This is a genomic window from Vibrio sp. QJM3NY_35 (assembly GCF_057785915.1).
The window spans coordinates 1,151,189-1,381,874 of record NZ_CM173508.1 but is presented as its reverse complement, the minus strand read 5'-3'; the positions used below and the strand labels follow the sequence as shown (position 1 = coordinate 1,381,874).

Here is a 230,686-nt window from a genome sequence, read left to right as displayed (position 1 = left end):
TATTGTAATGTCTTTATTGTCGGCTTTAAGCTGAGCTAATTGAGCAAAGTGGCCTTTATAGCCAACATCAACATCCACGTCTCCAAAATCGACTTCTAACGCAGCTTCTTTATCCACAATAATCGCGGTATATGGTTGTTTGTTTGCACATTGCTGCTTAATTTGTTTTTGGACTGGCTCACCAGCACCGCTATGAGGCCCACACATACCCAAGAAGGCGTAAATAATATGTGAGAGCTTGTCTGCAGGTATGTCGTCAACGGTATAAGGGTTGTCTTTATTCAGATATTGCCAATCCGCAAAATACCCTGCGACGACTTTATCATCGGCATGTGCTGTAGGTGTGAGTATACAAGCCGCGGCTATTGAGCTAAGCCCAAAGATAGAAATAGATTTAAAGATAGAACTTGATTGGTCACTGTTGCTAGAAATAGCGTGTGTGATAAATGACAGTTTCATAATTATCTCCTTTAGTGTGGCTTAACATTAAAGAGTGATAATTCTTTCAACCGCTGAACAAATTCACTATTCGAGTCATATCTAATAGTTACCCCACTTATTACACTGGTTTCATTAGGGAGGAATTGCCATGATTACTCAAATAGTGAATTCAACGAAATATGAATGTCTTACTATTCACTGCCGTTTGGTTTATTCACGTTAAGTTGTTCATCTAAGTTAAGTACGGTCAAAGCATTACTTACGCTGGTTGCTATCACGTCTACCACGCCGGTTCTTAGTGCACCTAGTAAAGCTAATGGTTTACTGTTCTCGGCAGCGATGGCAATGACTTCTGCAATTGGGCGGAATTCTTCCAAGGCCAAACCAATCACACGGTCACTCATTACTGTGTTTGCTGTTTTACCGTGAACATCGAAAAAATCATAACCCGCAAAGTCACCGACGACACCTTGTAATAAACGAGATTGAACGACCTCACCTGCGGTAAACCAGCCTAAGTCGACCATATAGCTGTTTTCGCTCATATCACCGATACCGACCAAAGCGACATCGGCTTTTCGAGCGAGATCGAGTGTCTGCTTAACGGTGCTGTTTTCCATGAATGCGGTTTTTTGCGCTTTATTCTCGGCATAAGCCGGCGCGTATAAGGTTTCAGAAGATCCACCGTACTTTTTGGCTAGCTGCCTGCATATATGGTCGGCGTTAAACATACCGCCTCTTGGGTGAATACCGCCGATACCACACACGAATTTACAGTCTCGTGGCGTAATGACGCCAGTGTGGTGAGCAACAGACGATACGTTTCGCCCTTGCCCTACTGTCACTACCATACCGTTTTTCAGTGTACTGGTAAGATAGTTAGACACTAAACCCGCAACCTGTAATCGCTGCTTCTCTTCATTTGGTTGGTCTAGTGCCACAAGCGCTCGCTTTACACCAAATCGTTCGATCAAACGTTGCTCGATCTTCGCACTAAAGACGGGGTGGTATTTCACGGTGATCTCAACAATGCCCTCATCTCTGGCTTGCTTGAGCATTCGACCAACCTTTGCACGGGAGATAGAGTACTTTTTAGATATCTCTTCTTGCGTGGCACCATCTTGATAATAAGCAACCGCTACTTCAGTGAGGAGATCAGTGTTTTCTTCGGAAACATCTTGGATATTCTTACTCATATACCACTCAACCAATATTTAACAATTATTTTACCTGCTTAAAGAACAAATGTTCGATGCTTAAGCAAGTGATACACAAGTTTACACCCCGAACATATGTAACATCAAGGTACATTTGCTCATCGTCATAACCATGGTTTTGTTGTTGATTAATTCACCTCACTTTGCTCGTTAAACGTTTGCTTGCATACCCCATGATTACTAGAGCGAAATATATTTGACTGAAGTCACCATACAGCACTATTTACCGTTGACTTTGGGGCTAGATCGGATAAATATGGCTACATCATTTACTCATCGAGCGATCAAATGTTCTGTGCAAATGTTCGTTCGGAGAAAAATTTAAATTAATGTAAGTTTGGCTCACTGGTACAACCATTGAGAACTTCATTAGTTAGCTTGCAAATGCCCACACCTCTCCCATTAAAGGGGTGTTCTGCGATACATAGGATGATCAAAATGAGCAATAAATTAGAGCAACTTCGTAAACTAACAACTGTTGTAGCTGACACTGGCGATATCGAAGCTATCAGCAAGTACACTCCTGAAGATGCAACAACTAACCCATCTCTAATTCTTAAAGCTGCTCAAATTGCTGAGTACGCTCCTCTAATCGATGCTTCTATCGAATACGCAAAAGCGCAAAGTGGCGATAAAGCACAGCAAGTTCAAGATACTTGCGACATGCTTAACGTGAACATCGGTAAAGAAATCCTGAAAGTTGTACCTGGCCGTATCTCTACTGAAGTAGATGCTCGTCTTTCTTACGACATGGAAGGCAGCGTTGCTAAAGCTCGTCAACTTATCAAAATGTACAACGACGCTGGCATCACTAACGACCGCATCCTTATCAAACTAGCTTCTACTTGGGAAGGCATCCGTGCTGCTGAAATCCTAGAGAAAGAAGGCATCAACTGTAACCTAACGCTTCTATTCTCTTTCGCTCAAGCTCGTGCTTGTGCTGAAGCTGGCGTATTCCTAATCTCTCCTTTCGTAGGTCGCATCATGGACTGGTACAAAGCGAAAGAAGGTCGTGATTTCGAAGCTTCAGAAGATCCAGGCGTAATCTCAGTTTCAGATATCTACAACTACTACAAAGACCACGGCTACAAGACTGTTGTTATGGGCGCAAGCTTCCGTAACATCGGCGAGATCCTTGAACTTGCGGGTTGTGACCGTCTAACTATCGCTCCTCAACTTCTAGCAGACCTAGAAGCAGCAGAAGGCGAAGTAGTAGAGAAGCTTATCGACTCTAACGGTACAAAAGAGCGCCCAGCAGCGATGACTCACGCTGAGTTCCTATGGGACCACAACCAAGATGCAATGGCTGTTGAGAAACTGGCTGAAGGCATCCGCAACTTCGCCGTTGACCAAGGCAAACTAGAAGACATGATCGCAGCTAAGCTGTAATCACTCTTACCAAATTCAAATAGGGGAACGTTCAGTTCCCCTACTTTTATCAATTTTGTTTTTCTTAATTTTTATTCGGAAGTTCTTATGAATCGCAAACATCTAGCTAACGCTATTCGTGCTCTAAGCATGGACGGCGTACAACAAGCAAACTCTGGTCACCCAGGCGCACCTATGGGTATGGCTGATATCGCTGAAGTACTTTGGCGTTCTCACCTAAACCACAACCCAGCAAACCCAGAGTGGGCTGACCGCGACCGTTTTATCCTGTCTAACGGCCACGGCTCAATGCTGATTTACTCTCTGCTTCACCTAGCAGGTTACGAGCTTTCAATTGAAGATCTTAAGAACTTCCGTCAACTGCACTCTAAGACTCCAGGTCACCCAGAGTACGGCTACGCACCAGGCATCGAAACAACGACTGGTCCTCTAGGCCAAGGCATTACTAACGCTGTTGGTATGGCTATGGCTGAGAAAGCGCTAGCTGCACAGTTCAACAAAGAAGGCCACGACATCGTAGACCACTACACTTATGCATTCATGGGTGATGGCTGTCTGATGGAAGGTATTTCTCACGAAGCATGTTCTCTAGCAGGTACGCTTGGTCTTGGTAAGCTGGTTGCTTTCTGGGATGACAACGGTATCTCTATCGATGGCGAAGTTGAAGGTTGGTTCTCTGACGATACACCTAAGCGTTTCGAAGCTTACGGCTGGCACGTAATCCCAGCGGTAGATGGCCACGACTCTGACGCTATCAACGCAGCGATTGAAGCGGCTAAAGCAGACCCTCGCCCTACTCTAATCTGTACTAAAACAGTAATTGGCTTTGGTTCTCCAAACAAAGCAGGTACGCACGACTGTCACGGTGCACCACTAGGCGCTGAAGAAATTGCAGCAACACGTAAAGAATTAGGTTGGGAGCACGGTCCTTTTGAAATTCCGTCGGAAGTTTACTCAGAGTGGGATGCGAAAGAAGCAGGCGCAACTAAGGAAGCAGCGTGGAACGAGAAACTTGCAGCTTATGAAGCAGCATACCCTGAGCTGGCAGCTGAATTCAAACGCCGCGTAAACGGTGACCTACCAGCTGAGTGGGAAGAGAAAGCATCGGCAATCATCGCTGATCTTCAAGCTAACCCAGCAAACATCGCATCACGTAAAGCATCTCAAAATGCTCTAGAAGCGTTCGGTGCTATGCTACCTGAATTCATGGGCGGCTCTGCTGATCTTGCGCCTTCTAACCTGACTATGTGGTCTGGTTCTAAGTCTCTTGAAGCAAACGACTTCTCTGGTAACTACATCCACTACGGTGTACGTGAATTCGGTATGACGGCTATCATGAACGGTATCGCTCTGCACGGTGGTTTCGTACCATACGGCGCAACGTTCCTAATGTTCATGGAATACGCGCGTAACGCTATGCGTATGGCTGCTCTGATGAAAACTCAGAACATCCAAGTTTACACGCATGACTCTATCGGTCTTGGCGAAGATGGTCCAACTCACCAACCAGTTGAGCAGATCGCTTCTCTACGTCTAACGCCAAACATGAGCACATGGCGCCCATGTGACCAAGTTGAGTCTGCTGTTGCTTGGAAACTGGCAATCGAGCGTAAAGATGGTCCTTCTGCACTTATCTTCTCTCGTCAAAACCTTGCACAACAAGATCGTGACGCTGAGCAAGTAGCAAACATCGCTAAGGGTGGTTACATCCTGAAAGATTGTGCTGGCAAGCCAGAGCTAATCATCATTGCAACGGGTTCTGAAGTTGAGCTAGCGGTTAGCGCTGCTGCTGAACTAACAGCTGAAGGTAAAGCGGTACGCGTAGTATCTATGCCTGCAACTGACGCATTCGATAAGCAAGACGTTGAATACCGCGAGTCTGTACTTCCATCTGACGTTACAGCACGTATCGCTGTAGAAGCTGGCATCGCTGACTTCTGGTACAAATACGTTGGTTTCGGTGGCAAGATCATCGGCATGACAACGTTCGGCGAATCTGCACCAGCAGGCGAGCTATTCAAGATGTTCGGTTTCACTACTGAAAACGTAGTAAACACAGCAAAAGAGATTCTTGCTTAGTCTTGATTAAATTGCCTCACCCTTAAATGGGTTGATGCATACTGAAAGCCCCGTATAAAAATGCGGGGCTTTTTTGTATCTGTTGGCTGTTAATCTATTAATTGTTGACTGTTCTTTTAGCTCACAAAAAAGCCCTGCAAATTTCGCAAGGCTTTCTCTTATCTCTCATTCAGCTTGTCTTTAACGGTTATTTCTCTTCGAAGCGCTTCGCCAAGTGATAGAACTCATTCACTTGCTCTTTTAGCTTAGTGGAGTGATCTTTCACGGAATGCGTTGCCACTAAGTTTTGCTCGGCGGTCGACGCGATAGACTGCATATGCAGGTTTACATCACTCGATAACTGACGCTGTTTATGCGCGGAGCTTTCAACCGACTGCATCAAATCGTTCATCGATTGCATTAAGGTTTCGACTTCAGACAAGCGCTCTGCACTCACCTTCGCCACATCCCCACACGCGTCCGTTTGCTCTCGGTTCGCCAGAATATCCTTTTGCCAGCCTTCAATCGTCGCTAGCATGGTGTCGATACTCTCTTTGATCTGAACCGTCGCCTTTGACGTGCGACCCGATAGTGCACGTACTTCGTCGGCAACCACCGCAAAGCCTCGTCCTTGCTCGCCCGCTCTAGCCGCTTCAATTGCTGCGTTTAGTGCCAACAAGTTGGTCTGTTCGGCAATTCCACCAATCTCTTCCATTATCTTGCTGACACTCTGCGCTTGGTCGCTCAATTGGTAAGTCGTTTGAGTCGCCTTTTCAGCCTGTGAAGCTAAGCTTTCTAAATTTCGATGGGTTTGATTAATACTCTCTTTAGCGCCAGCACAGGTTTGCAAAGTCACATCAACAATCTGGTGCGCTTCTTCTGTACGAGAAGAGACCTCATTCGCGGTTACTTCAACCTCTTCAGTCGCCTCTCGTACTTGAAGGATGTCTTTTGTTTGTTGGTCTAAGGCTTCTGATACTTCAAATGACGTGGCATTCAGGTTGTCCGCCAAATCCTGCAGTGGCTTGGCTGAGTCTGTCATGCGACCTAGTACCGTGCGGATTCTTGCAGACAATAATTTTAAGTGAAAATCGGCAACAGAGAACTGACTATTGCCTGAATAGACAAGGCGACTGACACTATCGAATTTAGATTGCAGCTTTTTTAACTGCAATGGAGTATCAATGAGCTCTTGTCGGAAAAGCAATGCTAATGCTGAAACAGGAAGTAAGCTCAACAACCATTGCGATACTTGCCCTACTTCGATCAGGTTTGAAATCAAAGGCGCGGCTAAAGAACCTAGTAATACTGCGTAACGAACACTGTCACTGATCTGTAACGACCATTGACGACCCGATCTCTCAGCCTTCAATAAGCTTTGGTAAGCCTTATCCGCGACTTGTACCCATTCGTTTTTAGGCTTAACACGAACCGATTGATAGCCACTCACCTTCCCGCCATCATAAATAGGGGTAACGTAAGCATCAACCCAGTAGTAACCACCAGATTGGGTTTTATTTTTTACGATACCGCGCCACGCTTTACCCTGCTTTAGGTTAACCCACATATCGGCAAAAGCCGCTTTGGGCATATCATTATGCCTCACGATATTGTGATGTTGCCCTAGCAATTCTTGTTGGCTGTATTCTGCGATGCGACAGAAAGCATCATTACTGTAAGTAATCACACCTTTAAGATCGGTAGTCGAGACAAGTTGTTCGTTTTCGCTTAGAAGCGTTTCACGAGATTGAGAAGATGAACTGACAGTCATTTATATTAACTTTTGTTAATTATTGTTTTAGGCGAGGAATATATACAATTATTAAAGTTATGACAAAATGTGAACGTCACATTTTATGTAAATGCCTGCTATTTATACAAAAATACGCCTGACACCTCACAAAGCTCAAAGCTTCACGTCTTTTCTCTTCTCTTCTCTTCTCTTCTCAAATTAGCGGTCATGACTCATCTAAGTTAACTGCAGTGGTAAATTTCACTGTTCGCATCGAAATTGAAGTGTGGAACTTGCGAATGTTTAAGTCTTTACGAAGCACTCGCTCAACAAAGTTTTCATACGCTTGGATATCTTTAACCGTAACAATCAGCATGAAGTCATAACTGCCTGAGATTTGATAGCACTGAGTCACCTCTGGAGCTTTAACAAGAGATCCACGGAATATCTGATAAATGTCCGCCCGATCACGCTCCATCTCCACAGATACCACTAGAGTCATCTTGTTACCGGTCAGTTCAGGGTTAATGATGGAGACATCACCGACAATCACTCCCTCTTCCCTCAATCGTTTCACTCGCTTTAAGCAAGCCGGAGGCGATAACCCAACCATCTCAGCCAATGTGAGGTTTGGGATTCGGTTGTTCTTCTGCAGTTCAACGAGAATATTCCTATCTATACGATCAATTTCCATAATTTCTCAAAGCTCTAACTTCGTGACCAATAATTTCGAATACTACGACAAATAAAAAATTGGAGTCGAATATTGATATAGATTTTGAAATAACCATCACAATAATCAAGGTAAGATCTTCTCATTCCAAACAATCGAACCATGGTCGTAACTATGAAATCAATCTATCAATTTTTTAAAGAACTCCTCAGAGAGATTTTCGATGTCACCTCGACTCTTTTCCGAATCATGATTCCAATCATCATCGTGATAAAGGTCGTTGAAGAACTTGGCGGCGTCGTGATTCTTAGCGAATGGCTAAGCCCAATAATGCAAAGCGTCGGATTACCGAAAGAAATGGGCTTGGTATGGGCAACAACCATACTCACTAACATCTATGCGGGACTGATTATTCTTATTAATTCCGATGCTCCCTTAACGGTTGCTCAAGCCTCGGTTTTAGGCAGCATGATGCTACTAGCGCATTCATTACCGATTGAGGGTGCAATAGCTAAAAAGGCGGGTGTGAGTTGGCTGGCGACCCTATCAGTGAGAGTCGGTGGTAGCTTGGTGCTGGCATGGTTACTCAATCTCAGTTATCAATACGGGGATTTGCTCAACTACCCAGCAACCGTGCTTTGGCAGCCTGAAGTATCTGGAGACACGAGCTATCTTGGATGGGCTATTGAGCAGGTAAAGAGCTTTGCCGTTATCTTCATCGTGATATCAGCACTATTACTGCTACTCAAGATCTTAAAGATTCTAGGCGTTGAAAAGCTCATGGCAATATTGTTAAGACCATTCTTGAGACTACTCGGAATCAGCAAGGACGCGACTAACCTAACCATTATTGGAATCACGCTTGGTCTTTCGTTTGGCGGCGGCTTATTGATCAATGAAGCTAAAAAGGGACATATCTCGGCGAGAGATGTATTCACCGCAATCATGCTGCTCAATCTACTCCACAGTTTGATTGAAGATACGCTTTTGATCATGTTAATTGGGGCTGATTTTTACACCATATTTTGGGGAAGGTTAGTATTCTCAGTGCTGGTTATCGCCTTAATATCAAACGTCATTAAGCGCATGAATCCACGTACTTGTGAACGTTATTTTTATCGTGATGTCTCTCAGTCATAAGTAATTCGCCAACGAGAATAAAAGGAAAAGAGCTCAAATACGGGCTCTTTTTTACGACTTGGTGCTCCTATCACCTCCACTATTGTTAAATTTCACGCCCTTGAAACACTGAAAATCATTCTCAACACCCCAATTATTGATATTTAGAGTGAAAATAATTTCAGTATGGGTAGTTACTAAACACTCAATTATTAAATGCAATTTTTAAACACCGATAATAAAAAACGTATCTTATTATTTATCACCACACACCTTGTATAAAGCGGTCTCAAGATAATAAACACTTACCAACCAATGTTATTAAAAATCCAAACTATCAGCTATTCATTCAAAAAAACCCATTAAATAGCTGACAATAAAATAAATAACCATCCTTATTTGATATTAACTCTTAATGTTGAAACCGGAACGAATAATGATTTGTAATGATTATTCATTTGATTGGTTAATTTTATAAATATATTTTGTTACATAATCAAAACTGATGGCTTGATATAAGAATGTCACACAAAACAATGGCTTTAATGGTTCTCATTTTTTCCTCACTGTCACAGGCTTCCACTATTGAGAACGACGAACTATTGCTGAAGTCATTGATTGAACGAGGCGTTATCTGTCCTAGCTTAACCTATGAGGGCAATCAAGAAGCTTTGCGTATCTATCTAAACGCCAAGAAAGTAAAGAGCACTCCGTTTGATTCAAAAAATAGAAAAGAGACAACCAAGACAAAAGAAATAGAAAGTATAAAAGAGATAGAAAGTACGAAACATACAGCAAACACACGTCAGTTAAATAAGACACCACAAGAGTGTATTAGGCCAGACTCGGACAACTGATTCGAATAAGGCAGTTGATACTGATATCGACATGGAAATATAAAAAGGAAATACAATGAAAATGATGAGAAAAACATTGTTGGCTTCAGCAATGCTTACTCTATTTAGCGTCAGTAGTTATGCAAAAACACCTATTGATTTAGGCGTTGTTAATGAAGACAAACTCATTGAAATGCTAGTTAGACAAGGCTTAGTCGACCAAGATGCAACCGATGTGGCAAAACACGACGCACTTGACCGTTACTTAAAAAATAAGATCAATTCCGGTTTTAAAGGCGACGCTCAATTCGGTAAAAAAGCACTTGAGCAACGAGCGAAAATACTCAAAGCCATTGAGAAAGGAGCTGGCGTTAAAAAGGCCAGCGTCTTTGCTTTGGAAGTCGGCACCAAGCGTACCGATAAAGTACTGGCTCTATTGGTGGATTTCCCTGATTTGAACTGGGATGACAACAAGCTGACCGAAGAGCACACCCAAATGCTCTACGAGAGCTACAACCCAGAACATTATCAAGAGTTGCTGTTTTCAAACTCTGGCTACACAGGGCCAAACGGCGAAAACCTAATCTCGATGCGTCAGTATTACCAAAGCGAATCGGGTGACAGTTACAGCGTTGCAGGTCAAGCTGCTGGTTGGTATCGCGCCTCTAAGCCTGCGTCTTTCTATGGTGGTAACTCCCCGACGACCGACAACGATCTCAACGCACAAGAACTGGTTCGCGAAGCGTTGAATCAACTGGCTCAAGATCCTAGCATCAACCTAGCCGATTACGATATTGAAGATCGTTACGATTACGATGGTGACGGAAACTTCCGTGAACCCGATGGTGTAATTGATCACTTAATGGTATTCCACGCATCTGTTGGCGAAGAAGCCGGTGGTGGCGAATTAGGCCCTGATGCTATCTGGTCTCACCGATTCAACCTTGGTCGCACACATGTGCTTGAAGGTACCTCTAGCTCTCTTCCCGACCGCTTTGGTGGCCAATACGCGGCCTTTGATTACACCATTCAACCGATTGATGCCGCAGCCGGTGTCTGTGCTCACGAATATGGCCATGATTTAGGCTTACCAGACGAGTACGACACGCAATACACAGGCAAAGGTGAACCGGTTTCTTACTGGTCAATCATGTCTTCAGGCAGCTGGGCTGGCAAAATTGGTGGCACACAACCAACGGCATTCAGCTCTTGGGCAAAGCACTTCCTACAAAAATCGATTGGTGGTCGCTGGGTTAACGATGATCAAATCTCGATTGATGACCTAGAAGACAACCCACAAGTTTATACACTGTTCCAAACAACGGATAACAGCCGTCCGAACATGATTAAGGTCGATCTTCCTGAAAAGCAAATTGAAAGTCTGAAACCCTTTGAGGGAGAGTATTCATTCCACTCTCAAAAAGGCGATGACCTGAAAAACAGCATGACACGCAAGTTGGTGATTCCAGCCGGTGATTCTGCATTGCTTTCGTTCAAAACGTGGTATGAAATTGAGAAAGACTACGACTTCGCTCGCGTGCTTGTGAATGGACAAGCAATAGCTGGCAACATCACCTCAATGGATGACCCATACAATACTGGCCTCGTTCCTGCTATTGGCGGCGAATCTGGCGGGTGGATTGACGCTGAGTTTGACGTTTCACAATGGGTAGGCCAAGAAATAGAACTGTCATTTGAGTACATCACCGATGGTGGCTTGGCGATGGAAGGCTTCTATCTGGATAACCTCAGTGTGGTCGTTGATGGTGAAGTCACCTCAATAGACGATGGTGAAAGCAACTCCACCTTCGCCCTAAATGGCTACAAGCTGAGCAATGGATTCCACCAAGCGCAACACTACTACCTGCTGCAATGGCGTAGCCACATGGATGTTGATGAAGGCCTAGCCAACATCAAACGTATGGGGCAACTTATCTCATTCGATCCGGGTTTGATCATTTGGTACGTAGACGAGTCACTGACTGATAACTGGGTAGGCAAACACCCAGGTGAAGGTTGGTTAGGTGTGGTCGATGCAGACCAGAATGCCATGACTTGGGAAAAATCTGGTGAAGTCGCTCAAACTCGTTACCAAGTTCGTGATGCTGCGTTCTCACTCAAAGATCATACCCCAATGCGTCTTGTGAACAGCGACAATGATGTACTTGAAGATACTAGTTTGCTTGGTAACGCTAGCTTCTCTGACGACCAAGACTACACGTCTCCTCAAGCGCCTGATTCAGGACGTATCCTGACGGAGTTTGGTTTAGCCGTTGATATTGTGAATCAGAGTAACGACAACGAATACGGCGTGGTGCGCTTATCTAAAGTAAGCCAACACAACATCGCTCCTACTGCGAACTTCGAGCTTAATGTTAACGGTCTGAATGTTTCTACAAACAACTTCAGCTCTGATCAAGACGGTGAGATCGCCAGTTATCTATGGGACTTTGGCAACGGCACAACAAGTAACGAAGTGGCACCAACTTGGTCTTACGAGCAAGCCGGTGAATACACGGTGAACTTGACTGTTGTCGACGACAAAGGCGCTACCGATTCATTTAGCTCCGTAGTGAGTGTTGAATCTCCAAACGCCCTTCCAGAAGCGAGTGCAAAGTACATTCACTTGGGTCGTTGGGTAACCATGTGGTCTACAAGTTCAGACAGCGATGGTCGTATTGTTGATACCGAGTGGACACTTCCAAACGGAAAGGTGAAACGAGGTCGCACATTCACTTCTATCTTCCCTTCATACGGAAAGCACGAGGTGACTCTGAAGATAATCGATGACCAAGGTGGGATTACGACTAAGACAATTTTGGTCGACCTGTAGCTCATCTTGGGTCTTAGGTCTTAGGTCTTAGGTCTTAGGTCTTAAACGATAGACCATCAAAATAAGTACGCGGCTCTATCACACGTACTTACAAGCAAGCTTAAGCACTGTTGTCTTCGAGCATGAGCCAAGACAGCAGTTTTAAGGAAACGTTATTATTTAAGCCGTAAGCAAAAGCCCTACCGATTTGGTAGGGCTTTTTATTGGTCGCAGTTCGAGATACTAGGGTTCTAATCACAGTAACGAATTTACTGAACCACTATTCGATGAGTCATTACACAGGCTGCTTTTGAATACGCGATTTACGAGCACTAAATGCGAACAGCAAGATAACAGCTAACACGAATGGTAATACGTAGATATTAAGGTTCTGCCACCCTGCTGTCGATTCTAGCCAGCCAGAGAGCATCGCTGTAATAGTCACACAGCCAAAGACAATAAATTCATTAAACGCTTGTGCCTTAGCTTTATTCTGCGATTGGTAGGACTGACTAAACAAACCTGTTGCCGCGATAAACATGAAGTTCCAACCCACACCAAGTACCACCAAGGCCGCTCTGAAGTGCCAAATAGATTCTCCATGAATGTTAATCGCGATACAGACGACAAACAGAATCCCGCCCGCCAAGATCATCATTCTTGAGCCAAACCTCTCGATAAGTGATCCGGTAAAAAATGCAGGTACAAACATCCCCAACACGTGCCACTCAATCACGCCAGCAGCTTTAGTAAAGTCAAAACCACAGCCAATCATTGCCAATGGCGTTGCAGTCATCAAAATGTTCATTACAGCGTAAGCAACCATGGCTGCAAAGACCGCACCAATAAAGTTCGGTGCTTTAACGATCACACCTAAAGGATCGGCTTTGGGAGCCTGACTATTAAAAGAGACTTTAGGAAATTGAATGGTTTGTAAGATGAGTAACGCAAGAATATTCAACCCAATCAAAGAAGCAAAAGCACCAATGTACAAGCCATCTGCTAACCATTGTTGAGACATGATCGCTAAGTTAGGCCCGAGTACTGCAGCAAGAACGCCACCAGCCATCGATATAGAAATTGCGCGATGTCGTGCATTTTCATCACACACTTCGATAGCAGCGAAACGATAAAGCGTACCAAAACCAATACCTATCCCAAGTAAGAACGTGGCGAAACAAAACAGATAGAAATTTTGCTGAGATAAAGCGTAAGTTGCAAGGCTCGCCCCTGTAATGCCAACCACATTACCGATACTGAACCCTCGTTTTCGTCCTAATTTTCCTGAAATTAAAGATGCAGGAATAGTGGCTGCCATTAAACCCAAAAACTGCAGTGCTACCGGCAAGGTAATCATGCTCACACTGGGCGCAATCTGCTTACCGATCAAACCAATCACCGAGATCAACAATATGTTACCCGTCATAAATAAGGCCTGACACAGTGAGAGCAGCCAAACATTTCTATTCATCTTCGTTCCTAAATATGAGCACAGTGGGTCAATAGACCAAATAATCAACAAAGTCGCAACACTTTGTTACTCAAAAGAACTCCAGCAAACAACCGCAGGCTCTGCCTCGAACAATATTCAATCCAGCATACTTTGATCTTCGCTGCTTTACGCCCTAGGGTTGAAATTATCATTACTTAAGATAATAATAATTTTCTATTATTTATAAGCTTTAGCATTTGAAGGTGAGTATGATTAATCCACTTTGGCTCAATACATTTAAGACTCTGGTTGAAGTTGGACATTTCACCCAAACCGCAGAAAAGTTGTACATGACACAACCAGGGGTCAGCCAGCACATCAAGAAGCTTGAACAAGCTTGCAATTGTGACCTGTTATCGAGAGAAAATAAAAGCTTCGAGCTGACCGAACAGGGTCGGATTATGTATCGCTATGCGCTCAAGCTAGAAAAAGACCAAGAAGATCTCTTTGAGTCTCTGAGTTTTGATAACCCTTATGCAGGACAATGTCACCTGTCTTGCTCTGGTTCACTATCTTTACGTCTGTACCCCAAGCTTCTTGAACTTCAGCAGCAACACCAAGATCTGAGCATTAACTTAGAAGCGGCTCCAAACAAAAAGATATTGAATGACCTGATCCAAGGCACCACCGATATCGGCATTGTTAGGCACTCCCCAAACGACAGTTACTATCAAAGCCAAGTCATTGGCAAAGAAGCACTCTGCCTCATCGTTCACAGCAGTCTGGCTCACTTAGAGATAACACCACAAGTACTGCACGACATTGGCCTGATTGCGCATCCAGATTCTGCTCACTACCTGTCTTTGTATTTCGACCTGTGTGGAGACAAGGATCTCGCGAACATCAACGTTAATGAAATACCAAGATCTGGCTACATCAATCAGCTTCACCAGATCTTGCTGCCAGTATCGAAAGGGTTAGGCTTTACCGTCTTACCGGCTGGCGCAGTTGAGCACTTCCCGGAAAGAGACAAGTTGCACGTTGTGCCACCCAAAATAGAGGTTGAGGAAATACTGTATCTGGTTCAAAAACGAAACCGAAAACTGCCGCACCGATACGATACGGTTATCGATCTGATCAAACAGAACGTGAGTGGTTAGAAGCGTTGATTAGTTGATTAGTTGATTAGTTGATTAAATTTAAAGCCTTTAACCCAGAAGATTAAAGGCTTTAGTACTGAAGCACTTGTTATTCAGACAGTAATAGCGATAAGACAGCAACTGTTATATGCCGACTAAGCAAAGCGGCTTATTCCAAGGTACTGAGAACCTGACAGGCTCGCTCGAAGTCATAATTATCTAACGCACTTTGCACATCGTTAAGCGCAACAGAATTTGGATACTCTTTAAGTAACTCGGCCACGTATTGCGTTGCATCGTTATCATAAGCTTCCAGCAGCGAGAGTAGCTTAACCCTTTGATCTTCTTTGACCACAGTTCCCATCGCACTTGCTTCACTCATGTATTCTACTTGTGGCTTCACAATATGGCTTTCCGTTGCTGCAATAAGCTCAACTAACCTCGCCTCACCTTCTCTGAGGGCTTGATCATCACACAAACGATTGTGAGCTTTATCTTCTAACTCTCCCATCAAATCAGCAAACCGGAGGCCGCCAATCGACGCTGCCATACTTTTCAAAGTATGCAGGTTTCTTTCAAGCGTAATCCAATCGTCTTGTGCCAAATTATCAAACGCATCAACCATCATGTTTGGGGCACTGCTATGGAACTTCCCAATCAGTTTGTTTTGAAGTTCCGCATCATGATGAGTGAGCTGTTCAAATCGTTGCTGAGAAAACACACTGATCACATCAATGCTGTTAGGTTGATTTGTTAGGCCTTCGAGTTGCTCTGCCTGCCCATCTAACGGCGCTGCCTTCTCTTCTACCATCACCTCTGGCACGATGTATTTGATAAGCAAAGAGGTCGCTTTATCAATGATTATCGGCTTATCTAAGAAATCCGTTACCCCTGCGTCTCTTGCTCTCTGTTTGGCATCAGCGAACACATTGGCCGACATCGCAATGATAGGAACTTGCATGTCAAACTCTCTAATTTTCCGTGTCGCTTCAAAGCCATCCATAACTGGCATTTGAAGATCCATTAAAATGACTTCGTAATCATTATTTTTGGCTAGTGAAACGGCCTCTTGACCATTTTCGGCCAAATCTGCGTTTAGCTTGAAACGATCCAAGAACGCCAATGCCAAGTCTTGATTCAGTTCATTATCTTCAACCAAAAGTACCCTTTGCCCTTTAAATTCAACATGGTAATCAAGTTTTAATTCTTGGGACTTAAATTGGTCAAGTTCTTGTGCATTCGACTTAAGTAACGTGATAGGGAAAGAGAATTCACTGCCGTTACCCAACACGCTATCGACTGAAATTTTACTGCCCATAGCATGCACGAGTTTCTGACTAATATTCAAACCTAAACCAGTACCACCAAATTTCCGGGTCGTGGTGCTGTCAGCTTGACTAAATGCTTGAAAGAGCTTGTGTCGATTCTCTTCTGATATCCCGATTCCCGAATCGGATACACTGATCTTCATACTCACGCTGTAATCGTTAGACTCCAGTAGAACAGCGGTTAATGTCACATGTCCAAACTCTGTGAATTTAATGGCATTACCAATAAGGTTAAGAATGACTTGAAAGAGCCTTAACGGGTCGCCGAGCATTGGACTGTTTAACTCTGGGTCAACAGACATCGATAGGTTAAGTTGCTTTTCTGACGCCTTAGACTCCATCAGTTCTATGACATCTTTAAAGGTCACCATAGGGTTAAATGGGATGCTATCAATGAATAGCTGCCCCGCTTCTATTTTAGAAAAATCGAGGATATCGTTAATGATACTTAACAGTGAATGTCCTGAACGATGCACTTTCTCGATATAATTTCGAGCAACAGGATTAGATATTTCGCCAATAGCCAAATAAGACAAACCGATAATCGCATTCATCGGTGTTCTGATCTCATGGCTCATGTTAGCTAAGAAATCAGATTTAGCTTGGCTAGCCAGATCGGCTCTCTCTTTCTCTTCTTCAAGTTGCTCATTTAGGCGCTTCATTTCAGAGATATCAAAAGCCCAAAATAGAGTCGCGACTTCCCCATCAAGTTCAAATAGGTAATAGCTCACAAGCGCGACAAAGCGGCCTCCATCAAACTTTCTCAGCACTAACTCCCGGTTGACTACTTTACCGTTAAGATCTAGCTCTTTGTAAAACGCATCACGATCAGACAAAGAGTCATAAACAACTTCAACATCGATAGAAGAGAGTTCTTTTCGTCCCACCCCAAATAGGCGTTTGGCCGTATCATTTGCATAACGCACTTGGTCATCAACAATGACACTCGCCGCGATAGGCGAAGTATTCAGGATGTTGTATAGTTGATTTTGTGCTTTGCGAAGTGCTTCGGTCGCGTTATTGGCAATAGTGATTTGTTTGGATAGCTTTCTATTCCAAAATACAATCAGCAACACTATCACGATCGAGAATACCGATATGGTATAAACCAGTTGGTAATCAATTTTTTCAATCGCTTTAGGTGCCGCCCATTTAGCTGATATTTTTTGATGATCTTCAGCCGATATATTTTCAATCGCTTTGTTCATAATTGACAACAATAACGGCTCAGACTTTATGACATGAAATGTTGGTGACAAGAAAAAATCTAATCGCCCAATGATCCCAACACCTCGGTAACCAAACGAATCGATCAAGTAATTAAGCACGTCGACAGTGTCAATAATTCCATCGAGCTCACCAGACTCAACTCGCTCCAACCCTTTTCTCGTAAAATCGACAAGCTCCCATTCAATATTTGGGTAACTTTCCACAATAGCTTCAGTATTGGCACCATTTGCTAATATTCCAAGCTTCCATCCATAAGCTTCTTCCAGCACAAGACTATTAATATCTCGGTGTGAAGCTATAGCAAGACGGCTAGAAAATAGCGCTTTTGCTGGTTTTACATTTTCACCTAACGAGCGGTTCTCGACAGCAGCAGACACTAGATGAACCTGACGGTGATCAACAAGTCTGCGAGTTTCTTGCCAGTTTTCAACATCAGCATGACTCAATCGTAACCCAGTTTTTTGTTCAATTAACGTCAGGTAATCATCAATCATTCCAATATATTCATCCTTACTAGACAAGGCTTCATAAGGTAATGAATTGGGGTCGATACCTACTTTTAGTTCGGGATGATCCTTGATCCATTGACGCTCTTTCTGACTTAGGTTAAGAAGTTCACCAGTCAGGCTGTTCGATTGGTAAACATCTGAGATATAACGCTGAGCTCCTTCACCAAACGACTCAAATTGGTCAATTGAAGGGAAATACACATAATTACTCTCAACCGAATTGACATCAAAATAAAATGTCATGAAGCCCGCATTAATACTTCCTGTTTGCGTTTTATAACCAGCACCTTTGGTAACAGATGATAATTCAGACGTATTCTTTTTACTAAGTGAAGAATCTAATACTTCGCCTAAATACCAAGATTCAATCGGTCTTTTATTATTATCCGCTTGAGCAGAAATAACCTTGAATGTGTGCTCAGCATCGAATATGTCAAAGATCTTAGGGAGTTCTTCGAAGCGGTCATTCACAATAAAGTAAGCGGAGATTTGAGCGATAATATCGGCTTTTCTAAGTACAGGAGTAAGATCATTCTTAACTTGGGTTTCAAGTATCTGTTCAAACTCATCATCAGTTTGCTTTAAATATTTAATCGCTTCGTTAAAACTGTCTCTTAACTTGGGCGTTCTAAAATCCACATAAATTGGATAGTCGACTTTAAAATCTTCGTGTAGTTCGATTTCACGCATCTCAATGAAACGGGTATTCATGACAAACCACCTCAGCACCCGTTTCTCAACCATTAATAGATCGACGTTTTGTGCACGTAGCTGAGAAAATGCAGATTCTAGGCTGTCAATATCCTCAAGGCTACCGATACTGACTTTGTTTCTCAGTATCTCAACGGAGTTTTTTATTGGCGAGGTATCATCAAATAGCAAAGCACCCAGCGATAAATTTTCGGTAGAGTTGAGGTTCAAGTTGCGCCTTTTTAGCGAAATAGGTACAAACTCAACATCCATGATTTTATCACTCAAAAAATGTACTGAAGCCCCATCAGCCTGTATTCCTGAAACAAACGATATCGAACTATTATTATCAATAGCCTGGTTGGCTGCGCTACGAGGAAGAGTGACAACGTCACCAAGTCGATATCCCATATTGTTGAGCGCGCGCTGCATAATGTCATGCTCAATCCCTACAGATGTACTTTCTGGGTACATGTAAGGAGGGTTACCAAATCCAAACACACCTTTTACTGGAGTGCGATAGGGCGAATCTTTTAACCAGTGCGATAAAATCCGGTTTTTCTTCCCAATATCAAATGTTGCGATTTGTTGGTTTAACAAAGCAAGCAGTTTGGCGTCCCTAGTTCGGACAACCATTGAAGCTTCTATGTATTTCCAGCGTTCGAGAACGTAATTAACCGCTAAACTGTATACGCCGCTCTTGTGAGCGAGATCTAGCGTAGTGACTGGCTCAGCAAGCATGCCATCGACTGAGCCGTCTTCCAGAGCACGAATAGCATCAATAGCAGTATCAAATTGAACTCTTTCGATCGAGCTGAGTTGTACTCCTGACTTTTCTAGATCGATACTATTTCGCACCATGGCGATACGATGCTTATCAGATTGCTCGATGTTATTATTAGTAGGATCGTCGGTAGGGAGAATCACCGCGATTTGGTAGGGAATATAAGGGCTAGTAGCGAGAAATCGACCACCTTCGCTTGGGTCGAATTGCTGGAAAGGAAAAACATCGCCACGCCCATCAAGTAGGACCTGCTTTGCTTCGGAATGAGAGTTCACACTTATAAAGTTCGTTTCAATTCCATAATTGAGTTCAAACTCTTTCGCCCAATCTCGAATAATACCGGATACCTCACCTTCATCATCGATAAATGAATAAGGATAATGACTGGAAAGCGCGATAAAGGTCACTGTTGGTTTGCTTTCTAACCACTGGGTTAAATCATCTTCACTGACGCTTTCAGCATAAGCATGTGGTAAACCAACGATCAGAAGCGATAAGCTAGAAATGAGAATAAAACACTGATTAATCCATATAATAAAGCGCTTATTCATCTTTGAACTTCTCTTTAATCGCTAGTATCTCGGGCAAGTTGACGAGAAACAAATCGACTATTGTCGGGTCAAAGTGTTTGCCTTTCTGCTCCGTAATTAGAGCAAGCGCCTCTTCAACACTCCAAGCTTTTTTATAAGGGCGCTCTGCCGTCAGAGCATCAAACACATCAGCCACAGCAGCGATTCTACCAACCAACGGGATGTCTTCCCCTGCCACTTGACTCGGATACCCGGAACCGTCCCATTTCTCATGGTGATACTGCGCCACTTGAATCGCCATGCGCATCAGTTTGGAATCGCTCTGCCTACCAAGGATCTCAACACCGTACTCGACGTGTTTTTGCATGGTAGTCCACTCATCGGCATCCAACTTACCCGGCTTCAGTAACACGCTATCAGGAATGCCAATCTTACCAATATCGTGCATTGGCGCCGCGTCTCGGAGCGTTTCGGCATCTTCGTCAGTCATACCTAGCGCCTTGCCCAACACCTCACAGTAGTGGCTCATGCGCTTAACGTGCATACCCGTTTCGTTGTCTTTAAATTCCGCTGCTCGACCTAAGATATTGAGGGTCTCAAGTTTGCCTAGATTGATCTCGACGGTTTTGTCTTTCACTTGATGGAACAGTGCTCGTTGTTGGTCATACAACGCGATGTGGGTTTTGACACGCTGGAGCGCGATTTCAGGCGTGATAGGTTTCGTTAGGTAGTCGACAGCGCCTAAAGACAAGCCTTTCACTTCAGCTTCTGGACCAATTTTGGCGGTCACGAAAATGATAGGAATGTGAGCCGTATTCGGCTGAGCTTTAAGTTGGCGGCATACCTCGTAACCATCAATGTCAAGCATCATGATATCGAGGAGAATTAAATCCGGCTGTGGCACCATCTTCGCTATCTTAATGCCAATGGTACCGTTAATGGCTACCTTTACTTGGTAGGTATCTTTGAGTATTGCAGTTAACACATCCAAGTTACTTGGCGTGTCATCTACTACTAACACTATTGGTTTACGACTCATTGATGCCTCGTATAAAAATCAAACAGTTATAATCATAGTGTAGATGGCTTTTCGCACCACCCAACATGAAAATAACAAATGATTGTTAAAAATGAAGAGTAGATCTTCGAGCGACATCAAACTAACGCTGAGCTCATATGCATGTCAGAAACTCGGCGTACAATGTTTAAACAATTCACGGATAAAGTCAGTTGATCACCCTTTATACAACTGACTTTATTTTGATTAATCGAGCTTTCGACCATTAAACGCGTTAACAAAAGATCCGATAACGAGAAACAAAAAGAGCTCCTCATACGGGAGCTCTTTCTTTTCTGTAGCTAAATACTAATAAGTCTAACGACCCGAATAGTACATACAGATTCGAACGCCATCGAACTCACGAATCTCAAACGGGATCTCGTAGATCGATTCCATCACTGATTTTTCAACCACTTCCGAAACCTTACCCGATTTAACCACTTGGCCTTTTTTCATCGCGACAATGTTATCTGAGTAACAAGAAGCAAAGTTGATGTCGTGAATAACGATCACTACTGCTTTATTAAACTCATGCGCTAAACGACGCAGCGTCTGCATGATCTCTACAGAGTGTTTAATATCTAGATTGTTCAGAGGCTCATCTAAGAACACATAGTCTGTATCTTGCGCCACAACCATTGCGATGAACGCCATTTGACGCTGACCGCCACTCAACTCATCAAGGTATTTGCTTTGAATATCAGTAATACCAAGGTGCTCGAGCGCAGTGTCGACGATCTTATGATCTTCGTCTTTCAAGCGACCTTGTGAATGTGGAAAACGACCAAAACACACCAATTCGCGAATCGTAAATCGCATATTGATGTTGTTTGATTGTCTTAACACGGCAAGGTGCTTAGCCAGCTCTTTGGTATCCCATTCAGCCAGTAGCTTGTCGCCAATAATGACTTCACCGGCATCACTGTCTGTTAAGCGACTCGCCATTGAAAGCAGTGTACTTTTACCCGCACCATTTGGGCCAATAATAGAAGTCACTTCCCCTTTCGGGAACATAGCGCTGGCATCATCCACCACGAGTGATTTGCCATACTTCTTACTTAAACCTGTTAATTTAATCACTACTTACTACCTTTACTGAATTCTGGTGCGTAACAACAAGAACATAAAATACAAACCGCCGACCAAGTTAATAATCACACTCACTGTGGTTTCAAACGACATCACTTTTTCGATGAACCATTGGCCAGAAACGAGCAACACCACTGCTAATAAACTGCTAGCGATGATAAGAGTACGGTGCTGATAAGAGCTGAATATCTGACGAGCCAAACTCACGGTGATCAAGCCAAAGAAAAGCACTGGGCCAACCAAAGCCGTAGATACTGCCACCATTACCGACACAATCACCAAGGTAATCTGAGTCAGTCGCTTGGTATTCACGCCCAAGCTTGTCGCGTTATCAACACCAAGCCAAAGTACGTCAAGCTTAGGCGCCAACAGCCACAGGCCAAGTAAGCTCAAACTCAATGGAATAAGGCTGAGGTAAACCAGTTCGCCTTTCACGTTATTGAAGCTTGCGAACATCACATTCTGCAGCACCGCGAACTCGTTCGGATCAATCAACATCGCAAGGAAATTCGCTAAGCTCGAGAATACGCTGCCACATACGATGCCAATCAAAAGCAGTGTGAATACGTTATTTCGCTTTCTCTTAAAGTAGAAATGGAACAGAGCAAACGAGAACAAGATCATGACAGTCACAGACATCGAAAAGTTTGCGATTGAGTCAATCACCCAGAAGCTAGCACTGCCAAACACAAACAGAAGCACCGTTTGAACCAGCATATACAAGCTGTCAAAGCCCAAGATGGATGGGGTTAGAATTCGATTATTAGTGATGGTTTGGAAAACCAATGACGACGCCGAGATCGCCACCGCCGCTAACACAATCGACAACAGTTTGGGTAGTCGCAGAGACAAGAAGAACTCGTAGTTATCCCACGTCAGCCCCTGCCCGATGAATAACGCTGCCATACCCAAAGACGCGATAGCCAGAATCGCAATTTTTACTGAATCACGCATTCGACTTGTCTCTCATGATTAGGTAGATAAAAATCAAGCCACCAAAGATGCTGATTACCATCGAGATTGGAATCTCATAAGGGAAAATGACGATTCGAGCTAGCAGGTCACAAGCCAACACCAAGATCACCCCCCAGTAGGCAGTCCAAGGCAGAATCTTCTTCATGTTATCGCCCATCATCAGTGACACGATATTCGGCACGATAAGGCCAAGGAATGGGATAACACCAACGATCATCACCACAGAAGAGGCACAGATAGCGACCAATGCAACACCAATGAAGACGATCTTCTGATAATTCAAGCCGATGTTTTTCGCAAAGCTCTCGCCAATACTCGCCGCACTGAACTGACTCGCGAAGTAGTAAGCCAACACACAAGCAGGCACTGCGAGGTAAAGAATTTCATAGCTGCCTTGCAACACACTCGCAAAGTTCGCCATTGTCCATGCCGACATGGTTTGTACTAAGTCGTACTTGTAAGCAATAAAGGTTGTTAGAGACGAAACAACGTTGCCATACATGATGCCAATCAAAGGCACCAACACCGCATTCTTGAACTTGAGGTGCTGTAGGAAGCGGACCAATAGCATGGTTCCGAAAACCGCAAACGCGAAAATGAAACCTAAGTAGCTCCATTGCGCTGCATTGCCCAGAACCAGAATACCGACTATGTAGCCAAGCATGGCGCAGTCAATGGTACCCATAGTCGAAGGCGCGGCAAACTTGTTCTGCACGATCTGTTGCATGATCAAGCCAGCGACACTCAAGCCCGCACCGGCAAGTACAATCGCGAACAGTCGAGGGATTCGACTAACAACATAAATAGAGTTGGCATGTTGGTTGCCATTGAAGAAGTCGCTAAAACTGATTTCAGCGACTCCAATCATCAATGACATAATGCATAACACAACAAGAAATACAGCAGCGGCAATGGGTTTCAACATAGAAATAATACTAAAGGTAGGGCTCTTTGAGTCCGTATGAAAAGTGAAAAAGGGCTTATAAGAACGCTCTTATAAGCCCAAAAATCTGATGATTGATGACTATTGAATCGTTCGTTCAATATCACCCAACATTCTGTGAATCGCTGTCACGCCACCACCAGCCAAATACCAAGCACTTGAATCAAGGTAAATGATGCTGCCTTGCTGCGCTGCAGGTGTCGCCGCAACTAATGGGTTATCAAACAGCTGTTGTGCGCGCCCTTCTGATTTACCGATCGCTTTTTCGCGGTCAAGAACGTAAAGCACTTCAGGTTTTGCGTCAGCAATGTATTCGAACGAGATTAGGTTGCCGTGAGTCCCTTTAATTGGAGCCACTGTCGCACTCTTTGACTCCTCGAAACCAAAATCATCAAAAATGATCGAGAAGCGACTGCCCTTATTGAACATCGCAATGTTGTTGCCGTTGTTCATCAGCATCATTGCAGACGTTTCGTCAGACGCAACTTTGTCGTTTACCGCCGTGATAGACGCTTGAGTCTCTTTGATTATCGCTTCTACTTCAGCTTGCTTACCAAAGATGTCACCTAGCGCGCGCCAGTTTTGCTGAGCATCAGCCCAGTATTTATCACCTTCAATAGAGAACATGACCGTTGGAGCGATTTGTGCCAGCTTGTCGTAAACCTTAAGCATACGGTTTTCCGCGATAATGATGTCAGGCTTCAACATGTAGATAGCTTCAAAATCCGGTTCACTCAATGATCCTGTATTTGCTGTCGTTTCTTTGTACGAAGCTAGGTAATCGGGCAGCAAGCTATGAGGCGCACCAACTGGCTGTACACCAATTTGATCAAGCACATCCAAGCTACCAAAGCCAAGTACCACAACGCGCTGTGGTACTTCAGTAAACTGCGCCGTGCCCTTTACGTGTTCAATGGTCACGGTTTTCGCTTGAGCGGTCATCAGTAATGATGATGCAAGAATGATGGCAAACCCGCTTAACAACTGGCGAACTGAATTGATTGTTTTCTTCATGTTTCTTCCTTTGCCATTGATACTAACCACCACTCATGACAATGAAAGTCACACTACTCATAGGCGAGCATGGGGCGAACACAACGGCTAAATAACGATAATTTAAAGTCTGTCATTGCTTTGATAACAAACCAGTAACGCAAGTGAGAACTATTATCAATTATATTTGCGTTAAACTGGCGACACAACAACTTTATTATTCAGAAATGTAAAAGTGAGTATTCATATTTTGCGTAGTCAGGAGAGATACTCGGGATCAGAAATAGCAAAAAGACGCGAAGAGGAAAATGATCATCAATCTGAAGAATAAACTGATGGGGAAAAGTGCCCGAAAATCCTGTAATTACAACGCTAAATCACCGAATTACGACGCCAAACTCCAGAATTACAACGCTCAACCTCAGAGTCACGACTTGTAATTTACAATGTAAAGACCATATATAACAGATACTTAATCATCAATAAATTAGCTGAACAATTAAAACCACTAATGACAAAGAATACGAAGCGGTGCAAAGCCAAACATCTGTCAGGTATCATGGTAAATCACCTGCCCATCGCTCATTTAACTCTCAACAAGCGACGGCAAATCATTCAAAAAATTTTTTGAATTTAATTTAAAATAGGGTTGTAATTTCAAAAACTAGGCGTATAGTTCGCCACTTGGCTCTAATCTATAGAGCTGTTAATGCTAAAGTAAGTCCAAGTTCCTCAAAGACAGTTCTCGATTACCTCGTTACACCATCTCTGCGTCAGCTTTCACCTAGATAGTCATTCAATAGCTTTTAAATTCGATCCTCACTACCGATCTATCGTCATTCGCTCTCTTGTTAGCGAAGTCAAAATAGATCGACCACTTAAATATAAATGTAATAAACACAAGGCACAGTTATGTCACGCAGAACAACACGACAAACCCATTGGTACCAACTATCACGCGACAAATCAGTCAATAAACTAAAAGGTAATAAATGCTCAAGATTAAAATAGACTTACACAAAGAAGAAATTTCATGGGTCACAGAGATTCGACAGCTCAATAGCGATATACTCCACCGCCACATATTGCCCAAGCTACAACATCACAGCTATCTCATCGACTTTGAATTTAATGAACGAGAAAGCATCGGAACTATTGTTTCAGGCAACGGAAACACCCTAGGACATTTCACACTCCTATAGCATTTCCCATAGGCTACAAAAAGAAACATCGTTTAGTCCCAAAGATGTAAAAGATGTCACCCTCAATTCGCTCTAGCAGAACAAAATAGAGTAGAAGTAAAACAGATCAGAAACCTAGCCCTTTTTGCATTTCACGCGCGGCTAACGCTAGCTAGGTTATCGTACTTCTATTGAAACCAACTTATATCAAACTCTGAATCACCAATGAGTCATTATCAGTGCATTCATGGACTAATAAGTTAACGGCATCGACCTTAACTTCTGATCAAGAGTATATAAGTGTTCTGCAGCTTGCATGTGTTGAGGGTAATCACTAAATTTCTCACGATTCTCCTCATTCATCTTACATGTCTCATCCACCAGCATTAATTTCCAATACAGCTTTGTTGTATGCAGCATCGCCAATAAAGGTTTGAATACCTCTTTTTCATAAGCTTGAATCAACTCTTCAATCAATTCGTCACGCTCGTCTTCACTTGCGATTGAACCATTGGTTGCCGACAATACTTTTTGATATTTCAGATTGAGTTGCAGCTTATCCATCACCGTTTGGTTATCTTCCGCCAGTTCGACAAGTTTTGACTTAATGATGTTCACCCAATTCTCTTGGCTAAGAACCCTATCATCGATACTCGCAAAATCTTCGCGTATTTGACGTTCGACGTCTTTTTGAGCTTTCTTTAAAACGGCGCGCACCTTTTGAAATGGCAGCTGATATTCCTTACTTAGATCGATAATCAGTTTATGAAAACCACCATTTGGAAGGTGTAAGTTTTCCTTAAACGTCGCCATTGCAGCTTCTTGCTGATCGGTAAGGTGAGTCATTCTGTTTCCTATTCTTTATCACTTATGGTGCTGAGCCCGCGATCATACCACTATTACCCTCGTTTTTTCGGTAACTTGATCAGTTACACCTCGCTGTGCCGTTAAATTCTCCCAGCCTTTTTTCTTTTGGCTAGTTATTAATCCATATGGCATGAAATGGTAAATCTCTAGAGGCGAAAGTTCGTACATTACGCGCTCAGGGTATATCGCCAGACAGGAGTCGTTACTTACATATGAAAGACAACCGCGAGAAATGAGAAAACAGATGACCTATTCAGAATACAAAGAATCCGATTTGCATAAGTGCGTAAGCATTGGTGCAGAAGCAATGGTATCAATTGCCAAATTTGCCTTTAAAGCCACTACCCTTTTATTTCGATTTTTCCGCTGGCTTGTCACATCGGCTTATACCTACGTGATGAAGTAATTCTATATTGGAGTCGTTGTTTTCATTACGACTTATTTAAATCCCCCAAAAGCGCGCCCTATTAGGTCGCGCTTTTTTTGTGCCCAGTTTATACCTAGCTTTATGCCAAAAGTCCGAGGACATTTTATATCGTCAGTGGCGCTAAATGGTAAAACTCTGAATCGAATAAAAACCATACTACACCTGTTCCAACAAAACAGACTTCTAACTTATACAGGTACTAAAATGAAAAAGATTGCACTTAAAATTGTAGGACTAACGGTTTTGGCTTCTGCGCTAACTGGTTGTATCGGTAGTAATGCCGTAACAGGGAAAGTGATGAAATTTAACGTTGAAGTTGTCGATAACCGCTATGCTCGTGCAGGTGTAAACTTCTTATTAGCGCCTGTATACGGTATTACAACCGCAGCCGACTATGTCGTATTCAACTCACTTGAATTCTGGACAGGTAAAAACCCGATCAGCGGTTCTCCACACGTATTTGATACAAAAACAGATACTCACTTCAAAGTGAACGATGAGCTAGACCCAAGCCTTAAAGAAGCTCCTGTAGGCCCAATTTCAAACAATCGCACGATTGAAACGGGTGAGATGATTAAGATCGACGAGAATACGGTTCAAATGGACATCGTCTATACCTCTGGTGAAACGGCGACTCTAACGGGTATTAAAGACGGTCAAAACGTTAGCTATTACATGGATGGTCAACTTGTATCGCAAACGACTATCGCTGAGTTAGAGAAGATTCAAGGCACAGAAGCGTAAGATTCATCGCCCACACAGAGTTCCAACTTAAAGAAACTTTGAAGCTCATCAAATAGAAAAAGCTCGGCAATTGCCGGGCTTCTTTATATGCGCTCTATTGGGATTGAGACTGTGCGAGCCGAATACTCACTAAGCTCGCTACCATTATGGCTAAGTAAAAGCTACCAATAATGGATTCCATAAACACAAAGAATTGAGCAATAGGTAAAGCTGGTGAGATGTCTCCATAGCCAACAGTGGTCAGAGTGATAAAGCTAAAGTACATCGCATTGAACAAATTCGTTAACCAGACTTTCTCTTCTAAACCGTTAAATGCACTAGGAAAAATTTCCAAAATCAACAAGTAGATAGTCGACCAAGCAAAGCCTAACAGCAAGTAGATACAGATTGACCCGATAATATGATTGGGCGTCACCGTTTTTGCTTTCATCACCTGCTTTAACGCTGAGTAGATGTGGGAGAACAAAAACGCAGCCAACGCCGATAACGTCACTATCGACAGGTTATAACCTTCCAAAAACGAAAATACACCTGATACGGACGCTGTTATCAACAACAGACCATACCAAGATCGATACAAGGCTCGCTCTCTATTGATACCAACAATTGAGCTCGCTAAGGTAATTATGATGAGAAATAGGATTGTTTTCTGACCTTGCGGGTAAAACTGCTGCATCACCGCGCAACCAAAAAACAACACCAACAGTGCATAGAATAAGAAGTAGAAGTTGTCGTCTTTAGAGACTGGCTTCATCTATTTTTCCTCTGCCTCTACTGGTTTTTTCTCAGTTTCTTGTTGGTTCTTCTCTTCAAGCCCAAGCCACGCCATCATCAGCTCGTAGGTCAAACTCAGAATCACGGCACCAACAAACAAACCGACAATGCCTGACATCGCCATTCCACCCAATGCACCCAATAAAATAACCAGCATTGGAATGTGAGAGCCACGGCTCAGTAGTACTGGCTTCAAGATAGCGTCACTGCCGCTCACTAAAATACACCACACTAAGAACAAGCTCGCCGCCAGTGTCGATTCAACGCTGAACATGTAAATGATCGCAGGTAATAGCGCAAGAATCGGTGGAAGTTGGATTATCGCAATGAGCAGTACAGCTAGCGCCCAAAACGCAGCCGCTGGAACGCCTGCAATCACCAAACCGATTGCCGACATCATGGATTGAATCACAGCAACACCAATCACACCTTGCACAACACTGCGCACGGTCGATTTAGAGAGCTGTACCAGCTCTTCTCCTTTGCCGTCTGTTAAGCGCGCCACTAAGTGAGTCACACCCGTTTGGCATTTATCGGCATTACTCATGAACGCACCAGCAATGATGGTCGAGATGATAAATTGAATGAAGCCACCACCTAGCGAGCCAAGAACAGAAGCCGCTTTCGTCGCGAACTGTTTAACTTCGTCTGCATACTTTATGAAAGTGCCTTCAATATTGTTCGAGGCGGCAACCAAGGTTGAATAAACCTTTTCCCCTATTAATGGAATATCTTGTAAGGACTCTTTCGGTTTAGGCAATGACAATGTGCCATCTTGAAGCCCTGTCATCAGGTCAGTCGCGCTGGTGTAGATACCAGAAGAAAGCGCCGCCAAAGGAATAAATAATAGAATCACACCAATAAAGCTCAGCAATGCACTGGCTTTACCTTTCGACATCCCGGTTTTATTTGAAATTGCGACCGCCACTGGATACAAGGCTGTCGCAATGATCGCACCCCATATCACCAAAAGAATGAATGGGCGCAAAATCGAAAAACACCAATACACGAGCATGGCAATCGCTGCGATCTTGATGGCAGCGTCTATCGCCTGTTTTGAAAAATCATCGGTTAACTTCATGAGACGTCCTTGTTAGACAAAATTAAGGCTGATTTTGTAGGAACTTCCAATTCCGTGTTTCTAGGAATAGAGAAGCCAAAATCATATATATTCCAATTAACACTAATTGGAATATGCGTATAAGGGTGTTGCTATCGATATCACCGGAGCTCATCAATGTGCTACCAACCAGTACGAGCAACGTACTAAATGCAGTGGCGAAAATAGGTGCTTTTTCGGGAACCGTGTAGATCTTGGTAGCCATAAGAATGGCAATAAGTCCTATAAACAAAGAATAGAAGACAATATTGGGTACTATAGAAAGAATTGAAAAAGCAGCAATCGCCAGTAATCCCCCTATACCGTTACTTATCACCAGAAAAGCGCTCAACTTTATCGACTTCTCTGACGTAATCATCAACGATAACAACGCAATGAACATCATTGTCAGCAAAGCTTCAGATATTTGAAAAATAAAGAAAAAACAAACCACTGGATAGGAGATAATCATCGCCCTAAAGGCCGCATACCAACGCTGTTTCTTTTCGAGTGGCGCAGCAGCGAAGCCTGAGAACTCCGATTTAGGCTCAGGGAAAAACACATGCACTAACGCAAAAAGCATGACTGAAACCACACCAGAGGTCGCTAGGCCAGAGGCCAGCATTACTGATACGCCAGGGTTATCAATCGCCATAAATGGCAACATCAACACGGCAATCAACAGTATGGTGGCGAACAGGTTCCATTTTGGGTCGACAAACAAGTAGTAGCCCCAAAGCATCATTAGCCCCACTAAAATCAGCAATGGGATTGGATAATGGGTAATTCCTCGCGACAGCAATAAACCTAACCCCATTGTCACCACAACGGCCAAGAGCAATTCGTAGACCGTTTCCTTATGGAGATTTGGTTTATCAATTAAGAACTTAGCAGTGAACACTGGCGCCACAAACGCAAGTGGCCAGTTTATCCACGCCGCCAAGAAAACAGCCAACGTGACCCCGACCGTAAATCGCAGGATCCGTTGCTGTGTTTGTTGGTCAGGAATCGGCTTATCGGACATAAGACAATACGCTAATCAAACGAATCCATACCTTGCCTATCGCGTTGAACACAAAGTTATCGCCGCTATAAACAATCACATCCGCTTGTCCACCTACTCGGAGCATGCCTGTCACTTCTTCATTATCAAATTCAATGGTGATAGGAAGCATCTGTGTTTGACGCAACCAACCCGTTTGCTGGTTGGCTTGCGCAAGCTTACCTGCTTGATCATTCTGTCCCCAATCAACACCCCAATCGATGCTACTGACTCGGCCTTTTACCACTTTGCCCGGTGCAAAATCTAACGCTACTTCGACTTCATCACCGACCGTGACGTTACCTAGGCTGTTCTCGCGATAATAAGCTTCAATCCAGATATCTTCCGTTGAAACAAAGGTCATGATTGCTTGCCCTGCTGATGCATAAAAACCTTCAGACAGGCTAAAGTTAGAAACACCACCTTGCGTCGGCGCTGTGATCACAGTGCGCTCTAGGTTCAATTGAGCTTGTTCAAGAGCTAGCAACGCCGCTTTTACTTGGCTGTTTTCTTCACCTTCTTTACCCATTTGCTTCTTAGCACGGTCAAGGTCTGCTTCCGCGTTTACAACCGCCGCTCGAGACGTCGCTAGTGAAGCTCGCGCTTTGTCCGCATCGGATTTAGAAACCACACCTTTGTCAGCCATCTCTAAAACACGCTTGGCTTGTAACTTGGTATTTTGTCTCTCTACCATCGCTGACGTGAGCTTCGCTTGAGCTGAAGCAATGCTCGCGGTTTGAGCTCCGACATTTTGGCCAGCAATTTCTAAGTTTTGCTCAGCTTGTTGTACGGCAATTTTATAATCAGAATCGTCTAAAATAGCGAGCTTGTCGCCTTGATTAACCAATTGGTTAGGTTGAACTAGAATATCGAATGCGTGTAACCATAACGCTCTGCCAGGTTTGAATAATGTTTTAAGTCGTTATCAAAGCGGCGTCGATTCCAGCACCCTGTCAGTGAATCGGTTTCCACCAGCATTCTTAATCGACGCTCCAATATCTTACGTCGGCTAATATCCGTAAAGGTCACCACGTACTTATTATTGTGCGGCAGGATTTCGGTTAGCTTTTCCACTACAACGTTAACGGTAAACTGCTCACCAAGTCGACTTACGCCACTCAACTCACTTTTCCATCTCTGGTTTTCCTTCAGTGAGCGAGTAATGGTCGCGATTAGGCTGCTGTTATTCATAAAACAGAGATCAGAAATCGGACGAGATTCAACTTGGTCAAAGGCATAACCTGAAACCCGAGAGAACTATTGATTCACTTGTATGACTCTCAATTGACTATCGAGGACAATAAAACCTGCGACACCATCAATGATCGCTTCCGACAAGTTATTCTTGCTTTGAGCCATTTCATGTCGATAAAGGCGTGCGGTAATAAGAGTGCTAAGTAAAAACAACGCACACACCGAAAAAACCATGGCTGGCGTAGAAGCAATACTCAGCAACCACAAGCTAAATGCCATATTGAGGACAAGTGCAGACACCACGTATAGCGGCATTTTTCGGTCATAACTTAACTTGTTCATAGTTTGCTCTGGTGATGGGCGAATGACTATGATGGCTAAGTTTTGATTAAGATATTTACCATTTTACGACACATACAAATTCAAATTATATGGGTACTTTGAAGATCAACAACTTATGCTAATTATTGAGTAAGAAGAGCAAACTACCACCGCTGAGTGAGCTGCCATAATTGAAGTTAATCCCGACACCGAAGTTATCAAAGAAGTAAGAGTCGTAAGGGACATCGAACACCAACCCAGCGCCGAATTCATAGTAATAGTGTGTATCTAAAGGATCCGTTAAATCCCCTGCTATATCGATTCTTCTAAAGTTATAGTGGACCTGAGGGTTGTTTAACGACCAAGCATCGAGCGCAACATTTTGCCTAAACTCTAGTTCATTAATAAATCGCATCCCTTCAGGGTTGCCGATATCGCCATCGTTCGCTTCACCCCATCCAGTCCCATAGAAATAACGCACTCGAGAAGAGACATTCCAGCTTCCCCACTCTTGCTTCTTTAAATACTTGAGTTTGACCGACGGCTCACCAATCAATGCCCACGCTGAGGTATTTAACGCGTAGCCGTCTAGCTGAGATTGAAATGCTTGAGAGTAACTGTTGTTGTATTCGTATTTATTGCGGTAATAGAGCAAGTGAGTGCCTAACCCATAGGCGATAGACCAATACTGGTTTAAATGGTTTTGCCCTCCGAAAAAGCCATACAGGCCCAATACTGAGTCTTTGTTTGGGTTAACACGACGGTCAGAGGTCACTTCCGGTGAGATTTCAATATCCTGTTCAGAAAGCGCATAAGACCCTCGCACAGACCAAATAAGGTCAAGATCAGGATCATCGGTGTTAATCACCGAAGAATAAGGAATGGAGCCCACACTCACTTGGCTTCGAGTATCGATGGTTTTATCGGAGCCGAAACCATTGTCGTTCAAATTGATAAATGAATTAGGGTCAAAATCAACAAAGCCTATAGATACGGCATCGCTGTCAGTCAACGCAATAGAAGCCGCGAAGATCTTCTCTAAACGATTTTGAATCGCTTCATTTGAGACACAGGCCGAGGATGAAAAAAGGCCAGTTAAGATCAGAGCAATAGAAGAGGAATACAGCGATTGGGGTGAAAGCATTAAGTTGACTCCATTCAAACTTATGCTTCAAGTGTAATTGGTAACTTAACTATTTCAATCGTATCCGCCCCATGAACCCACGGGGCGATATTACTAATGTTTGAAGTTCCAAGGTAGGAGTGCGTCGATATCAGGCTCTGCTTTCGCCAACTCTTTCATGCACTTGACCAGATAGTCGTAGAGGATAAGTCCGTTGGCTTTCGCGGTCTCGACGATGCTGTAAAGCATCGCGCTCGCACCAGCACCGTTTGGTGTGTCAGAGAACAACCAATTTTTTCTGCCAATGACCAGCGGTTTAATTGCGCGTTCAGCGCGATTATTATCGATAGATAAGTGACCATCGTCGATATAACGAATGAGCTTTGGCCATTGTCCGAGCGTATATTTTATCGCTTTACCTAGTGCACTAGAGCCTATCACTTTCTGGGTCGTCATCCATTCGTAAAGTTCATCCAGTATCGGTTTGGCATACGCTTGACGCTCTGCTTTTCGCTCTTGGGCAGGCGCACCTTTTAAGCGTGATTCTATCCCGTAGAGTTTTTGGATTTTAGCCAGCGCCTTATCAGCCTTGCCTGATTTACCTTTCCCTTGAAGCTTCTTCGCATCCATGAACTTGCGACGAGCATGCGCTAAGCACCCTACATTGGTGACGTGATGCAGACCATCATAAGCCGCGTAGCCATCGGTTTGTAGATAACCGTTGTAGTCACCTAAAAAGTCCACGGGACACGCCCTCGCGCGACTGTTTTGGTAGTCGTACAAGGCGATATTTTTCATATTCGGTAGTGCGGCTTCGGGTGAGTCGGCGCCCGAGCAGTAGAGCCACATGTAACACTGTTTCTCTTCTTTGAGCACATTAAGCGGCGTTTCATCCGCTTGAACCACTACTTGTTGAAGAAGATGGTCTTTCAGCGCTTCATATAAAGGTTCGAACTTCTCACTGACTTGGATAATCCACCTTGCCATGGTGGTGCGTGATAGCTCGATACCCGACTGATTAAACAGCGACTCTTGCCGATAAAGTGGCATCGCGTATTGGTATTTACCCAGAATGATATTGGCAAGCAAGCTTTCTGTCGCGAAGCTCTTAGGGATAAGACTCTGCGGGGCTGGCTTTTGAACGATGCGGCTATTGTCTTTTGTTTTCTCGCACTCGCGGCACGCATATTTAGGGCGGACATATTCCTGCACTTTAAGCACTGCTGGTGTGAACTCTAATTTCTCACTGCGGTCTTCGCCGATTTTATGTAGGTTATGATTGCAGCATGAACACTGCTTTTCATGGTCGTCTAAATCGAGTTCGATAACCTCTCGAGGCAAGGTCGTTGGAAGTGGTTTACGTTTACCACGCTTCTTCGTTATGGTCGTGGTCGTGGTCGTGACCTCAACCTCTTCTTCCTTAGCGGCTTCACATTCCACTTCGTTGAAGAGATCTCCTTGAGATTCATCGTAAGGCTTTAACGCCTCCGAGCGTTTCGCGAATTGACGGTCGAAGGCAAGCTTGAGTTGTTCAAGCAGCGATTGACGCTCTTGTTGCCATTGTGATTCCTTCTGCTCATTCGAGAGCATCAGTGCTTTCACCATCGCTTGTAGCTCGGCAATATCTTGACTTTCTGGGTCGATATTTAGTGTCTTTTTCATGACATTGATTATACTAAAATCGTGCCGTTAACGCTTGGTGGATAAGGCTTTATTATCGTTTAAGTCATTGTAAAATCGTTTATTGTGACAGGTTTATGGCCGATAATTGTGAAGCCAGAAAGCAGCCTATCAAGCTCAAATTGAGTCAAGGTAAATACCTGATTTTTCTCTTTTGATGGCCACTTGTACTTGGCTTTTTCGAGGCGCTTATACCACAGGGCGAAGCCTGTTTTATCCCAGTACAACACTTTGATTTTGTCGCGCTGTTTGTTGGTGAACAGGAACAGTGCGCCACTCCCCAAGGGTAAATCGGTGTCACTTTCGATAATTGCAGCGAGGCCATTGATGGACTTTCTAAAATCGACGCTCTCACGATACAGATAAATGTCTGGTGCGCTCAGCATGCGTTTCATGACAGCGCCCCGATGAGCTCTGCTAGGTAGGTTGCAGGCGTGCCTTGAGGAATACTCAGCTCAACATCATTGACGAGAAGGGTCATGTTAGCGGTTGCTATTTGAGCTTGGTATTTCGTTGTCTTTTCGACGACCTCTGCTCGGACAAAGCCTTGAGATACATCCGCTTTTTTGAGTTGTTGGCGCTTAGCATAAAACGTTGAGGGATTGAGTTCATTGAGCTTACAGAATGCGATCGTTGACAATGAACTCGATTCAGATTGTTCGATAAGCGTTTGCCATTCTTGTTTAGTGTGTCGTTTTCCCATTTCAAATCTCCTCATGGTTGGAGACTTGATCTTATTATTCGTGTTAGGCGATTAGAATGCGGGGTTTATGGAGCGCTTACTTTCAATCAGAGAGTTAACGGTGTGGTTGATACTGCTCTCAGTTCCAGCTGCAAGAGCGTTGCCAAATCGATGGATCCCCAAAGCTCTTCTACGTCTTGGATTCTAAAATGAATAATCATATGCGCCCTGTCTAAATTGGAGTCTTATCTTGGATCATTCTTAAAACCCTTACTTACCATAATACGCCAAGCCGACTTTAAGACCTGTTTCGCATATAAAACAATAAGCGTTTGAAAATTATAAGATTAACTCCTAAGTTTTTTATAATCCTTTACTCAGGAAGAAGTAGATGAGCAATATAGAAAAAGTATATGGATTTAATACACCCCAACGACTCTTTGTCGGATACACGCTTGCGGTACTCGTCGATTTAACGGTTCTTAATTTTTTTGATGAATACTGGGACTTCGTCAATATCGAATCATTCACCATCTCATTTGCAGCTGCGATTTTGCTTCAACTCCTACTCAAATTGTCTATCGGCTTAGAACATAAGCTGGCGGATTACTTCAAATCTAAACCGGGGACTGCGCCTAAGATTTATCGCGGTTTATCCAGTTACGTGATTTTGGTGGGCTCTAAGTTTGTGATGTTGGAAGCCATCAATATCTTATTTGGAGACAAGGTAGACTTCACAGGCCCTTGGAATGGTGTGGTGGCGTTCTTCGCTGTGGTATTCACGATTTTGGTCGCAGAGATTGTTGTTTCAAAGATCTACTTCGCACTTGATGACACGCCCAAAGCCGAAAAAGCATAGTCGCTTTTGACACACACCTAAGACGAAAAAGTGAGCCTATCAAGGCTCACTTTTTACATATATTCTTTACGTTTCAGCGATTAACCAGCAGAGAAGTTAGATAAAGACTCTCGCTCTAATACCGAATACCCAAGCGCTGCTTTCATTGGAGAATGCAGGATCCTTTATGTACTGGATGTCAGGTGTTACTTGGAAATGGTCACCAAACTGCATGTTGTAGTAGATCTCCGCAGTCCACTGCTCGTCTGAATTTGCGACTGGTTGCAGAATTTCTTCATTCAATTCAGACCAATTGACAGCTACACCAAGATTGTTTGTTGGCTTACCTAATCCGAAATAACCGAAACCAACACTCAGCGACTTATCATATAGCGCGACTTGCCCTTCAGAGATACCACCACGTACAAACGGCATCACTTGATCAGTCATGAACTGACTCCATGAGAAGTTCACACCTTTACCACCGTCAGTATTATTTTGGTCTGGGTAAGCGAGGTTATGGCGCGTATCGTCACCAAAATCCCAAAAAGTCACATGGAAGTTATCGGTGTAGATCTGCTCTTGCGAAGCCGTCCAACCTAATTCCAGTGTGGTGAAGTAAGACGCATCACTACCAAAGGCAGTATCAAAGCCATCAAAAATGTCATCTGATTTCCCCTTTGCGTCCGCGATACCACCTACGACATAAAAATTTTCGCCCAACATATGACCAGCAGAAAGGGCCAATACACCATCATCAGGTAAGCCCATCGCACCAGAGCCTGTCGAGAATGCCAAGTTAGTAAAACCAGACCATGGGCTTGCTAGGGCGTAAACATCGGCATAGTTCGTCACATCCTGCCAACCGACAACAATAGTGCCTTTGCCATCGTTGATTTTTTGCTTCCAATTTAAGTCCGTAACACGAAACCCTTGGTCACTGAAAGCCGGTGCTATCAAACCTACATATCCAATTTGGTCTGAACCTATAAAACCAAACTCTTTTGGCGCAGTATCACCATAAGCATGCCTATGTTCCACCTTCCAAACCAGGCTACCTGAGTTCTGTGTGTCCTTTCCGAATAGATGCCATGAACCGTATAATCGTGCCACACCCGACGATGCATCAACGCTATCGCCGCCAACTCCATCCCCTGAGGTCAGCCCCAAAGCAAAGTAATCTGCACCAAATGTAAAACCATCTTCAGCTAATGACTCCCTCCAAGATTTCTTTTGTGCTTTCTGCTCTGCAATTGTATTTTCAACAGAATCCGGGCCTTCAAAGTTAGCGCCGTAAACAACGCCGCTCATTGGGCTTGCCGCCATCACAATAGCCATACTTATTTTAGAGAATCTTGAGTTCATCATGTCACCAGTGCTTTTTAAGTTAGTTTTATTTTAGTTATTACTCACATTGAAAATTGTCATTTGATGACAACCATTAATTTTCTTTTTCATAATAGTCTTCGATCATCGAAGCTTTCATTTCATAACCCATAGTGAGGTTACTTTTACCATCGACTAGGAAGACCTCTTCAGTCACTTTGTTCGAGCTAAAGTCACCTTCTACCCACACTGGCTGGGTACTGAACATTTTGTACCTTAAAGCCTTCAGGGAAAGACACGCGCACAATCTGGTTTGCAGGTGGTGGTGGCATGTGAATACACGCACCCGCCACGGGCACTAACAGAAACTCGGTTGCGGTCATGCCCTCGGAGAACTCCAGTGGAACGATGAAACCGGGAACTCGTACTTTCTTGCTATCAAACTCTGTCGTGATGGCTTCGGCGTTTGCTTTCATGGTTTGCATGTATTCATCACGCAGTGCGATCATTTCGTCTGCGTCTACACCCTGCTCTTTTAGCGTTTGTTTGAATAATAAAACCTGTTGTTGAACTTGCTCTTCCTCTGATGCACTCATTGCTATCACACCTTGTAATAGACGCATTTGTTGATCGGTTAGATCCGGCATTTCTACTTTCATTTCGTGAGACTCTGAGTTCAGATCTTGCCACTCAAGATTCATCGCTGTTTCAGCAAAAGTAGGTAAAGCAACGGTCGTCAGTGATACCATTGACAGGATAAGAGAAAGCATTTTTTGCATATAGAACACCTTGAAGAGGGGTGACCTACCCAAATAGGTCACCCATTAAAGCTTAATTTTTTTAACTGAGTTGTCGAACTGAGTTACAGCGTGTTTTTGTAGACTTTGCCATCTTTCATGATGACTTTAATGGTGTCGATTTCAGGGCTGCGCGGCTCTGCATCAAACCATTTTTCGTTTGCCCCAATCACTGACAAGTCTTCAAGTGGGTTGCCTTCAACAATAATGATATCAGCGTATGCACCCGCTTTGATTTCGGTAATACCGTCGGCATTAAAGCTAACGCTATTTCGAGCCATACTGGTTGATGAACCAAAGAAGTGTTGGTTAGCCGTGGTTAGGTTACTAAAATCGGCATGCGAACCCGTCGGGCCAATAAATGCGCATGATGTGTAAAGTCGTGGGCCCGCAACATGCCAGAATCGATTGTTTTACGTAAGCCAGTATTCAAGCCACCAGCATCACGCCACGTGGTGAAACCCGATTGAAACGCGGCGTTCGCGTTCACTGTCGCTCGCGCGGCTAACTCTTCGATCGTTCGGTTGTTTTCGTGGTCACTTAGATTACCGCCGTTCAGCAGTAAGTGTCCGTGGCCTTCGATTAAACCCGGCATTAGCGTTTTGCCTTCGCCGTCGATCACTACAGCGTCACCAGCCTCGATCGGGCTCACAGAGATTTGTTTGATGAGATTGTCTTCGACTAATACATGATGGTCTTCGTACAATTTGTTTTCAGTACCATTGAACACATCGACGTTAGTAAATAGCGTTGATGCTGCATTTGCAGAAAGAGCAAATGAACACGAAAGAGCCACAACAGAGAGCTTTAAGCCAGTATTTTTCATTTTTACACCTTGTTATCCATAAATGAGTGGAATCCACTTCCCATAACGATTCCGTAATTACTAATGAGTGTTATGAGGTTTCAAAGGTGTTTTTCATTACCCGCGACACTCGCAAACAACAAGATAAAACAACTCATCAACATTCAATAACTTAGTAGTGATACTGACAGTATTCAATGTTGAAAAATGGCCATTTGGTGACAATGATTAATTATGCGGATCAAGTCCTGCTTACGTAATGATTTCGATACAGTCGTTATTTCGGCTACAACTTCTATTAGCGTTGTTGTAGCCGCTCTTTTCGATACTGTCTTGGTGTCATGTTCATCTGTCGTTTGAAGGCACGTGTAAAATGAGAGGAGTCAGCGTAGCCCATCTTTGTGCCTATTTGAGTAATCGACAAATCCGACTGCGTGAGCAGTTCCAAAACCTGCTCGAGCACCATCTCTTCTATCAAGGTTTTATAGACGACACCTTCGTTTTCTAGTCTGCGTTGGATGGTTCTGACATGAATATTCAGAATTTCAGATGCCAAGCTAATTGGGAGCTTCCCCATCGTGAGATAAGGTTTAATCACAAGTTTGAATGCGCTCAGAAATGAGTTGGGTAGAGGCGTGGTTAGTTCAGGTGTATGGCCGCTCTTTGACAACACGATAGGCGCAAGCATGATTTCTTCAGGGATCTCAAAAGCTGTGACCGGTCTATGCGTATAAAACTGAGCACTGCCCATTTGTGGTAGAGATTGAAAACATTCGAGGTCGCCATTCTGAATTCCGACCTCAGACGGCTTCCAACGACCTTTCGTTAATACTGAAAGTAGCTCGTTAATGAAAATAACAGAGAACAGTTCAGCGAACTTAAACCAAGGTGCGTTAGTAAATGGCTTCTCGCGAACCAACCACCACTTGCCTCCGGATGGCTTGGTATAGACATTCGCACCATTGGATACGAGCTTCAACTGCTCACCAAATTGGTCTAGCGTGCTCTTTAGCGAATCCTGATGACTTAGTTTAGCGACGAACCTTGGCACATAGGTTTGTTTGCAAAAGCTCCACATAAACAGTGAAAACTCTTCTCGTGACGCCGACTCACCCATAATTTTGACCACGTTTTTAATGGTGCTCTCAGGGAGGTACTCGTAATGGTCGCTACTGGTGAGAATGTCATTGGGGATTTTGGCACTGCGTAACAAGGTGTAGATTTCACCATCGATATGTTTGAACAATTCCGCAAACAGCTCGACTTCCTTCTTATCTACCACTGTCATTATCTAAGAGGTATTTGGCATCCTTTCCTCTTAATCTGTTCTTTCTAGAACTCTAATTATCACCTTATTTAAGATAGCAGAACAAACGATGGGTTACCTAGGCCTACTAACCGAATGTCTCCGTCAAAATAACGAATAAACAAACGGTTAGTGGCCAAAATAGTGTTTACTGACTTGGTAGATTACTGAGCGGCTAGCTCCCCTCTGCGTACCCAGAATGCTCGAACATGGTCATAAATCAGATTAAACACAAACGCGTAAATGGTAATAAAAATGGTCACGCCGATATCCATTAAAAATGCCTGCCAAATCCCCACATCAAGTAAGTAAGCCATCACTGGGATCGTCGCCACCAGCAAGCCTGCCTCAAATAGCACGACATGAAAAACACGTAACTTGAGCGAACGCTTTGATTTTTCACCCGTGAAGTAGCGATCAAAAATGCGGTTGAAACAGTAGTTCCAAATCATGGCGATGGTCGCAACAACTATCATGGTTCCTGATAAGGCATTCACATCATGATCAGTAAATATCGCTAAGCCTATAATTGATAGTGTTACGGCCAGTACTTCAAATAACACAGAGTGGAACACTCTTTCTAACGTACTCATACATTCCTCTAAATAATCTATTACGTGTTGGATTGGTCGAGATTATGCCACCAGAAATAATAAGAGAAAGTTAACAGCCATCACGAATAGTGATAGCCTAGGAGTTATTACCCCCTTTAGTATTGAGCGAGAGATAAAATGTACAGTTTTGAGCAATTAAAAGTCTTCGTCACTGTGTGTGAAAGTGGCTCTTTCTCTGCCGCCGCTCGCAAACTGAAACGCGCTCAGTCTGGAGTCAGCCAATCGATCGCCAACCTAGAAATTGCCATCGACCAAGAGCTGTTTAACCGAGAGAAAAACATCCCCGTTTTAACCAGCAAAGGTAAAGCGTTATTGCCTGTGGCCAAGTCGATCCTTGACCAGCAAAAGTACTTCGACCAAAAAGTAGAATCGCTGACCCAAGAAGATGAGCACGAACTGATCATTGCGGTTGATGAAAGCATCATAGATAAGAATTTCATTAAGATAATCAGCTCACTGGCCGATCAGTTCCCAATCACACACTTCGATATCATTACCACCTCAACCTTCGATGTTGAAGACCTGGTGAGACGTGGCGAAGCGCAGATTGGCATCATCTATGCGGATGGTGAACTTAAAGTGGATATGGACTTCTTCTTACTGGGCCAAGCCCGCTTTCTTACGGTTAGCTCCGCCACTCACGAACTCAGCCAAATGTCGGTAGTACAAGACTCAGATCTAAAGCGTTATCGCCAATGTGTGCATCGCAGTTCAAAGCAGCGCGAACTGTGGTTCACCTACGGTATTAGCTCGATGCTTTGGTATGCCAACAACCACAAAACGATCATCGATCTCGTTGAACAGAACGTTGGCTGGGCAAATGTGCCTGAAATGATGGTGATGGAAGGCATTCAAAAAGGCGATCTTGTGGCGTTACCTGTCTCACACGAGCATGGTGGTTGGATTACTCCAGTGGGTTGTTTGGTGTCTCGCAGCCACATCAATGGCCCAGTTCTCACCAGCCTTATCGAGCAGTTTAAGAGGCACTCACTGCAATACAATCAATGGCAGGCAAACTAAGCTCCCTAATCTTCAAACATCGTCAGTTCAGAGATTCAATATCGGCGTGGAACTCACCACTGCTACCTCATTTCTGCTTATCTTGCCGATAAATATCTTTGTCGTCTGGATAGAACACCCTAGTTGATGTCCAAAAGTGACCTAACTACACTGCGATCCCAACGGGTTTGTCTTTTCAAATGAATTTAGACAGACCCAAATCGCTCTTTAACACCACTGACCCAACTTCAAATCTCCCAGATAAACGCCCTGCCTTGCAGTCGCTTATATCGGTTTCAAATAGATCACTTTTTGAATATTGATTCGCACCCAGTTTATGAGCGCTCTTTGAGTGCTTTTTTATATCTAAATGAACCTTTTGGAAAATTTGTCGTGAACGTTTTAAGAAATATTTGCCCTGAGAAAATGGGTAAAGAGCGTAACAAACGAGAGTATGATTTACGCGTACTTAATTGTGTCAGTGAAAGCGAATATGAATCGCGTATGGCGGTTTGGAATAGCCTAGCGTTAACTGCTACTCCGTCTGCTTCGGAAACAAAGGGCTTCATCGATGAGTCTTTCAACAAGCTTCAACAAGACCTGAAAGAGGCTAGCCGTGAGTTGTCGATTAACTACACGGACTTCATCGCAATGGCGCATGAAGAGATCAACTACATTAAGGTGTTTGTTGCTGATAAAACTGCACAATACGGTTGGTACGCTGCGATCGTTATTATGGTCATCGGCACGGTTGCTCTGTGCATTCAATAGACCAAACGATGTGTTAGATAGAGCACCTTAAATGCTCCATCGATAAACACATGTAGCACAACTCTGTGCTTGTGCTTCCACTAGAAAACAGATGACCAACCTCATTTGTTTTCTAGTTCTACTCCCCCCTTCACTCTCCCATCAGAGATAGCAAATCCTGCGTCGCTTGTTTTGGGCTTTCAGCGTGACATATCGCTGATACCAAGGCTAATCCATGAATACCAGTCTTAACCAACTGCGGAATGTTCGACTCGTTGATTCCACCGATACCCACAATCGGTAGCTTCGTTGTCTCCAACGCCATTTTAATTCCATCATAGCCCCAATGTTTCTGAAGATTTGTCTTAGTCGGTGTGGCAAAAAGCGCACTGAGGCCAATGTAATCGATCGGCAAACTATCGGCTTCTTGAAGCTGTTGCTCAGTTTCAATCGATAACCCAAGAATCTTATCCGGACCAATCAACTGACGGGCTAACTCTGCAGGCATATCCGATTGCCCTAAGTGCAAACCATCGGCGTCGACAGCCAATGCAACGTCCACTCGGTCATTGATGATCAGCGGAACACCTGAGCCAACCAAAATAGACTTTACGGCTTGTGCTCGTTCAATGAAGGCTCTTACATCCCCATGTTTCTCTCTTACTTGAACCATAGTGACGCCACCCGCAACCGCTTGTTCAACCACAAACTTAAGCGTTTCTAAATCTTGCTGGTCATCCGTTACTAAATAGAGCTTATAAGGGTTCATATCGTACCTTTGGAGTCGATGTCTAAAATTGGCGTTGCACTATTTTACCGACAAATCGCATCATGTGCATGGAAGTTAATACTAAATTAGCTCAATTACACACGCACCATCGAATACGCAACTCGTTGAAAGCATGCCGAAAAACCTGAACTTTTTAACTAAATCGTTACTTATTACACAAAGAATTCACTTCAAGCATGCCCAGAACGCTGTTTTATGAAATACTCCACAGTGAAGGAATCAGGTAAATATAGGGATAGTTATGCGCCACCTTTCTATAGCGTTTAAGATCAAGCTTGGTTATGCCATCTGCTTACTCTTTTTCGTCATTTCAGGCCTTGTGAGTTACAAAGGTATCCAAACCTTGTCGAACGGCTTTAGTCAATACAGTGAGCTCAGCCAGAAAGCGACACTGTCAGGCAACATTCAAGTGCACTTTCTTCAGATGCGTTTAGCCTCTGAACGTTACTTAGAGTCATTGGATGAGCAATACGAAACGAATTATCAATCAAGCAAACTCGCGATTGATGAACTACTCAACAACTTAATCCAAACCACCACCAAAACCGATAGCCTCGCTAGTCTGCAATTAGTGCAAGACAGCGTGGCGGCATTTGACACGGCTTATGGCTCAATGAAACAGAGCCAGCTGCTCATCGACCAATTGGTGAATGTCGAGATGGTCAAACGAGAAACCAACGCCCTCAAAGCCGCTCAGAGCTTGTTGTATGAGTCTTACAACAACAACGATCCAAACGCGAGCTTATACGCGGGTATGTTGATGGAGAACTTCCTCGCAGCCAAGATCACTGTACTGAGTTACTCAAACAACAACGACCTAAAAACCTATGAAGCGGGTAAAGATATCTTTGAATACGCGCTGCCAGGTATTGAAGGCGACATTGAGTCTCTCAAATCATCCCCTTACCAAAGCGAGCTTATTGAAGACTTCTCTAACCAGCGCGAAGCGTATGCAAAAGGCTTTGAGCAAGTTCATCAACAGATGATTGAGAACACGCAAAGAACCGCGACTCTTGCCTCGATTGGTGACAGCTTGGCTATTGCAGTCGCGGATGCTCAAAGCATTCTAGAGCAACAGAAACAAGCATTGACGCCTGAACTGCAAGCCAGTGAAAAACGTTCGATTCAAATCATCTTCTTGCTAACGGGTGTGGCTTTAATCATTGGTATGACAAGCGCTGTTTTGGTTACTCGTTCAATTACTAAAGGGCTTGCACAGGTTAAGCAGATCACCAACGAACTTTCTCAAGGCAATCTGAATGTCGAAGTAAACATAGAGAGCAAAAATGAGATCGGCGAACTGCTGACCAACATGGAGATTACCATTGAATCTCTACGCGATATCGTTGGCGAAGTGAACCGATCTAGTGTGCGTATTGGTGAGATGTCGGAGTCGCTGAATCAAGTGACCAATAACAGCTCGACCAACGCAACACAGTTGAACAATGAGATGATCAATATCTCTTCTGCCGTTGATCAATTGGCTTCAAGCACATCAGAAATTGCTGCAAGTGCTAACCACGCGTCTCAAGTTGCAAACCAAGCAACTGAGAATGTGGCGATGGGACTAAAAGAAGTAGACAAAACACTGCATGAAATTGGCAGTGCCGATGAAAGCATGCAGGTCAGCAGCCAGAAAGTGACGGACCTACACAAAGAGTCGATGAACATTGGTGCCATTCTTGAAGTCATCAAAGGCGTTTCTGAGCAAACTAACCTGTTGGCATTGAACGCTGCTATCGAAGCCGCTCGTGCAGGTGAGCAAGGTCGTGGATTTGCTGTCGTAGCCGATGAAGTAAGAACTCTCGCGAAGCGTACCCAAGATTCTGCTAGCCAAATTGATGAGCTCATCACCTCGTTACAACGTGGCGCTAAAGATGCGTTAGAGTCGATCAAAGAGAGCCACAGCACGGTTTCAGATGCTTCAACTCAGGCACAACAAGCTTCTCAGAATTTGCATGTGATTAACCAACACATCCAAGATCTGAATCAGGCTAACAGCCAGATTGCAGTATCTGTAGATGAGCAAGATTGCTTGACCAAGTCACTGGGTGAAAACGCGCAAGGTGCCAATACCATCGCGCAGAGCAACCAAGAGTCTGTAAGCAGCATTTCAGGTGCAGCGAGCGACTTAACCGAAGTTGCTCATCACTTAGAAAGCCAAGTGAATCGATTTAGAACCTAACCAAACCAATTGCTGATATAACGAGATAGCTAATACGACGACGAGTTAATACGGTTTTGAAGCAATAATAGAAAAGCCCTCAACACATATGTGCTGAGGGCTTTTTAATAAGCTACGAATGCAGATCTAGATTGAATCTACTGAACCTTCAAACGTTGGATCAACGTCTCTTCATCTAGTTGATACAGCTCATCAAGCAAGTTCATCTGTAAGCTACCCGGGCCACGTGAGTTCTCAGCAGCAATTTCACCGACCACACCCAATACCGCTGCTGCCGCTAAACCACTTTCATCTCCAACAGCAGCGAAAGCTCCCGTTAATGCAGTCAGAGTACAACCCATACCCGTCACATACGGCATCATTGGATGTCCGTTGTTTAACGTAACAACGCTGTCTTTAGTGACAACGTAATCCGTCTCACCAGAAATCACCACATTCGCACCGTATTCAGCGACTAAGCATTGCGCTGCGCCTAATGCTGCATCACTGCTATCTAGCGCATCAACGCCTTTGCTCTGCGCTTGCTCGCCCGCTAACGCGATAATCTCAGACGCGTTACCACGAATGATCAACTTGTCGGCTAAGCGTGCAATTTCACGAGAAGTCTCGGTACGCAGCGTACTTGCGCCACAACCCACAGGGTCAAGAACCACAACCTTGTTGTTCGTATTTGCTTGCTCAACAGCAAAACACATTCTTGGCGTCCAAACACTGTCGAGCGTGCCGATGTTGATCACCAAAGCGCCAGAGAAAGACATCATCTCTGCCAGCTCTTGCTGTGAGTGCGCCATGATAGGCGAAGCGCCAATCGCCAATAACGCGTTGGCCGTATTGTTCATCACTACATAGTTGGTGATGTTCACAACCAGTGGTTTTTGCTCTCGTACTGCGCGCAGCGATTGGATGATTTGTTCAGTTAACATGGATTAATCCTTATTCGTGAAAGTCGCTTTTAAGCTGCGGTTGAGTCATTAAGTGCATTCAAGCCTTGCTGCCAAAAAGCCACTTCCATACGTGTTGCGGTTTTGAAGATATGAACGATGTTCTGACCGCGCTCGCTGTTGATATCAATTTCAGCCAGTAACTGATTGAAATACTCTGCGCCCGTTGCTACGCCAGACTGGAACTCTTCCCCACCGTACAGTTGCAGCCAGCTTGCGTATGGGTTGCCTTCTAATACAGTATCACTGCTTTCTAACAGCGCTTTACCAATCACTGCATAACCAATTGAACACGGAGCCAATGCCGCATATAAGTCGACAAGATCACCTGTCATACCCGCATCTAGAACGTAGCGCGTGTAGGCAACTGTGCCGAAATCTTCAGGTTCGTTTTCTAAATCCGATTCGGTTAAACCCCACTGACCACAGTAAGTCACGTGGTGAGAGATTTCAGAATCTAGCAGAGCATGAACACTAGGCAGTGCACGACGCATGTCAGCCAGTGTCTTTGCCTTGTAAATTGCCAATGCATAAGCACGGGCATACTGCTTTAAAAACAAAAAATCTTGCTTCAAGTAATGCAGAAAACACGGCTGAGCAAGAGTGCCGTTTGCCAGCGTTTTAACAAAATCATGCTCGGTGTAGTCTTGCCAATCTTGCTGACAGGCTTGGATTAAGTCTTGGTATTTCATGATATTCCTTAGTCAAAAGTCGGTACGTAATCAGCGGCTTTTGGTAGTGATTTGATGATGCCTTTGTCGAACATGAACTGCGCGTAATCGTCGTAACGTTTTAGGTCAACTGCTGAAGGGCGAAGTGCAAAACGAGTCAGTGTGTCGTTCCATGCACGTTGGTTAAGTTCGTTGTTTAACGTATCTGGTGAATACGCCACAAACTCACTCCATGACTCTTGTGGGTGGTTCACGATGTAAGTCGTAGCTTGCTCAAGTGCTTTGTTGAACGCTTTGATCGCTTCATCATCGTGCTGCTTTGCGTTCGCAACAAAGATCAGCTCATCGTAAGCGGGCACACCGTGCTCTTCTGGGAAGAATGCCTTCGCTTTAAAGCCTTCAAGTGCTAACTGGTTAGATTCGAAGTTACGTAACCCCCCCCAAATCGCGTCTACCTTGCCCGATGCTAATGAAGACGAAAGCGCCCAACCGACATTGATGGTTTGCACGTCGGTAAACGCAACATTTTCTTGCGCTAGCATAGTGCCGATAGTCGCTTCTTCGTTGCCAGCAATCGCAATACCGATCTTCTTGCCTTTCAGATCCGCTAGCGAATCGTTCTTACCGTTATCCAGCACCATTAGTGTGTTCAGTGGTGTCGCGATAAGGGTTGATGCACGAACTAGAGGCAAACCTGCTGCTACATCCATAGTTAGGCTTGGTTGGTAGGTTACGGCTAAATCGACCTTACCTGCTGCGACAAGTTTCGCTGGTGTGCTTGGGTCAGCTGGCTCTTGGATTTCAACATCTAGGCCTTGCTCAGCAAAGTAGCCACGCTCTTGAGCGATAACAATCGGGCCATGGTTCGGGTTCACAAACCAATCCAACATCAATGTCAGTTTCTTTTGTTCAGAATCCGCTAGAGCATGACCTGAAACTAGCGAAGCAAGCAGTGCCACTGCACCTATCAATTTGGTATTTTTCATAGTTAACCTTTCCTTTTGAATATTATTATTGTGTTTATAGAGCTAATTTTTAATGAGGTTTGTTTAGATAAATAGCGTTGAGCGAAGCCTTATTAAACAAAGTGTTATTGAGCAAGCCATCACTGGTTCTCCCAAGGGATGGCTTTTTTGAGTAACTTGTCTGTGATGAAATAGAGCGAGATAGACAGCACCGCCAAGATAAACAAGGCCGCAAACATCTCATCAATGATCATGCGCGCATTGGCTTGTAGCATTAAGTAACCTAAACCTTCACTGGAGCCTACCCACTCACCGACGACTGCGCCTATTGGGGCTATCACCACCGCAACACGAATACCAGACGCCAATGTTGGCAATGCTGCAGGAAGTTGGATATAGCGGAGCAATTGCCATTTCGATGCACCCATGGTCTTGGCAAGATCAAGGTAACCTGTCGGTGTATTTCGCAGACCGTCGTAACAACAAGTGGTCACGGGGAAGAAGATAATGATCGCCGCCATGACGACCTTTGACGCGATGCCATAACCCAGCCACAACATCAATACTGGCGCAATCGCAAACACAGGGATCGCTTGGCTAGCAATTAAGATAGGCAACAACCAGCGTTTCAGCGGTTCGAACATCAACATCTGTAGGGCGAAAAACAGCCCCATGGATAAACCGAGCAATAGACCAAGTAAGATCTCCTGCGCAGTCACCCAAGTGTGCTTGAGTAACACATCGTAGCGTTCAATCAGCTTAAGAAAGACTTCTGCGGGAGCTGGCAGAATGAAGCTTGGCATCTCGAAGATAACCACCACCATTTGCCACAAACCAAGAATCACAGCACTACTGATGACCAAACGCATAACGGGATTCATCTGACGAGGATGTGCTGTGCTAACCTGCGCGTTGGTTGAACGAGCCACAGCTTCACTTCGCGTTAGATCATTCATAGTCACGCTCCAACTGATCTAAGATCGCTTGTTGTAACTCAGCGCATTCACCATCTAACACTCGTGGTGTCGCCGTGTTAGGCACAGACAAAGACTGAGCATTCGCAGGTGTGCCTTGCAACACATACAAGTTGTCCGCCAAACGCACCGCTTCTTGTGGATCATGGGTGATCAACACAACGGTTTTATCTCTTAACAGTTCACACGCTAAGCTCTGTAACTTGTGTCTTGTTACCGCATCCAGCGCAGAGAAAGGTTCGTCCATCAACACCACTGGTTTGTCTTGCATTAAGGTGCGAGCCAAAGCAACACGCTGACGCATACCGCCAGACAATTGATCTGGCATAGTAGACGCGTGACTAGCCAAACCAACCGCAGCGAGCAACTCGAGTGCTTGATTGGTTTGCTGTGCTTTATCAGAAGCTGGATTTTGAAAGCGATGACTTAGGCAAACATTGTCGATAACCGACAACCATGGCAGTAACAAGTCTTGCTGTGCCATGTATGCGATGCGATCCGTTAAAGGCAATTCATCAGACGTTGCCAATGTGCCCTGCCACTCCACCTTGTCGTCCAACAAGCCTGCCAGATAACGCAATACCGTGGTTTTCCCGCAGCCACTTCGACCCAACAATACCGTCCACTTACCTGCGTTTAAGCTAAGCGACAACCTAGACAAGGTCGCGTGCTCACTGTCGTTATAACGCAAGGAGGCATTGCTGAGTTGAACACCAACCGTATTAACGGACATTACCGTGTCCAACGAAGAAGTGATTTACAGGCCCATGACCTTGGCCGACTTGTAACTCATCAGCGTGAGCAATCGCGCGAGAAATGTATTGTTTTCCTAGGTCAACAGCGTCTGAGAGCGTGTTGCCTTGCGCTAAGAAAGAAGCAATCGCAGAAGAGAGCGTACAACCCGTGCCATGAGTGTTTTTGGTAGGAAAACGTTTAGCGCTAATCAGAGCAGATGCGGTTGGTAGAATCAGTAAGTCGTTACTGTTCTCATCCTTCTCTAAGTGGCCGCCTTTGAGAAGAACGGCTTTCGCGCCCAGTGCGCGTAAGTCTTCAATCATGCCCTGCATTTCGGCTTCGCTTTCAGGGACAGCTTTGCCTGTTAACGCCGCGCCTTCTGGCAAGTTAGGGGTAATGATGTCTGCCAGCGGAATCAGTTCCTGCTTTAGCGTCGTAATAGCAGAGTTTTCTAAGAGAAGGTCACCACTTGTCGCGACCATCACAGGGTCAATCACTAAGTGTTTAGGTTGGTACTGCTTAATTTTGTCTGCAACGACTTTGATGATTTGCGAATCAGCCAACATGCCGACTTTTACTGCCACGATATTGAGATCAGTAAACACTGCATCTAACTGACTAGCGACATGGTCGAGTGGAATAGGAAAAATGGCGGAAACGCCTTGCGTGTTCTGGGAAGTGATAGCGGTAATTACCGAACAAGCGAAACTACCGGTCGCAGACATAGCTTTAATATCAGCTTGGATACCTGCACCGCCGCCACTGTCTGAGCCTGCGATCGTCAATACAATCGGAGTGTTCGTTCGAATCGAACCATCAGCAGAGTGCTGTGAAACTGAGGCTTTGGGCGTTAAATCTTTTGAAATAGAACTGTGTGTCATTGTCGCTCCTACTATCTTACAAGACGTAGGAGAACGAACACCGATCGAAGGAGAAGTCGCATTAGACTCATGAAAGTTTTCATGGGTGCAGACGTAGATCGAGTGCTTATAGTTCCCTACGCCAGTGTTAACTGAATCAGGTTCAACGGGTCTCGATTAACGATCTCAGCAAACACCAAATAAGGTATATGCCCCCCGACTATTGATAGCGATAGTAACAGCACTCTCACAACTGAGATACTGATTTTATTCAATTATAAGATTTACCCTAGAATTATCACTAGCAGATTCAAAAACGGCCCCAAAATTGGAGGCCGTATTTATTAGCATGGTAAATCAAATCAGCAATCTAAAATGACACTTGGCTGTCTTGACCAACGGTTACTTGCACGCCATTTTGAGCTTCATATATTTCAAAACCATCAGCAACCGGATCAGCATTGTCTTCATCACTGTCGTGTTGCGCAGTACAGGTATAACCTAATGAGTAAGTACCTGGGTCGATGAAACCAAGGGAAAACTCATAGTTGGTCTGTGCTTGATTCATTGTCACTGAAGCTGAAGTAATCGGTTTTTTCTCCGCTGTACCACCAATTGGTGCCATGTCAGCTTTGTCGACATTACCTTCATACAAGTACACCGACTGAACATAAGTATTATCATTTGTAGGGTTACAAGCTTCAAAAGTGGTACTCGAAACAGTACCTTCAATGTTTCCTGTCTCAACCGTATTAATAAGGCTTACAGACGTTCTTTGAATGGTGTAATCAGGGAAAGTCGAACTGTTCTTTAGGCCGCGTCGTAGATCGAACTCGACAACAAAATCATTACTTTGTTGGTTCACATTAAATGAGTTATTAAAGTAAAGTACGCCAGCGTTGTCTTCTTTACCCACACCTTGCGGGCACGCGCCTTCGCCTTTCACCGTTAACTTTTGTTCCACATTATTATCATCTACGACATAAGATGGATGTTTCGGGTGATCGCCATCATGAGCAAACACACACAACTTATAACTACCTACTGGAACTACCTCATTTTCAATCAAAGGGAGCGCATCGCTGCCTTGGTAATCCAACAAATTCACACTTAATGGAATCGGATCCTCACCATCTGGCAATGGATCGCCATTTTCATCAACGTAGTCGCCGTTTTCGTCCGTTTTATACACATCATATATCAGTGGCGAACCTCCCCCTTGAGGAAGTAAAGCGACCTTACTGAATGTCACGGTGACGTCTTTAACATCATCAATGGGCGCATCACTCACGCTTAAGGTAATGGGTGTCGTACTGCTTGATGATCCTGAGTCTCCGCCACAACCAACAAGCCCTGCCAACACAAGGCTCGCTAAAGCCGTTTCCTTTAAATATTTCATAACTCATTTCCTATAAAATCACTGCTCAATAAAGGGCTTATTCGAGTGCCCTCTTATTCTTTTTCTTGTTGTGACCCATAAATAAACAGCGCTATTGTTTGATGTTTATATCCCTACTATTCAGGGCGTTCCTCATCCAAAAAAACTGTTCATCAAGGTGCACATATCAAGTCGCACATAGGTTAATTAAGTCTAGTAAGTAAATTGTCAGTAGCAACACATATTTGGCAAAGGTGCTGTCAATTGTGTTGAAATAGTCGTTGAGTAAAAAATGGGAGGCAGGGATTGAAAGCAACTTGATCAAAGTGAATAATCGCCACCAAGATCAAAAAAGGCCGTTAAGACAGCCTGTTGCTGAACTTAAACGACCTTTTCATTGAATTTTGATTAAGCTAAGACGATATCAGCTCATTCAAACTCACTTATTTTTGAAGTTGCTCTTTAGCGGCTTCAACCTTAGAAAAATCTAGGCCAAGCTCTTCAACTGCTTCTTTGATTAGCGCAGGGTTTTGCATTACCTGACCCATCAGCATTTGAAGCTTATCTTGTGGTAAACCAAGTTGGCTGATTGTCGCCATTGCTGCAAGAGGGTTCTCGGTCAACGTCTTGAATATCTCGCTGATCTGCTCGTCGCTAATATTGTTCTCTTTCAACATTGCTAAAATCGGGTTCATTTTTTTGCCTTTGAAACACTAAATTAAGTAGGAGCACAGCATACCATCTAGCTGTGCTCGATTGTACTAGCAAGTGAAGCTTTGGTTTAACACGAACTGTGCTTTTCCCAAACGCAAATAATGCTTGGGCTTAGCGAGACTCTAATGGGTAAGAGCGGTAGCTCCACATACCATACGTTCTCAGTGCGTCACGGTAGATGCCTAGAAGCTCACCATCACTCGCTTTCTTAAGATCCTCTAGCGGCTTGTCTGGGTAAGAAACCGTATCGAAAGTAATGCCCTGAGGGCCAGTTTGCCAGCTAGCAATTTCAAACAGAGTTTGACCACGACGAACATGGCTTGCCGAGCTAATAATGGTTGCGTGCTTAATATCATGACGAGCGAGCGCATAGCTACTGAACAAGGCATTGCCTACCGTGCTGGTCGCGTAGTTCTCTTCAATGATGCGGTCTTTGCTTACCCCTTTTGAGATAAGCCAATCCGCCATTAACTTACCTTCTGTCTTATGGTTCTTAGGCACGCCGCCGGTTAACACGATCATCGCGTCTGGGTTAGCTTTCGACATTGCTAATGTCGTTTCAAGACGTTCAATCAATATTTCATGCATAGAGCCATCTGGATTAAGCGCGTAACCCAAAGTAACGATGGCACCGTGGTCGCTCAACAGCCCCTTATCTGCAGACTCTTTAAGCGGTGTTTCTAACACACGGTCAACCGTAGCAAAAATACGCTTGATGTCTTCTGCTTTGCCTTTATTCAAGCTTTCCAGTTTTTCCATGTGCTTATTGGATTCACTTTCATTGCCTTCAAATCGCTGCCAAACCGCTAGATACGCGTGCAAGTCGACATCGTCTGGCGCAACCGTCAGTGCTTGTTCAAACAACTCAATAGCGCGCTCTGCGTTCTTGTTGTAGATCTGAGCGTTCGCTGCCGAGATCAACAAGTCAGTACGGTAAGGTTCTAGCTGGTAAGCTTCTAACAATCGGTTAGTCACAATTTCCATGTTACTTGGCATTTTAGCCGTGAAGCCCGCGTGAGAAATTCTTGCCGGAGACTTAAACGCCTGCAACGCATCAAGAAGTAATTGGTCGACAACTTGTCGCTTAGTCACCAACTGCGCGTAATCCGCTGAAGCTTGCACTGCGCCATCGTTAGCAGCAAAAGAATAAGGTGTTGCGCCAAAGGCTAGCATGCCACCAAGAGCGAGAGCGATAATGTTCTTTTTCATGGAAAGATCCTGTGTCGTTAAGTGTTCACATCAGATTTGCTCCCCAATGTAAGCCCCTAAGATTAAAAAACCGTGAACCACACCAGAATCTCCGAGGTTAATATTCATTTGTTGCATAAGGTGTGGCAACAGATCACGATTTTGAACTTACCAGTAAGCCTGCGCATCGAGATAATTTTGGTTTCGAGGGGAATTTACGGGTAATTTTGGAATATCTAACTGCGGATTTCATACGCCCTATTCCACCGAAAACCACCCATCACAAATCCAAACTCCGCAGGAAACAACACGCCCAAACAGCAACTTTAAGCTCATTTTTTCAACAACTTGAAATTCAACACACTGAATCGCTCAATTCCATTCTCGCTCTAATAACGAAGTTTTAAGCGCATAGATTTAAAACACGCATCAACCGATTTTCAAATAAATTAAAATCAATTATTGAACGATCGTTCAAGTGATACTTTAATGAATGACCAATACAAGGAGTTACCCCATGCTTAAGTTCTATTTTCACCAAACACCCAACCCAATGAAGATCGCTCTGTTTCTAGAAGAGACAGGCCTAGATTTTGAACTCGTTCCAGTCGATACCTTAAAAGGCGAGCAACACACGCCGGAATATCGTTTAATTAACCCGAACGGTAAAACGCCAGCGATTGAAGACGAAGGACAGCGCGTGTTCGATTCGAACGCTATCCTTCTGTACCTATCAGAGAAGACTGGCAAGCTTGGGGGACAACCAGAAGACAGAGCCGAACTGCTCTCTTGGATGATGTTTATCGCGAGCGGCCTTGGTCCATACTCTGGCCAATCGGTACACTTCCGTCATGCTGCCCCTGCAGGCCTAGACTACGCCGTGAACCGTTATCTACGTGAAGCACAACGTCACTACGAAGTGTTAGAAAAGCATATGGAAGGTCGTGAGTTTTTCGTCGGAAATGAGTACACCATTGTCGATGTCGCGGCATGGGGTTGGATTGATAAAGCACCTTTCGTGCTTGGTGAAGAAGGCCTAGAACCTTACCCGAACTTAAAGCGCTGGTTTGATGCAATCAACAGTCGCCCTGCCGCACTGCGCGCTCGCGAGATTGGTAAAGGCATTGAGTTTAAAACCGAACGTGATGAAGAAGCGAAACGAGCACTGTTTCCTTCGAATTATGCGAAGTAGAAAAATTGATAGTTAACACTCTTCTGAGTGATAGCTAAAACTCAAACATAAAGAGCCGCTAAAAAGCGGCTCTTTATGTTTGAATCATGTTGAAAAAGCACAAGTTAATATTTTTGTGAATTGATACGAACGTTCAATATTTGTAATTATCCACTTATCTAAAACACATTTCTGGAAATAAATCACTCAGAGAAAAAGCTTGAGTCGGAAAAATTAAAATTAGTTACATATTAAATGTTCTCGAAATTTGAGAGAAGAATAGAACTCTTTGGTTAATCTCGACTTGGGCATCGTGAACCTGTATTGGAAAGCCATGTATCACCTAATTTGCAAAGCCCTCTTTTTCACTGTTATCAACCTTCCTATGAACTACACTCTATTTGCAATGTGTTAACAAATATAGGGAGATAATAAGCATGGCCAAACAAATAAAAACTTGTGTAGCCGGTATACTACTCATGGTTAGTTCATCGGTTTACGCTAAAGGGTCATTTGAGGACTACGGTTATATTGGGTTAGGTTACTCATATGTAGACGCTGATATTGGAGGTATAACATCTGTCGATAATAGCCTGCTAGGTCTAGTCGGTGGTTATCGATTTCATGAAAACTTTGCTGTTGAAGCCCGAGGCTATGGCAACATATCTAATGACAGTATTTTGGGGGTTGATATCCAAATAGATCATAGCTTTAGCTTATTTGGTAAAGCGGTATTGCCAGTGTGGAAGTACCTAGATATCTACGGCCTTTTAGGTTTTGGACAAATAAAGGCGTCAGTTACTGGACAAGGGTATAATACAAGTGATTCTGATTCGGACTTCCAATACGGTATAGGGGCGGCATTTAACAAAGGTAACCCCTTAGAGCTTCAGTTGGAATGGGTTAAATGGTATGACAACGATGGTTTGGACGTAAATGGCGTTAACTTGAATTTAGTATGGCATTTGTAGAATGCTCACTGCTAGACCATTTTTAAGAATCTTATTTCTAACAGCACAGTGACATAATTATTATCCTGTGCTGCCTTTATCTTTTCTATTCTTGCGACTTTAACAACAACTATATCTGTTAATACTACTTGCAACAAAGGTTACTCAAGCGGTAAGAAATTAACGTGGAGTAGTATTTTGAGGTTAAATCGTATTTGATACTCATAGATCCGCAGATCCAACTAGCTTTGGGGCAATAATATGTTAGGTGAACGTCTAACATTGAAACGACTCATACGCCTTATTTTTCCCATCTTGGTCAAGTGCTTTGACCGGATGGTATGGGCTGCCCACCAAATAATAAATATACAAATTTCGACCATGATACGCCCCCATTAAATGGCGGTACTTTTGTCTCACGTACTCAGCTTCGATTTATTACAAATAATGTTTTTATAAATCCCAGACAAAAAAGAGCCGCAAAAGCGGCTCTTGATTTTCAAACTATTTGTAGAAACAACCATAAAGTGATATTTACGATTTCTTTTAGTTCAATAGCTTACTTAAAAAGCAACCATATGTTGATATCGCCTAAAACAACCATAAGTTGATATTTTCGTGAAAATCATTAAACATGAAACATCCCAAGGTAAGAAAATTACTTACCAAAAACAAAGTTCGAATTTTTGCTACATCTTTAGTGTCACCTATAACTTCTCTGGCCTTTCGGTTTCAGTATTCTAAGACAACTCTTTTATCTCTTGTCAATTCAATCCCAACTTAAATTCTCAACTAGCTAAAGATTTGATTTCTGATTGAATCAGTTCACACAATCGTTGCATGATAGAAATCAAACGCCTTGCCTGTACAAACAAGCCTAGAAAAATATACTCTCGAGCACGGTTAAGTAAACTATCAAACACCTCAAATTTCTTAATAATCTCTCTGTTTTCGGACTGCAATATCAAATAGCTATCAGTGCCAAACATTACTAACTGTTGTTCTATCTGTTCACAGCATTTCAATAACAGGGCTGCAGAGTTATCCATTCAACATTGCCTCTAGATACTGCAAATCTTTTTGATTTAACTGAGTTAACTCTTCTTTGAACTCAATCAGTTCCTGTAACGTTTGTGCAGTGGCTGCCTGAGTAACCTTTTGACTTTGGATCATAATTTGGATTTCAGCCATCAGTTCTTCCAAAGTACGAGTTTGTCCTTTCTGAGCAGTTTTAACTACCTGTCGAACATCACCTAACAAGCGACTATTGTTGTCAGCCATGTCATTCACTCTATCTTCAAACTCTTCATTAAGTTCAGAAAACTGCTCAGAAACCTCTTTTGTAAACTGTCTGCTATGCTCTAAAAGTATCGACTGAAGTTGCTTGTTACCTTGTTCAATTATATTTCCTTGTTCACGCATGAACTCACCATTTTCTTTGGTTTGCGCTTCAATTTGGCTAGTCAACTCAAAGATTGGCGAAAGTTTTTTGGTGATCTGCTCGAGATGGTGATCAAGTGACTGTCGTCCTAGTTTATTTTCCTGTATCAATTGTTTACTAAGCTGCTCTGCAGTTTGTGTGAATTTTTTTGCTAGCTGGTTTTGCAGTTCAATGGAATCCGCCGATTGTTGGCTATTTAATATATTGATTTTTAATATTAGATCAGAAAGTTTGTCGTCAATTATTTCTGATACAAGCATAGTATGGTTCTCTAGCTGCTTAACTACACTAATCAGTTGCTGATGAATTCTTTTATCTTGCTCAGTTTTGTCTTTTACAGCCATACAAATTTCTGTTCGCATATTTTTCGTCGTTGATTGGAATTCACTTTTATAAGCAAAAAATGCTTGTTGTTGCTCTAACTGACGCTGATGCGCTAGTTTCTGATCAAGTAAGCTGAATATGAATACCGATACTGCAGCTAATCCAACAAATCCGTACCCATATACAACGTATTGATTGTGGATAAACATAATGAATAAGAAAGCTAAAATAGAAGCTACCGTAATCGCTTTAAAGACTGATGACATATTATTTTTTACCTATAGATTTTAAATAGATAATCTGATTAGTTAAGAAATCGAGAGTAATAGATTCACACTGATGCTGATAGAAATCTATCAGTAAGTCAGTAAACTCCTTTTTATCCCTCTGAATTGTTTCAATAAACTCAAGGTGTGTTAGCTTATTAATATTACCAAATGATACATCGCTCCCAATACTGCGTATACTTCCAATACACTTCAACTTTGTACTTTTTACCAGCTTACAGTAAGCATCCAGTGGCAAACTGTAACCTACCTTTTTAAAGTTATTTAAGAAGGGCATTGTCGAACCATCAAAAAATTCTTCGCTTATGTGAGTGCAGTAATTATCTAACACGTTCATTGCAGCTTGTGATAAGTACTCATGATACTTCTTTTGATTTGAGATACTTTGTAAACCGTGCTGTGAAAATATCTTGTCAAGACTGCTGGGTGAGATATAGTCTTCAACAAAGTCTTCAATACAAAAGTCATAGGTCGTACGAAAAATCACATCGTCTGATACGAAATCCTCCATTTGTTCAACTTGGTGCTGTATATATTCTCTCTGTCTTTGGAGATAGCTTTTTCGATGGTTAAATCTGGCTTTGAAATACTGCTTTAAATTTGAACTATCACCGACTTCTACAACGTCACCAGCTAAAATATCTTTAGAGTACGCACCAGATAAATCCTGTTCCGACATATCAAGGTCCGAGGAAGCGGTATCTGGTCCTTCTAAAAGCATTAGCTGAACATTCGGAATATGTCGCCGTGCGATCAGCCAATTTGTTAATCCGTTAATAATACTCTTATTAGTCAGCTCCCCATAAGGAAAGGCATCACACCAGAGTATTCCATATAAATGCTTTAGCCAGCGCATATCATCCCTTAGAAATGGATTAGAATGATGTTCGACTAAGAAGCTTTTTGTCTTAAACTGAGGTGGGATAACAAACACAAAACCCAATGGCAGGTTGCGGTTACCTACTGAAAGATAGATCACCTCCCCTTTTTCAACAGAGTTGCTACCCTCTCTCAAGTTCAAAAGTCCTTCATTCGTTTCAACGTACGCGATATCTTCATCATGGTTAAACAAAATGTAGGTTTTTTTACTGCCATTATCTAAGTAGCTAACCGGCATAAAATCCTGCACCGCATCTCTCAGCAATGAGCGAAAGATGCGGTAAGTCTCATGAGTTGGTAAGCCCAAGACAAATACACTTTGATAGTTCAGCAGTGTTTGCTTGAGGTTAAGCATTTAACGAATCCAGCTTTTCAGCTAATTGAGTAACCTGAAATAGCTTCTGCTCTTTTTCTTGCTGAGATAGTTGCAAATTACTCTTAAGTTCTGCTATTTGATCTGCTAATTCTCTGACCATGGATTCGCTGTCCATCATGACGCTTAGTGATAGCTTAACCATAAACTGTTCAATAAGTTCATCTGAAGCGGTTTTAACCGATTCAATATAAGAACTCATTGAGTTATTCATCTGTCGACAATAGAATTCACAAGACAAATTTCTTTGCTGCTCTTTTTGCTGTTGCTTTTGATTTTCAGCCAAAGCCTGAAGCTCTGCCTCCAGTTCAGATCTACGCTGTAACAACAGCTCTTTCTTTTTCTGTCCGTAAGCTATTTTCTCGTTGAGCAATCCCATATCGCTCATTTTTTTCAACTGCCTTTGGACTTTACTTTGTACCTCATGCTCAGCTTTGGCACGCAGCTCTTCAAACTGACGCCTGTGATTCTCGTCAATACGAGAGCTTGGTGGCTCATCGAAATTCTCTCCGAGCTTTCGCATCCAGAACTCGGCTTCCAGTAACTGAAGCGAATTCAAAGCAACCTGCCCTAAGTTCTGCTCCTTTTCATCACTTGAATTGGCTAGCTTAGCCGCACTTTGTTGGGATTTTTCCTTTAGCTTTCTATAGTTACTGACATGCTTTTGAGCAATTGGCTTGTATTTATCAACTGCCGATTTAGCAGTTTTAATGACCGTTGTCGCTTTCTTTACTGCTTTCGTGGCTTTAATTGCTGTTTGAGTTGCATCAATCGTTTTTTTTGTGGTTTTCGCTGCATCAATAGCTTTTTTACCATTCGTCACCGCCTTTACTGGCCCAGCAGGGGTTGGAATAAACATCACCGCAAGATCAACCGCCTGCCCCAGCATACTAAACGTTTTTGAAAACGAAGAGTCGCCTGGATTAGTGATATATTGAGGGGCATATGACAATTGATTAACTGTTTCCTTCGAGACTTCCGCTTCAAGTGAAATAGCGTCAAGCTCACTGCTAGCCGAGCGCATATCTTCGGTCAACTGAGATACTGAATTGTTAAGCTCAATTTCTTCAGCATCCATACTGTTAAGCTGGCGAGATATTGCGAGTAAAACCTCATCAGAGTTACTAACCACTTCATCAAGTGTTGGTGTGTTCATCTCAACGGAAAATCCTTCAGCCGATAAGCGCCCGCCTACCAAACCGAGTGCTGACAGCTGCTCATTCTGCTGGCGATAAATAGATTCCACAGATATCGTCAATCGCTCAGACACTCTGGTATTAATATTTAAAGCCAGTTCTTTAACACTCTGATCAGAATATTCTCTAACTTTTGTCGGAGAATCTATCCAAATGGCTGTTGAGAGTGTTTTTCGGTAGTCATCAACTGCCTGAACTTTTAATCGCTCAAGCTCTCGCCCAATATCCCTTTTAACTAAAGAGAACTCATGCTCTAGGCTTTCTTTTAACAACATGCCATCTTTTTTCTGCAAAGCTAGCTCTGTTTCCAGTTGCTTGACATCGGACTCAAACTGCTCAGGATCACCTTGATACTCAAACTCTATCAACTGGATTGTCTTATCCAACTGGGTTTGAAAATCAGCCGTTAGTTTACGCATGTTATTTGAGACAGCTCTTTCTAAGGACAATCGAACATCATCAGCGAAATAGCCTTTCAACCATTGCTGCAAGCTTTTGAAGTTTTCCTGCCAACGCGGTTGCTCCAATTTGTTAGATATAGCAAAGTAGTGCTGACTAGTATCAACCACTTGCTCGAGAATTTGGCAATCTTCAGCTACAACGCTCTCAACGGATTCTTCACACTCGTTAATCTCATCCATTCTGGTACGAACAAATAAAACATCCAGACCAAACTTACTAATACGTTCTAGGAAGTTAAGGTCAGATATTGAAGGTTGATTACCACTTACATATAAGAATGCTTGAGCAGCAGGCAGAAACTCGTACGTCATCGCCTCATGAGCACTATGAAGTGTGTTTATTCCCGGAGTATCTACGAGCACCAGTCCATCCTCTAGCAACGGACTATTAAGTTCGATATCCAGTGAGCTAATATCGTCAATATTTAACTCAGGAAGCTGAATACTTAATTCACCACGACTGATACTGTGTTGGCTAAGGCACTTAGCCATTGAAATATCCAGCACTAATTCTTGATTGTTATTAAGCTTAATCAGTAACTTATCTTGCTCACCAAAACGAATAGTTGTTAAGAACGAAGTTGTTTCTGTCGTTAGGGTTGGGAGTATGTCTCTTCCCAACAAATTGTTGATAAAATGTGATTTACCAGCAGAAAACTGCCCAACTACTGGCAGATAAAACTGTTTGTTCTCTATGCTGGATTGTAAGTTCTCAAGCTGCATTCGTGTCTGAGGAGCAGCGTCAATATCAATGGCAACCGACTCCAAAGTCTGCATCGATTCAATTAGCGCATGATTCATACTAGGCTCCCACAAACACTTCTGAAATGTTTCTTTGTTCTATGACATCTACAGCCTGCTCTTCCAGATCACACTGAACACCAATTGCAGCAATTAGAATCTCTGAAATCTGCTCATTCTTCTGTTCGCATTTTTCTATGAGTTGCTCTTTTTCACTGATACTACCTTCAAGATCCATTTTCTTAAGCTCTAGTTCTTGCTTCTTTCTTAATAATTTGTCGGAAAGGCTGCTCTCCAAACTATGTGATAGCAATGGAATCAATGACTTTTCCTGAGAGCGTAAACGGCTAGAAATTTCACTTAACGCCTCACTGCGTATGGAGTCAATTCTCTCTTCTATATCTTCCTGTATTTTCTTTAATTGTGTTTTAAAGTGACGCTTCTGTGTAGCATTAAACTCCTCAGTTAAGGAACGTTTTTGATCTTCCAATCTCTTAAGCTTGTTATTTGTTTCCTTAGAGGCTAAATGTGATGCCTCTATGTCCTGATATTGAATACCACTCAACTCAGCAGTTACCTCTGCAATATCTGAATCATATCGCTTCTCAACAGATTGTTTATGTTGTTGAAAGTTTTTTATTCGAGCATCATCTTTAGTAATCTTAGTTTTTCTAACAATTTTTTTGCCGAACAGCCAGCTCCACCCTTTGCCTATAACACCGTCACGAGACTCTCGGTCTATGTCTTCACTTTCGACTCTATCAACAGTTGGCGCTGGCCCCATTCCAGCTAGCTCTGAATGCTTCTGATCCATCAGCGTACGTTTACGCTCTTCCAGTGACTCTTTTTTATGCGTAAGCCTGATTGCAGACTTTTCTTCTAACTCTGACGAGTTTAAACGTTGTTCTAATTTTTCAATTTCGTCTTCTAAGTCAGTCCGTCGTTTATCTACTTCTGCATAGTCTAATGACAAGGTGTATTGACCTATTTCATCACTTTTGCCAAGTTCGACAGGCTGTGCCAATTTGGATAGTTCCTCATTTATTCCCTCCAGCTCAATATCCGCAATAGATTGGATATTCCCTTCAAGCTCTGCTTGAAATGATAAAGCAAACAACGCCAGGCTGCTGTTCACATCGTCTTCTAGGCGAGAGATAAAGCGTTTCAAACTTGTTTCTGCATCATCATCCATTAACAACCTGTCATGATCTATGATGAAGTCACTATCAAATTTATCCATGTAGCGTTCACGAATTGATTCTAATGTACCTGTCATCGTATTTTCTGCCGCAATACGCGACTGACGAACTTGACGTTTAATTGTTCTTTTGTTGTTTTCAACCGTTTCACCAATTTTTTCTAGCTGTTGTTCTAACGCACTTATTTGGGCTAATACCTCGCCTTTACTGTGACTTTCTTGTAGTTCACTGATCAATTGGCTGTTTGCCTTGCGCGTGTTTTCAAGTAGTTTGATCACACGATTAACTGGCTCTAAAAGTTCAGAACGTGCTTTTTCTCCTTGGGTGAGAAAACGCCATAAGCGCTCTTCAAATTCCAATAGGCGTGACTTTTCAAAAAGAGCCTGCTTTTGCTCTGCGTTATAGTCTCGCTCAACTATCTTTTTATCGCTGCGGGCGACAAGGGCATCCTGCGCTGAAATAGGCCAGATCTCAGGTACCGATTGGGCATGTGGAAATTTACTCTGATAACTTTCAGTCAATATCTTAAGCACTGATTCAATTGACTCCTCATTTAAGTTAATAGTGTCAATTTTATTTAGCACCAACAGAATTGTACCCACTTCTCCTTTCAAGCGATCTAAAAACTCGAAATCGCTGTTCTTACCAGGTTGTTCTGCGTTAAATAAAAAGATACACGCATGAGATTTTTTAATCTGCTCTTCGGTTATTTTACGGTGACCTTCCCTTACCCCATTTAACCCTGGACTATCGACTAAAATCACGTCGTTTTGCAAGAAATCCGAATCTAAAAACAAATCAACTTGTTGAATGGAACTCGCTACCTCTTCACCTTTGGTCGTTGCAAATTTTTCTACATTATCAAATGAAGCCTCTGCGAAACTCTGGGTAGTACCATCGTTATAAATAACACGTAGCCCTTCATCGGGTTCAGCTTTACCACTATGTTTTAGGAAGTTCACTGTTGCCGTTGTTTCGCCACTAAACGAAGGTAAATACTTATCCCCCATCATTGAATTAAGAAAGGTTGATTTTCCTGCACTAAACTCACCAACAACAACGATAGAAAATTCGCCGTTTTCTACCTGGCGATATAACTCTTCGAACGCATGTTCATTTTCAACATCATCGGTGTTCTGATAGAACTGACATGTTCTTTCAAGCAGCGTCAATACCCCTGCTTTTTTCTCATCATATTGTTTTTTATAATCCATTATTAAAACACCTTAATTTTTACAATACTCTTCTTTTATTGCGCTTATTTCTGTTGCTGCATTTTTTAGAAGCGGTAGTTCAAGATTCTTAGATTGCCCATCAAGCAATTCCAGCTTTTGTCTATAAAGTGCAAATTTTTGCTTATGGTACTGATAGAGCTTATCTGACACCGACGAAAGCTCATTTTTAATCGTGGATTTTATAATCTTATTTAGTGAACCAATAGCCTCAACCTTCAAGTTTGTTTCTACCTTCTGACAAAGCTCATTTCTTTTCTCTCTAGTGACTTGCTGACGGTGGTTTCTTAGCTTTGATTCGATATGTTGATTCATCTCTAAAATACGCTTTTCGTGTCTTTCGATCTTTTTCTCTAAGCGCTCTTGACCCAATTTTGATATATCCATCGAGGAATTAGCTTCATTCAACTGACTTTGAAGGCGATTTTTCTTCATGTTGAGCGTACTAATTTGAGCTGTGTACAGATTGCGAATCTCATCCAGATCACGATCATACCGCTGTTGCTCACTTCTATCCGCTGCTCGATAGGTTTCTCTTTTTTCAGAAAAGAAGTCCAGAACTCCACCTAAAAGGCCACCGCGCTCAACTGTTCTACTTCTGGTGATATACTCAACGCCTGGCCGTTTACCTAGACGCTGAATCTTTGTATCTCTTTTGTTTTTAGTGCTGCGCGTATTGGCATTGTTATTGACTAATTCTGTTTGAATTTTTTCCTGTAACTTAGCAAGTGTTTGTTGATTATCCGTGTTTGCTTTTAGACCGAATTCTAAATTGGTTAGATTTCCCTTTTCGTTATTCAGCTTTGCACGATCTTGACTGACAATGTTGATATCAAGCTCAAAGGTTAATCCACTTACCTTATGTGATTTTTGATAGTCAATGGCTACCTCAGAGGTAAAACGATCTGTTTCTAGAATTCCGATCTCATAAACATCTTCGATATTACTTTGTAGTAACCTCTGTATAACGGTGCGCATCTTCATAATGCCTTGGTCAATTTTTTTTCCATAGGTATTATGAATTACACTTGCTTGCAATTGATCCAAATCTTCACTTTGAATATAGTTTCGCAATTCTTCATTTAGCCTGATTAACTCATCTTTTAGATAATGAAGCGTATGATTTTCTAAATCTGTAGAGCGCGAATTCAGGTAGGCCTTTATCTTGTTCCAGCTTTTATTCTTCCGGTCTTCCAAATTCTCAAGATACTGGGATATCCGTCCATCACTTCCCATCCTATGTTGCTGTTCAATACAGGCTATCTCTTGGCGTAAATTATCCTCTATATCATTGATAGCGGAGGTCAGTCCCTTGAGTGCAACATCCTTAATATCATACTCACTGTGATGTTCGACGTAATCCTGTAACCTTTGCTCAAATACATCAAACCGTGAACCACTCCGTAAGCTGTTACGTTCAGCGTCTGTTAGCTCAGTTAGATCTGAGCTATACAGTTTTTTGAAGGAAGTATCCTTATGTACTAATGCCTTTAGTGCTGAGATAGCAAAAGTTTCGCATTCTTGTCCTTCAAAGAAATGGCTCGAAAAGTGCGTTGATATTTGGTCATGAAAATCTGCAAGGACCTTATCAACACTTTCCCCCTCTAGCTCGTTTACCGAATCTATATGATTCAATAGATAGAAAATTCGACTTTGATGCTTTGAAAGCAATTTTAAGAACTCTAGGTCGGTTTCGGTCAACGCTCTCAAATGGAACAAAAAGATGCTTGCGTGAGCTCCCTCAACTTCAGCAAGAGTGATAGAGCGATGTCCATCAGCAGTCCCATTTAATCCTGGGGTATCAACGAGCACTACTGGCGTTTCGATATTCAAAAAATGAGTATATACATGAACACTTTGAATCTCGTCGACAACACTGAATTGACTCGAAAAGCTGGTTACATACTCTTTCAGGGCTTTTTGATCATCCGAAATATCAAGTGTTAATGGATCCCGAGCATCAACAAACTCAATCGTCACCTTCCCACACTTCGGATTACTTTTCGGTACGTTATGGATATATGTAATGGTTGCTGTGGTTTCCGAACGCGCATGCGGAAGCAAGTCATATCCTATTAATGCGTTAATAAATGTTGATTTACCAGTACTAAACTCACCAACGACAGCTATTCTGAACTCTTCAGCCTCTAATAGTTGTTTTATTCCATCTAGTTGAGCCTGAAAAGGTGATACACCGTAAGTTTTCTTACATAATGTTTCTAGTGAACATAAGGCTGTTCGTATTCTATTTATTTCACTTTGATTGGGCTTTTTACTCACTATTACTCCCTAATGAGCAGCATTAACTACTTCTTAATTTCGCTGTACACTGCAATATTAATGAAACTAATGCTTTTCGCACATCATTCTTCGAGATACATGTAATAACAGGCACCTCGCAGTCACAGCTTGCTCTTCTGAAAAACACGGCTCTACAGCTCTGATAGTTTGCTATCCGTAACCGAAACTAACTCTCTAAAGAACCTGATGCACTTGTCCAGCTCTTCGCGCTTGACGATATGAGCTTCGGTTCTATTGGTTTGAGCGCGATGAACAGCCTCACCTCGTTTTTTTAACCATTTATTGAGTTGTGATCTAGCTTCATCAGCGGTTTGAAAATTGTTCCAAACCCACGCTTCGGTGACATCAATACCGAAGAACTCAGCAAAAAGTGCTTTGGTCTTTTTTGAACCAGGGTTGTTAAAGTACTTAAGATGCTCATCAAGTCGGTTCTCAACAATTCTTCCAAGCTGTGAACCTATAACAACACCATATTTCGCATCAACAAGCTCTTTTGCTATGTCTTCGACATAGGTTTCCCATGCAGTGAGAGTCATTATCAATGTAGCTCTCTTAAGCACCTCTGGAGGTTGGGAGTTGGAGTTGCATCCGTTTAACTGGTCGTAACACTCTAACAATTGCTCTGCGTCTGAGATCGCATATTCAAAATTGGCTTTCGCTTCTGACATCCTTGGCCCTAATTATCATGGTTATATGCATATAATGGAATTTACCATATTTAGGCTTAAATCATGATAACTAGCTTCGATAAAATTGAGTTACTTCAATAGGCTAGTGAGCCTTGGTTTGCTAATAACGCTGACAGCCATCGCTAACAAGGAGCTAATGTTTTAAATCACCCCATTCCGAAACGTAATGCATCGGACCGCAAATTTTGTTCATTGGTGTGCAGTGAGAGTTACTTATTTGAATACCGTGTGCTTGTAACCCATTATTTCCCCTTCGGTTGCTAATTTTTCTACTTAATTCCGAAGGTACTGGAAAATCACCATCGCTCACCAGCAAGATATCAGTTTTGTACCACTCCTCTTCAAAACCCCACATATTTAGAAGCTTTGTAGAGCACCCGTTACACGGGGAAATTTCAACCTACGCTAAATCAGGCTTTGTTTGAAGTTAACTAGCTCCTGAATACTGCTAGTATGTGGATTATATATCCACTCCAAATCAAACTGCGTCTTAGACCGTTGGTACATAAAGCAATCACCGATGACTAGTGAATTAAATTTATTCCCTTGTCCTCTCTGCTCTTCAATACTCTTCATAACGTTTTTTGGTAGTTCACTCATGATGAAATCAGAGATAACCAAAACATCAGCGTTTTCATAAAACTCACTCTTCATTAACTCAGTAGCATGACGGAGTGCTGGAGCAACATCTGTTCCGCCATGAAAAGAGGAACTCAAAAACTTAATCAAAGATTCCAGCCCTTTTTTACCCGTCAAATCAAAAGTCACAATAGATGTTGAGAAGTTAATTAGATAGCAATTTCGGTCCTGCTTTCTAGCTACAGAAGACAAGTACAAGGCCATAGCTTTGGCTATGTGTTCAGGTGCACCGTACATTGAACCACTCGTATCTATGCATAAAATCATAGGTCCTAAATTCGAATCCTCTTCAACAGATTCATCTACGAGGACACTCTCCTCCTGATCTATTTCTGTAATGCCCTGCATTTCAAAACTCAATAGGCGTGATTCCAGATATTTAAGGTCAAAAAGAACTGATGTTTCAGGGTATCCGCCCCATGAACCCACGGGGCGATATTACTAATGTTTGAAGTTCCAAGGTAGGAGTGCGTCGATATCAGGCTCTGCTTTCGCCAACTCTTTCATGCACTTGACCAGATAGTCGTAGAGGATAAGTCCGTTGGCTTTCGCGGTCTCGACGATGCTGTAAAGCATCGCGCTCGCACCAGCACCGTTTGGTGTGTCAGAGAACAACCAATTTTTTCTGCCAATGACCAGCGGTTTAATTGCGCGTTCAGCGCGATTATTATCGATAGATAAGTGACCATCGTCGATATAACGAATGAGCTTTGGCCATTGTCCGAGCGTATATTTTATCGCTTTACCTAGTGCACTAGAGCCTATCACTTTCTGGGTCGTCATCCATTCGTAAAGTTCATCCAGTATCGGTTTGGCATACGCTTGACGCTCTGCTTTTCGCTCTTGGGCAGGCGCACCTTTTAAGCGTGATTCTATCCCGTAGAGTTTTTGGATTTTAGCCAGCGCCTTATCAGCCTTGCCTGATTTACCTTTCCCTTGAAGCTTCTTCGCATCCATGAACTTGCGACGAGCATGCGCTAAGCACCCTACATTGGTGACGTGATGCAGACCATCATAAGCCGCGTAGCCATCGGTTTGTAGATAACCGTTGTAGTCACCTAAAAAGTCCACGGGACACGCCCTCGCGCGACTGTTTTGGTAGTCGTACAAGGCGATATTTTTCATATTCGGTAGTGCGGCTTCGGGTGAGTCGGCGCCCGAGCAGTAGAGCCACATGTAACACTGTTTCTCTTCTTTGAGCACATTAAGCGGCGTTTCATCCGCTTGAACCACTACTTGTTGAAGAAGATGGTCTTTCAGCGCTTCATATAAAGGTTCGAACTTCTCACTGACTTGGATAATCCACCTTGCCATGGTGGTGCGTGATAGCTCGATACCCGACTGATTAAACAGCGACTCTTGCCGATAAAGTGGCATCGCGTATTGGTATTTACCCAGAATGATATTGGCAAGCAAGCTTTCTGTCGCGAAGCTCTTAGGGATAAGACTCTGCGGGGCTGGCTTTTGAACGATGCGGCTATTGTCTTTTGTTTTCTCGCACTCGCGGCACGCATATTTAGGGCGGACATATTCCTGCACTTTAAGCACTGCTGGTGTGAACTCTAATTTCTCACTGCGGTCTTCGCCGATTTTATGTAGGTTATGATTGCAGCATGAACACTGCTTTTCATGGTCGTCTAAATCGAGTTCGATAACCTCTCGAGGCAAGGTCGTTGGAAGTGGTTTACGTTTACCACGCTTCTTCGTTATGGTCGTGGTCGTGGTCGTGACCTCAACCTCTTCTTCCTTAGCGGCTTCACATTCCACTTCGTTGAAGAGATCTCCTTGAGATTCATCGTAAGGCTTTAACGCCTCCGAGCGTTTCGCGAATTGACGGTCGAAGGCAAGCTTGAGTTGTTCAAGCAGCGATTGACGCTCTTGTTGCCATTGTGATTCCTTCTGCTCATTCGAGAGCATCAGTGCTTTCACCATCGCTTGTAGCTCGGCAATATCTTGACTTTCTGGGTCGATATTTAGTGTCTTTTTCATGACATTGATTATACTAAAATCGTGCCGTTAACGCTTGGTGGATAAGGCTTTATTATCGTTTAAGTCATTGTAAAATCGTTTATTGTGACAGGTTTATGGCCGATAATTGTGAAGCCAGAAAGCAGCCTATCAAGCTCAAATTGAGTCAAGGTAAATACCTGATTTTTCTCTTTTGATGGCCACTTGTACTTGGCTTTTTCGAGGCGCTTATACCACAGGGCGAAGCCTGTTTTATCCCAGTACAACACTTTGATTTTGTCGCGCTGTTTGTTGGTGAACAGGAACAGTGCGCCACTCCCCAAGGGTAAATCGGTGTCACTTTCGATAATTGCAGCGAGGCCATTGATGGACTTTCTAAAATCGACGCTCTCACGATACAGATAAATGTCTGGTGCGCTCAGCATGCGTTTCATGACAGCGCCCCGATGAGCTCTGCTAGGTAGGTTGCAGGCGTGCCTTGAGGAATACTCAGCTCAACATCATTGACGAGAAGGGTCATGTTAGCGGTTGCTATTTGAGCTTGGTATTTCGTTGTCTTTTCGACGACCTCTGCTCGGACAAAGCCTTGAGATACATCCGCTTTTTTGAGTTGTTGGCGCTTAGCATAAAACGTTGAGGGATTGAGTTCATTGAGCTTACAGAATGCGATCGTTGACAATGAACTCGATTCAGATTGTTCGATAAGCGTTTGCCATTCTTGTTTAGTGTGTCGTTTTCCCATTTCAAATCTCCTCATGGTTGGAGACTTGATCTTATTATTCGTGTTAGGCGATTAGAATGCGGGGTTTATGGAGCGCTTACTTTTCTGCCAGCGCGTTGTAACAATGAATCATTAGCCGCTAAGTGCCTTCGGATTCTTCATGGCTTTAACTATGAGTATGAAACAAGAAATATTGGCGTTTCATTTCCTCTTTGGAGTGACGATACCATCGGAAATAAAATTTCTTTTGTGAGCACAAATAAAATCGAACTCGATTTGCTACTCAAACAGCACTACTTCACCCAAATGAAAGAGCTGCACTATTTTGATATATCAAATACAAAGGTTGTCCCTGACGGCTGCGAGTATGTTTCATTTAAGCGTTGCCAGTCGATAGACAAAGCAACACCTGCAGGACAAGCTAGAAAAGCGAAAAGATTAAAAAAACGTGCGGAAGAAAGAGGTGAAGAGTTTGACTTATCCTCGTTCAAGCAACACGAAGTTGTTGCACTCCATCACTACCACTCGCTTGAGGAAGACAGTAAAAGTCGTGGCGGTAGTTTTCGACTCAATATAAGAATATTCAAAGAAGATCGCTTAGACGGAGATGCACTATTTAGCAGCTATGGCCTTGCGAATACTGAAAACGCATCTCAACCCGTACCCCTAATTTGACCCTATTTTTATCGACATTTTTAAGTCATTGAATTATAAAAACTTTATCACAGTGAGAAAAATAGGGATAATTGACACTAAATCTATTAACTGATTGATAAATATATACTATTATTTAATTAGTAACAGTGAACTACCGAATAGGTAGCTGATAATTTTTTGGAAGTGTAGAGTGAGAAAATATTCTTGTGAACTGCCGAATAGGTAGGAGACAATTCAATATCAATTGCTGTTGCTTCAAATCTCAAACCACTACCTTGTGGTTTGCTTTAGAAATTAATGAGGACTATAATCCTCAACACTACTGTAAAGAAGTTGATAACAAACGGACCACTTTCATTCGCGTTCAATAACAGTTTACTGCTGAATAAGTAGATATTTTAGGGCGACGCTGGTTTTATGGTAATAGCTCTCTCACATCACACTCAAGCACTTGTGCCAGCTGATAGGCTTTTTCGAGTGTGATGTTCACTTCGCCTCTCTCGATTCGACCGACATAGCTTCGATCAATATCAGCTAAGAGAGCCAATTTGTCTTGAGAAATAGATTTATCTCTACGCATCCCACGTAAATTAGCACCAAACCGTTTTGCTAAGTCTTTCATTTAAAACGACTCTAAAAAACAAAACTATCGCCTCTTGATGCATTTATTGCCACGGATTATAATCCGCAATTTACTCTTTAACTGGTTAACTCAATGCGTAAGCAACACCGAATAGATAACAACATTTACCAATATATATCCCAACCTGAAGTCACTGATTTTACAGTCGTTGGAGTGAGAGATTGGGTACTCGAATGCTCTAGCATGTATGGTAATAAAAATAACGCACGTTTATTCGTTGCTAGACAATTGGATGCATTGGAAAAAGCAGGTTTGATCGTATGCAAAGGAGCAGGCAGAAAGAAGGCATTCTTTAGATCTGAACGTTTCTTTGAAGCAAAGTTTAAATCTATAGCTAAACACAAAAGAAACAAGAAGATAAACGAATCACCTTTTCCACAGCAAACGTCTATTTTCATAGAACTACAAAATGGAAAAGCTAGAATTGAGGCTGAACTAGCCATCACATTAGCTGAAGTTGATGAATACAAAGTTCTTATGGCTCGCTCAAGTGATCTTAACAAACTACTAAAAAAATCATATTTAGAGGCGACTCAAAAGGCAGCCGCTCTAATGGCTAAGCTCAATGTTTGGACTCGCACAATGAAGTTAATTCGACTTGATGAGTCAACTCTATGCTGAGAGTGTGGCAAAAAGAGTGTATCGCACTAGCACTCACTCATTATCAAAATGACAAGCGTCATTTCTTAGTACAAGCGACTCCAGGCGCAGGCAAAACCATAATGGCCGCAAATTTAGCAAAACAGATGTTCGACAAAGAGCTGATTGACTTTGTTATTTGTTTTTCCCCTTCAAGAATTGTATCAAGCAGTATATCTGATTGCTTCTCGTCAGTACTAGGAACGGCTTTTGACGGAAGATTAGGGGCACAGGGCTGCTCAATGACCTATCAATCTCTTAGGCATATTGATGCCCAGTTTTGGTCAACGCTATCCAAGTATCGAGTTCTTTGTATCTTTGATGAAATACATCACTGTGCAGGAGATAAAGAAACTAACACCAATTCCTGGGGACACCATATACTCAATGACGTACAGAAAGCATCAACCTACACTCTTGCTCTTACAGGGACACCTTGGCGTTCAAACTTAACGCCAGTAGTACTCTCTTCATATACAGCTCCTGAGGGGAAGATTGCTTGTGACTATCAATATTCATTAGCTCAAGCAGTCAAAGATGGCGTGTGTCGAAGACCAACCATTGCTCTTATAGATTGCGAACACTCAACGATTAAAGCTAACAACCATATTGATTCATTTAATTCACTGCATGAGTTGATCACTGATGGAGGTATCAATTATTCAGCAATATTACATAATGAATTAGCATTAATTCACATCTTAAAAAGAGCTATATCTCGCTTAGAACTAATCCGCAATGAGTCACCTTCTGCCGGCGGCTTAATTGTCGCATCTACGATTAACCATGCAAAAAAAATAGCATCACTACTTGAAGACACATTCAATCAAACGACCTGTACGGTAACGTACAAAGAAGATGGCTCGCATGCACGTATTGAGCACTTCAAATCGTGCAATATTGAATGGATTGTTAGTGTAGGCATGGTCAGTGAAGGGACCGACATTCCTAGGCTCCAGGTTTGCTGTCATCTTAGCAACATAAAAACTGAACTCTATTTTAGACAAATCTTAGGGCGAATATTGCGCTCAACTTCAAGCCTAAATCAAGAAGCGTGGTTCTATACTTTTGCAGAACCTAAACTCATTGACTTTGCTGAAGAAATTGAGAAAGACATCCCCAATAGTTGCCTGGTTCTTAAAGAGGAATCAGAGATATTAGACACACACCTAAATTCGAGTGAGTTAAGTTTAGAAGCGGCAATTACCGTTCAAAAAGACCATCAAATATCAATAAGTTTTAAAGACGATATAAGCTCTACGTCACCATTCAACAGTAGCAATGCTCCTCCTGACAACGAGGAATTATCTTTAAAAGACTTCAACCAGAGAGTCATTGAAGCTTTTCACTATGACCGCCAATCTAGCATTTAGTATCGATAAAACAAATCGGAAGCAAAATCCCAGACACGTTTGCGGTGCTAGAATGTACAAAGCTGCGTCAATATCAATGAGCTGGCGATACAGTTGTCAATGAATGCAGATAGGTATGTTAATGGTACTCAAACGCTCCAGTATTATGCAGACGAGCTTGATGTGGCGATTACAAGATCTCTAGCAATTTTTGCGGATATTGAACCATACATAGTAAAGAGGGACGGTACATTTCTCTGTGCACCTAACGATGGTTGTTAGAAGACAAAAAGTTTGATCATTTACAATAAAAAATGATCTGTTTTCAGATCACACTGAACAAGAGAAACGGTATGAATAAAATAATTATGGGCAACTTTCGATGGTAGTGCCAATGATTGTATAAGCGGTATCATGGCTAAAATTGTGGCACTTCATCTGGCAGATTCGGAATATAAAATAACGAATTTTATCTATCAGATGAAAACTATAAATTGGCGAATATTATTATTGGTCAACTAGATGATCAAACCCAAAAGCTAAGGGGGGTTACCGTGAGATAAAGCGATCAGCGCATGTCAATAGCTACTTTGACAACTTAACAATCGATGAGCTGTTTGTTGCTAATAGTTGTATCCGAGAGTTTGAAATGATTCTCAATGCAAAGTATTACGCCATGAGTTGTAGCGTTATCGTTTCAGGGACGTCAATGATGCAAATAATGAAACAGGTTCGTATGTCAGCAGCTAAGTTACGGAGAGCTATTGGTGATCTTATGTCTGTCGAGCGCCAACTTCGAGTAGCTTCAACGAACAAATATGAAAGCAGCTTTGAGATGAATAGTGATAAAGTCACCAAGCTCAAATTGGCAACAGAAGCGGCGATCACCAGTTATAGCTGAGGTAGGTTTAGTTGAAAAGCCTCTGAGTTCCAAAGCTGAAATGTACTAATTCAGCTGAAAGTTGCTTATTTATTTCAGTTTGCTGCTTGTTGTTAGATTTTCTCAAAGTTGTGTTCTTATTTTGGGAGCACAAAAGGACGGTCAGATCCGCCCCATCATAGTTGGATATTAAGTTAAGCCTCTCCATACCGTAAGCGCTCCATAAACCCCGCATTCTAATCGCCTAACACGAATAATAAGATCAAGTCTCCAACCATGAGGAGATTTGAAATGGGAAAACGACACACTAAACAAGAATGGCAAACGCTTATCGAACAATCTGAATCGAGTTCATTGTCAACGATCGCATTCTGTAAGCTCAATGAACTCAATCCCTCAACGTTTTATGCTAAGCGCCAACAACTCAAAAAAGCGGATGTATCTCAAGGCTTTGTCCGAGCAGAGGTCGTCGAAAAGACAACGAAATACCAAGCTCAAATAGCAACCGCTAACATGACCCTTCTCGTCAATGATGTTGAGCTGAGTATTCCTCAAGGCACGCCTGCAACCTACCTAGCAGAGCTCATCGGGGCGCTGTCATGAAACGCATGCTGAGCGCACCAGACATTTATCTGTATCGTGAGAGCGTCGATTTTAGAAAGTCCATCAATGGCCTCGCTGCAATTATCGAAAGTGACACCGATTTACCCTTGGGGAGTGGCGCACTGTTCCTGTTCACCAACAAACAGCGCGACAAAATCAAAGTGTTGTACTGGGATAAAACAGGCTTCGCCCTGTGGTATAAGCGCCTCGAAAAAGCCAAGTACAAGTGGCCATCAAAAGAGAAAAATCAGGTATTTACCTTGACTCAATTTGAGCTTGATAGGCTGCTTTCTGGCTTCACAATTATCGGCCATAAACCTGTCACAATAAACGATTTTACAATGACTTAAACGATAATAAAGCCTTATCCACCAAGCGTTAACGGCACGATTTTAGTATAATCAATGTCATGAAAAAGACACTAAATATCGACCCAGAAAGTCAAGATATTGCCGAGCTACAAGCGATGGTGAAAGCACTGATGCTCTCGAATGAGCAGAAGGAATCACAATGGCAACAAGAGCGTCAATCGCTGCTTGAACAACTCAAGCTTGCCTTCGACCGTCAATTCGCGAAACGCTCGGAGGCGTTAAAGCCTTACGATGAATCTCAAGGAGATCTCTTCAACGAAGTGGAATGTGAAGCCGCTAAGGAAGAAGAGGTTGAGGTCACGACCACGACCACGACCATAACGAAGAAGCGTGGTAAACGTAAACCACTTCCAACGACCTTGCCTCGAGAGGTTATCGAACTCGATTTAGACGACCATGAAAAGCAGTGTTCATGCTGCAATCATAACCTACATAAAATCGGCGAAGACCGCAGTGAGAAATTAGAGTTCACACCAGCAGTGCTTAAAGTGCAGGAATATGTCCGCCCTAAATATGCGTGCCGCGAGTGCGAGAAAACAAAAGACAATAGCCGCATCGTTCAAAAGCCAGCCCCGCAGAGTCTTATCCCTAAGAGCTTCGCGACAGAAAGCTTGCTTGCCAATATCATTCTGGGTAAATACCAATACGCGATGCCACTTTATCGGCAAGAGTCGCTGTTTAATCAGTCGGGTATCGAGCTATCACGCACCACCATGGCAAGGTGGATTATCCAAGTCAGTGAGAAGTTCGAACCTTTATATGAAGCGCTGAAAGACCATCTTCTTCAACAAGTAGTGGTTCAAGCGGATGAAACGCCGCTTAATGTGCTCAAAGAAGAGAAACAGTGTTACATGTGGCTCTACTGCTCGGGCGCCGACTCACCCGAAGCCGCACTACCGAATATGAAAAATATCGCCTTGTACGACTACCAAAACAGTCGAGCGAGGGTGTGCCCTATTGCCTTTTTAGGCAGCTACAACGGTTATCTACAAACCGATGGCTACGCGGCTTATGATGGACTTCATCAAGTGACAAATGTGGGGTGCTTAGCTCATGCTCGGCGAAAGTTCATGGACGCTAAGAAGCTTCAAGGCAAAGGTAAGTCGGGCAAGGCCGATAAGGCGCTGGCTAAAATCCAAAAACTCTACGGGATAGAATCACGTTTAAAAGGTGCGTCTGTCGAAGAAAGAAAAGCAGAGCGTCAAGCGTATGCCAAACCGATACTGGATGAACTTTACGAATGGATGACGACCCAGAAAGTGATAGGCTCTAGTGCACTAGGTAAAGCGATAAAATATACGCTCGGACAATGGCCAAAGCTCATTCGTTATATCGACGATGGTCACTTATCTATCGATAATAATCGCGCTGAACGCGCAATTAAACCGCTGGTCATTGGCAGAAAAAATTGGTTGTTCTCTGACACACCAAACGGTGCTGGTGCGAGCGCGATGCTTTACAGCATCGTCGAGACCGCGAAAGCCAACGGACTTATCCTCTACGACTATCTGGTCAAGTGCATGAAAGAGTTGGCGAAAGCAGAGCCTGATATCGACGCACTCCTACCTTGGAACTTCAAACATTAGCAATATCGCCCCGTGGGTTCATGGGGCGGATACTCCATACCTACAGTTATCCAAGGCTTTATTTAGCACAAAACCAGACTCGTTTTTGTCCATAGCCTTGAGAGGTGGCTTTTATCCGTAGCATTTTCTATCTCGAAAATGGTCTGATAAGTATGTCCGCCACTGAGCTTTTAGCCTTGCATACAAAGACCTTAAAACAAAAAAACGCATCAAAATAAACCTTTTGCCGATACGTCTTTTTCTTGTTGAAACAGATAGTTTTCCCACCCAATATCTTGAGGGGGATGATTGATCTTCAATTCCTTAACGGTAACTTCAAAGGGATTTAGATTTTCACATGCGACCTGGCTTACTTTGGGCGCCGCTTTGGCAAAGTGTTTTAATGCAACTTTATTTGAATGATCACGTAATGCGAGCCTACTCGCTCTATTAATGAGTTTTCTGATTCGACGTAGATTACCTTGGGAAAATGCGTAGATACGCTTCATCATGTCAGGTTCAGCAAGACCAGAAGACTCACCAAAAGGTAATGCGTGATCAAGCATTGTTAAAAACGTTTTATAGATACTACGGTTATTTTTGCTGTTCAATCGGAAAGGCTCAAGAGTGTGCTGTAATTCGAAGCGTCCTGCTAATTGACTATTTGCCTCCAAAATTACCACCGAGTAAGGCATGCCAAAAAGCACCACAGGTACCTTTGAACGTACAATGAGCATCTTCAACCAGTCAGCTGCACTATGTAAAATTTGCTTATTCTTCCGATCTATCATGTGTTGAAACTCATCTATGATAATTAATTCAACTCCGCATGACTTCATTAAATCACTCATTTCTTGGGCGATCTTGACAGGATCGCTCCCTCTAGAAAAAGCGAGTGGATCTCCTAGGTCAGATAGCAACTGCTCAGAAGCCGTAATCGGGGTCGCATTGGGTGGGAGAGAAGTCGATAGAATCGGTATAAAAGAACCTTCGCTTGTCTCTAAACGAGGGTTTTCGTTTAAATACTTATTTATCAGCGTTGTTTTTCCTGACCCAGTATCCCCAACAACGATCATACAGTCTGGTTCATGAATACCGTCACTAAATTCTCGGCAATCTGAAATATCATCAAGAATGTCGGTTATTAGCGGGCTCTGAATGAAGATCTGTTTGACCATATCAGCTGTGCTTTCTGTTTTGTTACTATCCATATCAGTTAGCCCTTTTGAATAAAATCACTTTATCGACCAACCATTAGTATTAACCTCGATATCCCAACCTAATTCATCATCAAGCTCTGATTTTACATATTCAGCTTGTTGTGTTCTTGCTTCTGAAGTTGCTCTTTTAGAATGCTCTTTTATACGCTGCGCCCGAGATGTAGTTGTAGTTCCTAGAGAGTTTCGTTGCTTATTTTGGCCTGTTTTTTCAAATGCCTCATCAATAATATCGAGGATTTTACGCCAAGCTTTAACAACATCTCTGTGGTTGTAGTTCTTGCGAATATGTCGCCTTGCGTAGTTACAACAAGTCTTGTGTAACCACTCAGAAACAGAATAGGCGTAATCAGCATCAATTGCGTCTACAGCAAAAAACTCTTCTTTCGTTTCATCAAGTACATAAACCCTACCAAGACAACTAGGATCATACTTGATTCTCACACGTACACTTTTCATGTCTTTACACGTTTTGTGCCCAAAATATCTTGCTAGACGAACACTAGAGTAGCGTATTGTTGTGCCTAACCTAACCCCATTCTTATCGAGAGCTACCTCGCGGTTTTTTCCTAGGTTAAACTTCAATTCATCTCTAGACCCTTTGAAAGGACGTGGGGGAATTGAAGAATTAACAGCATCGATCCAACTTAGATTTGGGATATTGTTTTCTAGCCCGTTTTTTCCATTTTGGTAAACATCCACTATCCAGATATGAACCATTTCTTGTAGAAGCGAATTATCAATAACTGCATTTTTGAGTGGATCGTAATCTTTTCTCTCAAATATATTAGTAAAACTCTTACCCGGTATTCTAGAGAGAAATCGATTATTGATAGTTCGAAAATATCGCTCTACTGACCCTTTAAGCCAAGGCTTTTTAGTCGGGTTTTTCTTAACTTTTATTTTCAGATCTTTGCACGCTATTTTGAAGTCACTACTGTTAAACTCAGTACCATTGTCGACAATCAAATGCTCAGGCAAGCCATAACAAGGCCAACACCCTTCTACTGATGGGTATAGTTCTTTAACGTGTTCTTTTGGAAGAATTGCATTCACAAGTGCCAGTGATACTGATAAGTAACTTGGCGGCTCAAACCCTAGATAGAAACCCACAATGCTCTTTGTATGAGTATCGTACAAAACTGTGAGCCAGGGTCGACCTAACGGTATACCGTTTTTTTCATCAATAATAAATAAATCAAGCCTAGTATGGTCTGCTTCTACACGTTCCAATACTCGTGTTGTTGCTGGCCTTTTCCCCACTTTTCTGAAAGTAGAATCAGCTACACTTTTTCCCTTTCTAAGTAGTATTTTTTCGTACTCAGAGTGCTTTCTTAGTCTCTTCCTAAATGCCTGTATTGAGAACGGTTCAAATTGAGTTCCATTGATTTCATTATGCCGATCAATTTCAACCTCAAGAGTTACGTATGCGGATGTTGCTGTCGGGCATTCTTCAGAGAAGTAATTTCTTATTGCACCTTGAATTAAAGGTTCAAGTTCATCGGGAGTATTTCGATTCGTATTACCAGCAGATACTTTAGGAATTAGGGAGTTAAGCTGAAAATTTGATTTTTTAAAATCTCTCCAGTACCTATAAATGCTGATTGCTGATGGTGTACTTGAACCAAATTTATCTGTTAAAGCAGTAAGTGACTCATCTATTTGCTTTTTGGAAAAATCAGTACCATATTGATCTATAAGAAATTCTAGAATGTTATATCTATGTATGGCCTCATTTCTTCGGTCTTCACCAACAGAAAATACATCCTTAAACGTCAGATCAACATCTTTCCATAAGGGGAGTGATAGCGTTTCCTTTGGTTTCGATTCATTATCGAAGTTAGTACTTGGAAATAGCTCACCAAATCGTTTTGAACCCTCACTTGGCATGTCTATGAGCTCCAAATAGGGCTTTGCCAACCAATAGGCTGGTGCATATCAATACTTAACAACTGTCTAGCAATCAAATCATAAAGTGAGGGTAATAACTGAGAAGAATGAACTGAAGAGTATTGAACAACCTGCTCTATCCTGAGCTCTCCATATTTCTTAAATAGATTCAATATATTTCTCTGAATAGAGTTAAGACGCTCATCGCAAGCATAACGATGAATGATCCTTAAGTTATCGAGCAATGGGTATATTTGAATATCATCATCTGTCAATACGTGCAGGTCTTTACCGCCGCCCAATGCTTGCTCTTTCTGAGCTCTAAACTTTTCTTTAAACTCATCTTTTTCTGCAATGTGTTTGGGCTTTATCTCATAAAATGATTGGTATGAATCTTTGTATGTGACTAAAAAATCGGGCGTATACCTATGCAGCTTACCTTCGATAAAATATTCAAAACCGATAGGCTGCGCTTCGAAAGTTATAATCTGTGGCGAAAATTCGAAGTGGAAACATGCGTCAAACTCCAAGTCGGATTCGACTGTATGGATAGAGTTCGTTTTGAGGCTGACAAAGCGTGAGATGTTTTTTACTGACGAGTTTCTAAGAATTCGTTTTTTCATAATAAACAACCATACCTGTAGTAAACTTTCTCAAGTGTTGTACACTTTACAAGCATTTTCAAGGTATGGTTGTTTTTATTTCAGCGTATGGTTTCGTAAAATCAACGTATGGTTTTTTTTACACTATTCGAATTTGTTCAGATTACTCTTTACCGAATACGTTGTTCTCTTGCTCTTGTACACGGATGAAAGTTGTACGCTTAGTTAGCTCTTTTAGCTTCGCTGCGCCGACGTATGTACAAGTTGAACGTACACCACCAAGGATGTCAGAAATTGTGTTGTGAACAGAACCACGGTATGGAAGTAAAACAGTTTTACCTTCTGCCGCGCGGTACTTAGCAACACCACCTGAGTGCTTGTCCATAGCCGACTGAGACGACATGCCGTAAAATTTCATGTATTGCTTACCGTCTTGCTCTACAACTTCACCGCCTGACTCAGAGTGACCAGCTAGCATGCCGCCTAGCATTACGAAGTCAGCACCACCGCCGAACGCTTTAGATACGTCACCCGCACATGAACAGCCACCGTCACCGATGATCATGCCGCCAAGGCCGTGTGCTGCGTCGCCACACTCGATGATTGCAGAAAGTTGAGGGTAGCCTACGCCTGTTTTAACACGTGTAGTACAAACTGAACCTGGGCCGATACCAACCTTAACGATGTCTGCACCCGCTAGGATTAGCTCTTCAACCATATCACCTGTTACAACGTTACCTGCAGAGATCACTTTGTTTGGGAATTCAGCACGTACTTTTTGTACGTACTCAACTAGGTGCTCTGAGTAGCCGTTAGCGATATCAATACAGATAAATACGAAATCTTCGCTAAGAGTCATGATTTGCTTAACTTTTTCAAATTCAGCTTCTGACGTACCCGTTGATACAAATACGTTGTTCAGTGTTTTCTTGTCTGCTGTTTTAGCGAACTCAGCCCACTGCTCTACTGTGTAGTGCTTGTGTACTGCAGTCATAACACCGTGCTCTGCTAGAGCAGCTGCCATTTCAAAGCTTGCTACCGAATCCATGTTAGCTGCAATTACTGGAGTACCAGACCATTGACGACCGCTATGCTTGAATGTAAAATCGCGGGTTAATTCAACTTGAGAACGGCTTTTAAGGGTAGAACGCTTCGGACGGAAGAGTACATCTTTGAAACCTAACTTAAGTTCTTGTTCGATACGCATGGTGTTTTCCTTGATTCATAAAATTATGTGTCTCTCGCGAAATGCGTAGTAAAACCGTTGGCAGACGAGTTTACTTTTCTTCGGACACAAAAAAACCGGAGCGTTGGCAGACGCTCCGGTTTTCAGCATTATAGGTCGTGATTTAGTAACAGCAAGTCTGATATTTCACTTTTTTTTATGCTATCCTCTCAAAGATTCCATACCTGCTTCAAACCCCTCAGCTTTACTTTTCCACTAAATTCTTATTAATTAATAACTTAGCGAACTATTTACGCAAACGCTGTCGGTTTGTTGCGCAATCGTTTTCCTCCCTATTTCACTCAATATCACCCTCATTAAGCAAATATGTGAAGAAAGTGCCTCGAAATCACATAAAAATCACACTTTTCTCCAACAAAAAATTGTCTTTTTTCTTAAATAAATTCGATTTTTTCCCAAATTTTCTTTGCTCTCGACCAAATTAGGTAATCTCATCACCTTGCCAACTAGCCCCAATTTGGAAAAGCACTGTGCAATGGGTTCGATTTTGAGGTCGAGATTCATTTGGGTTTGAGAATCCAGCCCTCGCACTCCATTAAATAATGCTTTCAAGCTCAAGCTTTATAAATCTAATTTCTATTAACCCGTAGCATTACCGTTCCAAAAGCACATTTCGTGGCTGCCCTTTCGTTCATTTAACCTGGAAGACTCTGCAAAGCGCACAGAAAAAGAAGATTGGTTGACGTGTAAAACTTGGGGGAAAGACAAGATTTAAAGAATAGAAAGCAAAAAAATGGCTAAAGTGGTTAACCTTAGCCATTTTTATTCGCTGATCAGACTGATGCTAATACGCACATAGAAAAGTGCTGTTTAGTGAATAGAGCAGTGCTAGTTCTTTTGAGAAACTAACGCTTCAGCGGTCGCATCTTGAATAGATAAGAACAATGAGCTGACTTGCCCTGTTGGTGAGCGCATTGGGTTCAGCGTCACGTTCTGATACATGAAATCGGCTTGTTGGGTTACTGGCCTAACGTTACGACACTTAAACAGATAAGGCCTTTGTTGCCATGTAATGAAGCTGCGGCAACCTAGGTCATAGACTGGCTTGGTTTTCAGCCTAAACCACTCTTCAGGGATCTCAGGGAATAACTCAAAGATCGACTTACCGATCGCATCATGCGATTGCTTACCGCTATGGTGCGTCATGAAGCCATTCCAAACTTGTACCTGAAAGTCACGATTAATGACCACCAGCCCCATATCGACGTTTTGAACCATGTCCACCATCCAGTGGAACTGTTCAAATTCAGCAGGAAGATTCAGCATATTAAAACTCCTCCATTAGGTAGGCCAATTTGTTGTCTAGAAGAGGCAGAGACTCATCGACAAACATAAACAAAAGGTCACAACGGATAGAAGTGCCATCAATGTTGTAGCTGACTTCGAAAGTCATGGTCTTCTTAAATGAGCCACTTGTATTTTCGATGACCGAATCGATCGAGATGTGTTGCCCGAGCAGTACAGGAGAGCTCTGGAAGAAACGAACTTCAGATTGCTCCCCTAGTCCATTCAAGAATGAGCCTACAAGGATGTTAGATACATCCATCAGTAGCTCTAATTCTTCCAACTGTTCGCTTTCGGTTGGCACTTTCATGAGCTTTTTAAGGTCGCTCACACTGGAATCGCTCAACAAGACTAATGCTTCGCCTGCGATGCCTTCTCCGCTGAAACCTTGGCAAACACCCGATACTTGGTCATTGTCAGCTAGGTCACGAAGTGCCATGTGCAATTCACTCACTTCGAAGATGTTAACGTTCGGCAGTGGTAAATGAACAAACACATTGAAGTGACGAGCCAATGCATCTGCTGCACGACCAATCGCTACGTTCGCAACTTCCATGTAGATGTCACGTCGGCGAAGAATTGGGAGTTCTAAAGGCGAAGGCGTAATGAGTTGAGGCTGTTTTGGTGGCTCAACATGCTCACGTAAAATGGCTTTTAACGCTTCTTTATCGATCGGCTTTTGCAAAAACGCTTTAGCACCAAGGTCCATTACCTTCTGTTGCGCTTTTGGCTGGATATCACCAGAAACAACCACAACAGGCGTGGTATCACCTAAACGTTGCATCTCTTCCAATGTGCCATAGCCGTCTAATTCCGGCATGGTGAGGTCGAGGAACATAAGTTTGAACTGGTTTTGAGCTAACTCTTCAAGTGCATTAAGCCCATGAACAGCAAAAGTTATATCTGCATTTAGAGAACTAGGCAGTGACCGAGCCATTTGCTTCCTTGCTAACGCAGAATCATCACATATAAGAACTGGGAACGACATAAATGCACCACTGACAAATTAAAGCTAATTCGAACGAGTGTAACAGAACATTATGGTATCAGGTACGGGGTGAATGGATTTATGTGTAGATTATTAGTAAGAATGATGAAACAGGTAGGTAAGCTATTATTTCGCATTATTCTTCATGAAAAACAATATGCTACAAAGGTAATAGCCAATCCTTACTGTAGAGTAATAGCACTATTTTATTTAACAGCAGCCTTAACAAGCGAGTTTATTAAGGCTCGGTTGACTCATTCATTGAGCGGCTTTATATGCCCATGATAAGAGAGATAGTCTAAAGAACTAGAACTGATATGTAGGCCATAGAATCAGTAATGCGAAACGTATGATCACAGCAAATACCAGTAGAGCGATACCCAGACGGTACCATTTGTATTCAGCTATGTTCATTGGGATACGCTTGTAGAACATCGTAATCACGCCTTTCCAATCGCTACTGCGTCTTCCGTACTGCATCATACTCGTCAAAACAAACAGTGCGCCAAGCACTAACATTCCTTTTTCAGCCCAGAACAATCCAACTTCCATTTGTGTATTCCTTGATAAAACGGTGAGCAACTCAAATCATTCTAGTCACCTTTACGCTCAGTTTCTGTAAGACCAAGGTCTAAATTACGAAGTACGCAATTCAGGGCTTATAGGTCATTGTTGGTAATTGATAGTTCTCGGTCAGCAATACAAAGTTTATCGTTCAAGGTTCCATGGTAAAGGCGAGCATCACAAGCAAATCACGTATAAACATGATTCGATAGATCCGGGCACTTGCTGTTCCTTTGAATGACACGCATCAGTTGGATAAGCAGCAGAATACCTGTCACGCCCAAACCAACACCGATTCCACCCCAGATCCCTGCCAATTCAAATTTTGGCATCAAATACCAAGCGGCAGGTAGGCCAAACGCCCAGTAACCAATGGCTGTCATCACGGTTGGCATAGAAACAATCTTCATGCCTCTTAGCAGATTAATCGCCAGCAGTTGCCAAGCATCAACGATAAAGCACAGCGCAACAACCCAGATAACTGAAGCCAATAGCGATGTCATTGCGCCAGTGCCATCATCCAACTTGAAGATAGAAGCGATCATTTCAGGCCATATGATGAACACGGCAGACAAGGCCACACTCAACACCGACACCAAGATAAAGCTGAGAATCGAGGTTCTTTTGATCCCTTCGTAGTTACCCGCACCAAAATCACGCCCCACCAAAATCGCCGCAGCTTGTGAGAAACCGAAATTGAAGTTCCAAGTAAAGCTTAAGCATTGCAGCAGGATTTGGTGTAAGGCTAAAGAAGCAATACTGATCGTTCCCGCCATCAAGGTGCCGCCGTAAATAAGGCCATGCTCAAGTAATGCTGCCAAGCCGATAGGTAAACCCATCATTAAAAGCGGGCTCATCAACTTGATTGAGTACTCTTCTGTGTTTAACCAAGGGGCGAACTGCCTGAATTCATCACGTTTGAATACCCAAACCGTGTATCCAACCATCACGATAAATGCTGCGATAGCCGTACCTAAGCCTAAACCTGTTAGTCCCATGTCTAATTGGAAGGTTAAGAAGTAGCTGACTGGCACATTCAGAATTACGGTGATAATAGACATCACCAGAATAGAACGCACATTGCCAAACGCGCTGGTTAAGCCGCGAAGCACCAATAAGATAAGCGAAGGCAACATCACCCACTTCAAAGCATGGACATATTCCATGGCTAAAGTGATCACTTCTGGCGGCTGTTTGGCTGCTTCTAATACCAGTGGCGCAAACCAGAAGCTGGCCATTAAGGTCACACTGAGCACGAATGCCAACATGGTTGCGCCTTTCACAGCCAATCTGATTTGAGTATTACCAAACTCAGGGCGAGCGACTCGCTGACCATAAGCAATCGCAATCAAGTTCGCGACACAACCCACGGTGCTGCTCGCAATAATGAAGATGAAAAAGTAGATAGAGGCGCCTAAGCCACCAGCCGCAAGGGCTGACACACTGATACGCGACATCATCCAAACATCAGTAAGGACTAACGCCATGGAGATCAGCTGTGAAATGATCAAAGGGAATGCAAGAGTGAGTATTTTTTTCATGAGCGCCTCAGTTAATTTCGCCCAAAATACGATCGATGGGGCTAGCGTTCAATTGATAAATTTGCGACTCTAACATTCCAAAAACTCATGCGAACGAATTATGACCCCATATCCTAGCTTGCCATCCTCACATAATGGCTTAAAAGCCTTCGAAGCGGCTGCAAGGCTGATGAGCTTTACGTTGGCTGCCGATGAACTCAACGTGACACAGAGTGCAATCAGCCGTCAGATCAAACAGCTTGAAGATGAGTTAAACGCATCGTTGGTTATTCGTAAGCATCGAGCGATTGAATTAACAGAACAAGGTCATGATTTGTATGTGGCTTTGCGTGAAAGCTACGGCAATATCGAATCGGTGATCGCATCTTGGAGTGAGCCAAAACAGAAGCGGATTGTGATCAAAGCGACCCTGAGTTTTGCAACGCGAGTGTTGATCTCTAAGGTTCGAGAATTAAACGAGCGTTACCCCGATTACGAGATCGTGATTGTTCCTGTGATTGAGGAAGACGAATCGATTAATAGTAGTGAGTATGATCTACTGATCTTCCACACGCGCTTCAAAAAACGCTATGACAAAGCACCAGACATTACCTTCTTGCGTGAAGAGTTCATGGCACCGGTTTGCTCAACTAGCCTAACCACCAAAGACACCGACCTCGATTCGATCTTAACCATGCCAAGGCTCCACCCGACCTTAGATCATCATGATTGGAAAGTATGGTTGGCCGATGTCGAATTCCCTCCGAAGAAGCCTGTCAGAAATACCAGCTTCTTGTCTTTGGATATGGCACTCAGTGCGTGTTTGTCAGGTGAAGGCGTCACGGTAACGGATTTGCTGTTGGTTTTACAGGATCTACAGCGTGGCTTCTTGTATTGCCCAAAGAATGCGAAGATCCAGAACAGTGCGTGGACTTACTTCATCCACCAGCGCACTCACTCGCCTGTGATCAATGATCTCATTGATTGGCTTAAAGGAGAGACTGCAAAAGAGATCGAATTGTTGAAAGCGCTCTCCCATCAAAATCATTGGTTTGGTGTTATTAGCGATCAACAGTAACGATAAGCCTTAAGCTTAGATACAAATAAGCCGCAGAACTTGCTACGGCTTATGCTTTTTACCAGTGGTGTTCGCTCTAGAGAATAAGCATTAAAGCTTAAACATACGTGCACTGCGCGGTGGTAGATTGAACGTATGGTAGCGAGAAGAAATGGTTTCTGTCGCGCTGCTTAATACGTCTTTGTATTGAACATGCCAATTAAACTCATGTTGGTAGGTATCAACCGTCACGCCACGCGTTTCTCCACACTTATTAATTCCAACAACGCCTTCTTTGCCACGCTTAAATAGCAAAGTACATTGGTCGCTCGAAATCATCGTCATTGATTTACCTTGCATCGCGTTATGGAAGCTCAGCATATTCTTCATGTTCGAGCTATTCCAAACATTGCCCCAACGACCGTTATCCTTATCTTCAGAACCCGGTAGATCATCACTGTAGATCAACGGCGTACCACCATCTTTACCAAGGATATAAGCGTAAGCAAGCTGCTCATCTTGTGGGTTCATAATTTGGTAACGGAAGCCGTCGTTGGTTGGAATGTCATGTGTGATCACGAAGGTGATCGAACGGTTGTCATCGAGTGCTTGGCCGTACGCTTTTGGATCGTGCAACTGATTCAAACCACCGCCCATTGAGAACGCCGATCGAATCGATGCAAACAACGGGAAATCGTAAGCAGAGTGATTAGTATTATTCAGGTAAGGCGCTAAGAACGATTCGTAGCCACTGTTCCCTGCTCCACCGCTAGTAATCACTTCACCGAACACATGCATGTTCGCAGTAATTTCAGACGTGAATACCTGATCGATTTGATATTGGCTCATGTGCTTCACCGCATCAATTCGGAAACCTTTGATGCCCATATCTTTTAGCGCTTTCAGATACAAACGCTGTTGTGAAACCACCCAGTTATTCGGATCAAGGTCAGGTAAACCTACATCGCCATCGGCACCACACAAACGCCAGTACTGAACGTGACCAGGATCGTTCCAATCTGAAATACAACCTGCGGCATGGAAATCGTTAGCCGAGACAAAACCTTGTGCTAGGTTGCCAAACAGAGTTTGGTCAGCATAGTAGCTTGAACGGCTAGCATAATCGTTTAACACTTCAGTACCTGGGTAATCCAAGTCACTTCGCTTCCAGCTTTCATTCGCCATATGGTTCAGCACCACATCAGCGTAAACATCAACGCCCACAGCTTTTAGTGCGGCGATCATTGCGGCTAAATCTTGTTTATTGCCCAAAGGAGAATCAATGGTACGCAGATCTTGTGGCTGGTAACGCGCCCACCATTGGCTGCCGCTGGATTTCATTGCTGGAGCAACCAACACCTTCTTATAGCCAGCTTGTGCAATTTGATCGGCGTTGGCTGTCACATCTGAATATTTCCAGTTGAAAGCATGCAAAATGGTGTCGGCGTAAGTCGCTGAACTAAAAGAGCAAAGCGCGAGCGTGGATATGAGTAGGGTATTGATTGGTTTCATAGAACATATCTCTTATTATAAATTCACGAGAATGATATGACTAAGAACGACAATTAAAACGACCGATAAATCAGAGTTGAATTAGCGTCACCTTCTGTTGATGTTGATTTTATAAAATTGAGTTATAACCGATCTTATGTGAGATAAAAACGAATCGATCTGAAATGAGAATTAATTGAATCAAGTTGACCAGAACAGGACAAAGACTTTGGTCGGCTCTTCTAAACTAAGTTATGATTCCTGCTCCCTCAACCGATTGATATTTTTATGCCTTCTTTCTCTTTTTCAATGATCCCTGTTGGGGTTAGGTTCATGATCCTCTCTGCTTTTGGATTCGCACTGATGTCTGCGTGTGTGAAATACATCAGCAACTACGGCATACCTGTATTCGAAATTGTTGCAGCAAGGGCTTTGGTGTCTTTGATCATCAGTTATATCGACGTTAAGCGAAAAGGCATTTCGATCTGGGGAAATAACAAACCTTTGTTGTTTGTTCGAGGCGCAGTTGGTACAGCAGCCTTGATGTGTGTTTACTACGCTGTGACCACTTTGCCATTAGCCGAAGCGACCATTCTACAATACGTTCATCCTGTATTTACCGCCCTACTTGGCGTGTTATTTCTGAAAGAACGCGTCCAAAAATCGACCATGATCTGCATTGCGTTCTGCCTAGCTGGGCTATTAGTGATGGTACAACCAAGTATGAACAGTGGCGCGAGCAGCGAGTTACCACTATTTAGCATTATGGTGGCGTTATGTGGCGCATTTGGTAGCTCAATTGCTTATGTGATTGTGAGAAAGCTTAGCCAAACGGAAGACAGCTCTGTCATCATCTTCTACTTCCCTCTGGTTGCTCTGCCAATATCAACAGTCCTTATCTGGAAAGACTTTGTATGGCCGAGCCTATTCCTTACCGTGATGCTTGTGCTAGTCGGGATCTTCACTCAAATAGGTCAATACGGTTTAACCAAAGCGATGCAGACTCAAGCGGCGGGTAAAGCTTCGGCTTACTCTTACGTTCAGATCGTCTTCTCGGCACTGTTAGGCGTGTGGATCTTTAATGAAATCCCATCGGTTTGGACTTATCTAGGCGGTAGCCTGATTGTGACTGGCGCGCTGATTAATGTGTTTGGTAAACAGCTATTAGTGCCGTTCAAGGCTAAATAAGTAACCCGCTCAATATCAGCTAATAAATAGATCTAAAAAGGGCATTGCGGAATATTCCACAATGCCCTTTTCTGTAAGTCTTCCTAACACCCTTTCTTAAACGTTTTATTTCGAACAAACTCGCTCTAACACACCAACTCGATTAACGAGTTTTATTACGTGGCGTTGCGTAGCTTGGGATCATCGCTCAGGTATTCAACGAACTCAATTTCAAAACCAGCCGGATCCACAAAGTAGACGTTTTTTCGATAAGGTTCTTCGGCACCGGGTTTGGCAATTGGAAAGCCCGCATCAACAAGGCGTTGAGTGACACTTTCGATATTATTGGTCACATAAGCGAAGTGTGCGAGACCAACAGAATGCCCAGCCAAATCTCTATTTTCACCTTCACCGTGATCACTTATTGCTATGTATTGGTACTCGTCGCCAAAATGCAGCCAGTTACGTGGCTTACCTGACCACTCCCCTTTTCCCTCGTCACGGACATACCAATGAGGGAACGCCGCTTTATAGAAAACCAGCATTTCTGGAATATCTTTTACCACTAAATTCACATGTTCAAGTTGGATCATTCTTCTCTCCTTAAAGTATTTTCGTAAGCAACGTTGCACATCCTAATACCTCAAGTTAAGTTGAGGTAAAGCACTAATTTGCATTTATTTCGAGAACGTCTTTAGAGCCCAAATTGTCGTATTTTCTGCGATACAAGCTTTAAGTTTAGACGACCTTCTCTAAGGTGAATTCTTTGGCACCGAGCTTACTAATTCACATGCTTTAAGCTAAGCGACAAACAACCTCATGAATAAATAGAGTCGACTTGTTCGTGCTTCAACGATAAGTCTTGTTGTAGAAAATCCAACAAGTATCGATGTAACTTAGGCTGGTATTGTCTTGAGGGATACAGCGCCCATATGCCAACAGGGTTCACTTGACAGTCTGTTAGCAGAATAGTCAGAGATCCAGCTTGTGCTTCATTGTCAATAAAAGGCAGAGGTAAACACGCTATACCTTTGCCATTAATCGCAGCATTAAGAAGTATGGAACTATCATTTACAGAATAGTTACTTGTGACCGTTACATTAATAGGCTGAGCAGATTTAGAATCGGCTTTAGAAACAAACAGCCAATCATTGCCTATTCGTTTGTGGATCAAGCAATTGTGATCGAGTAAATCTTCGGGAGATAAAGGAGCCCCATGCTCTGCTAGATATTGAGGGGAAGCGCAAACCACCGATGGACAATCAGCCAATTTCTTTCCAATTAAAGATTCAGGAAGGTCATTGCTCAACTCGATTGCCATATCAACTCCATGTTTTATCAAATCCAGTGACTGATTCGACAGCGTGAGATCGATTTCAATATCAGGGTACTTAAGCATGAATTGTTCAATAGCTTGGGCAAGATAACCCTGACCAAACGAAATGCTAGTAACCAGTGAAATCCTTCCTTTAGGTTGAGAGTTTTGTTCTTGGGCTAAGCTATATAGTTGGGCATTCTGCTCTAAAATATTCTGGCAGAAAGGCAATAAATCACGACCGGCGTTAGTGATACCTAAGCTTCTTGTTGAGCGATACAGTAAACATACACCTAAAGACTTTTCCAACGCGGTTATATGCCTAGTCGCCATGGATCGTGACATTCCTAAAGCCTCAGATGCTGCCGTCAGGCTTCCTAGATCGACAGTAGAAACGAAAACTTCCATTGAAACAATTCTATCCATATACCCTCAATAGTTCGATTTATGCAACAATCTATTGACGTATAGCATATATATCAACTTCAAACTAGGTTTTATACTGACCTTCTATTCCAATACCGAGCCGAATGAAATGAAAAAAACAATGGTACTAGTCGCATGCCTTAGTGCAGGTTTAATTCAAAGTAATACACTATTTGCCCAGACTCAAAATGCTGAAAACTCAACGGTAGCAATTATTGAGTCTGGTAAACTTATGGGAAGCAACCATGATGGTGTGACTACATTTTATGACGTTCCGTATGCCAAAAACCCTTTTACGGCAGATCGCCGTTTTCAAGCTCCACAAGCATACGAAACTTGGAGTGGAATATTAGATGCAACAAAAGCAGGTCAACCCGTTCCACAACCAAGTCGAGTTAAAAACATCACCTTGGTGGGGGCTCCCGAACATCTTACTCTGAACATATGGACACCTACTAACGCCATTGCTGCCAACAACAAGGCATCAAATGAAAAGCTGCCTGTCATGGTGTGGATCCCAGGCGGTGCTTTTATCCGAGAAGACGCTGCAGAGTTGGCTTATGATGGTACAAGCTTTGCGAAGAACAACGTGATCGTTGTAACGATCAATTATCGCGTAGGCGTTGATGGCTTCATGCGCCTTAAAGGCACACCGGATAATCGCGGCATTCTTGATCAAATCATGGCTCTTAAATGGGTACAAAATAACATCGAAGAGTTTGGTGGAGACCCTAGCCAAGTGACGGTCGCAGGTCAATCAGCCGGGGCAGAAAGTGTTGCCATTTTATTAGGTACCGAAAAAGCCGAAGGCCTATTCCAAAAAGCCATTATGCAAAGCCCTCCAATGGCATTTTTAACCCAAAAAGAAGCTGATAAAATCACACAAAGCTATACTGAAAAACTGAATATCCCAGCCACCGTTGAAGGTTTATCTACAGTCCCATTTCCTGAATTAGTTAAGAACGTTATTGATATGGGCTATACCATACAAGATCGTGACAAATGGGGAATGCTGTCGTGGGGAGGCACCGCATTCTTACCCGTTGTTGATGGGGATATCATTGTCGAGTCTCCAATGAAAGATCTCGCCAAAGCTTCACCTTCTATTCCCGTCATCGTTGGTAGCACAGATCAAGAATCACGACTCTACTTGGTACCAAGTGGTGCCGTAAACAATACGACCGAACAAACGAAGTCGCTACTATTGTCTGACTTGTCACTGGAAGGTCGCCCTGCTGATGTGTATTCAACAAAAGACACCGGAAAATCTATTGGAGACACTTTTGCCGACATCCAATCTGATTTTACGTTTAGAATGCCAGCACTTCACATTGCTCAACAGTTAACTAAAAACGACAACAAAGTTTGGCATTATAACTTTTCTTGGATGTCACCAGCGTTTGATGGCCACTTAGGAGCCGCGCACTTTGTTGACGTACCGTTTGTGTTTAATACCACTAACAACGAACAAACAAAAACATTTGTCGGCTCACAGCCTCCAGTTGAACTTATTAATGCCATGCACAATCAATGGCTAACGTTCATCAAGACAAGTAAAGCTGATTGGTCTCCTTACAACTTATCGGAACGACCAACAATGCAATTTGATGTTACATCGAAACAGGTCAATGACCCCGAAGACTCCGTACGGAAGTTATGGAAAAACTATCAGTTTTGAGCGGAAAGATCGGATAAAAAACAAAAAGCGAACCACTTAGGTTCGCTTTTCTTTCATCTAGCACGTTTCGTCTTTGCAATACGCGGCGGTTAAGCCGCAGATATTATGAATTGGACTGATTCACCTCTACATCGAGAGATGCTCTGTTCCCTAGACTAAAGAACTTCTTCCATTTAATCGGCATCATTGGAATAAAGTTTCCGAATACTTATTACCAAAAACCAAAGGTATTAAGGAATAAGTATCCATCCTTTCCAGCTGTCTGATAGCCTCCTAAATCGCGACACACATTGGTGTATTTGAAATAGGGTCTCGAAACACGCTCGCTTTGAGATCAAATACGTTACTGAGCATGGTTTCGGTCATCACTTCATCAGGCGAGCCCTCTGCGATTAAGCGTCCCTTTTCCAAAACCACTAAATGGTCGCAATAACGACTGGCTTGGTTCAGGTCATGCAACACAACAACCACCGTTTTCCCTTTAGCATTCATCTGTTGCATCAGGTTCATTAATTCCACCTGGTGAGACATATCAAGGTATGTGGTCGGTTCATCCAACATCACGACATCCGTATCTTGCGCAATTACCATCGCAATCCATGCTCTTTGACGCTGGCCACCAGACAATGACTCAATAGGCTTATCAGCAAACTCGAGCACACCTGTATCTCGCATTGCTTGCTCGACAATCCTTTGATCGTCCTGTCCTAACCTTCCCCAATGGGATACATAGGGCGAACGGCCATATTCGACCAATTTTCTGACCGTGATCCCTTCCGGGCTGACCAAGATTTGCGGAAGAAGTGACAACGAACGAGCGAGCGCGTTATCGCCGTAGCTTGATAGCGGTTTGTCTTCAAACAACACCTCTCCAGCCACTGGCTTGTTAATTCTTACTAACGTCTTTAATAAGGTGGATTTACCGCACCCGTTAGGTCCTATCAATGCGGTGATTTTTCCCTTAGGGATAGAAACCGACAGGTTCGGTATGATCGTTTGTTTGCCGTACGCGACGGAAAGATTCTGCGTTTTAAGCATAGTTACCAACCTCGATAACGATAGAGAAGAAAGATGAAATATGGCGCGCCAATCACAGACGTGAGAACGCCTGCTGGCAATTCAATAGGTGGTTGTAGACCTCTGGCCAACCCATCAGCGCCTGTAACCAGAATTGCCCCTACCAGTGCAGATGCTGGGATTAACAACTTATGATTATGTCCAAACAACAAGCGTGCTAAGTGAGGTGCCAATAAACCCACAAAACTTATTGTTCCCGCAACAGAAACGCTAACACTGGCAAGCAATACAGCGGCCAATAAAGCGAGAGCCTGAATCTGTTTTGGCTTAGTACCCAATGTGGTTGCACTTTCCTCGCCAAGCCCCATCACATCTAATCGCCAAGCAAGCCATAATGCCATGGGTAACAACAAGAGCAGTGCACTCCAAATATACGGGACTTGCTGCCAATTTCTGCCCCAAAGACTGCCTGTTAGCCACACCATGGCCGTGTTGATCTCTATTGGGTTGGTGACTAGCAAGAAGTCGATACAACTGGCCAGAAACGCACTCACCGCAATACCAATCAGCGCCAATTTGGCGGGTGTTGGCCTTGACCACCAGGCCAATACAAAAACCAGCCCAGCAGCCAATACCCCACCGAACATCGCCACAACCGGAAGCACACTGACTGGTGCATTGGGGAACCAAACTAAACTCGCTGTCGCAGCAAGTCCTGCCCCAGCGCTAATACCCATAAGATCAGGCGATGCTAACGGATTACGTATCACGCCTTGCACTAATACCCCTGAAAGCCCTAACCCTGCACCCACGCTTATCGCGAGCCACATACGTGGTAGCCGATACTGATGGATAACAAAGTCGTCGCTGGAAAACGCGACCAAATGTTCGATGACTTGAGAAACAGAAAGCGAAGCTGCGCCGACAAACAAACCTGCGGATGCCACTAATATGAGAATCCCTGATAACAAAACTATCTTAGTGTAATGGTGCATTAAGATCTCCTCGTCGCAATCAAAATAAAACAAGGTGTTCCGAGCAAAGCAGTAATAACACCAACGGGTGTTTCAGTCGGGAAAGCAATCGCTCGAGACAGCGCATCTGACCAAGAGACTAATGCTGCGCCTGCCAATGCGGAAATAGGAGTCAGTAAATGGTAATTGTGCCCAACCATAGGACGAACTAAGTGGGGAATTAACAATCCGACAAAGCCAATAGGCCCGGCAATAGCGACACTCGCGCCCGCCAGCAAAACAATGGTCACACTACAAATGAATCGCGTAAGGCGGATGTTGCTGCCTAGCCCAACCGCAACCTCCTCACCAAGCGCCAGTAAATTAAGGTTACGCGCCAAGCTAATAGCTAACCCTAGCCCAACAATTATGGGCGGCCACAACATTCGCCATTGTTCATCATCCACACTAGACAGTGAGCCAGTAAGCCAATGCAAGACGCTATAGGCCATATCGTCAGCAAGAATCAGCGCCGCTCGTGTCAGTCCGAGCAATAACGCAGTAATGGCTATACCCGCGAGAACCAAACGTAGCGGATGAGAACGTGCAGAGAAAAAACCACCGAGGAGCATCACGGCACCGCCGCTTAGCAATGCACCAAGAACCGCATTAAGGATTGGGTTTAAATCACTAACCACAGGTATGCCTATTGCAGCTAACGCCATAAAACAGGCTGCGCCAGCGTTAATGCCAAGAATCGACGGAGACGCGAGTGGATTGCGCGTCAAACCTTGCATCAATAACCCAGCGACTGCCAAGCTCGCACCAATCAATAGCCCCGCATAAGCTCTTGGTGCTCTTAGCGTCGCCAATATTTGATGAGTCATATTGTTTTCATCAAACGCAAACCAGTAGTGAATCAAGTCACTCAATGTTAAAGAGAAATTAGACCACCCAGTCATAGAGGCCGCGTAACCAGACAGTGCCAAACACGACACTAATGCCGTAAATAATATGACTCGCCACGACAGTATTGGCCAGAATCGCTTACTTTTAGAGAACAACATCGTACTCATGATGGATCCAAGATCTGCTCAAGATTTTTCGCCATTTGTTCTGCCGCTAACATGCCTCGGTTCAATGACCAAAGTGCTGGTGACACTTCTACAACTTGCTGTTTTTTTGCAGAGGTAAGTACATTGAATAGCGGATTTTTCTGCCAATCATCAACAATATTTGGATGAGAGTAAGCACCAAGGAGCAACCAATCCGGATTGGTTTTCAACAACAACTCAAAGCTGGTTGGTAAATATGCCTTCTCTGTTGGTTTCACAATAGGGCTCGCAATGCCTAATGTGGTCAGCACGCCCCCTGCGTAAGATGCAGGGCTATGTAACCACATACCTTTATCCGACACGACAGCGAATTGGACGGTTTGTTTGAGCGAGAAATGACTTTTAAATTCAGCCATGGCGTTTTGATGTTGTTGAATTCGTTGTTCCATTGACGATTGCTTGTCGAGAGCGATGCCAATCTTGAGCGCAGACTCCAAATTCTCTTGGTAAGTCTCACCACGGCTTTTGAGCAGCAGAGTTGGTGCGATGCGTTGTAGATCTTGATAGACCGTACGATGACGCTCTGCATCGGCAATGATTAGATCAGGCTTTAATACCGCAATGGCTTCTAGGCTAGGCTGAGAACGCATGCCAACCGATTCCCATGGTTGAACCAATTCACGTACCGCCGGAATCACTCGCGAAGCATCATTGTCATCAGCAACACCAACAGGAGAAACACCCACCGCAGCGAGTGCATCTACAAATGAAAACTCCAACACCACAATACGTTGCGGGGTAGTCGCTATCTCAAACTGACCCTGCTCGTCTTGTATGACCCTGGTTTGTGCTGAACTGGAGAATGAGAACAAGCTTAAAATCAGCAAAGCTAAGGTTATTGCTATCCTGCTGAATAAAAACGGCCGATTAAATGACAGCAGTCCGTTCGACAGCTGCAATGGATTCGAAAACAAGAGTCGGGAGCTGTTTTCCATATTTAATTTTCCTTAAACGCTAGAACCGTGAAAGCCGCCAAGAGTATTGGCGACTTTTATTCGTTATTACTTTCAATAAATTACGTATTAGAACTGATAATTCAGATCCAAAGTGTAAGAGCGCCCTGGTGCTGGATAACGACCAACCGGGCTGGTATCAATACCGCGGAAGTAATAGTCCTCATCAAACAGGTTGTTCACCGCAAAGTTCATGCGCAGCTTACTGTTTTCATCTTTGTACAAATCCGAACCTAGGTTAAAGTTCCAGACCATGTAGGCAGGCACTTTACCTGTCGCGCCCGTTGCATCTTCGGCACTTGTATTCGCATTGTCAGAATAAGATTCGCTAAAGTAGTAACCAGATAAAGTCGTATCTACCTTGCTAAACGCGTAAGTCGCATCCCAGCTAAATTGATGCTTAGACGTATATGGAAGTTGATTACCTTTGTTTGCACCCTCTTCCTCTAAAGTTGCATCTAAGTAGTTATAGCCAGCGCCTAAACTCAGAGCTTGCATCGCTTGAGGAATATAACGACCAGAGAGTTCAACACCTTGATGGAGGGTTTTACCAATATTGTCGAAAGTTTCAGTCGCTTTTTGCCATTGAAGCTGATCTTCAAAATCGATTCGGTAAAGCGCTACATTGAAACTGGTTGAATCTTGGTTGTAGCGAGCACCCAACTCATAACTCCATGCCAGTTCACTGCCCTCTTCACCTTTACCACGGATGTAAGCAATTTGTGGTGCTCGCAAAGATTTCTGAGCATTGGTATAACCTACCCATTGTTCAGTTAGATGGTACGCCACCGTTAAACCAGGCAACCATTCTGTCACTTTGTTATTTGTCTTTTCTGCCTTACCTAGATCGTAAAATGCCATATCTATTGATTCATAGCGAATACCAGGTGTTACCTTTAATACATCATTAAACAAGCCAATTTCATTGCTGATATAGCCTGCGAAAGCGTCAGTATCTAAATGCCAATCGCGTGGCGTTGTGGTTACTCCACTAGAAATTGATGTTTGAGTGAGCTTGTAATCAATGTCTTCGTTAACATAGCGCGCACCCACAATCACATTTTGCGTCACGGTATTACCGTCAAAATACATCGCGAGTTTCGGCTCTACCCCATACACCTTAAATTCACGTGGTGACGTACGAATATCAGTAGATGGCTGCGACGGATCAGACCACTCCACACCTTTAGTACTGTTGTAACCCCACTGGAAGAAACGCTCAGAACGATGGCCAAAGGTCAGTACTTCTAGCTCTGCACTATCAGCAATATTCAAATCATGTAAGTACTTTAAGCTCCAACGTGTCGATTTACCTTGGTACTCATCATAAGGGCGCTTCGATTGGGTACGGTCATTCTCGTAATCTTCTGGCGATAAAGCGCCCGGCATTTGCGTGTCGGCATCATAACGCTGCACGAAAGCTTGTAGTTCTTGAGTATCACTCAGTAACCACTGCAACTTAGCTTGGAAGTTTTTGACATCGGTGTCGGAGTGTTCACGGAAGCTTTCACCTTTTAGAAAATTACCTTCGACTTGAAGCGCAAGCGTATCGGTTAACCAGCCACCCGTGCGCAGGTAAAAATCATTAAGTGGCGTATCGCCACCCTCGAATACACTAAAGCGATTACTGATTTCCGTTTGCCACTCGTGTGGAATAGGCTTAGTCACCAAGTTAATCACACCACCCACGTTGTTTGGCCCATACTGCACAGCAGCGCCACCACGCACGATATCAATTCGGTCAAGCATCGACAGAGTCGCAGGGAAAATAGATTGTCCTGTATGACCATAAGGCGCAAGAGTCAGTGGCACACCGTCCATTAGAAATTGAGCATGACCACTGCGGCTGGCTTTCAAGCCACGCACCGAGATGTTAGGCAATACACCCGTACCCGTTTCGTCTTGAACCTTAATGCCCGGTACACTTTGGAAGGCCGAATCAATCGAAAGTGCGCCAGTCTTTTTAATTTGTTCGTTAGTTAGAACGGTACGCGCTCCCGGATACTCTTTCACATCCTCTAGCTCTGAGTTACCGATCAAGCTACCTGTCACGACAACCGTTTCCATAGTCGTTGTTTGAGGATCAGACGCTGCAAATGCGCTCATGGAAGTCACTGAAGCGATGGCCATTGCAAGGGTACTTAGACGCAACTTTTGGTGTGATTGAGTACAGGGTTTACCATCCAAATTCTGGTAAGGCATGAAAATCTCCTAAGTAGGCAGGTTAGGATCAAAGGCCGTGTTTTCGGTTATATCGGCGCTTTGACCCTATGGGCTAAATGGCCTCAAAATAAGACCAACTGTTCACTCATTCGTAGCGAACAAAACAATCGTTTTTAGAGTAGAAAGAGCTCTTAGAAATGAACTCATTCTTAGAACATAATTAGCTTTTAAAACTGATAGCCGTAGCTGAGCATGAATTCGGCTGGCGCTCCGTAACCAATCTGGTTAGTACCAGACGTGCCGTTGGTTGCACCCAGAATGTATTTCTCATTAAGCACGTTGTAAGCGTTCGCTTGAACTTTGTGACGACCCGTGGTGTACGCTGCCATCAAGTCAACCGTGGTGTAGTCACCCAGAGCTACCGCTTCATCATTACCCGCGTAACGGTCACCTACGTATTTCACGCCACCACCTAAACGCCAGTTATCGTCTAGCTGATAAGTGCTCCAAAGCGAAAACAGGTGATCAGACACATCGTTCGGCTTTTTGCCTGTCTCTTTGTTTTCTGCATCGAGGTAGCTATAACCCACCGAAATATCCCACTGCTCAGTAAATTGACCGCGAGCTTCTAGCTCAATACCTTGGTGGCGAGCTTCGATCTTGTTAACAACGTCTCCGTCTATATTCGTTTCTGGTTGCTCTTGATCAATTTGGAAGACCGCGGCATTAAGCATCAAGGCGTTATCTAGTAAGTAAGCTTTTGCACCCACTTCTTTTAGATCCGTATGGAAGAATTCAGCCAATTTAGGATTGATATAAATACCCGAGTAAGGCAATTGCCATGAGCGAGCTAAGCTTGCGTACACTGACATATCATTGTTGAGACGGTAGACCAAACCACCACGGTAGCTCACTTTGTCATCGTCTAGATTCTCTTTTGCTGAGCCCGCTTTTTGCTGTTCAAGCTCCATCGAGTCGTAACGCACATTGCCGATCACTGAAAGATCACCAAAGGTGTAAACGTCTTGAATGTAAACACCTGTCGTCGTTGTGGTGTTATCACGGGAAGGTTTAAACCCCGGATCAGGCGTTGGGCCTGCTACAGGGTTATAGATATCTTTCGGAGGTAAGGTTTCATCTCTTGCGAGCATTAGGTCGATATTGATCTGATTATAATCCGCACCGATCATCATTTGGTTCGAATCCGTTTCCCAAACTAGTTCAGATTGAAGAGTCGTCGTGGTACGAGGGTCGTAACCGAGGTTATTTACACTCTGAGATACTCCATTCCCAGTTACCGTCCCTTGGCGTGTACCCTTTTGCTCAAGTTCGATATGGTTGTATGCTGCGCGGTTTGTCCATGCCCATTCGCTATTCAAAAGCCATTCATAATTAACGCCAACACGAATGCTGTCCGACTCTTGATAATCGTTCGTGCCACCGTAAAACGTGCTTTCAGAGACGTCGACAGGCTTACCATTCTTTGATGGAACACCACGATATGGCACCAACTCTTGGTGAGCATATTCGACATCGAGATCAATAATGTGTCCATCAGAAGGCATCACTCGAATTGTTGGCGCAATAAAGAAATCATTAGAGTCGACATGGTCTACATAGGAATCAGACTGTCGACTTTCCACGTTGATACGACCACTGACCTTGTCAGTAAACGCCATCGAACTATCAACTTGACCAACAAACAAATTGTTGCTGCCAACACTGCCATTTACGTTGGTGAAGTTATCACCGTTAGCTCGCTTAGTGACCAAGTTAATGATACCGCCCGCGGAGCCTCGGCCATAAAGTGCGCCCGCAGGGCCTTTTACCACTTCGACACGTTCGACATTCGCTAGGCTTCGGTACGATTGCATAGTCCCGTCATCACGCATACCATCACGGTAGATATCGTTGAGTGCATCAAAACCACGAATCACAAATTGGTCTCGGCTTCCCTCACCCAGGGTATTGTTAACCCCTGCGACACCATCAAGTGCATCCACTAAACGTACCGCGCCACGGTCTTCCATTTCTGTCTTTGTAACAACCGATACCGCTTGTGGCACATCTAACCACTCGACATCCGTTTTGGTTCCTGACTGAGGCATATGCTCTGCATAACCTTCGTATTGATGGCCAATAATTTGCACTGTTTCATCTACAGTAGCTTGTTCTTCCGCCACTGCAGTTGACACACCAGCCACCGCCGCCAAGGCTCCGCCAATTGCCAAAGCAAGAGGGGACAAGGTCAATCTCATGTTCATTTTCTAATTCCGTTTTAGTTTATAAAATCACAGTAGTGCGAATGAAAACAAATATCATTTGTGTTTGCAATATAAATTTTATGATCTATATTTGTTTCCCTTATGCAATAAGCGTAATGATAAAATAATCAATAAAAACAAAGCTATAACAAAACACTCTTTCCTTAAACCTTGAAAGAGACCGCTTGGAAGTCATGTGTGAGTAGGTAACAACAACGTTAGAAAATTAGGAAAGCCCCATGAAATCTACGATTATTATCGTGAGTCATGTCGTGAATGACGCAGTCACTCATGGCTTCGTGCCGACAGCAAAAGCGATGGGTCACCACGTCGTTTTAGTCACAGACCAAAAGCTCAACCACTTAAAACTGGCGAATGAAGATGACCGCTTCAATCCAGATGAAATTCTAGAGTGCGATGTGTTCAACCCTCTTGAACTCATCGAAATCATCACAGAGCAAGATCTAGAACCTCATGCTGTGTTCAGCAACAGCGACTACCTACAAACCTCAACCGCAATCTGTGCACAGTTCTTTGGTTTACCCGCTAAAGATTGGAACGTGACGATTAAGGCGAAAAACAAATACTTAACTCGTCAGGTTCTCAACGAAAAATCGTTACCTAATACTCGAAGTGTTTTGTTAAGTCGAGAGAGCGATCCTGTATTCGATTTCGATTTTCCTGTTGTTGCGAAGCCCAAGGAAGGCGTGGCTAGTTTAGACGTGCAGCGCTGCGATTCTGCGGCTGAGCTGGATAACTATTGCGATACGTTTTGGCAAAGGCACCCTACTACTCCCATCTTGGTTGAGGCGTTTTTGCAAGGCCCATTGATTACTGTCGAAACCATTGGCGACGGGGATCATTTGGTCGCGCTTGGTGGGTTTGATGTAGAGCTCTCAGCACCACCCTACTTCATCGAAACAGCGGCGAGTTGGAATGGTGTTAACAGCGTTCACTACCGTGATGAATGTATACGTCAGCTTCAAGAATTCGGGGTGGGGTTTGGTGTCTGTCATAGCGAATTCATCATCACAGATTCGGGGCCTGTACTGGTCGAAATCAACTATCGAAGTATTGGTGATGGACGAGAATTTTTGCTTGATAAGCTCTGTGGCGGGAGTTGGTTCAATACCATCTTAAGCCTTCACTTGGGTCACAAGCTTGATCCTACATTTCGTATTGATGGCAGTGCCCTTGTGCACTATGTAGTGGCCAAACAAAGCGGTTTAATTGAAGGGTCATCAACCTCTTTCATTCACCAAGAGGGCGATATTGTCATTCAGCAGCAAGTGCTTAAAAAGGTTGGTGATACGTTCCAACAAAGCTATTCCAACAAGGATTACTTAGCGAGAATTTCGGTCGTTTCTCCTTCTGGTCGAACACTAGAACCCGCGCTACAACAGGCAATCTCTCGCTTCAATCTAACAGCAACAAACGAGGTAACAGCATGAATGAAAACGCGTTATACCTCACTCAGCGACTAATCGATACTTGCTTGCGTGAAGATTTGTTCGGATTAGTTTCTCAAAGCCGATTTGAGTCTCAGCTCCCGAGTGCACTCAAGTTATCTTCTTATCCTCGTAATCAAATTTGGGCTATTTTTGCGGGTTCAGACTTTACACTCTACCTGCCCGTTACTCCCAGCTATTACATGCAGCGTTGGGTATACGGCCAACCAGATGGCTCGGAAGGTGATGGTTGGTTCATCGAGAGAAATGGTGTCGTTGAAAGCCAGCAGTACTATCAAGATTGGATTGAATTATTGAAAGCAAGTGCTCACGAAAGCTCGCATTCGTTATTAGATGGTTATTTGCAAGAACTCAAATGCGCAGAAAAACACAAAGGATTGTGTGACAGCGCCTTCAGTCAGCAATCCGAATCACTCATGCAGCCGATTTCTCAACTAGAACGTTGGGAGAAAAAGCTATTACGTGCCGATCAAATCGCATCCTATCTTGACCACCCTTACTACCCGACAGCACGTGCTAAGTTCGGTTTAAGCGATCACGACCTAGAGCAATTCGCGCCAGAATTTGCACAAAGCTTTGAACTTCGTTGGCTCGCAATCGAGAAGTCACTCGTTACATTGACCAGTCCACCACCTGAATGTTGGCCAACGATGGAGCAAGTGGGTCTGCCCGCCGACTTTGCTCTTAGCCATGAGTTATTCCCCGCACACCCATTAACACTAAGAAGTCTTGATGGCATTCCTGACGGTGTCATTGAAGCACCGGTTGCGTATCTTGAGGTAACTCCAACCCTGTCAGTGCGCACTGTGGTCGTGAACACAACACCACAGGTCCATATCAAGGTGCCGCTGATCATGCGATCTTTGGGTACTAAAAACATTCGCCTAATCAAACCATCTACGCTCTATAATGGGCATTGGTTTGAGCGTTTGTTGACGCACTTAGAGCAAACAGATAAAGACTTACATGGCACGTTTTTCCATTGTTATGAGAAACATGGCGGCCATGTTGGAGACGATAAAACCTTTGCTTACATTGTGCGCGAATACCCGCAGAGTTACTTCCAAGACAAAGCACTAGTACCTGTTGCTGCCCTTGCCAGCCCAATGCCTGATGGACGCTTGTTCTTGGAACACCTCGCCGAACAGTATTATCAACAAGATACACTGACTTGGTTTAAAGATTACGTTGATCTACTTTGCAAAGTGCACCTTACATTGTGGATTCGTTACGGTATCGCTTTGGAGTCCAACCAACAAAACGCCATCATTGCATTCGATGAGCAAGGTAAGATGACCTTAGCCATGAAAGACAACGATGCAGCGCGTATTTGGCCAGAACGTTTCCAAACCTTTGAACAACAATCGCCTGTAAAATGTGCGCAGCTTTTAGATCAACGTATCACTGTAGATAACGAGCTTGCTCTTGGTCAGATGTTTACCACGATTACTTTGCAGTTAGACATTGCCGCGATTGTCGAAGCAATGGCGACGAAAGGAATCGCCACGTCAGCTTATTTGTATGAAGTGGTCGCCAATAGCCTCTCCCAACAACTTAACCAGTTGGATGAACAAGGACACAACACCAAGCTCGCAAACGAGATGTTGTTTGAATCACCCAACCTATACGCTAAGTATCTATTGAGCTCGGGGAGCTTGTTGTCTAAAGAGGCATCTGGCGCAAGCGATATCAATAAATTTTATGGCTTGTCAGCACCGAACTTTTTATGGCTAACCAGCGAAGAAGCACAACACGCTTACCTTGAAAACATCAAGCAGAGCGTGAGTTAACCCATCATGACCAAACTCATCTATTGCGTGCTTTTAAGCCACTTTATCGCCGCGTTTGCAGCCTTAGGAATGCCGCTGTTTTTGCCGATGGTATTGCCAACACTGGATGCAAGCATTACTTCGGATTGGGCGGGGGTACTGTTTATTTTGCCGACCTTTTGCACTGCCGTTGCGGCGCGCTTTTGGGGTCAGTTTGCTGATAAATATGGCAGACGTCGATCTCTATTGCGTGCTCAACTCGGGCTTGCAGCAGGCTTCGCGCTGTGTGGCTTAGCCGATAACCTCGCAATGTTTGTGTTTGGTCTTATCATTCAAGGAACCTTTGGTGGCACCATGGCCGCCTCAAACAGCTACTTATCCAGTCAAATCAACGATGCGAAAGCACTCGGTAAGTCACTTAATAAAACTCAGCTTTCTGCCCGTCTGGCGCTAATTATTGCTCCGATTGGGCTTGGCTGGAGCTTATCAGAAACAAACCCGCTGAACGCGTATCTGTGGCTGTCCGCTTTGCCGCTATTCGCGCTATTGATCACCTTAACATTACCCATTGATGACTTAGCGAAATCGAAGGGGATTGTAAAAAATCAGTCGTCGAATAAAGCTCAAAGCAGCCAAACCAATTCGTTAAATACGCTTTATTGGGTGTTTGGCGCGCAGTTCAGCTTTGCTTTCGCCATGGTCGTCACGTTCCCCTATTTCTCGCCTTATGTGCAGCAATATGGCGTGACAAGCCAAGCGTGGATTGGTTTTTTATATGCCCTCCCACATGGTATTTATCTGATCTTTGCAGGAAAAGTTCATCTGTTCTCAGAATGGGTTGATCGCCACCAGCTTGAACGCAATCAAACGCAGCGTACCTTATGGCTAGGCTTTGGTTTGCTTTCACTCAGTGCAGCAATGCATCTCACTCCTTATCAAGAAGTGTTGATTATTGCTCGTATTGTTTTCGGACTTGGCATGGTTTGCTGTTATCACGGCTTGCATCAAGCGTTAGCAAACCAAATTGATCGACGACAAAGCGGCAAAGTATTTTCGCGCTTTGATGCTATGTCTAAATGGGGTGGCGTTGCGGCTGGATTGAGCGCTTCTTTTATATCAAGCCAGGGCTGGCTTGAGGTTCCTTTCATACTTTCTATGTTGGTCAGTGGCATTGCTGCTATCGCGCTGATCATCCATTCAAAATTTGGACATCAACATGTTACAGACTCAATTATCTCCAAGTGAATATTCCGATGAAGACCAAGTTCTTCAAAATCGTAAAAAAGTACTGCTAAACCGAGAAAAAGCCCAACTCAATACCATCATGGGCGTGGTGAACTGTTACTTACGTGAATACGCGATACCAAAGAAACAGGTTAATTGGTGCTACAGTTCGGCCTCTCTTCCTCAAACTTTGAAAAGAAACTACAACGCTCACCAACGCGTGGCCATTCACCTACCTCACCAAGATCAACCTCAGAAAAATGGTCTGATGGTTTTACCCGTTGAGTACACCAGTAAACTGGGGAAAGTGAAGCTCAGTGATACACCTTGGGCTAAAATGCCCGGTGCAGCTTGGTGCAAATTGGACGCAACTCAAGCCCTGACGCTTCTACTCAGTTACCTAAAAGAAATGCTGACGATTCCATTCAATCACGAGTTGCTCGAGCAAATGGAAAACAGTTTGTTGATTACCGAGCAGTTCCTAAACTCAGACAACTCACCTCAGCATCACAACGCGTTTATCGCATCAGAGCAATCGTTACTTTGGGGACATACTTTTCATCCAACGCCAAAGAGTCGTTCAGGTGTCAGTATCGATGATCTGCTCGCGTGTTCCCCTGAGGTTGGCGCTAAGGTTCCCCTGTATTGGTTTAAGGTCGACACTACGTTGCTCGACGTCTTGAGTTCAGATGACCGTACCTCACCAACTACCATGCTTGAACAACTTGCACCTGATGAAAACAATTCAGCAGGTACCATGCTTTACCCTTGTCACCCTTGGGAAGTTTACACACTTTTGCAAAACCCAGTGGTCAAAACGGCCATTGAACAAGGCAAAATCATCCCGCTTGGATTAGGTGATAAAAAACTATTACCCACTTCATCCGTGCGCACTCTGTACCACCCAGATATGGATTGGTTTGCTAAGTTCTCTATCAATGTACGTTTAACTAACTGCGTACGTAAAAACGCATGGTATGAGCTCGATAGTGCCGTTCAATTAACCTCGATTCTGCATCCCATCAAAGAGAGTGAACAGTTACGTAATCCAATATTCAAAGTAATGACAGAACCTTACGCAACCACATTGAATCTAGAATCTATGGCTGAACAAGAATATGCGGATGTTATTAAGGCTCGAGAGTCGTTTGGTATTTTGTATAGAGAGAATTTCACCTTAAGCGAAACCGATATTTTGCAACCAACGTTAGCGGGTGCCCTCTTTGCTTACGATACAGACGGGAACAGTTGCATCGCCACTCAACTCAAACAAAAAGCCCAAACAACACAATCCCAATATGAAAATATCGCCACGCTGTGGTTTGAGCGCTATCTGCATTGTTTGATTCCAGGCGTCTTTAACTACTACTTCAAACATGGGGTTGCGTTTGAACCTCATTTACAAAATACGTTGATTGGATTTGAAAAAGGCATGCCTTGCTGTGTATGGATTCGAGACTTAGAAGGTACCAAGCTACTACGCGAGTTTTGGCCATCAGAAACACTTCAGCAACTTTCAGAACATGCTCGTCAATCGGTGTACTACAGCCGTGAGCAAGGTTGGAACCGTATTGGCTATTGCACCTTCATAAACAATATCAGTGAGGCCATTTTCTTTATCGCTGAGGGTAATTCGGCACTTGAGAGCTCGTTATGGGGAACTTTAAAAGACGCTATCGTCCGCTGGCAGTCGATCAATGGTCAGCAACCTGAGCTAATGGCATTGCTCAACGATGGTCATTTCCCAAGCAAAAATAACTTCACAACACGTTTGATGCAAAATGCCGATAAAGAGTCCGGTTACACCCAAGTTGCAGCACCGTGGCCAACTCATTCAAAAGGAGTTCACCATGCTTAATTCTCCTCAACTTTCTGCCTCTATCCATCAAGAAATACAGCAATTGGCCAAGCAACAAACTCAACCATTATGTGCTTATCTTTATGACCTCGATGCGTTGGAGCTGCACATTAAGCAGATGCGCCATGTATTGCCAAAAAACGTCGAACTATTTTATGCCGCGAAAGCAAATCCTTCTGCGCCAATACTGCGCACTTTAGCCCCTTATGTTGATGGTTTTGAAGCGGCATCAGGCGGTGAGCTTACACACCTCCACCAACAACAACTCGACAAACCACTGATCTTTGGTGGCCCGGGGAAAATGCCCAGTGAGCTAGAGCAAGCAATTGAACTCGATGTTGATGCGATTCATGTAGAGAGCCTCACCGAATTACAACGCATTGGTTCTTTAACACAAAAGTTGAATCGACCTGCTTCGATCTTCCTGCGTATGAACATAGACATTGGTGACATCACACTTAGCAAATTAGCCATGGGAGGAAAGCCAACCCCGTTTGGCCTAGATGAGAGTGAGTTAAGTAATGCCTTGATGTACCTACGCGATTTCCCCTTAATAAAGTTGAAAGGCTTTCACTTCCATTTGATGTCACATCAACTCGACGTTGATCGCCACCTCGCCTTGATGCAACGCTATTTCCAAGTGGTCAAAGAGTGGCAAAAAACGTTCTCACTCGATGAGTTGATCATCAACCTCGGTGGTGGCATGGGGATCAATTACCAAAACCCTAAACAACATTTTCCTTGGATGGAGTTTTGCGACAAATTGGAGTTCCTGATTTCCAAGGAACATTTACAAGATTGGAAGCTGCGTTTTGAATGTGGCCGCTACATCTCTGCACCTTGTGGCTATTACGTAATGGAGGTCTTGGATATTAAGCAAAATCTTGGCGAGCATTTTGTGATTGCCCGTGGTGGCACGCATCATTTCCGTACTCCGGCAGCGCAAAGCCATGACCACCCTTTTACAATCGTGAAAAGTAATCAGCAACCCACTATTTCACATCCGATAAACCATGCCACAGCCACGTTGGTTGGACAGCTTTGTACGCCAAAAGATGTTCTGGCACGAAATCAACATATCGAGCAAGTCGACATCGGTGACTATGTGGTGTTCACTCTAGCAGGCGCTTATGCTTGGAACATCTCGCATCAAAACTTCTTAATGCATGAACCTCCGGTGTTTCATTACTTCTAGGCATCCGCTGTGCTCTATGATTTCTAACTGATAGTTTGAATTAAAACTCCATAGAGCCAGCTAAAGACACTAGATATAAAAGGCACTCAATAAAAAGGCGTTAGTAAACTCAAGTCTACTAACTCCTTTCATCTGTTTATCTTAGCCCTTTTGCAAAACAGCTGCAGTGATTGAATAACCGACTCCCCACAGTGATCGTAATGCAGAACCAAACCGTAGTTAATTCAAATACAAGCACTTAGCATTTTTCATCGACTGCGCAGCGGGAGTGGTACATGGATAACAGAATCACCATTTTAGAGTTTCTCAGAGTGTTCGATAGCATTCGCTCCTCTGGTAAGCAGATGGATAGTAAATATCAATTGGGCGAGATGGTAGCGTGGCACGATTACGACGGTTACACCTGTTGGTTAAGCTACAGAGACGTTACCGTGACCCTAATGTTCCACGGCTCATTGAAGATCGAGTACGACAAAGCATCGAACTATGAAGACTTCATCAAGCGTTGTTTCGCTATGCTTGAAACTGAACCTTCTTCATAAGTTACCCATCGCTATCGACTAAATAACGCATAGTCTACAGGGAAAGAGTAGAGAAATTCATGAACGGAACCCATTGTAAAACGCGGTTACACCTTAGGTTAACGACACCTTTACTCCTTCTACTCAGCCTACATTCGTTAAGTCTTAAGGCAGATGCAACAGGGACAAACATGATCGACTTTACACAAGCGAGTGAGCATCAAAACGGGACAGTGACTAACGACGATGTAATGGGCGGCATCTCAACAGGCGAGCTCATTTATCTTAATAACATGAGTCGATTTAGGGGAGAGCTCTCGTTAGAAAATAATGGTGGTTTCAGTTCTGTAAAGCGCTCCATTGAATCACCTGCCCATGAAATAGATAGTGCAGAGCTGATATTCGTTGGTGATGGTCGCACCTACCAACTGAGGTTCACCACTTGGAAGGAGGGTAATCGAGTTCAATACAAACACGATTTCGATACCATAAAGGGAGAGCAGCTAAACAAGGTCTTCCACTTCAATGATTTTCAAGCGGTGTTCAGAGGTCGGCTACTGAGCGATGCCCCGGAACTTAAGGCACAAGACATCAAGCAAATTGGCTTTTTGATTGCAGACAAACAGCCCTCGCCTTTTGAGCTAGACCTAATACAGCTTCAATTCAAAACATCGCAACCTATCCCATCACCAGAAGCTGACTAAACCGAAAACAAACAAAAGCCCTTGATACCTTTTTGACTAACAACAAGATATCAAGGGCTTCTTCTATTTAAACCGTCAACGATTAGTATTTGATGGCTGTTTTACCAATAGAAGCACTGCTTTCAATACGTTGGTGTGCATCTTTAATTGTATCCACACTAAAGCTATTTAAGGTCGTGGTCAGCGTCGATTTAATACGACCCGCATCAATCAGATTCGCGGCTTGGAATAGGATGTCTTGCTGCTTCTGGATATCGTCGGTGTTGAACAGTGAACGTGTAAACATCAGTTCCCAAATAAAGCCTGCTGATTTGCCTTGCAGCGCTGATAAGTCAATCCCGCCATCGAACTCTACAATCGAACTGATCAGGCCTTGTGGTGCAATCAGCTCAACCATCGCATCCCAGTGCCCTTTTGTATCAGCAACATTGAAGATGTAGTCGACATGTTGAATGCCTTGCTCTCGCACAGACTCGACAAGGTTACGGTGGTTCACCACATAGTCCGCCCCCATATCTCTTACCCACTGTTCAGTTTCAGGTCTTGAAGCTGTTGCGATAACATTTAGGTTGGTCAGTTGCTTAGCCAGTTGAATCGTAATTGAACCAACACCGCCAGCTCCACCAATGATCAGGATAGACTTTTTCTCTTCAGGGCGAACACGCAAGCGGTCGAACAATGCTTCCCAAGCGGTAAGTGTTGCTAGTGGCATAACGGCTGCAGCTTCATCAGAAAGACTCGTAGGCGCTTTAGCGGTAATACGGTAGTCCACAGCTTGGTATTCTGCGTTAGCCCCCATACGTGTTACATCACCCGCATAGTACACACGGTCACCGACTTCGAAGCCTTCAACGTCAGCGCCTTTGCCAACAACTTCACCGACTGCGTCATAACCCAACACTTTTGGTGGTTCGAGTGTTTTGTCTTTGGCACTACGAATACGAATTTTTGCGTCAGCAGGGTTAATAGAAGTCGCACTCACTTTTACCAGCAAGTCATTATTTTTTAGTTCTGGCAGACTCGTTTCAAACTCAAATAAACTGTCTTGCTCTGTAATCGCAAGTGATTGAGTAAATCCGATAGCTTTCATTTTTGATGGTAGTGACATTGTGCTTTCTCCTTGAATTAGACGAGTTAATCTTAGTCAATTTTCACTCTAGATAAACCGCCTAATATTTGAATAATTCTCAAATAATTTTTGATAATGGTATTGCCGCTATCTGGGTAATGCAGACATCTAACTGCATTGCCAAGGGCTGAGAGGTTAAATCAGGCCTTTCTCAATCAACCAATCATGTGTGACTTGATCTTGTGGTTTACCTTCACGGCAAACTTTGTAATCCAGCTCGGCGATAATGTCATTCGAGAAGGATAGGGAATCCAACTTCTGAATCTGCTCTTCGTTAAACAAGTGCTTCTTGTCATCTCTTAAAAGCAGTACCGCTCTGTCAACGATTCCGAGTAAGCCTTTAGGCTCTTTAAGTTCTCGAATATCGTAACGATGGTGCAAAAACTGAGGTTTCCACAGTGGCACTACCACCCACTCTTTGTTTGCGACCGCACTTTCAAAGGCACTGAAACAATCGTCTTCACTGCCAGGAAAGAACTGGTAACCAGCATCGCTCAGGCCATAGTCTTTCATCATCTGGATAGAGAAGCGTGTGATACCAGCACCGGGGTTGATACCCTGGATGGTCGAGTTCATTTTCTCGATCACTTCGGCCTTTAATAAATCAGAGATTTCAGAAACCGCCTCTTCAGGCACATAGTCTGGTACGCCCCACAAAGCATAAGGTTCATAATGAAGCCCAAGCTCGATAAGCGGTTCAACTTCTTCAACGCCCGCTTTGTAGATGCCGTGACTTGATGGCAGCCACGCAGAAGAAAGCATATCCACTTGGCCTGTTTTCAGCTTTTCAAAGTTCTCCTGATGTGGAGAGAAAATGCGCTCTACCTCAAAACCCATGGTCTTCAATACATTGGCAACCAATGAAGCGGTCGTACGGTGGAACGACAAATCCGTTACACCCATTGTGATTGTCTTAGTCATCTTATCCCCCTAGATCGTAGGCTTCGTCCATACGGTGTGTACTGCGCTACGTTGTCGATAGGGGAAATGATAGTGAGAAAATTACTAATGAAAAACAGCTTCACATTTGAATTATTATCAAATTAATTTTGACAATTAAGTGTTTGAAGCTAACTTAGAAGCGATAAGTAGAGATAACCCATTTGCAGATTGTGATCGGGAAATATCCCAACCCCATATTTAGAACATAATTCAATACAGGTAGATAACATGCTTCTTGAAGACTTACAGGTCATTTTGAAAGTGGCGGAGTTTCGCAGTATCACCGCAGCAGCCACCAACCTTGATATGCGTACTGCCACCGCAAGCGCTGCCGTGAAACGTGTTGAGGCCGCGTTAGGCGCTGAATTGTTTGTCAGGACCACGCGCCACCTAAGGCTCTCTTCAGCAGGCGAACGCTATTTACCTGAGTGTGAACAAGCCTTAAAAATGTTGGAGCAAGCGAAGCTCAACATGCGAGAAGAGCTTGGTATTGTTGACGGTGAAATTCGTATCGCGCTTTCATCGGATCTAGGACGAAACTTAATCACACCTTGGCTTGATGAATTTTTACTGGAATACCCTAACGCCGCACTACGTACTAGCATCAGCGATAGCAATATCGATTTTTACCGTGATTCTGTTGATATGGCACTGCGTTATGGCTCCCCGACAGATGCCAACATGTATGGCTTTAAAATCTGCGATGTACCCAGAATATTGTGTGCGGCCTCTGAATACTTGGCTGAAATGGGAACACCAAAACGCCCGAGTGACTTAACTCAACATAATGGTTTGCTCTACCAACTTCATGACATATTGCAAGACGAGTGGATATTCAACGATGGCACTCAAGATCATAAAGTGAAACTAAAAGGGAACCGCGCTTCGAACGACGCTGACCTTGTAAGACGTTGGTGTATCGCGGGTAAAGGAGTGGCAATAAAATCTTGTCTAGACATGTCCCCTCATCTGCTTTCAGGCGAAGTAGTTAAAGTCATGCCTGAATTTAAACCAACACCTACAGAGTTGTGGTTAGTATGCCCAAGTCGTCAATCCATCACCCCTACTGTGCGTCTACTGAGAGATTTATTCAGAGAGAAGACCGCAGAGATCCTTTCGCAACTTAGTGAGCAAGGCATTATAGAAAGCAAAATATCATAGGATCTAATACAGCTTAGAGATAAAAAGTAGAGATACAAAAAAGGCGTTAGCGAACTTCAATTCGCTAACGCCTTTAATCATTTGAACATCATATGGGTATGATGAACATACTGACTTTATTACAAGTACTTGGTTTAATAACCTTAATACAAGAGTTTAGTTTGACTCGTCTTCAACAACGTCACAACCTGCACAGCACTGAAGAGCAATTTCATGTTCGAAGGTGATGGTGTCTTCGCCTTCTTCCAGTAGCTCAGCTATTTCATCCGCGACTTCTTTCTCATCATCAGCTTCAATTTCGCTTGCTAGTTCTTCCTCTGAATAACCGAAGAAGTTTAGTAGTAGGTACTCACGAGCTTCCTCTTTAGTACAGACCACGTTTGCTGAAAGATCAGGTGTAATCTCACCTTGCGCAAGAGTCGCTGTCAGTTGAGCGAGAGCATCCTCTTTCATCGCAGGCGTTAACCAACCAAGATCAGTACTTACTGTTGTTTTTTTACAGTCGAAGCAAGGCAGTTGGTGGAAGTAGTATTGAAAGGTAGTCATAGGTAATTTCTTCGTTAAGTGTTGTATAGCAAGATTATGCGCGTTTTGTAGCAAAATACTATCTCAATCACAACCTAAGGCTGATTCGATTTGAATATTTTTACCAAGTACAGGGCACCATAATGACGACTGATAAATTAAAGGCTTCTCTCACCGGGAGATCATCTCATTACGACGAAGTTTGCGAAGTCTTGTCTACTCCACGCGACTTAGCTTTATAATTGTGTAACCAGCAACAAAACAACCCGATGCACAAACCCCAAAATGCACTGCCGATTCCCAGTAAATTAGTACCAGAAGCAGTGAATAAGAAAGTAAGCAGCGCAGGCTCTCGATAGTGGTTGTCTGCCATCGAAACAGCTAAACAATTCATCAAGGTCGGCATCACCGCTAAGCCAGCAACCGCAATGACAATCTCGGAGGGCACGGCGCTAAACAGCGACACAAATGACATCCCCATCACGCCAGCTAACAAATAAAACCCGCCCATACAGATCCCCGCCAGATAACGTGTCTTTGGATTACTATCCGCATTCGGACCCATGCAAATAGCGCCCGTAATCGCAGCAAGGTTATACGCAAAACCGCCAAATGGTGCGAAGATCAAACCTGTCACCCCCGTAGTGGTAATGATCTTCGATGAATCGACTTGGTATCCGTTCGCTTTTAGAACCGCAAATCCCGGTAAGTTCTGTGAAGCCATCGTCACTATAAACAATGGGATACCGACACTGAACAACGAAAAGAACTCAAAATCGGGCGTGATGAACACTGGGGTCGTTAATCCCATAGTCACCTGACTGACATCGAGTTTGCCAAAACCCACACACATGACCAGTGCGATAATGAAAATGCTTGGGATCAGTAAATTTCCTAACCGCGCTTTCGCCAGAATAAATACAGCGAGCATGACCGCTACGACTTGTACCTCTTCCATTAACGACGTGAATAAACCTAAGCCGAATTGCAATAGAATCCCCGCGAGCATCGCAGAGGCAATCGATGTTGGAATCTGTTTTAGGACTTTCTCAAATATCCCCGCTAATCCAACTAACGTGATCAACATCGAACTGAACAAAAACACGGCCACGGCCTGATTCATTGTCAGCCCTTCAAGAGACGTGATTAACAACGCAGCTCCAGGCGTCGACCACGCTGTAACCACAGGCTTCTTGTAGTGAAACGAGAGCAGTATCGTGGTTACGCCCATGCCAATTCCCACCGCCCAAAACCATGACGCCACTTGTTCTTCGGTTGCTCCAGCACTCATTGCCGCTTGGAAAATGATCGCCGCGGCGCTCGCATAACCAATGAAAACAGCGATAAAGCCGGTACTGACGTGAGAAAATTTTAGCTTAGTCATGTTAATTTCTTCCTTCGTGCGTTATAACGTCCATAGACTGAACTTAGCACTCGTGCGCTATAACGCACAACTAATTTTTGAAAAACTTGTAGAGAAAATATGCAAACAGAAATTAAAGTCGGCGTTAACTTGAAACGCCTTCGCCAAGAAAAAGGCTGGAGCTTAGACAAAACAGCGAGAGAAACTGGCGTGAGTAAAGCAATGCTAGGACAAATTGAACGTGGAGAATCCAGCCCGACAGTCGCTAAGCTCTGGCAGATAGCTTCTGGGTTCGAAGTGTCACTTTCGAGTTTTATCGCTGCTAGCTCAAACAATGAACTGACGAGTTTATTCAGAGATGCAAACGAACTAAGGCATGAGGAATACAACATTGGTTTTTTCGTCAGTTTGTTGTTTCCTTTTGAGGAAGCACTAGGGTTTGAAATATTCGAACTCACCCTAGCCCCCGATTACCAGCATGAATCTGCCCCACATAACGCAGGTGTCACTGAGCACATCTTATGCATTTCGGGAGAGATGGAAGTGATGTTTGATGGTGAGTGGCATACGTTACGAGCAGGGCAAGCCGTTCGCTTCAATGCTAACCAAAACCATGGCTACAAAAATATCGGTGAAGGAAATGCCGTATTTCATAATGTGATTCACTACCCTAATAACAAGCAATAGTGCCGGATTTGGTGATAACGGCTATAACCGGATGTTTAGCGCTAACGGATGTTCAGCGCTAACGAAAGAGCTGGCATCCCACTGGCTAGTATTCACTGAGAACGACTATACGTTGACGACCATGCTGCCATCTTCTGCTTGATAACGAGCCCATAGTTGAGAAAGGTTTTCTTTATTAAGCTGTATCTCTTTTTCTTTCAGAAACGCTTCGTTGTGCAGCTTCGAATACGAACGCTCAGCAAGGTCACAGCTAAATGTAACGATGGTTTTCCCTTTCCCCATTCTAGCCGCAGCGTATAGCGCACCTGCTACGTTCAACGACGAACTGCTTCCTAGAAGAATACCGTCATGTTCCGCAACAAGGCGGGATATCGTCACCAAATCCTGATCGGGCAGCGTGATTGCACGATTGATTTTTGCCTGCCTGAAGTTTTCAACCGTTCGCATGATCCCTATGCCTTCCGTGAACGAGCTTCCTGTGGATTGATAATGTCCATTACGGAGAAACGAATAAATGCCAGACCCATTTGGGTCAACCAACCAAGTTTCGAGATTGGGTTTCTGTTCAGATAGATAATGTGAGTTTCCGGCAATGGTTCCACCAGTCCCCACCACTGAAACTAGAGCATCAATATTCCCCTGTGTTTGCTGCCAGATCTCAGGTCCAGTATTTAAATAGTGCGCTCGATAATTACTGAGATTTTCAAACTGATCTGCCCACCAATAATTCTCATTTTCGACACCAATCCGCTTAGCCGTGTGGTAAAAATGTTCAGGGTTTGCAAAAGGACAAGGGTCGACCAATAACAGTTCAGCATTATAAAGCGAGATCATGCGCTCTTTCTCTTGTGCCTGCCCTTTTGGCATCACTACCAACATTTTGTAACCGAGGGATTTAGCGACTAGAGCAAGGCCTATTCCCGTATTACCAGCAGTACCTTCAACGATTGTCATTCCCGGCTTAAGCTTACCGGCTTCTATTGCATCCATAACCAACTGAAGTGCCGCTCTATCTTTAATCGAACCTCCCGGGTTCTGGTGTTCACACTTAATAAGAATCTCACAACCTGATATCTCTGAAAGACTGTTGATTCTAACAAGATCGGTATCGCCAATCAGTTCACTGAGATTGTTTGCAATATGGGCAGATGACATCGCGACTCCATTTATTTGTTGAGGATAAGTTTGTTCATCGATTGGGTTGTCGATGATCATAAGCGTAGCTCTGGGGTCTGCTTAGTCAAGAAGTGCCGGAATTGAAAAGACTCTCATTTTCCAAATAGCAATTATAATTAGGGGTGACCAATTAGGTTGAGGGCAAAAAAATGTTTCTAAAAGAGAAAAAAAGCGGTGACCTCGTTGATGTAACTGAAATGACCAAATTAACCAACTTATTTCAAGACAGTATCGAAGGTCGGTTTCAAGCAGGCGAAGAACAGCAAGACCCTGAGATTTTTAAAAAGTCCGAACTGATGTTTATGTCAGGGGAAGAGTTACCTCGATGCTGGACAAAACCTTGTTAGCGACTTTCCTAAATTAGCATTTCATGGGTTATTTATTGTATTGTGAAAAATCTGGTCCGGTGGCTAAATTCATGCATCCGCTACACTTCTTGGAAACAAAAGTTTTTCTGTTTCCGTAACCTTACGCAGAATAGGCGAAAAATGTCTATTGGAGTCTGGGCTGTCCCAGTCTAACTGAATCAGGCCTATCAATATGTGGGCTACTTAGAAGCCCACTTACCTGCTTACTTAACTCGCTGTAACACGCTCCGCGTTTGGTACAGAGTACTCCTTATATGCTTCTAGCTCTGGATCATAGATACGCATGATAATGTCTAGGCGTTCGTCTTGACGGTTAATCGGCAGCCAATTTTCAGCGGGCACATCTGCCGGTTTTTCCGCACTAATGTGAATATCAATCCCCCCTTCTGCGTTTAATTCCATGCCAGAGTTTTTGCCTACACTGTATTTCATATGATCGTTAGGAATAAAGAAACCATTTTCAGAATCATATAATGTCACTGACCAAAAGGCTTTTGCTGGCGGCAACTCATCTTTACTCATATTAATCACATAATCATGTTTTGCGTTTAGTGACTCACCATCCATACTAACAATCGGAGGGTATACGGCTTCTGAAGCAGGTAACCCAACAGGCCCGATCACTGATTGCAAAACCAATAAATGTAAATCTATCTCCCCTTTTGTTTTAAACAAATCTAAACCATGTTTAGCTGTAAATACTGGATCTTGCGTTCTTGCAAACATATCCATTCTTACTTTATCGGCAGCGGCTCTAAAGCGTTCGCCATCAACCTCAATCGATTTTTCTTGATCAAAAGCTTTACCGGGCTGTAAACCAAGCTTTTTCATCGCAGTTAAATAAGCTTGATCTAATGGATCATTAGTATCAAATGTTGTGTGGTTTAGAACAAACTGCATCACTTCAAGAAAATTGTTCGCGTAGATATCAGAGTCAGTTCGCCCCACCGCTGGTAATGGTGTTCTATCGACAGGTTTAGCGGGCTTGCCTTGATACTCATTAAGTGTGACTACGGCAATACCTTGCATCTGCTCTGCAATCTCTGTGAATTTTTCCGGCTCATTAGCATGAGGCATCACACGAAAAGCGGCGGACACGAAGTCTCCATCGACTTTAATACTACGATCGATTCCTTCCACAGGTTCTCCGCTATAACCTGAAGTTCTTTCCGTATAAAACAACACCTTTTCAGGTACTTGAAAATCATTTTTGGTCACTGAAATGGGCACTGTTACATAGTGATCATAACCAGTTACCATTAAAGATGCATAGCTTGAATCAAAGGCTGGTACATCAATTATTACCGCATCATCTCGTAAATCTAACAATGAAAATACATAAAGTGTATCGTTATTCGGTCGTGCTATATCTGTAAGAGTATGATCTTTAAGCTGTGTATCCGCATGTACAGTGTTCCATCCCCCCTGTGATAACGCAAATTTATTGTTGACGTTATACATTGCAACATATTGATAGGAATGAAGCACAATATCTTCCAGAGCTGCATCCGTTATTTCTAGTACTTCTGTGGATTCGATTAAAGTAGATTCACTATTGGTGGATTGATGGCATCCAGTCATTATTAGAGAGGCGCTGATTGCAACCGCCGCTATAGCATTATTTTTAATTGTCATGGTATTTCCTAGGTCAAATATTATTTAGATTATTCAATACTGCGGTGCTAAAAGTCCCAATTGAGACCGAGTTGCCAGCCTTGCTGTTTTATGTCGTAAACAAAGTCCCCATTCGAGTAATCGACATCAAATTGACGATAACCTACAGTCCCACTAATAGCCGGTGTAAATTGATAACCTAAGTTGGCTTGCACGTCGTAGAATCCATCAGAACTGATTCCACCAATTTGTCCGCTAGCATTCACAAATAAATTTGAATCGTTGAACTGATGCTGAACTTGAGCTCCAAGTAAAAGGTCAAACCAGCTATCATTTGAATTTCCTGACAGGAGTGGGATATCACCGTGATAGTCATAATTTACATTGGTGTAACGTGTGCCCGCGAGGAGTTGAACACTTGTATTTTCTTTTTGAAAGACTTCGTATCCATATGCCATAGTGAAAAGAGTTGTCGTGGTATATATATCTAAATCGCCAAGAACAGGACCTATTTCCTCACTGCTTCTAATATCGCTATAACTGTAATCTACGTAAATCCCATGATTGCCTTTAACTGCTGCCCCTGATAGAGAAAGCCCGTATTGAGCATCATCGACAATGTTTTTTGGCGACATATCAGCGGGCGGAAGCTCTGAAAACCCTGCGGAGCCCCTGTGATCGGTTAGCCACATATATGGATTAATAGAAAACGCCCAGTCATCCTGATTCTCGGGGGCTGCTAGAGTCAAAGGTGTGAATATTACACTGTTGATGAGTAAGTAAGCTTTTAACGAAGGTTTATTCATGATGTCCTCAAATTGTCTTTTAATTGTTTGATAACAAGACAATAAATGCACATGCAGATAAAAAATATGAATTACAGTAAACCGAATTTGAATACCAAATTCGGTTTACTGTAATTCATATTTTGCTTCTTATTTTACCGATAACATGTTGCCAACAATAAGTGATTGAGGAAAACAAATGAACATTAAGAACACTCTCGCAATTTCCATTGGGCTTGTTTTGTCAACCATGGTATCTGCCGAAAACCCTGTAAAAGACTCTGAAGACACCATCAACTTTTCAGACCCAACGGTAATCTACTCATCTTTCGAAGCCGCTTATGGTACAGAAGGAGCAACACTTGGTTTCGGTTTAGCATCTCAAATCAATGAGGAATGGGGTGGATTGGCAAAATATGAAGGTAAGGAGAATTTGAACTTACATCGAATCAGAGCTGCGGCAACCAATACCGACATAGGCTCTGGCATCCTTTTAGATTACATCTGGGATACGGATTTTGCAGGTGCAGGAGCCGACTCTCATTCATTAGTGGTGAACGGATTACAAGTATTGCCATTGGGTGAGAATGCTCTATTTGTTCCAATGGTAGGAGCCGGGTTTACCACGAATGATTTCGCTAAAAACGAAGCCGCAATTGGAATGGTACAAGCAATGCTGGTCTACAACTTCACTCCAGAGGTTTGGGCTAACTTTATTCCTCAGTATACCTACAGCTTTAATGATCTAAAACTTAAAAATGGTGGCACACAATCCATTAGAAAGTATGAGTTTGAAACAGTTGTAGGGTATCGATTTGACAACAATCAAAACGTACGATTGCTGTATAAATATAACGAAGACCGCGAACATGAAGCAACTTTAAGTTACACCTACGCGTTTTAATCGTTGAACCCAAGAGCGGCTTCCAATAACCCGCTTATCGGTATTGCCCATCGCATTATCTTTTAGATATCAAATATATATGACAATGAGAACTATAATGAAAATTAATAATACTTTAAAGCTATCTGCTATCGCGCTTTTTCTATCTTCGCTTAGCATCGGGGCTGCGTTAGCCACAGAAAACGTCAACATTGATAACTTCGCACGTGCTGAAAGCGATACTATGATCCGATCTCAATTATCTATCATTGGAGATGTCGGAAAACTATTCCATATGAGAGCACCCACCCCCTTAGATCAACAAGCGATCATTCGAATGAATCTGGATACGCTTTATTCGGGAGTAATTCTCGACTTAAGTGAGCCTGCAACTATAACATTACCCGATGGAGCTGAGCGGTATATAAGTATGCAAGTCACCAACCAGGATCATTTTATATTCGCAGAAACAGAAGCAGGAACTTATACTTTAACTGAAGAAAACGTAGGTACACGATATGCCGCTATTTCATTCCGAGTACTAGCAGATAGTAGTAGTCCTGAAGATATTAAAGCCGCCAATGAGTTACAAGATAAAATTGTTGTCGATACGCCACTTGTTGGGGTTAAACCTGATCTTCCTAACTGGGATCTTGAACAGCTACAGTCTGCTCGAGATGCTTTAAACACTTTAGCCTTATTAGGCACAGATGCCTCTAAAGGATTCGGGCTAAAAGAAAAAGTTGATCCAGTGCATCATGTATTGAGCACCGCCTCTGGCTGGGGGGGGTTACCGGTACAAAATGCCGTGTACGACGTTTTAACTGTAAACAAAAATGACGGAGATACCGATTATCAGGTGACAGTAAAAGATGTTCCTGTAAATGCGTTTTGGTCTATAACGGTATACAACAAAAATGGGTTTTTAGAAGAAAATGATCTAGGGGTGCATAGTTTCAACAACTTAATGGCTGAATCTAATGATGACGGTAGCATTACCATCGACTTTGGAAACTGTAGCGAAAAAACCGTCAATTGTTTACCTACAACGGACGGTTGGAATTATCTTGTTCGCATGTATGAACCTCAATCTGAAATTATCAATGGTGAATGGCAATTCCCAGAATTAACTCAGAAGTAAGGGTTGCTACAAGCGTTATCAAAGCCAACTGAAATCACAGTTGGCTTTTTCTTGGGCGCTCACCTCGCAAGTTTGTCTCATATCATTACTTTATGGCGCTCAATAAGGCTACTATAAAATGTTAATGTTTCACTTACATAAGGAAGTTTAATGGACAAAGCACTGACCAAAATGGATTTGAACTTACTTAGAATGTTAAAAGTGTTGGTAGAAACTCGGAATACTTACAAAACGGCTGAAATATTGGGGATCTCGCAAACTAGTGTTAGCCGTGGTGTAGCAAAACTAAAAGAAACATTTGGTGATCAGCTGTTTTTAAGAAAAGCTCACAGTATTGAGCCCTCTGAATTGGCAATACAGCTTTCCGAAGCCACTATCGAAATGCTCAACCCTATCGCAAAAGTTATTGATTCATTCAGTAATTTCGACCCTGAACAGTTTCACGGCACTGTGTCAATATCCGTTAATACTTACATATTAGAAGTGTTCGGAGAACGATTAATAAAACTGCTTTTATCTAAGCTACCAAATGCTAAAGTTGAATTAGACTTCTGGCAAAATCAATCTTTAAAAGATATGTTAAATGGAAAAATCGATTATGCTTTACAAATATCAAACTTTCCATTCCCTCAAGATATTTACAGCCACCATGTAAAAACTGTGACTTCAGGTATCCTTGCTAGAAAGAATCACCCGATTTTAAAAGAAGGAAATGAATGGGAAAGAATTCATGAATTACCTATTGTTCAACTCTATTTAGCTGGTGTCAACTATGACAAAAGTGCGCTGCATGACATCTACAAGTTAAAAGGCTATCAAGCTAATGTAGTACTAAAAACACACAGTCTCAAAGCTGCGTTACATATTATAAAAACAACAGACGCGATTTGTTTTTCCAGCAGTTATGTAGCCGAGTTAGGCGACAATTTAGAAGTTCACCCTTTACCATTAATAGCGGAAGAACATAAACGATTTGATATTATTGGTGGATATCTACAAACACGTAGAACCTACCCTTTAAATCAATATTTACATCAAATCCTACAAGGGTTCTTTGATTCTATTGAGCAGCCTAACACCGATAATTTATTGATGTGTAAATAAAAAACGCCCATCCCGGGCGTTTGAAGTTTTCATGTTCAAGTCAATATATTGCTCATTGTTGCAAGCGAGTGTCAGATACCCATGTAGGCGTTATCCCTTCGGTGGGTTTTTCATCAAATGTCACTTCGCTAGCCTCAGATGGTGCAGACCAACCCAGCAAATCAGTTCGTGCCATTCTAGTAACAATTTGCTCTTTAGTTACATTAATGACCATGAGGTCTTGTGCAATAGCAACTGGGCCTCCATATGACTCGACAAGTCCTTTAAAGGCCCTATCAATGGTATCTTCATTAGTGAAAAAATGCGTTCCTACCCCTAAACCAGGCTGAGAAATTGTAAATATTTCCCCAAGCTCACTTGCTGAAGTATGTTTATGAACAATATTTTCAGCGACTTCTATAGGCATATTGTTTTTGTCTGAGAATGTCGGAGCATCAATAAACAATTCATGGATAAACACATCTACACCTTTCGCCATTTCAGCTTCATGTGTTGTAGGCTCACTATCGCCAGTAAATGCCATTGATAAACCATTCCACTCTAGTCGATAACCCACTGAGCCAACCAGAATATGATCAACCGGGAACGCGTATATTTTCACATCATTTTCTGAATATACTAATTGTTTCGGCGTTTCGAGGCTAAATTTCGAATAATCAAATTCATGGGCTTGGATTTGCATACCTTCATTTGCGGCGATGCCGGTTTTACTCAGCACATGCCAAGCCGCTGCCTTTTCAACATGCTCGACAAAGCTTGCAACTCCAAGCTCAGGAGTATGACCAGAAGATCCATACACATTTAAAGGTACATTGCGCCCCCAGCCCATTGAGTCCCACAAGTTAAATATTCCACCAACGTGGTCTAGGTGTAAGTGAGTGACGAAGACTTTATCCAGCGAATCATGAGGTAACCCTAGACTCCACAGATTTGGTACCGTTCCCCCTCCTACATCAAAGATGAAATTGTCACCATTTCCAAGTTCTACTAACCAGCTTGTAGATGCTTGTCCCATACGTACAGGTGGGTTGCCAGAGCCAATTGTCGTTATTCGCATTTCATCAGGCTCGATTGACTCTTGCCCTGCAATAAAGTGCTCTGAGTATTGGCGATGTTCACCATCAACTTTTGAAACAACATTGTGTTTAGTTAATGGTTGCCCACACAATGGAACAGGATACCCTGCTTCTGTTAAACGGCATTCTCGTGGAAATTGGAAATCTAGTGGCGATTCCGCCATTGCTGGCAACATGAAAGAAGTGCACAAAGCGTAAGTTAAGTATTTGGGAAATGACTTCATAAGTTCTCCGATAAAAGGTTATGAGTTGAATAAGTTAGTACACGGAGATTGTCTATGATTGAATAAGATAAGAATATGAATTACAGAGACCCGAATTTGGTTAAGACGGGGAAATTTTCAACAATCAAAGAATTCTTATGTGTAGTGGATTAGCTAATTTGGCCATAGAGTTAGAGCCCTGGGCATGAGGAAAAGTAAGTCAAACAGCAGGTATTTGAAACTAGGGTCAATCCCGTCCTGACACACTTTGGGGCAAAAGTGAGTTAACTCTAGCCTCGTTGACTCGAAGGTATACTAGACGAAGAAAGTATCGTTCGTGCTGATTTAACCAACATAAAAAACAAAAAAGCGAGCCACTTGGGCTCGCTTTTGAGTATTTAGTTTTAAGCTAAATTACAGAAGCTCTACCGATTGTTGAGCAATCACGAATTCTTCATTAGTTGGGATAACCATTGCTAATGCGTTTAGCATTTCAGACTTACCGATGATGCCTTCAGCACCAAAGCGAGCAGATTCGTTACCTTCTACATCTTCAACGAAACCTAGAATCTTAAGGTTGTTTAGGATTTCACGACGAATTGGTAGAGAGTTCTCGCCGATACCACCAGTGAAGATGATGCCGTCTAAAGAATCTAACGTTGCAAGGTAAGAAGCAATGTATTTTGATACGCGGTAAGTAAACACCTCAAACGCAAGCTTAGCGCCTTCATGGCCCTCTTCCATTGCTTCTAAGATGCCTCGAGCATCGCTCGTAAGACCAGACACGCCAAGGAAGCCAGACTCCTTGTTTAGAGAGTTGAAGACTTGCTCTTGTGACCAACCTTTCTTAAGTAGGTACTCGATGATGCCCGGGTCTAAGTCACCACAACGTGTGCCCATCATTAGGCCAGAAAGTGGTGTGAAGCCCATTGAAGTATCAACACTGTTACCGTCTTTGATTGCACATACAGATGCGCCATTACCTAGGTGAACAGAGATAAAGCTAGATTTTTCGATAGGCTTGTTAACCATCTTCGCAGCTTCACGGCTAACGAAGTAGTGGCTAGTACCGTGGAAACCGTAACGACGCACGCCGAAGTCTGTGTATAGCTCTTTTGCGATTGCACCAGTGAATGCACGTTGTGGCATTGTTTGGTGGAAAGCCGTATCAAATACAGCAAATTGAGGTAGAGAAGGGAAAGCTTCAATCGCAGCACGAATGCCGACAGCTCCTGCAGGGTTATGAAGTGGAGCTAGATCAGATAGGCTTTCAATTTCGTTCGTTACTTCTTCAGTAATACGAACGGTTTGAGTGAACTTCTCACCACCGTGAACGATACGATGACCGATAGCCACGATATCAGCAGTGAAGCCTAGATCTTCCATCAGGCCAACCAATTTGCCAATGGCAATTTTGTGGTGGTTATCTTCGCCTTGAATGGCAATTTCAGTTTTCTCGCCTTGATATTTCCAGCTCATACGAGCATCTTCAAGACCAAAACACTCCCCTAGGCCACTTAATACTGCTTCACCAGAAACAGAATCGATTACAGCAAATTTTAGGGATGAACTACCCGAGTTAATAATCAGAACAAACGAATTAGACATTGGATATGGATCCTGTTTCAGTACGAATTGGATGAAGTGTTTACTTCAATTTTAGTTAAGCTCATTATTCAATAATTTTTGAATCTTTCAACTTTTGTTTTGAAAAAATCACTAAATGAACACAATTAAGTTGATCTTAGTCATCAAATTATTTATTTCGAGAGCGAAATTAAAAAATAGTTGAATAAGAAAATTAATGAACAGGTGACGCAAACGAGTGCTCACATTATTTTTAACTTGATTCAGTTAATTAGAGCGACTCGAACAAATGCAGGTAATTCGCTTAAAAAACAACCGCCCTTCCCTTTCGTCTGCTTATCATTACCGATAACTTTTTGCTCGATTTCTCAATTGCTCAGTGCTTGAGTCAAAAAGCTCCCGGGAGTTGAGAATAGTGATCCGATCTCTTTTGATAGCCTTCGAGCACAACTCTACGAACAAATGCATTGTAATGTCGCTTAGATAGCCTTCACTCTTTGTTTTAGCATCTTGTAGCACGTTCTTTTAGTATAGGCTTAGAACGCGATACAGCTAAGTTTAGGCACTAACATTCGTTCTAGGCGCGATGCTTAGTTTCATGGACGAAGCATAGTTACAGGGACAAAGCTTGATTAAAGTAAGTTAGCTACGAATATCGAGCCAACCAAAGCTTAAGTTCAAATAGCAGGCACAAAAAAGCCGAGCATTACGCTCGACTTTTAAATTCAGTGTCTAGACTAAAGCGTCTAAGCGACAGGTTGATTAACCTTCGTTGCGCTCTGGACGACGACCACGGTTACCACCGCCATTGCCGTTACCATGGCCACGTTCGCCACGGAAGTTACCACGGTGATCGCCACCACGGTTACGGTCGAAACGACGTTCGCCATCACGTCCGCCAGCAGAGTTACCATCGCGAGCACCATCACGGTTGCCACGGTATCCACCACGACCGCCTTCACGGTTACCACCTTCGCGGTTGCCGCCTTCACGGTTACCACGGTAGCCGCCACCATCACGACCGCCACGGTTGCCACCACGGTTGCCATCACGACCGCCGCCGCCACGACGAGGCTCACGGAAGTCATTGAAATCAACAACTACAGCGCCAGCTTCTTTTTGACGAATGCGAAGTTTGCTTAGCTTACCAGCAGTTTCAGAGTTCATTGCTTTTGGCAGTTGAACGTAAGTAGAACCTTGGTCTAGCTTGATAGCACCGATAGAACCTTTAGTTAGGCCAAGTTCGTTTGCTAGTGCGCCAACGATGTCCTTAACCTGAACGCCTTGCTCACGGCCAACTTGTAGTTGGTAAGTATCCCAATCTTGAGTATTGAAGTTGCGACCACCACCGTCACGGCCGTTGTCACGATCTTCACGACGCTCTTTGCGACGGTTCTTATCACGCTCAATAGCAGCGATCATTGGGTCTTCGCCAACGTAGAATAGTGGGCTCTTACCTTGCTGACGCTTAAGAAGCATTGCAGCTAGAGTAGCAGCATCAACTTCTAGAGACTCTTGAAGAGTAGAGATAAGACCTGCAAAGTTTTCTAGTGCTTTGCTTTCTTTCTCAGTTTCAAGTTCAGCGCCAAGCTTAGCAACACGTGCAGCAGCAACTTGGTCACGTAGAGGAAGTTGGATTTCTTCCATTTGAGACTTAGTTACGCGCTCGATTGTGCGAAGCATACGAATTTGGTTAGTGCGAACTAGTAGGATCGCTTTACCTTTACGTCCAGCACGGCCAGTACGACCAATACGGTGGATGTAAGATTCAACATCGAATGGGATGTCGTAGTTGAATACGTGAGTGATACGTGGAACATCAAGACCACGAGCTACAACGTCAGTTGCAACTAGGATGTCGATAACACCTTGTTTGATGTGATCAACAGTACGCTCACGTAGAGACTGAGGAATATCACCGTGCAGTGCAGCAGCTTTGAAGCCACGTGCAGATAGCCAATCAGCTAGACGCTCAGTGTCTTGACGAGTACGTACGAATACGATTGACGCGTCAGTTTCTTCAGTTTCTAGAAGACGAGACATTGCTTCGTCTTTTTCTACGCCTTTAACAACCCAGAAGTTCTGCGCTACTTTATCAACTGTGTGGTTAGTACCAGCAACGTCAACTTTAGCCGGGTTACGTAGGTAACGGTCAACAATAGTCTTAACCATTGGAGGCATAGTTGCAGAGAAAAGTACACGTTGTGCAGATTCTGGAGCTTGCTCTAGGATCCAAGTAACGTCATCTACGAAGCCCATTTTCAGCATTTCATCTGCTTCATCAAGAACAAATGTGTGTGCTTCATCTAGGTGTAGACGGTCACGAGTTAGTAAGTCTTTAACACGACCTGGAGTACCAACAACAATGTGAGCACCGCGGCTTAGAGCACGCATTTGGTCAACAATTGAAGCACCACCGTAGATTTCAATAACTTTAAGACCTTTGATATCACGGCCAAGGTTTTTGATTTCCGCAGCAACTTGAATCGCTAGCTCACGAGTAGGAGCCATGATGATTGCTTGTGGTTTGTGTTGGTTCAGGTTGATTTTGTTAAGTAAAGGCAGAGAGAATGCTGCTGTTTTACCAGTACCAGTCTGTGCTTTACCTAGTGCGTCACGGCCTTCAAGAAGAAGAGGAATAGCTGCTGCTTGGATTGGAGTCGGAGAAACGAAACCCATGCTATCAAGAGCTGAAAGAATGTTATCGTTTAGGGCTAATTCATTAAATTGAATTACAGATTCGGACATTGGGATCCCACTATATATAAGTAAACAAAAGGTCCCGGGAGCTCTATCAATTCCAATACTGATCCAATCAGATACTGATTCCATTCAGAGTTACGAAGCAGTAATAAAACACTTCAAGCCATTAGGGACGTCTAAGGGAGGCGGATTATTCCCTAAATGCATAAAAAAAGCCAGAAAAAATTGAAATACATCACATATTTTTCGGTTTTATATCAATACTGGCTATCATATCGTCAAAACTTGATGAATATCTCGTCAGGGCGATAGAGTTCGACCAAATTGATAGAGTTAAATAAGAGGGCAATTAATTTACGCTCTCTTCGGCTTTAAGTAGTAATCGGGCCTCGCAATGATTATAGTGTGCTCAATTGTTCTCGTTAGATAAAAGTAAGATGTTTCAAGATAATCCTCTACTCGCTCAGCTCAAGCAGCAAATCCAAGAAACCCTCCCTAAAAAGGAAGGTACTATCAAAGCCACTGAAAAAGGCTTTGGTTTTCTCGAAGTTGATAGCAAAACAAGCTTCTTTATCCCACCTCCATACATGAAGAAATGTGTGCACGGTGACAAGGTGATTGCCATCATTCGCACAGAGAAAGAGCGCGAAGTAGCAGAGCCTGAGGAATTAGTAGAACAAGGTCTTACTCGCTTTATTGCGCGAGTTAAGCTTTTCAAAGGCCGATTGAACGTTGTTCCTGATCACCCGCAGCTCAAAAAACTGCAACTTAAAGCGAAAGCAATGAAGGGGCTAAACCCTGAAACGCTTAAAGAAGGTGACTGGGTTGTTGCTCATATCGTTCAACACCCATTAAAAGGTGATAATGGCTTCTTGGCTCAGATCTCTGAGAAAATCACAGATGCTGATGACAAGATCGCACCTTGGTGGGTAACGCTGGCACAAAACGACCTACCTAACAGCGAACCTGAAGGTATCGATGATTGGAAGATCAATGACGACGCCGATCTTGAACGTATCGACATGACACACGTCCCTTTTGTGACCATTGATGGTGAAAGCACAAAAGATATGGATGATGCGCTTTACGCGAAGAAGAAAGAGAACGGTGATTTTGAACTGACTATCGCGATTGCAGATCCTACCGCTTACATCTCTCCAGATGATGCGATGGATAAAGTGGCTCGCGAGCGCGGCTTCACTATCTACCTTCCTGGTCGCAACATCCCAATGTTGCCTCGAGATCTTGCTGACAACCTATGTTCACTGATCGAGAACGAAGTTCGTCCTGCACTTTGCTGTACAGTAACGGTATCTAAAGAAGGCGTTATCGGTGATGACATTAACTTCTTCGCTGCAAACATCAAATCTCATGCTCGTCTTGCTTACGACAACGTATCAGACTGGCTAGAGACAGGTACATCAGAGAAATGGCAACCATCAGAAGAGATTGCTGCAATTGTTTCTGATCTTCACCAATTTGCTCAAGCGCGTTCAGCATGGCGCTCAGCAAATGCTGTTGTGTTCCCAGATCGCCCTGACTACCGTTTTGAACTGAGCGAAGATAACGATGTTGTCGCTATCCACGCTGACATGCGTCGTAGCGCAAACAAGCTGGTTGAAGAATCAATGATCAGCGCGAACATCTGTGCGGGCCGAGTACTAAAAGAAAGCTTCAACCAAGGTGTGTTTAACTGCCACTCTGGCTTCAAGGCTGAGAAAGTCTCTGACGTTCTTGAACTGGTAAACCCGCAAGCGGAAACACCGTTCACTGAAGAGCAAATCGTTTCTCTAGAAGGTTTTGCTACTCTACGTCGTTGGTTAGGCTCTTTAGACAATAGCTACTACGACAACCGTATTCGTAAATTCCAAGCGTACAGCGAGATCAGCAATGAGCCTGCTCCGCACTACGCGATGGGTTTAGATATTTACGCAACTTGGACTTCTCCAATCCGTAAATACGGCGACATGATTAACCACCGTATGCTGAAAGCACACATCCTAGGTAAAGCGCCGATTCAAACACCAGATGAAACTATCGGTGATGAACTTGCCCTGCACCGCCGTCACCACGGCATGGCTGAGCGTAATGTTGGCGATTGGTTGTATGCTCGCACTCTAGCCAATGCTCCAGCAGAAGAAACTCGTTTCCAAGCTGAGATTTTCGATATTAACCGTGCAGGTATGCGTGTACGTTTACTTGAAAATGGTGCTGCTGCATTTATCCCTGGATCTCTCATTCTTAATAATAAAGAAAGAATAGAGTGCAACGGTGATATGGGTACTGTATCTATCGATAAAGAAATGGTATACAAACTGGGAGACGTTTTAGAAGTAGTTCTCTCAGAAGTTAATCAGGAAAACCGTAACTTAGTAGCAAAACCTACTCAAGTATTTGCGGACTTGCCTAGCGAGCCTGAAACGACAAACGAAACCGAAGCTTAAAGGCTTTAACAGCTACAGCTACAGCTTTCAAAGTTACGGCTTTCAAGGTCAAAAGCTTCAAGGTTCACTTCTAAAGGCGCTAATTATTAGCGCCTTTTTTGTAAATGTCTCATGCTTAAACAATACTTAAAAAAAACAATCAATAAGCAATCAATAAGCAATCAATTTACAACGTCAAAGAAGCTCACTATGTCATCAATCACAGTTACTCAGTTCAGAAACTTCATTCCCAGGAGACGAGAACGTTATCCTGCCTCTAAAAACGGTATCTTTATGGTATCGAAAGGCAGCATTTCTTTTGTGTTACCCAATGGTACTCAACCCTCGTTGCAAGCCGGAGATTTCACCCTTTACAATTCTGGTCAGATTAAAGACATCACGGTTAACACTGAAAATGGCGAATTCAGCGCAACTTGCTTAGATTTTGATTTGGCTATCTTTCAGAAGTTCATTAATCAGTTCAGCGATTTAGAATCCGCTCTAATCCCAGACAAGTACATTAAGTTCAATCAAACAGATACTGAGCTCTGTCAGTTGAAAGATCTCATCATGTCACTCGCCAACTCTTCTTCTCAGAATGACTACGCACTCACTCAATTAGGTTTAAGTTTGCTGTCTTTGATGGTGGAACAGTACCCTGCTCTATTGGCTATTATTGCTCGAGCTTCAAGGTTAACCGTGACCCAAAGAGTCATTCATTACATCGAGCAAAACATTGAAAACAATATCTCTTTGGATACGCTCGCCAGTTACATGGGAATGTCACCGGCTACGCTTAAACGTCGCTTATCGGCTGAAGATCTGTCGTTCTCAAACTTATTAAAGATAAAACGTATTGCTCATGCGGCCACTCAGCTAAGAACATCGGATAAGTCGATCACTCAAATCGCGTATGAGTCAGGCTTTAAAAGTGCCGCTCACTTCAGCACGGCCTTTAAAACATATCACGGCAAAACACCAAAAGACTTCCGATCGTTAGTGGCACAAGCACAACTGCAAAGTGTAAAGCCGCAAGTTTAAACAAACAAAGCAATAGATTGACGTGAACGTCTTAGTTGGGAACTGGTGTAAACCAAGTGGCTTCAATATTAAGCCACTTGGATGTGAGATGAGATCATTTGTTTTTTTGGATTCAGTGGTTGAGTTTTGAAACTCATTGATTCGGCTTTGGGGTTCAGGGGTTTAGCTTTGATAACAGGCCACCAGCAAACGTGAAAACAGAGAGACTATGACCAGAAGTACGATTTAGGGTCTTTTTCTATTTCCGCTAAAATAGCATCAAGATCCTTCGATTTAGGCAGGTACGGATAAGGTCCCCAATTCACAGAGTCGGTTTCGACATCCCCTTCAAGTGGCACCATCACTAACCAACAAGATAACGACTCATCAAAAGTTACACAGGCGATCTCGTTTGTATAATCGCTATGAGATGAGTCGAGCAGATAATGCGCCTGAGAAAACAGCACACCACCCTCACACTCTTCATATAGGGATTTGCCTAGCTCGACAGGTAAACTGCGATTTCGAGATGTACAGAGCCTCTCAGCCCCAATTAAAAGACGATTCAGTTCGATATGAATGACGGACATAACACCCCTTGTAACTTCATAGAAACTTCTAAGTAGTGAATTCCTCTACTTAGCTTAGGACTCAACAAACATTTTAGCGAACAAGCGCAAACAAAATACCCGCCCTGCTCCCAGAAACGAATCCTGCTTTCGAAAACCCAGAAAGCTCTCACTCAACAAGCTAACAGTTATACATCGAGCGTATAGAATTTCACAAAAGTGTCATATAACCGACCTATCATATGCGGCAAATGTTATTAACTAGGAGTTGTTTATGTTACGAGTCGCGCTTGCCTCTCTTTTATCCTTAGCCCTGTCTTCTCATGCTGCTTTTGCACAAGAAACCACCATTTCGGGCTCCACTTCAGTATCACGAGTGATGGATGTATTAGCTGAGGAGTACAACAAGACTCACCCTGATAACTATATTGCGGTTCAGGGCATTGGTTCTACAGCAGGTATTACCATGGTTAATAAAGGTGTCTCTGACATCGGTATGAGCTCGCGTTATTTAACCGACCGCGAACAAGACGAGAAGTTGAAGGTATTTCCAATTGCCTTTGACGGCCTAGCTGTCGTAACTAACCGCTCAAACGCTGTAAGCAACGTTACACGTGAGCAGCTGTTCGATATCTACAAAGGCAAAATCACGAACTGGAAAGCTGTGGGTGGCGCAGATCAGCCTATCGCAGTTGTCACTCGCGAAGCGTCTTCTGGTTCCCGCTACAGCTTCGAAAGCTTGCTTGGTTTAACGAAAATCATTAATGACCGTCTAGTGTCTGACATCAACCCAAATAACTTGGTTGTAAACAGCAACAGCATGGTTAAAACGATTGTTAACCATAACCCGCACGCGATTGGTTTTATCTCTGTTGGTTCGATCGACCGTTCGATTAAAGCAATTACATTTGAAGGCGTAGAGCCAACATCTAAGAACATTGCTAACCACAGCTATGAATTGGCTCGCCCATTCTTGTTGCTGCATAAGACAGACTCAGTTTCTGACGAGAGCAAAGACTTCATCAAGTTCGTGAAGTCAAAGCAAGGGCGAGACCTTATCGAAGAGTACGGCTACACTCGCATTAAATAAGTGAGTGAGTTTTATCTTATGAAAAAAAAGAGAGAGCATTAAGCTCTCTCTTTTTTTTGGAATCTATAGAGTTCGTTTAGAAGTGAAGTTGAATCACGGAAACGATCACAGCGCCAGGGCGACGAACCCCTTCGATTTCTACGCGGATTTCGCGTTCAATCTCTAAACCTTTTTTAATTGGCGTTACTTTTGTCAACTTGCTCTTAGCGCGGACGTTACTGCCCGACTTTACAGGGTATGGGAAGCGAACTTGGTTAAGACCAATGTTTACAACCATCTTAGCTGTTGGGAATTGAGATTTATCAGGATCAACACTGTCAGTCAGTCGTGGAAGCAAAGACAACGTTAAAAAACCATGTGCGATGGTTGTTTTGAACGGAGAGTCTGTTTCTGCCTTAGAAGGCTCAGTATGAATCCACTGCATATCTTCAGTTACAAGGCCAAACTGATTAATACGTTCTTGACTTACGTTGATCCAGTCACCAGTATGAATAACCTCACCGATCTGCTGATTGAGTTCATCAAACACAAGTTGAGCTTCTGGCTTAAGTAAGATCGGCTGTTCAACCGGCATCTCTGGTGCATCTTCATTGACAGCGGGTTTGTGGTGATCACGAACCCACGCAAAGAAATGACTATTTTGCGTACGATTAAGAAAGTCGCCCCAGTAATCTCTAAGAGCTGGAGACATCCATTGCATAAACTCTGAGTGTTGCGAAGACACGCTATCGCCTCGGTGTTTAAATAAATCAATGACTTTCATAAGAACCTCAATGCACATAAAATTTCAATATAACTTCGTAATTTTGAAGCACTTCACACTATTGTGCAAATATTTTCGAGCATACACTCGTTAGCTGAACCATGATATTTTATTAATAAACAGTAGCTTAATAATAAAACATCATTTTATTACAAAACCCAAATTAGAGTGTTAGCTCCATCACACAATAAAGATTTGAGTATATAAAAAGCGTTTTTATTCACAAGTGGAATAAAAAAAGGCTTAGCACAATGCTAAGCCTTCGTTTTTATGAGGGGTTAGTTTACGAAAAATAAGTTTACAGAGAATTAAATTCCCTATTCGTCATCAAGCGGAACTAACTTGGTATTACCACCGTGTGCTTTCTCTCGCTTACGTTGTATGAATGCATAGAAGCCAGGAATTAGGAACGTACCGGCCAGTAACACACATAACAGACCACCAATCAGTGAAATACCCAACGAGTTCTGACTCACATGACCTGCGCCCGCAGCGAAGATTAGCGGAAAGATACCTAGTATGAATGACCAAGACGTCATGTTCACAGCACGGAAACGTAGCGTACCGCCCTTCACAGCTGCATCTTCGATTGATGTATTTTTCTCTTCACGCTCGACTTTTGCGAATTCCACAATCAAAATTGCGTTCTTCGCGGCCAAGGCTATCAAGAGCACCAAACCAATTTGTGCATAAAGGTTTAGCGGTGTACCAGTCAAGTTCAGAGCTAAGAAGGAACCTAAGGTTGCAACCGGCACAACTAAGATAATCGCAATCGGTATTGTCCAACTCTCGTACTGAGCCACCATAAACAAATAGATGAAGATCAGTGCCAGTGCGAACGCAAAGATCGCTTGGTTGCCTGCCAGTACTTCTTGGTAAGCCATGCCTGTCCATTCGTACTGATAACCCTGAGGTAAGACGTCAGCGGCCACACGCTCCATTGCTGCAATCGCATCACCACTTGAATAACCCGGTGCAGGTTGCCCTTGAATCACCGCACTGCGGTACATGTTGTAACGCCATGCTACATCAGGTTCAAAGATCTGATCGTAAGTCACCAAAGTACTTAGCGGAATCATTTCACCGTTAGAAGAGCGTACGTGGAATCGTTGTAGGTCATCCATGCTGCTACGGTGTTCACTGTCAGCTTGCATGGTTACACGGAAGTTCTTACCAAACATGGTTAAATCGTTCACGTAAAGCGAACCAAGATTACCTTGTAAAGTCTGGAATATTTCCGATAGCGGGATACCTAATTGTTGCGCTTTCTCGCGGTCGATGTCGACATAGTAGTGAGGAACGTTGGCACGGAACGTACTGAATGTGTGTGAAATCTCAGGCTGTTTTGTCGCCTCAGCAATCAAGTCATTCATTACCATCGCCAGATCAGTACGGCTACGGCCTAATGTGTCTTCAAGAACAAATTCGAAACCAGAAGCAGCACCCATACCCGGAACCGCAGGAGGCCCCATTGCAAAGACGATAGCTTGAGGAAGTTCAGTGGCTGCTCGACCGTTAATACGCTGCGAGATCGCTTGAGCTGAGTGCTCGCCATCTAACGCATTACGCATATCCCAATCATGCAGTTTGATAAATAACGACGCACCATTCGACGCAGAAGCGCCAGTCATGAAAGCATAACCATTAACTAAAGTAACACCATCAACACCAGGCTCTTGCTCGACCATTTCAAGTAATTGCTCAGTCACCTCTTCTGTACGCGACAAAGACGCAGCATCTGGCAATTGAACGTTAACTAGCAAAATGCCTTTATCTTCTTGAGGAACGAACGCCGTTGATGTTGTTTTCGAGAAGTAAGTAACGGCAGCCAAAGCAACGACGAAGAAAGTGAACAGTAGAACGCCTTTCTTAACTAAGAAGCCAGCAATTTGGCCGTACTTGTTAGTTGCGGATTCCAAACCGCGGTTAAACGCTTGGTACCAACGAGCCGAGTTACCCCCCCCTTGTTTAAGAACCAATGAACACAGCGCCGGAGACAAAGTCAGTGCGTTAATCGACGAGATAACAACCGCTATACAGATAGTCAGAGCGAACTGACGGTACATAATACCGGTAATGCCTGGCAGCATCGCTACTGGGATGAATACCGCTAATAGAACCAAGGTCGAGGTAACAATCGGGCCCGTCACTTCTTTCATCGCGATAAGCGTTGCTTTACGAGGTGAGATAGTTGGGTCTTTAGCCATCGTCGTGTCGACGTTTTCGATAACCAAAATCGCATCATCTACTACGATACCGATCGCCAATATCAAACCAAACAAGGTTACCGTGTTGATGGTAAAGCCTGTCATCTGCATGATGGCAAACGTACCGATCAACGATACCGGAATTGCAACCACTGGAATCAGTGTTGCACGCGCACTGCCCAAGAACAGGTAAGTAACCGCAATAACCAGCAAGATAGCTTCGATCAGTGTTTTCACTACGCCTTTAATCGACTCGGCAACGAACAAGGTGGTGTCATAACTCGCTTCGTAAGCAACGCCTTCAGGGAAGTTTTTGCTTAGGTTATCCAGCATCGTCATTACCGCTTTACCACTTTCCAACGCGTTAGCGTCTGACTGAAGTGACAGCGTTACGATTGAAGCATCTTGACCACGATATTTACCGTTACTATCGTAGAACTTCTTACCAAGTTCAACACGGGCAACATCTTTTAGATAAACCGTTGAGCCATCTTGGCTTGCACGAAGTACAACGTTCTCAAACTCATCTGCAGTTTCGAGACGACCTTTGGTCACCAAGTTAAACTGAACTTCTTGAGGGTTAGCATAAGGCGCAGCGCCTATACGACCAGCTGCCACTTGAACGTTTTGCTCCGCCAACGCAGCATGGACATCTGATGTCGTTAGGTTCAAGTTGGCCATTTTTTCTGGGTCGAGCCAAACACGCATCGAGTATTCACCACCACCCAATACGTTCACCTCACTAATCCCAGAAACACGTGCTAACTGGTCTTTGATATTCAGGTTTACATAGTTGATCAGGAATTGGTCGTCGTACTCACCATTTGGCGAATAGAAGTTCAATACCATTAATAGGTCAGGCGAACGCTTCTTAACCGTAACGCCCACCATTCTTACTTCTTGAGGAAGTTTGGATTCTATCTGGGCGACACGGTTTTGTACGTTAACCTGAGCCATATCTGGGTCAGTACCAACATCAAACGTCACGTTAAGGTTGTAAGAACCATCGTTCGCGCTTTTCGAAGACATGTAGATCATATCTTCTACCCCGTTGACCGATGTCTCTATCGGGTCGGCAATCGCTTGTTCTACTACCTCTGCACTTGCACCTGTGTAGTAAGCCATAACGCTTACAGAAGGTGGGCTAATTTTTGGATATTCAGCCACAGGCAGAATAGAGAGCGAGATCGCACCTGCCAGCGTTAATATAATGGATATAACAAGGGCGAATTTAGGCCTTTGTATAAAGAAACGACTTAACATAAATAGCCCCCTTACTCAGCTTGTTCAGCAGAAGCTTGAATACGAACAGACATACCATTACGCACACGCTGTAGGCCTTGAGTGATGACCGCGTCGTTTTTCTCTAATCCAGAATGAACAATCACGCCACCTTCAATCTGACGACCCATCTCGATGTTTCTGCGCTCAGCAACAGGTTCAGCTTCGCTTTCAACCAATACCATCACGAAGTCACCTTCGAGGTCGGTTTGCACTGCGCGACGAGGAATAGTCACAACATCAATAGATTGTTTCTCACGTAGATCAACGCGAACGTGTTGGCCTGGAAGTAGTTGCTGATTCGGGTTATCGGCAATCGCACGCATCGCGATCGTACCAGTATTGAGGTTTATACGGTTGCCTAAGAAGTCAAGCTGACCTAGATGTTCGAACGCTTCACCGTTCTCAAGCATGATCTGAACTTCAACACCTGCAGAGTCGCTGCTGCCGTCGCCTTCGATGCGATCCATACCCAGCTCAATACGCTCACGCTCACTGATGCTGAACGATGCGTGGATTGGATCTAGGCTAACCAAAGTCGTCAGCACACCTGAAGACGGTGAAACCAGATCACCTGTGCTCACTTTGGTGTCACTAATACGGCCAGAGAAAGGCGCGATGATTTTGGTATGAGAAAGTTGAACATTCGCAGCATTTAGCTGTGCTTGGCTTGCTTCAAGCTGAGCTTGAGAACCTAACAAGTTTGCGGTTAATGCATCAAATTCAGATTGAGAGATACTGCCTTTCGGGAGTAGATTTTTACCACGATTAAAATCAAGCTCAGCTTTTTTAAGGTTCGCGTTCGCTTGAGCAACAGACGCTTTTGCGCTTGCTACTTCGGCTTCAAACGAAGAAGGTTCAATCGAGTAAAGTAATTGACCCTTTTCAACCATTTGACCTTCATTGAAATGACGGCTTTGTAGGTAGCCAGAAACCTGCGCTGTGATAGCCGTGTCTTCAACGGCTTCAATACGACCGATATACGACTTACTTTGCTGGTGAGAAACAACGCTAACATCCTGTACAGCTACGAGAGGTAGAGGCGCTTGCTTGGCATTTTGAGCATCTTGCCCACATCCAGCAAGAATAAGAGAGCTTGCAAGAGCCGTAAGGATCAACTTTTTACGCATGGTTATACCGTCACTTATTAGTATTTGAACAGCATAAAATTTACGTAACACACTCGTTACCATTGTCCGAGGAATATCAATTATAACTAGCTAAAGTGTATCAATATGTTAATTGAAACCAAGTGCTTATAAAGTGATTACAAACACGCTACAATTCCTAAGTAAATCAATCTCTCAGCTTTTGTTCTCTATGGATATTGTCTAACATAATGTATTGTCAGGCAGATAAGCATTCACATTTAATTGTTAAGGAATTTTCATGATTTCAAAATGGGCTAAACGTTTCTATCAAATGGCGGAATTGGTCGGTTCTTGGAGTAAAGATCCTTCAACTCAAGTCGGCGCCGTAATCACTAAGCACAACCGTATTGTTTCCGTTGGTTTTAATGGCTACCCACATGGCGTGTCTGATAGTGCGGATACTGATGACAGAGAGATGAAGTACCTCAAGACACTTCACGCTGAAGAAAATGCGATCTTATTCGCCAAGCGTGATTTGGACAGTTGTGAGATCTGGGTGACGCATTTCCCTTGTCCAAACTGTGCAGCAAAAATCATCCAAACAGGTATTTCAGCAGTACATTGCCCAGAGCAAAGTGAAGATTTCCTTTCTCGCTGGGGCGACAAGATTAAAGTTAGCCAAGATATGTTTGAGCAAGCTGGTGTACAAGTGGATTGGTTACCACTCGCTGATCTAGACTAAACTAATAGATAGCAAGAACAAAAAGCCGAGAGTCGATAGTATCGCTCTCGGCTTTCTTATGTTTGGACTTATAGTTTGGACGCTATAGCTTGGTCACTGTAAACTGATGAGCAAACTAAGCGCTCGTTGGAAATGCTTCCGCGTACGCTTCCATAAAGTCTTTACGAATATCTTGCTCTAAATGAATCGCTTTTTCGGTCGGACAGAAAATCATAAAGTGCACTTCTTGCTCACCTGTCGAACTGCTTGTGATATGGATGTGAGGCTCAGAACCCGGAAGGTCAACGCCAGCGTGCTTTTCGATCACACCGTTGTAACGGCGGGCAACATCGATAAACTCTTCACAGTGCTCTTCAATTTTCACAATAAGACCCGGCACCATAGGGTATAGGTTTACAAAGTCTTTTACCGTCACAAAAAAGTTATGATAAACATAACGCTTCATGAAGTTGAGGTTCTTAACCGGGTAAGTGAAGAACATGCTATTAGGCAGCGTGGCTGTCTTGCCAGTGAAGTGATATTGCCCATGATACAAATCGATTTCTTGAATCACAGTCGCCATCAAATTGTGCTCAATCACCTCACCGCTGATTTTACCCACTTCGATCCAGTCGCCGATTCTAAATGAACGAGAACTCGCACGTTGAATAGAACCGGTGAAACACAAAATAATCTCTTTAGATGCGACGACTATAGCAACAGCAATGGCCGTTACTGACAGCGCAAACTCGCTGATTTCGGATTTCCACAACACAAATAACGTTACAACAATAATCGCGAATGTGCCGTTTTTGGTTCGTGACATCCAGTTACGTTGGTCTTCGCTAAGGAAAGCAACATCACCTCTTATTTGAGATAAGGTGATTCGGCGAATGATTAATATAATAGTGATAATCAACGCACTAAAAATAAACTTATGAGCGAGTAGAAAATCAATTACTTGCCACAACTTTTCCATTACTTATTCCTTTAGCTTTATAACGACGAGCTTTACAACAATTAGCATTTTCACGATTAGCGGAGACTTCACTATGAAAAAGCGCTCAATTGTTGAGCGCTCCATTTCATTCTGGTATTAGCCAAGCTAAGGCTATCATTTTATCTTGGCAGAAGTAATAAATTGACCAAAAGTTTCACACCAAATCACAACCGTATTAAACCGATTAAGATCAGCACCTTCGGGAAGCTCAACCATAAAACGGTCGAATGTTTTTACATCTCCGACTCTCAGCAACTCATTCTTGCTGTCATTGAAAGCTTGCTCGGTTTCAAGGAACTTAGGTGAGAGATAGACCTTGTAATCAGGCCCCGGCGCCAATTCACCTTCAAAAGCGATCGCACTTTCAGATACTGAGACGATGCCTTCTCCCCAGTGCAAGAAGTCACTGTCTTGTCGATCTTTAGTGAACTCGCCCGTGTAGATAGCCTGCTCACTGATCGCTTCAACAGAACTTGAGGAAGGAGAATCAGGCTCAATCAAGATAGGTAATGCGTAAACACCCAGCCCAAAACCAAAAGCACCCACGGCTAAGTGGGTGCAAAGTAAAACTAACTTTTTCATCGCGTACTCCCTTATGCTTAAAGAGAGTATTATTGAATACTCTCAAAAATACAAAGAGATATAACGCTCTGATGTTCTATTTTTGGTAATAAGTCGCTGTACGTTGAGACAATTCGACAATCACTTTTACCGCTTGCTCCATGCCTTGAATGGTAATGAACTCATGAATACCGTGGAAGTTGTAGCCACCAGTAAAGATATTCGGACATGGTAGCCCCATGAAAGATAAACGAGCACCGTCTGTACCACCTCGGATAGGCTTGATCATTGGCTCAACATCGCACTCAATCATCGCTTGCTTCGCCAATTCAATAATATGTTGATGCGGTTCAACCATCTCTTTCATATTGAAGTAGCTATCAGTTAGCACCAGCTCAACATGGCCTTTCTCAAGGCGCTCATTCAGCTCGTCCACTTTCTGCTGCATGAATACCTTACGCGCTTCTACACCCTCACGTTCAAAATCACGGATGATGTATCCCAGTTCAGAGCGAGCCACACCCATTTCCGCCGATTTCAGGTGGTAGAAGCCTTCATAACCTTCTGTGCACTCGGGGGTTTCTTGTGCTGGCATCATCAATTGGAATTGCGCTGCAATGTTCATCGAGTTCACCATTTTACCTTTTGCGGTGCCCGGGTGAACGTTCACGCCATGACAGATAACATCGGCGCTCGTGGCATTGAAATTCTCAAATTCCAACTCCCCTACTGGGCCACCGTCGATGGTGTACGCCCACTCGGCGCCAAATTTTTCAACGTCAAACAGGTTCGCACCGCGACCAATCTCTTCATCCGGCGTGAAACCAATGCAGATGTCGCCGTGTTTGATATCTGGATTCGCTTTCAGGTAAGCAATCGCGCTGATGATTTCAGCGATACCTGCTTTGTTGTCGGCACCAAGCAAAGTTGTGCCGTCAGTCGTAATAAGGTCGTGACCATGTAAAGAATCAAGATCTGGGTATTGGCTTGGGTTCAAACTCTCGCCACTTTCCCCTAATTCAATCGTTCCACCTCGGTAATCTTTAATCACTTGTGGTTTCACGTTGGCGCCTGAGGCGTCAGGAGCTGTATCCATGTGCGCCACAAAGCCAATCGCAGGTACTGGATAATCGACATTCGACGGCAGTTTCGCCATCAAGTATCCATTGTCGTCTAAAGACACATCAACTAAGTCTAATGCCACCAATTCTAACTTTAAGGCTTCAGCAAAGGTAATTTGACCCGGTGAACTTGGGCATTGCTGATTAGAAGGATCGGATTTGGTATCAAAAGTAACGTAATTAAGAAAACGTTCTACAAGCTTTTCCATAATTCATCTCACCATGGATTAAGTAATTGATTTACTGACTTATATTTTTTCGATATACGATGCATCGTTAAATAAATACAAACACAGAGTCAGTAGCGAGGTTTTTCATCTTACGCCCCTGACCATGTATGTAATTGCTCTAAATCATTATTGTGCGAAATTAGATACGCTTCCTATACTTGAAAACAGAGGGTTTCGTCAGTTCAACATTGCATACGGATGATAAGAGATCGCTTTGTACGCATTCTACGCCCTCCGCTCTCAGCCTAACAAAAGTACAAAGTGGATGATGATCACAATTTATCCTTGATGCAGAATCTGTCATACGTTACACGGAGACACAGTTATGACGATTAATAAATATTTCATTTTCTCTCCTCAAGCCTCTGAGGAAACGCTTCAACCAGTACTAACTGAGAAAGAAGTTCAAAGGCAGGAAGCTCTAAGACAGGCGCAGATCCAGGGTGGATTAGACACAAACGCGACCTCGTAACTCAATGAATACCTAGCACTATTAAGACCCCTATAAAAAAGCTCTACGCTCTATCCTGTAGAGCTTTTTTTATTCTTGATCTGTTATCCTCTCCCCCGCCCCAACAAAAAGTTGATCATTAAACCTTCACTCATTACTTCTTGCTCTTTACTTCTCAATCACCATTTGGCTCATAATTTCTTGCGAATGTAATTTCACGCATTGCACACGCTAGCTTACGACGCTGAGAAATGACTCACTAAACTCCCCGATGCCATACCTTGTCGTGTCATTTTGTGCTAATAATTCATATTCGTTTTCATTCCTCACTCGCCCTCTTTTCAAAACTATAATGCGAGTACCAGAGAACCTAACCACAGGAACCCCGAATTCAATGGAATATTCAAAACTAGGAAGTAGTCAAATTCCCGTTTCCCGTATCTGCCTTGGTAGCATGACTTGGGGGCTACAAAATACGCAACAGCAAGCCGACCAACAGATCGAATACGCATTAAGCCAAGGTATTAACTTTATCGATACTGCAGAGATGTACGCGGTTCCACCTTCTCCAGATACCTACGGAAAAACAGAAGCGATCATTGGTAACTGGTTATCGCGTAACCCACAGCGTCGACAAGAGTTGATCATTGCGAGCAAAATTGCCGGGCCTGGGCTTCCTTGGGTTCGAGATGGTGGCCCGATAACGGGTGAAGCCGTGATCGCCGCGGTTGATGCGTCATTAAAACGCCTACAAACAGACTATATCGACCTTTACCAACTTCATTGGCCAAATCGCACAACGCCTCACTTTGGTAAGCATTTCCCGAATCACATTCGATTCAGTGATATTGACCGAAAACAACATGAAGCTGAGATGTTGGAAATCCTACAAGCACTGGCAAGCTGCATTAAGGCAGGTAAAATTCGCCATGTCGGGCTTTCAGATGATTCTACTTGGGGCATTAACACATACCTCAAGCTGAGTGAAAAACACGATTTGCCACGTATGGTTTCGATCCAGAATGAATTTAGCCTACTGCACGCAAAAGACTGGCCATACTTGATTGAAAACTGTGTGCATGAAGATGTCGCTTACCTGCCATGGTCGCCTTTAGCTGCAGGCATGTTGAGTGGAAAGTACATCGATGGCGCAAGACCGGAAGGCAGCCGTTGGACTTACATGCAACGTAAAGGCATCTTCCGTGACACTGAATCTGCCAACGAAGCGGTTAAAGGCTATGTTGAAGTGGCTAATGCTCACGGGTTCACTCCAAGCCAACTGGCATTGGCTTGGTGTAATCAAGTTGATGGGGTGACGTCCACCATCATCGGTGCAACGACCATGGAGCAATTAAAAGAGAACGTAGCCGCTTTTAGTAAACCGCTATCAGAAGAGATCCTGACTGATATCAACACAGTATTTAAACGCTATCCTGCTCCGTATTAGGCTGTCAGTTCAGCTTAACTTAGGTGAGTAAATCCCATAAGAGCGCGCTATTTAGTGCGCTTTTCTTTTTTAAGTGAGTTGCTTTTGCTTTTTATGTAGATCGCATTGAGTCATCACGCTTTTGGTTCGCTAACCTTTGCTCTATAATGCGCGGGCTTATATCTAGGATAAAAACATGATTTCAAAAAACCAATTAAAACTCCTTCGTGCTTTGGGCCAAAAGAAACAACGTAAAGCCCACGGCTTGTTTCTAGTTCAAGGTGAAAAGAACGTTCTTGAGCTATTCAATAGTGACTTAGTCGTGAAGAACGTCTTTGCTACTGCTGATTTCTTATCTGAAAATCACGCGTCACTGTTTGAGTTTGATTGTGTTGAAGCTTCACTGGATGACCTAACCAAAGCAAGTACTTTGGTCAGCAACAATGCAGCGATTGCTGTTGTTGAGATCCCAACATTTGAACTACCAAAAGCAACTGGGTTGATGATTGCACTGGATGGTGTTTCAGACCCGGGCAATCTAGGTACGATTATTCGTGTAGCAGACTGGTATGGCATTAAGCATATCGTTGCGAGCAGCGATTGTGCAGACCCATACAACCCTAAGACCATCAGTGCAACTATGGGTAGCTTTGGCCGAGTACACGTAAGTCAAACAGACTTACCGGCTTATTTAGAACAAGCGAACCTACCGGTTTACGGCGCGTTCTTAGAAGGCGAAAGTGTTCATAAGACAGAATTTACTGCCAATGGCATTTTGCTAATGGGCAGCGAGTCTCACGGCATTCGTGAACATGCGGCTAAATACGTAACTGATAAGATTACGATTCCAGCATTCGGTGGCGCAGAGTCTCTGAATGTAGCAATGGCGACAGGTATTATTCTCGACAATATGCGTCGTCAGCATAGTTAATCGATTCAAGAGTAAACTACTAAATAGAACTCGCGGATATGAAGAGCAAGATTCCCTATCTTGCTCGTCCCTCGCTGTAGGGAATGACGTAACTTAAAGATAGAGACAAAACCAACCTCCAGCTCTCACGGCACAAAGCATCAAGTAGATTTTGAAATATAACGTGGCAAGTAGGTCAATAATTAACTGAATCATCAGCCGTCATCCTCAAGAAGGAGGGACGACTGAGTTGGGGATCTTTTTTTGGGAAAGTTTATTTCAAGTAGCAGAATTACTTTTCTAGCATTGCCAACTTATCAGACACACCATTCCACTTTTCAGCTTCATCCATCGGTGCTTTTACTTCCGTTTGTACCGGCCAAATCTCGGCAAGCTCGGCATTCACTTCAATAAAGATCTTTTGATCTTCTGGCAGTTCATCTTCTTGGAAGATCGCTTGAGCATCACATTCAGGTACACATAAACCACAATCAATGCATTCGATTGGGTTGATTACCATGAAATTCGGGCCTTCATGGAACGCATCTGCGGGGCATACCGCCACACAGTCTGTGTATTTACATTGAATACAGTTATCGCCTACGACAAATGCCATGATGCTCTGCTCTATAAGTTAGTCAAAATTGAAGAATGGAGGATAATACTCATCCCAAGGCAAAATTCAACATCATACGACTCTAATATCGTGTCTATTTGCTTCATGTTTCCAAATTAGTATGACAGATAAATCAAATTCTCGTAAAATGCGCGCCATTGTGAGCTTATCGCTTCTTCCCAACATCAGTGTTACACCAAACTCTGCATTCACTAGAAGCGGTCTAGCTAAGACACCTATAAGAACGAGACATCGAAATGATACGTTTAACCGAAATTAAACTTCCACTAGACCACGAAGAGTCTGCCATTCAAGAAGCGATTGAAGCGAAGCTTGGCATCAACTCAGATCAGGTTATCTCTTTTAATATCTTTAAACGTGGCTACGATGCTCGTAAGAAATCAAAGATCCTGCTTATCTACACGCTTGACGTTCTCGTTGAAAACGAAGCTGAGCTACTAGAAGCCTTTATCAGCGACCCACACGTAAAAGTAACTCCTGACATGGAGTACAAGTTTGTCGCTAAAGCTGTTGAGAATCAAACTGAGCGCCCTGTTGTTATCGGCTTTGGCCCTTGTGGTCTATTCGCTGGTCTAGTGCTTGCTCAAATGGGTTTCAACCCAATCATCGTTGAGCGTGGTAAAGAAGTTCGTGAACGTACTAAAGATACTTTTGGTTTCTGGCGTAAGCGCACTTTGAACACGGAATCAAACGTACAGTTTGGTGAAGGTGGCGCTGGTACATTCTCTGACGGTAAGCTATACAGCCAAGTAAAAGATCCAAAACACTACGGCCGTAAAGTAATCGAAGAGTTCGTTGCAGCTGGTGCACCAGAAGAGATCCTATACGTAAGTAAGCCGCACATCGGTACCTTCAAACTGGTTACCATGATCGAAAAAATGCGTGCTTCTATCATCGAACTAGGTGGCGAAATCCGCTTCAGCACTCGTGTAGATGACCTTCACATGGAAGATGGCCAAATCACTGGTCTAACACTTTCTAACGGTGAAGAGATCAAATCTCGTCACGTTGTACTGGCTGTTGGTCACAGTGCTCGTGATACATTTGAAATGCTGCATGACCGTGGTGTTTACATGGAAGCGAAACCTTTCTCTGTGGGTTTCCGTATAGAACACAAGCAATCAATGATTGATGAAGCTCGTTTCGGCAAGAACGCAGGTAACCCAATTCTAGGTGCGGCGGACTACAAGCTGGTTCACCACTGTAAGAATGGCCGCACTGTATACAGCTTCTGTATGTGCCCAGGTGGCACTGTGGTTGCTGCGACGTCTGAAGAAGGCCGCGTAGTAACAAACGGCATGAGCCAATATTCTCGTGCAGAACGTAACGCAAACAGCGCCATCGTTGTTGGTATCGACCCAGAACGCGATTACCCAGGCGATGCACTAGCGGGTATCCGTTTACAGCGTGAACTAGAAAGCGGCGCTTATGTTCTTGGTGGCGAAAACTACGATGCACCCGCACAGAAAATCGGTGACTTCCTGAAAGGTCGCGATCCAAGTGCAATCGGTGAAGTACAACCGTCTTTCACACCGGGTATCCACCTAACAGACATTTCAAAAGCGCTGCCTGATTTTGCTATCGAAGCGATTCGTGAAGCAATCCCAGCGTTCGAGAAGAAGATCAAAGGCTTCTCTACGCCAGACGGCCTACTAACAGGTGTTGAGACTCGTACGTCTTCTCCTGTATGCATCAAGCGTGGTAAAGACTACCAAAGCATCAACCTTAAGGGCTTCTTCCCTGCAGGTGAAGGCGCAGGCTACGCAGGCGGTATCCTGTCTGCTGGTATCGACGGCATTAAGGCCGCAGAAGCGCTAGCACTATCAATGGTAGAGCAGAACCAAGCTGAGAAGATTGAGATCGCTTAAGCGCTTTCGATAAAGTAAAGCTAGATAGCGAACAACCAAAACTAAAAATCCAGTGTCTTGTCGACACTGGATTTTTTTATGTGCATGTGACTAGCGGTATACAAGCAACATGGTAGAATGCCGCCATTAATCTTATCCTTGTATAAGATTGTTAAACCTTTCCATCGCTATTTAGCCAAATCATACCGAGAAACTTATGCCATTTTCCAAGCTTGGATTAAGCTCACCTATTGTTAAAGCCGTTGCAAAACAAGGCTATGAAAAGCCAACCTCTATTCAAGAAAAAGCAATTCCGATTGTACTTTCTGGTAAGAACCTTATTGCGGCAGCACAAACAGGTACAGGTAAAACTGCGAGCTTTGTTCTCCCTATCTTAGAAATGCTAAGCAAAGGTGAAACGCAGCGTAAAAAACGTATCCGCGCAGTTATCCTGACGCCAACGCGTGAGCTAGCGGTTCAGGTTGAACAGAACATCACTAAGTACGCTAAGTTCCTAAACCTAACATCACTAGCGATGTACGGTGGCGTATCTTACCAACACCAGAAAGACCGCTTGATTGAAGGTGTCGACATTCTTGTGGCAACACCAGGTCGTTTGATCGACATGTATGGTCAACGTGCTGTTCACTTTGATGAAGTGGAAGTACTGGTTCTTGATGAAGCTGACCGCATGCTAGACATGGGTTTCATTGAAGACATCAACAAGATCATCGCACGTCTACCACAAGACATCCAAAACCTACTGTTCTCGGCAACGCTTTCAACGCCAGTGCGTGCGCTAGCGAAAAGTGCAATCAGTGAAGCGGAAGAGATTTCGATTGCCAAGACTGATGCGTCTAAAGCGAACATTGAGCAATGGTTGGTAACGGTAGATAAAGACCGTAAGTCAGCACTATTGAGCCACATGATTACCGAAGGTAACTGGGATCAAGCGCTTATCTTTATCGAAACCAAGCACGGCGCGGCTAAGCTGGTTGCTCAACTTGAGAAACGTGGTATTCAAGCGGAAGCTTTCCACAGTGGACGCAGCCAAGCGATTCGTGAAAAAATCTTGGCTGACTTCAAGAAAGGTCGCCTAAAATACTTAGTCGCGACGGGTGTTGCTGCTCGTGGTATCGATATCGACAACCTAAGCCGCGTAGTGAACTACGACATGCCTTTCCCAGCAGATGATTATGTTCACCGTATTGGTCGTACCGGCCGTGCTGATGCGTCTGGCGAAGCGATATCTTTCCTATCGAAAGATAACTTCAAAAACCTGTGCATTATTGAAAAGCGTCTGGGTCACTTGATTGAACGTCGCGTTGTTGAAGGTTTCGAACCACGCAAAGAAGTGCCAATCTCAGTATTGAACTTCGTTCCTAAGAAGAAAAGAGAACAGCAACAAGACTAAGTAATTTCAGCGACAGAAAATGCAAAGTTGCATTAACCAAAAGAAAAGTCGCGTTAGCCAAAATGAAAATAAAACGAAGCCCTATGTGGCTTCGTTTTGTTCTTTGAAATACATATAACGCTGAGGCAATAAGATGATCACTCCTATCGCAACGAGATTAACCCGCGGGCAAGACCTAAAGCTTGAGATCCAAAGGTTAGTGACCACACACAACATCTCGGCAGGCTCTATCGCGTCTTGTGTCGGTTGTGTCTCTCAGCTCAATATTCGTCTAGCTAATGCGAACAACACCAAGCTCGTCCAAGCTCCGTTCGAAATAGTCTCGGTGATGGCAACGCTAACCCCAAACCACCAGCATGTTCATATATCCGTTGCTGATGAAAATGGCAATGTGATTGGTGGGCATTTGCTTGAAGGGACGATTATCGCAACCACGGCTGAACTGATCGTTCACCGCTACGATGCTTTGACCTTCAACAGAGAGCATGACGATTCAACGGGGTACACTGAGCTTGTTATCGGCACTAGCAAATAACTGATTTACCCATAGCAACACCAAACGCCCCATATAAAGCGATACTCCCAAACAGCAATTAGGAAACACGATGGCTTCAAACTCCGCAGATTCCGTTATCGTTCTCGATTTCGAAACCACAGGCTTATCACCCAATATGGGCGATCGAGCGATTGAGATCGGTGCGGTAAAACTCGTTAACGGCGAAGTCGTCGACACCTTCCAACAACTCATGAACCCAGGGTTTCGTGTGAGTGGCTTCATTGAAAGCTACACCGGCATTACTAACCGAATGCTAAGTACCGCGGCCAGTTGCAGTGAAGTGATGGATGAGTTTGCAGGCTTTATTCAAGACTGTCAGCTTGTGGCTCATAATGCCTCGTTTGATAAACGCTTTCTCGACGCAGAATTAGACAATATTGGGCGTGATTACAATGGACAGTTTGCATGCTCAATGTTGATTGCTCGTCGGCTAATCCAAGACGCTCCGACCCATAAGTTGGGCGACCTAGTTCGATTCAAGCAAATAGATAACGACGGCACTTTCCACAGAGCATTAGCCGATTCAGAAATGACAGCAAGGTTGTGGTTATTAATGATCGATGAGCTGCAGAGTGACCACGGTATTCAACAGCCGAGCTTCCAATTGATGCAGAAAATATCGAAGACAGCCAAAGGTTCGATTCCAAAACTACTGATGAGCAACAGGGGGTAGGTTCCGAAGTTCACCTTAAAGTGGGATGAAAGGCTAGCTCGACAATAACCGCTAGCCTTTAAAAGGGACGCTCTACTCTTGCAATGACTTTAACATTCCTTTGAGGCTTTCTAATTCATTCATAAAATACGCCCACTGCTTGTTACTGCTGGTCGCGGCGATATCTACTAAAAACTTGGCTGATGTTTCCATATTTTGGTTGAGTTGTGACTCAAGTTCATCAGGATAATAAGCTTCATTGTTTAAAAGCAATTTCATGATAATCGGCTGAGCAATATGCAGGTCGCTCTTCTTTGCCATCAGCGTCGTTAGCTCTTGATAGGTGTTGTTTTGATATTGTCGCCAGCTGTTATTGGTGTTTACCCACTCTTGAGACCAAGCCAGAATAATCTGTTTTTGTTCTTTAGACACCGAACCTAACCACCGCTCTGCCCGCTCTTCTATTCTAGTTCTGTATCGCTCTCTCGAATCTTCATCGTTCAACGACAACCTTTCTTCATAATAGTCTTGCTGCTTTTCACGAAAGTTTTTTAAAAATCCTCTGTCTTGCTCAGGGCTAAGCTGCATACTCAAGGCGTAAATATCTGGAGCGAACTTATTAACGATTGAGCGAATATGCTCTTTAGTTTCTTCACTTTGACCCACAATAAAAGCGGGATTCATATCCGACCGATCTACGTTCTGAATCGCTTCTAATTGCGAGATATACAGAGGTAGCTGAGTTTCTTTGTGCCATTGCTGTAATAAGTCGAGGCGCTCTTCGAGCTCTGATTCTTGACTGTTGGATAGAGAAACAAAGTCTTCAATATAGCTAACCGCAAACCAGCTTATATTGTTGTAGGCAAGTTTAGTCCCGCAACCAGCGAATAAAAAACAGACTAATAAGACTAACCATCGACACTTTCTCATTCTACCCTCTCACGACATTCAACAAAGCCACAAACCGATTAACTCATCACTTTAAGGTTAGCCCAGTTCTTATAACGCTAATTCTAGCTCATATAAAAGTAGCCTTAATAAACAGTGGTCGTAAAAACTTTGAGATAAATTGAGAGCCAGACTTGCTAATCTAGCTATTTAGGCAAATGATTAAACTAAAAATAATTAACAGCAGTGATGTAACTTGATTTTTATTACTCATTTGACGTAATACGACCCTTTAAAAGAGTTAGGGTAACGTATTTTCAAATGATTGATATTTGGGAGGGAAGCTATGGCCGCTATTCCTGATCATACAAGCGATTTAGAATATAAGCTTTGTTATTTTGACGATGGATCAATAACCACAATCACGATATTCGTTCACAATCGACAGGAAGCGATGACTTGGTATCTTAGCGAAGGAAAACATATCAACGATCTTTATTCGATAAGACCCGATGAATAATGCTTTGGTATAGAGAACTAGGTCGATAAACCTAAGAGAAGAAACTTGAGTGGCATTTTGTGGAACACCCTTTACTGCAATGCCATTAATTAACAATGTCATTAATTATGACATATCGCAGCAAAGGGGTTCAGTCTCGAATTACTTCAGGATTCGGGCGCGGAATTGACGCCCCTTCATTTTACCTGATTCGATTTTGTTCAGTGCTTTCTTAGCCACAGATCTTTCTACTGCTACGTAAGCACGCATTGCGAACAGATTGATCTTACCTACTGATTTACCATCAATGCCGCCTTGGCCCGTCAGTGCGCCAAGAATATCACCAGCACGAAGCTTAGCTTTCTTACCGCCATCAATTTGGATGGTAACCATGTTTGAGTAGTACGGCTTAGCAATTGGTTTTGCTGGCAGTTCAGATGGCTCGATTGGCATGTCCATGTACTCATCGATTTGAGCAACACGGTACATCTCTTTTTCGCTAAAGAAGCTGATCGCTACGCCTTTGCTTCCTGCACGGCCAGTACGACCAATGCGGTGAACGTGAACTTCAGGGTCGCGAGACAATTCAAAGTTGAACACAGCATCTAGGTTATCAACATCAAGACCGCGAGCCGCAACGTCTGTCGCCACTAGAATCGAGATGGTTTTGTTTGAGAACTGAACCAAAGCTTGGTCACGTTCACGCTGTTCCATGTCACCATGAAGTTCGATAACACTGAAACCGCGATGGCTTAGCTCATCGTTTACGTTCTGCACTTCTTTCTTAGTGTTACAGAACACAACCGCAGATTCCGGTTGGTGATGAAGTAACAGCAACTCTAGAGCATCATCACGAGCTTCAGAACCTTCTAACTTGTAGAAGTGTTGTTGGATGCTTGAGTGATCGTGTGTTGATTCAACCTTCACCATTTCTGGATTGCGCATGATGCGGTCTGCAACAGATTTGATCTGTTTAGGGAAAGTCGCACTGAATAGCAGAGTTTGGCGTTCTTTTGGCGCCGCTTCAATCACAGCATCCAAAGCGTCTTGGAAGCCCATTTCTAGCATGCGATCAGCTTCATCTAACACAAGTGTGTTCAGCTCAGACAGATCAATACGGCCTTTCTCTAGGTGGTCAAGGATACGACCAGGTGTGCCCACAAGAATGTGTGCGCCATGCTCTAGTGAACCAATCTGTGGGCCCATTGGCATACCGCCACATAGTGTCAGCACTTTAATGTTGTGAATACCACGAGCAAGAGTACGAATCTCTTTTGCTACTTGGTCTGCAAGCTCACGAGTCGGACATAACACTAAAGACTGAACACGGAAACGCTTAACGCGTAGGTTCTGCAGCACGCCTAAACCGAAAGCAGCTGTTTTACCTGAACCCGTTTTACCCTGACCGATAACGTCCTTGCCATTTAGGATAGTAGGAAGACTTAACGCTTGGATCGGCGTCATTTCAGTATAACCAAGAGAATCTAACGTGTTTAGAAGCTCTGGTTTAAGGGCGATTGAAGAGAATTTTGAAGTGCTCAATGGAAATATCCAACTGGTGAAAAACAGAGTGCATTATGAGTGTTTTTGAAAATTATTCCACCTTAATCACAGTTTTGGAGAAACATGGTAGGCGAACACAAAAAAGCCAGCTTACTTAGCTGGCTTTGACTTCTATACGAATTGCTTTCTATGGCACACCGTGACCTTTAGATGCAACCCATACTCGATACCACTGTTCGCGCGTCAGCTCGATTTTTAGTGCATCAACCGCAGTCTTCACACGCTCAATCTTACCTGAACCAATAATCGCAATTGGATTAGACGGTAAACGACAAACCCAAGCATAAATCACTTGGTCAATGCTGTCTGCACCCACTTCTTGACGAATCGCTTCTAGCTCATCACGAACGCGAACCGCTTGCGCTGAATCGCCACTAAAGATGCTACCACCACCGAGACAAGACCACGCCATCGGGCGAATGCGGTTCATCTGCAGTTGATCTAGCGTGCCATCATGAGCCACTTCGAAGTTCAATGGGTTGATTTCAACTTGGTTGGTCACTAATGGCTTACCAAGGCGAGATTGAAGCAGTTCGAACTGACGCGGTGAAAAGTTAGAAACACCGAAGTGCTTAACTTTACCTACTTTGTGTAGCTCTGCGAACGCTTCTGCTACTTCATCTGCATCCATCAATACGTCTGGGCGGTGAATCAACAATACGTCGATATCGTTAACACCTAAACGCTCTAGCGAGTTATTTACTGATTGGTAAATATGCTGAGCGCTGGTGTCATAGTGATTGATCTTACGATCAGGAGTGTGGTCACCACATAGGTTGATATCGCACTTGGTGACGATTTGAATATCATCACGAAGGCTTGGTTCAAGCGCTAACGCCTCACCAAACAACTTTTCACATTGGTAGTTACCGTAAATATCCGCGTGATCGACAGTTGTGATGCCAAGATCAATATGTTGCTTCAGGAAAGTCAGACGTTGTTGCGGGGTCATGCCCCACTCTGCTGTACGCCAGTATCCTTGCACCAGCTCAGAAAGTTCTGGGCCTTGTGGCGCTATCGTTACTTTTGCAACCATGGGTTGTCTCCTTTATCAATACTGAACGTATCCTAAGCTCGTTTTACCGAAGGCTCAACGTATAAAAAATGGCAAACGCAAACGCTTACTAAAAATGTGAGAGCCGCAGAAAAACGAACACTTAAATGAATTATAACTTGCCGTCTGCCCGCGAGCCGTTCTCCTGAAAGGCTTGTTTAGCCTAATAAATAACGAAACTATCTATAAATTTGAGCAATTAAAAGCGATTAAGTTCAACCGTTAAGTTGTCACCATCACTATGTAACTTAATCCAAAGAGAGGAAGATCCAGGAGAAGACAAGTTAGGAACATTCCATACACTCATTTGCTCTGATGAACCGTGTGGCGCGTTGATAAATTCGACCAGCTGTTTATCCACCTTATCGAAACCAACACCTTCATTTCGAGCTTGTTCGAGTTGAGCAGTAACATCGAATTCATCTTCACCAATACGAATTGAACTGAGAGCAAAGCCATCTTGGCGAAGGTATGCCTGAAGCTTTGTGTAACTTAGGTCCGAATATGGCAGGTTTAAGCGAACCGTTTCGACACTTGAGTCCCCCAACTCCAGTTCAACATACACATCCAGGTCGTAATATTGGGTTAAGTCACTGCACAACAGAGTACCTTCGATCTCACCACAATCCATCAACTCGATATCATTAATATAGTTTTGAGAATTCGGCAGACTTGGGCTGCTGTTAAATACTGTTCTTAGCCACCAGCTTTCGGTTGCTTGCGCTGAAAATGAAATAGCATTGAGGGACAGCATTAGAGGCAAGATTAGAACTTGAAAGATTTTCATCGACTGGGCTTATTTAGCGCTATATGAAGTGTCCATTATACGTGACCAATCGACAAACAACTGCTCGAGTCGCAAATTTTAGGCTAAAAAAAACGGGCATACATGCCCGCTAGATAATTTCATCACCGAATAACGTAATCCGTCACGTTGAGAACCATTACGAAAGAGAGAATATCACTCTCCCACAAAAGTTACAACATGGCATACCCATTACTTGTAGCCACCTTCAATAGCAGGCTCTTCAAGCGACAATCTCACTTTGTTACGTTGAATAGCTTCTGGCGGCAAGCTGATGAAGCCGTATTGGTTCAAAACGCCTTGATGATCTTGTGACAAGGTAAGCCCAACAAAGAACTTCTCTTGTTCCGTAAAGCCTTTGCGATGCGCTGGAATATTCAAGTACATGTAATAAACCGTTGCTAACGGGTAACGACCAGAGAGGATCGTTTCTTTGTTTAGATCGTAGTTCACACCTAGGTTATCAACCACGCTCAACCATTTCACGTCTGAGATTTGGTCTGAGTAGACGGTGTACCCAATGGCGGCATCTTCGTCTTCAATCTTATTAATCAGATCAGGTAAATCCGCTAAGAACTGAGTATGGGCATATTCTCCTTCTGTTCCACATTCGACCCAACTTGAAAAGGTAGTATGGCCTTTCAGGTTGTGATCAATGGCAAAGGGCAACATATGAGTATCTAGGCTTTCACCGTTACGAATATCACTACTTGCTGACCATTTTGGATGTTTAGGATCGTTAGAACAACCAAACACATCAATTAATTCGGCGACAGTGATTGATGTTGCTGGGTTATTTTCATTGGCTAGAATCGCTATGACATCGGCAGTGAACATCAACTCTGTTGGCCTATAACCGTAACGCATATCAAACCTTGCCATCTCTTTGTCAGTCCACTTTTTGGAAGTGATACCAACACGCGAGCGTTGCATGATCATCTGCTCTGGGACGCTGTCACTCAACAAGATTTCTAAGTCGATCTCTTGGCTCTTAAGCAGGTCTTCAACAAGCCCCTGCATATTCGGCTCAATCGCGACCAAACCTATGTCAGTGGCGTCATTTGCAAACGTCGATACAGAGAACAACGCAGGTACAGAAGCAAGCAGCAAGCCCGATTTATTAGATAGACATTTCATTACTGGCCTCCTACTGGATCAATCGACGTTTTAGACTCAACATCGCTATTACTATCGAGCTGCATTTCTGAAGTGAAGATGTTCCAAGATGGATTCACTTCCATGCTTTCCGTTTTTAATACTGCAATCGTTCTGCGCTTACGCTTGTGAAGATGCTGAGTTAAGCTGGTTATCTGAGTAAACTCTTGTTCGAAGATTCGCTCACCATCGATGCCTCTGTCGATCAATGCATCTCGAATCACGCCAGTTCTTTTCTTCGCTAATGCCTTGTTATACGCGTTTGTACCTTCAGCACTGGTATCACCGACCAAGGTAACCGAAGCATCAGGCTGCTCTCCTAGTAAACGCACCAACTCATTTAATACAGCGGTATGATCAGGTTTAAGGTCATACTTATCAAAATCAAATGCCACACTTAATACTTCAACGTCTTCGACAATTTTCCAATTGGCGCAGCCTTTAATGTCTACCGTCACACCTTCTGGCGTATCAGCACAAAGATCGCGCTGGTTAATCACTCCGTCACGGTCATCATCCGCTAGATCATCAATTTGATGGCGAGTCATTGTCGTGTCGGGTGTTTCTGCACAACCCATTAGCAAGACAGAACTAAGTAGCGCTAGTTTAAAATATCTCATTACTTATTTTCCCCTTGCCACTCTTCTGGATGTTCAATCCTCAACGCATACGTCAACATACCCATCGCATTTAACACTCGATAAGCCGCTAACGTTTGATCATATTCAGTGCTGATGAAGTTTCTTCGAGCCAAGAACACTTCAACTTTTGCATCAAGTACATCAAGAAGGCTTCGTCTGCCAACATTGAATTGCTGGATATAGCCAAGCTCTGCAATTTTCGCTGCATCAACGTTCTGTTGAAGTAAGGATTTTTGCTGCTCAAGCATTTTGTAAGCGTTCCAAGCCAATTGTGTACCCTCTCGAACCTCACGCTCTGTTCGTAATCGGATCGCCCTTGCCTCTTCCACTCGCCAAGCTGACGATTCAACCCTAGAGTCGGTAGAGAAGCCATTAAACAGGTCATAATCCATCGTCAACATCAGTCGAGCGTCTTCATCGACACCGCCTGGAGGGTTAGATACGTTGTCATTCTTGTTGGCATGAAGCTCGAGCTTTAGCTCTGGGTAGTAATCCCCTTTCTCGCGGCGCATCTCTTTACGAGCCGCATCGATATCGAGTAAAGAGGCTTTGATTTCCGGGTGATTCTCGACAGCTTGTTCAAGTGCGACCTGAGCTGAACTTGGTAACAAGGCGTAATCAAAACGTGGATAAACCAAGTTCACCGCAGGTTTGCCAACCAAGCGTAGATACTGAGTTTGCAAATCAAACAGGTTGTTCTGAGCGGCGATAAGTGAAGACTGCGCGGTCGCGACACGGGCGGAGATCTGAGCCAGATCCGAGTTACTACTCAAGCCTTTGCTCTTTTTATCTTGGATATCTTGGTAGATCTCTTGGTGCTCTTTTACGTTCCGCTTAGACAATTCAAGTAGCGTCTCTGCTTTGAGGATATCGAGGTAATTTCTCACCACATCTAACGATACGTTTTCAGCTCGCGAAATCAGAGTTAGACGCTCAGCTTCCGCTTCGAACGTCAGTCGATCGACATTCGACGTGGTTTTAAAACCATCAAATAGTAACTGGGATACTTTAAAGCCAATTTCCGTTCTCGTTAAGCCTCGATCATCGGTATCAAGTTTGCTACCACTGTTGTAGCGCGTTTCTTCATAACCTGCTGCCGCGTACAAGTTCACTTGCGGCATATACAAACCACTCGCCGCGTCTCCGTCTCTGACCACCGATTGGTATCGGGAGTATTGCGCCAATATCTCTGGGCTATAGTCGATGGCAAAGGCCACGGACTCTTCTAATGAAGCTGCTTGAGACAGCCCACTCATTAGCAAGCAAGAAGAGAGTAAGAATTTTGAATGCATTACACTTCCTTTTATATTTATGCTTTAACCCACTTCATCGTTCGCGAAGTGAGTTTTCCTTAGCTCGTAAAATAGGTTTTAACCAATAACTCAATACTGTTTTCTCTCCGGTCAATATATCAACCGCGACTTGCATCCCTGGAATAATGCTAAAGGCAGAGTTTTGTTGCTGGTCTTCGTTTAACTGAATATGGGCACGATAATAGGCGTTTCCGTCTTCCGTTTGTAAGGCGTCGGCACTCACGTAAATCACCTCGCCTTTAAGTCCGCCATAAATGACGAAATCATAGGCCGTGAATTTAACTGTCGCACCCAGCCCATTATGAACAAACGCGATATCTTGCGGAGAGATTCTCGCTTCAACAATCAGGTCACTGTTTGATGGGATGATCTCAATGATCGGCTCGCCGGGACGAACTACACCACCAATGGTACGCACAAAGATCTCTTTGACTGTGCCATCAACGGGCGCAACGATTTCGGTACGCTTGAGTTGGTCGGCAATCGCCTGTTGGCTTTCGTTCAGCTGCGCTATCTTGCTCGCCACTTCATTCAACTGACCTTGCACTTTGGTACGAAAATCTAAGGCAATGCTTCGATGATCCGCTATCGACTCTGAGTAGGCAGCTATCTGCTTCTGCGCTGCTACTTTTGAGCTAGCAATATCACCTTTGAGTTTGACTACATCACGGTTTAGTTTAAGTAGCTCAACTTCCGCAACAGCACCGCTCGCTACCACGTCTTTCAACATGTTGCGCTCGCGAATCACAATTTCGAGGCTGCTTTCGAGAGTCTGGATATTATTGAGCGTATCGACACGAGCTTGGTCTTGTTGCTCGATACGAAGTGCCGCCTCTTCCAGTTCAGACTTCAACTGTCCTAAACGCTCTCGGTAGTTCGCCTTGGCATTCATTAACGCAGGGTGGCTTGATACATCAACCGCAATATCTTGAGGCACCAAGACCACTCGCTCATACCACTCTTTCGCATCGTTATTTAAAACGACCGTCGACAGCTCAGCCTTTAATCTTAATTGCTGAGCCAGTAACGTATCCGCTTGTTGAGCCGACTCTAGAAACGCCGCCTTAAAACGTGTGTCTTCTAACTTAGCTAGAGGTTGCCCCTTCACTACAGATTGACCTTGTCGCACCATGATCTCTTGAACTAGACCACCTTCTAAGCTCTGAATGGTTTGTACAGAAAGGCTAGGAACGACTTTGCCCTCGCCGATCACGACTTCTTCCAATGTTGCCCATGACGCCCAACCGATGATAGACACAATCAATAACGCACTTAGCCAGATCAGCTTGCGAGAACGAAATGCCAAGTGGTTGTTGGTCCATTGAATATCATTACTCATGACGGCCTCCCTTCACCACTGAAACCGTCTTAAACCGACTCGCCCCTTTGGGTGCACTTTTCTTCTGTAGAGAGAGAATGTCTTTTGGCTCACCCTCTGCCACGATCTGACCTTTATCTAATACAACCACACGATCACACATCATCAAGAAGGAAGATTTGTGCGAGCTGATCAGCATCGAGGTTTCTCTTGGCATACTTTGCAACGCATTGAAGAACTGTATCTCGGCTTGATTATCAAGTGCGCTGGTTGGCTCATCCATGATCAGTAATTTTGGACAGCGATAAAGCGCCCTGGCGATAGCAACAGCTTGTCGTTGTCCTCCTGAAAGCAATCTACCACCTTCACCGACAGGCGTTTCTAAGCCATTGTTTAAGCGCCCCATGTAACCGTTAAGGCCAGACTGTTGCAGCGCTAGTCTTAGCTTTTCTTCATCAACGTTGGTCGCACCCAGTGTGACGTTGTCGTAAACACTGCCAAAGATAAGATTGGTGGTTTGCCCCACCCAACCCATACCACTGCGCAAGACACTGGTTGGCCATAACTGCCCATCAATCTCTTGATAGAAAGCTTGTCCTGTTGTTGGCAAATACTGGCGTGCAACAATCGATAAAAGTGTGGTTTTTCCTGCGCCTGCCGCACCAACAAGGCCAACTCGCTCACCCGGTTTTATTTCAAAAGAGATTTCCTTTAGCGCTGGGCTTTGAGTCTCTGGATAAGTAAACGTAACTTCATCCAGCCTAACCCCGCCGTCAAAGTCACCCTTATCAATCACTTGATGCTTGGACTCTTCTTGCGGTAAGTCCATGATCTGATTTAGGCCTTCAACGGCTGAGCGTGTTTGTTGAAACCTCAGCAATAGAAGAGAAAGTTGGTTCACCGAGCTTGCAGCACGTCCACTCAACATCACCACAGCTATCAAACCACCCATACTCAGCAAGCCTTCAGAGATCTGATACACGCCGAAGATGATGAGAGTAATGGTGACGATCTGCTGACTCGACTGAATGGAATGTGTCACGATATTAGAGTAGTGGCGAGATTGAGTCTGCCATTGAGAGAGCGATGAAATAGTCTGTTCCCAACGCTTCTGGGTAATACCTTCAGCATTGTTTTGCTTGATATCCGGAAGAGTTGTTAAGCAATCAAACAGCTGTGCTTGTCTTTGTGTCGAGAGGCGTGCGGTTTCATCGAATGTTTTCTCGACCTTGCCTTTCATCGCGATGCTCAGCACAATCAAAACAAACATAATTGCAACAGGAATGAACATCATTGCGCCACCGAGCCAGCCGATAAGCAGTAGGAATAACAAAGTGAATGGCAGGTCGACTAAAGTGACTAACGAGATAGAAGTGAAGAAATCTTTTACGCTATCGAAATCTTGAAGCTGTCTGGCAAACGCGCCTACCGATTGAGGTCGATTTTCGAGCTTCATACCCAGGACTTTCGAGAACAGTTGAGAAGACAACTTGTTATCAATATAGCGCCCAGCCATGTCGGTCACAGAGCTTCGTGAGCTTCTCAACACCCAATCAAAAATAACGACAATACCAACGCCTGCCGCCAACACCCAAAGCGTGTTAAACGCTTGGTTTGGCACCACACGATCGTACACATTCATGGTAAAAAGAGGCACGACTAGCGCGAGCAAGTTGATCAAGAATGAAGCGATAAACAGGTCTCGATACCAAGGTCTCACTTCTTTGACGACACGCCATAACCAACGGGTGTTGGACTTATTCTCGCTACGTTCATGGGATTGAACACGCGCATCATCAAGCGCTTGAGCACCCACTTGCCACACATACGATTCCACTTGAGCAACCAAGTCTTTTAACGATGTTTCTTGGCTTGAGTTGTTTTCACAATCCAATACTTGAAAGTCGCCACCGGAGCCTTGAGTGACGACAACGGGAGTCCCTGTCGCGGAATTAACAGCAACAACGGGGAACTGACATTGAGTCAGTAATTCTTTTTTAACGTGGCTCAAAGTTAACCCCGATTTCTCAATCGCTCTTGGGAAAAGGGATTCATTGAGCCTTCCTTCATTTAAAGGTAGGCCAGACACTATTTTGGAAGGATGGCTGCGAACATTAAAATGCTCACATAACCATTCAACACAACCTAGCCAGCTGTCTTTTTGTTCTACCAATCTAAACTTCCCTTTTATAGACTGTACATCCAACTTACACCGTTAAATTATTGTCTTCTATCATTTTTTGTAAAATTTGTGCTTCTAATGCACTGCTACTGTCACCTTGATACAGATCGTCGTACGTGACATCGGCTATTAAGATGTTTTGTTGAACGTCTTCGTCGCCATTAGGTTTAATAGAAATGGTCACGCCTTCACCAGATTCTTCTAAATCTAGATATTGTGTTGCACCTAGCCCTGTATTAAGCCCTAGGCTTCCCAAAATACCCGAGAGGTCAATTGCATCAGTGTCTGGAGACGCATCAAAATCTTGAATCACATCGTAGCTTGGTGCTTCTACACTCCCTAAGCCTGAAGATGCGAACACAAAATTGTCAGAGCCTGTACCGCCAATCAGCAGGTCGTTATCATCTGTCGCGGTAATCGTAGAGTCCCCTTCAGCAACAAATTCAACCGATACCGTTTGAGGTAATCCTACCGCTTGGTTGTTGCCTATTTCAGCAGAAGGTTCGATGGTGAGTTCAAATGGGTCAACGCCATCATAGCCACCCGTAATCGCTAGATTCGGTACATCTGCCAAGTCCACCACATATTGACCATCGACCATAGAGCCGTGTGAGAACGTCAAACCTGCGGGAATATCATAAATTGTAATGAAGCCCACTTCTGAATCAGCAGGGTTTACAAGAGAAAGGTCTAAACCAAGAGGAATCGTGCCACTTGCTTCTGCCACGATCGAAGAATATTCAACGCTCAATAACGGTGCATCAGGCTCTGGTGTGATAATAAGCGTCATGTCTTGCGAGCTCGGGTCACCCGTATCGACCACTAACTCACCGAGTACCGTATTTTGATCAACCGTTCGGCCGGTAATCGTAATATCGAGGTTACCAAACGCATCGCCTGCAAAGAATTCGAGCTCATCAACAGAACTTGCTTTAACGAGGATCGTCGCCTGTATGATGCCACCAACACTGGTGAAAGAACTGGTTTCTGATCCAATTCGAATTCGGTCTAACCCAACTAACCCTGATGGGTCCGAAGTTCCATTCACTGTTACCGTAATTGCTAAAAACTCATCACTGTTGGTTTCAAAGCTATTAGCATCAAGAGGAATAACAATGCCTTCGTCTTCAGTGCCCGTCAGCTGTTCTGGTAAATCGAAGAACTCAACTTTATCACCAATAGGATTCACACCAACGGTAAATTCAGATTCGGTATAGCGAATTTCTGTGGTGCCTATTTCTTGAGTGATCGCCTCAAGAACAAGATTCATATCACCACTAAAATCTCGTGGCGGCATAATAACGAGATTAGCAAGCTGACTTGGATCGAGTTGCCACTCGTAAGTAGGATTACCATCAAAGGTACCACCATCGACGCCATTGTTAGGAACCAATTGGTAGCTGTCGCCGACCTTTAACGCAACAACTGCACCTTCAGGTACGCCTTTCAATGCCAAGGACATATTTTCAGAGCCATCTTGGTCAATCAGATCCGCGCTCAGTGATGACAATGAAATGTAGTTATCTTCGTCACCTACTATATCCTCTGTCACCAAATTCGCCGCATCAGCAACAGGTTCAACGGTGATAGTCACCACGGTCGTTTTATCTTGCGTATCCGTTTCAGTGACGCAATCCGCTTCATCGGTAATATTGGCGGTTACTGTTAAGGTGATTTCGCCACTGTAATGTTCAGGTGGTGTCACCAACACATCACTCAAGCGGCTAGGATCGGTTACCGTCCAAGTACCATTGCCGTTATCAACCAACAAGCCAGTATCAGCAGGACTCTCCGATAGTGTCACACCATTTGATACTGTGATGGTCAGAGAGTTAACGGTTTCTTTGCCGGTAGCGCTATTACCTTCACCGGTGATTAATTGACCATCTTCAACGCTATCTCCAAGAACAAGCTCAAGATTAAGATCCGTGGCGATGTCTTCTTGAATCGTTGTCGAATCCGTGGCCACGGTGATGTCATCCACAACAGGCAAGACTTGAATACTAATAGTTTGAGCTGTCGTTACGGTTTCACCATTACACGGTGAGGTTTCAATCGTCTCTATCGTGAAATCAATACATCCAGCGAAATCCTCATCCAATCCAGTTAACGTCAGTTTCGAGAGACCATCGGCAGTAATTGAGTAACCAACAACTTCGCCAGATGCGTCATATTCAGCAATAACGCCATCACCAGAAATCTCGACGCCCTCAGGAAGAGAATCGGCAGGAATATAGAAAGAGATCGTATTGTCTGGGTCACTGGCTACATTGGTATTGAGCAAGCCCGTAAGATCGATATCTTCCCCTTCTGGTGTCTTAATCTCACCATCCGGTTGAATCGGGCTTGGTGGACCTACAGGATCACAAGTACCGCCACCGCCGTCATGGCCATTGATCTGAATTTGGAATGAAGTATCTATATACTTTGAATCTTCGCCATCGATAACACGAGCACGCACCACAATATCTAAAACAGGTGTGTCACTTGGGCTGGAGATCGTCATACCGCTCAAGATCTCTTGCGCCAACTCTTGGATAGAGTCACTCGTAAGACCGTTCGCAGAGATAATCCAGTTTCCTGAAATATCTTGAGCGGCTCCGTTCGGGTGATCGATAATCAGCGAATAACCATCAGGCACATCGATCAAGATATAATCTAAGTATTCTGAGCCATCCATATCAGCGTCAACAAAAGTAACGGCATCAGACACGTTGACTGGAGAGCCGTCATCACTGATGTATAGCTGACCAGAGCTTTCTAAACGAGTATCTGACTCAACCCTCGCATCGACGGTGACACTGATTGATCCCGAGATATCTTTTACATCAGTCGAGCCTGTCGACGAAGTGTCGGTAACTTCATAGGTAATTGGGATCGAAAATGTACCGCTCAAATCTTCAGTAGCGGTGACTGACAGTCTTCCGCTACTTAAAAGCTCGGACAGTGTTGGCGTCGTAGAGTCTAATAAACTTTCTAAATCTAACCCTGAAACCGGTACATCAATAACGCTACCATCAAAATAAAGAGCCAGATCAGCAGGAAGACTGTCAATCACATAACCCGTTAAAGACTCACTACCGTCAACATCTTGATTCACAGATGGCTCTAGGTTCAATCCAATTTGGCTGTCTTCAATACCTTGAGTGCTAACTGTTTGACCATCTTCTTGATCAACAACGGGCGCTAACTCTACTTTCAACGTCATCGGGAACTCGCCCGAATCACCATCAGGCTCTGTTGAAATAGCAATGACCGTTAACTCAAGTTCACCACTAAAATCATCGACAGGCTTTAGGTATAGGTTACTTAATTCTTCATTTGAAACTTGAAGTACAGGGCCTGTCACACTATCAACTCGTGCAATAGTCAACGATACAGGGTTACCGAGCGCATCTACAAGAGACGTACCTTGAGGAATGTTTGTTAACAGTAAATTAATCTTTTCAGAGACATCGTCATCCGTCGTTTGCACGAGGAAGTCGAGCTGTATTAATCCATCTTCATTTAAGACCGATTGGTTGCTGATGACTTTACTGTCACTGTCGTATTGCCAATGACCATTACCACCGTCTACCGCGACAGGTTCATCCACAACACCTTTCAAAAAGATGTTGATGGTTTTGGTGTCACTCGACGCTTGTCCATTGATAGGAATAAGTGAATCGACCGTCGACTCGGTCGCTATCGCAGTTACGTTTATTGACAGGTCTTCAGTAAAGGAACTTATATCCTCTTTAGGCTGAATATAAGCGACACCGTTGGCGATTGCCGCGGCAGTGACTGAATAGGAGTTATTGCCTATCTTTGCTGTACCATCACCTTCAACAGACCAACCATCTTGAACTTGTATAATATAACTTAACGATTCAGATCCATCTGTGTCCGCTAAAGAGCCTTCAATAACATCTTTGAGGTAAATAGCTTCATCCTCTAGTCCCTTATAGTCCTTAACCGATACATGTGGAGTATCAACATCCGGCGAAATCTCGACTACTACGGTATTAACAATATCGGCCGTTTTATCATTAGGGTCAGCGAAGGTGTTTCCCGCTTCGGTTGCAATCGCAGTAATCTCAAACTCGAATCGACCTGCAAGGTTTTCATCGGCTCTGATTTCCATCTTATCGATTTGAGCTTGGGTGTACTCTTTGCCCTCTTTAACCGCATTTCCGTTCAAGGTGATATTCAGCCCATCTGGAATGCCACTAATAGTGTAAGACAATGATTCTGACGAATCTTGGTCGACCAACTGAGCGGTGATATCCAACTTAATTGGATCTGCGTCATCTTCTACGGATTGGTAGGTAAATACAGAATCTGACCAATTTGGAGCATCGGCCACGGGTAAAACAGAAATAGCAACGTCAGCGGTCAACTCTTTGGGAATGGTGTCAGTACTAATGATGGCGTTGATCGCTAGAATAACCGTTGAGGTCGTATTCGATTCATGGAGTGCAGGTCGATAAGTTAACTGACCATTCGGGCCGGTAAACTGACTGTCAATCGCCTTTAACTGACTGCCTGAAAGCGTCACCTTGCCATCAACTACTTGAAGCAATACACCATCTAAATACAGGCTACCGCCTTGCAAAGAATCTTCTGAGAACTCGATAGCCGTAACCGTTTCGCTTTGGTCCACATCTCCGGTTGCCACACTCACGACGATAATCGCATCGTTGTCTTCTGTGGTTTCAGAATCTTCATAACGAATAAAACCTTCGTTATCATCTAACACAAGCTCAGCGTTACTTATTACTTCATCACCATCTGCATCTCGTACCAAATAGTCAATATCATCGATTATTTTAGGGTTAGTAGGATCTGTCGATACGTTTGGATTCGTGGTTAGTTGGTAACTACCATCAGGTGAAAGAGTAAACTGACCATAAGTAGATCCACTATCATAGTCGTTGATAAGATTGATCGTGATAGGAGTACCGACATCATCAAAGGTATACGTGACATTTCGATAGGTGAAGCTAATGATTTCCGCACCATCTGCCCCTGCAAACTCTTCCGTTAAGAACTGTCCGTTGAGGTCGTCGCCCTCAACCATTTCAATAGAACCGCTTCGAGAAGTAGGAACCGCATCCGTAACGTTGACTGAATAGATAGCAGGATCAGAGCTATCACCATCGACATCAGTGACAACCAATTCAAAATTCACAGCTAGGTTGTTTTCACCATCACCCGTTGCATGATCGAGCGGCGCATAAAGATTGAACTCTGTAGTGCCATCGTTGTTAAAACGAATTCGGAAGATATCGTTACCCGACGAATCTTGAGCGTAATACCAACCATCGGCATTCACTTCTTGCAAAGATATGGCTCGCCCACCACTGCTATAGCCAAGCGCATCAAAAGCAGCGGTATTAATTGACACTGATGCGATATCATCTGAGCCTTGGATAATTGATATCGATGGACTCGGTTCTTCAGTACCAGCTTGTTCATTGTCACCAATGAGGCCGTCTTCATCGACAGATATACTACCTACAATTGAGAATTCAGGGTCCTTACCGTCGTATATTTTGATGTCGGATCCTTGCGTATCTCGAGAACCATCTGAGTCAATAGTGACGATAGAAGCTGGAATGGTCAGTTCGGTATCTTTTAAACCTAAGCCATGATCAATGGACTGATAGAGCTCAATAACTACATTTACGTTTGTTGAGCCATTCGCTTCAAGGCTAAAATCATCTGGTAACTTGATTTTGAAGACAGCATCGCCATTACTAAGGACTGCATCAAAGGTTCCATTACCGTTATCACGCCAAGTCAGCACTTCACCATTGCTGGTTACCGCGACACCATCGCTATCAAGAACAGCTTGCCCCGTAGTCACATCCAAACCTAAGAAAACCAGCGGGTCATTACCCGCGGTAACAGCCAGAGTCACATTCGCTGTTGAACCTACTCCAGACGGAGTGCTATCAGCAACAGGAATTTCACTGAGCTCAACTGTCCCTGAACCAATCGTCGGCTCGCCGCCATCCGTCACTGACACATTCAAGCTTAATTTGGTTTCATCGTTGTCATCATCTCTTGCAGTAACGACGAAAGGGATTTGATCGGTTCCATTCGTTTGGTCGAGCCCCTTGAATAGTTCAAAGGTGTAAGTGACATCAGTATCGGCCTCACCTGACAGAGAGGTGAAGCTCAAGGTAAACGCTTTATTTTCAGCACTTTCAGAGCCAACATAACCAGTAAGTTCATTTCCGCCTGCAGAGACTACATAGATGATCTGTACGCCCCCACTAAACAACTGCGGCTGATCTCCAACATCAAAAAATACAGACTCAACAAAGTCACTTCCGACGTTGAGGTTGAAAGTGCCAGTATCTGAAACACTGCCGTAAATAAGATCTGACTCGTCCACAGCAGCATTGCTAGTTGAAGTTAATATTGGGTCGGCTCCATCCTGAATGAACCAATCGAATTGCCCTTGCTCTAAAGAAGTACCATCTAAATCCGTTCCATCAATAATAAGTGGCAGGGTGATGGAGTCATTGCTGAACAGGTGGTTTACAGGCTGCTCTAACACTAATGTGACATCTGCTAGAACATCGATACCACTAGCGACTGCACTCAACGTTAGCGTGAATATCGTTTCACCATTTGCTTGTGCGGTAATCGTTTTACCATCATTCGCTAACGTGTAGGTTAGAGGGAACTTCTCATCTCCGGTCGTCAAGCCCAAGGCGTCTAGCTGCACCAGAGTATTAGCATTAAATACAACAGAAGCAGGATCTGGATTATCTGAGCCAGCGGAAACGGTAAACTGACCGACTACCGTTTGAATTCCTTCAGACACATCACCTTCAGAGCTGGTTGTTGTCCCATCAACAACTAACCCTGCATCACCATCAAAAATATCGATCACCGCAGTGCCACTTCCGAAGTCATTACTGCTGTCGCCTGCAACATAGTTGAAAGTGATGTTTTGAGCTACGGTGTGATCCAAATTTCTGTTGGCGACGAACGTCCAATGACCATTGGAAAAAACGGTCAAAACACCTTCATCCAAAGTAAAAGAAACTGGCGCACTCCCGGATATTGTTTGTGTCGTCCCATCAACTTCAACACTTTTTATTGTCAGCTGTGTATCAAGATCGATATCATTATTCAGTACATTTCCTGACGTGACCTCACCTTCAATTACTTCATAAGACTCATCAAAAATGAGTGGTTCTGAGTCTTTGATCACTATAGGTAGATGACCGATGACGAGCTCAGTAGTGCCGTCCGCATCTGTTTGTAAACCTTCAATAACCAGCGCAGTCTGAATTGAATCTAATCCTGCTTCTTGGTCAATCGCCTTATAAAAATTGATATTTACGTTGCTGCCAGATATTGCAGCATCGAATACAATTTGGCCATCGCTTCGGGTTCCTATAAGGCTTTGCTTGTCAGCCGATACCGCGATAGTGATCGACAGGCTTTGAGAGGTTAATGACTCAGCTATAGTTTGATCTGCGCTAAACGAGAAGTCCGCAAAATCGATCCTAATATCAGAAGTTTGTGTTTCGTCTCCAAAAATACCGATGATATTTTCCGAAAACACAACTGATTCAGGAAGAATAATCGTCGGCATATCATCGATGGCTTCGTTGCCGACTGTATTGAAAACTTTTGCGTCGATCGTCCATTCCGCAGAAGAATTTAAGGTAGATATATCAATATTCTCCACCACCCAGTTACCTGCGGAATCAACAACTCCCTCGAACACCAGTGTCTGAGTCCCGTCGTTTACTTCAATGTAAACCGGTAAACCTTCTGCAACATTGGTTGTACCCTGCATGGTTGTAAGTTGGCCACTACGAAATGCCAAAATGCTAAAACCATCTAGCGTATCAATGTCTATAACAGGCGAAACAGTATCAATAACAATTTGCCCTGCGCTATTTATTGCTGAAGCAGGATTACCGGCAACATCAACAGTGTCAGCCTCAATTTGAATGCCACCATCGGAAAAACTGGTTAGATCCACGCCTTCAACTGACCAAGCACCATCAATCACAGTTGCCGTCAACACAATGACATTCGTTGTGCTGTCAGAAATACGAATATTGACCGTTTGACCATCTTCTACATTCTGTACCGTACCAAAGAATTTAGCAGACTGAATTTCGAAGCTATTGAGGACGCCGTCGCCACCATCATCAACCGCAGCGGTGATGTTCGCTAGCGTATCTTTCACGATCGTGTCGGTCGCTGTTGTAGGGTTTCCAGCAATATCGATAGTATTGGCAACAACGGTCAGCTCACCTTCTGAAAAACTTGAGTAGTCTTGAAGAGTCAGAGTCCAAGTTCCGCCGGATACTTCCGTTGTGTATTCTTGTACCGCACCTTGGCTATCGGTAATTGAAATGTTGATGGTTTGCCCATCTTCAACATTGGCAATCGTACCAACGAGCACCCCATTTGATATTTCAAATTGATTGTAAAACTCATCACCAAAGCCATCGAAGTCAACCTCAATATTGGCTAGCGTGTCTTTGATTGTGGAATCATTAGCAGTAATACTATTGCCAAAATCATCAGCAATGACCGCGTCGACTTGGAGATCCCCCTCCTCCAATGAAGAGAGGTCGACACCGTTGACGACATACGTTTCATCACTTGTGATGGCTGTGGTGGTTACTGTGTTGCCGTTAACATCAGTGATGGTCAGAACAACGGTACGCCCGTCTCGAACATCCACAGCCGTGCCCGTAATCGTGACACCTGGTACTTCAAACTGGTTTTCGTAACCGTCTCCACCATCCAAAATATCAACGGTTAAGAGTGCACTAGGTAACAGAATATCAAGGTTACCCTCATTCGAGGTTGTATCTTCGTCGGCATATTCTGTAGGACGCGTATCAAAACCCGCTTCTGCAAGCGTTTCATCTAAGGTGGAACGAACATAAGCAATAAAAGAGGCACTGGAACTAGGTTGGTCATTTACAGAGTTAGGCTGTTGAGGTGCGCTTTCAATGTTGTTGACGAGTTCGGTGACCACCTTTTCCAACTGTTGTTCAACTGCGGCTATTTGTGATTCAGTTAAGGGCTGAGCCTCTTGTAAGTTCTGAGGTTCAATGCTGACGACTTGCACGCCTTCAACTTTTGGCTGCGCAGCAGGTAATTGAAGCCAAGTACCATCAGGGAATACTTGCCAAACAACACCACCAACTTCGATATATAAAATAGGATCCATCCTAAACCTCTTCCTTACAAAAACGCTGACCTTGAGAACATCAATTTACTCAATAAAAAGCTGGAGAAATCAGCACACTCTCTTTAGTTAATACTAGCAAACAACAAATCATTAACAGTTAATTAATTATCACTAATACGCTGTAAAGTAAACCGACAGGTTGTGACTTGCATTCAGTTATATCTATCGTCACAAAATACATTCAATGAATGTGTCATAATGTTGAAATTACTGGTTAAATTTCAAGGAATGTCATGACTGCAACGAACTATCTCAACCAATTGAATCAAAAGTATCTTGCGACTCATAAAGCGAAAGAAGACTTCTTTTGGGATACATATATGGGGATCAGTGACGACCACGATGGCTCGACACTCGCGCAGACTCAGTGGACTGAATTTCTAAGCTCTGCCGAACAGATTGCTGCTATCGAAACTCAACTAGCTGCTATCGATAAAATTCAAGATCCCCTAGAAAAAGAGAGTACACAGACAGGCTTGAATGGTTGGTTAGCGACCTTTAGATCTCACGCTATTGAGTCTGAACAGTCACAGAAGCTTAAAGCCGAACTCATAAAGTTTGAGGCTGAACTGTTTGAGAAAAAACAAAACCATGTGATGACTTACGTAAATGAAACAGGCGACGAAACAGAAGGGTCGCTGTCCGTTTTAGGTTCAGCCGTTAGAAGTAATGGTAATGAACAAGTTAGGCTTTCTGCACATCAAGCACTATTAGATTTAGAACAGTGGCTGCTGGCTAACGGCTTCATTGAACTGATCAAAAAACGTAACCAATTTGCTCAATCACTGGGTTTTAAAACCTTCTTTGATTACTCGGTGGTTAAAACCGAACAGATGACGACAGAGCAGCTGTTTACGATTCTTGACGACTTCGAAGCACGTACACGCGATAGCCATCAGCAAAGTCTAACCAATTTGGCTGAGCAGAAAGGCGAGAATGCACTTCAAGCCCATAACTTTACCTACTCTTTTGCAGGTGACGTTATGAATGATCTTGATCCTTATGTTCCATTCTCAAAGTCACTTCGACGCTGGATCGAATCTTTTGGTCGCCTAAACATCGAATACTCTCAAGCGACATTAAAATTGGATCTGCTTGATCGCAAAGGTAAGTACCCTAATGGCTTCTGCCATGGCCCTATCCCTTCTTTCTACGATCAAGACAAGTGGGTAGCGGCTCAAGTTAACTTCACGAGCAACGCAAAGCCCGATCAAGTTGGCAGCGGCTATGATGGCATCAATACACTATTTCACGAGGGTGGTCATGCAGCACATTTTGCTAACGTAAAAATGAACGCACCGTGTTTCTCTCAAGAGTTTGCACCAACCTCAATGGCTTATGCCGAAACTCAATCCATGTTCTGTGACAGCTTGTTGAATGACGCCGATTGGCTCAAACAATACGCGCTAAATGCAGATGGCCAAGCAGTACCTGACGAGTTAATCAAAGCAATCATCGATAACAAACAACCCTTCAGAGCTTATCAAGAACGCAGCATTTTAGTGGTTCCATATTTCGAGCGAGCACTTTACGAATTGGCGGATGAAGATCTGACACCGGAAAAGATCACTGCTCTTGCTCGTAGCAGTGAGGAAACGATTCTTGGATTAGCTTGTAGCCCTCGCCCATTAATGGCAATCCCGCATCTATTGTCGGATGAAGCCTCTTGCGCGTATCAAGGTTACCTGCTGGCTCATATGGCGGTGTATCAAACTCGTGCATATTTCACTGATAAGTTTGGCTACCTAACGGATAACCCAGAGATCGGCCCTTTGTTAGCTAAGCACTATTGGCACCAAGGCAATAGCGTGAATCATAATGGGACAATCCAAAGCCTCACTGGCGAAGGTTTTAATGCAAAATACCTCGCTGACGAGTGCAACTTATCGCCAGAAGAAGCTTGGGCGATTGAGGAGAGAAAAATCAAACAGCTGTCGACAAGAGAACGTGCACCAGTCGCGGATTTGAATGCGAAGGTATCGATCGTTGATGGAGCAACTGAATTAGCGAATAATGCAAAGTCGAATGACCAAATGTGTGATGATTTTGAGCACTTTATTATTGAGCAATACGGTCGATAGATTGAGTTTTAATGCTAATGAAAAAGGCAAAAATGAGTAGTGACATAACTCATTTTTGCCCATTTAAGTGTTTGAGTAATACACCACCGATAGACTTCATCACTAGTTTTGTTTCAAGTTTATTATTTCAGGCTACCCTTGGTGGTGAACGGAAACCCCCAGAAGCTATCATATGTGGCATCTGCAAAAAATACTTAAGATGCATAATCATCTGGTTGAAAGAAGTTCGCGCCGCAATTTCATTTGCGTCACGAACATTATGAGTGGGGCTTTATACACTATCTGTTAACGCAAGGTCGCGTTTAGTTAAATTTCTAATAATGTCTTCCATTGCTCTGTTCGGCCATAAAACTCGGTATGAGGCAACCTCTTAAATTCCCCATTGTCTTCAATCATAAGTGTTGGGTAACCATGAACGCCCAATCGGGTCATCATTTGATGGCTAATATCGATTTCGGCGTCTTCTAAGGGTTCCCCTGTTTGCATTTTCTCTCGCCATAACTGTTGGTCAAGCCCTAATTGAACAGCCAACTCTTCCAAACTGCTAAGAGTATTGACAGCTTTGCCTTCAATGTAATGTGCTTTTTGTATTGCTTTTAACATGTCAAATGGATCAAGCCCTAAAGATTCTCCAACAAGAATTGCCCGAGTAGGAAGATAAGAGTCCAGAACAAGTTGCTCATTATCTGCTACACGTTCGATATAATCCTGTCCGAACTGAGCATTGGTCTGTTCACTAATTCGTCGGTCACTATTTAAAATATGCTGACGAAACGATGGTGCTATCAATTTTGCTGGAAGCATCCCTCCGGAGTGCATTACTAGATGATACTTACTGCTGCTTGCAATTGATTCTACCAATGGAGTCGCGCCATAGCACCACCCACACATAGGATCATAGAAGTAGTGAATAGTTACCATGTCATCTCTCCCATATGAACTTTCGCACCAATGCTTAAAGCAATAGGTAACTTCGAGCCTTTGTATTTCTCAGACATTTTTTCAATGAGTTGTTCGCTATTTTTACTGTTCTTTTTTGACTCACTGAAATCTTCAAGATACTGCAAAGAGTAGTTAATGGATTCAACGTTTAACGCAGTTCCCGATTTCATATGTCCCGGAATAACCGTTTCCGGTTGTAAAGCTTGCATCTCCTTAAGTTGCTCACTCCATGAATTTTGACTCTGCTCGGTTTGCGTATCTGCAGTCCAAAGATGCAAATTTCCAAATATTGCTATGTTACCTAATATTGTTTTACTTGAAGGAATCCATAAGTATGGGCGGTGCGGTAAAATGCCATCCGTACCTTTTATCTCAATCTTGTGTCCTTCCAAAATAAGACTTGTCGCCTCTATTGCTTTAGGAATATAAGGCGTAACAGGTGCATTGCTGCCCATTCTAGGACTCCACACCTTGAGTTTGGAAGGCAGTTTCTTTTCTATGACTTCCTTTACCGCAGGCGTTGTCACAATATCTGCATCGGGAAACAAGGTGTGTAATACTTCAGCGCCAAAATAGAAGTCAGGGTCGGCCTGACTAATGAAAATAGTTTTTAATTCTTTACCCGTATCCTGTATTTTTGCTGCAATTCGTAGAGCATCTGCTTTAGTAAAGCCAGTATCTATCAGCATTACCTCACTCTCTCCAACAATCAATGTTGAGTTTGCGTGGAAGCTGTTTTCGTCTGCGTTATAAACATCAAAAGTCAGTGTCGTTTGCTCTGTGGCAAAGGCGCTACCTGCGACTAAGATGGATGCGGCTAATAGGCTGATTCTTTTCATGACTTGCTCCGTAAATTATATGGCTTGTTTTGATGTGATAAATCATAAATGATTGACATGATCTGAAAAACATACAAAATCAAACATCATTATTTCTTAATTCGAGCAAATAAATGGATAAATTAACCGCTGCAAAAGTATTTGTTGATATTGCTCAATCAGGCAGTTTTACCGCTACGGCTGACAGACTTGAGATGTCTCGCCCTATGGTGACACGTTATGTTGAAGCTATGGAGAAGTGGTTAAACGCCCGTTTACTACACCGAACAACCCGAAAGGTAACGCTCACAACGACCGGAGAGCGGTGTTTAAAGGAAGTTGAGGTTTGGCTTGAGCAAGCGAACGGGTTAGTCGCTTTAAGTGATAATAGTGAAGAGCTAACTGGGAGAGTACGAGTTGCGACAAGTATGTCATTCGGGTTTTCGCAGCTTGTCCCTGCGCTTTTGAATTTCATGACTATGCATCCCAAAGTCCATGTCGATATCGACCTACAGGATTCAGTCGCTGACCTGACAGAAAAACAAATTGATCTTGCGCTTAGAATTGCTTCTAATCCGGAACCATCTTTGATTGGTAAACCGATAGCCATTTGCGAATCGGTACTAGTTGCTTCACCTGCATATTTAGCAAGCAGGAAAGACCTCTCGGAGCCAGAGCAGCTGAGTATGCATAACTGTCTGGGGTATAAAAACTTTCAGCGACACGTATGGCACCTCACGAATGGTACTCAACAAAAATCAATAGATGTTGAATGTAAACTAACCGCTAACGAGGCTACGACATTACTCCATGCAGCACTTATTGGTGGAGGTGTCGCCATTCAACCAACCTACTTAGCTAATCAATACATCGAGAGCGGCACATTACAGCCAGTCCTATCAGAGTGGAAACCCGCCGATCTGACAATATATGCGCTCTATTCTTCAAGAAAACATCAATCTCCAACCGTAAGAGCATTAATTGATTATTTGCATGAGTATTTCAAAGACAATCCTTGGTAGAACTTGGGGGTTAGATAGCGGTGGGACAAGAGATTCCTGTCCGCATTCGAAACTTACAATAGCCTATAGGTGGTTTGCGCCTCCCCTCCACATCTAGCAGAACATGTCGCTACTTTATCCCCGAAGACTTACTCGATCAGAATTGCTTAACCCACAAACGAATAGACAATGATTGGCTGTTTGTTCCTAAGGTCGGCTCTAACTACGCTCAGCCCGTTAATGTGTGACGGTCACAAGTAACTACTCTGTAAATGATAGTTCCATACTTCTCAATGCCGTGATTAATAGCAAAGGTATATCATGTTTAACATTGCCCTTTATTGTCAACGAAATACAAACTGGGACTTTGACTGTCTTATTGGAGGACTTTAAAATCAAACAATTGGCATATGGGCTCTGTACCCCTCAAGGCAATATCGACCCAAACTACCTCGACACTTTTTGGACTTCTGCATAATTGCTGCCCGTAGAGTTACGATACTAGAAGTCATGTGAAAGTTCAGCGTGTCTGATGGTTCGTAACTCAGAATTGTCCAATTCCGTGCTTCGAGAGTCAAGGAAGTGAACTATTTAACTCCATTAAATCATTTACGACGTCCACTCATATTTTTTGAACGATCAGTTGATTCGATTTTAGTGCATTATACCTGTTCTTTATTTTATGGATTCTTGTTATGTCCCGAAGTCAACGCCTCCTAGATTTACTCCAACTTCTTCGACGCTATAAATATCCAGTCTCAGCTGAGGATCTAGCAAATAAGCTAGATGTTAGTGTAAGAACAATCTATCGAGATATAGCAACTTTGCAATCGCAAGGCGCAGAGGTCGAGGGGGAAGCAGGGATTGGTTACATTTTAAAACCGAGCTTCGATTTGCCACCGATGATGTTTAGCTTTGAAGAGCTTGAAGCTCTTAAGTTAGGAGTTGAATGGGTGGTAAAGCAAGCAAACGGAGAATTTAACGAAGCTGCCATTGATGCACTTGCTAAGATTTCAGCTGTGTTACCTTCAGATCATGAAGCTAAGCATACTGAGAGCGTCATCAGAGTTGCTTCAATTCTCAAAGCACCAAAGGTAATGGTTAAGCTGGCTGAGTTAAAAGCAACAATACAAAAAGAGTATAAAGCAGAAATTCTTTACGAAGACGCTAAAGGTGCTATCAGCAAGAGGGTTGTGTGGCCAATACTTATAGGTGTTTGTGAGCAACACACTATCTTGGTTGCATGGTGTGAAACACGGAACGATTACCGTAATTTTAGACTTGATAGAGTCCAATCATTTTTACAACTTGAGTCTAAATACGAGCGTTCTCGTCATGCTTTACTAACTGTATGGGAAGATCTGGAGGGCATCGAATACAAGCGCTTTCGTTACTGACAAAAACTGTCAGTAATTGTGGTTAAACTTAGTTCATCCATTTTTAAAATAAAGATTTACAACTATGTTAACTATTGATTCTATTGTTCTATATGTTGAAAACATCCAACTCAGCATGACCTTTTATAAGAAAGTCTTTGAGTGTGAACCTAAGCTTTTATCGCCAACTTTTGCGGTAGTCGAGTTTGCTGAAAACGTAAAAATCACCCTAAAACAAACTGATACACTTACGCCAAGTAGTTCAGTTCGAGGTGGCGGGACTGAACTTTCTGTCCCTGTAATTAGCAGCACCGAGTTAGATACCTTATTTGAAAAGTGGAAAGAGCAAGGAGTAAATTTTGCTCAAGAGCGTGAAGAGTCTGTATATGGTATCAATTTTGTTGCGTTAGACCCTGATGGGCATCGATTGCGAGTGTTTGCTTAACGTGACCTTGTTTTTCTTAAAAGCCAGCATCATTGCTGGTTCATCTAAGTCCAGAACCTTCATAGGTCGAATTTTTACCCGTGGCACTTTCTAGCTCAAAAGTGCCCCAAAACGTGCTTTGAGCTTTTCAATAAGAGTACCTGTGCCTTGATTTATCCCTAGCTAAATTAATGATTCGGTAAAATCGATAACCTTGTCACATAAGCTTTGTCTTCACACCACTTTTTGAAGTAGATGATTGTGATATGTTGTCTTCTCAACACATCACACAGCGACTAAATGAAAATACCTGTATATTAAGATAACTATGCAGCAGTAGTTTTAGTGATTTTTGATGTAATAAATAGAAAATCTCAATATATAAAGCTGTAATGTGAAGGAGACAACATGAACCAATTTAGGTGTTTAGCTTGTGATCTAGTCTTACGTTCGCACGCGGCTCTTCATCAGCATGAATTAAAGTGTCGGGATTACCTTATTCAGTTAAAACCTTCATTCAAAGTTGAGATGTCAAAGAAAAAGAAAAAAGCTAGAGCATTAATTGTAGGTACTTATGAATGGGCTTTGTCTATGCCTATTCCTCAAAAAGCTACTAAATCAATGACCGCGATCGATCAAAAATATTCTCAAATAGCTTTAGAGAGAGAAGTTTTACGTTCAGAAAGGCAAATTGCAACGGCTGAGGTGATCTCAGATAAAACAGCTAATCGACAGATTATTGTTTCCCATGTATTGAAACGGAAAATCGAAAAATCTTCGAAAGAAAGAGCAGAACATAAACAGCTTCTGAAACAACAGAAAAGCAATAAGGTGAAAACTACAAAAAACAAACCTCAAGGATCAGCTTTGGGTAGTAGTTTTGATACAAAATTCTCTCCATTTCTTTCTGGAGGTGCTCCCGGTTTAGGCAAGCGGGCGTAATTCACATACAAACATTTCTGCCCCATTCCTTTTCAGCGCGAAAGTTTACTCACAATCTGTGATTGTACGTTTGCCTTACCTGTAGTTATCCGAGGGAGTGTCGAAGTAAGCTTTTTAAAAATTATGCGTCATTTTGCAATCTAATACACAATATCTATCATTAACCCATTGATTGTAAATTGATCAATGATTAAAAAGGCTGCATGATAGGAGTATAAAAAGCGTTATGTGTAATCCAAAGTTCAGGGAAAGAATGAAAGTACTTATTGCAGGAGCCAATGGATATATTGGTAGCCACGTGACGAAGATGTTTGTTGAAAGTGGTTTTGAAGTTTCGTAAGCGCTCCATAAACCCCGCATTCTAATCGCCTAACACGAATAATAAGATCAAGTCTCCAACCATGAGGAGATTTGAAATGGGAAAACGACACACTAAACAAGAATGGCAAACGCTTATCGAACAATCTGAATCGAGTTCATTGTCAACGATCGCATTCTGTAAGCTCAATGAACTCAATCCCTCAACGTTTTATGCTAAGCGCCAACAACTCAAAAAAGCGGATGTATCTCAAGGCTTTGTCCGAGCAGAGGTCGTCGAAAAGACAACGAAATACCAAGCTCAAATAGCAACCGCTAACATGACCCTTCTCGTCAATGATGTTGAGCTGAGTATTCCTCAAGGCACGCCTGCAACCTACCTAGCAGAGCTCATCGGGGCGCTGTCATGAAACGCATGCTGAGCGCACCAGACATTTATCTGTATCGTGAGAGCGTCGATTTTAGAAAGTCCATCAATGGCCTCGCTGCAATTATCGAAAGTGACACCGATTTACCCTTGGGGAGTGGCGCACTGTTCCTGTTCACCAACAAACAGCGCGACAAAATCAAAGTGTTGTACTGGGATAAAACAGGCTTCGCCCTGTGGTATAAGCGCCTCGAAAAAGCCAAGTACAAGTGGCCATCAAAAGAGAAAAATCAGGTATTTACCTTGACTCAATTTGAGCTTGATAGGCTGCTTTCTGGCTTCACAATTATCGGCCATAAACCTGTCACAATAAACGATTTTACAATGACTTAAACGATAATAAAGCCTTATCCACCAAGCGTTAACGGCACGATTTTAGTATAATCAATGTCATGAAAAAGACACTAAATATCGACCCAGAAAGTCAAGATATTGCCGAGCTACAAGCGATGGTGAAAGCACTGATGCTCTCGAATGAGCAGAAGGAATCACAATGGCAACAAGAGCGTCAATCGCTGCTTGAACAACTCAAGCTTGCCTTCGACCGTCAATTCGCGAAACGCTCGGAGGCGTTAAAGCCTTACGATGAATCTCAAGGAGATCTCTTCAACGAAGTGGAATGTGAAGCCGCTAAGGAAGAAGAGGTTGAGGTCACGACCACGACCATAACGAAGAAGCGTGGTAAACGTAAACCACTTCCAACGACCTTGCTTCGAGAGGTTATCGAACTCGATTTAGACGACCATGAAAAGCAGTGTTCATGCTGCAATCATAACCTACATAAAATCGGCGAAGACCGCAGTGAGAAATTAGAGTTCACACCAGCAGTGCTTAAAGTGCTGGAATATGTCCGCCCTAAATATGCGTGCCGCGAGTGCGAGAAAACAAAAGACAATAGCCGCATCGTTCAAAAGCCAGCCCCGCAGAGTCTTATCCCTAAGAGCTTCGCGACAGAAAGCTTGCTTGCCAATATCATTCTGGGTAAATACCAATACGCGATGCCACTTTATCGGCAAGAGTCGCTGTTTAATCAGTCGGGTATCGAGCTATCACGCACCACCATGGCAAGGTGGATTATCCAAGTCAGTGAGAAGTTCGAACCTTTATATGAAGCGCTGAAAGACCATCTTCTTCAACAAGTAGTGGTTCAAGCGGATGAAACGCCGCTTAATGTGCTCAAAGAAGAGAAACAGTGTTACATGTGGCTCTACTGCTCGGGCGCCGACTCACCCGAAGCCGCACTACCGAATATGAAAAATATCGCCTTGTACGACTACCAAAACAGTCGAGCGAGGGTGTGCCCTATTGCCTTTTTAGGCAGCTACAACGGTTATCTACAAACCGATGGCTACGCGGCTTATGATGGACTTCATCAAGTGACAAATGTGGGGTGCTTAGCTCATGCTCGGCGAAAGTTCATGGACGCTAAGAAGCTTCAAGGCAAAGGTAAGTCGGGCAAGGCCGATAAGGCGCTGGCTAAAATCCAAAAACTCTACGGGATAGAATCACGTTTAAAAGGTGCGTCTGTCGAAGAAAGAAAAGCAGAGCGTCAAGCGTATGCCAAACCGATACTGGATGAACTTTACGAATGGATGACGACCCAGAAAGTGATAGGCTCTAGTGCACTAGGTAAAGCGATAAAATATACGCTCGGACAATGGCCAAAGCTCATTCGTTATATCGACGATGGTCACTTATCTATCGATAATAATCGCGCTGAACGCGCAATTAAACCGCTGGTCATTGGCAGAAAAAATTGGTTGTTCTCTGACACACCAAACGGTGCTGGTGCGAGCGCGATGCTTTACAGCATCGTCGAGACCGCGAAAGCCAACGGACTTATCCTCTACGACTATCTGGTCAAGTGCATGAAAGAGTTGGCGAAAGCAGAGCCTGATATCGACGCACTCCTACCTTGGAACTTCAAACATTAGTAATATCGCCCCGTGGGTTCATGGGGCGGATACTCTCCTTTACTGTGAAGTGATGATAATAGTCATTCGATGCCTCATATAAACCACCAATACGGTTGAATCAAAACCATCTATAACAGTCCAATTTGGGTTCATCCTTCTTAGTTAACTTGCCCCAACTTCCTCTTTTGGTGCAGCTTGTGACGATGCTCATAATATACAAAGCGGTAACGACAGGAGCTGTCGTTATAAGGTGCATAATTAGGTATGTTATCTATCCAATTGTAATTAAAAATTAAATTTGTATGGAAAGCTTTGAGAACAAGAGAGCAGTGCTCGCAAAAGTACCAATGAAAGGAAAAATCACTGCGCAGAAAATTCAGGAAAAGCTAGAGGCAGAAGGCAATATGTTGTCACTAAGAAGCATTCAACGCATTCTTAAAAGCCTTGATAAGTACGGAGTTGTACCAGACTCAGGTAAACCAATTGGATGGTCGCGAGAGCAAGGACTTGATTTAGGATTAACGGGAATGGATTTAAGCACCGCCATTACCCTAAACCTTGCTGAAAAGCATCTAGAGCAGGTTTTTCCTCCATCCTTGTTCAGTAATTTGGAATCGCACTTCAACGGTGCTAGATATTATCTTCGATATGAAAACAAAACGTCTCGAGGGCTATGGCCGCAAAAAGTATATATCCACCCTAAAGGCATGCCTTTGCTACCCTCTAAGCTAGCTGCTGAAACGATAAACGTCATGTATAAAGCCGTGTTTGAAGAGAAGTGTATCAGGCTTGTTTATCGCTCCATGTCTTCTAACAAAGAGCAGCAAGTCATGTTTCACCCATTTGGTATTGTCGTGCGTGGAGAGCGGAATTATTTGGTCGGGAAATTTGATGGCTACAGCGATATTCGTCAATTGTCGTTCAACCGCGTAATCAGTGCAGAGTCCTCTTACTTCCCTGCGATTGTTGATGAAGACTTCTCACTAGAGACATACGTTCAGCAGGGTGAAATGGGAGTCATCCGCCGCTCAAATAAACTTGCGATTAAACTATGGGTAACGCCAGTTTTTGCACAAATCCTAGATGAAACACCATTGTGTGAAGACCAGTTAATAGAACCCAAAGGTGAAGATTTTATCGTCCATGCGAACGTGGATGACACCGATGAATTTCGCCATTGGCTGCTGTCTGTGTGTAACCATGCAACAGTAGTAGAGCCTTTGGCATTACGTGAAGAAATAAAACAAACCCTTAGAGATAGTATCTCGTGGTATGAGGATTGAATATGTGTAATTCGGAAAACAAAGCTGTGCCTATTATTGATGCTTATTGGGAAGGTCCATACTCATCAAATGCACTAGAGGAACTTAAAGGGGTTCAAGGGCATTGTCTCTACCAAGTTTATGGCAGTCATCCTGTCTATGGTACTGATAGTTTGCTTTACATTGGGTTGTCAGATAGAAAAACAATTTTCGAACGACTAAATGAGCATTCTTGGATTCAAAACCAAGCTGACCTATGCAAGATTTTCATTGCTTCTTGTGGCAATTTTACTGGGTGGGAAGCTTGGAGCAAAGATAATAGAGAACGATATGACCACTACGAAGGAGAGAGTATTAAGTTATCAGCGATTGAATCACTATTAATTTATGCGCACCAACCGAGCTATAATAGTGCCAGCCTAAAATCGACGTCTTTTGCGGAAAAACCATTTCGCCTGTTCAATTCAGGCAGAAGAGCATTGTTGCTACCTGAAGTAAGCACGCAGTTCTATTCTGATAGTAAGCAAGCATTACCTTTGCCCCCGAAAAAACTGACTAGCATTTAAAGCGTCAACTCTTGTCGCATCCCTGCTGCAAACTCTCTCTAACTTACAGGAGAGAGTTTTATGTCTAATTGCCCCTTTCGCTTAGCAGAACACTACAGTTCAATTCAGTATCAGATCGTCCATGATCACAATTGCATCATTTCGCTTTATGAAAAACTAGGTGACTGTGTTATTGAGTGTTTATTTCTATCTCATTTGGTCAAAAAACTAGAATCAGTCACATGCAAAGAGAATTTGCTGGCGCTTATGAGCCACCTTATGGAGTTTGAATTAGCGCAGTTTCAGCCACTAGGTCTCATCCCAATACATAAAGAAGGGCCTAGGTGTTTTAATGGTGAGGCAGTCTACCTGTCTAATGAGTGCTTGGTGGTCAAAGTGTCTTCTTACCAATTTCCCACATGGCAGGTTTTGTTAACTGTTGTCGGACGAACGATTTACTCAGATTTTCCAAATACGCAGATGCAAACACACTTTGAGTTCTCAGGAATAACTTTATGAAAGTTTATCTTGATGGTTGTCGAGCCATACTAAATGGTTGGATGAGGGCGCATACGCAACATCAAACGATTGAAGTACTAAAAGAGTACAAAGCAAGTGAACTAAATTTTTCACTATATTCAGATATATCAATGGTTTATTGTTTTTTGTTGCGCTATGCGTCAAAACCTGTCGCATATCTTATTTACTATTAGTCTCAACAGTTTAATCACGAGAGAAGATGATGGTAAATAACACAGAAAAGAGAAAGATTGTTGTGTTTACAGGCGCAGGTATAAGTGCCGAAAGTGGTTTGCGCACTTTTCGAGATGGTGATGGTTTGTGGGAAAGTTATCCTATTCATGAACTAGCAACGAAAGATGCCTTTGAGCGTAACCCTAAGCTAGTGCTGAGCTTTTACAATCAACGTAAGGTTGCCGCCAAAAATGCACAACCTAACAAAGCTCACATAGCACTAGCTGAGTTAGAGGATGTTTATGACGTGGTCATCATTACTCAGAATGTCGATGACTTGCATGAAAGAGCGGGCAGTTCGAAAGTTATTCACCTACATGGGCAGTTAAATCGCGCCCAAAGTACCATTAATTCTTCAATTACTTATGACTGGGATAAGCAGATTGAGATTGGTCAACATTGTGAATTAAATAGCCAATTGAGGCCTAATATTGTTTGGTTTGGCGAACCAGTGATGTATTTAGAGGAGGCAAGGAAACATATTAAGTCTGCTTACAAAGTACTTGGAGTTGGAAGCTCTCTATCAGTTCAGCCTGCCGCCAGCTTACTCAATAAAGCGCCATTCAGGGCTGAGAAAATTCTTATTTCCCTTGAAATTAAGGGGAAAGTTCCTTTTGGTTACAAGTTCATGAGAGGCAAGGCGGCAAGTATCGTTCCAGTTATATGCAAGAACTGGCGAGAATTAGGAGTCAGTGGTAGATGCAAATGAAGGTCTATTTAGATGATGAGAGACAGGCCCCCGAAGGTTGGTATAGAGTTTATTGGTCAGAAGAGGCGATCGCGCTTTTGAATAAAGGTGATGTCACTGAAATCAGTCTTGATCATGATTTAGGCGATGATGAGCACGGTACTGGTTATGATGTAGTGTTGTGGATCGAAGAAGCTGTTGCTTTGCGAGGTTTCAAACCACCAATTATTCACGTTCATAGCGCCAACTCATCAGCGAGGCATAAGATGTCACTAGGTATAGTCAACATAGAGTTACTTTCATCTGCTCACAGCCAGTTGAATGAATTTCAAGCACAAACCTAATGTATGGTTAGTATTAAATATACGAGAAGCATTATGCGCGGAAGTGAACTGTACCAAGCCATTCGTAAGTTACAACTTTCAGGCCTTACCAGAGAGCAAGCGGCTGCTTGTGCCCATGAGCTTTATATAGCGAAGTGCTTCCCAAAAGCGTATGACACAAGGCGAGCTTTCAAACGATTTCTTAGTGTCGGCTTTTCTGACTCTGTAGCCGATTGTTTGGTTGAAATGCTATGGGAACTGAGATGCTACAGTATCGGTGATTAGAACGAGGGTTGAACGGTTGGAATATAGCTACGATTAATGTTGATGAATCCGCAAACTTTGTTCTGCACCATAAAAACTAGACAATTAGTTAAGTAACTTTTCATACCTGTAGTTATTCATGAATTGCTAATTTAGCAGAACCACTGACTTGTTTCTGTCCGTGCGACCTGAGGTCGTATGAAGCGTTGTTCACCGCTTAACGAGTGAACCATCTGTATCACCAGATGAACCTACGAGCCTGAATAAAGCAGCGGCTCGGACAATGTAACGAAACTTGGCCGTTGGGCTGAGTGGGAAAAGAATCGTGAGAGGACGTTCCTCCTGAAAACCACAATTCGGGTAAGTGCTAGGTAGTCAGTATGATGAACGTATGTGAATCCATTCAAGGTGCGTTATATGATGAAGCAGCGGAAGTGGTTAATACGCTGTGGCCAAAAGGCAATGAGAGTTGGAAAGAGGTTGGACAGTACTTTTTCGTGGTCGCCGTACTCTCCGCACTATAGTGGGCATCTAAGCTGACATTTTACGTAACATACGGAACAGGGTAAGCCTGTATCACTCCCTTTGGGAAAGCCTTTGTGGCCGATAGTGATGCAGGTATAGGAGGTCGGAAAAAGCGAAAGCTACATTGTAATGATGCAGATACAGACTTATGTCTGATCACGAAAGTGAGCCCACTTCCGACTGGTCTCCCATTGCGAGAGAATTTGAAGAACTTTATTCAAGGAGAAAACTCGAAAGAGATTAGTGCATCTTCTGACGGCGCTCAATGGCAGTCCATCGACTGGAAATCCGTTGAAGCACACGTATTGAAGCTTCAAATGCGTATCGCAAAAGCAACGAGAGAAAAGAAATACAGTAAGGTGAAGTCCTTACAGTGGCTCTTGACTCATTCTCGCTCAGCCAAGCTTCTTGCGGTTAAGCGAGTCTCTCAGAATAAAGGCAGTAAAACGTCTGGAATAGACGGCGTCACCTGGAACACAGATGTACGCCGTATGAAAGCAGTCAATCAACTGAGCCGCAAGGCTTACTCTGCAAAACCACTCAAACGTATCTACATCCCCAAAAAGAACGGTAAGCTCAGGCCATTGGGTATTCCATGCATGATTGATAGAGCGCAACAAGCCCTCCACCTTCTAGCATTAGAACCAGTGTCCGAAACGCTTGCCGATCTCAATAGCTATGGGTTTAGGCCAAATCGCAGTACGGCTGACGCCGTCAGTTAGTGTTTCAAATGTTTGGCTCTAAAGCGATCAGCGAAATGGGTTCTTGAGGGGGATATTAAGGCTTGCTTCGACAAAATCGGGCATCAATGGCTTATCGACAATATCACGGTTGATAAACGTATGTTAGAGCAATGGTTAAAGTCTGGCTATGTGGATAAGGGTCTGTTCTATGATACCGATGAGGGTACACCTCAAGGTGGAATAATATCTCCAACCTTGATGCTAATGACTCTCGCGGGAATAGAGCAACAAATAAAATCTACAGCTCTGAAAATGGGTGCTAGGGCCAACTTTATTGGTTATGCGGATGATTTCGTGGTCACCTGCTCTTCAAAGGAAGTGCTAGTGAACGATATCAAACCGTTGATTGCTGACTTTCTGGCAGAAAGAGGGTTAACCCTCTCCGAAGAGAAAACGAAGGTCACTCATATTGATGATGGCTTTGACTTTCTGGGTTTCAATCACAGGAAGTACAAAGGGAAATTGCTCATTAAACCGAGCAAATCTAACACGCTGTTATTCCTTAGAAATCTACGTGAACTTATTAAAAAGCACGCAACCACCCCTGTTAACGATCTTATCAAGTTGATAAATCCGAAACTTAGAGGGTGGGCGAATTACTATCGCCACTGTGTTGCTAAACAAGTATTCGGGTATGTCGGCCACAAACTATTCCAAGCGTTATGGCACTGGGCAGTTAGACGTCATCCAACCAAGTCCAAAGACTGGGTTGTTCATAAGTATTTTCTCAATCGTAAAGGCCAATGGCAATTTCACGGTTGGCAGAAAATCATGGACATGGACTGTCACTTCAATCTGTTCCAAATAGCGAAAGTGCCCATCGAGCGACACGTAAAAATCAGGAATGCAGCGACCCCTTTTGACCCTCAATACCAAGAATATTTGGTGAAGAGAAAATCTAAAAGGCTAGCTCGTAACTCTTGGAAAGAGCCTGTCCCGACTGCGTTATAAGTTGCTGGGTATCAATGATGCCTTAGTGGAGGCTTGAGCCGTATGCAGTGAAAGTTGCACGTACGGTTCTTAGAGGGGCGGCACTTGGTAACAAGTGTCGTCTACTCGACAATAGTTACTTAGGACAAACCAACATACTACATAGGAAATTTTTCCGGCTTAGTTATTCGTTATCTTCACTCAACGCAAATTTGATCTCGTCTGAAGAGAACCCCTTTCGACTTAGCATCGCGTAAGCCTTAGAGCGTTCTTTATGATCGTTTAGGTCATAAGACTTCTTCTGCAACTGTTCTAAACACGAAGAATAGAAGTCTAACTGCTCTTCATTAATCAATCGGTCGATGAGCGATGACAGCTCACTTGTGTCGATTTGTCGTTGTCTAAGTTCTTGCTGAATGACGGTCAGGCCCTTGCCTTTACGAGCATACTTGAGCACCTCTTTTGCCAAATCGGCTTTCTCGGCCTTAATTTGAATATTACTTTTCAGTTGATGCGCTTGTGGGTGCTGGTCAATCGCTACCTTAACTTGTTGATAGCTAAAGCCACGCTTTTGCAGTGTCGAAACCAGCTTTTCACGGCTCATGGTAAAGCTTGAATAGTAGTGGTTGATTCGGTCTATCAAGATGGTTTGTTCATCAGTAGACTTTTCGAACGACACTTTATGGATGGCATCAGAAATCACTGAATCGGTCAGACCCTTCTTCTTCAGTTTTTCGACAATGTATCGAGAACCAAATTCACCAGAGAAAGCTTGTTCCACGAATTGTTCTGCAAACACTTGGTCAGACTTGAGATACCCGAAGCCTTTCAATGTCTCTAAAGTTTCATCGATCCATTCTTGATTGTCGGTTTTCACTTTGAGCTTCGCAATCAACTCGCTTTCCGTCATGTCTCTCTGAGTTAAATGCCACATCGCAGAGTTCATAACGCTTTCAATTCGCGCCGCTTTTCTTACCGTTGTATTTCTAGTATTCGTTTTTTGCTGTGAATCATCCATTCGATTTCAACTTTCCAGATTAAGCCTACCCCATCATAACGTAATTCTAAGGTGGTTGAGTGACATAAAAGAATGAAGCTCAACATAAGCGGCAGCCAATAAAAATGGACGCTTGTTCAGCGTCCATTTGATATCACATTAAGAATGATGGCTCTAAGCCATGCTTAGCTTTTTCGTAATAGCTTTTCATACTAGATCTTTCGTTTAGTTCTCTTCGTGATTGTAAATATGTACATCTCGTTGAGGGAATGGAATCGTGATGCCTTCTTCATCGAAGCGTTTCTTCACGGTTTCCGTTACATCCCAGTACACATCCCAATAGTCATCAGTCTTAACCCAAGGTCGTACTACGAAATCAACAGAAGACGTATTCAAGGTATGAAGCTTGATCATATGTTCTGGTTTTTTCAACACTAGAGGGTGCGCAACAATGATGTCGTTCAATACCGCTTTCGCTTTATCGATATCATCTGAGTAACCAATACCGAAAACCATATCAACACGTCTCACACGTTCTGCCGTGATGTTGTTGATCACGTCACCCCAGATCTTGTTATTTGGGATCACCAAGCGTTGATTATCGATGGTTTGAACAGTCGTCGACACTAAGCTCATGTCTTTTACCGTGCCTTGCACACCCGCCACTTTAACCATGTCACCGACATCATAAGGACGGTAGATCAAGATCATCAAACCCGATGCAAAGTTAGATAGTGTGTCTTGCAATGCGAAACCAATGATGACACCGGCTACACCGAAACCAGTAAGAAGAGGTGCTAGCTCTATCCCTATTTGAGACAGTGCAATAAGCAAACCGATAAACACGACTGCTTTAGATGCGATGGATACAAAGAAGTCCTGCATCAATACACTGAAGTCCATTTTAGAGTGCGAAACACTCTTACGAACGGTTTTGCGAGCCACGTTAGCAATAAGGCGAGTTACATACAAAATACCTAGAAACAGAACCAGTTTAACGATAAAAGAAGGGGTATTTTCGAAAGCCCATGAACTGAACGAACGGAGCCAACCATCCAACAGTTCCAGTGCAACATCAACATCCAACACATCGGCGTTAATGTCGCCTGTCGTCGCTAACAAAACACGTTTATATGAAGTCACATCCACGCCAAACGGTTCCATTAGCGTGATGGTTTCTTCTAAGCTCGCGACCATAACGCTAGTACGCTCGCTGAAACGCTCAAGCTCCTTTTTAATGATCGCTTTCTCTTCTTCATTCACAAAAGACAAACGCGCTTCTAGATCTTGTCGCTGTGTGTCTGTGTAAAGAATGGCATTAGTCAGGTATTTAGAACGAGCAACTAACGCCGTTTTAAGTTCACCTTCAGGAACAGAAACATCAACACCACGCTCTTCCGACCAATTTAAGGTCTTAGCAAGCTGCTGATAATAGACATCCATCATTCCGATTCGTTTTTGAATACGCAATTCAAGGCGTTTTTTAGCGTCACCCTCAGCGGAACGATTTTCTTTACTCATTGAAACGATTTTAGTTTCATTCAATGACAGCAATTTTTGTAGCAGTTCAACCTGCTGAGCAAGAGTGACATCCAGCCCTTCTTTTTTATCTGACGATAGCTGTGAAAAAATCTCTTCGCGTAGACCCTGATTCTTACGCCTTAAGATATCTTCAAGAAAGGGTTTCTCAGCATCATGCGCCGTTTCTAATGTTGCTAGATCGAGCATTAACTGATCTTGTACTTCTGCGATTTTCTCAACGCTCTGCGCATAACTTCCAAATGCGACAAACGCCAACATTAACAATAGACAACGCCAAACCTTCATCATATTAATTCCTATTACTGTCTAAATTGACCCTATAAATAGTAGTAAAAAGAATATGGATAACAAGCATTTAAACGTATGTTATGTTAAAAAATCGCAAATTATCAGCCTGCTTCTAATATTTGAGAGTTCCAATCCCCTCTTATGACCTGTAGAGTACGCATCCAACAAAGAACAACAGCCAATATCTTCATTCGAGCACAGCACTAAAGCGCCCTAAATACGATGTTGGCTCATAGCAAGAGAGCATAAAAATGAACAACGAACTTGATATTATTGAGTCTCTAGAAGAACTAGAGCAATTCCTAATTTCAGTGGAAGCTGGCGGTTTAGGCCTTGAAGGCGTTGAAGGTGTAGGCATGGCAACCAATAATTCAGATGGTCGTCACTTCGTTGCTGTATTCAACAGCAGCCATAAAGTTCTACTTGCTCGCTGGATCACCAAAGAGGTGTTTGATAACGGTAAAGACTTGGTACGTAACGGCCCTCGCCGCACTCACTAAGCCTTTCCAATAGCACCAATGATTAAAGCCCAACACGTTCACTGACGATCTGTTGGGCTTTTTTGTATCGCCTGTCCCGTCCTGATAGTTAATAAACCACTCAATACAGAATAATTAGCGATAACTTTCAGTTGTTGTGAACTTTAGCTACAGCTCAATGTCGTATTCGCGTGAATTGGTGTTTATGCGTCTTTTATCGTGTATCTGCCGTTTCCCGCATTTATACATAGTTTCACTTTAACCATTTTATGACTTGTGGCACGAAGAGAACTTATCTAAGCTAACCACAATTCAACGAGCTCGTTTTAACAACTAACTGATTTGATTACTGACTAATTTGCTGAACACATCGCTACTTTTCTTATCTACACAGAATCGCCGACAAAAGCATTCGCTTTGGGCGCTCTTCCTGACTGGACTGGTTATCGTAACTTGTCTGGCGAGTACTCTGTCCATAAAGAAAGTATCGTTATCTGCATCCGCTAACGGCCAATCAGTCCTAGTTGGTGCACAAAATCATACAGAAACCAGTAATCCTCAAACCGACATTGCTTCTTCTGAAAAAATGGCCAACCTGTACGCCAGTGTTTTCGGTTTAGAAGCCTCTAAAATGTTAACGTCTCCCAATTCAAGTTCATGCAGCCTGAGTTCGAAAATGCTGACCTTTGCCGCCCCAAAAACCGGCTGGCTGATCCCATTCGTACTGATTATTGCAGTTGCATTTAACTTACCACCTCACATCTCGAGATTATCTAGAGACAATCATCGCTCCTCTCGACCTACAAAACACCGACTACATCTAAAGCATTGTATATTTAGAGAGTAAATAACCGGGCTACTACACCCTTTTATTTATTTTTTGGAGATACATTTGTGTACAACACACTACTAACTAAGTTTGTCGATTCATTGGCATTCTCTATGCGTACATGCGCGAAAACCTTAGTCACTGCCCTTTTGGTTATGACGTCATTTACCGCCTTGGCTCAAACCACGGGCTGGATAAGCGTGCCTGAGCATCCGCCTGTAAAAATGCGAATGATGTCGACGGGTGAACAGTCGGATGACGGCTCTAAGATTCAAACCGTGCTCGATGTCGTACTCGACGGCGACTGGAAAACCTATTGGCGCAGCCCAGGCGAAGGTGGCATTCCGCCAAGCTGGGACTGGTCTGGTTCAACAAACATTGAGTCAGTAGAGTGGCACTGGCCGATACCTAAATACTACGAGCAGCTTGACGTCATGACGTTAGGCTACAAAAAACATGTCAGCTTTCCTGTCACTTTATCCCTGAAAGACAACACGAAGCCTGCGATATTCAGGGCATCGTTTACCTTTCCGTCGTGTACCAATATCTGTGTGTTAACCGATTACGATATCGAACTGCCGATTGACCCACAAACTTTAGCGCTCGATGAAGAAGCGATGTTCTTGTTCAACCAAGGCATGAGCCAATCTCCACGAGAAGCTAATCGCACTTCAGTCAATGGTCTATTTTGGGACAAGAGCAAACAGCAACTGGTTACTCAGCTGACAAGTAAAAATGGCTGGGATAAGCCGATGGTGTTGATTGACGGGCAAGAAGTGATTGATGACTTCTTCTCTCAACCAAGCGTCCACATCGCAGACAATACAATGACGGCCGTATTTGATGTGAGCAACTGGATAGGTGAAGTCGACTTAACGGACCGTAACGTGAGTGTCACCGTTTCAGACACTAATTTCGCCGAAGAGATGACGGCCCAAGTTGGCTCAGAACCGATCGCTTACCAAACAAGCAACAACGGCTTTTTGGCGATGATAGGCTTCGCTTTAATTGGTGGTTTGATCCTCAACATCATGCCATGTGTGTTGCCAGTCTTAGGAATGAAATTAAACAGCATCATTCAAAACCAAGGTGCATCCAATCGTCATATCCGACTCTCATTCTTAGCTTCTGCTTCAGGTGTCATTACATCATTTGCGCTGTTAGCCCTAGGTATGACCGCACTAAAAATGGGTGGTAATGCGATTGGTTGGGGAATCCAATTCCAAAACGTTTGGTTCATCGGGTTCATGCTGATCATCACTTTGCTGTTCTCGATTAACCTGCTTGGGTTATTCGAATTCAGACTACCATCAGGTTTAAACACTTGGATGGCAACCAAAGGTGATGACTCACATTCAGGCCACTTTGTTCAAGGCATGTTTGCAACGCTGTTAGCAACGCCATGTAGCGCGCCATTCCTAGGAACCGCTGTCGCGTATGCACTCGGAGCAAGCTACCAAGAGCTATGGGCAATCTTCATCGCGCTCGGTATCGGTATGAGTGCGCCTTGGTTGATCTTTGCGCTATTCCCAAGCCTAACCAAATTGCTTCCAAAGCCTGGGGCGTGGATGTTCAAAGTTAAGCTGGTATTTGGCTTAATGATGTTCATTACCAGCCTATGGCTAACAAGCCTCCTTAGCCCATTCATTGGTAAATTCCCAACTATCTTGTTGTCACTGTTTATCGTGATTTCAGTATTGGTTTGGATTGGCCGTAAGTTGGGTCGCAAGGTGCTTATTCCTATCGTCGCAACCACTACCTTGATGTTTGGTGCTGCATTGATCGTCGGTAGTGTCACCGCTGATAACTGGGCGACTCCGATTGTTGACGATCTCGCTTGGCAAAAGCTGGATGCGAAGCAAATCCCTCAGCTCGTTGATGAAGGCAAAACGGTGTTTGTTGATGTAACTGCTGATTGGTGTATCACTTGTAAAGCCAACAAGATCGGCGTCATCCTTCAAGACCCTGTCTACAGCCACCTACAGCAAGAAGACATTGTTTTGATGAAAGGTGATTGGACAACACCAAGTGAAAGTGTCACTCAATACTTACAAAGTAATGGGCGATTTGGTGTGCCATTTAATATCGTCTACGGTCCGAGCTATAAAAGCGGTATTCCACTGCCTGTCATTATCAACAGTGACACTGTCGTGCAAGCCATCGATGCTGCGAGATAACTGATGAAGACTCCCAACAATGAAGAGAGATCTAACACGGCTGAAGACAGCACTATAAAGAGTGATGCCAAAAAGCCAAGTCGTCTTAAGAAGTGGGGAAAGGAACTGGTTTCAATGATACTTATCGTTGGCGTGGTTTCATTTGCCATGGACTTTTATCACAGCAGAAGTATGCCTCAGGGCGATGCGATTCCAATTGTGGGTCAATCGCTCCAAGGCGAAGATATTGATGTTATCGAGCTAAGCAAAAATGGTAAGCCAGTCATTGTCTATTTTTGGGCGACTTGGTGTGGTGCCTGCAAATTTGTGAGCCCAACCGTCAATAGCTTCAACGACTCCCATCAGGTGGTTTCGGTCGCTCTATCGTCTGGCCCAGACGAGCGTGTCCAGCGCTACTTGGATGCAAAAGAGTATGACTTCCCTGTTATCAATGATCTTTCTGGATCAATCAGCAGAAGTTGGGGCGTTAATGTCACTCCAAGCATCGTCATCATCAAAGACGGAAAGATCAGCAGTATCGCAACAGGCGTTACTTCTCCTATAGGGCTGTGGTTAAGAACCTAATTTGCCTAACTCGCTCACAAAGAAAAAACAGAGCAAAGCTAAGTGAATAAAGCGATTCAGCCCGTTTAACAAACAACATTAATGTGAGCGCAACCCAATAAGCGCTCACGATTATCACGAATTTGAGAAAAGACAATATGAAAAAGCATCTGATAAGCGCACTGATTTTAGGCTCACTATTGAGTACTAATGCCTCCGCAGAATTAAACAAAGAACAAACTCAACAACTTGAAGAAATTAATCAATTCCTGAAGGAAAACCCATCGACGATCTCTGGATTGCATACCAGTTTAGAGCAGTACGTAGCAGGTCAAGAGCAAACGAAAAAAGCCCAAGCGGAAAGCCATGATTGGTTATACAACAATGACGCCCACCCAATCACGGGCAATCCGGATGGCAAATCGGTCATCATTAACTTTACCGACTATAACTGCCCTTACTGTAAGCGCTTGGAAAAAGGCTTGGTTCAATTAGCCTCTGAAAACAGCGACATTAAAGTGATCAACGTGTACTTATCGTTTAAGCAGCAACAGGTTTCGGGGCTAGACACCAACGCGGCGCTATACGCGATGAAAGTATGGAAAGATAACCCAGAAGCATTCCCTGAAGTTGATAGATTGCTGATGGCGAAAAGCGGTATTCACTCGAAAAGCTCACTAGAAGCCGTTGCCAAGAAGACGGGAACAGAGGCGGAACTAAAAACAACTCAAGAACAAAACCAGGTTCTAACCACTAACCATCAAACGTTCAGTGCACTAGGCTTAACGGGCACTCCAACCATGATGATGAACGGAAATGTTTTACCAGGATATGTGCCTTATGACCGATTAAAAGAGATCGTGGATGACGCTTTTTAATCGAGTGTAGATAGAGATAAAGATTCAAAAGAGAAGTAATAAAAAGCCGACCGGTGTAACTCGCAGTCGGCTTTTGATGAGCTTAAGGTAATGTTTTCAATATTGTTTTTGAAACAGAAAAGCAGTCGAAGTGTCACTATCTCGCAATGGATTCTTAATCTAGCCTCGCTACTCTAAAAGCAGTTCTCTCGATGAGTCCAAGACGTGCTTACTCTAGACAACTGTCCTTTGACCGAGCCTAGCTCGGTCTTTTTTTACGTGTTTTAGATAACAACACAGTGCATTAACACGGAAACGTCCAACCGACTGAGCCTTAACTCAGCAAGCGACAAACAAGCGCACCCGGCTCCCTTAGCGCATCCACGTTATAGCTAAGGACACGTCCGGCAGACGGCGCGTGATAACGGCGACACTCATTACCAAAAGCGTCATATTGAATGGCCAACAGATCATCTTGTTCTACGCTTTGCAGAAGCTCTACCTGCGGCAATACGAAACCACCAATATCAGCGCGGATAGAAACCACATCATTTCCCTCTATCCAATCCATACTCGGCAGCTGCATTTTCTCAGGGTGATTTATTTCAACCTCGAACATTTCATAATAAGACAGCATGTTAAAAACACCGTCTACCGCTCGTTGAATCATGTCAGGCTGAGTAAATTTCCCCATCCCAACTTCCACCGTGATGCTCGGAATTCCACTTCGATTCCAAACCGTTTCTAAGATACCTGGGTCGCCAGTGTCATTCAGAACACAATCGGGCTGCATCAGCCTCGCCATCTCCAAACATTGTTCTATGCGGTAATCAGCAAACACATAAAGTGGATAAACTGCGCCACGAGTTTGAGTGTGGAGGTCAACGGCGAAGGTGGCATTATGCTTAAGCAAACGCTCCCACAAAGACGCAACAAAGCGCTCCGCTGCCAAGCCATTCGCGTTACCCGGAAAGAGTCGATTAAGATTAGCAGGGCAAGAACCCGGATCCGAAGAGATGAAATCACGGCTATGGTTCAGCAAGCCAGGCAGATTCACAGTAGGCACAATCGTTACCGTGCCTTTGAGCGTTTTACCGACTAAGTCCCTGATAATTTGCTGTGCAACCAACACTCCGTTTAGCTCATCACCGTGAATACCGGCGGTGATCATCAACTTAGGACCTTCTTGACTGCCTTTGAAAACAGAAACCGGCATGTTCTTAGGTTGCCCTAGCCCATCACTGGTGACTTGAAACCAAAACTGGTGCTCTCCAACGGGTAGGTCTTCAACATTCAAGGAGCCAATAACCTGCCTACCTTGTAAAACATCGCCTAAGTACTCTGTTTTCATCCAACGTCTCCATATTGTTGAGCAGAATCTATTCTCTTCTAAGTTTTTGCATCATAGAGGATATCCTAACCAGTACAAGCAGTTAATCAGATTGACAAGCCTTCATCGCTCCCAAAACTCATCACCATCGACATCCGTGATTCCAAGGTAAAACTTGTCAATATGACCGTTGAAATACACGCAACTTGTATATTTATTCACCGAACACTCAGTTACTTGAAATAAAAATGCAATAAAATCAACACTTAAAAAAGTTCCCCATTCACGAAAATGTAATTTTATGGAAATGAAAGCTTAATTTATCTGCTCTAAATTAGCTTCATATCGAAACGGAGAGCACATTGCTCACGGATTTTAAAATACAAGGTAAGCGATTATGAAAAAGGCAGTTCTAGCTTCTGCAGTGGTAGCGGCACTAGTTTCAGGTTCATCTCTAGCAGCAACAGTTTACAGCTCTGATGGTACAGAACTTAAAATTGGCGGTCGTGCGGAATTCCGTGGTGATTTCATTGGTTCAGGTGGTGCTGAAGTTGAAGGTACAATGGAAGATAAAACTCGTTTCCGTTTAAACCTTGGTGGTAAAACAGAACTTACAGATACTGTAACAGCATTCGGTTTCTACGAAGCAGAGCAAAGTACTGGTAACAGTGAGTTTAAAAACCGTTACATGTACGCTGGTGTTGATTTCGATGGCCAAGCACTTTCTGTAGGCCGCCAAGACATGGCTTCAGTAATCGTATCTGACTTTACGGATATCACTGAGTTCTCGGGTGTTCAACAAGTAATCGACGCAGCTTCTGACAAAGAAGATAGCGTATTTGCATACCGTGGTGGCTTTGACGCACTTCAATTAGAAGCAACTTATCAAGCAAATAGCGAAAAAGACTCAGACGGCTACGGCATCTCTGGTGTGTATTCATTACCATTCGGTCTTGACCTTGGTCTTGCATACTCTGGCGAAGATCTAGGTGCTGGTGCAGGTAGCGCAAACCAAATCCTTGCAGGTCTAGCATATTCTCTAGATAACCTTTACCTAGCAGCAACCTACTCTACAGGTGATTCAGACGATAAAGCAGTTGGCGCAGATGTTGAGTCATTCACTGCAATGGAATTCGCAGCACAGTATAAATTCACTAAGCAGTTTTCTGCTGCTGTAGTGTACACATATCAAGAAGATGAAGCGGCAAACGGTTCTACAGCAGATTCTGTTGATGGCATCGAGCTAGCAGGCTACTACAAGCTGAACAGCAACTTCCGTACATACCTTGCATACTACATCAATGGTTTGGACGAAGAGAAAAGCCTAATTACAGGTCTAACAACTGAAGGTGAAGACACACTTCGCCTAGGTGTACGTTACGACTTCTAATCTAAATCGACTTTAGATACAGACTAAAAGGTTGGGTAATTGCTCAACCTTTTTTCATATTCAAATATTCTGACTGACTTCATCAATGCTTTTTCTGGTTAAGTGGTGCTAAATCCGTATCATAGGTGGACCACATCAAATAATTAGAAGCATCATGTCACAACACCATCCGATCCAAGGCGCTAGCTGGATGCTAACCGCAGGCCTAGCCTTTGCCGTTATTAACAGCCTAACTCAAATTGCTAGCATTCATTTCGGACTTACTTCTACCACCGTCGCCGTCATTCAATACGCCATCGCGTTGTTCACTATTCTTCCTTATCTGAAAACGCTGGGCATTCGCCGTGCGCTAAAAACCGATAACCTCAAATTGCACGTATTCCGTGTCTTCTTGTCTGTTATTGGTATTCAACTTTGGATATGGGCACTGGCTTACCCAGTACCAATTTGGCAAGGCATTGCCCTTCTCATGACGTCGCCATTGTTTGCAACCATAGGCTCAGGGCTTTTCTTAAAAGAGAAAGTTGGGGCAGCTCGCTGGAGCGCGACCTTAGCCGGTTTCGTAGGTGCGATGGTGATTCTAGAGCCATGGGCTGAAGACTTTAACTGGGCAACGCTATTACCAGTCGGTGCCGCATTCTTCTGGGCATGCTACTCACTGATGGTGAAAAAGCTCTCTTCGCAAGACAGCCCTTCAACCATGGTGGTGTACCTGCTGCTATTAATCACACCATTTAACATCCTGCTTGCCGCGCCAGATTGGCAGACGCCAAGCGGCGGTACAATTTGGGCTATCTTGATTGTTATCGGTGTTATGACGGCACTCGCTCAATGGGCGATAGTAAAAGCCTACTCGGTCGCTGATGCTTCGTTTGTGCAACCTTTTGACCACGCGAAATTACCGCTAAATGTTTTAGCAGGTTGGATTGTGTTTAGTTGGGTTCCACCAGGTCGTTTATGGCTAGGGGCTGCTATTATTATTGCGTCAGTTGCATTTATAACGCACTGGGAAACCAAAAAACCTTCAAAAGTGAAGAAAGTTTAAGGTTGGTGAAATAAATAGTTCGACTGTCCGTTCTATATGGATAAGAGAATTCAAAAGAGGCCGTAACCATGAAGAAACCAGTCAAGATTACACTATACCGTTGGGCAGGCAGCTGGGGTCCATTTAAAGTTAATATCCCATGTGGGGAATGTACCCTTACCAAAGACATTCTGAAGGATACTTTTGAGAATGAGTTGGCCGATGTCGATGTCGAATTGGAAGTGAAAGATTGGTTGTCTCACTGGTGGGAGCCGCTAAAACTAGGCTCTTGGCATGCTCCAATCCTTGTTGTTGAAGGCAAAGTGGTAAGCCAAGGTGAAGCGCTGAATCGCGGTGTGTTAGTCCAATCGGTGATCAAAGAGTGGACCAAACGAGACAGCTTAAAAGGCAATATCGTTTACGGTAAGGCGACTTGTCCATTCTGTGTTAAAGCAAAGAAAATGCTTGATGAAGCCGGAGTTGAATACCAATATCACGATGTCGTAAAAGACAGCGCCGCTTTGTATCGTATGATTCCAGAGGTAAAAGCACACATTGGTGAGAAAACACCGGTCACCGTCCCGCAGATCTGGCTCGATGGTAAATACATCGGTGGAGCCGACAACTTAGAAGTATGGATGAAAGAAAATGGTTTAGATACCATTCCAAATAACGTTGTCGACCTGTCCAACCAATCGGCAGGCTAAACTCACACAGAGTTACAAATCCGATCGTGAATTAATCAGTGTTTTTTTGTGTCCATCCACAACAAAACGAGCGATGACCTTCATTAATCGCTAAAACGAAAAAGGCCTTAAACTTCATCGAGTTTAAGGCCTTTTAAAATTCCGTTTTTGAAAATGCTTATTTAGCCATTTTCTTCATCATTCGCTTAAAGAACGATGGTTTCTTTGGCTTTGAAGTGCCGTACAATGCTTCGTGCATCATGTTTTTTGCTGCCATTTGACCAAGGTATGCGTGGCCTAGTTCGTAATTCATGCTTATCTCCGCACATAATCAACTTTCTTTAGCGCGGATTTTACACTTAAAACGCTCAAAAACAAGATCTAAATCACACTTTAATGCAATATGAGCTATTAAATTGCAATAAACCTAATTTTTCCTGTGTGCTAGTCAGCATTGTATACGTATATCAATGAGTTAACTTGAAGTCCGGTTTGGCCTTAATGCTCCATTCCTAATATCAATCCAAGACATTGGTTTAGACACTGATAAAAAAAGCAGCTCAAGAGAGCTGCTTTCTAAAATGCTTTACTGAGAAACCTAGCTGCGCTTTGGCTGTCTGTAAGTTTTACCGGCAATTTGGTATGTGTCTTTTTGCTTCAATTCAAACATCGTTTCAAAGAACCAAGCTGCAAATTTGATTAAGTCATCGCCTTCATTCATGACATATTCGATGTACTCTTGCTCTTCGCCTTGTTCATTTTCTTGAAGCGTCACGTGGTAAATACGCTTTTCGCCTTCCACTTCAGCAAGTGCAAATTGACCAGTCAGTGATGCAGCAGCCTCAGCGACTTCTGTATCCTCATTGGATTTCAATAGCTCTAGCGCTTGAGGCAGGCCATCTAGTGCGCAGATAGCTTTTACCAGTACTTCAAATTCATTTTGCTGCATTTTTTTTTACCTATTCAATGGACCGAAGCATTGTAGAAAACCATCAGCACAAATACAACGTATTAACGATGGTGCGGGGACGATAGTGAACTAGGCAATTAGCTATATTCTACTCCAACAGTATCGTTCTTTTTGTTCACTTTGGTTGAGGACCAGAGCACCCCGCCCATAGCAGCACCAATAATGAGGTAGAACACGCCTAACTGTAGATGAGTCGTGACCCAACTTTCTACTAGATACCCACCCAATAAACCCGCTAAACACATCTGAATTGAGCCTGACAATGCCGACACTGCGCCCGCTTGCTTCTTATGAGGTTCTAATAACATGCTGATTGATAATGGGAACGAGATGCCTTGTGCTATCGCCAACCAAGTAAACGCCCAAACTAAGTTAAAAATGGATAACTCATGAGTAAGAAGCCAAGTTCCCGATGCCAAGATAATCAAAATAGCTAGGCTCATAAATTGGGGCGTACTAAACCTACGATTGAGTAAGTTTAAAGCGACGCTACCTATCAGTAAGCCCGCCGAAGGAACAATCATCAATGAGCCATATTCAGCGGCGGTCAGCCCCAATTGCTCTTGCATTAAGAATGGAAACAACGATAGTGAAACCAAACTCGCCATGTAGCTCATCCAGTTATAACTGGCACTGGTCAACACTTGGCGATTGGTCAACAAACGCCCGTAGTTCTTCACTACTTGGCACGCATCAAAGCGGCTCTTTCCGTATGGCAAAGTTTCATGCAGAACAAAGTAACCCAGCGTAAATATCGCTAATAAGTACAGTAAAACGAATAGGAATACCGCCTGCCAACCGAGGTGAAATGAAATCCAACCGCCAAATACTGGCGCAATGATCGGCATGATCGAAGCAGTGACCGAGATATAAGACAACGCTTTGGTAAGCTGTGAACCATCATAGCTGTCACGAAGCACGCTTCGCCCAAGAACCGAGGCACTACCCGCCCCTAACCCTTGCAACAAGCGACCAACTTCCAGCGCTGTCATATTGTCAGAAAACACAACACAAACGACAGTACCAATCAAATAAACACCCTGACCTAACAAGAATATAGGCCTTCTTCCCACCGCATCGGACATCGGTCCGTAAAATAGCTGAGACAAGCCAAAACCCACCAGAAACAGCGTGACGAGCAATTGCACATCCACTTGGGTAACACTTAAGTCAGCAGCAATGAGCGGCAATGATGGCAAGTAGATGCTCACACCCACCTGCCCTGTAGCAATGATCATCATTGCTAAGAGTAACGGCGTTTTTTTAAAGGTCGATTGGCTCAAAAAATTCCCTATTCGTTTGAAATTTGTGCATTAGGTGAGTTTACATTCAAAACCAATAATTGATAATTAGCTAAATTGGAATTTAATTAAGTCCCAACAGGAAATAATATGGATTGGATTCTTAACGTAAAAAGCTATGTCAGAGTAGTGGAAGAAGGCAGCTTCAATGGTGCAGCTAGAAAACTAAACACCACCAGCTCGGCGATCAGCAAACGAGTAAACTGGCTAGAGGAACGTATTGGCACTCAACTATTAAAGCGGACCACGCGCTCAATTAGCCAAACTGAAGCGGGCGCGCTGTTTTACCAACGAGCTAAGGATCAGCTGGATAACTGGCAATCCATTATTGATGAGACTCGCTCGGTTAACCAAACCCCAGCAGGTTTGTTAAAGATAGGCGCAACAATTGCTGTTGGGTCTAAGTTTCTAGTGCAATACATGGACGACTTCTTAGAAAAATATCCCGATATTAAAGTGCAGCTAATCACTACTACTCCAGGGCAGCTACCGGAGCTGGGCTTAGATCTGGTGATCAGTCGAGAACTGGAACAACTCAACTCTTTAAGCTTCAAGAAAACACCGCTGTTTGAACACAAAGCCAGCTTCTATGCAGCGCCAAGCTATTTGGCTAAGCATGGCTATCCCAGTAACGAACAAGACTTAGAACAGCACAATTCCTTAATCTGGGGCGAGCGCCCTACCCGAGAAGTCACACTCACCAAAGGGCAGCGCATCACCCTCAACGGTAACTTTGCTACCACCAATCCAGAGGCTTTGTTTCATGCTGCGAAGCGAGGAATGGGCATACTATTAACCATCAAAGCGATGATCAAAGAGGATCTAAAACAAGGGACATTGGTTCCAGTATTGCCAAATATTACTGCCGACGAAGTGATGGTTTACGCGTACTACCCTAAGCTTGATTACTCGCATACGCGAACAAAACTATTTTTGGACCATCTGAAAGAGAGATTAGACAAAGAGCGTAACACCCAAGCTCTGTGAAATAAGTCACATTTTAATTTGAAAAGTTATACAACACGGCCGATAATAAACAAGACGCATATCCATTATACAAAGATACACATATAGATAAGCATACGCTTACAGTACACAAAGTGAATCTGGTTAACTAGGGATGGTGACTATGACTCAACAGACTCAAAACAGCATGATAAGCACCGAGCGTATTGGTCGCTTACTTAAGTTGGAAGGGATCGACCTTTTAGAGTCAGCCGTGCTTACTTTACATCAGACCTTTGATACTCAGTACACTAGCATCATCGAGAAGAAGCACTTCCCTGATCAAATCGTTCCTCTGGTGATCGCTCAGTCCGACCATGTGTTGCATGACAAAATCAATGCGCGCCATGGTCATATCTATCAACAAGCGGTCAATCAAAGACACCCGGATTGCTCATTTGCTCAATACGTCGTCCAGTCATTACCGACATCGGCATTTAGGCAGGAAATCACCTCACAAAACTCGATCGCGATTCCTACTCGTACCCAAAGTGGTGAAGTCATGGGAGTGTTGTTCTCAACGTTCACCTCACCTCTTAGCCCAGATCAGCAACATGATGTGATCAAGCATCATCAGCTATTTGCTGACATCATCATCCACACGCTAAGAGAAATGTGGTTCAACGACCGATCTGAACAACTGGTTAATCAGCTGAGTTACGAGGTATCACACGATAGCTTAACAGGCCTGTTAAACCGCAGCTGCTTATCCGACACCTTAGAATCAATCACTCAACAGAGTGTTACTCCATTTACATTGGCTCTACTCGACATCAATAGCTTCAAAGCCATTAATGATATGCACGGTAATTATATTGGCGACAAGGTGCTGCAGTTTGTCGCAGAAACATTGCGCCGAACCTTACCTGAAAGCAACCTGACTTTTCGAACTGCGGGCAATGAGTTCGCTTTCATCACCTACCATTCCGACCCGATAGCCGTGTGCGAGCAAATACTCGCCAAAATTAAGCAAGGCTACAGTAGCGTTGATATCAAGATAGATTTCGACGTCAGCATCGGAATTGCCAGTTCAGATGGAGACAACAAAGACGTTGAGCAGATCATCTTCAATACCAGCTTGGCGCTCAAGGAGTGCAAACACAGCCAAGATACCCATATTCAATGTTATGACACTCACTTAAGAGTTCGCTACCAAAGAAAAACCGAGCTAGTCGCTGCGTTGCGAAGTGAACTGGAAAGCCCAATTTCACAAAGCTATATCCCCGACAGCAATGGAATGTACGTGGTGGTACAGCCGATTGTGGGTCAAGGTGAAACTCAATGGGAGTACTTCGAGGTACTGACTCGCTGGAAAACAGCGAGACATGGTGACATCTCACCCGTAGAGTTTATTCAAGTGGCTGAAGAATCAGGGCTGATTGTCGAATTAGGCGAACGCATTATTGAATTGGTGTGCCGCGCTAAAACAACACTAGAGCAAGGCTTAGGCTATAAGGTTAAGCTTGGAATCAACTGCTCTGCGCATGAGCTTACTGACTCGAAACGTTATATCTCGTATCTGACTCGAACCATTGAACAGCACCATTTTAAGGCGAATGAGTTTGTTATCGAGTTAACCGAAACAGTACTACTCTCTCCGACCCAAGAGACTAAATCCGCTCTTAACTTTCTGAGAGGACAAGGCTTCACGATTGCACTCGACGACTTTGGTACAGGCTACTCCAGTTTGAATTACATCCACAGCTACCCGATCGATTGCATTAAAATTGATGCGACCTTTATTCGGAACCTATTGACTAGCTCGACCTCAGAGAGCGTAGTGTGGCTGATTGTTCAATTAGCCCATAGGCTCGATGTATCTTTGGTTGCGGAAGGGGTTGAAAAACGTGAGCAATTAGAAAAACTGCACGCGATGGGATGTGACAAGATCCAAGGTTATCTCTACTCGCCACCGATGCGACCTGAAGCTATCGTTAGCTATGTCGCGCACTCTGAGCCTTTAGCTTAAACCCTTACCGATTCTTATCCCGAGAACTAAAAAGCCGCAGGAGCATCACTAAACACTGACTGTGCTTTGTGATGCTCTTGCGGCTTTGAAAAACAGTTTAATGAATAATAACTATCCAATAGCAGCTAACCTTTAACTTAACTATGGCTGGCTACTTACTATCATTATTAACCATTGCTAGATTGCGCGTTTCTAACGCTGCCTTCAATAGCTTGTCGGCTTTATCTCTCGCTGCTGTGAATGTCGCTTTTTCCTTTTTAGGCACAGAATCTGCCATCGGGATATTTGCTGTCATTGCATTGACAGGACGACCACGTTCAATCAGTTCATAGTGCAAATGCGCCCCCGTCACTCGGCCAGTTTTACCTGACAAGCCAATGCGCTGACCACGAGATACCGTTTGTCCTTTACGAACTAAGATTTTGCTCAAATGTAGGTAGCGTGTTTTGTACGTGCTGCCGTGTTGAATGACCACGTAGTTACCCGCATATGGGTGCTTACGCGTCATCATCACTTTACCATCACCCGTTGCTTGAACCGGCGTACCAACTGGCGTCGCGAAATCTGTACCGTTGTGCGGTGAAATGCGGCCAGTCACAGGGTGTAAGCGCTTAGGGTTAAACTGAGAACTTTGGCGCCAGCTACTGCTCACAGGGTAACGTTGGAAAGCACGTTGTAAGCTATCGCCGTCTGCATCGTAGTATTGACCATCGGTATGAAGATACGCAGACACTACACGGTTCTTATTAATGATCTTAATTGCTTCAATTTCGCGTTTGCCCGTAGCAACACCATCAACGAATTGCGCTTTCTGAAGCACCTCAAACTGATCGCCAGCACGTAAGTCGCGGCTGAAGTTCAGCTTGTCTTTAAGAAGGGTCACGATATGGTCAATCTCGAGGCTGTTCAGGCCAGCTTTATTCGCCGACATTGAGAAGCTGCCATGAATATCACCCACGAGAGGTCGCTGCTTCCATTCGCCCGGAATAGAGATATCTTCAAACTCGTACGTGCCATCTTCAAGCAGTCGATAAACCACTTTATCCGCAACACTAAATTGAAGTTCCATTTTGGAAAGATCGCCCGTCGCCTCATCACGCCAAAAACGCAATGTGTTACCCGGACGAAGCGTGTCTAACGCAAGAAAGTTTAAATCGGTTTCCATCACGCTCATCATCGATTTATAAGAAAATCCAAGCTGAGTGAAGATGCTACTTAAGTTATCGCCCGTTTGAATTTGGTACTCAAACGTTGGCGGTTCGATAACAGTAACAGAAGAAGGTGACAGAATTGACTCAATCACGGTTGAGTCAGGTAAATCAAGATCGATCGTTTTCGTCAGATCCGATTGTGACGATTGCAAAGCAACACCAATCGCAGCAATAAGTGGCAGTCCCAAAATAGCTACTTTTTTTACAGGTGAAAGCGCAGCAAACGGAGAGGGAAATATTTTTGAATACACGGTAAACAGGTCTTTCTACGATATAAAGGCATAGGATATGCTTTTCAAACGCATAAATCATCAATGCATTGTCATAATATGACGTGAATCTGTCTACTTAGAGCTAAGTCATTGAGTTACCGTAAGTGAACAGTCACTTCTCTCCAAATAAAATTAACCGCTAAATTTGAAAATAAAAAAGCAGAAACGGCTAGTTTCTGCTTTCTATTGGTTGACGTTATTCCGTTTCGAATAATTAATAATCGAAGCGAATTAGTCGCTGGTTTTAAGAAAAGACTATGCGTTTACCGTCGACACTAAGCAGTTGTCTTCACCAAACTCATTTGGGATGTAACGGTCAGCGTTCGCATCGTTCACCCATTGTTGGTCATCAACTAGGTAGCGGAATTGAAACTCGCCATCTTTAGGTAGGCGAGTTTTAAACTTGTAAACCTTCCCTTTGGCTAGTTTTTTCATTGGGGTGGCTTTCCAATCAAGAAAGTCAGCAACGATGGATACAGAGTTCGCTTCCTGAGCTTCTAGCTCGAAGGTCACTTCAACTTCATCTTTCGTCTTAAAAAAACGTTTATTAATCATTCGCAAGCTCCATTTGTAAAATAAGCGGACACAAAGCTAAGTGTGTCTAAATTTCATTCATCTAACTAAGATAATATGTAATTTGGCTCACATAAACAACAGATCCTTACATTCGCGAAAACGTTATTGCTTACCAATTGATTGCGTATCAAAAGAAAAACTCATTAACACCTTTTCAGAAGGGGGTTCTGCAAATGATTGTTCCGCAGAATGCTGAGTAAAGCCGATAAAACCTTCCCCAGTGAGTTTATTCTGTGATTGCGAATCTGGCTGCTGAGCGACCTCCAATGTCTGAATTTGTATACGATCCCCCAGGAAAAGTTGGTCGACTAACACCACGCGACTTCGTTGCTGGTCATGTTTAAACAGGCCAAGATAATAGAAAACACCGCTGCCTTGGTTAGATATCCACATCGGCGCGATAAAGAAACTCGCCTTACCCAGGGTGACAGCAGAAAGGTTATTGGTGTCTACCGTGACCACGCCACGCTCAACACCTGAGTCATAGCGTCCAAACGCGATCGCTCTAGGTTCGTCGACTTCATTGATAAAAGCGTATGCGTTAGTTTCAGGAACTTTGATTGTCCACGGGTTGGTGGTATTCAAATCAAAAACGGTTTCTACGACTGGGTCATAACTCACTTGAGAAGAAGGAAATTTCGCTAAGATCTCTTCATCACTCAAGCTAAAGCGATAAGCACCCGCGACTATCACCACAACCAGCATGACAATAGGAATCAGTAGAATCAGAGGAATAGGTAAGATTTTCTTTTTCATGGGCAATTTTATTCTTTTGTTTTCATCCAGTTGTGCAGACCATAAAGGGCTTTAGCATAATTATCAATACAGGGTTAACCAGAACTGGAGCATGGATGGATATCAATCATATTAAAGATAGAAATATCAGAAATTGCGAATGCCGTTGTGGCTCGGTCAGCCTAGTATGCCGAGGCGAACCTCAACGAACCTCTGTCTGTCATTGTTATGAGTGTCAGAAACGCACCGGAAGTGTGTTCGGCGTACAGGCTCGGTTCCCAATAGAACAAGTCACACTCAGCGGTGAAGTGACCTCTTTTTCACGCATCAGCGATACGGGTAATGAAGTCACCTATCAGTTTTGCCCCAAGTGTGGCACCACCATGCTTTTGCAGTCAGTTGCCGCCGCCGATTTTTATGTCGTCCCGCTCGGATTATTTAAAGAGCAAGACTTCCCACTGCCGAGCTTTTCGGTTTATGAAGAACGCAAACACGGTTGGGTTAAGTTCGACCACCAAATGAGCTATTACAACTAGTTCGTCATTGAGCGTTATCTTTATATAGCAACAGTATTAAAACAAACTGCAATACTGTTGCCTAAGATCAAATATCAACGCTCCACTGCGCTAGCGTATCTTTTCTCTAGCGTTATAATCTTGCTCCTCTATTTAACCCAGAGTGAACCACATGATTTCTAAGCTACCTCGCTGGGTTGAATACGGCGCCTTACTATTAGCAGCCCTTGCTGGCAGTGTTAATGCTATCGGCTTACTTGGCTTCCAACATCAAGCTATCTCCCATATCTCCGGCACCATGTCTTTGCTAGGCAGTAGCCTGCTTACACCGACCTCGGCTTCTGTTCACCTCCTATTGGTGATCATGAGCTTCATGTTAGGTGCGGCGTTCAGCGGGTTCTTTATTGAAAACCAAGCATTGAAGTTAGGACGCCGTTACGGTGTTGCGCTATGTATTGAGGGTGGATTGCTGTTTTTGGCGCTGTGGACACTGTTGCAAGGCTATACTTCAGGTCAGTATTTCGCTTCAGCCGCGTGTGGTTTGCAGAACGCGATGATCACCACTTACAGCGGGGCGATCATTAGAACAACACACATGAGCGGGATCATTACCGATCTTGGGATCATGATTGGCGCTCGCTTAAAGGGGATGCCTTTTGACCGCCGTAAAGCCAAACTGCTAATGTTCATTGTGGTTGGCTTCCTGTTTGGCGGCTTAATTGGCGCTTGTCTGTTCCAACGCTTCGAAATCTTAGCATTGGCTTTCCCAGCTTCTTTCGCCTTCATTATTGCGTTTAGCTACTGGTTATACTTGACCTATCGAACTGAAACCCCAGTCAATTTATAAATATCTGGCAATATAACCTCAAACTACGTAACATCCGCAACACTTTATTCTAAACTCTTAATACGTTGCAGAATAACCAGCATGAATATTTAGCGATATTTGATGAATAGTATTGCAAGCGATATTAATACTGGGTAATCTTGCACCCAATGAGAAAATACGGACGTTTAGTGAATAAAAATGCCAAGGATGTGGCTTTTTTACGTGTAGAAATTCGAGAACAATAACATGTCTAACAACACGAATACTGCTCAAACAGAGAAATCTAAAGGCAGTTTCTGGGTTTTCTTAATCCCATCATTGATTGGTTTATTCCTTTTCATGGCACCCATCAGCTATCAAGGTGATCTAACCATCCCTGTAGCTATATTAGCCAAATCAATTCAAGCGGTTTTCGGTGAATATCTAGTCCCTATCATCACTGCGATCGTTGCTTTCATGTCTGTAGCTTCAGTTTTAAGCACCATTTTTAAGCCTACATTCATTACATCAAATTCATTTTTAAACGGCCTTTTCAACCCATCTCCACTATGGTTGTTGGTTCGTTTAATTGGTGGTGCTGCAGCCGTTATGGCTTTCTTCCAAGTTGGCCCTGAGGTTATTTGGGAAGAAAATACTGGTGGTCTGGTTCTAGAAGGCCTGCTTCCGACACTGTTTTCAGTATTCATCTTTGCTGGTTTGCTACTTCCGCTTCTACTTAACTTTGGTCTACTAGAGCTGTTTGGCACGCTACTAAGTAAAATCATGCGTCCAATCTTCAACCTACCAGGCCGCAGTGCTATTGACTGTATGGCTTCTTGGTTGGGTGACGGCAGCGTTGGTATCCTGCTTACAAGCAAACAGTACGAGAAGAAATTCTACACTCAGCGTGAAGCTGCGGTTGTTGGTACGACTTTCTCAGCAGTATCTATCACATTCAGTCTTGTGGTTATTGCTCAGGTAGAACTAGAGCACCTGTTCCTACCTTTCTACGCAGCAATCTGCTTAGCGGGTATTGTGGCAGCGGTGATCATCCCTCGCCTTCCACCACTAAGCATGAAGAAAGATACTTTCATTGATGGCAGCAAGCCGCACAAAGACGCTGACGCGATCCCAGCAGGTCACTCAACGTTCTCTTGGGGTCTTGAGCTAGCGGTAAATAAAGCATCTCAAGTAAAGTCGGCTAAATCTGTATTTGGCGAAGGCGTTCGTAACGCCGTGGATATGGTATTTGGCGTACTGCCTGTTGTTATGGGTTTAGGTACAATGGCACTGGTTATTGCGGAATACACGTCTGTGTTCTCAATCCTAGGTCAGCCTTTCATTCCATTCCTAGAGCTACTTGGTGTTCCTGAAGCGGTTGCAGCATCTGAAACGATTGTTGTTGGTTTTGCGGACATGTTTATCCCAGCAATCCTTGCGGCTTCTATCGACAACGAGATGACTCGCTTTGTTATTGCAGCAATGTCGGTAACTCAGCTGATCTACATGTCTGAGGTGGGCGCTCTACTTCTAGGCAGTAAGATTCCAGTGAACATCTTAGAACTGTTTATTATCTTTATTCTACGTACGTTAATTACGCTTCCAGTTATCGCTGGTGTAGCGCATCTAATATTCTAAATTAGATACTACTTATATAACTCAATAAAGATTCAGTTTATAAAGCCTCACTTTTGTGGGGCTTTTTATTAGCACAAATATATACACAGCATTATTTAGAGTTCAATCAATTTATAAGTTCTGCATATCACTTGATTTCATATCGTTTATTCAACCCACCTCTTGTTAATAGAAAACTGAACGCATAATCGTCAAATTAATACATTCTTAATCCCTCCTTAAACTCCGTATAGCCCCATTCCCCAACTCATTGAACCAAATACTAAAAGTAACAAATATGTGATTTAGTGAATTTTGTATTGTTTAGGTTGTTGTATTTTTGTAGTCTATTTTGTGAAATTACATTCAAGTAAAATCCAATCTAGTCGATATATATAATTACAAAAACACGATTAACTTTAGTCTTCGCAAAGCCTGTGAGAAGGGGAAAACTCAATGAAATTTAGCCATAAGGTGGTTGCTGCATCATCAGCCTTGCTGCTAGTGACAGTATCATTGCTTTCAATACAACAACTTTACACTGTAAGAAGTGCAGTAGAAAACCACGTCAATGCGAGCCTGAAAGAGATGGTCTCGGGCGTGAAAAATACCGTCGTATCGGAGATGAACGCCAAGAAAGCGTTGGCTCAATCGACGACTGAAGTCATCGAGATCAACCCTGAAGATCGCGCTTACGTTAAAGAAATCTTAGAAAAGCCAAAGCTTAAAAACAGCTTCCTAGCGGTTGGTTTTGGTTATGAAGCAAACGGTTTCGTTATTGAAAATGATGATGGTTGGGAAGCAGGTCCAGATTACGACCCACGAATTCGTCCTTGGTACATTGATGCTAAATCCAAAAACAGTTTGGTTGTAACCGCTCCTTATGTGGATGCATCAAGTAAGAAAGTCATCATATCAGTAGGCACTCCAGTTAAAGACAATGGTCGCTTTACTGCAGGTATGTTCTACGACCTAGAATTGACGAACCTTGCTACCTTGGTCAACCAAGTGAACTTGTTTGATGCGGGTTACCTATTCCTGGTAACAGCCGACGGCACCACGATTGCTCACCCGAATGCGAAAAACAACGGTGAAATGCTTTCAAGCTACATGCCTCAAGCGACTATTCGTGAAGGCTCTCAAGAAATTGAAGTCGACGGCAAAATGTTCCTAGTTAACTTCACCCACATCCCTAGTGAAGATTGGTATATCGGTGCCATCCTCGATGAAGAGATCGCGTTCCAAACCGTTGAAGAGTTGAAGAACAGCTCAATGATCTACTCATTGATTGCGGTGATTCTCAGCATCATTGCTCTAACAGTTCTGATTCGTGTGTTAATGCGCCCACTGGATGCACTTAACCAAGCGATTCAAGATGTAGCAAGCGGACAAGGTGACTTAACTAAGCGCCTAGATACCAACACAGACAAAGAGTTCTCTGACCTAGCGAAAGGCTTCAATACCTTTACCGAAAATCTGCAAAATCAGATCATTCAATCGAAAGCTATTGGTGTTGAGATTAAACGCGGTACTGAAATCACAGTGAAAGGCGCGGGCGAATCAGCGAAAGCAATGAATACCCAGCTGCAAGAGCTTGAACAGTTAGCGACTGCAATGAACGAGATGGCGGTTACTGCAACTGAAGTTGCAAACAATGCTCAAGGCGCAGCTGCTGCAGCCCGTGAAGCAGACGAAGCAACGCTAGACGGCACATCTGTCGTAAGTGACACCACTCAAGCGATTGATAACCTTTCAGCTCGTATCGACCAAGCGGTTGCCGAAGTACAAGTACTTGAATCAGCAACAGCCAACATCGAAACGATTCTAAAAGTAATCAACGATATTGCAGACCAAACCAACCTACTGGCATTGAATGCAGCTATTGAAGCGGCGCGTGCTGGTGAGTCAGGCCGTGGTTTCGCAGTCGTTGCCGATGAAGTTCGCACTCTGGCGCAGCGTACTCAAGAGTCGACGACTGAAATCCGCAACATGATTGAACAGCTCCAAGCGGGTGCAAGCTCAGTATCGAACGCGATGAACCAAAGTAAAGACACAGCCACTGACGCCGTTGAACGCGCTCAGCAAGCGAACTCTTCACTTGACCGTATCCGTGACGCGATTCAACGCATCTCAGATATGAACATCCAGATTGCTTCAGCGGCAGAAGAGCAGAGCTTGGTAGCGGAAGAGATCAATAACAACACTGTTAAGATCAAAGACCTTTCAACACAAGTATCAACAGCGGCCCAAGAAGCGAATACCGCAATGCAGCAGCAAACTGACAATGTTCGCCAACAAGACGAGCTATTGAATAAGTTTACGGTTTAACCAAGGTTTGGCTCAGTTGCCGTTTGGCTGAGTCGCCATTTGGTTTAGTTACCGAGCAATAGCTTAAAATAAAAAGCCCCGATTACTGATTGCCAGTAAGCGGGGCTTTCTTTTCAATATTGTCTTTCTTGCCGATTGGGCTTAACCATAACAGATTCGGTCGAGTTGGTCGTCAACATCATGCACTGGTTAGGCTCAACCTTAACGGTTAACTCCTTTCCGACACAGTCGAACACCTCTCCAGACAACAAATCGGTCACTGCGCCAGTCCAATTTAATGAGGCTGTTTTACTTCGCTTCGACTTGTTGATCACCACAATGCCTTTATCACCACGGACAAACACCAACAAATCATCATTCGCTTCAACCACACGCATCGCTTCGCCATGAACATGGTTATGGAATTGAATCATGCTTTTCATGTAAGGCGCTTGCCAGTCGTTAAGCCAACGAGGCTGACCGCTCTTGTCCAGAATACCGCTGGTGCTCAGTTCACTGTAAACAAGCGGCACACCGCCGTCTCGACCAAGAATGAAAGCATGAGCCAATCGCTCATCCACTTCATCCATTACATGCTCCAAAAACACCTCGTTGTTTGGAATGTCATGGGTCACGGCAAAAGTGATAGCTCTCATGTTCGATAGAGCCTGACCAAAACAGTAAGGGTTGATCAGAGACTTAAAGCTGCCCTGCTCTTCAAAGGCTTTGAAGATGGTATTGAACAGAGGGAAATCATACGCACCTAAACGCGTGTGCTTCAGGTATGGCTCAAGGAACAGCTCGTACTCTTCTTCCGTCGCACCGCCATCGGTAATGATCTCGCCAAAGATGTGCATTTCTTCACAGATATCATCAGTCCAAACCTTACGAAGGTGTGACAGTGTCATATGCTTTGCCGCATCAATGCGAAATCCTTTCACACCAATCTCTTTCAGTGCTTTTAGGTAGGCTCTTTGTTGTGCCACCACATTATCGTTATCGAGTAGCGTTGGCAGGCCAGGATCGCTCGCGCCACCGGTAATACGCCCGTTTTGCACTTCCCACGTGTCTTTCCAGTTCTTGATACCAAACGCTTCCACGAAGTCGTTCTCATCAAAAAGAGGCTCAGAAAGGTCACCAAACAAACGTATGGATTCATAATAGTCAGCATCTTTTTGATAAGACGCCATGTCTTGCTGATTGGGATACGTTAAGTCACCGCGGATGCCCGATTCGTTGGCCATGTGGTTAAAAACGACATCTACATAAGTACGAAGCCCGTGTTGCTTTAACGTGTTCACCATCGCAGTGAAATCTTGCGTGTCACCAAGCTGGTTGTCGATCACACGGTAATCTTGGGGCTGATAACGTTGCCACCATTGGGTGCCAGAATTTCGGTCGCAACCCTTAGGGCCGCGCAGCGATTTCATCGCCGGTGATACTAAAACAGATTTATAACCCAACTCTTGGATCAGTGGGGCGTTCTTCATTACGTCAGCGTAGCACCAGTCAAAGGCATGCAATATGACATCTGTCGCTGGGTTGCTTAACATAGCTGAACTCTCCATGTTGTTCTCCTACCAAACTCGTTTACAGCTTTCTAGAAAAGGCAAAGGCTAAAAGGCAAAGCTGCATAAATTTCCTCAAGAATGGTATTTATTATATGAGTTACTCATTAAAAACCCTCCTCCTCCTACCAATTACTCACGGTGGATAGTTGAGGGCGTAGCACCAATTATCGCATAACGTCTGGGATGAACACTCAACCGTAGTACTTTAAAACGCGCAAAAAAGTCACAAAAAAGGAGCGTATATACGCTCCTTTTATTCCATCAAACACATATCTTACACTAGGTTCTGTAAAGAACCTTAACTACATGCCAACCGAATTTTGTTTTCACAAGGTGGGGTACAAGCGTCTCGCCAGAGAAACAAACCTTATCAAACTGAGGCACCATTTGACCTTTTTTGAACTCGCCTAGGTCGCCGCCCTTTTTACCAGATGGACAGGTTGAATGTTTCTTCGCTAGCGTTTGAAATTTAGCGCCCTTTTTAAGCTGCGTCATGATGTCTTCTGCTAGTTCTTTATGCTTCACCAAAATATGAAGCGCTGCTGCTGTTCTTGCCATGATAATTCTCAGTTTGTTGCTGCCAGTTTACTTACTACGATTGCTTAGAACATCGCGAATGAACTGACTGTTGTAAATCTGTTTACCGCTAACGGCTTATCGACATAAATTCATCGACAGCCAGCGTTTAGCGTGATTTTAACCCAAGAACCGCTATTCTTCACTCTATAACCGAAAACAACTGCATTAAAGGCCATTAAAAACCGCATCGCGACTTGCTGCGGCTTCCATTTCCCTTTAAATTAATCCTTATAAATTAAGCGCGTATTAAGTAGGAGCCACTTATGGCCAAACCGATCAGTAAAGCGAGTCAGTCACAGGGAATGTTGATGTTCAAGTTATCCCTCACTCAAAGTTTTGCGATTGGCACGCTTAAGGTCAGAGAAATCGTCCCTTTTCAGCCGATGACTCAGATCCCCTACTCCCATCATCACGTGATTGGTACAGTAACTATCCGCGACCTTACAGTTCCAGTTATTGATATGTCCGCTGCGATTGGCTTCCGTCCAATAACACCCACTGAATACCAAGATTGTGTACTCATCGTTACTGACTGTTTAAGAACAGTTGTGGCATTCTTGGTTCGTTCAATTGATAAAATCATTGAATGCGACTGGAAGAGTATTGAATCTCCACCCACCAGTGTGGGTCGCAATGTGTTTGTTACCGGTATTACACGTTTCGAAGACCGTATTGTGCAAATGCTCGATGTGGAACTGCTGCTTTCTAAGATCTACCCAGCTTATGAAAATGCGCACATTCCGATGCTGACCGATGTAGAAAGGGAACGCCTCAAAGCGTTGAACATCTTATTGGTGGATGACTCTTTGATTGCGCGTAAACAGTTATCAGATGCCTTAGACAGCATCAACATCCCTTACAGCATTTGTAACAACGGCTTAGATGCCATCGAACTAATGCGACGCCAAGCCAGCGCTGGCAATGCCATTGATCTTCTGGTGAGTGATATCGAGATGCCAGGATTAGATGGTTATGAGCTTGCATTTGAAGTGCAAAACGACAGCGCTCTAAGTCACGCTTACTGTATTTTGCACACATCACTATCCAGTGAGATCTGTGTGGATCGTGCTAATCAAGTAGGAGCCCACGAAGCGCTTGAGAAGTTCAATGCGGGTGAGTTAATCGAAGCTATGCTACGCGGCGCAAAAGTCTTAAACGACGCCTCTACGGCGGCTTAGGCTCTGTTTAGAAGCTAAACCTAGCATAGTGCTCAATGGTTTAGCTTCTTAATCTCTTCTTTCTTCAAACCTTAATAAGAATAGAGTTAACCGTTAGTCTTTGTTATCTGGCATAGACTTTTTCGGCATAGCATAGCTCTTACTCTCAAATTCCACTTCCTCGACTTCATTGACATGATTGGTAAAAGAGGCCAATGCATAGAGAGTGTTCGCGACTAGGTTTGCGTATTTAAAAAGAATCGGGTCTGGCGACTTTTTGCTTTCATGATGTTCAATACTCACCAAAGCTCGCACCACTTTCTTAGCCTGACAACGACACAAGTGAAGCTCGCTAGACACTCGATTCCCGCCAGGTAATACAAACCCTTTGAAGCCACCTTCTAGCTGCTCACGGATACGATGGTAATCTTGCTTAAGCTCGACCAGTTCGGATTCAGTAATCGCTAACTTCCCACGCACGGAACCATTCAAATGATAGATGTTCGGCTGTAGGCGTTGCAGGATCTCGCGAACTTGTGGTTCCAATTCCAATGAAAGAACCAATCCAACTCGGCAACAAAGCTCGTCCGACAGAATCTCAAAATCACAGATAGGACTGTCTTCATAAATGAACGGGTAACAGAACTCGTCCCAATCTCGACTTACTGGTTTCACGTAGCGATCCTTACACATAAATATTAGTCAGACGCCAATATACCAAACTCTTTGATTTAGTCTGCTTTTTCTCACATCAACGCTAGTGTGTTTACAACGATTTTTAGACGTAAAAAAAACCTCACATTGGAGGGCTTCTTACATAACCAGTTAAACGAGATTACTCGTTAGATACTTTTTTGTGGCCTTCTTGAAGGTGAACGAAATCCACCAGATCGTCGCCTGACACTTGGTATGCCTGACCGAAGCCTTTAACGAATAGGCCGTTCTCTGCTTTAAGGTTGAATAGAGAGAAGTCTTGAAGTTGGCTCAAACCATCAATGATTTCACCAAAACGCTCTTGCATCTGGCCAATCACTTGAGTCCAAAGCTCTGTTTCACGCTCAATAACACTTGCTTGAGCATCAAACGTTAAACGCTTACGTGCGTAAAGCTGCTTCGAGCTCTCTTCGTCTTCAATCATCATCAAAGAGACCTGAGGGTTTGCTTTCAAGTTACGAGCATGACGAGCAATATCAGAAATTAGAACAAAGTAACCTTCTTGGTTCTGAACGAAAGGTGCGTAACTTACGTTCGGGCGACCTTCTTCATCAACCGTTGCAAGTTGAAGGGTACGGCGCTCTTGGCGAAACTCTTTAATTTCTGGACCTAGGCGACCTTGTAGACGTTCTTGTTTTACTTGCTGTTCCATGGGTAATTCCTTTATTCACTTTCTCTGATTTATTATTTTTGCTCGAGGTTGAGCGATCATTAGCGAACTAAACGATCCTCGAGCATTGATGTTTTATTAACTATTACTGCTGATTCTGTTTAAGCTTGCGCTTTTAACGCTTTGAAGCGTTCTACTTGGTCGGCAATAAGCTCACGCTTTTCGTTGCGGCCTAGGTAGATCTTAAAAATGTTCTCGCCCGTTTCACTGAAGAAACCGAAGTAATGACTTTCACGACCCATGAACGCTTTGCTCACCAAACCGATCTGTTTAACGTTGTCTAACTTTAGGTGACCATGAAGCTCGCCTTCTTTGCCCATCAGGTTGTAGTAACCACGCGCTACTTTACCTTTAGGAAACGGCGCTTTTACTTCAAAGATTGATCCGAATGAATGCACGATTGTGGTCACAGGGCCCCAACCCACTAATCCTTCTAGAATTTCTTGAGCACGGCTGCCATCTAGCATCACTGCCATGTCGTTTGGAAAAGCAGCAACTACTTCAACCTCTGAAACACCGAGCTTCTCAGCAATCGCAGTCGGAAGCAGTTTTGGCTCTTCTTCTAGAATGCGAGCAACACGTTGCTCTAGAGTTTCTGTCATTTCTAATGTTGTATCTGTCATTGAATATGTTTCCGTATAAACGAGTAAGTTATAAACTAAAAATTCGATATTAAGCGTGCTTCAAGCTTGCATGCGGGTGAACGCCCGAACCTGACGCTTTCGGCGCAGGGTGCACCGCTTGATATTCAGCGTTAAGTACTTGAATCACACTCTGAGCGAGGCTTACTGCCCAAAAGCTGCCAGCAATAGTCAGGCTCAAGTAATCCTCTGAAAGCTCAACCAAGCCATTCTTTTCCCAATGTGAGAACAGAGGCTTCAAGTAATCGAACGTGTCTTGTCCCATAAAGGTCGGCAACGTACTTCTTCTAACAACACCAGAATCAAAGCCTGCCTTTAATGTCGAGAAGATCGGCTCTAATAAGCTTTGCTTCGTCATCATGGCAATCGGCAACTGACCTTGTTTTATAGACTCCATGTAGCTGTCTAAAGTTCGATGTTGCATCACACCGTGGCCGCCAATGTTGCCACCAGCGCCACAACCAATTGGAAGCACTTCGGCATAAGTTTTAGCTAAGCTGTTGTAAATGCTGCGTTCGCGGTTATCGCGAGTCCAGTGATTCACACTCAGCTGTTTAACCTTGTGCTTAGCCATGAACTCAACACCCGCCAAGTACATACTCGCCTTATCTGGCGTGTTGGCCGGCGGTGGGATTTTTCCTTTCTCAACGAGATTAAGCATAGGTGCATTGCCCGCAACGATCAGTTGGTAGAGGTCAATACCGTGTGCGCCCGTAGACATGTAGTCTTCTAAATCTTGTTGGAACACTTCCATAGACTGGTGCGGTAGTCCGTATAACAAATCAAGAACGATTGGCGCTTGCTCTATACGACTTAGTGAACTGATACGTTCTAGCACAACCTCTCGGTCATCTAAGCGCTTAGCACTGCGTCGAACTTGAGTGTTGAAACTTTGAATACCAAAGGAGAAACGGTTGAAACCACCTTCAAGCGCACGATCAAACATCTCGTCACCAAATCGATTGATGCGCCCTTCCAATGTCATCTCAACATCGTTTGCTAGTGGGAAATATTGGCGAATCGCTTTACCCAGCTGCTCAACTTGTTGAGGCGACAAATCGGTAGGTGTTCCGCCACCAATATAGACAGCGTGAAATAGTCCAGACTGAGCCCAAGGCGTTTTGGCTTTCTGCTTTAGCTCGACCATCAGTGCATCGAAATACTCATCCACTAATTTACGGCTTGCGGCATTTTGGAAGAAATTGCAGAACGTACAACGCACACGACAGAAAGGAATGTGGATATACAAGCAACGCTTATCCTGTTTTTTCCCTTCACTCAGCATCAGTTCGTCAAAGAGTTCTAACTTCTTACTGGGGTCGACCGGAATTGAACTTCCTCCGGCGTGTGCAGAATGCTTTTTCGCAAACGCAAAACGAAGCGGATCAGGGCTAGAAATGCCCAAGATTGATTCGTCAAATTTATAAATATTAAGACTCATATGATCTCTCTAAACATTTACATAGCAAAGTCTGGAAGACTATTCGCTAAAAACTGAGAGAATCATAAATACACGTAAATGATAATGCAATTGATAATTGATCTTATTTAGATTCTAAGCAATAATCCGATACAGAATTTTGATTTGGTAAAGGATTGATTGTGAACGTTCCTAGATATGTTATTGCAGGCGGTGCATCGTTAGTGATTCATGCAGCGTTGTTGTTTGTCGCTCAAGAATCCAAAGTATTTGCGATGCCTGCAGGTAGCCAATCAAACACGGTATCGATCAACTTCACTCCTAAGAGCGTTCCTTCACAAGCTCAGCAAAAAACAATCACAGAGCCAGTTAAACCTGAGCCAATAAAAGAAACCGTCTCACAAGCCGAACCTAAACCAGTCGAACCAAAAACGGTTGAGCCAAAGCAAGCTAAGCCAACCCCAAAGAAAAAAGCGATCACCAATAAACCTCAACCAAAGAAAGTTGAGAAAAAAGTGATTGAGCAAAAGGTTGTCGAGAAGAAGCCGGTTCAAAAGAAACCAGTAACTGAGAAAAAGGTCGTTAAGAAAGAACGCCCAAAACCAGCCACTCAACCAGAGAAGCTAGCCGACAAGAAAGTCGATAAGAATATGGACGAATCTGCCAACCAGCCTCAGGAAGTAAATCAAGGCGTATCAAACCAAGAGCCAGTTTTGGTCACTAAGCCTTCGTTCTCTGCGCGTCCTACCCCACCGAATTACCCTCGCCAAGCAAGACGTCGTGGCGTTGAAGGTGTCGCGACTTATGAAATCTGGCTAGACGCTGAAGGCAAACAAATTAAACAAGCATTAGTAAATTCATCAGGCGCACTAATGCTCGATAACGCCGCATTAGATGCCATTAAACAATGGAAATTCTCACCTCACACTGTCAATGGTCGAGCGATTGCTCACCGAGTACAAATACCTGTTCGTTTTAGGTTGGATTAATCATGCAACAAATCAGTTACTTACAAGATCAACTTGGCTTAATGACTTGGCCTCTTCTTATCTGTTCAGCATTAACAGCAATGATCATCGCTGAACGTGTCTTCCAAGTCATGCTCAGCATTGGTGTGGGCAAACGTGCCATTCGTCGTGAGCTTAACCAAATTTCACCAACCAACAGTAAAGAGATTGAAGCGCTTGCTCAGTCGATTTCAGGTAAACGCCCGCTACTGTACAAGGGCGTGTCAATGTTGCTTGCTCACCACTCCTTTTCAAAAGGGTTACGTGAAGATGCCGCTGGGATCTGGCTACAAGAAAAACGCCACCAGCTTCATGCCGGTTTAAGACTGCTTGGTTTGATCGGCGTGATCAGCCCACTCATCGGCTTGCTTGGTACGGTACTTGGTCTTATTGAGATGTTTAAAGGCGTTGCCGCGACAACAGGCAGCATCACGCCTAATGACTTGGCAGACGGTCTTGGATTAGCAATGCGAACCACAGCAGCAGGTTTGATGATTGCGCTTCCTGCTATTTCTGGTGCTCAGCTACTAGGGTTATGGGCCGATCGAGTGCTAGCTCAGCTAGAACATACTCTGAACTATGTGAATGTGTGGCTAGAAGGCATGTCGATTCAAACCAATCAGTCTGATGATACTCAAGGTAAGCCTGTCAACAAAACCTCTATCGGTGATGTGAGCCAAGCATGATTAAAACGCCCCACTCATCGAACACACAGAGCCTAGCGCCAGACTTAACACCGCTGCTCGACATCATTTTTATTGTGATGGTTTTTCTATTGCTTACGGCATCAGTAAAGCTGGAGTCACTGGAAGTTGAGCTGCCAAGCTCGGATGTCAAAAACGTTTCTGAAGTCCACAAGGATTCGATTAGCGTCAATATTTTAGACCGCGAACCCTACTGGGCAATTAACGGTCAAGAATACATCGACTGGGAAAACTTCAAGATTGCCCTGTTAGAAGAGACTGGTTCAACGGATAAAAAACCGATCATCATTGGCGCGGATAAAGCCGCCAACGTTGAAAACCTAGTGACGTTGCTTTCATTCCTTCAAGAGAACGGAATACAAGCGACTCAACTGCTCACGGACGATGGCTAGAACAATACTCAATTTTTATGAGGCCTAACGTTTATGAAACTTGGCTCCTGATAGTTAAGACCAAATAGACAGAACTAAGCCTCTCTATCGATTCGAACTCACAATGCGAACGGACTGCTCACTGAGTATCTTCGCGATACAAAAAGAAAATATAAAGAACTTATTATGAACAACTTAAACGTGCTCAATAAATTAAAGACCAAGACACATCTCCTTTCAGTTGCCGCTATGAGCTTGGCACTTACCGCACCCACAATGGCCAATGACGCTGAACAACCTCGAATCATCAGTGCCGGTAGTGCCGTTACTGAATTGGTTTTGGCATTAGGTGCTGAAGAGCAGCTAGTCGCGATTGACGTGACCAGCCACTTTCCTCAAGCAGAAAACCTGCCAAAGATTGGTTATCACCGAAACCTGTCTGCGGAAGGCTTACTTGCCCTAGAACCGACCACGTTGATTGGCTCAGATGAAATGGGACCAGACAACGCGATTTCTCAATTAAAATCGGCAGGCGTCGATGTAGAGATCGTCAACACTGAAGCAAACGTTGAAGGGCTGTTAAAGCGTATTGACCAAATCGCCAAGATTACCCATACCGAAGCACACTCACAGCAAGTTAAAGCTGAAGTAAATCAGAAGATTGCTGCACTGAAGGCGAATCAAGTACCAAGCAACGAAGCGAAGAAGGTGCTTTTCTTATTGCTGCATGAAGGCCGTCCTGCGAATGTTGCCGGTGGTGAGACTTCACCAAACGCGATCATTAAATTGGCTGGTGGTGTGAACCCTGCCGCCCAGAGCCTAACCTCTTACAAGCCACTTTCAATGGAATCACTCGTTGAGATGCAACCCGATGTGATTTTGGTCAGTGGCCGTAGCTACCAAAAAATGGGCGGTGCTGATGCCATCCTGAAATCGCTACCTATGTTAGCAGCGACTCCTGCAGGTATGAACAAGCAAATCATTACCGTAAATGGCAGTGCTTTGGTTGGCGGGCTTGGTCTCGAGAGCCTTTCAGAAGCTAAGCGACTAAACGCACTTATCTATCCGCTATAACTTATCTACCCGCTATAACGCGACTACCCTATTTTTACTGTTGCTAGTTCAATGCCCGTCACCAGCCTACTTTCGCAATGTTGGTGATGGATCTTGAAGTTAGCAGCGGACATTGAGGCCCTTTATGTTGTTACGATCCGTCCCGCTGAAAACATCGATGTTAGGCCTAGGTGCTACCCTAGTCTTCGTCGCACTGTTTTCAATCACCGTTGGGCCAATGAACATTAGCTTGGCTGACAGCGCAGCGAGCTTACTCCAGCCAAACAATGACTTGGCCCCACACATCAACTTGGTGATTCAAGAGATTCGCTTACCTAGAACCATTTTGTGTATGTTGATTGGTGCGATTCTCGCGTTATGTGGTGCTGTTATGCAGGGCTTATTTCGAAACCCACTTGCTGAGCCTGGGATCATCGGTGTGTCTGCTGGTGCGGCGCTTGGTGCAGCACTGGCCATCGTACTTTTCTCTGAGCTATCGCTTCAATACCCTGCTTTCATGAACTTTGCTGCGGTTCCTGTGTTCGCTTTTCTTGGCGGCGCTTTAACCACACTGTTGGTGTATAAGCTAGGCACGGGTAAATTCGGCACCTCTGTCACCATCATGTTGTTGGCGGGTGTGGCGATCAGTGCGCTCTCTGGCGCTGGTATTGGCTTCTTGAATTTCATTGCTGATGACCAAATGCTACGCGATCTTTCATTGTGGTCGATGGGGTCATTGGCAGGCGCTAAGTGGTCAGGCATTTTGCTGGCTGCTGTCACGCTCGTTGGATTGTTTGTCGTGTTCTACCGCCAAGCGATGTCTCTAAATGCTCTATTACTGGGCGAGTCAGAAGCGCAACACCTTGGCATCCCAGTACAAAAGCTTAAACGAAAGCTGATTCTACTGACGGCTGCAGGCGTTGGTATCACGGTTAGCCTGTCTGGCATGATTGGTTTTATTGGTTTGGTGATCCCACATTTAGGTCGCATGTTAGCAGGCCCTGACCACCGAGTTCTGTTGCCACTATCAGCGGTACTAGGCGCACTACTGCTAACCGCCGCAGACATGTTCTCACGTGTGGTACTTGCTCCGGCAGAGCTACCTGTAGGTATTGTCACTGCGATTATCGGCGCTCCATTCTTCTTGTATCTACTATTTCAACAGAAAGGGAGAATCCTTTAATGTTTCCTTCAGCTTTAAAAGCGACCGATATCGAAGTGAAGTTCGGCAGTAAAGTGATATTAGATGGCGTTTCTATTGAGATTGAAGCGGGAAAGGTAACCACACTGCTTGGGCCAAATGGCGCAGGTAAAAGCACGCTGCTTAAAGCTTTGTGCCAAGAGATATCAAGCAACGGCGATATTCAATACTTTGGACATAGTAAAGACAAGTGGCCTTCTCACAAGTTAGCTAAGCACCTTGCTATGCTTCCTCAACACAGCACCTTGACCTTCCCATTCTTGGCACATGAAGTTGTCGAGCTTGGTGGGATTCCTCTGCAAGAATCCAACAAGAAGCTGACCAGCATTGCTAGCCAAAAAATGGATATTGCAGATGTGACTCACTTGAGTGAAAGGCTTTATCCTTCTCTATCAGGCGGTGAAAAGCAGCGAGTGCACTTAGCTCGAGTGTTAACTCAGCTTCATCACTCTGGTGACCAATGTATTTTGATGCTTGATGAACCAACGTCTGCACTGGATCTTGCCCACCAGCACAACACCTTAAAGATAGCGAGAGAATTAGCCGATAACCACAATGCCGCGGTTATCGTAGTTTTGCATGACCTCAACTTAGCCGCGCAGTATTCCGACCGATTGGTAGTATTAAAAGATGGCAATTTGGTGTGTGATGGCAAGCCTTGGGATGCGCTGAAACCTTCGATGATAGAAGATGTGTATGGTTACAAAAGTATCGTAGAAAAACACCCAACCATGAGCTTCCCTCAGGTTCACCCCGCACAATAAGTCCGATTAAGTAGCGACTCGTTTTGAGTATTCGTTCTTGATAACAATGACGTAATCCTAAGCCTCGATTTGTTCGGGGCTTTTTATTGGCTCATAGCTACTCTCTCGGTTTAAACTCAATTTTATTAATAACTACAACAGCAAGCACCAAAACGACTCACCTTGAGCGTTTGAGGCTCTAGAAATGCACACTACCCTTTAGAGTTACTTAGCTTTTAACACTGGAGAGGGAAACAAGGCTTGAACGTAAGCATATAAAAAGAAAAGAAATAACTTCATTCAACATCAATAAACAAGACAGCAAGACAGCGGTGTGGGATTGAGAGAAAAACGCGCAAGAAGTGAAACGGCAGGCACAAAAAAAGCCCCCGCAGGAGCTTCTTTTATTGAGTGCTGATTATTGGCTCATACGAATCAATGATTTACCAATCAACCACTCTAGTTCTTTACCGCTAGTATCGCCAAACTGAGTTTCAGTCAGCTTGTATAGACGATCAATACCGTTTGCAGCGAACTCATGCGCGCTCTCAGCAGTAACAATATGATGGAAAAGTAAACGTAAGATTGCTAGGAACTCAGCGTCTTCAAGTGCTGCAACCCAGCTAGCTGAAAATGCGTCAAGGCCATTTTCGAAGTCAATGTGTTCCATGAACATCTTGAAAATACGACCGTCTAGAGCAGCAGTAAAATCCGTTTTCTTTGGAAAGTGATGACTTATACCTGTACGAGAAACACCCGTTTGTTGACTCAACGTCGTGTATGACATCTTGTCGTAACCCAATCTTAGTAGCTGGTCTACAACGGCATCCATGATTTTCTGGATCGTGATTTCTGTATCTTCTTTACTACGCTTTGGCATATTCAGGCTCTTCTCTTTGTAAATCCATCTAACTCAATCAAATGAAGTCAGAATGAAAATCGTTATCAGCATTATGTGAGCAAGGTATTTTTTCGCAAGTATTTATAACTAAATTCACACAAATACTATGTACGAACAATTTTACAGTGATGCCTCTTTGGACACTTTGTCTAATTGTTCTTCGAAAATCACCTTACAATCCTAAGTCGATAAGTTTAAATAACTACTTAGAATATGAAATACCCAACGAAAAATTCATTGTATAAATACCTATCAAGCGATAGATAGTCTTATAAAATCATTTCTGGCGCAACTAAGTGAATGATATTCTGACATATTAATAACATTCCTTTTCAACAAAACGTGAGGTAAATCACATGCATATTTGGCGGCGCGAATGTAGATATTCATTAAACACCTTAACAAACAACATAGCATACCAGTATAAATTAGTTCAAAGGTTTTAATTTTTGTAGATACAGTTCAAATTGCTCGTTAGAATAACCTCAGACTTTGTAAGAGGATTATTTATGAGCCAAGATATTGGTAACAACGATGTATGTGAGGCTTGCGGCTGTGCAGGCGAAATCGGGTTCATCATTAAAGAAGGCGACGATGTTGCTGAAGTAACGGTTTACGGAAACTCAAAAGCACTGATTGAAGCTGAGTTTGCTAAGTATGTTGAACTTGCTAAACAAGTGTCTAGCAACGTTGAGTTCGAAGCATCAGAGATGACTGAAGAAAGCACAGAGTTGCACGCTCGCTTTAAATTTGAAGTTAGCGCTGAGAAGATTATTTTTGAACTTAAGACTCGCTCTCTAGCGCGTTAATATAAGCATTTATATTCTTATTAAAAGACGAGTGAATTACTCGTCTTTTTTTAATTGAACCCAAGCCAGTGACCCATTTTGCTCAAAATCATTTTCTGCAGCGCACTGAATCACTACGCCCCCCACCTCTAACACTGCCCCAATACTATAAGCCTTGTCATCATAATAACAAACTCGTTGCTGTTGACTGCCTTGTGTCACCACTACCGCAGCTTTACCGGGCGTTGAAATTACTTTATTGGCACTCGCAGACATTGAGCCAAACACTGAAGCGGCTATCAGAAAGACCTTAATAATTCGTATATTTACTCTAATCATTGATTTACCTATCATCTTTGCTCCATTTCTCGTTAATCTACCGCCAAATGGGTAAAACACTATGCGAGATTAATTTTTCCATTATAGTGTAAACGTCTATCGTAATAAGAAGCTTGTTATGCTCAGAATAATTGCACTTATTATTGGTTCTTTAACCATAACAAATGTCAGTGCTGAACCACTCGATCACTATCAAATATTGAACCATCTCGATAATTACGGAAACTTATATCTACGAAATAAGCCTTATACATCACTTCCAACTGGCTTGGTGGTAGATGGTAATCTCAATATAGAGAATACTGCGATCACACGCCTACCCAAAGGGTTAGAAGTGAACGGCAGCCTAAAAGGCTCTAACAGCCAACTCGCTCGAGTCCCGAGCGGGGTTAAGATAAAAGGTTACGTCGACTTGATTGGCAGCCAAATCACCAGTTGGCCAAGAGGTGTAAGAGTGGGCGGCTTTATTAACCTCACCGATACTCCACTGGAAAGGCTACCGAATGGCTTTAGAGTGAAAGGCGATCTGAGCGTGATCCGCACTCCTTTAACCGAGCTACCCAACGGGATCGTGGTTGATGGCGACTTATATATAGGCGGTTCTGGGATTACAACATTCCCCGAGACTATGACAGTTAAAGGCAACATCTATCTAGGCGGCAACATTGTAACCATATGGCCAACCAATCTAGAGCTCGGTGGCGCAGTCGCTCGCTAATTCAGACTGAAGCTCTAATGCTCGAATACGTGAATGCTCGATCGCAGCAGCAAGTAGCCATTCAGAAACAAAAAAGGAGCCCAAGGCTCCTTTTTCAATTAAATCAAGTTGCTAATCAACTAGCAAGCTAACTAACGCTCGTTAACCAATGTTCTTCACTGGGTTCGCGTAGCTATCGATCAAGTACTGACGCGCGCCTTGTGGCAAGCTCGATAGTTTAGCTTCAAACTCTTGCTTAACGGCCGCTGTAATCGACTCGTCTTCTTTTTCTGCTGCCAGTAAGTTTACTGGAAACAGTTTATAGTTATCGTGGATCTGACGATCGATCTCTTCAGCAAGCGCTTCTGGGGTATCAAAATCTTGGTCGATAACCTGACCGAAGCCAACGTGAACGCGTCCTTTATTACCGATGATGCCTTGAATGATACTTTCGATATCTTCAAACTCACCCTTTTCGTAACTGCCGTTTACGTCTTTCTCGAAAAGCTCTATCGCTTTAGCTGTGTCACATGGGTCGTTCTCGTAAGAAATAGCCACAGGAACAATCTTCAATGACTTCACGTATTCAGGGAAAGCAATTTTTTGCTTACGTCCTTCAACGTGAAACATTTTCAAAATTGCTGGCTCAGTAAAATCGTTACCGTCTTTCGCACGACCTTCCTTTTGAGCGATCCAGATTGAGTTGCCCGTTTCTAGAGAGTGCTTGATGTAGGAAGACAACTGCCCTAGCGCTTTCATCATCTCACGTGGTCCTTTCAAAGAACGCTTTACGATGAAGCTCTTGTTTAAACGCATCAATTCAGTCGCACATGGCTTCTTCAACAGGTTGTCACCAATAGCGATACGACAAGTCTGATGATTATTTTGATGCAGAGCGTAATTTACCAACGCAGGATCCATAGCAATGTCACGATGGTTTGATACAAACAGGTAAGCTTGGTTCGCATCCAGAGACTCGACACCAGTGTACGTCACACCGTTGGTGGTTTTCGCTAACGTGTCGCGTAAGTACTTTTTCACTTCAATCTGAATGGACTCAACGCTAGTCAGCTTGCTCCACTTCATTTTTAAGTACACACGCAAAATCGGGCTCATTAATGCTTTGAACCAAGACGCATGGTTTGAAAAACGGTAGTGCAAGATTGCACTAATAAATTCTTCATCATTAATAAGACGGTTTAGTGCCGCTGGAATTTCATCATCGCCGTAAGGACGAATATCAACATATGGATCGGTTGGAGAGGTCATTTTTTAATTCATATAATAAAAAGCTGGCTCATTCTACGCGTTGTTTTGACTTCTCGCAGCTACAGAGCCCATACTTTTGACAAGGTCAGACCAGAAACATTGAAAATCCCCTGTTATTGTTGGCATTCTTTAAGATTAACGGTAATCTTGACGCCCCAAAATTAAGGTACTATCTATGAACTTCGCTATTGAATATACATCGGCTTACTTTTCACA

Annotated in this window: 197 protein-coding genes, 5 pseudogenes and 1 riboswitch (2 of these 203 cut by a window edge); of the genes and pseudogenes, 88 read left to right on the top strand and 114 right to left on the bottom strand. The window is 43.6% G+C overall.

Features of this window, described 5'->3' with window-relative positions; all coding sequences use genetic code 11:
* Together AC3CH3_RS21500 and AC3CH3_RS21495 are read right to left on the bottom strand one after the other, a co-directional pair.
* Positions 1–459, bottom strand: the 5' end (the start) of a protein-coding gene (locus tag AC3CH3_RS21500) for a glycoside hydrolase family 18 protein (protein WP_488538380.1). Its footprint begins 909 nt before the window's first position; 459 of the gene's 1,368 nt are visible here — the first part of the coding sequence; the start codon lies at positions 457–459; its stop codon lies beyond the left edge, outside the window.
* A 173-nt stretch (positions 460–632) separates the two neighbouring features.
* Entirely contained in the window at positions 633–1,637 is a 1,005-nt protein-coding gene (locus tag AC3CH3_RS21495) for a sugar-binding transcriptional regulator (RefSeq protein WP_488538379.1), read from the bottom strand.
* Between the two features lie 459 nt (positions 1,638–2,096).
* On the opposite strand from AC3CH3_RS21495, the gene tal reads away from it, so the two are divergent.
* Entirely contained in the window at positions 2,097–3,047 is a 951-nt protein-coding gene (tal, locus tag AC3CH3_RS21490; protein WP_009845571.1) for a transaldolase, read from the top strand.
* Positions 3,048–3,134: 87 nt separating this feature from the next.
* Positions 3,135–5,126 carry a transketolase gene (tkt, locus tag AC3CH3_RS21485; RefSeq protein WP_488538378.1) on the top strand — a complete coding sequence of 664 codons (1,992 nt, stop codon included), beginning with the start codon at positions 3,135–3,137 and terminating at the stop codon, positions 5,124–5,126.
* Between the two features lie 187 nt (positions 5,127–5,313).
* Here tkt and AC3CH3_RS21480 read toward each other — a convergent pair whose 3' ends face one another.
* Entirely contained in the window at positions 5,314–6,876 is a 1,563-nt protein-coding gene (locus tag AC3CH3_RS21480; protein ID WP_488538377.1) for a methyl-accepting chemotaxis protein, read from the bottom strand.
* Between the two features lie 187 nt (positions 6,877–7,063).
* Entirely contained in the window at positions 7,064–7,531 is a 468-nt protein-coding gene (locus AC3CH3_RS21475) for an Lrp/AsnC family transcriptional regulator (RefSeq protein ID WP_488538376.1), read from the bottom strand.
* 153 nt (positions 7,532–7,684) lie between these two features.
* On the opposite strand from AC3CH3_RS21475, the gene AC3CH3_RS21470 reads away from it, so the two are divergent.
* From AC3CH3_RS21470 to AC3CH3_RS21460, 3 genes are all read left to right on the top strand, one after another.
* A complete protein-coding gene (locus AC3CH3_RS21470) occupies positions 7,685–8,650 on the top strand; it encodes a hypothetical protein (protein WP_488538375.1) in 966 nt (321 codons plus the stop codon).
* A 500-nt stretch (positions 8,651–9,150) separates the two neighbouring features.
* Positions 9,151–9,486 carry a hypothetical protein gene (locus AC3CH3_RS21465; protein ID WP_114635090.1) on the top strand — a complete coding sequence of 112 codons (336 nt, stop codon included), beginning with the start codon at positions 9,151–9,153 and terminating at the stop codon, positions 9,484–9,486.
* 55 nt (positions 9,487–9,541) lie between these two features.
* A complete protein-coding gene (locus tag AC3CH3_RS21460) occupies positions 9,542–12,298 on the top strand; it encodes an immune inhibitor A domain-containing protein (protein ID WP_488538374.1) in 2,757 nt (918 codons plus the stop codon).
* Positions 12,299–12,572: 274 nt separating this feature from the next.
* On the opposite strand, the gene AC3CH3_RS21455 is transcribed toward AC3CH3_RS21460, so the two are convergent.
* On the bottom strand, positions 12,573–13,748 hold the full coding sequence (locus AC3CH3_RS21455; RefSeq protein WP_488538373.1) for an MFS transporter: 1,176 nt from the start codon (positions 13,746–13,748) through the stop codon (positions 12,573–12,575).
* A 230-nt stretch (positions 13,749–13,978) separates the two neighbouring features.
* On the opposite strand from AC3CH3_RS21455, the gene AC3CH3_RS21450 reads away from it, so the two are divergent.
* The gene (locus AC3CH3_RS21450; protein WP_114635084.1) at positions 13,979–14,869 is read left to right on the top strand and encodes a LysR family transcriptional regulator; all 891 of its coding nucleotides are present in this window, start codon (positions 13,979–13,981) and stop codon (positions 14,867–14,869) included.
* Positions 14,870–15,017: 148 nt separating this feature from the next.
* Here the strand turns inward: AC3CH3_RS21450 and AC3CH3_RS21445 are convergent, their stop codons facing one another.
* The 6 genes from AC3CH3_RS21445 to AC3CH3_RS21420 form a co-directional block, all read right to left on the bottom strand.
* The gene (locus AC3CH3_RS21445; protein WP_488538372.1) at positions 15,018–19,940 is read right to left on the bottom strand and encodes an ATP-binding protein; all 4,923 of its coding nucleotides are present in this window, start codon (positions 19,938–19,940) and stop codon (positions 15,018–15,020) included.
* Positions 19,933–20,958: an HD-GYP domain-containing protein gene (locus tag AC3CH3_RS21440; RefSeq protein WP_488538371.1), complete on the bottom strand. Its 1,026-nt coding sequence runs from the start codon at positions 20,956–20,958 to the stop codon at positions 19,933–19,935. Before AC3CH3_RS21440 ends, AC3CH3_RS21445 begins: the two co-directional genes overlap by 8 nt.
* Positions 20,959–21,294: 336 nt before the next feature.
* Positions 21,295–22,059: an iron ABC transporter ATP-binding protein gene (locus AC3CH3_RS21435; RefSeq protein ID WP_019820096.1), complete on the bottom strand. Its 765-nt coding sequence runs from the start codon at positions 22,057–22,059 to the stop codon at positions 21,295–21,297.
* A gap of 12 nt (positions 22,060–22,071) precedes the next feature.
* Positions 22,072–23,022, bottom strand: a complete 951-nt coding sequence (locus tag AC3CH3_RS21430) for an iron chelate uptake ABC transporter family permease subunit (RefSeq protein WP_019820095.1) — start codon at positions 23,020–23,022, stop codon at positions 22,072–22,074.
* Entirely contained in the window at positions 23,015–23,968 is a 954-nt protein-coding gene (locus AC3CH3_RS21425) for an ABC transporter permease (RefSeq protein WP_488538370.1), read from the bottom strand. The genes AC3CH3_RS21430 and AC3CH3_RS21425 overlap by 8 nt, the downstream gene beginning before the upstream one ends.
* A gap of 99 nt (positions 23,969–24,067) precedes the next feature.
* The gene (locus AC3CH3_RS21420) at positions 24,068–25,000 is read right to left on the bottom strand and encodes a siderophore ABC transporter substrate-binding protein (protein WP_488538369.1); all 933 of its coding nucleotides are present in this window, start codon (positions 24,998–25,000) and stop codon (positions 24,068–24,070) included.
* Positions 25,001–25,971: 971 nt separating this feature from the next.
* Here AC3CH3_RS21420 and AC3CH3_RS21415 point away from each other — a divergent pair.
* A complete protein-coding gene (locus AC3CH3_RS21415) occupies positions 25,972–26,181 on the top strand; it encodes a hypothetical protein (protein ID WP_004731601.1) in 210 nt (69 codons plus the stop codon).
* A gap of 231 nt (positions 26,182–26,412) precedes the next feature.
* Here the strand turns inward: AC3CH3_RS21415 and AC3CH3_RS21410 are convergent, their stop codons facing one another.
* Entirely contained in the window at positions 26,413–27,006 is a 594-nt protein-coding gene (locus tag AC3CH3_RS21410) for a hypothetical protein (protein ID WP_114634991.1), read from the bottom strand.
* A gap of 652 nt (positions 27,007–27,658) precedes the next feature.
* On the opposite strand from AC3CH3_RS21410, the gene AC3CH3_RS21405 reads away from it, so the two are divergent.
* A complete protein-coding gene (locus AC3CH3_RS21405; protein ID WP_029405412.1) occupies positions 27,659–28,198 on the top strand; it encodes a DUF3332 domain-containing protein in 540 nt (179 codons plus the stop codon).
* A 94-nt stretch (positions 28,199–28,292) separates the two neighbouring features.
* On the opposite strand, the gene AC3CH3_RS21400 is transcribed toward AC3CH3_RS21405, so the two are convergent.
* The 9 genes and pseudogenes from AC3CH3_RS21400 to tnpA (AC3CH3_RS21360) all read right to left on the bottom strand — a co-directional run bounded on the left by AC3CH3_RS21400 (position 28,293) and on the right by tnpA (AC3CH3_RS21360) (position 36,134).
* Complete coding sequence (locus tag AC3CH3_RS21400) at positions 28,293–28,952, bottom strand: potassium channel family protein (protein WP_488538368.1); 660 nt, start codon at positions 28,950–28,952, stop codon at positions 28,293–28,295.
* Positions 28,953–30,053, bottom strand: coding sequence for an AI-2E family transporter (locus AC3CH3_RS21395; RefSeq protein WP_488538367.1), 1,101 nt, complete (start codon positions 30,051–30,053; stop codon positions 28,953–28,955).
* Positions 30,054–30,075: 22 nt separating this feature from the next.
* Entirely contained in the window at positions 30,076–31,095 is a 1,020-nt protein-coding gene (locus AC3CH3_RS21390; RefSeq protein WP_019821772.1) for a DUF2955 domain-containing protein, read from the bottom strand.
* A pseudogene (locus AC3CH3_RS21385) lies at positions 31,085–31,984 on the bottom strand (HlyD family secretion protein); the annotation flags it as partial. The gene AC3CH3_RS21390 and the pseudogene AC3CH3_RS21385, both read right to left, overlap by 11 nt.
* Positions 31,984–32,649 (bottom strand): annotated as a pseudogene (locus AC3CH3_RS21380) (PAS domain S-box protein); the annotation flags it as partial. The pseudogenes AC3CH3_RS21380 and AC3CH3_RS21385, both read right to left, overlap by 1 nt.
* A 118-nt stretch (positions 32,650–32,767) precedes the next feature.
* Positions 32,768–33,772, bottom strand: a complete 1,005-nt coding sequence (locus AC3CH3_RS21375) for a Solitary outer membrane autotransporter beta-barrel domain (protein ID WP_488538366.1) — start codon at positions 33,770–33,772, stop codon at positions 32,768–32,770.
* A 93-nt stretch (positions 33,773–33,865) separates the two neighbouring features.
* Entirely contained in the window at positions 33,866–35,413 is a 1,548-nt protein-coding gene (gene tnpC, locus AC3CH3_RS21370; RefSeq protein WP_488538346.1) for an IS66 family transposase, read from the bottom strand.
* A 59-nt stretch (positions 35,414–35,472) separates the two neighbouring features.
* Positions 35,473–35,826: an IS66 family insertion sequence element accessory protein TnpB gene (tnpB, locus tag AC3CH3_RS21365; protein ID WP_261893880.1), complete on the bottom strand. Its 354-nt coding sequence runs from the start codon at positions 35,824–35,826 to the stop codon at positions 35,473–35,475.
* Positions 35,823–36,134, bottom strand: a complete 312-nt coding sequence (gene tnpA / locus AC3CH3_RS21360; RefSeq protein WP_488537056.1) for an IS66 family insertion sequence element accessory protein TnpA — start codon at positions 36,132–36,134, stop codon at positions 35,823–35,825. The genes tnpB (AC3CH3_RS21365) and tnpA (AC3CH3_RS21360) overlap by 4 nt, the downstream gene beginning before the upstream one ends.
* Positions 36,135–36,504: 370 nt before the next feature.
* On the opposite strand from tnpA (AC3CH3_RS21360), the gene AC3CH3_RS21355 reads away from it, so the two are divergent.
* Entirely contained in the window at positions 36,505–36,972 is a 468-nt protein-coding gene (locus AC3CH3_RS21355) for a hypothetical protein (protein ID WP_019821783.1), read from the top strand.
* 96 nt (positions 36,973–37,068) lie between these two features.
* On the opposite strand, the gene AC3CH3_RS21350 is transcribed toward AC3CH3_RS21355, so the two are convergent.
* The 6 genes and pseudogenes from AC3CH3_RS21350 to AC3CH3_RS21325 all read right to left on the bottom strand — a co-directional run bounded on the left by AC3CH3_RS21350 (position 37,069) and on the right by AC3CH3_RS21325 (position 41,778).
* Positions 37,069–38,277, bottom strand: coding sequence for a carbohydrate porin (locus AC3CH3_RS21350; RefSeq protein ID WP_019821785.1), 1,209 nt, complete (start codon positions 38,275–38,277; stop codon positions 37,069–37,071).
* Between the two features lie 115 nt (positions 38,278–38,392).
* Positions 38,393–38,545 carry a hypothetical protein gene (locus AC3CH3_RS21345; protein WP_488538365.1) on the bottom strand — a complete coding sequence of 51 codons (153 nt, stop codon included), beginning with the start codon at positions 38,543–38,545 and terminating at the stop codon, positions 38,393–38,395.
* Positions 38,511–39,056 carry a DUF3299 domain-containing protein gene (locus AC3CH3_RS21340; protein ID WP_488538364.1) on the bottom strand — a complete coding sequence of 182 codons (546 nt, stop codon included), beginning with the start codon at positions 39,054–39,056 and terminating at the stop codon, positions 38,511–38,513. Before AC3CH3_RS21340 ends, AC3CH3_RS21345 begins: the two co-directional genes overlap by 35 nt.
* An 83-nt stretch (positions 39,057–39,139) precedes the next feature.
* Positions 39,140–39,900 (bottom strand): annotated as a pseudogene (locus AC3CH3_RS21335) (amidohydrolase family protein).
* 277 nt (positions 39,901–40,177) lie between these two features.
* The gene (locus AC3CH3_RS21330; RefSeq protein ID WP_488538363.1) at positions 40,178–41,167 is read right to left on the bottom strand and encodes a helix-turn-helix domain-containing protein; all 990 of its coding nucleotides are present in this window, start codon (positions 41,165–41,167) and stop codon (positions 40,178–40,180) included.
* A 182-nt stretch (positions 41,168–41,349) separates the two neighbouring features.
* Entirely contained in the window at positions 41,350–41,778 is a 429-nt protein-coding gene (locus tag AC3CH3_RS21325; protein ID WP_488538362.1) for a PACE efflux transporter, read from the bottom strand.
* Between the two features lie 138 nt (positions 41,779–41,916).
* Between AC3CH3_RS21325 and AC3CH3_RS21320 the strand changes: the two genes are divergently transcribed.
* Positions 41,917–42,819, top strand: a complete 903-nt coding sequence (locus AC3CH3_RS21320) for a LysR family transcriptional regulator (protein ID WP_019821796.1) — start codon at positions 41,917–41,919, stop codon at positions 42,817–42,819.
* 405 nt (positions 42,820–43,224) lie between these two features.
* On the top strand, positions 43,225–43,569 hold the full coding sequence (locus AC3CH3_RS21315) for a hypothetical protein (RefSeq protein WP_019821797.1): 345 nt from the start codon (positions 43,225–43,227) through the stop codon (positions 43,567–43,569).
* A gap of 130 nt (positions 43,570–43,699) precedes the next feature.
* On the opposite strand, the gene thiE is transcribed toward AC3CH3_RS21315, so the two are convergent.
* Entirely contained in the window at positions 43,700–44,317 is a 618-nt protein-coding gene (gene thiE / locus AC3CH3_RS21310) for a thiamine phosphate synthase (RefSeq protein WP_488538361.1), read from the bottom strand.
* Positions 44,318–44,579: 262 nt separating this feature from the next.
* On the opposite strand from thiE, the gene AC3CH3_RS21305 reads away from it, so the two are divergent.
* Positions 44,580–46,523 carry a methyl-accepting chemotaxis protein gene (locus AC3CH3_RS21305; protein ID WP_488538360.1) on the top strand — a complete coding sequence of 648 codons (1,944 nt, stop codon included), beginning with the start codon at positions 44,580–44,582 and terminating at the stop codon, positions 46,521–46,523.
* Between the two features lie 137 nt (positions 46,524–46,660).
* Here AC3CH3_RS21305 and thiM read toward each other — a convergent pair whose 3' ends face one another.
* From thiM to AC3CH3_RS21260, 9 genes are all read right to left on the bottom strand, one after another.
* The gene (gene thiM / locus AC3CH3_RS21300) at positions 46,661–47,446 is read right to left on the bottom strand and encodes a hydroxyethylthiazole kinase (protein ID WP_171313269.1); all 786 of its coding nucleotides are present in this window, start codon (positions 47,444–47,446) and stop codon (positions 46,661–46,663) included.
* A gap of 29 nt (positions 47,447–47,475) precedes the next feature.
* Complete coding sequence (gene tenA, locus AC3CH3_RS21295) at positions 47,476–48,156, bottom strand: thiaminase II (protein ID WP_017109110.1); 681 nt, start codon at positions 48,154–48,156, stop codon at positions 47,476–47,478.
* Between the two features lie 8 nt (positions 48,157–48,164).
* Positions 48,165–49,121 carry an ABC transporter substrate-binding protein gene (locus AC3CH3_RS21290; protein ID WP_488538359.1) on the bottom strand — a complete coding sequence of 319 codons (957 nt, stop codon included), beginning with the start codon at positions 49,119–49,121 and terminating at the stop codon, positions 48,165–48,167.
* A 119-nt stretch (positions 49,122–49,240) separates the two neighbouring features.
* Complete coding sequence (locus AC3CH3_RS21285; RefSeq protein WP_488538358.1) at positions 49,241–50,056, bottom strand: ABC transporter permease; 816 nt, start codon at positions 50,054–50,056, stop codon at positions 49,241–49,243.
* On the bottom strand, positions 50,049–50,807 hold the full coding sequence (locus AC3CH3_RS21280; RefSeq protein ID WP_488538357.1) for an ABC transporter ATP-binding protein: 759 nt from the start codon (positions 50,805–50,807) through the stop codon (positions 50,049–50,051). The genes AC3CH3_RS21285 and AC3CH3_RS21280 overlap by 8 nt, the downstream gene beginning before the upstream one ends.
* Entirely contained in the window at positions 50,797–51,690 is an 894-nt protein-coding gene (gene thiD, locus AC3CH3_RS21275) for a bifunctional hydroxymethylpyrimidine kinase/phosphomethylpyrimidine kinase (RefSeq protein WP_488538356.1), read from the bottom strand. The genes AC3CH3_RS21280 and thiD overlap by 11 nt, the downstream gene beginning before the upstream one ends.
* A 96-nt stretch (positions 51,691–51,786) precedes the next feature.
* A riboswitch (TPP riboswitch) is annotated at positions 51,787–51,898 on the bottom strand.
* A 141-nt stretch (positions 51,899–52,039) separates the two neighbouring features.
* Positions 52,040–53,068, bottom strand: a complete 1,029-nt coding sequence (locus tag AC3CH3_RS21270; protein ID WP_488538355.1) for a DUF4382 domain-containing protein — start codon at positions 53,066–53,068, stop codon at positions 52,040–52,042.
* Between the two features lie 422 nt (positions 53,069–53,490).
* The gene (locus AC3CH3_RS21265) at positions 53,491–53,742 is read right to left on the bottom strand and encodes a DUF2999 family protein (protein ID WP_009844829.1); all 252 of its coding nucleotides are present in this window, start codon (positions 53,740–53,742) and stop codon (positions 53,491–53,493) included.
* A gap of 130 nt (positions 53,743–53,872) precedes the next feature.
* Positions 53,873–54,970, bottom strand: coding sequence for an ElyC/SanA/YdcF family protein (locus AC3CH3_RS21260; protein ID WP_488538354.1), 1,098 nt, complete (start codon positions 54,968–54,970; stop codon positions 53,873–53,875).
* A gap of 496 nt (positions 54,971–55,466) precedes the next feature.
* Here AC3CH3_RS21260 and AC3CH3_RS21255 point away from each other — a divergent pair, with 496 nt between their 5' ends.
* Positions 55,467–56,141 (top strand): glutathione S-transferase family protein, encoded by a 675-nt coding sequence (locus AC3CH3_RS21255; RefSeq protein ID WP_488538353.1) that lies wholly within the window; start codon positions 55,467–55,469, stop codon positions 56,139–56,141.
* 416 nt (positions 56,142–56,557) lie between these two features.
* Positions 56,558–57,091, top strand: coding sequence for a porin family protein (locus tag AC3CH3_RS21250; RefSeq protein WP_488538352.1), 534 nt, complete (start codon positions 56,558–56,560; stop codon positions 57,089–57,091).
* A 767-nt stretch (positions 57,092–57,858) separates the two neighbouring features.
* Here the strand turns inward: AC3CH3_RS21250 and AC3CH3_RS21245 are convergent.
* From AC3CH3_RS21245 to tnpA (AC3CH3_RS21195), 11 genes are all read right to left on the bottom strand, one after another.
* Positions 57,859–58,119 carry a hypothetical protein gene (locus AC3CH3_RS21245; RefSeq protein WP_136974986.1) on the bottom strand — a complete coding sequence of 87 codons (261 nt, stop codon included), beginning with the start codon at positions 58,117–58,119 and terminating at the stop codon, positions 57,859–57,861.
* Positions 58,112–59,101, bottom strand: coding sequence for a hypothetical protein (locus AC3CH3_RS21240; RefSeq protein ID WP_488538351.1), 990 nt, complete (start codon positions 59,099–59,101; stop codon positions 58,112–58,114). Before AC3CH3_RS21240 ends, AC3CH3_RS21245 begins: the two co-directional genes overlap by 8 nt.
* A gap of 1 nt (position 59,102) precedes the next feature.
* On the bottom strand, positions 59,103–60,356 hold the full coding sequence (locus tag AC3CH3_RS21235; RefSeq protein ID WP_372150600.1) for a hypothetical protein: 1,254 nt from the start codon (positions 60,354–60,356) through the stop codon (positions 59,103–59,105).
* A complete protein-coding gene (locus AC3CH3_RS21230; RefSeq protein ID WP_488538350.1) occupies positions 60,349–62,832 on the bottom strand; it encodes a dynamin family protein in 2,484 nt (827 codons plus the stop codon). Before AC3CH3_RS21230 ends, AC3CH3_RS21235 begins: the two co-directional genes overlap by 8 nt.
* A gap of 1 nt (position 62,833) precedes the next feature.
* Positions 62,834–65,185: a dynamin family protein gene (locus tag AC3CH3_RS21225; protein ID WP_488538349.1), complete on the bottom strand. Its 2,352-nt coding sequence runs from the start codon at positions 65,183–65,185 to the stop codon at positions 62,834–62,836.
* A gap of 12 nt (positions 65,186–65,197) precedes the next feature.
* On the bottom strand, positions 65,198–67,483 hold the full coding sequence (locus AC3CH3_RS21220; protein ID WP_488538348.1) for a dynamin family protein: 2,286 nt from the start codon (positions 67,481–67,483) through the stop codon (positions 65,198–65,200).
* A 152-nt stretch (positions 67,484–67,635) separates the two neighbouring features.
* Entirely contained in the window at positions 67,636–68,172 is a 537-nt protein-coding gene (locus tag AC3CH3_RS21215) for a HEPN domain-containing protein (RefSeq protein WP_261895813.1), read from the bottom strand.
* Positions 68,173–68,598: 426 nt separating this feature from the next.
* Positions 68,599–69,261: a VWA domain-containing protein gene (locus AC3CH3_RS21210; protein WP_488538347.1), complete on the bottom strand. Its 663-nt coding sequence runs from the start codon at positions 69,259–69,261 to the stop codon at positions 68,599–68,601.
* Positions 69,262–69,273: 12 nt separating this feature from the next.
* Entirely contained in the window at positions 69,274–70,821 is a 1,548-nt protein-coding gene (gene tnpC, locus AC3CH3_RS21205; RefSeq protein WP_488538346.1) for an IS66 family transposase, read from the bottom strand.
* A 59-nt stretch (positions 70,822–70,880) separates the two neighbouring features.
* Entirely contained in the window at positions 70,881–71,234 is a 354-nt protein-coding gene (gene tnpB, locus AC3CH3_RS21200; protein WP_261893880.1) for an IS66 family insertion sequence element accessory protein TnpB, read from the bottom strand.
* Positions 71,231–71,542 carry an IS66 family insertion sequence element accessory protein TnpA gene (gene tnpA / locus AC3CH3_RS21195; protein WP_488537056.1) on the bottom strand — a complete coding sequence of 104 codons (312 nt, stop codon included), beginning with the start codon at positions 71,540–71,542 and terminating at the stop codon, positions 71,231–71,233. The genes tnpB (AC3CH3_RS21200) and tnpA (AC3CH3_RS21195) overlap by 4 nt, the downstream gene beginning before the upstream one ends.
* Here tnpA (AC3CH3_RS21195) and cas6f point away from each other — a divergent pair.
* Positions 71,528–72,196 carry a type I-F CRISPR-associated endoribonuclease Cas6/Csy4 gene (gene cas6f, locus AC3CH3_RS21190; protein ID WP_488538345.1) on the top strand — a complete coding sequence of 223 codons (669 nt, stop codon included), beginning with the start codon at positions 71,528–71,530 and terminating at the stop codon, positions 72,194–72,196. The genes tnpA (AC3CH3_RS21195) and cas6f overlap by 15 nt on opposite strands.
* A gap of 397 nt (positions 72,197–72,593) precedes the next feature.
* Here cas6f and AC3CH3_RS21185 read toward each other — a convergent pair whose 3' ends face one another.
* Positions 72,594–72,800 (bottom strand): helix-turn-helix domain-containing protein, encoded by a 207-nt coding sequence (locus tag AC3CH3_RS21185; RefSeq protein WP_210467767.1) that lies wholly within the window; start codon positions 72,798–72,800, stop codon positions 72,594–72,596.
* Between the two features lie 93 nt (positions 72,801–72,893).
* Here AC3CH3_RS21185 and AC3CH3_RS21180 point away from each other — a divergent pair, with 93 nt between their 5' ends.
* From AC3CH3_RS21180 to tnpC (AC3CH3_RS21155), 6 genes are all read left to right on the top strand, one after another.
* Positions 72,894–73,442, top strand: a complete 549-nt coding sequence (locus AC3CH3_RS21180; RefSeq protein WP_488538344.1) for a hypothetical protein — start codon at positions 72,894–72,896, stop codon at positions 73,440–73,442.
* Positions 73,436–74,833, top strand: a complete 1,398-nt coding sequence (locus tag AC3CH3_RS21175; RefSeq protein WP_488538343.1) for a DEAD/DEAH box helicase — start codon at positions 73,436–73,438, stop codon at positions 74,831–74,833. Before AC3CH3_RS21180 ends, AC3CH3_RS21175 begins: the two co-directional genes overlap by 7 nt.
* Before the next feature lie 688 nt (positions 74,834–75,521).
* Complete coding sequence (locus AC3CH3_RS21170; protein ID WP_488538342.1) at positions 75,522–75,713, top strand: hypothetical protein; 192 nt, start codon at positions 75,522–75,524, stop codon at positions 75,711–75,713.
* Between the two features lie 270 nt (positions 75,714–75,983).
* Entirely contained in the window at positions 75,984–76,295 is a 312-nt protein-coding gene (gene tnpA / locus AC3CH3_RS21165; RefSeq protein ID WP_488537056.1) for an IS66 family insertion sequence element accessory protein TnpA, read from the top strand.
* The gene (gene tnpB, locus AC3CH3_RS21160; RefSeq protein WP_261893880.1) at positions 76,292–76,645 is read left to right on the top strand and encodes an IS66 family insertion sequence element accessory protein TnpB; all 354 of its coding nucleotides are present in this window, start codon (positions 76,292–76,294) and stop codon (positions 76,643–76,645) included. Before tnpA (AC3CH3_RS21165) ends, tnpB (AC3CH3_RS21160) begins: the two co-directional genes overlap by 4 nt.
* A gap of 59 nt (positions 76,646–76,704) precedes the next feature.
* On the top strand, positions 76,705–78,252 hold the full coding sequence (tnpC, locus tag AC3CH3_RS21155; protein WP_488538341.1) for an IS66 family transposase: 1,548 nt from the start codon (positions 76,705–76,707) through the stop codon (positions 78,250–78,252).
* Positions 78,253–78,461: 209 nt separating this feature from the next.
* Here the strand turns inward: tnpC (AC3CH3_RS21155) and AC3CH3_RS21150 are convergent, their stop codons facing one another.
* From AC3CH3_RS21150 to AC3CH3_RS21115, 8 genes are all read right to left on the bottom strand, one after another.
* Positions 78,462–79,442 carry a TniB family NTP-binding protein gene (locus AC3CH3_RS21150; RefSeq protein ID WP_210467772.1) on the bottom strand — a complete coding sequence of 327 codons (981 nt, stop codon included), beginning with the start codon at positions 79,440–79,442 and terminating at the stop codon, positions 78,462–78,464.
* Between the two features lie 24 nt (positions 79,443–79,466).
* Entirely contained in the window at positions 79,467–81,338 is a 1,872-nt protein-coding gene (locus AC3CH3_RS21145) for a Mu transposase C-terminal domain-containing protein (protein ID WP_102285904.1), read from the bottom strand.
* A gap of 2 nt (positions 81,339–81,340) precedes the next feature.
* Positions 81,341–81,961, bottom strand: a complete 621-nt coding sequence (locus tag AC3CH3_RS21140) for a TnsA endonuclease N-terminal domain-containing protein (RefSeq protein ID WP_102285906.1) — start codon at positions 81,959–81,961, stop codon at positions 81,341–81,343.
* Between the two features lie 142 nt (positions 81,962–82,103).
* Positions 82,104–83,147, bottom strand: a complete 1,044-nt coding sequence (locus AC3CH3_RS21135; protein ID WP_488538340.1) for a GMP reductase — start codon at positions 83,145–83,147, stop codon at positions 82,104–82,106.
* Between the two features lie 867 nt (positions 83,148–84,014).
* Positions 84,015–84,452 (bottom strand): PAS domain-containing protein, encoded by a 438-nt coding sequence (locus AC3CH3_RS21130; protein WP_004731659.1) that lies wholly within the window; start codon positions 84,450–84,452, stop codon positions 84,015–84,017.
* Between the two features lies 1 nt (position 84,453).
* Positions 84,454–85,458 (bottom strand): response regulator, encoded by a 1,005-nt coding sequence (locus AC3CH3_RS21125; protein ID WP_010430576.1) that lies wholly within the window; start codon positions 85,456–85,458, stop codon positions 84,454–84,456.
* Positions 85,459–85,764: 306 nt separating this feature from the next.
* A complete protein-coding gene (locus AC3CH3_RS21120) occupies positions 85,765–86,010 on the bottom strand; it encodes a hypothetical protein (RefSeq protein ID WP_017630837.1) in 246 nt (81 codons plus the stop codon).
* A 200-nt stretch (positions 86,011–86,210) separates the two neighbouring features.
* Positions 86,211–87,563, bottom strand: a complete 1,353-nt coding sequence (locus AC3CH3_RS21115) for an MATE family efflux transporter (protein ID WP_488538339.1) — start codon at positions 87,561–87,563, stop codon at positions 86,211–86,213.
* Between the two features lie 100 nt (positions 87,564–87,663).
* Here AC3CH3_RS21115 and AC3CH3_RS21110 point away from each other — a divergent pair, with 100 nt between their 5' ends.
* Positions 87,664–88,620, top strand: a complete 957-nt coding sequence (locus AC3CH3_RS21110; protein ID WP_488538338.1) for a LysR family transcriptional regulator — start codon at positions 87,664–87,666, stop codon at positions 88,618–88,620.
* A gap of 90 nt (positions 88,621–88,710) precedes the next feature.
* On the opposite strand, the gene AC3CH3_RS21105 is transcribed toward AC3CH3_RS21110, so the two are convergent.
* Positions 88,711–90,111, bottom strand: a complete 1,401-nt coding sequence (locus AC3CH3_RS21105) for an alpha-amylase family protein (protein ID WP_488538337.1) — start codon at positions 90,109–90,111, stop codon at positions 88,711–88,713.
* A gap of 267 nt (positions 90,112–90,378) precedes the next feature.
* Between AC3CH3_RS21105 and AC3CH3_RS21100 the strand changes: the two genes are divergently transcribed.
* On the top strand, positions 90,379–91,278 hold the full coding sequence (locus AC3CH3_RS21100; protein ID WP_488538336.1) for a DMT family transporter: 900 nt from the start codon (positions 90,379–90,381) through the stop codon (positions 91,276–91,278).
* A 155-nt stretch (positions 91,279–91,433) separates the two neighbouring features.
* Here AC3CH3_RS21100 and AC3CH3_RS21095 read toward each other — a convergent pair whose 3' ends face one another.
* Positions 91,434–91,850, bottom strand: coding sequence for a VOC family protein (locus AC3CH3_RS21095; RefSeq protein ID WP_488538335.1), 417 nt, complete (start codon positions 91,848–91,850; stop codon positions 91,434–91,436).
* Positions 91,851–92,074: 224 nt separating this feature from the next.
* On the bottom strand, positions 92,075–92,998 hold the full coding sequence (locus tag AC3CH3_RS21090) for a LysR family transcriptional regulator (RefSeq protein WP_019821704.1): 924 nt from the start codon (positions 92,996–92,998) through the stop codon (positions 92,075–92,077).
* A gap of 121 nt (positions 92,999–93,119) precedes the next feature.
* On the opposite strand from AC3CH3_RS21090, the gene AC3CH3_RS21085 reads away from it, so the two are divergent.
* Positions 93,120–94,676: a carboxylesterase/lipase family protein gene (locus AC3CH3_RS21085; RefSeq protein ID WP_488539082.1), complete on the top strand. Its 1,557-nt coding sequence runs from the start codon at positions 93,120–93,122 to the stop codon at positions 94,674–94,676.
* Positions 94,677–94,949: 273 nt separating this feature from the next.
* Here AC3CH3_RS21085 and fecE read toward each other — a convergent pair whose 3' ends face one another.
* The 6 genes from fecE to AC3CH3_RS21055 all read right to left on the bottom strand — a co-directional run bounded on the left by fecE (position 94,950) and on the right by AC3CH3_RS21055 (position 103,141).
* Entirely contained in the window at positions 94,950–95,714 is a 765-nt protein-coding gene (gene fecE / locus AC3CH3_RS21080) for a Fe(3+) dicitrate ABC transporter ATP-binding protein FecE (protein WP_488538334.1), read from the bottom strand.
* A 2-nt stretch (positions 95,715–95,716) separates the two neighbouring features.
* On the bottom strand, positions 95,717–96,688 hold the full coding sequence (locus AC3CH3_RS21075) for a FecCD family ABC transporter permease (RefSeq protein ID WP_488538333.1): 972 nt from the start codon (positions 96,686–96,688) through the stop codon (positions 95,717–95,719).
* On the bottom strand, positions 96,688–97,722 hold the full coding sequence (locus AC3CH3_RS21070) for a FecCD family ABC transporter permease (protein ID WP_488538332.1): 1,035 nt from the start codon (positions 97,720–97,722) through the stop codon (positions 96,688–96,690). The genes AC3CH3_RS21075 and AC3CH3_RS21070 overlap by 1 nt, the downstream gene beginning before the upstream one ends.
* Entirely contained in the window at positions 97,719–98,696 is a 978-nt protein-coding gene (locus AC3CH3_RS21065) for a Fe(3+) dicitrate ABC transporter substrate-binding protein (RefSeq protein WP_488538331.1), read from the bottom strand. The genes AC3CH3_RS21070 and AC3CH3_RS21065 overlap by 4 nt, the downstream gene beginning before the upstream one ends.
* Before the next feature lie 87 nt (positions 98,697–98,783).
* Positions 98,784–100,916: a TonB-dependent receptor family protein gene (locus AC3CH3_RS21060; RefSeq protein WP_488538330.1), complete on the bottom strand. Its 2,133-nt coding sequence runs from the start codon at positions 100,914–100,916 to the stop codon at positions 98,784–98,786.
* 188 nt (positions 100,917–101,104) lie between these two features.
* A complete protein-coding gene (locus AC3CH3_RS21055; protein ID WP_114634936.1) occupies positions 101,105–103,141 on the bottom strand; it encodes a TonB-dependent receptor in 2,037 nt (678 codons plus the stop codon).
* Between the two features lie 239 nt (positions 103,142–103,380).
* Between AC3CH3_RS21055 and AC3CH3_RS21050 the strand changes: the two genes are divergently transcribed.
* The 7 genes from AC3CH3_RS21050 (at position 103,381) to AC3CH3_RS21020 (ending at position 111,881) form a co-directional block, all read left to right on the top strand.
* Positions 103,381–104,592, top strand: coding sequence for an ATP-grasp domain-containing protein (locus AC3CH3_RS21050; protein ID WP_488538329.1), 1,212 nt, complete (start codon positions 103,381–103,383; stop codon positions 104,590–104,592).
* Complete coding sequence (locus tag AC3CH3_RS21045; RefSeq protein WP_488538328.1) at positions 104,589–106,400, top strand: IucA/IucC family protein; 1,812 nt, start codon at positions 104,589–104,591, stop codon at positions 106,398–106,400. The genes AC3CH3_RS21050 and AC3CH3_RS21045 overlap by 4 nt, the downstream gene beginning before the upstream one ends.
* 6 nt (positions 106,401–106,406) lie before the next feature.
* Entirely contained in the window at positions 106,407–107,624 is a 1,218-nt protein-coding gene (locus AC3CH3_RS21040; protein ID WP_488538327.1) for an MFS transporter, read from the top strand.
* Positions 107,596–109,461: an IucA/IucC family protein gene (locus tag AC3CH3_RS21035; RefSeq protein WP_488538326.1), complete on the top strand. Its 1,866-nt coding sequence runs from the start codon at positions 107,596–107,598 to the stop codon at positions 109,459–109,461. Before AC3CH3_RS21040 ends, AC3CH3_RS21035 begins: the two co-directional genes overlap by 29 nt.
* Positions 109,454–110,656, top strand: coding sequence for a type III PLP-dependent enzyme (locus AC3CH3_RS21030; RefSeq protein ID WP_488538325.1), 1,203 nt, complete (start codon positions 109,454–109,456; stop codon positions 110,654–110,656). Before AC3CH3_RS21035 ends, AC3CH3_RS21030 begins: the two co-directional genes overlap by 8 nt.
* A 275-nt stretch (positions 110,657–110,931) precedes the next feature.
* A complete protein-coding gene (locus AC3CH3_RS21025; RefSeq protein WP_488538324.1) occupies positions 110,932–111,198 on the top strand; it encodes a DUF3081 domain-containing protein in 267 nt (88 codons plus the stop codon).
* Positions 111,199–111,257: 59 nt separating this feature from the next.
* Entirely contained in the window at positions 111,258–111,881 is a 624-nt protein-coding gene (locus tag AC3CH3_RS21020; protein ID WP_488538323.1) for a CIA30 family protein, read from the top strand.
* Positions 111,882–111,963: 82 nt separating this feature from the next.
* On the opposite strand, the gene AC3CH3_RS21015 is transcribed toward AC3CH3_RS21020, so the two are convergent.
* Both AC3CH3_RS21015 and AC3CH3_RS21010 read right to left on the bottom strand, forming a co-directional pair.
* The gene (locus AC3CH3_RS21015) at positions 111,964–112,989 is read right to left on the bottom strand and encodes a zinc-binding alcohol dehydrogenase family protein (RefSeq protein WP_488538322.1); all 1,026 of its coding nucleotides are present in this window, start codon (positions 112,987–112,989) and stop codon (positions 111,964–111,966) included.
* A 156-nt stretch (positions 112,990–113,145) separates the two neighbouring features.
* Positions 113,146–113,913: a glycine betaine ABC transporter substrate-binding protein gene (locus tag AC3CH3_RS21010; RefSeq protein WP_488539081.1), complete on the bottom strand. Its 768-nt coding sequence runs from the start codon at positions 113,911–113,913 to the stop codon at positions 113,146–113,148.
* A 267-nt stretch (positions 113,914–114,180) separates the two neighbouring features.
* On the opposite strand from AC3CH3_RS21010, the gene AC3CH3_RS21005 reads away from it, so the two are divergent.
* A complete protein-coding gene (locus AC3CH3_RS21005) occupies positions 114,181–115,113 on the top strand; it encodes a LysR family transcriptional regulator (protein WP_488538321.1) in 933 nt (310 codons plus the stop codon).
* 156 nt (positions 115,114–115,269) lie between these two features.
* On the opposite strand, the gene AC3CH3_RS21000 is transcribed toward AC3CH3_RS21005, so the two are convergent.
* Both AC3CH3_RS21000 and AC3CH3_RS20995 read right to left on the bottom strand, forming a co-directional pair.
* The gene (locus tag AC3CH3_RS21000) at positions 115,270–115,659 is read right to left on the bottom strand and encodes a hypothetical protein (RefSeq protein WP_054545708.1); all 390 of its coding nucleotides are present in this window, start codon (positions 115,657–115,659) and stop codon (positions 115,270–115,272) included.
* A gap of 169 nt (positions 115,660–115,828) precedes the next feature.
* Positions 115,829–117,022: a benzoate/H(+) symporter BenE family transporter gene (locus AC3CH3_RS20995; RefSeq protein WP_488538320.1), complete on the bottom strand. Its 1,194-nt coding sequence runs from the start codon at positions 117,020–117,022 to the stop codon at positions 115,829–115,831.
* Between the two features lie 99 nt (positions 117,023–117,121).
* Between AC3CH3_RS20995 and AC3CH3_RS20990 the strand changes: the two genes are divergently transcribed.
* Complete coding sequence (locus AC3CH3_RS20990) at positions 117,122–117,688, top strand: helix-turn-helix domain-containing protein (protein ID WP_428784932.1); 567 nt, start codon at positions 117,122–117,124, stop codon at positions 117,686–117,688.
* A 105-nt stretch (positions 117,689–117,793) separates the two neighbouring features.
* On the opposite strand, the gene AC3CH3_RS20985 is transcribed toward AC3CH3_RS20990, so the two are convergent.
* Positions 117,794–118,843 (bottom strand): cysteine synthase A, encoded by a 1,050-nt coding sequence (locus tag AC3CH3_RS20985; protein ID WP_050652688.1) that lies wholly within the window; start codon positions 118,841–118,843, stop codon positions 117,794–117,796.
* A gap of 170 nt (positions 118,844–119,013) precedes the next feature.
* Here AC3CH3_RS20985 and AC3CH3_RS20980 point away from each other — a divergent pair, with 170 nt between their 5' ends.
* Positions 119,014–119,211, top strand: a complete 198-nt coding sequence (locus AC3CH3_RS20980; RefSeq protein ID WP_488538319.1) for an acetyltransferase — start codon at positions 119,014–119,016, stop codon at positions 119,209–119,211.
* 228 nt (positions 119,212–119,439) lie between these two features.
* Here the strand turns inward: AC3CH3_RS20980 and AC3CH3_RS20975 are convergent, their stop codons facing one another.
* Both AC3CH3_RS20975 and AC3CH3_RS20970 read right to left on the bottom strand, forming a co-directional pair.
* Positions 119,440–120,867: a DUF1214 domain-containing protein gene (locus AC3CH3_RS20975; protein ID WP_488538318.1), complete on the bottom strand. Its 1,428-nt coding sequence runs from the start codon at positions 120,865–120,867 to the stop codon at positions 119,440–119,442.
* A gap of 47 nt (positions 120,868–120,914) precedes the next feature.
* Positions 120,915–121,652 carry a porin family protein gene (locus tag AC3CH3_RS20970; RefSeq protein ID WP_488538317.1) on the bottom strand — a complete coding sequence of 246 codons (738 nt, stop codon included), beginning with the start codon at positions 121,650–121,652 and terminating at the stop codon, positions 120,915–120,917.
* A gap of 178 nt (positions 121,653–121,830) precedes the next feature.
* On the opposite strand from AC3CH3_RS20970, the gene AC3CH3_RS20965 reads away from it, so the two are divergent.
* From AC3CH3_RS20965 to AC3CH3_RS20955, 3 genes are all read left to right on the top strand, one after another.
* Positions 121,831–122,535 carry a hypothetical protein gene (locus tag AC3CH3_RS20965; RefSeq protein ID WP_488538316.1) on the top strand — a complete coding sequence of 235 codons (705 nt, stop codon included), beginning with the start codon at positions 121,831–121,833 and terminating at the stop codon, positions 122,533–122,535.
* Positions 122,536–122,632: 97 nt separating this feature from the next.
* Positions 122,633–123,655 carry a DUF1214 domain-containing protein gene (locus tag AC3CH3_RS20960; RefSeq protein WP_488538315.1) on the top strand — a complete coding sequence of 341 codons (1,023 nt, stop codon included), beginning with the start codon at positions 122,633–122,635 and terminating at the stop codon, positions 123,653–123,655.
* Between the two features lie 150 nt (positions 123,656–123,805).
* Positions 123,806–124,759 carry a LysR family transcriptional regulator gene (locus AC3CH3_RS20955; protein WP_488538314.1) on the top strand — a complete coding sequence of 318 codons (954 nt, stop codon included), beginning with the start codon at positions 123,806–123,808 and terminating at the stop codon, positions 124,757–124,759.
* A 52-nt stretch (positions 124,760–124,811) separates the two neighbouring features.
* Here AC3CH3_RS20955 and gntH read toward each other — a convergent pair whose 3' ends face one another.
* The 3 genes from gntH to AC3CH3_RS20940 form a co-directional block, all read right to left on the bottom strand.
* Positions 124,812–126,059 carry a guanitoxin biosynthesis MBL fold metallo-hydrolase GntH gene (gntH, locus tag AC3CH3_RS20950; protein WP_488538313.1) on the bottom strand — a complete coding sequence of 416 codons (1,248 nt, stop codon included), beginning with the start codon at positions 126,057–126,059 and terminating at the stop codon, positions 124,812–124,814.
* Between the two features lie 393 nt (positions 126,060–126,452).
* Positions 126,453–127,646: an acetate/propionate family kinase gene (locus tag AC3CH3_RS20945; protein WP_488538312.1), complete on the bottom strand. Its 1,194-nt coding sequence runs from the start codon at positions 127,644–127,646 to the stop codon at positions 126,453–126,455.
* 741 nt (positions 127,647–128,387) lie between these two features.
* Positions 128,388–130,373: a DEAD/DEAH box helicase gene (locus AC3CH3_RS20940; RefSeq protein WP_017059498.1), complete on the bottom strand. Its 1,986-nt coding sequence runs from the start codon at positions 130,371–130,373 to the stop codon at positions 128,388–128,390.
* 392 nt (positions 130,374–130,765) lie between these two features.
* Here AC3CH3_RS20940 and rnb point away from each other — a divergent pair, with 392 nt between their 5' ends.
* The gene (gene rnb, locus AC3CH3_RS20935; protein WP_488538311.1) at positions 130,766–132,772 is read left to right on the top strand and encodes an exoribonuclease II; all 2,007 of its coding nucleotides are present in this window, start codon (positions 130,766–130,768) and stop codon (positions 132,770–132,772) included.
* A 189-nt stretch (positions 132,773–132,961) separates the two neighbouring features.
* Positions 132,962–133,792: a helix-turn-helix domain-containing protein gene (locus AC3CH3_RS20930; protein ID WP_488538310.1), complete on the top strand. Its 831-nt coding sequence runs from the start codon at positions 132,962–132,964 to the stop codon at positions 133,790–133,792.
* A 206-nt stretch (positions 133,793–133,998) separates the two neighbouring features.
* Here AC3CH3_RS20930 and AC3CH3_RS20925 read toward each other — a convergent pair whose 3' ends face one another.
* The gene (locus AC3CH3_RS20925) at positions 133,999–134,361 is read right to left on the bottom strand and encodes a DUF3024 domain-containing protein (protein WP_019826408.1); all 363 of its coding nucleotides are present in this window, start codon (positions 134,359–134,361) and stop codon (positions 133,999–134,001) included.
* 253 nt (positions 134,362–134,614) lie between these two features.
* On the opposite strand from AC3CH3_RS20925, the gene AC3CH3_RS20920 reads away from it, so the two are divergent.
* A complete protein-coding gene (locus AC3CH3_RS20920) occupies positions 134,615–135,430 on the top strand; it encodes a phosphate ABC transporter substrate-binding protein (RefSeq protein WP_488538309.1) in 816 nt (271 codons plus the stop codon).
* Between the two features lie 76 nt (positions 135,431–135,506).
* Here the strand turns inward: AC3CH3_RS20920 and AC3CH3_RS20915 are convergent, their stop codons facing one another.
* The 3 genes from AC3CH3_RS20915 to AC3CH3_RS20905 form a co-directional block, all read right to left on the bottom strand.
* Positions 135,507–136,193: a MaoC family dehydratase gene (locus AC3CH3_RS20915; RefSeq protein WP_488538308.1), complete on the bottom strand. Its 687-nt coding sequence runs from the start codon at positions 136,191–136,193 to the stop codon at positions 135,507–135,509.
* Between the two features lie 317 nt (positions 136,194–136,510).
* Positions 136,511–139,663, bottom strand: coding sequence for an efflux RND transporter permease subunit (locus AC3CH3_RS20910; RefSeq protein WP_488538307.1), 3,153 nt, complete (start codon positions 139,661–139,663; stop codon positions 136,511–136,513).
* Between the two features lie 11 nt (positions 139,664–139,674).
* Complete coding sequence (locus tag AC3CH3_RS20905) at positions 139,675–140,811, bottom strand: efflux RND transporter periplasmic adaptor subunit (RefSeq protein WP_029405640.1); 1,137 nt, start codon at positions 140,809–140,811, stop codon at positions 139,675–139,677.
* Between the two features lie 259 nt (positions 140,812–141,070).
* Between AC3CH3_RS20905 and AC3CH3_RS20900 the strand changes: the two genes are divergently transcribed.
* Positions 141,071–141,514 (top strand): dCMP deaminase family protein, encoded by a 444-nt coding sequence (locus AC3CH3_RS20900; protein WP_004737813.1) that lies wholly within the window; start codon positions 141,071–141,073, stop codon positions 141,512–141,514.
* Positions 141,515–141,629: 115 nt separating this feature from the next.
* Here AC3CH3_RS20900 and AC3CH3_RS20895 read toward each other — a convergent pair whose 3' ends face one another.
* The 3 genes from AC3CH3_RS20895 to pepT form a co-directional block, all read right to left on the bottom strand.
* Positions 141,630–142,472 carry a mechanosensitive ion channel family protein gene (locus AC3CH3_RS20895; protein WP_048606011.1) on the bottom strand — a complete coding sequence of 281 codons (843 nt, stop codon included), beginning with the start codon at positions 142,470–142,472 and terminating at the stop codon, positions 141,630–141,632.
* Between the two features lie 135 nt (positions 142,473–142,607).
* On the bottom strand, positions 142,608–143,075 hold the full coding sequence (locus AC3CH3_RS20890; RefSeq protein ID WP_488538306.1) for a DM13 domain-containing protein: 468 nt from the start codon (positions 143,073–143,075) through the stop codon (positions 142,608–142,610).
* A gap of 76 nt (positions 143,076–143,151) precedes the next feature.
* Complete coding sequence (pepT, locus tag AC3CH3_RS20885; protein WP_019825091.1) at positions 143,152–144,384, bottom strand: peptidase T; 1,233 nt, start codon at positions 144,382–144,384, stop codon at positions 143,152–143,154.
* 346 nt (positions 144,385–144,730) lie between these two features.
* Between pepT and AC3CH3_RS20880 the strand changes: the two genes are divergently transcribed.
* The 3 genes from AC3CH3_RS20880 to AC3CH3_RS20870 all read left to right on the top strand — a co-directional run bounded on the left by AC3CH3_RS20880 (position 144,731) and on the right by AC3CH3_RS20870 (position 147,213).
* Entirely contained in the window at positions 144,731–144,877 is a 147-nt protein-coding gene (locus tag AC3CH3_RS20880; protein WP_017068404.1) for a hypothetical protein, read from the top strand.
* A 373-nt stretch (positions 144,878–145,250) separates the two neighbouring features.
* Positions 145,251–146,303, top strand: coding sequence for an aldo/keto reductase (locus AC3CH3_RS20875; RefSeq protein WP_032545660.1), 1,053 nt, complete (start codon positions 145,251–145,253; stop codon positions 146,301–146,303).
* Positions 146,304–146,478: 175 nt separating this feature from the next.
* Positions 146,479–147,213: an RNA methyltransferase gene (locus tag AC3CH3_RS20870; protein ID WP_017092892.1), complete on the top strand. Its 735-nt coding sequence runs from the start codon at positions 146,479–146,481 to the stop codon at positions 147,211–147,213.
* 271 nt (positions 147,214–147,484) lie between these two features.
* Here the strand turns inward: AC3CH3_RS20870 and fdxA are convergent, their stop codons facing one another.
* Positions 147,485–147,808 (bottom strand): ferredoxin FdxA, encoded by a 324-nt coding sequence (gene fdxA, locus AC3CH3_RS20865; RefSeq protein WP_004731764.1) that lies wholly within the window; start codon positions 147,806–147,808, stop codon positions 147,485–147,487.
* A gap of 257 nt (positions 147,809–148,065) precedes the next feature.
* On the opposite strand from fdxA, the gene AC3CH3_RS20860 reads away from it, so the two are divergent.
* From AC3CH3_RS20860 to AC3CH3_RS20845, 4 genes are all read left to right on the top strand, one after another.
* Positions 148,066–149,697 carry an NAD(P)/FAD-dependent oxidoreductase gene (locus AC3CH3_RS20860; protein WP_488538305.1) on the top strand — a complete coding sequence of 544 codons (1,632 nt, stop codon included), beginning with the start codon at positions 148,066–148,068 and terminating at the stop codon, positions 149,695–149,697.
* 196 nt (positions 149,698–149,893) lie between these two features.
* Positions 149,894–151,090, top strand: a complete 1,197-nt coding sequence (locus AC3CH3_RS20855) for a DEAD/DEAH box helicase (protein ID WP_017064352.1) — start codon at positions 149,894–149,896, stop codon at positions 151,088–151,090.
* A 133-nt stretch (positions 151,091–151,223) separates the two neighbouring features.
* Positions 151,224–151,625, top strand: a complete 402-nt coding sequence (locus AC3CH3_RS20850) for a PPC domain-containing DNA-binding protein (RefSeq protein ID WP_333912255.1) — start codon at positions 151,224–151,226, stop codon at positions 151,623–151,625.
* Positions 151,626–151,695: 70 nt separating this feature from the next.
* Positions 151,696–152,319, top strand: coding sequence for a 3'-5' exonuclease (locus tag AC3CH3_RS20845; RefSeq protein WP_488538304.1), 624 nt, complete (start codon positions 151,696–151,698; stop codon positions 152,317–152,319).
* A 72-nt stretch (positions 152,320–152,391) separates the two neighbouring features.
* Here the strand turns inward: AC3CH3_RS20845 and AC3CH3_RS20840 are convergent, their stop codons facing one another.
* Positions 152,392–153,228, bottom strand: coding sequence for a DUF6279 family lipoprotein (locus tag AC3CH3_RS20840; protein WP_488538303.1), 837 nt, complete (start codon positions 153,226–153,228; stop codon positions 152,392–152,394).
* A gap of 304 nt (positions 153,229–153,532) precedes the next feature.
* Between AC3CH3_RS20840 and AC3CH3_RS20835 the strand changes: the two genes are divergently transcribed.
* A complete protein-coding gene (locus AC3CH3_RS20835; RefSeq protein WP_029405638.1) occupies positions 153,533–153,706 on the top strand; it encodes a hypothetical protein in 174 nt (57 codons plus the stop codon).
* 141 nt (positions 153,707–153,847) lie between these two features.
* Here AC3CH3_RS20835 and dbpA read toward each other — a convergent pair whose 3' ends face one another.
* The 9 genes from dbpA to AC3CH3_RS20790 form a co-directional block, all read right to left on the bottom strand.
* Entirely contained in the window at positions 153,848–155,227 is a 1,380-nt protein-coding gene (gene dbpA / locus AC3CH3_RS20830) for an ATP-dependent RNA helicase DbpA (RefSeq protein ID WP_017064348.1), read from the bottom strand.
* 148 nt (positions 155,228–155,375) lie between these two features.
* Positions 155,376–156,284: an aldo/keto reductase gene (locus tag AC3CH3_RS20825; RefSeq protein ID WP_488538302.1), complete on the bottom strand. Its 909-nt coding sequence runs from the start codon at positions 156,282–156,284 to the stop codon at positions 155,376–155,378.
* A 217-nt stretch (positions 156,285–156,501) separates the two neighbouring features.
* Complete coding sequence (locus AC3CH3_RS20820) at positions 156,502–157,089, bottom strand: hypothetical protein (RefSeq protein ID WP_052878714.1); 588 nt, start codon at positions 157,087–157,089, stop codon at positions 156,502–156,504.
* Between the two features lie 210 nt (positions 157,090–157,299).
* Positions 157,300–158,244, bottom strand: coding sequence for a PstS family phosphate ABC transporter substrate-binding protein (locus tag AC3CH3_RS20815; RefSeq protein WP_019825068.1), 945 nt, complete (start codon positions 158,242–158,244; stop codon positions 157,300–157,302).
* Positions 158,244–158,882, bottom strand: coding sequence for an OmpA family protein (locus AC3CH3_RS20810; RefSeq protein WP_488538301.1), 639 nt, complete (start codon positions 158,880–158,882; stop codon positions 158,244–158,246). The genes AC3CH3_RS20815 and AC3CH3_RS20810 overlap by 1 nt, the downstream gene beginning before the upstream one ends.
* On the bottom strand, positions 158,882–160,195 hold the full coding sequence (locus tag AC3CH3_RS20805) for a TolC family outer membrane protein (protein ID WP_019825064.1): 1,314 nt from the start codon (positions 160,193–160,195) through the stop codon (positions 158,882–158,884). Before AC3CH3_RS20805 ends, AC3CH3_RS20810 begins: the two co-directional genes overlap by 1 nt.
* A 34-nt stretch (positions 160,196–160,229) precedes the next feature.
* Positions 160,230–161,555 carry an HlyD family type I secretion periplasmic adaptor subunit gene (locus tag AC3CH3_RS20800; protein WP_488538300.1) on the bottom strand — a complete coding sequence of 442 codons (1,326 nt, stop codon included), beginning with the start codon at positions 161,553–161,555 and terminating at the stop codon, positions 160,230–160,232.
* Entirely contained in the window at positions 161,548–163,707 is a 2,160-nt protein-coding gene (locus AC3CH3_RS20795; RefSeq protein ID WP_488538299.1) for a type I secretion system permease/ATPase, read from the bottom strand. The genes AC3CH3_RS20800 and AC3CH3_RS20795 overlap by 8 nt, the downstream gene beginning before the upstream one ends.
* A 34-nt stretch (positions 163,708–163,741) precedes the next feature.
* On the bottom strand, positions 163,742–172,918 hold the full coding sequence (locus AC3CH3_RS20790) for a T1SS-143 repeat domain-containing protein (protein WP_488538298.1): 9,177 nt from the start codon (positions 172,916–172,918) through the stop codon (positions 163,742–163,744).
* Positions 172,919–173,172: 254 nt separating this feature from the next.
* On the opposite strand from AC3CH3_RS20790, the gene AC3CH3_RS20785 reads away from it, so the two are divergent.
* Entirely contained in the window at positions 173,173–175,020 is a 1,848-nt protein-coding gene (locus tag AC3CH3_RS20785) for a M3 family metallopeptidase (protein WP_488538297.1), read from the top strand.
* Positions 175,021–175,326: 306 nt separating this feature from the next.
* Here AC3CH3_RS20785 and AC3CH3_RS20780 read toward each other — a convergent pair whose 3' ends face one another.
* Both AC3CH3_RS20780 and AC3CH3_RS20775 read right to left on the bottom strand, forming a co-directional pair.
* Complete coding sequence (locus tag AC3CH3_RS20780) at positions 175,327–175,941, bottom strand: DsbA family protein (protein ID WP_488538296.1); 615 nt, start codon at positions 175,939–175,941, stop codon at positions 175,327–175,329.
* Positions 175,935–176,801, bottom strand: a complete 867-nt coding sequence (locus AC3CH3_RS20775; RefSeq protein ID WP_488538295.1) for an MBL fold metallo-hydrolase — start codon at positions 176,799–176,801, stop codon at positions 175,935–175,937. The genes AC3CH3_RS20780 and AC3CH3_RS20775 overlap by 7 nt, the downstream gene beginning before the upstream one ends.
* A 113-nt stretch (positions 176,802–176,914) precedes the next feature.
* Between AC3CH3_RS20775 and AC3CH3_RS20770 the strand changes: the two genes are divergently transcribed.
* From AC3CH3_RS20770 to ltrA, 15 genes and pseudogenes are all read left to right on the top strand, one after another.
* On the top strand, positions 176,915–177,802 hold the full coding sequence (locus AC3CH3_RS20770) for a LysR family transcriptional regulator (RefSeq protein WP_488538294.1): 888 nt from the start codon (positions 176,915–176,917) through the stop codon (positions 177,800–177,802).
* Positions 177,803–178,025: 223 nt separating this feature from the next.
* A complete protein-coding gene (locus AC3CH3_RS20765; protein WP_488538293.1) occupies positions 178,026–178,259 on the top strand; it encodes a LysR substrate-binding domain-containing protein in 234 nt (77 codons plus the stop codon).
* A gap of 217 nt (positions 178,260–178,476) precedes the next feature.
* Entirely contained in the window at positions 178,477–179,178 is a 702-nt protein-coding gene (locus AC3CH3_RS20760; protein ID WP_488538292.1) for a helix-turn-helix transcriptional regulator, read from the top strand.
* A gap of 64 nt (positions 179,179–179,242) precedes the next feature.
* On the top strand, positions 179,243–179,602 hold the full coding sequence (locus tag AC3CH3_RS20755) for a VOC family protein (RefSeq protein WP_016794653.1): 360 nt from the start codon (positions 179,243–179,245) through the stop codon (positions 179,600–179,602).
* A 387-nt stretch (positions 179,603–179,989) separates the two neighbouring features.
* Complete coding sequence (locus tag AC3CH3_RS20750) at positions 179,990–180,523, top strand: hypothetical protein (protein WP_488538291.1); 534 nt, start codon at positions 179,990–179,992, stop codon at positions 180,521–180,523.
* Between the two features lie 253 nt (positions 180,524–180,776).
* Positions 180,777–180,860 (top strand): annotated as a pseudogene (locus tag AC3CH3_RS20745) (NAD(P)-dependent oxidoreductase); the annotation flags it as partial.
* A 79-nt stretch (positions 180,861–180,939) separates the two neighbouring features.
* Entirely contained in the window at positions 180,940–181,251 is a 312-nt protein-coding gene (gene tnpA, locus AC3CH3_RS20740) for an IS66 family insertion sequence element accessory protein TnpA (protein WP_488537056.1), read from the top strand.
* Positions 181,248–181,601: an IS66 family insertion sequence element accessory protein TnpB gene (gene tnpB, locus AC3CH3_RS20735; RefSeq protein ID WP_261893880.1), complete on the top strand. Its 354-nt coding sequence runs from the start codon at positions 181,248–181,250 to the stop codon at positions 181,599–181,601. Before tnpA (AC3CH3_RS20740) ends, tnpB (AC3CH3_RS20735) begins: the two co-directional genes overlap by 4 nt.
* Positions 181,602–181,660: 59 nt before the next feature.
* Positions 181,661–183,202 carry an IS66 family transposase gene (gene tnpC, locus AC3CH3_RS20730; protein ID WP_488538290.1) on the top strand — a complete coding sequence of 514 codons (1,542 nt, stop codon included), beginning with the start codon at positions 181,661–181,663 and terminating at the stop codon, positions 183,200–183,202.
* 284 nt (positions 183,203–183,486) lie between these two features.
* Entirely contained in the window at positions 183,487–184,467 is a 981-nt protein-coding gene (locus AC3CH3_RS20725; RefSeq protein WP_488538289.1) for a helix-turn-helix transcriptional regulator, read from the top strand.
* A 2-nt stretch (positions 184,468–184,469) separates the two neighbouring features.
* Positions 184,470–185,012: a hypothetical protein gene (locus AC3CH3_RS20720; protein WP_239828379.1), complete on the top strand. Its 543-nt coding sequence runs from the start codon at positions 184,470–184,472 to the stop codon at positions 185,010–185,012.
* Positions 185,013–185,730: 718 nt separating this feature from the next.
* Complete coding sequence (locus AC3CH3_RS20715) at positions 185,731–186,453, top strand: SIR2 family NAD-dependent protein deacylase (protein WP_239828378.1); 723 nt, start codon at positions 185,731–185,733, stop codon at positions 186,451–186,453.
* Positions 186,444–186,776 carry a cyclic-phosphate processing receiver domain-containing protein gene (locus AC3CH3_RS20710; RefSeq protein WP_488538288.1) on the top strand — a complete coding sequence of 111 codons (333 nt, stop codon included), beginning with the start codon at positions 186,444–186,446 and terminating at the stop codon, positions 186,774–186,776. The genes AC3CH3_RS20715 and AC3CH3_RS20710 overlap by 10 nt, the downstream gene beginning before the upstream one ends.
* A gap of 623 nt (positions 186,777–187,399) precedes the next feature.
* Positions 187,400–187,543: a hypothetical protein gene (locus tag AC3CH3_RS20705; RefSeq protein ID WP_162497971.1), complete on the top strand. Its 144-nt coding sequence runs from the start codon at positions 187,400–187,402 to the stop codon at positions 187,541–187,543.
* Between the two features lie 216 nt (positions 187,544–187,759).
* A pseudogene (gene ltrA, locus AC3CH3_RS20700) lies at positions 187,760–189,238 on the top strand (group II intron reverse transcriptase/maturase).
* A 163-nt stretch (positions 189,239–189,401) separates the two neighbouring features.
* Here ltrA and AC3CH3_RS20695 read toward each other — a convergent pair.
* Together AC3CH3_RS20695 and AC3CH3_RS20690 are read right to left on the bottom strand one after the other, a co-directional pair.
* Positions 189,402–190,235 (bottom strand): RecX family transcriptional regulator, encoded by an 834-nt coding sequence (locus tag AC3CH3_RS20695; RefSeq protein WP_019826779.1) that lies wholly within the window; start codon positions 190,233–190,235, stop codon positions 189,402–189,404.
* A gap of 204 nt (positions 190,236–190,439) precedes the next feature.
* On the bottom strand, positions 190,440–192,044 hold the full coding sequence (locus AC3CH3_RS20690; RefSeq protein WP_488538287.1) for a mechanosensitive ion channel family protein: 1,605 nt from the start codon (positions 192,042–192,044) through the stop codon (positions 190,440–190,442).
* A gap of 251 nt (positions 192,045–192,295) precedes the next feature.
* On the opposite strand from AC3CH3_RS20690, the gene AC3CH3_RS20685 reads away from it, so the two are divergent.
* The 4 genes from AC3CH3_RS20685 (at position 192,296) to AC3CH3_RS20670 (ending at position 196,950) form a co-directional block, all read left to right on the top strand.
* Entirely contained in the window at positions 192,296–192,544 is a 249-nt protein-coding gene (locus tag AC3CH3_RS20685) for a hypothetical protein (RefSeq protein ID WP_017062732.1), read from the top strand.
* A 921-nt stretch (positions 192,545–193,465) separates the two neighbouring features.
* Positions 193,466–195,529, top strand: coding sequence for a protein-disulfide reductase DsbD family protein (locus AC3CH3_RS20680; protein WP_488539080.1), 2,064 nt, complete (start codon positions 193,466–193,468; stop codon positions 195,527–195,529).
* Positions 195,530–195,532: 3 nt separating this feature from the next.
* Positions 195,533–196,093 (top strand): protein disulfide oxidoreductase, encoded by a 561-nt coding sequence (locus tag AC3CH3_RS20675; protein ID WP_488538286.1) that lies wholly within the window; start codon positions 195,533–195,535, stop codon positions 196,091–196,093.
* A 137-nt stretch (positions 196,094–196,230) separates the two neighbouring features.
* A complete protein-coding gene (locus tag AC3CH3_RS20670; RefSeq protein WP_488538285.1) occupies positions 196,231–196,950 on the top strand; it encodes a DsbA family protein in 720 nt (239 codons plus the stop codon).
* Between the two features lie 313 nt (positions 196,951–197,263).
* On the opposite strand, the gene AC3CH3_RS20665 is transcribed toward AC3CH3_RS20670, so the two are convergent.
* A complete protein-coding gene (locus AC3CH3_RS20665) occupies positions 197,264–198,280 on the bottom strand; it encodes a succinylglutamate desuccinylase/aspartoacylase family protein (RefSeq protein ID WP_488538284.1) in 1,017 nt (338 codons plus the stop codon).
* Positions 198,281–198,656: 376 nt separating this feature from the next.
* On the opposite strand from AC3CH3_RS20665, the gene AC3CH3_RS20660 reads away from it, so the two are divergent.
* The 3 genes from AC3CH3_RS20660 (at position 198,657) to AC3CH3_RS20650 (ending at position 201,380) form a co-directional block, all read left to right on the top strand.
* Positions 198,657–199,649, top strand: a complete 993-nt coding sequence (locus AC3CH3_RS20660) for a porin (RefSeq protein ID WP_488538283.1) — start codon at positions 198,657–198,659, stop codon at positions 199,647–199,649.
* A gap of 154 nt (positions 199,650–199,803) precedes the next feature.
* Positions 199,804–200,694, top strand: coding sequence for a DMT family transporter (locus AC3CH3_RS20655; RefSeq protein ID WP_488538282.1), 891 nt, complete (start codon positions 199,804–199,806; stop codon positions 200,692–200,694).
* Positions 200,695–200,762: 68 nt separating this feature from the next.
* Complete coding sequence (locus tag AC3CH3_RS20650; protein ID WP_019826797.1) at positions 200,763–201,380, top strand: glutaredoxin domain-containing protein; 618 nt, start codon at positions 200,763–200,765, stop codon at positions 201,378–201,380.
* 157 nt (positions 201,381–201,537) lie between these two features.
* On the opposite strand, the gene AC3CH3_RS20645 is transcribed toward AC3CH3_RS20650, so the two are convergent.
* From AC3CH3_RS20645 to AC3CH3_RS20635, 3 genes are all read right to left on the bottom strand, one after another.
* Entirely contained in the window at positions 201,538–201,672 is a 135-nt protein-coding gene (locus AC3CH3_RS20645; RefSeq protein WP_010431176.1) for a hypothetical protein, read from the bottom strand.
* Between the two features lie 285 nt (positions 201,673–201,957).
* Positions 201,958–202,308 (bottom strand): hypothetical protein, encoded by a 351-nt coding sequence (locus tag AC3CH3_RS20640; RefSeq protein ID WP_488538281.1) that lies wholly within the window; start codon positions 202,306–202,308, stop codon positions 201,958–201,960.
* 98 nt (positions 202,309–202,406) lie between these two features.
* Complete coding sequence (locus AC3CH3_RS20635; RefSeq protein ID WP_488538280.1) at positions 202,407–203,612, bottom strand: multidrug effflux MFS transporter; 1,206 nt, start codon at positions 203,610–203,612, stop codon at positions 202,407–202,409.
* 108 nt (positions 203,613–203,720) lie between these two features.
* On the opposite strand from AC3CH3_RS20635, the gene AC3CH3_RS20630 reads away from it, so the two are divergent.
* Positions 203,721–204,617, top strand: coding sequence for a LysR family transcriptional regulator (locus AC3CH3_RS20630; RefSeq protein WP_488538279.1), 897 nt, complete (start codon positions 203,721–203,723; stop codon positions 204,615–204,617).
* 142 nt (positions 204,618–204,759) lie between these two features.
* A complete protein-coding gene (locus AC3CH3_RS20625; protein WP_029405745.1) occupies positions 204,760–206,604 on the top strand; it encodes a putative bifunctional diguanylate cyclase/phosphodiesterase in 1,845 nt (614 codons plus the stop codon).
* Positions 206,605–206,755: 151 nt separating this feature from the next.
* On the opposite strand, the gene shyA is transcribed toward AC3CH3_RS20625, so the two are convergent.
* The 3 genes from shyA to AC3CH3_RS20610 all read right to left on the bottom strand — a co-directional run bounded on the left by shyA (position 206,756) and on the right by AC3CH3_RS20610 (position 209,419).
* Complete coding sequence (gene shyA / locus AC3CH3_RS20620; RefSeq protein WP_488538278.1) at positions 206,756–208,066, bottom strand: peptidoglycan DD-endopeptidase ShyA; 1,311 nt, start codon at positions 208,064–208,066, stop codon at positions 206,756–206,758.
* A 276-nt stretch (positions 208,067–208,342) separates the two neighbouring features.
* Positions 208,343–208,642 carry an isoamylase early set domain-containing protein gene (locus AC3CH3_RS20615; protein WP_009845720.1) on the bottom strand — a complete coding sequence of 100 codons (300 nt, stop codon included), beginning with the start codon at positions 208,640–208,642 and terminating at the stop codon, positions 208,343–208,345.
* A 123-nt stretch (positions 208,643–208,765) separates the two neighbouring features.
* Entirely contained in the window at positions 208,766–209,419 is a 654-nt protein-coding gene (locus AC3CH3_RS20610; RefSeq protein WP_019826809.1) for a hypothetical protein, read from the bottom strand.
* 32 nt (positions 209,420–209,451) lie between these two features.
* On the opposite strand from AC3CH3_RS20610, the gene AC3CH3_RS20605 reads away from it, so the two are divergent.
* The 4 genes from AC3CH3_RS20605 to AC3CH3_RS20590 all read left to right on the top strand — a co-directional run bounded on the left by AC3CH3_RS20605 (position 209,452) and on the right by AC3CH3_RS20590 (position 214,666).
* Complete coding sequence (locus tag AC3CH3_RS20605) at positions 209,452–209,934, top strand: GFA family protein (RefSeq protein ID WP_019826811.1); 483 nt, start codon at positions 209,452–209,454, stop codon at positions 209,932–209,934.
* 151 nt (positions 209,935–210,085) lie between these two features.
* Positions 210,086–210,760: a YoaK family protein gene (locus AC3CH3_RS20600; protein WP_029405746.1), complete on the top strand. Its 675-nt coding sequence runs from the start codon at positions 210,086–210,088 to the stop codon at positions 210,758–210,760.
* A 228-nt stretch (positions 210,761–210,988) separates the two neighbouring features.
* Positions 210,989–212,359 (top strand): YjiH family protein, encoded by a 1,371-nt coding sequence (locus tag AC3CH3_RS20595; RefSeq protein ID WP_017064319.1) that lies wholly within the window; start codon positions 210,989–210,991, stop codon positions 212,357–212,359.
* 435 nt (positions 212,360–212,794) lie between these two features.
* Positions 212,795–214,666, top strand: coding sequence for a methyl-accepting chemotaxis protein (locus AC3CH3_RS20590; RefSeq protein ID WP_333009714.1), 1,872 nt, complete (start codon positions 212,795–212,797; stop codon positions 214,664–214,666).
* A 113-nt stretch (positions 214,667–214,779) separates the two neighbouring features.
* Here AC3CH3_RS20590 and AC3CH3_RS20585 read toward each other — a convergent pair whose 3' ends face one another.
* Together AC3CH3_RS20585 and ppiC are read right to left on the bottom strand one after the other, a co-directional pair.
* Positions 214,780–216,213, bottom strand: coding sequence for an alpha-amylase family glycosyl hydrolase (locus AC3CH3_RS20585; RefSeq protein ID WP_488538277.1), 1,434 nt, complete (start codon positions 216,211–216,213; stop codon positions 214,780–214,782).
* 282 nt (positions 216,214–216,495) lie between these two features.
* On the bottom strand, positions 216,496–216,774 hold the full coding sequence (gene ppiC, locus AC3CH3_RS20580; RefSeq protein WP_017062750.1) for a peptidylprolyl isomerase PpiC: 279 nt from the start codon (positions 216,772–216,774) through the stop codon (positions 216,496–216,498).
* Positions 216,775–217,058: 284 nt separating this feature from the next.
* Between ppiC and AC3CH3_RS20575 the strand changes: the two genes are divergently transcribed.
* On the top strand, positions 217,059–217,973 hold the full coding sequence (locus AC3CH3_RS20575) for a chemotaxis protein (RefSeq protein WP_488538276.1): 915 nt from the start codon (positions 217,059–217,061) through the stop codon (positions 217,971–217,973).
* 93 nt (positions 217,974–218,066) lie between these two features.
* On the opposite strand, the gene AC3CH3_RS20570 is transcribed toward AC3CH3_RS20575, so the two are convergent.
* From AC3CH3_RS20570 to hutW, 4 genes are all read right to left on the bottom strand, one after another.
* On the bottom strand, positions 218,067–218,627 hold the full coding sequence (locus AC3CH3_RS20570; RefSeq protein ID WP_488538275.1) for an ATP:cob(I)alamin adenosyltransferase: 561 nt from the start codon (positions 218,625–218,627) through the stop codon (positions 218,067–218,069).
* A 160-nt stretch (positions 218,628–218,787) separates the two neighbouring features.
* Positions 218,788–219,318 carry a heme utilization protein HutZ gene (hutZ, locus tag AC3CH3_RS20565; protein WP_019826823.1) on the bottom strand — a complete coding sequence of 177 codons (531 nt, stop codon included), beginning with the start codon at positions 219,316–219,318 and terminating at the stop codon, positions 218,788–218,790.
* A 119-nt stretch (positions 219,319–219,437) separates the two neighbouring features.
* Positions 219,438–219,959, bottom strand: a complete 522-nt coding sequence (gene hutX, locus AC3CH3_RS20560; protein ID WP_008215687.1) for a heme utilization cystosolic carrier protein HutX — start codon at positions 219,957–219,959, stop codon at positions 219,438–219,440.
* A 49-nt stretch (positions 219,960–220,008) separates the two neighbouring features.
* Positions 220,009–221,418: a heme anaerobic degradation radical SAM methyltransferase ChuW/HutW gene (gene hutW / locus AC3CH3_RS20555; RefSeq protein WP_019826827.1), complete on the bottom strand. Its 1,410-nt coding sequence runs from the start codon at positions 221,416–221,418 to the stop codon at positions 220,009–220,011.
* Between the two features lie 161 nt (positions 221,419–221,579).
* Here hutW and AC3CH3_RS20550 point away from each other — a divergent pair, with 161 nt between their 5' ends.
* The 6 genes from AC3CH3_RS20550 (at position 221,580) to AC3CH3_RS20525 (ending at position 226,497) form a co-directional block, all read left to right on the top strand.
* On the top strand, positions 221,580–222,386 hold the full coding sequence (locus AC3CH3_RS20550; protein ID WP_488538274.1) for an energy transducer TonB: 807 nt from the start codon (positions 221,580–221,582) through the stop codon (positions 222,384–222,386).
* 2 nt (positions 222,387–222,388) lie between these two features.
* Positions 222,389–223,090 (top strand): MotA/TolQ/ExbB proton channel family protein, encoded by a 702-nt coding sequence (locus AC3CH3_RS20545; protein WP_017062755.1) that lies wholly within the window; start codon positions 222,389–222,391, stop codon positions 223,088–223,090.
* A complete protein-coding gene (locus AC3CH3_RS20540; protein WP_488538273.1) occupies positions 223,087–223,500 on the top strand; it encodes an ExbD/TolR family protein in 414 nt (137 codons plus the stop codon). The genes AC3CH3_RS20545 and AC3CH3_RS20540 overlap by 4 nt, the downstream gene beginning before the upstream one ends.
* A 165-nt stretch (positions 223,501–223,665) precedes the next feature.
* A complete protein-coding gene (locus tag AC3CH3_RS20535) occupies positions 223,666–224,553 on the top strand; it encodes a heme/hemin ABC transporter substrate-binding protein (RefSeq protein WP_488538272.1) in 888 nt (295 codons plus the stop codon).
* A gap of 124 nt (positions 224,554–224,677) precedes the next feature.
* Positions 224,678–225,715, top strand: a complete 1,038-nt coding sequence (locus AC3CH3_RS20530) for a FecCD family ABC transporter permease (RefSeq protein WP_048609731.1) — start codon at positions 224,678–224,680, stop codon at positions 225,713–225,715.
* The gene (locus AC3CH3_RS20525) at positions 225,715–226,497 is read left to right on the top strand and encodes a heme ABC transporter ATP-binding protein (RefSeq protein ID WP_081229403.1); all 783 of its coding nucleotides are present in this window, start codon (positions 225,715–225,717) and stop codon (positions 226,495–226,497) included. The genes AC3CH3_RS20530 and AC3CH3_RS20525 overlap by 1 nt, the downstream gene beginning before the upstream one ends.
* 397 nt (positions 226,498–226,894) lie before the next feature.
* On the opposite strand, the gene AC3CH3_RS20520 is transcribed toward AC3CH3_RS20525, so the two are convergent.
* Complete coding sequence (locus tag AC3CH3_RS20520; protein ID WP_004731875.1) at positions 226,895–227,356, bottom strand: TetR/AcrR family transcriptional regulator; 462 nt, start codon at positions 227,354–227,356, stop codon at positions 226,895–226,897.
* Between the two features lie 530 nt (positions 227,357–227,886).
* Between AC3CH3_RS20520 and AC3CH3_RS20515 the strand changes: the two genes are divergently transcribed.
* The gene (locus tag AC3CH3_RS20515; protein WP_017062761.1) at positions 227,887–228,186 is read left to right on the top strand and encodes a YfcZ/YiiS family protein; all 300 of its coding nucleotides are present in this window, start codon (positions 227,887–227,889) and stop codon (positions 228,184–228,186) included.
* Positions 228,187–228,222: 36 nt separating this feature from the next.
* On the opposite strand, the gene AC3CH3_RS20510 is transcribed toward AC3CH3_RS20515, so the two are convergent.
* Positions 228,223–228,519, bottom strand: a complete 297-nt coding sequence (locus tag AC3CH3_RS20510; protein ID WP_019825683.1) for a YnjH family protein — start codon at positions 228,517–228,519, stop codon at positions 228,223–228,225.
* Positions 228,520–228,622: 103 nt separating this feature from the next.
* Between AC3CH3_RS20510 and AC3CH3_RS20505 the strand changes: the two genes are divergently transcribed.
* On the top strand, positions 228,623–229,222 hold the full coding sequence (locus AC3CH3_RS20505) for a hypothetical protein (RefSeq protein WP_488538271.1): 600 nt from the start codon (positions 228,623–228,625) through the stop codon (positions 229,220–229,222).
* 141 nt (positions 229,223–229,363) lie between these two features.
* On the opposite strand, the gene AC3CH3_RS20500 is transcribed toward AC3CH3_RS20505, so the two are convergent.
* Positions 229,364–230,470, bottom strand: coding sequence for a 1-acyl-sn-glycerol-3-phosphate acyltransferase (locus tag AC3CH3_RS20500; RefSeq protein WP_048609736.1), 1,107 nt, complete (start codon positions 230,468–230,470; stop codon positions 229,364–229,366).
* Positions 230,471–230,645: 175 nt separating this feature from the next.
* Here AC3CH3_RS20500 and AC3CH3_RS20495 point away from each other — a divergent pair, with 175 nt between their 5' ends.
* Positions 230,646–230,686, top strand: partial view of a hypothetical protein gene (locus AC3CH3_RS20495; RefSeq protein ID WP_017064307.1) — the beginning only. The gene runs 586 nt beyond the window's last position; the window shows 41 of its 627 coding nt (coding positions 1–41); the start codon lies at positions 230,646–230,648; the stop codon falls past the right edge of the window.

Coding starts and splice junctions, on each gene's coding strand:
- AC3CH3_RS20915 (WP_488538308.1), bottom strand. CDS start 136,193: ATGAAAGTCATTGATTTATTTAAACACCGAGGCGATAGCGTGTCTTCG.
- AC3CH3_RS20685 (WP_017062732.1), top strand. CDS start 192,296: ATGAACAACGAACTTGATATTATTGAGTCTCTAGAAGAACTAGAGCAA.
- AC3CH3_RS21495 (WP_488538379.1), bottom strand. CDS start 1,637: ATGAGTAAGAATATCCAAGATGTTTCCGAAGAAAACACTGATCTCCTC.
- AC3CH3_RS20575 (WP_488538276.1), top strand. CDS start 217,059: ATGGCCAAACCGATCAGTAAAGCGAGTCAGTCACAGGGAATGTTGATG.
- AC3CH3_RS21265 (WP_009844829.1), bottom strand. CDS start 53,742: ATGAACCCGATTTTAGCAATGTTGAAAGAGAACAATATTAGCGACGAG.
- AC3CH3_RS21030 (WP_488538325.1), top strand. CDS start 109,454: ATGCTTAATTCTCCTCAACTTTCTGCCTCTATCCATCAAGAAATACAG.
- AC3CH3_RS20755 (WP_016794653.1), top strand. CDS start 179,243: ATGTTAACTATTGATTCTATTGTTCTATATGTTGAAAACATCCAACTC.
- AC3CH3_RS21245 (WP_136974986.1), bottom strand. CDS start 58,119: ATGGATAACTCTGCAGCCCTGTTATTGAAATGCTGTGAACAGATAGAA.
- AC3CH3_RS21400 (WP_488538368.1), bottom strand. CDS start 28,952: ATGAAGCCAGTCTCTAAAGACGACAACTTCTACTTCTTATTCTATGCA.
- AC3CH3_RS21025 (WP_488538324.1), top strand. CDS start 110,932: ATGGATAACAGAATCACCATTTTAGAGTTTCTCAGAGTGTTCGATAGC.
- AC3CH3_RS21465 (WP_114635090.1), top strand. CDS start 9,151: ATGTCACACAAAACAATGGCTTTAATGGTTCTCATTTTTTCCTCACTG.
- AC3CH3_RS21140 (WP_102285906.1), bottom strand. CDS start 81,961: ATGAAAAAACGAATTCTTAGAAACTCGTCAGTAAAAAACATCTCACGC.
- AC3CH3_RS21450 (WP_114635084.1), top strand. CDS start 13,979: ATGATTAATCCACTTTGGCTCAATACATTTAAGACTCTGGTTGAAGTT.
- tnpB (WP_261893880.1), top strand. CDS start 181,248: ATGAAACGCATGCTGAGCGCACCAGACATTTATCTGTATCGTGAGAGC.
- tkt (WP_488538378.1), top strand. CDS start 3,135: ATGAATCGCAAACATCTAGCTAACGCTATTCGTGCTCTAAGCATGGAC.
- AC3CH3_RS20515 (WP_017062761.1), top strand. CDS start 227,887: ATGAGCCAAGATATTGGTAACAACGATGTATGTGAGGCTTGCGGCTGT.
- AC3CH3_RS21480 (WP_488538377.1), bottom strand. CDS start 6,876: ATGACTGTCAGTTCATCTTCTCAATCTCGTGAAACGCTTCTAAGCGAA.
- AC3CH3_RS21170 (WP_488538342.1), top strand. CDS start 75,522: ATGATGCAAATAATGAAACAGGTTCGTATGTCAGCAGCTAAGTTACGG.
- AC3CH3_RS21115 (WP_488538339.1), bottom strand. CDS start 87,563: ATGAAAAAAATACTCACTCTTGCATTCCCTTTGATCATTTCACAGCTG.
- tnpB (WP_261893880.1), bottom strand. CDS start 71,234: ATGAAACGCATGCTGAGCGCACCAGACATTTATCTGTATCGTGAGAGC.
- AC3CH3_RS21445 (WP_488538372.1), bottom strand. CDS start 19,940: ATGAATAAGCGCTTTATTATATGGATTAATCAGTGTTTTATTCTCATT.
- hutX (WP_008215687.1), bottom strand. CDS start 219,959: ATGACAGATACAACATTAGAAATGACAGAAACTCTAGAGCAACGTGTT.
- AC3CH3_RS20985 (WP_050652688.1), bottom strand. CDS start 118,843: ATGTCATCTGCCCATATTGCAAACAATCTCAGTGAACTGATTGGCGAT.
- AC3CH3_RS20880 (WP_017068404.1), top strand. CDS start 144,731: ATGACGATTAATAAATATTTCATTTTCTCTCCTCAAGCCTCTGAGGAA.
- tnpB (WP_261893880.1), top strand. CDS start 76,292: ATGAAACGCATGCTGAGCGCACCAGACATTTATCTGTATCGTGAGAGC.
- AC3CH3_RS21150 (WP_210467772.1), bottom strand. CDS start 79,442: ATGGATAGTAACAAAACAGAAAGCACAGCTGATATGGTCAAACAGATC.
- AC3CH3_RS20530 (WP_048609731.1), top strand. CDS start 224,678: ATGTTGTTACGATCCGTCCCGCTGAAAACATCGATGTTAGGCCTAGGT.
- AC3CH3_RS21145 (WP_102285904.1), bottom strand. CDS start 81,338: ATGCCAAGTGAGGGTTCAAAACGATTTGGTGAGCTATTTCCAAGTACT.
- AC3CH3_RS21320 (WP_019821796.1), top strand. CDS start 41,917: ATGTACAGTTTTGAGCAATTAAAAGTCTTCGTCACTGTGTGTGAAAGT.
- AC3CH3_RS20845 (WP_488538304.1), top strand. CDS start 151,696: ATGGCTTCAAACTCCGCAGATTCCGTTATCGTTCTCGATTTCGAAACC.
- AC3CH3_RS21100 (WP_488538336.1), top strand. CDS start 90,379: ATGCCTTCTTTCTCTTTTTCAATGATCCCTGTTGGGGTTAGGTTCATG.
- AC3CH3_RS21330 (WP_488538363.1), bottom strand. CDS start 41,167: ATGACAGTGGTAGATAAGAAGGAAGTCGAGCTGTTTGCGGAATTGTTC.
- AC3CH3_RS21375 (WP_488538366.1), bottom strand. CDS start 33,772: ATGCTTTCACCCCAATCGCTGTATTCCTCTTCTATTGCTCTGATCTTA.
- AC3CH3_RS20800 (WP_488538300.1), bottom strand. CDS start 161,555: ATGAGTAATGATATTCAATGGACCAACAACCACTTGGCATTTCGTTCT.
- AC3CH3_RS21405 (WP_029405412.1), top strand. CDS start 27,659: ATGAAAAAGATTGCACTTAAAATTGTAGGACTAACGGTTTTGGCTTCT.
- AC3CH3_RS21305 (WP_488538360.1), top strand. CDS start 44,580: ATGCGCCACCTTTCTATAGCGTTTAAGATCAAGCTTGGTTATGCCATC.
- thiD (WP_488538356.1), bottom strand. CDS start 51,690: ATGACACACAGTTCTATTTCAAAAGATTTAACGCCCAAAGCCTCAGTT.
- tnpA (WP_488537056.1), top strand. CDS start 180,940: ATGGGAAAACGACACACTAAACAAGAATGGCAAACGCTTATCGAACAA.
- AC3CH3_RS20650 (WP_019826797.1), top strand. CDS start 200,763: ATGAAGAAACCAGTCAAGATTACACTATACCGTTGGGCAGGCAGCTGG.
- AC3CH3_RS21020 (WP_488538323.1), top strand. CDS start 111,258: ATGAACGGAACCCATTGTAAAACGCGGTTACACCTTAGGTTAACGACA.
- AC3CH3_RS21175 (WP_488538343.1), top strand. CDS start 73,436: ATGCTGAGAGTGTGGCAAAAAGAGTGTATCGCACTAGCACTCACTCAT.
- AC3CH3_RS20675 (WP_488538286.1), top strand. CDS start 195,533: ATGAAGACTCCCAACAATGAAGAGAGATCTAACACGGCTGAAGACAGC.
- AC3CH3_RS20705 (WP_162497971.1), top strand. CDS start 187,400: ATGATGAACGTATGTGAATCCATTCAAGGTGCGTTATATGATGAAGCA.
- AC3CH3_RS20720 (WP_239828379.1), top strand. CDS start 184,470: ATGTGTAATTCGGAAAACAAAGCTGTGCCTATTATTGATGCTTATTGG.
- AC3CH3_RS20520 (WP_004731875.1), bottom strand. CDS start 227,356: ATGCCAAAGCGTAGTAAAGAAGATACAGAAATCACGATCCAGAAAATC.
- AC3CH3_RS20785 (WP_488538297.1), top strand. CDS start 173,173: ATGACTGCAACGAACTATCTCAACCAATTGAATCAAAAGTATCTTGCG.
- AC3CH3_RS20770 (WP_488538294.1), top strand. CDS start 176,915: ATGGATAAATTAACCGCTGCAAAAGTATTTGTTGATATTGCTCAATCA.
- AC3CH3_RS21280 (WP_488538357.1), bottom strand. CDS start 50,807: ATGTCCGTTAATACGGTTGGTGTTCAACTCAGCAATGCCTCCTTGCGT.
- AC3CH3_RS20645 (WP_010431176.1), bottom strand. CDS start 201,672: ATGAATTACGAACTAGGCCACGCATACCTTGGTCAAATGGCAGCAAAA.
- AC3CH3_RS20510 (WP_019825683.1), bottom strand. CDS start 228,519: ATGATAGGTAAATCAATGATTAGAGTAAATATACGAATTATTAAGGTC.
- AC3CH3_RS21215 (WP_261895813.1), bottom strand. CDS start 68,172: ATGTCAGAAGCGAAAGCCAATTTTGAATATGCGATCTCAGACGCAGAG.
- hutZ (WP_019826823.1), bottom strand. CDS start 219,318: ATGGAACAGCAAGTAAAACAAGAACGTCTACAAGGTCGCCTAGGTCCA.
- AC3CH3_RS20600 (WP_029405746.1), top strand. CDS start 210,086: ATGATTTCTAAGCTACCTCGCTGGGTTGAATACGGCGCCTTACTATTA.
- AC3CH3_RS20990 (WP_428784932.1), top strand. CDS start 117,122: ATGCAAACAGAAATTAAAGTCGGCGTTAACTTGAAACGCCTTCGCCAA.
- AC3CH3_RS20545 (WP_017062755.1), top strand. CDS start 222,389: ATGCAACAAATCAGTTACTTACAAGATCAACTTGGCTTAATGACTTGG.
- AC3CH3_RS21455 (WP_488538373.1), bottom strand. CDS start 13,748: ATGAATAGAAATGTTTGGCTGCTCTCACTGTGTCAGGCCTTATTTATG.
- AC3CH3_RS21425 (WP_488538370.1), bottom strand. CDS start 23,968: ATGTTGAAACCCATTGCCGCTGCTGTATTTCTTGTTGTGTTATGCATT.
- AC3CH3_RS20505 (WP_488538271.1), top strand. CDS start 228,623: ATGCTCAGAATAATTGCACTTATTATTGGTTCTTTAACCATAACAAAT.
- AC3CH3_RS20905 (WP_029405640.1), bottom strand. CDS start 140,811: ATGCGTAAAAAGTTGATCCTTACGGCTCTTGCAAGCTCTCTTATTCTT.
- AC3CH3_RS21065 (WP_488538331.1), bottom strand. CDS start 98,696: ATGGAAAACAGCTCCCGACTCTTGTTTTCGAATCCATTGCAGCTGTCG.
- AC3CH3_RS21260 (WP_488538354.1), bottom strand. CDS start 54,970: ATGAAAAAGAACATTATCGCTCTCGCTCTTGGTGGCATGCTAGCCTTT.
- AC3CH3_RS20790 (WP_488538298.1), bottom strand. CDS start 172,918: ATGGATCCTATTTTATATATCGAAGTTGGTGGTGTTGTTTGGCAAGTA.
- AC3CH3_RS21395 (WP_488538367.1), bottom strand. CDS start 30,053: ATGAAGTTAACCGATGATTTTTCAAAACAGGCGATAGACGCTGCCATC.
- AC3CH3_RS20535 (WP_488538272.1), top strand. CDS start 223,666: ATGAACAACTTAAACGTGCTCAATAAATTAAAGACCAAGACACATCTC.
- AC3CH3_RS20780 (WP_488538296.1), bottom strand. CDS start 175,941: ATGGTAACTATTCACTACTTCTATGATCCTATGTGTGGGTGGTGCTAT.
- AC3CH3_RS20940 (WP_017059498.1), bottom strand. CDS start 130,373: ATGTCCGAATCTGTAATTCAATTTAATGAATTAGCCCTAAACGATAAC.
- AC3CH3_RS21110 (WP_488538338.1), top strand. CDS start 87,664: ATGACCCCATATCCTAGCTTGCCATCCTCACATAATGGCTTAAAAGCC.
- AC3CH3_RS21430 (WP_019820095.1), bottom strand. CDS start 23,022: ATGCGTGATTCAGTAAAAATTGCGATTCTGGCTATCGCGTCTTTGGGT.
- AC3CH3_RS21005 (WP_488538321.1), top strand. CDS start 114,181: ATGCTTCTTGAAGACTTACAGGTCATTTTGAAAGTGGCGGAGTTTCGC.
- AC3CH3_RS20925 (WP_019826408.1), bottom strand. CDS start 134,361: ATGTCCGTCATTCATATCGAACTGAATCGTCTTTTAATTGGGGCTGAG.
- tnpC (WP_488538346.1), bottom strand. CDS start 35,413: ATGAAAAAGACACTAAATATCGACCCAGAAAGTCAAGATATTGCCGAG.
- AC3CH3_RS21230 (WP_488538350.1), bottom strand. CDS start 62,832: ATGAATCATGCGCTAATTGAATCGATGCAGACTTTGGAGTCGGTTGCC.
- AC3CH3_RS21340 (WP_488538364.1), bottom strand. CDS start 39,056: ATGCAAAAAATGCTTTCTCTTATCCTGTCAATGGTATCACTGACGACC.
- fdxA (WP_004731764.1), bottom strand. CDS start 147,808: ATGGCATTTGTCGTAGGCGATAACTGTATTCAATGTAAATACACAGAC.
- tnpA (WP_488537056.1), top strand. CDS start 75,984: ATGGGAAAACGACACACTAAACAAGAATGGCAAACGCTTATCGAACAA.
- AC3CH3_RS20595 (WP_017064319.1), top strand. CDS start 210,989: ATGTCTAACAACACGAATACTGCTCAAACAGAGAAATCTAAAGGCAGT.
- AC3CH3_RS21085 (WP_488539082.1), top strand. CDS start 93,120: ATGGTACTAGTCGCATGCCTTAGTGCAGGTTTAATTCAAAGTAATACA.
- AC3CH3_RS21475 (WP_488538376.1), bottom strand. CDS start 7,531: ATGGAAATTGATCGTATAGATAGGAATATTCTCGTTGAACTGCAGAAG.
- AC3CH3_RS21045 (WP_488538328.1), top strand. CDS start 104,589: ATGAATGAAAACGCGTTATACCTCACTCAGCGACTAATCGATACTTGC.
- AC3CH3_RS21350 (WP_019821785.1), bottom strand. CDS start 38,277: ATGGCGGCAAGCCCAATGAGCGGCGTTGTTTACGGCGCTAACTTTGAA.
- tnpA (WP_488537056.1), bottom strand. CDS start 71,542: ATGGGAAAACGACACACTAAACAAGAATGGCAAACGCTTATCGAACAA.
- AC3CH3_RS20875 (WP_032545660.1), top strand. CDS start 145,251: ATGGAATATTCAAAACTAGGAAGTAGTCAAATTCCCGTTTCCCGTATC.
- AC3CH3_RS20965 (WP_488538316.1), top strand. CDS start 121,831: ATGAACATTAAGAACACTCTCGCAATTTCCATTGGGCTTGTTTTGTCA.
- AC3CH3_RS21390 (WP_019821772.1), bottom strand. CDS start 31,095: ATGTCCGATAAGCCGATTCCTGACCAACAAACACAGCAACGGATCCTG.
- tnpC (WP_488538290.1), top strand. CDS start 181,661: ATGAAAAAGACACTAAATATCGACCCAGAAAGTCAAGATATTGCCGAG.
- AC3CH3_RS20975 (WP_488538318.1), bottom strand. CDS start 120,867: ATGACAATTAAAAATAATGCTATAGCGGCGGTTGCAATCAGCGCCTCT.
- AC3CH3_RS21285 (WP_488538358.1), bottom strand. CDS start 50,056: ATGAATGATCTAACGCGAAGTGAAGCTGTGGCTCGTTCAACCAACGCG.
- AC3CH3_RS20890 (WP_488538306.1), bottom strand. CDS start 143,075: ATGAAAAAGTTAGTTTTACTTTGCACCCACTTAGCCGTGGGTGCTTTT.
- AC3CH3_RS21185 (WP_210467767.1), bottom strand. CDS start 72,800: ATGAAAGACTTAGCAAAACGGTTTGGTGCTAATTTACGTGGGATGCGT.
- tnpB (WP_261893880.1), bottom strand. CDS start 35,826: ATGAAACGCATGCTGAGCGCACCAGACATTTATCTGTATCGTGAGAGC.
- AC3CH3_RS20810 (WP_488538301.1), bottom strand. CDS start 158,882: ATGAGATATTTTAAACTAGCGCTACTTAGTTCTGTCTTGCTAATGGGT.
- AC3CH3_RS21000 (WP_054545708.1), bottom strand. CDS start 115,659: ATGACTACCTTTCAATACTACTTCCACCAACTGCCTTGCTTCGACTGT.
- AC3CH3_RS21130 (WP_004731659.1), bottom strand. CDS start 84,452: ATGCTGAATCTTCCTGCTGAATTTGAACAGTTCCACTGGATGGTGGAC.
- AC3CH3_RS20900 (WP_004737813.1), top strand. CDS start 141,071: ATGATTTCAAAATGGGCTAAACGTTTCTATCAAATGGCGGAATTGGTC.
- AC3CH3_RS21290 (WP_488538359.1), bottom strand. CDS start 49,121: ATGAAAAATACCAAATTGATAGGTGCAGTGGCACTGCTTGCTTCGCTA.
- AC3CH3_RS21235 (WP_372150600.1), bottom strand. CDS start 60,356: ATGCTTAACCTCAAGCAAACACTGCTGAACTATCAAAGTGTATTTGTC.
- AC3CH3_RS20660 (WP_488538283.1), top strand. CDS start 198,657: ATGAAAAAGGCAGTTCTAGCTTCTGCAGTGGTAGCGGCACTAGTTTCA.
- AC3CH3_RS21035 (WP_488538326.1), top strand. CDS start 107,596: ATGTTACAGACTCAATTATCTCCAAGTGAATATTCCGATGAAGACCAA.
- AC3CH3_RS21060 (WP_488538330.1), bottom strand. CDS start 100,916: ATGCCTTACCAGAATTTGGATGGTAAACCCTGTACTCAATCACACCAA.
- AC3CH3_RS20540 (WP_488538273.1), top strand. CDS start 223,087: ATGATTAAAACGCCCCACTCATCGAACACACAGAGCCTAGCGCCAGAC.
- tenA (WP_017109110.1), bottom strand. CDS start 48,156: ATGAAATACCAAGACTTAATCCAAGCCTGTCAGCAAGATTGGCAAGAC.
- AC3CH3_RS20715 (WP_239828378.1), top strand. CDS start 185,731: ATGATGGTAAATAACACAGAAAAGAGAAAGATTGTTGTGTTTACAGGC.
- AC3CH3_RS20610 (WP_019826809.1), bottom strand. CDS start 209,419: ATGAAAAAGAAAATCTTACCTATTCCTCTGATTCTACTGATTCCTATT.
- gntH (WP_488538313.1), bottom strand. CDS start 126,059: ATGAAGTCATTTCCCAAATACTTAACTTACGCTTTGTGCACTTCTTTC.
- AC3CH3_RS20695 (WP_019826779.1), bottom strand. CDS start 190,235: ATGGATGATTCACAGCAAAAAACGAATACTAGAAATACAACGGTAAGA.
- AC3CH3_RS20775 (WP_488538295.1), bottom strand. CDS start 176,801: ATGAAAAGAATCAGCCTATTAGCCGCATCCATCTTAGTCGCAGGTAGC.
- AC3CH3_RS21125 (WP_010430576.1), bottom strand. CDS start 85,458: ATGTCGTTCCCAGTTCTTATATGTGATGATTCTGCGTTAGCAAGGAAG.
- AC3CH3_RS21315 (WP_019821797.1), top strand. CDS start 43,225: ATGGGTAAAGAGCGTAACAAACGAGAGTATGATTTACGCGTACTTAAT.
- pepT (WP_019825091.1), bottom strand. CDS start 144,384: ATGGAAAAGCTTGTAGAACGTTTTCTTAATTACGTTACTTTTGATACC.
- AC3CH3_RS21040 (WP_488538327.1), top strand. CDS start 106,407: ATGACCAAACTCATCTATTGCGTGCTTTTAAGCCACTTTATCGCCGCG.
- hutW (WP_019826827.1), bottom strand. CDS start 221,418: ATGAGTCTTAATATTTATAAATTTGACGAATCAATCTTGGGCATTTCT.
- AC3CH3_RS21180 (WP_488538344.1), top strand. CDS start 72,894: ATGCGTAAGCAACACCGAATAGATAACAACATTTACCAATATATATCC.
- tnpA (WP_488537056.1), bottom strand. CDS start 36,134: ATGGGAAAACGACACACTAAACAAGAATGGCAAACGCTTATCGAACAA.
- AC3CH3_RS21010 (WP_488539081.1), bottom strand. CDS start 113,913: ATGGGTGTAACGGATTTGTCGTTCCACCGTACGACCGCTTCATTGGTT.
- AC3CH3_RS20955 (WP_488538314.1), top strand. CDS start 123,806: ATGGACAAAGCACTGACCAAAATGGATTTGAACTTACTTAGAATGTTA.
- AC3CH3_RS20525 (WP_081229403.1), top strand. CDS start 225,715: ATGTTTCCTTCAGCTTTAAAAGCGACCGATATCGAAGTGAAGTTCGGC.
- AC3CH3_RS20895 (WP_048606011.1), bottom strand. CDS start 142,472: ATGGAAAAGTTGTGGCAAGTAATTGATTTTCTACTCGCTCATAAGTTT.
- AC3CH3_RS20920 (WP_488538309.1), top strand. CDS start 134,615: ATGTTACGAGTCGCGCTTGCCTCTCTTTTATCCTTAGCCCTGTCTTCT.
- AC3CH3_RS21090 (WP_019821704.1), bottom strand. CDS start 92,998: ATGGATAGAATTGTTTCAATGGAAGTTTTCGTTTCTACTGTCGATCTA.
- AC3CH3_RS20615 (WP_009845720.1), bottom strand. CDS start 208,642: ATGATTAATAAACGTTTTTTTAAGACGAAAGATGAAGTTGAAGTGACC.
- AC3CH3_RS20805 (WP_019825064.1), bottom strand. CDS start 160,195: ATGCATTCAAAATTCTTACTCTCTTCTTGCTTGCTAATGAGTGGGCTG.
- AC3CH3_RS21470 (WP_488538375.1), top strand. CDS start 7,685: ATGAAATCAATCTATCAATTTTTTAAAGAACTCCTCAGAGAGATTTTC.
- AC3CH3_RS21105 (WP_488538337.1), bottom strand. CDS start 90,111: ATGAAACCAATCAATACCCTACTCATATCCACGCTCGCGCTTTGCTCT.
- AC3CH3_RS21440 (WP_488538371.1), bottom strand. CDS start 20,958: ATGAGTCGTAAACCAATAGTGTTAGTAGTAGATGACACGCCAAGTAAC.
- AC3CH3_RS21270 (WP_488538355.1), bottom strand. CDS start 53,068: ATGAAATATTTAAAGGAAACGGCTTTAGCGAGCCTTGTGTTGGCAGGG.
- AC3CH3_RS20585 (WP_488538277.1), bottom strand. CDS start 216,213: ATGGAGAGTTCAGCTATGTTAAGCAACCCAGCGACAGATGTCATATTG.
- AC3CH3_RS21055 (WP_114634936.1), bottom strand. CDS start 103,141: ATGAACATGAGATTGACCTTGTCCCCTCTTGCTTTGGCAATTGGCGGA.
- AC3CH3_RS20945 (WP_488538312.1), bottom strand. CDS start 127,646: ATGTCTAATTCGTTTGTTCTGATTATTAACTCGGGTAGTTCATCCCTA.
- AC3CH3_RS20815 (WP_019825068.1), bottom strand. CDS start 158,244: ATGAAATGTCTATCTAATAAATCGGGCTTGCTGCTTGCTTCTGTACCT.
- AC3CH3_RS20855 (WP_017064352.1), top strand. CDS start 149,894: ATGCCATTTTCCAAGCTTGGATTAAGCTCACCTATTGTTAAAGCCGTT.
- AC3CH3_RS20820 (WP_052878714.1), bottom strand. CDS start 157,089: ATGAAAATCTTTCAAGTTCTAATCTTGCCTCTAATGCTGTCCCTCAAT.
- AC3CH3_RS20995 (WP_488538320.1), bottom strand. CDS start 117,022: ATGACTAAGCTAAAATTTTCTCACGTCAGTACCGGCTTTATCGCTGTT.
- AC3CH3_RS21015 (WP_488538322.1), bottom strand. CDS start 112,989: ATGTCACTACCATCAAAAATGAAAGCTATCGGATTTACTCAATCACTT.
- AC3CH3_RS20960 (WP_488538315.1), top strand. CDS start 122,633: ATGAAAATTAATAATACTTTAAAGCTATCTGCTATCGCGCTTTTTCTA.
- AC3CH3_RS20760 (WP_488538292.1), top strand. CDS start 178,477: ATGTCCCGAAGTCAACGCCTCCTAGATTTACTCCAACTTCTTCGACGC.
- tnpC (WP_488538341.1), top strand. CDS start 76,705: ATGAAAAAGACACTAAATATCGACCCAGAAAGTCAAGATATTGCCGAG.
- AC3CH3_RS20710 (WP_488538288.1), top strand. CDS start 186,444: ATGCAAATGAAGGTCTATTTAGATGATGAGAGACAGGCCCCCGAAGGT.
- tal (WP_009845571.1), top strand. CDS start 2,097: ATGAGCAATAAATTAGAGCAACTTCGTAAACTAACAACTGTTGTAGCT.
- AC3CH3_RS20725 (WP_488538289.1), top strand. CDS start 183,487: ATGGAAAGCTTTGAGAACAAGAGAGCAGTGCTCGCAAAAGTACCAATG.
- AC3CH3_RS21225 (WP_488538349.1), bottom strand. CDS start 65,185: ATGGATTATAAAAAACAATATGATGAGAAAAAAGCAGGGGTATTGACG.
- AC3CH3_RS21075 (WP_488538333.1), bottom strand. CDS start 96,688: ATGCACCATTACACTAAGATAGTTTTGTTATCAGGGATTCTCATATTA.
- ppiC (WP_017062750.1), bottom strand. CDS start 216,774: ATGGCAAGAACAGCAGCAGCGCTTCATATTTTGGTGAAGCATAAAGAA.
- tnpC (WP_488538346.1), bottom strand. CDS start 70,821: ATGAAAAAGACACTAAATATCGACCCAGAAAGTCAAGATATTGCCGAG.
- AC3CH3_RS20835 (WP_029405638.1), top strand. CDS start 153,533: ATGGCCGCTATTCCTGATCATACAAGCGATTTAGAATATAAGCTTTGT.
- AC3CH3_RS20590 (WP_333009714.1), top strand. CDS start 212,795: ATGAAATTTAGCCATAAGGTGGTTGCTGCATCATCAGCCTTGCTGCTA.
- AC3CH3_RS21410 (WP_114634991.1), bottom strand. CDS start 27,006: ATGACTCACCTTACCGATCAGCAAGAAGCTGCAATGGCGACGTTTAAG.
- AC3CH3_RS20655 (WP_488538282.1), top strand. CDS start 199,804: ATGTCACAACACCATCCGATCCAAGGCGCTAGCTGGATGCTAACCGCA.
- thiE (WP_488538361.1), bottom strand. CDS start 44,317: ATGAACCCTTATAAGCTCTATTTAGTAACGGATGACCAGCAAGATTTA.
- AC3CH3_RS20640 (WP_488538281.1), bottom strand. CDS start 202,308: ATGCAGCAAAATGAATTTGAAGTACTGGTAAAAGCTATCTGCGCACTA.
- AC3CH3_RS21135 (WP_488538340.1), bottom strand. CDS start 83,147: ATGCGTATCGAACAAGAACTTAAGTTAGGTTTCAAAGATGTACTCTTC.
- AC3CH3_RS20500 (WP_048609736.1), bottom strand. CDS start 230,470: ATGACCTCTCCAACCGATCCATATGTTGATATTCGTCCTTACGGCGAT.
- AC3CH3_RS21240 (WP_488538351.1), bottom strand. CDS start 59,101: ATGTCATCAGTCTTTAAAGCGATTACGGTAGCTTCTATTTTAGCTTTC.
- AC3CH3_RS21050 (WP_488538329.1), top strand. CDS start 103,381: ATGAAATCTACGATTATTATCGTGAGTCATGTCGTGAATGACGCAGTC.
- AC3CH3_RS20840 (WP_488538303.1), bottom strand. CDS start 153,228: ATGAGAAAGTGTCGATGGTTAGTCTTATTAGTCTGTTTTTTATTCGCT.
- AC3CH3_RS20630 (WP_488538279.1), top strand. CDS start 203,721: ATGGATTGGATTCTTAACGTAAAAAGCTATGTCAGAGTAGTGGAAGAA.
- AC3CH3_RS20850 (WP_333912255.1), top strand. CDS start 151,224: ATGATCACTCCTATCGCAACGAGATTAACCCGCGGGCAAGACCTAAAG.
- AC3CH3_RS21120 (WP_017630837.1), bottom strand. CDS start 86,010: ATGGAAGTTGGATTGTTCTGGGCTGAAAAAGGAATGTTAGTGCTTGGC.
- AC3CH3_RS20625 (WP_029405745.1), top strand. CDS start 204,760: ATGACTCAACAGACTCAAAACAGCATGATAAGCACCGAGCGTATTGGT.
- AC3CH3_RS20690 (WP_488538287.1), bottom strand. CDS start 192,044: ATGATGAAGGTTTGGCGTTGTCTATTGTTAATGTTGGCGTTTGTCGCA.
- AC3CH3_RS21325 (WP_488538362.1), bottom strand. CDS start 41,778: ATGAGTACGTTAGAAAGAGTGTTCCACTCTGTGTTATTTGAAGTACTG.
- AC3CH3_RS20680 (WP_488539080.1), top strand. CDS start 193,466: ATGCGTACATGCGCGAAAACCTTAGTCACTGCCCTTTTGGTTATGACG.
- AC3CH3_RS20860 (WP_488538305.1), top strand. CDS start 148,066: ATGATACGTTTAACCGAAATTAAACTTCCACTAGACCACGAAGAGTCT.
- fecE (WP_488538334.1), bottom strand. CDS start 95,714: ATGCTTAAAACGCAGAATCTTTCCGTCGCGTACGGCAAACAAACGATC.
- AC3CH3_RS21255 (WP_488538353.1), top strand. CDS start 55,467: ATGCTTAAGTTCTATTTTCACCAAACACCCAACCCAATGAAGATCGCT.
- AC3CH3_RS20970 (WP_488538317.1), bottom strand. CDS start 121,652: ATGAATAAACCTTCGTTAAAAGCTTACTTACTCATCAACAGTGTAATA.
- AC3CH3_RS20930 (WP_488538310.1), top strand. CDS start 132,962: ATGTCATCAATCACAGTTACTCAGTTCAGAAACTTCATTCCCAGGAGA.
- AC3CH3_RS20750 (WP_488538291.1), top strand. CDS start 179,990: ATGAACCAATTTAGGTGTTTAGCTTGTGATCTAGTCTTACGTTCGCAC.
- AC3CH3_RS21345 (WP_488538365.1), bottom strand. CDS start 38,545: ATGTTCAGTACCCAGCCAGTGTGGGTAGAAGGTGACTTTAGCTCGAAC.
- AC3CH3_RS20825 (WP_488538302.1), bottom strand. CDS start 156,284: ATGGTTGCAAAAGTAACGATAGCGCCACAAGGCCCAGAACTTTCTGAG.
- AC3CH3_RS20980 (WP_488538319.1), top strand. CDS start 119,014: ATGTTTCTAAAAGAGAAAAAAAGCGGTGACCTCGTTGATGTAACTGAA.
- AC3CH3_RS20670 (WP_488538285.1), top strand. CDS start 196,231: ATGAAAAAGCATCTGATAAGCGCACTGATTTTAGGCTCACTATTGAGT.
- thiM (WP_171313269.1), bottom strand. CDS start 47,446: ATGTTAACTGAACAAATCATCCAATCGCTGCGCGCAGTACGAGAGCAA.
- AC3CH3_RS21415 (WP_004731601.1), top strand. CDS start 25,972: ATGCTCAAGATTAAAATAGACTTACACAAAGAAGAAATTTCATGGGTC.
- AC3CH3_RS20870 (WP_017092892.1), top strand. CDS start 146,479: ATGATTTCAAAAAACCAATTAAAACTCCTTCGTGCTTTGGGCCAAAAG.
- AC3CH3_RS20665 (WP_488538284.1), bottom strand. CDS start 198,280: ATGAAAACAGAGTACTTAGGCGATGTTTTACAAGGTAGGCAGGTTATT.
- AC3CH3_RS20910 (WP_488538307.1), bottom strand. CDS start 139,663: ATGTTAAGTCGTTTCTTTATACAAAGGCCTAAATTCGCCCTTGTTATA.
- AC3CH3_RS21070 (WP_488538332.1), bottom strand. CDS start 97,722: ATGAGTACGATGTTGTTCTCTAAAAGTAAGCGATTCTGGCCAATACTG.
- AC3CH3_RS21420 (WP_488538369.1), bottom strand. CDS start 25,000: ATGAAGAAAACAATCAATTCAGTTCGCCAGTTGTTAAGCGGGTTTGCC.
- AC3CH3_RS21250 (WP_488538352.1), top strand. CDS start 56,558: ATGGCCAAACAAATAAAAACTTGTGTAGCCGGTATACTACTCATGGTT.
- AC3CH3_RS21355 (WP_019821783.1), top strand. CDS start 36,505: ATGAGCAATATAGAAAAAGTATATGGATTTAATACACCCCAACGACTC.
- AC3CH3_RS21095 (WP_488538335.1), bottom strand. CDS start 91,850: ATGATCCAACTTGAACATGTGAATTTAGTGGTAAAAGATATTCCAGAA.
- rnb (WP_488538311.1), top strand. CDS start 130,766: ATGTTTCAAGATAATCCTCTACTCGCTCAGCTCAAGCAGCAAATCCAA.
- AC3CH3_RS21460 (WP_488538374.1), top strand. CDS start 9,542: ATGAAAATGATGAGAAAAACATTGTTGGCTTCAGCAATGCTTACTCTA.